At 46.7% G+C, this 230,686-nt stretch carries 209 protein-coding genes and 3 rRNA genes (1 of these 212 cut by a window edge); 128 read left to right on the top strand and 84 right to left on the bottom strand.

Annotated elements, in window-relative coordinates; all coding sequences use genetic code 11:
• Both mtr and plsB read right to left on the bottom strand, forming a co-directional pair.
• Positions 1 to 463 carry the start of a tryptophan permease gene (gene mtr / locus SSED_RS01035; RefSeq protein WP_012004341.1) on the bottom strand. The gene continues 794 nt to the left of window position 1, outside the view, so the window shows 463 of its 1,257 coding nt (coding positions 1–463); the start codon lies at positions 461 to 463; its stop codon lies off the left edge, out of view.
• Complete coding sequence (plsB, locus tag SSED_RS01030) at positions 463 to 2,886, bottom strand: glycerol-3-phosphate 1-O-acyltransferase PlsB (RefSeq protein ID WP_012004340.1); 2,424 nt, start codon at positions 2,884 to 2,886, stop codon at positions 463 to 465. Before plsB ends, mtr begins: the two co-directional genes overlap by 1 nt.
• 150 nt (positions 2,887 to 3,036) lie before the next feature.
• Here plsB and lexA point away from each other — a divergent pair, with 150 nt between their 5' ends.
• The 6 genes from lexA to SSED_RS01000 all read left to right on the top strand — a co-directional run bounded on the left by lexA (position 3,037) and on the right by SSED_RS01000 (position 9,217).
• Positions 3,037 to 3,657, top strand: coding sequence for a transcriptional repressor LexA (lexA, locus tag SSED_RS01025; protein ID WP_012004339.1), 621 nt, complete (start codon positions 3,037 to 3,039; stop codon positions 3,655 to 3,657).
• Positions 3,654 to 4,166 carry a cell division inhibitor SulA gene (locus SSED_RS01020; protein ID WP_012004338.1) on the top strand — a complete coding sequence of 171 codons (513 nt, stop codon included), beginning with the start codon at positions 3,654 to 3,656 and terminating at the stop codon, positions 4,164 to 4,166. The genes lexA and SSED_RS01020 overlap by 4 nt, the downstream gene beginning before the upstream one ends.
• A gap of 418 nt (positions 4,167 to 4,584) precedes the next feature.
• Positions 4,585 to 6,159 (top strand): cytochrome c oxidase subunit II, encoded by a 1,575-nt coding sequence (coxB, locus tag SSED_RS01015; RefSeq protein WP_012004337.1) that lies wholly within the window; start codon positions 4,585 to 4,587, stop codon positions 6,157 to 6,159.
• A 9-nt stretch (positions 6,160 to 6,168) separates the two neighbouring features.
• Positions 6,169 to 7,773 (top strand): cytochrome c oxidase subunit I, encoded by a 1,605-nt coding sequence (gene ctaD, locus SSED_RS01010; RefSeq protein ID WP_012004336.1) that lies wholly within the window; start codon positions 6,169 to 6,171, stop codon positions 7,771 to 7,773.
• Between the two features lie 2 nt (positions 7,774 to 7,775).
• The gene (locus tag SSED_RS01005; RefSeq protein ID WP_012004335.1) at positions 7,776 to 8,345 is read left to right on the top strand and encodes a cytochrome c oxidase assembly protein; all 570 of its coding nucleotides are present in this window, start codon (positions 7,776 to 7,778) and stop codon (positions 8,343 to 8,345) included.
• Positions 8,342 to 9,217, top strand: coding sequence for a cytochrome c oxidase subunit 3 (locus SSED_RS01000; RefSeq protein WP_012004334.1), 876 nt, complete (start codon positions 8,342 to 8,344; stop codon positions 9,215 to 9,217). The genes SSED_RS01005 and SSED_RS01000 overlap by 4 nt, the downstream gene beginning before the upstream one ends.
• Positions 9,218 to 9,288: 71 nt before the next feature.
• Here SSED_RS01000 and SSED_RS23820 read toward each other — a convergent pair whose 3' ends face one another.
• Entirely contained in the window at positions 9,289 to 9,507 is a 219-nt protein-coding gene (locus SSED_RS23820) for a DUF2909 domain-containing protein (RefSeq protein WP_083758923.1), read from the bottom strand.
• Here SSED_RS23820 and SSED_RS00995 point away from each other — a divergent pair.
• From SSED_RS00995 to SSED_RS00940, 12 genes are all read left to right on the top strand, one after another.
• A complete protein-coding gene (locus SSED_RS00995) occupies positions 9,485 to 10,243 on the top strand; it encodes an SURF1 family protein (RefSeq protein ID WP_012004332.1) in 759 nt (252 codons plus the stop codon). The two genes, SSED_RS23820 and SSED_RS00995, sit on opposite strands and share 23 nt — an antisense overlap.
• 200 nt (positions 10,244 to 10,443) lie before the next feature.
• Complete coding sequence (locus tag SSED_RS00990) at positions 10,444 to 10,989, top strand: redox-active disulfide-containing membrane protein (protein ID WP_012004331.1); 546 nt, start codon at positions 10,444 to 10,446, stop codon at positions 10,987 to 10,989.
• Positions 10,989 to 11,975, top strand: a complete 987-nt coding sequence (locus SSED_RS00985) for a COX15/CtaA family protein (protein WP_012004330.1) — start codon at positions 10,989 to 10,991, stop codon at positions 11,973 to 11,975. Before SSED_RS00990 ends, SSED_RS00985 begins: the two co-directional genes overlap by 1 nt.
• Positions 11,976 to 12,052: 77 nt before the next feature.
• Positions 12,053 to 12,967 (top strand): heme o synthase, encoded by a 915-nt coding sequence (gene cyoE / locus SSED_RS00980; RefSeq protein WP_012004329.1) that lies wholly within the window; start codon positions 12,053 to 12,055, stop codon positions 12,965 to 12,967.
• 54 nt (positions 12,968 to 13,021) lie between these two features.
• Positions 13,022 to 13,678: an SCO family protein gene (locus SSED_RS00975; protein ID WP_012004328.1), complete on the top strand. Its 657-nt coding sequence runs from the start codon at positions 13,022 to 13,024 to the stop codon at positions 13,676 to 13,678.
• Positions 13,679 to 13,856: 178 nt separating this feature from the next.
• Positions 13,857 to 14,153: an STAS domain-containing protein gene (locus tag SSED_RS00970; protein WP_012004327.1), complete on the top strand. Its 297-nt coding sequence runs from the start codon at positions 13,857 to 13,859 to the stop codon at positions 14,151 to 14,153.
• A complete protein-coding gene (locus SSED_RS00965; RefSeq protein ID WP_012004326.1) occupies positions 14,150 to 14,512 on the top strand; it encodes a response regulator in 363 nt (120 codons plus the stop codon). The genes SSED_RS00970 and SSED_RS00965 overlap by 4 nt, the downstream gene beginning before the upstream one ends.
• A 45-nt stretch (positions 14,513 to 14,557) precedes the next feature.
• Complete coding sequence (locus SSED_RS00960) at positions 14,558 to 16,624, top strand: chemotaxis protein CheA (RefSeq protein WP_012004325.1); 2,067 nt, start codon at positions 14,558 to 14,560, stop codon at positions 16,622 to 16,624.
• A gap of 51 nt (positions 16,625 to 16,675) precedes the next feature.
• Complete coding sequence (locus SSED_RS00955) at positions 16,676 to 17,227, top strand: chemotaxis protein CheW (protein WP_012004324.1); 552 nt, start codon at positions 16,676 to 16,678, stop codon at positions 17,225 to 17,227.
• A gap of 23 nt (positions 17,228 to 17,250) precedes the next feature.
• A complete protein-coding gene (locus SSED_RS00950; protein WP_012004323.1) occupies positions 17,251 to 19,842 on the top strand; it encodes a methyl-accepting chemotaxis protein in 2,592 nt (863 codons plus the stop codon).
• A 41-nt stretch (positions 19,843 to 19,883) separates the two neighbouring features.
• Positions 19,884 to 20,726 (top strand): CheR family methyltransferase, encoded by an 843-nt coding sequence (locus SSED_RS00945; RefSeq protein WP_012004322.1) that lies wholly within the window; start codon positions 19,884 to 19,886, stop codon positions 20,724 to 20,726.
• A gap of 103 nt (positions 20,727 to 20,829) precedes the next feature.
• Positions 20,830 to 21,867 carry a protein-glutamate methylesterase/protein-glutamine glutaminase gene (locus SSED_RS00940; protein WP_012004321.1) on the top strand — a complete coding sequence of 346 codons (1,038 nt, stop codon included), beginning with the start codon at positions 20,830 to 20,832 and terminating at the stop codon, positions 21,865 to 21,867.
• A gap of 27 nt (positions 21,868 to 21,894) precedes the next feature.
• Here the strand turns inward: SSED_RS00940 and SSED_RS00935 are convergent, their stop codons facing one another.
• The gene (locus SSED_RS00935; RefSeq protein ID WP_012004320.1) at positions 21,895 to 22,956 is read right to left on the bottom strand and encodes a polysaccharide deacetylase family protein; all 1,062 of its coding nucleotides are present in this window, start codon (positions 22,954 to 22,956) and stop codon (positions 21,895 to 21,897) included.
• Between the two features lie 23 nt (positions 22,957 to 22,979).
• Between SSED_RS00935 and SSED_RS00930 the strand changes: the two genes are divergently transcribed.
• Positions 22,980 to 24,317: an MATE family efflux transporter gene (locus tag SSED_RS00930; RefSeq protein ID WP_012004319.1), complete on the top strand. Its 1,338-nt coding sequence runs from the start codon at positions 22,980 to 22,982 to the stop codon at positions 24,315 to 24,317.
• A gap of 492 nt (positions 24,318 to 24,809) precedes the next feature.
• Here SSED_RS00930 and nfuA read toward each other — a convergent pair whose 3' ends face one another.
• A complete protein-coding gene (gene nfuA, locus SSED_RS00925; protein WP_012004318.1) occupies positions 24,810 to 25,388 on the bottom strand; it encodes a Fe-S biogenesis protein NfuA in 579 nt (192 codons plus the stop codon).
• A 229-nt stretch (positions 25,389 to 25,617) separates the two neighbouring features.
• On the opposite strand from nfuA, the gene SSED_RS00920 reads away from it, so the two are divergent.
• A complete protein-coding gene (locus SSED_RS00920; RefSeq protein ID WP_012004317.1) occupies positions 25,618 to 28,164 on the top strand; it encodes a M14 family zinc carboxypeptidase in 2,547 nt (848 codons plus the stop codon).
• A gap of 12 nt (positions 28,165 to 28,176) precedes the next feature.
• On the opposite strand, the gene SSED_RS00915 is transcribed toward SSED_RS00920, so the two are convergent.
• The gene (locus tag SSED_RS00915) at positions 28,177 to 28,977 is read right to left on the bottom strand and encodes an amidophosphoribosyltransferase (protein WP_012004316.1); all 801 of its coding nucleotides are present in this window, start codon (positions 28,975 to 28,977) and stop codon (positions 28,177 to 28,179) included.
• Between the two features lie 37 nt (positions 28,978 to 29,014).
• On the opposite strand from SSED_RS00915, the gene bioH reads away from it, so the two are divergent.
• Both bioH and SSED_RS00905 read left to right on the top strand, forming a co-directional pair.
• Complete coding sequence (gene bioH / locus SSED_RS00910; protein ID WP_012004315.1) at positions 29,015 to 29,809, top strand: pimeloyl-ACP methyl ester esterase BioH; 795 nt, start codon at positions 29,015 to 29,017, stop codon at positions 29,807 to 29,809.
• A 60-nt stretch (positions 29,810 to 29,869) separates the two neighbouring features.
• Positions 29,870 to 30,373: a hypothetical protein gene (locus tag SSED_RS00905; RefSeq protein WP_012004314.1), complete on the top strand. Its 504-nt coding sequence runs from the start codon at positions 29,870 to 29,872 to the stop codon at positions 30,371 to 30,373.
• Here the strand turns inward: SSED_RS00905 and SSED_RS00900 are convergent.
• From SSED_RS00900 to greB, 5 genes are all read right to left on the bottom strand, one after another.
• Positions 30,366 to 32,378, bottom strand: a complete 2,013-nt coding sequence (locus SSED_RS00900) for an LTA synthase family protein (protein WP_012004313.1) — start codon at positions 32,376 to 32,378, stop codon at positions 30,366 to 30,368. The genes SSED_RS00905 and SSED_RS00900 overlap by 8 nt on opposite strands.
• A 358-nt stretch (positions 32,379 to 32,736) precedes the next feature.
• Positions 32,737 to 35,097 carry a Tex family protein gene (locus SSED_RS00895; protein WP_041421477.1) on the bottom strand — a complete coding sequence of 787 codons (2,361 nt, stop codon included), beginning with the start codon at positions 35,095 to 35,097 and terminating at the stop codon, positions 32,737 to 32,739.
• Positions 35,098 to 35,244: 147 nt separating this feature from the next.
• Positions 35,245 to 35,616, bottom strand: a complete 372-nt coding sequence (locus SSED_RS00890; protein ID WP_012004311.1) for a hypothetical protein — start codon at positions 35,614 to 35,616, stop codon at positions 35,245 to 35,247.
• 208 nt (positions 35,617 to 35,824) lie between these two features.
• A complete protein-coding gene (locus SSED_RS00885) occupies positions 35,825 to 37,624 on the bottom strand; it encodes a thiamine pyrophosphate-binding protein (protein ID WP_012004310.1) in 1,800 nt (599 codons plus the stop codon).
• A gap of 228 nt (positions 37,625 to 37,852) precedes the next feature.
• On the bottom strand, positions 37,853 to 38,344 hold the full coding sequence (gene greB / locus SSED_RS00880; RefSeq protein WP_012004309.1) for a transcription elongation factor GreB: 492 nt from the start codon (positions 38,342 to 38,344) through the stop codon (positions 37,853 to 37,855).
• Positions 38,345 to 38,720: 376 nt separating this feature from the next.
• Here greB and SSED_RS00875 point away from each other — a divergent pair, with 376 nt between their 5' ends.
• From SSED_RS00875 to SSED_RS00855, 5 genes are all read left to right on the top strand, one after another.
• Positions 38,721 to 38,939, top strand: a complete 219-nt coding sequence (locus SSED_RS00875; RefSeq protein ID WP_012004308.1) for a TrmO family methyltransferase domain-containing protein — start codon at positions 38,721 to 38,723, stop codon at positions 38,937 to 38,939.
• A 350-nt stretch (positions 38,940 to 39,289) separates the two neighbouring features.
• Positions 39,290 to 40,015, top strand: coding sequence for an osmolarity response regulator transcription factor OmpR (gene ompR / locus SSED_RS00870; RefSeq protein WP_012004307.1), 726 nt, complete (start codon positions 39,290 to 39,292; stop codon positions 40,013 to 40,015).
• A 60-nt stretch (positions 40,016 to 40,075) separates the two neighbouring features.
• Entirely contained in the window at positions 40,076 to 41,386 is a 1,311-nt protein-coding gene (gene envZ / locus SSED_RS00865; RefSeq protein ID WP_012004306.1) for a two-component system sensor histidine kinase EnvZ, read from the top strand.
• 193 nt (positions 41,387 to 41,579) lie between these two features.
• Positions 41,580 to 42,431, top strand: a complete 852-nt coding sequence (locus SSED_RS00860) for a hypothetical protein (protein ID WP_012004305.1) — start codon at positions 41,580 to 41,582, stop codon at positions 42,429 to 42,431.
• A gap of 154 nt (positions 42,432 to 42,585) precedes the next feature.
• Positions 42,586 to 42,972 (top strand): VanZ family protein, encoded by a 387-nt coding sequence (locus SSED_RS00855; protein ID WP_012004304.1) that lies wholly within the window; start codon positions 42,586 to 42,588, stop codon positions 42,970 to 42,972.
• Positions 42,973 to 42,975: 3 nt separating this feature from the next.
• Here SSED_RS00855 and SSED_RS00850 read toward each other — a convergent pair whose 3' ends face one another.
• The gene (locus tag SSED_RS00850) at positions 42,976 to 43,752 is read right to left on the bottom strand and encodes a class I SAM-dependent methyltransferase (RefSeq protein WP_012004303.1); all 777 of its coding nucleotides are present in this window, start codon (positions 43,750 to 43,752) and stop codon (positions 42,976 to 42,978) included.
• 196 nt (positions 43,753 to 43,948) lie between these two features.
• Here SSED_RS00850 and SSED_RS00845 point away from each other — a divergent pair, with 196 nt between their 5' ends.
• Positions 43,949 to 44,791: a 23S rRNA (adenine(2030)-N(6))-methyltransferase RlmJ gene (locus SSED_RS00845; protein ID WP_012004302.1), complete on the top strand. Its 843-nt coding sequence runs from the start codon at positions 43,949 to 43,951 to the stop codon at positions 44,789 to 44,791.
• 108 nt (positions 44,792 to 44,899) lie between these two features.
• Here SSED_RS00845 and SSED_RS00840 read toward each other — a convergent pair whose 3' ends face one another.
• Positions 44,900 to 45,271 carry a nuclear transport factor 2 family protein gene (locus tag SSED_RS00840; protein ID WP_012004301.1) on the bottom strand — a complete coding sequence of 124 codons (372 nt, stop codon included), beginning with the start codon at positions 45,269 to 45,271 and terminating at the stop codon, positions 44,900 to 44,902.
• An 85-nt stretch (positions 45,272 to 45,356) separates the two neighbouring features.
• Positions 45,357 to 46,250 (bottom strand): LysR family transcriptional regulator, encoded by an 894-nt coding sequence (locus SSED_RS00835; RefSeq protein ID WP_012004300.1) that lies wholly within the window; start codon positions 46,248 to 46,250, stop codon positions 45,357 to 45,359.
• Positions 46,251 to 46,412: 162 nt separating this feature from the next.
• Between SSED_RS00835 and SSED_RS00830 the strand changes: the two genes are divergently transcribed.
• Positions 46,413 to 47,819: an MATE family efflux transporter gene (locus tag SSED_RS00830; protein WP_012004299.1), complete on the top strand. Its 1,407-nt coding sequence runs from the start codon at positions 46,413 to 46,415 to the stop codon at positions 47,817 to 47,819.
• A 162-nt stretch (positions 47,820 to 47,981) separates the two neighbouring features.
• On the opposite strand, the gene SSED_RS00825 is transcribed toward SSED_RS00830, so the two are convergent.
• Genes SSED_RS00825 through SSED_RS00815 form a run of 3 tightly spaced genes read right to left on the bottom strand, consistent with a single transcriptional unit; the run spans position 47,982 to position 50,366 of the window.
• Positions 47,982 to 48,719 (bottom strand): lytic transglycosylase domain-containing protein, encoded by a 738-nt coding sequence (locus SSED_RS00825; protein ID WP_012004298.1) that lies wholly within the window; start codon positions 48,717 to 48,719, stop codon positions 47,982 to 47,984.
• Between the two features lie 8 nt (positions 48,720 to 48,727).
• Positions 48,728 to 49,738 (bottom strand): DUF3137 domain-containing protein, encoded by a 1,011-nt coding sequence (locus SSED_RS00820; RefSeq protein WP_012004297.1) that lies wholly within the window; start codon positions 49,736 to 49,738, stop codon positions 48,728 to 48,730.
• Between the two features lie 58 nt (positions 49,739 to 49,796).
• Positions 49,797 to 50,366 carry a LemA family protein gene (locus SSED_RS00815; RefSeq protein ID WP_012004296.1) on the bottom strand — a complete coding sequence of 190 codons (570 nt, stop codon included), beginning with the start codon at positions 50,364 to 50,366 and terminating at the stop codon, positions 49,797 to 49,799.
• 1,057 nt (positions 50,367 to 51,423) lie between these two features.
• Between SSED_RS00815 and SSED_RS00810 the strand changes: the two genes are divergently transcribed.
• Positions 51,424 to 53,040, top strand: coding sequence for an AbgT family transporter (locus SSED_RS00810; protein ID WP_012004295.1), 1,617 nt, complete (start codon positions 51,424 to 51,426; stop codon positions 53,038 to 53,040).
• A 92-nt stretch (positions 53,041 to 53,132) separates the two neighbouring features.
• On the opposite strand, the gene SSED_RS00805 is transcribed toward SSED_RS00810, so the two are convergent.
• On the bottom strand, positions 53,133 to 53,981 hold the full coding sequence (locus tag SSED_RS00805) for a mechanosensitive ion channel family protein (protein WP_041421476.1): 849 nt from the start codon (positions 53,979 to 53,981) through the stop codon (positions 53,133 to 53,135).
• A 226-nt stretch (positions 53,982 to 54,207) separates the two neighbouring features.
• Here SSED_RS00805 and SSED_RS00800 point away from each other — a divergent pair, with 226 nt between their 5' ends.
• Positions 54,208 to 54,885 (top strand): glutathione S-transferase, encoded by a 678-nt coding sequence (locus tag SSED_RS00800; RefSeq protein ID WP_012004293.1) that lies wholly within the window; start codon positions 54,208 to 54,210, stop codon positions 54,883 to 54,885.
• Between the two features lie 136 nt (positions 54,886 to 55,021).
• Here the strand turns inward: SSED_RS00800 and SSED_RS00795 are convergent, their stop codons facing one another.
• A complete protein-coding gene (locus tag SSED_RS00795) occupies positions 55,022 to 58,174 on the bottom strand; it encodes an efflux RND transporter permease subunit (protein WP_012004292.1) in 3,153 nt (1,050 codons plus the stop codon).
• Between the two features lie 9 nt (positions 58,175 to 58,183).
• Positions 58,184 to 59,341, bottom strand: coding sequence for an efflux RND transporter periplasmic adaptor subunit (locus SSED_RS00790; protein ID WP_012004291.1), 1,158 nt, complete (start codon positions 59,339 to 59,341; stop codon positions 58,184 to 58,186).
• Between the two features lie 456 nt (positions 59,342 to 59,797).
• Here SSED_RS00790 and SSED_RS00785 point away from each other — a divergent pair, with 456 nt between their 5' ends.
• Positions 59,798 to 60,535 carry a TorF family putative porin gene (locus SSED_RS00785; RefSeq protein WP_041421898.1) on the top strand — a complete coding sequence of 246 codons (738 nt, stop codon included), beginning with the start codon at positions 59,798 to 59,800 and terminating at the stop codon, positions 60,533 to 60,535.
• Positions 60,536 to 60,805: 270 nt separating this feature from the next.
• Here the strand turns inward: SSED_RS00785 and SSED_RS00780 are convergent, their stop codons facing one another.
• Positions 60,806 to 61,495, bottom strand: coding sequence for a DNA-3-methyladenine glycosylase I (locus SSED_RS00780; protein ID WP_012004289.1), 690 nt, complete (start codon positions 61,493 to 61,495; stop codon positions 60,806 to 60,808).
• Positions 61,496 to 61,715: 220 nt separating this feature from the next.
• Between SSED_RS00780 and SSED_RS00775 the strand changes: the two genes are divergently transcribed.
• Positions 61,716 to 62,615, top strand: a complete 900-nt coding sequence (locus SSED_RS00775; RefSeq protein ID WP_041421897.1) for a LysR family transcriptional regulator — start codon at positions 61,716 to 61,718, stop codon at positions 62,613 to 62,615.
• A 173-nt stretch (positions 62,616 to 62,788) separates the two neighbouring features.
• Entirely contained in the window at positions 62,789 to 63,439 is a 651-nt protein-coding gene (locus SSED_RS00770) for a glutathione S-transferase family protein (protein WP_012004287.1), read from the top strand.
• A 54-nt stretch (positions 63,440 to 63,493) separates the two neighbouring features.
• Here SSED_RS00770 and SSED_RS00765 read toward each other — a convergent pair whose 3' ends face one another.
• Positions 63,494 to 64,024 (bottom strand): thioesterase family protein, encoded by a 531-nt coding sequence (locus SSED_RS00765; RefSeq protein WP_012004286.1) that lies wholly within the window; start codon positions 64,022 to 64,024, stop codon positions 63,494 to 63,496.
• 317 nt (positions 64,025 to 64,341) lie between these two features.
• Between SSED_RS00765 and SSED_RS00760 the strand changes: the two genes are divergently transcribed.
• Positions 64,342 to 64,761, top strand: coding sequence for a hypothetical protein (locus SSED_RS00760; RefSeq protein ID WP_012004285.1), 420 nt, complete (start codon positions 64,342 to 64,344; stop codon positions 64,759 to 64,761).
• A gap of 141 nt (positions 64,762 to 64,902) precedes the next feature.
• On the opposite strand, the gene prlC is transcribed toward SSED_RS00760, so the two are convergent.
• Entirely contained in the window at positions 64,903 to 66,942 is a 2,040-nt protein-coding gene (gene prlC, locus SSED_RS00755; protein ID WP_012004284.1) for an oligopeptidase A, read from the bottom strand.
• A gap of 303 nt (positions 66,943 to 67,245) precedes the next feature.
• Here prlC and SSED_RS00750 point away from each other — a divergent pair, with 303 nt between their 5' ends.
• The 4 genes from SSED_RS00750 (at position 67,246) to SSED_RS00735 (ending at position 71,316) form a co-directional block, all read left to right on the top strand.
• Positions 67,246 to 68,022, top strand: coding sequence for a hypothetical protein (locus SSED_RS00750; RefSeq protein ID WP_012004283.1), 777 nt, complete (start codon positions 67,246 to 67,248; stop codon positions 68,020 to 68,022).
• 119 nt (positions 68,023 to 68,141) lie between these two features.
• Positions 68,142 to 68,663, top strand: coding sequence for a hypothetical protein (locus tag SSED_RS00745; protein WP_012004282.1), 522 nt, complete (start codon positions 68,142 to 68,144; stop codon positions 68,661 to 68,663).
• A 178-nt stretch (positions 68,664 to 68,841) separates the two neighbouring features.
• The gene (gorA, locus tag SSED_RS00740; RefSeq protein ID WP_012004281.1) at positions 68,842 to 70,197 is read left to right on the top strand and encodes a glutathione-disulfide reductase; all 1,356 of its coding nucleotides are present in this window, start codon (positions 68,842 to 68,844) and stop codon (positions 70,195 to 70,197) included.
• 174 nt (positions 70,198 to 70,371) lie between these two features.
• Positions 70,372 to 71,316, top strand: coding sequence for a YeiH family protein (locus SSED_RS00735; RefSeq protein WP_012004280.1), 945 nt, complete (start codon positions 70,372 to 70,374; stop codon positions 71,314 to 71,316).
• Between the two features lie 317 nt (positions 71,317 to 71,633).
• Here the strand turns inward: SSED_RS00735 and SSED_RS24745 are convergent, their stop codons facing one another.
• Complete coding sequence (locus tag SSED_RS24745) at positions 71,634 to 71,783, bottom strand: hypothetical protein (protein ID WP_190273180.1); 150 nt, start codon at positions 71,781 to 71,783, stop codon at positions 71,634 to 71,636.
• A gap of 107 nt (positions 71,784 to 71,890) precedes the next feature.
• Positions 71,891 to 72,571, bottom strand: coding sequence for a DJ-1/PfpI family protein (locus SSED_RS00730; RefSeq protein ID WP_012004279.1), 681 nt, complete (start codon positions 72,569 to 72,571; stop codon positions 71,891 to 71,893).
• Positions 72,572 to 72,897: 326 nt separating this feature from the next.
• On the opposite strand from SSED_RS00730, the gene SSED_RS00725 reads away from it, so the two are divergent.
• The gene (locus SSED_RS00725; RefSeq protein ID WP_012004278.1) at positions 72,898 to 76,092 is read left to right on the top strand and encodes an ATP-binding protein; all 3,195 of its coding nucleotides are present in this window, start codon (positions 72,898 to 72,900) and stop codon (positions 76,090 to 76,092) included.
• Between the two features lie 30 nt (positions 76,093 to 76,122).
• On the opposite strand, the gene SSED_RS00720 is transcribed toward SSED_RS00725, so the two are convergent.
• The 8 genes from SSED_RS00720 to SSED_RS00685 form a co-directional block, all read right to left on the bottom strand.
• Entirely contained in the window at positions 76,123 to 76,791 is a 669-nt protein-coding gene (locus tag SSED_RS00720; protein ID WP_012004277.1) for a paraquat-inducible protein A, read from the bottom strand.
• Between the two features lie 146 nt (positions 76,792 to 76,937).
• Entirely contained in the window at positions 76,938 to 78,116 is a 1,179-nt protein-coding gene (locus tag SSED_RS00715; protein WP_012004276.1) for a cyclic di-GMP phosphodiesterase, read from the bottom strand.
• Positions 78,117 to 78,376: 260 nt separating this feature from the next.
• Complete coding sequence (locus SSED_RS00710; RefSeq protein WP_012004275.1) at positions 78,377 to 78,595, bottom strand: hypothetical protein; 219 nt, start codon at positions 78,593 to 78,595, stop codon at positions 78,377 to 78,379.
• A 5-nt stretch (positions 78,596 to 78,600) separates the two neighbouring features.
• Positions 78,601 to 79,341, bottom strand: a complete 741-nt coding sequence (locus SSED_RS00705; RefSeq protein WP_041421896.1) for a DNA-binding protein — start codon at positions 79,339 to 79,341, stop codon at positions 78,601 to 78,603.
• A 15-nt stretch (positions 79,342 to 79,356) separates the two neighbouring features.
• Positions 79,357 to 79,902, bottom strand: a complete 546-nt coding sequence (locus SSED_RS00700; RefSeq protein ID WP_012004273.1) for a hypothetical protein — start codon at positions 79,900 to 79,902, stop codon at positions 79,357 to 79,359.
• A gap of 67 nt (positions 79,903 to 79,969) precedes the next feature.
• Complete coding sequence (locus SSED_RS00695) at positions 79,970 to 80,563, bottom strand: CbiQ family ECF transporter T component (protein WP_150104379.1); 594 nt, start codon at positions 80,561 to 80,563, stop codon at positions 79,970 to 79,972.
• An 88-nt stretch (positions 80,564 to 80,651) separates the two neighbouring features.
• Positions 80,652 to 82,007, bottom strand: a complete 1,356-nt coding sequence (locus SSED_RS00690; protein ID WP_041421895.1) for an ATP-binding cassette domain-containing protein — start codon at positions 82,005 to 82,007, stop codon at positions 80,652 to 80,654.
• 183 nt (positions 82,008 to 82,190) lie between these two features.
• A complete protein-coding gene (locus SSED_RS00685; RefSeq protein WP_012004270.1) occupies positions 82,191 to 84,224 on the bottom strand; it encodes a TonB-dependent receptor plug domain-containing protein in 2,034 nt (677 codons plus the stop codon).
• Positions 84,225 to 84,641: 417 nt separating this feature from the next.
• Here SSED_RS00685 and SSED_RS00680 point away from each other — a divergent pair, with 417 nt between their 5' ends.
• Positions 84,642 to 86,000 (top strand): isochorismate synthase, encoded by a 1,359-nt coding sequence (locus SSED_RS00680; RefSeq protein WP_041421475.1) that lies wholly within the window; start codon positions 84,642 to 84,644, stop codon positions 85,998 to 86,000.
• Positions 86,001 to 86,105: 105 nt separating this feature from the next.
• On the opposite strand, the gene SSED_RS00675 is transcribed toward SSED_RS00680, so the two are convergent.
• On the bottom strand, positions 86,106 to 86,879 hold the full coding sequence (locus tag SSED_RS00675) for a substrate-binding periplasmic protein (protein WP_041421474.1): 774 nt from the start codon (positions 86,877 to 86,879) through the stop codon (positions 86,106 to 86,108).
• Between the two features lie 308 nt (positions 86,880 to 87,187).
• On the opposite strand from SSED_RS00675, the gene SSED_RS00670 reads away from it, so the two are divergent.
• Together SSED_RS00670 and SSED_RS00665 are read left to right on the top strand one after the other, a co-directional pair.
• Complete coding sequence (locus tag SSED_RS00670) at positions 87,188 to 87,853, top strand: 7-cyano-7-deazaguanine/7-aminomethyl-7-deazaguanine transporter (protein ID WP_012004267.1); 666 nt, start codon at positions 87,188 to 87,190, stop codon at positions 87,851 to 87,853.
• A gap of 112 nt (positions 87,854 to 87,965) precedes the next feature.
• On the top strand, positions 87,966 to 88,436 hold the full coding sequence (locus SSED_RS00665) for a GNAT family N-acetyltransferase (RefSeq protein WP_012004266.1): 471 nt from the start codon (positions 87,966 to 87,968) through the stop codon (positions 88,434 to 88,436).
• A gap of 265 nt (positions 88,437 to 88,701) precedes the next feature.
• Here the strand turns inward: SSED_RS00665 and SSED_RS00660 are convergent, their stop codons facing one another.
• Both SSED_RS00660 and SSED_RS00655 read right to left on the bottom strand, forming a co-directional pair.
• Entirely contained in the window at positions 88,702 to 90,819 is a 2,118-nt protein-coding gene (locus SSED_RS00660; protein WP_012004265.1) for a sensor histidine kinase, read from the bottom strand.
• 1 nt (position 90,820) lies between these two features.
• On the bottom strand, positions 90,821 to 92,251 hold the full coding sequence (locus SSED_RS00655; protein ID WP_190273207.1) for a sigma-54-dependent transcriptional regulator: 1,431 nt from the start codon (positions 92,249 to 92,251) through the stop codon (positions 90,821 to 90,823).
• Between the two features lie 226 nt (positions 92,252 to 92,477).
• Here SSED_RS00655 and SSED_RS00650 point away from each other — a divergent pair, with 226 nt between their 5' ends.
• The 8 genes from SSED_RS00650 to mutM all read left to right on the top strand — a co-directional run bounded on the left by SSED_RS00650 (position 92,478) and on the right by mutM (position 99,794).
• A complete protein-coding gene (locus SSED_RS00650) occupies positions 92,478 to 93,290 on the top strand; it encodes an ABC transporter substrate-binding protein (protein WP_012004263.1) in 813 nt (270 codons plus the stop codon).
• Positions 93,291 to 93,384: 94 nt separating this feature from the next.
• Entirely contained in the window at positions 93,385 to 94,092 is a 708-nt protein-coding gene (locus SSED_RS00645; RefSeq protein ID WP_012004262.1) for an ABC transporter permease, read from the top strand.
• Positions 94,093 to 94,094: 2 nt separating this feature from the next.
• Positions 94,095 to 94,814, top strand: a complete 720-nt coding sequence (locus SSED_RS00640) for an ABC transporter ATP-binding protein (protein ID WP_012004261.1) — start codon at positions 94,095 to 94,097, stop codon at positions 94,812 to 94,814.
• Complete coding sequence (gene mobA, locus SSED_RS00635; protein ID WP_012004260.1) at positions 94,798 to 95,388, top strand: molybdenum cofactor guanylyltransferase MobA; 591 nt, start codon at positions 94,798 to 94,800, stop codon at positions 95,386 to 95,388. The genes SSED_RS00640 and mobA overlap by 17 nt, the downstream gene beginning before the upstream one ends.
• Before the next feature lie 14 nt (positions 95,389 to 95,402).
• Positions 95,403 to 97,208, top strand: a complete 1,806-nt coding sequence (locus tag SSED_RS00630) for a bifunctional molybdopterin-guanine dinucleotide biosynthesis adaptor protein MobB/molybdopterin molybdotransferase MoeA (protein WP_012004259.1) — start codon at positions 95,403 to 95,405, stop codon at positions 97,206 to 97,208.
• 77 nt (positions 97,209 to 97,285) lie between these two features.
• On the top strand, positions 97,286 to 98,272 hold the full coding sequence (gene moaA / locus SSED_RS00625) for a GTP 3',8-cyclase MoaA (RefSeq protein WP_012004258.1): 987 nt from the start codon (positions 97,286 to 97,288) through the stop codon (positions 98,270 to 98,272).
• Positions 98,273 to 98,431: 159 nt separating this feature from the next.
• Positions 98,432 to 98,914 carry a hypothetical protein gene (locus tag SSED_RS00620; RefSeq protein WP_012004257.1) on the top strand — a complete coding sequence of 161 codons (483 nt, stop codon included), beginning with the start codon at positions 98,432 to 98,434 and terminating at the stop codon, positions 98,912 to 98,914.
• Positions 98,915 to 98,978: 64 nt separating this feature from the next.
• Positions 98,979 to 99,794 (top strand): bifunctional DNA-formamidopyrimidine glycosylase/DNA-(apurinic or apyrimidinic site) lyase, encoded by an 816-nt coding sequence (mutM, locus tag SSED_RS00615; protein ID WP_041421472.1) that lies wholly within the window; start codon positions 98,979 to 98,981, stop codon positions 99,792 to 99,794.
• Between the two features lie 82 nt (positions 99,795 to 99,876).
• On the opposite strand, the gene SSED_RS00610 is transcribed toward mutM, so the two are convergent.
• Genes SSED_RS00610 through SSED_RS00600 form a run of 3 tightly spaced genes read right to left on the bottom strand, consistent with a single transcriptional unit; the run spans position 99,877 to position 102,973 of the window.
• Positions 99,877 to 101,370, bottom strand: coding sequence for a capsule assembly Wzi family protein (locus SSED_RS00610; protein WP_012004255.1), 1,494 nt, complete (start codon positions 101,368 to 101,370; stop codon positions 99,877 to 99,879).
• A gap of 14 nt (positions 101,371 to 101,384) precedes the next feature.
• On the bottom strand, positions 101,385 to 101,861 hold the full coding sequence (gene coaD / locus SSED_RS00605) for a pantetheine-phosphate adenylyltransferase (RefSeq protein WP_012004254.1): 477 nt from the start codon (positions 101,859 to 101,861) through the stop codon (positions 101,385 to 101,387).
• Positions 101,862 to 101,914: 53 nt separating this feature from the next.
• Positions 101,915 to 102,973: a CDP-glycerol glycerophosphotransferase family protein gene (locus SSED_RS00600; protein WP_012004253.1), complete on the bottom strand. Its 1,059-nt coding sequence runs from the start codon at positions 102,971 to 102,973 to the stop codon at positions 101,915 to 101,917.
• A 286-nt stretch (positions 102,974 to 103,259) separates the two neighbouring features.
• Between SSED_RS00600 and SSED_RS00595 the strand changes: the two genes are divergently transcribed.
• Entirely contained in the window at positions 103,260 to 103,679 is a 420-nt protein-coding gene (locus SSED_RS00595) for an FAD synthase family protein (RefSeq protein ID WP_012004252.1), read from the top strand.
• Positions 103,680 to 104,750 (top strand): iron-containing alcohol dehydrogenase, encoded by a 1,071-nt coding sequence (locus tag SSED_RS00590; protein WP_012004251.1) that lies wholly within the window; start codon positions 103,680 to 103,682, stop codon positions 104,748 to 104,750.
• Positions 104,751 to 104,818: 68 nt separating this feature from the next.
• On the opposite strand, the gene SSED_RS00585 is transcribed toward SSED_RS00590, so the two are convergent.
• From SSED_RS00585 to SSED_RS00575, 4 genes are all read right to left on the bottom strand, one after another.
• Entirely contained in the window at positions 104,819 to 105,577 is a 759-nt protein-coding gene (locus tag SSED_RS00585) for a glycosyltransferase family 25 protein (RefSeq protein ID WP_012004250.1), read from the bottom strand.
• A gap of 192 nt (positions 105,578 to 105,769) precedes the next feature.
• Positions 105,770 to 105,928 carry a hypothetical protein gene (locus SSED_RS24740; RefSeq protein ID WP_190273179.1) on the bottom strand — a complete coding sequence of 53 codons (159 nt, stop codon included), beginning with the start codon at positions 105,926 to 105,928 and terminating at the stop codon, positions 105,770 to 105,772.
• A 72-nt stretch (positions 105,929 to 106,000) separates the two neighbouring features.
• The gene (locus tag SSED_RS00580; RefSeq protein WP_012004249.1) at positions 106,001 to 106,756 is read right to left on the bottom strand and encodes a glycosyltransferase; all 756 of its coding nucleotides are present in this window, start codon (positions 106,754 to 106,756) and stop codon (positions 106,001 to 106,003) included.
• A gap of 109 nt (positions 106,757 to 106,865) precedes the next feature.
• The gene (locus SSED_RS00575; protein ID WP_012004248.1) at positions 106,866 to 107,894 is read right to left on the bottom strand and encodes a glycosyltransferase family 9 protein; all 1,029 of its coding nucleotides are present in this window, start codon (positions 107,892 to 107,894) and stop codon (positions 106,866 to 106,868) included.
• A gap of 180 nt (positions 107,895 to 108,074) precedes the next feature.
• Here SSED_RS00575 and rfbC point away from each other — a divergent pair, with 180 nt between their 5' ends.
• The 4 genes from rfbC to SSED_RS00555 all read left to right on the top strand — a co-directional run bounded on the left by rfbC (position 108,075) and on the right by SSED_RS00555 (position 111,419).
• Positions 108,075 to 108,647: a dTDP-4-dehydrorhamnose 3,5-epimerase gene (gene rfbC / locus SSED_RS00570; protein WP_012004247.1), complete on the top strand. Its 573-nt coding sequence runs from the start codon at positions 108,075 to 108,077 to the stop codon at positions 108,645 to 108,647.
• Positions 108,644 to 109,747: a dTDP-glucose 4,6-dehydratase gene (gene rfbB, locus SSED_RS00565; RefSeq protein WP_012004246.1), complete on the top strand. Its 1,104-nt coding sequence runs from the start codon at positions 108,644 to 108,646 to the stop codon at positions 109,745 to 109,747. Before rfbC ends, rfbB begins: the two co-directional genes overlap by 4 nt.
• A complete protein-coding gene (rfbD, locus tag SSED_RS00560) occupies positions 109,744 to 110,613 on the top strand; it encodes a dTDP-4-dehydrorhamnose reductase (protein WP_012004245.1) in 870 nt (289 codons plus the stop codon). The genes rfbB and rfbD overlap by 4 nt, the downstream gene beginning before the upstream one ends.
• A gap of 83 nt (positions 110,614 to 110,696) precedes the next feature.
• Positions 110,697 to 111,419, top strand: a complete 723-nt coding sequence (locus SSED_RS00555) for a 3-deoxy-D-manno-octulosonic acid kinase (protein WP_012004244.1) — start codon at positions 110,697 to 110,699, stop codon at positions 111,417 to 111,419.
• A 65-nt stretch (positions 111,420 to 111,484) separates the two neighbouring features.
• On the opposite strand, the gene SSED_RS24735 is transcribed toward SSED_RS00555, so the two are convergent.
• Entirely contained in the window at positions 111,485 to 111,637 is a 153-nt protein-coding gene (locus SSED_RS24735; protein WP_190273178.1) for a hypothetical protein, read from the bottom strand.
• A gap of 143 nt (positions 111,638 to 111,780) precedes the next feature.
• On the opposite strand from SSED_RS24735, the gene SSED_RS00550 reads away from it, so the two are divergent.
• The gene (locus tag SSED_RS00550; RefSeq protein WP_041421471.1) at positions 111,781 to 112,182 is read left to right on the top strand and encodes a helix-turn-helix domain-containing protein; all 402 of its coding nucleotides are present in this window, start codon (positions 111,781 to 111,783) and stop codon (positions 112,180 to 112,182) included.
• A gap of 340 nt (positions 112,183 to 112,522) precedes the next feature.
• On the opposite strand, the gene waaA is transcribed toward SSED_RS00550, so the two are convergent.
• The gene (gene waaA, locus SSED_RS00545) at positions 112,523 to 113,791 is read right to left on the bottom strand and encodes a lipid IV(A) 3-deoxy-D-manno-octulosonic acid transferase (protein ID WP_012004243.1); all 1,269 of its coding nucleotides are present in this window, start codon (positions 113,789 to 113,791) and stop codon (positions 112,523 to 112,525) included.
• A 157-nt stretch (positions 113,792 to 113,948) separates the two neighbouring features.
• Between waaA and SSED_RS00540 the strand changes: the two genes are divergently transcribed.
• The 7 genes from SSED_RS00540 (at position 113,949) to SSED_RS00510 (ending at position 120,195) form a co-directional block, all read left to right on the top strand.
• Positions 113,949 to 114,626, top strand: a complete 678-nt coding sequence (locus tag SSED_RS00540) for a TetR/AcrR family transcriptional regulator (protein WP_012004242.1) — start codon at positions 113,949 to 113,951, stop codon at positions 114,624 to 114,626.
• Between the two features lie 360 nt (positions 114,627 to 114,986).
• Complete coding sequence (locus SSED_RS00535; protein ID WP_012004241.1) at positions 114,987 to 115,643, top strand: TetR/AcrR family transcriptional regulator; 657 nt, start codon at positions 114,987 to 114,989, stop codon at positions 115,641 to 115,643.
• Between the two features lie 656 nt (positions 115,644 to 116,299).
• On the top strand, positions 116,300 to 117,493 hold the full coding sequence (locus SSED_RS00530; RefSeq protein ID WP_012004240.1) for a glycine C-acetyltransferase: 1,194 nt from the start codon (positions 116,300 to 116,302) through the stop codon (positions 117,491 to 117,493).
• Positions 117,494 to 117,529: 36 nt separating this feature from the next.
• Positions 117,530 to 118,555, top strand: coding sequence for an L-threonine 3-dehydrogenase (tdh, locus tag SSED_RS00525; RefSeq protein WP_012004239.1), 1,026 nt, complete (start codon positions 117,530 to 117,532; stop codon positions 118,553 to 118,555).
• A 76-nt stretch (positions 118,556 to 118,631) separates the two neighbouring features.
• The gene (gene glpE, locus SSED_RS00520) at positions 118,632 to 118,940 is read left to right on the top strand and encodes a thiosulfate sulfurtransferase GlpE (protein WP_012004238.1); all 309 of its coding nucleotides are present in this window, start codon (positions 118,632 to 118,634) and stop codon (positions 118,938 to 118,940) included.
• 64 nt (positions 118,941 to 119,004) lie between these two features.
• The gene (glpG, locus tag SSED_RS00515) at positions 119,005 to 119,841 is read left to right on the top strand and encodes a rhomboid family intramembrane serine protease GlpG (RefSeq protein ID WP_012004237.1); all 837 of its coding nucleotides are present in this window, start codon (positions 119,005 to 119,007) and stop codon (positions 119,839 to 119,841) included.
• A gap of 156 nt (positions 119,842 to 119,997) precedes the next feature.
• Positions 119,998 to 120,195, top strand: a complete 198-nt coding sequence (locus tag SSED_RS00510; protein ID WP_041421470.1) for a hypothetical protein — start codon at positions 119,998 to 120,000, stop codon at positions 120,193 to 120,195.
• Positions 120,196 to 120,272: 77 nt separating this feature from the next.
• On the opposite strand, the gene elbB is transcribed toward SSED_RS00510, so the two are convergent.
• Positions 120,273 to 120,926: an isoprenoid biosynthesis glyoxalase ElbB gene (gene elbB / locus SSED_RS00505; protein ID WP_012004236.1), complete on the bottom strand. Its 654-nt coding sequence runs from the start codon at positions 120,924 to 120,926 to the stop codon at positions 120,273 to 120,275.
• A 389-nt stretch (positions 120,927 to 121,315) separates the two neighbouring features.
• Here elbB and polA point away from each other — a divergent pair, with 389 nt between their 5' ends.
• Positions 121,316 to 124,075: a DNA polymerase I gene (gene polA, locus SSED_RS00500; protein ID WP_041421892.1), complete on the top strand. Its 2,760-nt coding sequence runs from the start codon at positions 121,316 to 121,318 to the stop codon at positions 124,073 to 124,075.
• Between the two features lie 757 nt (positions 124,076 to 124,832).
• Here the strand turns inward: polA and yihA are convergent.
• Complete coding sequence (gene yihA, locus SSED_RS00495) at positions 124,833 to 125,495, bottom strand: ribosome biogenesis GTP-binding protein YihA/YsxC (protein WP_012004234.1); 663 nt, start codon at positions 125,493 to 125,495, stop codon at positions 124,833 to 124,835.
• Positions 125,496 to 125,664: 169 nt separating this feature from the next.
• Here yihA and SSED_RS00490 point away from each other — a divergent pair, with 169 nt between their 5' ends.
• The 7 genes from SSED_RS00490 (at position 125,665) to SSED_RS00460 (ending at position 133,645) form a co-directional block, all read left to right on the top strand.
• Positions 125,665 to 126,285: a c-type cytochrome gene (locus tag SSED_RS00490; protein WP_012004233.1), complete on the top strand. Its 621-nt coding sequence runs from the start codon at positions 125,665 to 125,667 to the stop codon at positions 126,283 to 126,285.
• 733 nt (positions 126,286 to 127,018) lie between these two features.
• The gene (locus SSED_RS00485) at positions 127,019 to 127,696 is read left to right on the top strand and encodes a methyltransferase domain-containing protein (protein ID WP_041421469.1); all 678 of its coding nucleotides are present in this window, start codon (positions 127,019 to 127,021) and stop codon (positions 127,694 to 127,696) included.
• Positions 127,697 to 127,744: 48 nt separating this feature from the next.
• The gene (gene yihI, locus SSED_RS00480) at positions 127,745 to 128,281 is read left to right on the top strand and encodes a Der GTPase-activating protein YihI (RefSeq protein ID WP_012004231.1); all 537 of its coding nucleotides are present in this window, start codon (positions 127,745 to 127,747) and stop codon (positions 128,279 to 128,281) included.
• 132 nt (positions 128,282 to 128,413) lie between these two features.
• Positions 128,414 to 128,893: a DUF2489 domain-containing protein gene (locus tag SSED_RS00475; protein WP_012004230.1), complete on the top strand. Its 480-nt coding sequence runs from the start codon at positions 128,414 to 128,416 to the stop codon at positions 128,891 to 128,893.
• Positions 128,894 to 129,150: 257 nt separating this feature from the next.
• Entirely contained in the window at positions 129,151 to 130,527 is a 1,377-nt protein-coding gene (gene hemN / locus SSED_RS00470) for an oxygen-independent coproporphyrinogen III oxidase (protein ID WP_083758921.1), read from the top strand.
• 191 nt (positions 130,528 to 130,718) lie between these two features.
• A complete protein-coding gene (locus tag SSED_RS00465) occupies positions 130,719 to 132,518 on the top strand; it encodes a DUF885 domain-containing protein (protein ID WP_012004228.1) in 1,800 nt (599 codons plus the stop codon).
• 134 nt (positions 132,519 to 132,652) lie between these two features.
• Entirely contained in the window at positions 132,653 to 133,645 is a 993-nt protein-coding gene (locus tag SSED_RS00460; protein WP_012004227.1) for an alpha/beta fold hydrolase, read from the top strand.
• Between the two features lie 130 nt (positions 133,646 to 133,775).
• Here SSED_RS00460 and flhA read toward each other — a convergent pair whose 3' ends face one another.
• The 8 genes from flhA to SSED_RS00425 form a co-directional block, all read right to left on the bottom strand.
• Positions 133,776 to 135,857, bottom strand: coding sequence for a flagellar biosynthesis protein FlhA (gene flhA / locus SSED_RS00455; RefSeq protein WP_012004226.1), 2,082 nt, complete (start codon positions 135,855 to 135,857; stop codon positions 133,776 to 133,778).
• A gap of 203 nt (positions 135,858 to 136,060) precedes the next feature.
• A complete protein-coding gene (gene flhB / locus SSED_RS00450) occupies positions 136,061 to 137,191 on the bottom strand; it encodes a flagellar biosynthesis protein FlhB (protein ID WP_012004225.1) in 1,131 nt (376 codons plus the stop codon).
• A 16-nt stretch (positions 137,192 to 137,207) separates the two neighbouring features.
• Positions 137,208 to 137,981, bottom strand: coding sequence for a flagellar biosynthetic protein FliR (fliR, locus tag SSED_RS00445; protein WP_012004224.1), 774 nt, complete (start codon positions 137,979 to 137,981; stop codon positions 137,208 to 137,210).
• Between the two features lie 2 nt (positions 137,982 to 137,983).
• The gene (locus SSED_RS00440; RefSeq protein ID WP_012004223.1) at positions 137,984 to 138,253 is read right to left on the bottom strand and encodes a flagellar biosynthetic protein FliQ; all 270 of its coding nucleotides are present in this window, start codon (positions 138,251 to 138,253) and stop codon (positions 137,984 to 137,986) included.
• A gap of 4 nt (positions 138,254 to 138,257) precedes the next feature.
• Positions 138,258 to 138,398: a hypothetical protein gene (locus SSED_RS24730; RefSeq protein ID WP_190273177.1), complete on the bottom strand. Its 141-nt coding sequence runs from the start codon at positions 138,396 to 138,398 to the stop codon at positions 138,258 to 138,260.
• A gap of 66 nt (positions 138,399 to 138,464) precedes the next feature.
• Entirely contained in the window at positions 138,465 to 139,193 is a 729-nt protein-coding gene (gene fliP / locus SSED_RS00435) for a flagellar type III secretion system pore protein FliP (RefSeq protein WP_012004222.1), read from the bottom strand.
• A gap of 2 nt (positions 139,194 to 139,195) precedes the next feature.
• Positions 139,196 to 139,552 carry a flagellar motor switch protein FliN gene (fliN, locus tag SSED_RS00430; protein ID WP_012004221.1) on the bottom strand — a complete coding sequence of 119 codons (357 nt, stop codon included), beginning with the start codon at positions 139,550 to 139,552 and terminating at the stop codon, positions 139,196 to 139,198.
• Between the two features lie 80 nt (positions 139,553 to 139,632).
• Positions 139,633 to 140,499 (bottom strand): FliM/FliN family flagellar motor switch protein, encoded by an 867-nt coding sequence (locus SSED_RS00425; RefSeq protein ID WP_012004220.1) that lies wholly within the window; start codon positions 140,497 to 140,499, stop codon positions 139,633 to 139,635.
• A gap of 666 nt (positions 140,500 to 141,165) precedes the next feature.
• On the opposite strand from SSED_RS00425, the gene SSED_RS00420 reads away from it, so the two are divergent.
• From SSED_RS00420 to SSED_RS00385, 8 genes are all read left to right on the top strand, one after another.
• Positions 141,166 to 142,080 (top strand): MotY family protein, encoded by a 915-nt coding sequence (locus tag SSED_RS00420; RefSeq protein WP_012004219.1) that lies wholly within the window; start codon positions 141,166 to 141,168, stop codon positions 142,078 to 142,080.
• Positions 142,067 to 143,368, top strand: a complete 1,302-nt coding sequence (locus SSED_RS00415; protein WP_012004218.1) for a sigma-54 dependent transcriptional regulator — start codon at positions 142,067 to 142,069, stop codon at positions 143,366 to 143,368. The genes SSED_RS00420 and SSED_RS00415 overlap by 14 nt, the downstream gene beginning before the upstream one ends.
• Before the next feature lie 42 nt (positions 143,369 to 143,410).
• Positions 143,411 to 143,749 carry a flagellar hook-basal body complex protein FliE gene (fliE, locus tag SSED_RS00410; RefSeq protein WP_012004217.1) on the top strand — a complete coding sequence of 113 codons (339 nt, stop codon included), beginning with the start codon at positions 143,411 to 143,413 and terminating at the stop codon, positions 143,747 to 143,749.
• Positions 143,750 to 143,845: 96 nt separating this feature from the next.
• A complete protein-coding gene (gene fliF, locus SSED_RS00405; RefSeq protein ID WP_012004216.1) occupies positions 143,846 to 145,558 on the top strand; it encodes a flagellar basal-body MS-ring/collar protein FliF in 1,713 nt (570 codons plus the stop codon).
• A gap of 85 nt (positions 145,559 to 145,643) precedes the next feature.
• The gene (locus SSED_RS00400) at positions 145,644 to 146,630 is read left to right on the top strand and encodes a flagellar motor switch protein FliG (protein ID WP_041421468.1); all 987 of its coding nucleotides are present in this window, start codon (positions 145,644 to 145,646) and stop codon (positions 146,628 to 146,630) included.
• Positions 146,630 to 147,388, top strand: a complete 759-nt coding sequence (gene fliH, locus SSED_RS00395; protein ID WP_012004214.1) for a flagellar assembly protein FliH — start codon at positions 146,630 to 146,632, stop codon at positions 147,386 to 147,388. The genes SSED_RS00400 and fliH overlap by 1 nt, the downstream gene beginning before the upstream one ends.
• Positions 147,378 to 148,721 carry a flagellar protein export ATPase FliI gene (fliI, locus tag SSED_RS00390; protein WP_012004213.1) on the top strand — a complete coding sequence of 448 codons (1,344 nt, stop codon included), beginning with the start codon at positions 147,378 to 147,380 and terminating at the stop codon, positions 148,719 to 148,721. Before fliH ends, fliI begins: the two co-directional genes overlap by 11 nt.
• Before the next feature lie 14 nt (positions 148,722 to 148,735).
• Complete coding sequence (locus SSED_RS00385) at positions 148,736 to 149,170, top strand: flagellar FliJ family protein (protein WP_012004212.1); 435 nt, start codon at positions 148,736 to 148,738, stop codon at positions 149,168 to 149,170.
• 12 nt (positions 149,171 to 149,182) lie between these two features.
• Here the strand turns inward: SSED_RS00385 and SSED_RS00380 are convergent, their stop codons facing one another.
• From SSED_RS00380 to flgA, 3 genes are all read right to left on the bottom strand, one after another.
• Entirely contained in the window at positions 149,183 to 149,620 is a 438-nt protein-coding gene (locus SSED_RS00380) for a flagellar protein FlgN (RefSeq protein ID WP_012004211.1), read from the bottom strand.
• Positions 149,621 to 149,622: 2 nt separating this feature from the next.
• Positions 149,623 to 149,907, bottom strand: coding sequence for a flagellar biosynthesis anti-sigma factor FlgM (flgM, locus tag SSED_RS00375; RefSeq protein ID WP_012004210.1), 285 nt, complete (start codon positions 149,905 to 149,907; stop codon positions 149,623 to 149,625).
• Between the two features lie 75 nt (positions 149,908 to 149,982).
• Positions 149,983 to 150,729, bottom strand: coding sequence for a flagellar basal body P-ring formation chaperone FlgA (gene flgA, locus SSED_RS00370; RefSeq protein WP_012004209.1), 747 nt, complete (start codon positions 150,727 to 150,729; stop codon positions 149,983 to 149,985).
• An 86-nt stretch (positions 150,730 to 150,815) separates the two neighbouring features.
• On the opposite strand from flgA, the gene flgB reads away from it, so the two are divergent.
• The 23 genes from flgB (at position 150,816) to SSED_RS00255 (ending at position 169,854) form a co-directional block, all read left to right on the top strand.
• Positions 150,816 to 151,166, top strand: coding sequence for a flagellar basal body rod protein FlgB (gene flgB / locus SSED_RS00365; RefSeq protein ID WP_012004208.1), 351 nt, complete (start codon positions 150,816 to 150,818; stop codon positions 151,164 to 151,166).
• A gap of 98 nt (positions 151,167 to 151,264) precedes the next feature.
• On the top strand, positions 151,265 to 151,684 hold the full coding sequence (gene flgC, locus SSED_RS00360) for a flagellar basal body rod protein FlgC (RefSeq protein WP_012004207.1): 420 nt from the start codon (positions 151,265 to 151,267) through the stop codon (positions 151,682 to 151,684).
• A 65-nt stretch (positions 151,685 to 151,749) separates the two neighbouring features.
• A complete protein-coding gene (locus SSED_RS00355; RefSeq protein WP_012004206.1) occupies positions 151,750 to 152,415 on the top strand; it encodes a flagellar hook capping FlgD N-terminal domain-containing protein in 666 nt (221 codons plus the stop codon).
• Between the two features lie 28 nt (positions 152,416 to 152,443).
• The gene (gene flgE / locus SSED_RS00350; RefSeq protein ID WP_012004205.1) at positions 152,444 to 153,640 is read left to right on the top strand and encodes a flagellar hook protein FlgE; all 1,197 of its coding nucleotides are present in this window, start codon (positions 152,444 to 152,446) and stop codon (positions 153,638 to 153,640) included.
• A gap of 10 nt (positions 153,641 to 153,650) precedes the next feature.
• Positions 153,651 to 154,385, top strand: a complete 735-nt coding sequence (locus SSED_RS00345; protein WP_012004204.1) for a flagellar basal body rod protein FlgF — start codon at positions 153,651 to 153,653, stop codon at positions 154,383 to 154,385.
• 70 nt (positions 154,386 to 154,455) lie between these two features.
• Complete coding sequence (gene flgG, locus SSED_RS00340; RefSeq protein WP_012004203.1) at positions 154,456 to 155,241, top strand: flagellar basal-body rod protein FlgG; 786 nt, start codon at positions 154,456 to 154,458, stop codon at positions 155,239 to 155,241.
• Between the two features lie 44 nt (positions 155,242 to 155,285).
• A complete protein-coding gene (gene flgH, locus SSED_RS00335) occupies positions 155,286 to 155,948 on the top strand; it encodes a flagellar basal body L-ring protein FlgH (RefSeq protein WP_012004202.1) in 663 nt (220 codons plus the stop codon).
• Between the two features lie 94 nt (positions 155,949 to 156,042).
• Entirely contained in the window at positions 156,043 to 157,170 is a 1,128-nt protein-coding gene (locus SSED_RS00330; protein ID WP_012004201.1) for a flagellar basal body P-ring protein FlgI, read from the top strand.
• Positions 157,170 to 157,607, top strand: coding sequence for a rod-binding protein (locus SSED_RS00325; protein ID WP_012004200.1), 438 nt, complete (start codon positions 157,170 to 157,172; stop codon positions 157,605 to 157,607). Before SSED_RS00330 ends, SSED_RS00325 begins: the two co-directional genes overlap by 1 nt.
• Before the next feature lie 66 nt (positions 157,608 to 157,673).
• Positions 157,674 to 159,047, top strand: coding sequence for a flagellar hook-associated protein FlgK (gene flgK, locus SSED_RS00320; protein WP_012004199.1), 1,374 nt, complete (start codon positions 157,674 to 157,676; stop codon positions 159,045 to 159,047).
• Positions 159,048 to 159,059: 12 nt separating this feature from the next.
• Positions 159,060 to 159,977 carry a flagellar hook-associated protein FlgL gene (gene flgL / locus SSED_RS00315; protein ID WP_012004198.1) on the top strand — a complete coding sequence of 306 codons (918 nt, stop codon included), beginning with the start codon at positions 159,060 to 159,062 and terminating at the stop codon, positions 159,975 to 159,977.
• Positions 159,978 to 159,986: 9 nt separating this feature from the next.
• A complete protein-coding gene (locus tag SSED_RS00310) occupies positions 159,987 to 161,012 on the top strand; it encodes a hypothetical protein (protein ID WP_012004197.1) in 1,026 nt (341 codons plus the stop codon).
• A gap of 589 nt (positions 161,013 to 161,601) precedes the next feature.
• Positions 161,602 to 162,396: a flagellin N-terminal helical domain-containing protein gene (locus tag SSED_RS00305; RefSeq protein ID WP_012004196.1), complete on the top strand. Its 795-nt coding sequence runs from the start codon at positions 161,602 to 161,604 to the stop codon at positions 162,394 to 162,396.
• Positions 162,397 to 162,792: 396 nt separating this feature from the next.
• Positions 162,793 to 164,169 carry a flagellar filament capping protein FliD gene (gene fliD / locus SSED_RS00300; RefSeq protein ID WP_012004195.1) on the top strand — a complete coding sequence of 459 codons (1,377 nt, stop codon included), beginning with the start codon at positions 162,793 to 162,795 and terminating at the stop codon, positions 164,167 to 164,169.
• Positions 164,170 to 164,182: 13 nt separating this feature from the next.
• On the top strand, positions 164,183 to 164,563 hold the full coding sequence (gene fliS / locus SSED_RS00295) for a flagellar export chaperone FliS (RefSeq protein WP_012004194.1): 381 nt from the start codon (positions 164,183 to 164,185) through the stop codon (positions 164,561 to 164,563).
• Positions 164,532 to 164,858 carry a hypothetical protein gene (locus SSED_RS00290; RefSeq protein WP_012004193.1) on the top strand — a complete coding sequence of 109 codons (327 nt, stop codon included), beginning with the start codon at positions 164,532 to 164,534 and terminating at the stop codon, positions 164,856 to 164,858. Before fliS ends, SSED_RS00290 begins: the two co-directional genes overlap by 32 nt.
• The gene (locus SSED_RS23570) at positions 164,848 to 165,999 is read left to right on the top strand and encodes a flagellar hook-length control protein FliK (RefSeq protein ID WP_012004192.1); all 1,152 of its coding nucleotides are present in this window, start codon (positions 164,848 to 164,850) and stop codon (positions 165,997 to 165,999) included. Before SSED_RS00290 ends, SSED_RS23570 begins: the two co-directional genes overlap by 11 nt.
• Positions 166,000 to 166,014: 15 nt before the next feature.
• Positions 166,015 to 166,473, top strand: coding sequence for a flagellar basal body-associated FliL family protein (locus SSED_RS00280; protein ID WP_012004191.1), 459 nt, complete (start codon positions 166,015 to 166,017; stop codon positions 166,471 to 166,473).
• Positions 166,474 to 166,483: 10 nt separating this feature from the next.
• Complete coding sequence (locus SSED_RS00275) at positions 166,484 to 167,206, top strand: RNA polymerase sigma factor FliA (RefSeq protein WP_012004190.1); 723 nt, start codon at positions 166,484 to 166,486, stop codon at positions 167,204 to 167,206.
• A 15-nt stretch (positions 167,207 to 167,221) separates the two neighbouring features.
• Positions 167,222 to 168,079: a flagellar motor stator protein MotA gene (motA, locus tag SSED_RS00270; protein ID WP_012004189.1), complete on the top strand. Its 858-nt coding sequence runs from the start codon at positions 167,222 to 167,224 to the stop codon at positions 168,077 to 168,079.
• On the top strand, positions 168,079 to 169,089 hold the full coding sequence (locus tag SSED_RS00265) for a flagellar motor protein MotB (RefSeq protein ID WP_012004188.1): 1,011 nt from the start codon (positions 168,079 to 168,081) through the stop codon (positions 169,087 to 169,089). Before motA ends, SSED_RS00265 begins: the two co-directional genes overlap by 1 nt.
• Positions 169,086 to 169,502: a PilZ domain-containing protein gene (locus SSED_RS00260; protein WP_012004187.1), complete on the top strand. Its 417-nt coding sequence runs from the start codon at positions 169,086 to 169,088 to the stop codon at positions 169,500 to 169,502. Before SSED_RS00265 ends, SSED_RS00260 begins: the two co-directional genes overlap by 4 nt.
• A gap of 67 nt (positions 169,503 to 169,569) precedes the next feature.
• Positions 169,570 to 169,854, top strand: coding sequence for a hypothetical protein (locus tag SSED_RS00255; protein ID WP_041421467.1), 285 nt, complete (start codon positions 169,570 to 169,572; stop codon positions 169,852 to 169,854).
• A 244-nt stretch (positions 169,855 to 170,098) separates the two neighbouring features.
• Here the strand turns inward: SSED_RS00255 and SSED_RS00250 are convergent, their stop codons facing one another.
• From SSED_RS00250 to SSED_RS00230, 5 genes are all read right to left on the bottom strand, one after another.
• On the bottom strand, positions 170,099 to 172,498 hold the full coding sequence (locus SSED_RS00250; protein WP_150104298.1) for a putative bifunctional diguanylate cyclase/phosphodiesterase: 2,400 nt from the start codon (positions 172,496 to 172,498) through the stop codon (positions 170,099 to 170,101).
• 729 nt (positions 172,499 to 173,227) lie between these two features.
• Positions 173,228 to 173,536 (bottom strand): hypothetical protein, encoded by a 309-nt coding sequence (locus SSED_RS00245; protein ID WP_041421466.1) that lies wholly within the window; start codon positions 173,534 to 173,536, stop codon positions 173,228 to 173,230.
• 161 nt (positions 173,537 to 173,697) lie between these two features.
• Positions 173,698 to 173,813 (bottom strand): 5S ribosomal RNA (rrf, locus tag SSED_RS00240).
• Positions 173,814 to 173,950: 137 nt separating this feature from the next.
• Positions 173,951 to 176,846 (bottom strand): 23S ribosomal RNA (locus SSED_RS00235).
• 338 nt (positions 176,847 to 177,184) lie between these two features.
• Positions 177,185 to 178,727 (bottom strand): 16S ribosomal RNA (locus tag SSED_RS00230).
• Together the 16S, 23S and 5S rRNA genes form the textbook arrangement of a ribosomal RNA operon.
• A 576-nt stretch (positions 178,728 to 179,303) precedes the next feature.
• On the opposite strand from SSED_RS00230, the gene SSED_RS00225 reads away from it, so the two are divergent.
• Positions 179,304 to 179,858: a gamma carbonic anhydrase family protein gene (locus tag SSED_RS00225; RefSeq protein ID WP_012004184.1), complete on the top strand. Its 555-nt coding sequence runs from the start codon at positions 179,304 to 179,306 to the stop codon at positions 179,856 to 179,858.
• A gap of 33 nt (positions 179,859 to 179,891) precedes the next feature.
• On the opposite strand, the gene SSED_RS00220 is transcribed toward SSED_RS00225, so the two are convergent.
• The 5 genes from SSED_RS00220 to SSED_RS00200 form a co-directional block, all read right to left on the bottom strand.
• Positions 179,892 to 180,170 (bottom strand): DUF1488 family protein, encoded by a 279-nt coding sequence (locus tag SSED_RS00220; RefSeq protein ID WP_012004183.1) that lies wholly within the window; start codon positions 180,168 to 180,170, stop codon positions 179,892 to 179,894.
• A gap of 14 nt (positions 180,171 to 180,184) precedes the next feature.
• Positions 180,185 to 181,000 (bottom strand): shikimate dehydrogenase, encoded by an 816-nt coding sequence (gene aroE / locus SSED_RS00215; RefSeq protein WP_012004182.1) that lies wholly within the window; start codon positions 180,998 to 181,000, stop codon positions 180,185 to 180,187.
• Between the two features lie 235 nt (positions 181,001 to 181,235).
• Complete coding sequence (hemF, locus tag SSED_RS00210) at positions 181,236 to 182,156, bottom strand: oxygen-dependent coproporphyrinogen oxidase (protein ID WP_012004181.1); 921 nt, start codon at positions 182,154 to 182,156, stop codon at positions 181,236 to 181,238.
• 34 nt (positions 182,157 to 182,190) lie between these two features.
• Entirely contained in the window at positions 182,191 to 182,748 is a 558-nt protein-coding gene (tsaC, locus tag SSED_RS00205) for an L-threonylcarbamoyladenylate synthase type 1 TsaC (RefSeq protein ID WP_012004180.1), read from the bottom strand.
• Positions 182,749 to 182,848: 100 nt separating this feature from the next.
• The gene (locus SSED_RS00200) at positions 182,849 to 183,412 is read right to left on the bottom strand and encodes a DNA topoisomerase family protein (protein WP_012004179.1); all 564 of its coding nucleotides are present in this window, start codon (positions 183,410 to 183,412) and stop codon (positions 182,849 to 182,851) included.
• 135 nt (positions 183,413 to 183,547) lie between these two features.
• On the opposite strand from SSED_RS00200, the gene SSED_RS00195 reads away from it, so the two are divergent.
• The gene (locus tag SSED_RS00195) at positions 183,548 to 185,320 is read left to right on the top strand and encodes a collagenase (protein WP_012004178.1); all 1,773 of its coding nucleotides are present in this window, start codon (positions 183,548 to 183,550) and stop codon (positions 185,318 to 185,320) included.
• 219 nt (positions 185,321 to 185,539) lie between these two features.
• Here SSED_RS00195 and SSED_RS00190 read toward each other — a convergent pair whose 3' ends face one another.
• The 3 genes from SSED_RS00190 to SSED_RS00180 are packed head-to-tail and all read right to left on the bottom strand — an operon-like array spanning position 185,540 to position 188,264.
• On the bottom strand, positions 185,540 to 186,013 hold the full coding sequence (locus SSED_RS00190) for a DUF494 family protein (protein ID WP_012004177.1): 474 nt from the start codon (positions 186,011 to 186,013) through the stop codon (positions 185,540 to 185,542).
• Between the two features lie 2 nt (positions 186,014 to 186,015).
• Positions 186,016 to 187,122, bottom strand: coding sequence for a DNA-processing protein DprA (gene dprA / locus SSED_RS00185; protein WP_012004176.1), 1,107 nt, complete (start codon positions 187,120 to 187,122; stop codon positions 186,016 to 186,018).
• 38 nt (positions 187,123 to 187,160) lie between these two features.
• Positions 187,161 to 188,264, bottom strand: a complete 1,104-nt coding sequence (locus SSED_RS00180; protein WP_012004175.1) for a LysM peptidoglycan-binding domain-containing protein — start codon at positions 188,262 to 188,264, stop codon at positions 187,161 to 187,163.
• Positions 188,265 to 188,389: 125 nt separating this feature from the next.
• Here SSED_RS00180 and def point away from each other — a divergent pair, with 125 nt between their 5' ends.
• The 5 genes from def to SSED_RS00155 are packed head-to-tail and all read left to right on the top strand — an operon-like array spanning position 188,390 to position 194,085.
• Complete coding sequence (gene def / locus SSED_RS00175; RefSeq protein ID WP_012004174.1) at positions 188,390 to 188,902, top strand: peptide deformylase; 513 nt, start codon at positions 188,390 to 188,392, stop codon at positions 188,900 to 188,902.
• 7 nt (positions 188,903 to 188,909) lie between these two features.
• The gene (gene fmt, locus SSED_RS00170; protein WP_012004173.1) at positions 188,910 to 189,899 is read left to right on the top strand and encodes a methionyl-tRNA formyltransferase; all 990 of its coding nucleotides are present in this window, start codon (positions 188,910 to 188,912) and stop codon (positions 189,897 to 189,899) included.
• 1 nt (position 189,900) lies between these two features.
• Positions 189,901 to 191,181 (top strand): 16S rRNA (cytosine(967)-C(5))-methyltransferase RsmB, encoded by a 1,281-nt coding sequence (gene rsmB, locus SSED_RS00165; protein ID WP_012004172.1) that lies wholly within the window; start codon positions 189,901 to 189,903, stop codon positions 191,179 to 191,181.
• A gap of 9 nt (positions 191,182 to 191,190) precedes the next feature.
• Positions 191,191 to 192,600, top strand: a complete 1,410-nt coding sequence (gene trkA, locus SSED_RS00160; RefSeq protein ID WP_012004171.1) for a Trk system potassium transporter TrkA — start codon at positions 191,191 to 191,193, stop codon at positions 192,598 to 192,600.
• A gap of 42 nt (positions 192,601 to 192,642) precedes the next feature.
• Complete coding sequence (locus SSED_RS00155) at positions 192,643 to 194,085, top strand: TrkH family potassium uptake protein (protein WP_012004170.1); 1,443 nt, start codon at positions 192,643 to 192,645, stop codon at positions 194,083 to 194,085.
• A gap of 435 nt (positions 194,086 to 194,520) precedes the next feature.
• On the opposite strand, the gene SSED_RS00150 is transcribed toward SSED_RS00155, so the two are convergent.
• Positions 194,521 to 194,961, bottom strand: coding sequence for a hypothetical protein (locus SSED_RS00150; RefSeq protein WP_012004169.1), 441 nt, complete (start codon positions 194,959 to 194,961; stop codon positions 194,521 to 194,523).
• A gap of 496 nt (positions 194,962 to 195,457) precedes the next feature.
• Positions 195,458 to 195,997: a menaquinone-dependent protoporphyrinogen IX dehydrogenase gene (hemG, locus tag SSED_RS00145; RefSeq protein WP_012004168.1), complete on the bottom strand. Its 540-nt coding sequence runs from the start codon at positions 195,995 to 195,997 to the stop codon at positions 195,458 to 195,460.
• A gap of 201 nt (positions 195,998 to 196,198) precedes the next feature.
• Between hemG (SSED_RS00145) and SSED_RS00140 the strand changes: the two genes are divergently transcribed.
• Positions 196,199 to 196,507 (top strand): ArsR/SmtB family transcription factor, encoded by a 309-nt coding sequence (locus tag SSED_RS00140; RefSeq protein WP_012004167.1) that lies wholly within the window; start codon positions 196,199 to 196,201, stop codon positions 196,505 to 196,507.
• A gap of 141 nt (positions 196,508 to 196,648) precedes the next feature.
• On the opposite strand, the gene hemG (SSED_RS00135) is transcribed toward SSED_RS00140, so the two are convergent.
• From hemG (SSED_RS00135) to pepQ, 4 genes are all read right to left on the bottom strand, one after another.
• Positions 196,649 to 197,176, bottom strand: a complete 528-nt coding sequence (gene hemG, locus SSED_RS00135; RefSeq protein WP_012004166.1) for a menaquinone-dependent protoporphyrinogen IX dehydrogenase — start codon at positions 197,174 to 197,176, stop codon at positions 196,649 to 196,651.
• Positions 197,177 to 197,273: 97 nt separating this feature from the next.
• Entirely contained in the window at positions 197,274 to 198,731 is a 1,458-nt protein-coding gene (locus tag SSED_RS00130; protein WP_012004165.1) for a TrkH family potassium uptake protein, read from the bottom strand.
• A 174-nt stretch (positions 198,732 to 198,905) separates the two neighbouring features.
• Positions 198,906 to 199,520: a YigZ family protein gene (locus tag SSED_RS00125; protein WP_012004164.1), complete on the bottom strand. Its 615-nt coding sequence runs from the start codon at positions 199,518 to 199,520 to the stop codon at positions 198,906 to 198,908.
• Positions 199,521 to 199,572: 52 nt separating this feature from the next.
• Positions 199,573 to 200,892: a Xaa-Pro dipeptidase gene (gene pepQ, locus SSED_RS00120; RefSeq protein WP_012004163.1), complete on the bottom strand. Its 1,320-nt coding sequence runs from the start codon at positions 200,890 to 200,892 to the stop codon at positions 199,573 to 199,575.
• A gap of 386 nt (positions 200,893 to 201,278) precedes the next feature.
• On the opposite strand from pepQ, the gene fadB reads away from it, so the two are divergent.
• From fadB to SSED_RS00090, 6 genes are all read left to right on the top strand, one after another.
• Complete coding sequence (gene fadB, locus SSED_RS00115; RefSeq protein WP_012004162.1) at positions 201,279 to 203,429, top strand: fatty acid oxidation complex subunit alpha FadB; 2,151 nt, start codon at positions 201,279 to 201,281, stop codon at positions 203,427 to 203,429.
• 21 nt (positions 203,430 to 203,450) lie between these two features.
• Positions 203,451 to 204,614, top strand: coding sequence for an acetyl-CoA C-acyltransferase FadA (gene fadA, locus SSED_RS00110; RefSeq protein ID WP_012004161.1), 1,164 nt, complete (start codon positions 203,451 to 203,453; stop codon positions 204,612 to 204,614).
• 283 nt (positions 204,615 to 204,897) lie between these two features.
• Positions 204,898 to 205,365, top strand: coding sequence for a Cys-tRNA(Pro) deacylase (ybaK, locus tag SSED_RS00105; protein ID WP_012004160.1), 468 nt, complete (start codon positions 204,898 to 204,900; stop codon positions 205,363 to 205,365).
• Positions 205,366 to 205,571: 206 nt separating this feature from the next.
• Positions 205,572 to 205,817 (top strand): sulfurtransferase TusA, encoded by a 246-nt coding sequence (tusA, locus tag SSED_RS00100; RefSeq protein WP_012004159.1) that lies wholly within the window; start codon positions 205,572 to 205,574, stop codon positions 205,815 to 205,817.
• A 24-nt stretch (positions 205,818 to 205,841) separates the two neighbouring features.
• On the top strand, positions 205,842 to 206,282 hold the full coding sequence (locus SSED_RS00095) for an MOSC domain-containing protein (RefSeq protein ID WP_012004158.1): 441 nt from the start codon (positions 205,842 to 205,844) through the stop codon (positions 206,280 to 206,282).
• 226 nt (positions 206,283 to 206,508) lie between these two features.
• Positions 206,509 to 209,754, top strand: a complete 3,246-nt coding sequence (locus SSED_RS00090) for an amidohydrolase family protein (RefSeq protein ID WP_012004157.1) — start codon at positions 206,509 to 206,511, stop codon at positions 209,752 to 209,754.
• A gap of 190 nt (positions 209,755 to 209,944) precedes the next feature.
• Here the strand turns inward: SSED_RS00090 and SSED_RS00085 are convergent, their stop codons facing one another.
• Together SSED_RS00085 and SSED_RS00080 are read right to left on the bottom strand one after the other, a co-directional pair.
• Positions 209,945 to 211,111, bottom strand: coding sequence for a 3-phenylpropionate MFS transporter (locus SSED_RS00085; protein ID WP_012004156.1), 1,167 nt, complete (start codon positions 211,109 to 211,111; stop codon positions 209,945 to 209,947).
• A 68-nt stretch (positions 211,112 to 211,179) separates the two neighbouring features.
• Positions 211,180 to 211,764 (bottom strand): DNA-3-methyladenine glycosylase I, encoded by a 585-nt coding sequence (locus tag SSED_RS00080; RefSeq protein WP_041421465.1) that lies wholly within the window; start codon positions 211,762 to 211,764, stop codon positions 211,180 to 211,182.
• Positions 211,765 to 211,926: 162 nt separating this feature from the next.
• Here SSED_RS00080 and glyQ point away from each other — a divergent pair, with 162 nt between their 5' ends.
• Both glyQ and glyS read left to right on the top strand, forming a co-directional pair.
• On the top strand, positions 211,927 to 212,832 hold the full coding sequence (glyQ, locus tag SSED_RS00075) for a glycine--tRNA ligase subunit alpha (protein WP_041421464.1): 906 nt from the start codon (positions 211,927 to 211,929) through the stop codon (positions 212,830 to 212,832).
• An 11-nt stretch (positions 212,833 to 212,843) separates the two neighbouring features.
• Complete coding sequence (gene glyS, locus SSED_RS00070; protein ID WP_012004153.1) at positions 212,844 to 214,913, top strand: glycine--tRNA ligase subunit beta; 2,070 nt, start codon at positions 212,844 to 212,846, stop codon at positions 214,911 to 214,913.
• A 68-nt stretch (positions 214,914 to 214,981) separates the two neighbouring features.
• Here the strand turns inward: glyS and SSED_RS00065 are convergent, their stop codons facing one another.
• The gene (locus SSED_RS00065) at positions 214,982 to 216,037 is read right to left on the bottom strand and encodes an HDOD domain-containing protein (protein ID WP_012004152.1); all 1,056 of its coding nucleotides are present in this window, start codon (positions 216,035 to 216,037) and stop codon (positions 214,982 to 214,984) included.
• A gap of 478 nt (positions 216,038 to 216,515) precedes the next feature.
• Here SSED_RS00065 and pxpB point away from each other — a divergent pair, with 478 nt between their 5' ends.
• The 3 genes from pxpB (at position 216,516) to pxpA (ending at position 219,107) form a co-directional block, all read left to right on the top strand.
• Complete coding sequence (gene pxpB, locus SSED_RS00060) at positions 216,516 to 217,202, top strand: 5-oxoprolinase subunit PxpB (protein ID WP_012004151.1); 687 nt, start codon at positions 216,516 to 216,518, stop codon at positions 217,200 to 217,202.
• Positions 217,203 to 217,230: 28 nt separating this feature from the next.
• Positions 217,231 to 218,217, top strand: a complete 987-nt coding sequence (locus SSED_RS00055) for a 5-oxoprolinase subunit C family protein (RefSeq protein ID WP_012004150.1) — start codon at positions 217,231 to 217,233, stop codon at positions 218,215 to 218,217.
• A 143-nt stretch (positions 218,218 to 218,360) separates the two neighbouring features.
• Positions 218,361 to 219,107 carry a 5-oxoprolinase subunit PxpA gene (gene pxpA, locus SSED_RS00050; RefSeq protein WP_012004149.1) on the top strand — a complete coding sequence of 249 codons (747 nt, stop codon included), beginning with the start codon at positions 218,361 to 218,363 and terminating at the stop codon, positions 219,105 to 219,107.
• A 449-nt stretch (positions 219,108 to 219,556) separates the two neighbouring features.
• On the opposite strand, the gene gyrB is transcribed toward pxpA, so the two are convergent.
• The 4 genes from gyrB to dnaA all read right to left on the bottom strand — a co-directional run bounded on the left by gyrB (position 219,557) and on the right by dnaA (position 225,875).
• Entirely contained in the window at positions 219,557 to 221,974 is a 2,418-nt protein-coding gene (gene gyrB, locus SSED_RS00045; RefSeq protein ID WP_041421463.1) for a DNA topoisomerase (ATP-hydrolyzing) subunit B, read from the bottom strand.
• 16 nt (positions 221,975 to 221,990) lie between these two features.
• Positions 221,991 to 223,073 (bottom strand): DNA replication/repair protein RecF, encoded by a 1,083-nt coding sequence (gene recF / locus SSED_RS00040; RefSeq protein WP_012004147.1) that lies wholly within the window; start codon positions 223,071 to 223,073, stop codon positions 221,991 to 221,993.
• Between the two features lie 293 nt (positions 223,074 to 223,366).
• Positions 223,367 to 224,467 carry a DNA polymerase III subunit beta gene (gene dnaN / locus SSED_RS00035; protein ID WP_012004146.1) on the bottom strand — a complete coding sequence of 367 codons (1,101 nt, stop codon included), beginning with the start codon at positions 224,465 to 224,467 and terminating at the stop codon, positions 223,367 to 223,369.
• Between the two features lie 19 nt (positions 224,468 to 224,486).
• Positions 224,487 to 225,875 carry a chromosomal replication initiator protein DnaA gene (gene dnaA / locus SSED_RS00030; protein WP_012004145.1) on the bottom strand — a complete coding sequence of 463 codons (1,389 nt, stop codon included), beginning with the start codon at positions 225,873 to 225,875 and terminating at the stop codon, positions 224,487 to 224,489.
• A gap of 444 nt (positions 225,876 to 226,319) precedes the next feature.
• Here dnaA and rpmH point away from each other — a divergent pair, with 444 nt between their 5' ends.
• The 5 genes from rpmH (at position 226,320) to mnmE (ending at position 230,166) form a co-directional block, all read left to right on the top strand.
• Positions 226,320 to 226,457, top strand: a complete 138-nt coding sequence (gene rpmH / locus SSED_RS23800) for a 50S ribosomal protein L34 (RefSeq protein ID WP_006083827.1) — start codon at positions 226,320 to 226,322, stop codon at positions 226,455 to 226,457.
• A 14-nt stretch (positions 226,458 to 226,471) separates the two neighbouring features.
• On the top strand, positions 226,472 to 226,828 hold the full coding sequence (rnpA, locus tag SSED_RS00025) for a ribonuclease P protein component (RefSeq protein ID WP_086022458.1): 357 nt from the start codon (positions 226,472 to 226,474) through the stop codon (positions 226,826 to 226,828).
• Complete coding sequence (yidD, locus tag SSED_RS23795; RefSeq protein WP_012004143.1) at positions 226,795 to 227,052, top strand: membrane protein insertion efficiency factor YidD; 258 nt, start codon at positions 226,795 to 226,797, stop codon at positions 227,050 to 227,052. Before rnpA ends, yidD begins: the two co-directional genes overlap by 34 nt.
• A 3-nt stretch (positions 227,053 to 227,055) precedes the next feature.
• The gene (yidC, locus tag SSED_RS00020) at positions 227,056 to 228,690 is read left to right on the top strand and encodes a membrane protein insertase YidC (RefSeq protein WP_012004142.1); all 1,635 of its coding nucleotides are present in this window, start codon (positions 227,056 to 227,058) and stop codon (positions 228,688 to 228,690) included.
• Between the two features lie 114 nt (positions 228,691 to 228,804).
• Positions 228,805 to 230,166 carry a tRNA uridine-5-carboxymethylaminomethyl(34) synthesis GTPase MnmE gene (mnmE, locus tag SSED_RS00015; protein ID WP_012004141.1) on the top strand — a complete coding sequence of 454 codons (1,362 nt, stop codon included), beginning with the start codon at positions 228,805 to 228,807 and terminating at the stop codon, positions 230,164 to 230,166.
• Positions 230,167 to 230,686: the final 520 nt, after the last annotated feature.

The following is a 230,686-nucleotide window of genomic DNA, read 5'->3' as shown; positions in this document are numbered from 1 at the left end:
TATCGACAGCCTTAGTACTGATAAAGACGATAAAGGCCAAACCCAGCGCAAATACCAGCCCGGCCAAGCTTTGTGGCAGTTCGATCCCTGCAGCCGCTAAACTGTGATTAACGATAGAGCCGCCACCACTGATATAGGCATAGGCCAAAATATAGAGTACGAATGCGATTGATAAACCATTCACTATTCGCCAAAAGTTACCTAAGGTTTCCCGTGTCAGGGTATCGAAGCTATCACCGGGCTCGAAGTGTAGATTGGTCTCGAGTAACAACAGACCCGACACCAGCATACAGAACCAGACACCTAACATCATGACAAGTGAATAGGAAAACCACATACCGGCACCCACAACAGGCAATGAGAACATTCCCGCCCCGACCGCAGTTCCGGCGATGATCATGGCTCCACCAAGCAAAGATTTACTCGCTGCTCCATCTTTAGCAGCGTTCATATGGTTAGCCATTAATCTTTATGCTCCGCAGTCACACTATCGACAATCGTCTGCCTGACAGACGAACGGAGCAATCCATTCGCTCGCTCCCGGATCCTTTGGACATCGACTTTATTACCGTTATCAGACAGGTAACCTAACTCCTTGAGCTTGACACTGAGTGCTCCATAGAGCTTCTTATCATAAAACTCAGGGGCTGTAATACCATGCAGCGCGCCTAATCGCTGTGCCAGCTTGTGGCTTTCACGCTCAAGATCGGAACGCTCCATCTTGGGGCAAACCGCCAACAGATTGAAGATAATGGCGTAACGCTGTAACGTTTCACCGACCGTTCCCGCGAGTAATAAGAGTTGATTCACTTCGGTCTCGATAATACTGAAACCATCATCCTCGGTAACGAGGCCTTGAGCGATAAACAGATCCAAAATCTGACCAACAAGCTTATCTGTATCTTCCACGCCCATAAATAACTCAGCCTGAAGCAGAGGGTAGAAATCCTTGATGATATCGATAATCTCATCTCGTGAGATATGCTCATGCTGAGTCAGGCAGCTAGCTACCAGAGAGGGGATGACCATCAAATGAATAATATTGTTACGATAGTAAGTCATAGCAACGGCGATACTCTCGTCGATTGAGATAATATCCCCGAGAGGATCACTATCAAGCTTAATTTTCTTAAGCTCCAACCCCTGCTGAACCAGAGACTTACCATCCCCCTCTACCACTGAGGTATAAGAGGTGTAAGGTAGATCCTTAAGTAATTTAAGATAGAGGTCTAACTGCTTCTCCAGCTGAGACCGCTCTAATGCATTTTGCTCTGACGCTAATAAGACTAAACTGGTCAAGGTGACGGAGCTGACTGCCGCAGCATCGTTAATATTGGTCATAACCTGATTGGCCAAGGTATTCACCATAGGCGTCAACCACTTAGGTCTCTGCTCTGGCTCTTTGGCAATCTCTTCTTTCCAATCGGGTTTCTGTTCATTTAGAAAACTATGCAACGTGATGGGCTTACCGAAATTCACATACCCTTGGCCGAAATTGCCTAGCTTACGCAGGGCACCAAATACCTGCCAGACAGATTCTTTCTTTTTCTTCTTACCGCTCAATTCCTTATGGTATGTCGCCACCTCCATCACATGATCATAACCGAGATAGACAGGAACCAGAGTCACAGGACGCTTCATGCCACGCAGGACACTGTTCAGCGTCATAGCCAACATGCCGGTCTTAGGTGCGAGTAACCTTCCGGTACGTGAACGCCCGCCTTCGGTAAAATACTCAACAGAATAGCCTTTAGTGAAAAGCTGATCTAAATATTCACGGAACACGGTGGTATAAAGCTTGTTTCCTCTGAAGCTGCGACGAATAAAAAAGGCGCCACCTCTGCGGAACATGGGGCCTGCAGGCCAGAAATTAAGGTTAATACCTGCTGCGATATGCGGTGGAACCATCCCCTGATAATAGAGGATGTAGGAGAGCAACAGGTAATCCATATGACTACGGTGACACGGCACATAGATGATCTCATGGCCATCATGGTGCAGCCGTCGAACCTCTTCCGCCCCTTTAATGTTGATGCCTTTATAGAGTTTATTCCACAACCAGGTCAGAAAGCGCTCGGCAATTCGAACCAGGCTATCGGAATAGTCTGCGGCGATCTCATCCAGGTATTCCATCGCTTTCGCTCTGGCTTCAACCTCGGTGATCTTCTTGCTCGCCGCTTCCTCTTGAATCGCCTTCTTCAGGGTCTCGGAATTAATGAGCGCATGGAACAGTGCCTGCCGCTTAGGCAGAACCGGCCCCGTCATCACTTTACGCTGTCGACTAAAATGAACTCGAGCCACTCGAGCCAGTTTCTGGGCTATACGTTTATCGGTTCCATGTTCATCGGCCATATAGCGCAATGAAACGGCACTCGAAAACTGCACAAAATTATGTCGTCCCAAAAACAGGATCATCAGACACTTTCTAAGCCAGGTGGGGTTTTCACGCTCAAGTACAGCGGCCTTCATGGTGTCATCTTCTTTTCCCGGAGTTCTTCCCCAGTAAAGACTGACTGGCACAAGTTGAATATCGAGCTCAGGGCGCTCTTTATGGATCTTCAGCAGACTCATAAAGCTATTCAGAAAGAAATGATTGCTCTCTCTTTTCCCCATGAGGGGTTTAGCGCCTTCGAGACACACTACTCTTGGCGCCGACTCACCACCGACTTCGAGTGGCTGATAGGGGCTAGGAAGACCTAGATCTGCGGTGATTTCACTTAAGGCTGCAATATCACTGACAGACTCAGTTTTCATCACATAAGCGAGAGGTTTATCCGGATCTAAATTAAGATCTTTGAAGGGTTCGTGGGGCACAACAATAGTGTGTACCAACTTGTTCTGTAACCAGCGTAATGATTTAAACCAAAGAGAGTCTTGTTTGGACATTTTTCTTATGCAATGTGAGCCATGTTAATTACTGCATAGAATACCAGAAAATGGACAGGGATACCCAAAACCTTAAAATTTGGTTAATACTTGCGCTGAAAGAAATACTGTATATACTAACAGTTACTGTATAGAAAGACAGGATTCACCATGAGACCATTAACACCAAGACAAGCCGAGATCCTTGAACTGATTAAACGTAACATTGCAGATACAGGCATGCCGCCTACCCGTGCAGAGATTGCGAAACGTTTAGGATTCAAGAGTGCCAATGCCGCAGAGGAGCACCTTAAGGCATTAGCTAAAAAAGGCTGTATTGAGATTATACCAGGTACATCTCGTGGCATTAGACTGACTCAAGCCAATGAAAGCGAAGAGGAACTTGGCTTACCATTGATAGGTCAAGTAGCCGCTGGTGAACCGATACTGGCTCAAGAACATGTCGAACAACATTACCAGATCGACCCTGCTATGTTTCGCCCAAGTGCTGACTTTCTACTGAGAGTACGTGGGGACAGCATGAAGAATATTGGTATCCTGGAGGGAGATCTTCTTGCCGTTCATAAAGCCGAACAGGCTCGAAATGGTCAGGTTGTTGTCGCTCGTGTAGAAGATGACGTCACGGTAAAACGTTTTGAAAAAAAAGGTAGCATCGTCTACCTACATGCCGAAAACGAAGACTACTCTCCAATCGTCGTCGACCTTACCAGTGAGAGTTTAAGCATCGAGGGCTTAGCCGTCGGCGTTATCAGAAACGGAGACTGGCAATGAACTCATTAATTGGCAACAGTCCACGTCACCCTGGGTTATGGGTAAATCTTGAAGATCCATTATCGAATGAACTGCAAGGCTGCACAGTCTCTTCAGTAACAACTCATACCCAAGGGCGTGATGAATTGCAGATGCTGAGTGCCCAACTGGCTTCATTGAGTCATCGAGGTCAGTGGATTGTGCTGATTAGTCCTCCGAACATAGGTTACAAACAGATGTTAACCGATGCCGGAGTGAGGATGGATAGAGTCCTGCTCGTTCATGCTAAAGATGAAGTTGAAACCCTGTGGGCCATGGAAAAAGCACTCACAAGTGGTACATCCAGTGCCGTTATAAGTTGGACCCAATCCTTAGATGCAAGAGATAATCGTCGCCTACAGATCGTCGCTAAAAGTGCTCGTGCAGTAGGTATTGTGATTGAAGTTGCGAATGGCCACTTACATGGAAAAGCCCACATGAACGGCGTTGAGGCATTTAATCAACCCAGTTTGTTTGGTTCATTACACTAGCCTAAATTAATCATTGCTTTACATTACGGCCCCTTCGAGAGGGGCTTTTTTGTGCCTGAACATAAAAAATGTTTAATTATTGATCTTGATCAATATTTGTCCAGCAAGTAAGTTTAAGTCAGTAACAACGATAATTTGTTATATCCGAACAATTTAACCAGCTACGAAGTACATCAACTCTCTGACACAAGAGTGCATTGATCTACCGGGTCTAAATCGGGAGGGATATACTCAGCCGTAAGTGCAGATGTGGTTCAGCCTAGCAGCCATCAATAAGACTGCTTACTTTGCAGATAAAAGTAAAACCGCCAACGCACTTTGAAGTCATCGTTGCTTTTTTGGGAACTGAAGAGTTTGCATAGAGCAGAGACTTACTGTGTGACTCTTCTTTGTCTTTCTATGACAGAGGAGAAGTCTAGTGAAGCAAAAGTTGTATGGTTTGCCGGCGTTATTATTTTCGCCTTCTATCTTAGCTGCGGATATGCCCCTGAACATGACTCAAGGGGTAACAGAGATTAGTGGGCGGGTGTACAACCTGCACATGATCATTCTGTACATCTGTTGCGCTATCGGTATTCTGGTGTTTGGCGTGATGATCTACTCGATGATCAACCATCGCAAATCCAGAGGTGCGGTAGCTGCTAACTTCCACGAAAGTACTAAAGTCGAGATAGCCTGGACGCTCGTTCCTTTCATCATTCTCGTTCTTATGGCTATTCCTGCGACCAAGACCTTAATCGCAATGGAAGACCCTTCAGATGCCGATCTGACAATCAAAATCACCGGTTCTCAGTGGAAGTGGCATTACAGCTATTTCGATCACGATCTCGAATTTTACAGCTTGCTCTCAACCCCAAGAGAACAGATAGAGGGTACTGAAGTAAAAGGCGAAAACTACCTCCTCGAAGTCGACAAACCTTTAGTTCTCCCGGTAAACAAGAAAGTCAGATTTTTAATGACCTCCGACGATGTCATCCACTCCTGGTGGGTGCCAGCGTTTGCAGTGAAAAAAGATGCCAATCCGGGTTTTATCAATGAGGCCTGGACACGGATTGATAAGCCCGGTGTTTACCGCGGTCAATGTGCCGAACTTTGCGGCAAAGACCACGGGTTTATGCCGATCGTTGTCGAAGCTCTTTCAGAAGTAGACTTTGATAAGTGGGTGATTGCTCAGAAGCAGCAAGCGAACAATGCAGAAGCTGAAGCGAAAGCCGCACTTTCGAAAACGTTGAGCATGGAAGAACTCATGGCTAAAGGCGAGCAAATCTACCTAGCTCGATGTGCCGCTTGTCATCAACCTAATGGCGCTGGTCTACCCGGTGTATTCCCTTCTCTTATTGGTAGCCCCATAACCATAGGCCCTGTCGCGGCTCATGTCGATATCGTCGTCAATGGTAAACCAGGAACGGCTATGCAAGCTTTTGCTAAGCAACTAAATGCTACTGAAATTGCTGCGGTAGTGACTTTTGAGCGTAATGCTTGGGGCAATGACTCTGGTGATACTGTCCAAGCAGCTGATGTCAGCTCTGGTGGTTCGAGTTCTGCAGCCTCCAACGATTCAAGCACCGCAATCCCTGCCACTTTACCAGCAAGCCAGCCTGAGACTGAGCAAGTTAAAACGGCTGTGGCTGAAACGGCAAGCAAAGTTGTTGAGGAAGTTGAAGCGGTTGTTTTAGATGACTTAACGATGGATGAACTTATGGCCGTGGGTGAGAAGGTCTACATGACTCATTGTGTTGCTTGTCACCAGGCTGCAGGTACCGGATTACCCGGCGCTTTCCCTTCATTAGTCGGCAGCCCAGTGATCACAGGACCAATAAGCGGTCATCTCGATGTTGTCATCAATGGTAAACCGGGTACTGCAATGCAGTCATTTAGCTCACTACTCACGCCACAACAGTTAGCTGCGGTGGTGACTTATGAGCGCAATGCATGGGGTAATAACTCCGGTGATACCGTTCAGGCTTCTGACGTTGTTGGTCACGGAAATTAAGGGATTAAAATGAGCACAATTACACAAGATTCACCAGCAGCTCAGGACGATCACCATGATGACCATCATCATGGGGCGCCAAAAGGCATCATGCGCTGGCTCTTAACCACCAATCATAAAGATATAGGCACACTCTACCTATGGTTCAGCTTTATTATGTTCCTAACAGGTGGTGCCATGGCGATGGTGATCCGCGCCGAACTATTCCAGCCTGGATTACAATTAGTTGAACCCAATTTTTTTAATCAGATGACCACCGTTCACGGGCTTATAATGGTATTCGGAGCCGTAATGCCTGCCTTCACTGGGCTGGCAAACTGGTTAATCCCTATGATGATTGGGGCACCGGATATGGCGCTACCAAGAATGAATAACTGGAGCTTCTGGATTTTACCCTTTGCCTTCGCGATCTTACTGAGTTCACTGTTTATGGAGGGAGGCGGACCTAATTTTGGTTGGACATTCTATGCACCACTGTCGACAACCTACAGCCCGGATAGTACCGCTTTATTTGTATTTTCAGTCCATATCATGGGAATGAGCTCCATCATGGGCGCGATTAATGTCATCGTAACTATCGTTAATATGCGCGCCCCCGGCATGAGATGGATGAAGCTGCCTCTATTTGTCTGGACCTGGCTAATCACCGCATTCTTATTGATTGCGGTAATGCCGGTATTAGCCGGCACCGTGACCATGGTGCTCACCGATAAATACTTTGGCACCAGTTTTTTTGATGCGGCAGGAGGCGGAGATCCTGTGATGTTCCAGCATATCTTCTGGTTCTTCGGTCACCCCGAAGTCTACATCATGATCTTACCCTCATTCGGTATCATCTCAGCCATCGTTCCCGCTTTTAGCCGCAAACGGCTCTTCGGTTACTCCTCTATGGTCTATGCCACGGCGAGTATCGCCATCCTCTCCTTCCTGGTATGGGCACACCATATGTTCACCACCGGTATGCCGGTATTCGCCGAACTGTTTTTCATGTACTGCACCATGCTTATCGCTGTACCAACCGGCGTTAAGGTATTCAACTGGGTCGCCACGATGTGGCGTGGCTCTATCAGCTTCGAAACTCCTATGCTATTCGCGGTAGCCTTTATCATACTGTTCACCATAGGGGGATTTTCCGGCTTAATGCTGGCCATAACACCGGTGGATTTCCAATACCATGATACTTACTTTGTGGTCGCTCACTTCCACTACGTGCTCGTCACCGGGGCGATATTTTCTATTATGGCGGGTGCCTATTATTGGTTACCTAAATGGACCGGGAATATGTACGACGAGAAGCTGGGGAGGCTCCATTTCTGGTGCTCTGTTATCTCGGTCAATGTGCTGTTCTTCCCCATGCACTTCTTAGGATTGGCGGGCATGCCCAGACGAATTCCTGATTACGCCGTTCAATTTGCAGATGTGAATCAGATAGTCTCTATAGGTGGTTTCGCATTTGGTCTTTCACAGCTGATCTTCCTTGCCGTTGTGATTAAGTGTATTCGCGGAGGTGAAAAGGCGCCGGCAAAACCCTGGGATGGAGCCGAAGGTTTGGAGTGGACACTACCCAGCCCGGCACCCTATCACACCTTCTCAACACCACCGGAGATTAAGTAAACATGGCTAAGAACCTGGCGAACGCTAACCGAAAGCTTATCAGCTGGCTCATTGCTGCGGCGATAGGCATGTTCGGCTTTGGCTTCGCTCTGGTTCCCCTGTATGACGTGCTCTGTGAACAGCTGGGGATAAATGGCAAAACCCAGAGCACGGCCAGCAGTTATGAGCCTGTCACTATTGATAAAAACCGCACCATAACCGTTGAATTTATGGCACAGATACAAAGTGATCTGCCTTGGGAATTTAAACCTGAGGTGAAGCGCCTGCGAGTTCACCCCGGAGAGTTAGTTCGCACTAACTTTAATGCCAAAAACCTCTCCATGATTGAGCTTGTAGGACAAGCAATCCCCTCTGTATCCCCCGGACAGGGAGCCGCCTACTTCAATAAAACAGAGTGCTTCTGCTTTAATCAACAGAGATTAACAGCAAAAGCCAGTGCAGAGTTACCACTGATATTTTACGTGGATCCGGATCTTCCTGATTCCATAACGACACTGACTCTCTCTTATACCCTCTACAACATCACCGACCGTGAGTATGTCAGCGTTGTAGAGCAAGGAGCAGCAAAATGACAAGTAAGCACGAACACTATTATGTTCCCGCACAGAGTGCATGGCCAATTATCGGTGCCTTAGGGTTATTCCTTATCGCCTTTGGTGCTGGAAGTTACGTACAACAACTTAAAACCGATGGCGGCAGCGGTGGATTTATCTTGCTCGCGGGCATCGCCGTCATCATTTTTATGATTTTTGGCTGGTTCAGAACCGTTATCGCCGAATCCATGAGTGGCCTCTACTCAAAGCAGATGGATCGCTCATTCAGACAGGGAATGAGCTGGTTTATCTTCTCTGAAGTGATGTTTTTCGCCGCCTTTTTTGGCGCACTACTCTATGCGAGAATGATTGCAGTCCCCTGGTTGGGCGGTGATTCAAATAACGCCATGACCAATGAGGTTCTCTGGCCTGGCTTTGAAGCGGTTTGGCCCCTGGTGATGACACCCGGTGGAACCCAAACTGAAGCGATGGGCTGGACCGGACTGCCGCTATACAACACCATTATCCTGCTCACCTCGTCGGTTACCCTCCACTTTGCCCACGTCAGTCTGGAGAAAGAAAAACGTTCTGCCATCGCAATCTGGCTGGGCATAACCATATTGCTCGGTATGGGTTTCCTGGTATTACAAGCCGAAGAATATATCCACGCTTATCGGGAGATGGGGCTGACACTGTCTTCCGGCGTCTATGGGAATACGTTTTTCTTGCTTACCGGCTTTCATGGTATGCATGTCACCCTAGGTACAGTGTTTCTTATGGTGCTATTTCTTAGAGTGCTTAAGGGACACTTTACCCCAGAGAAGCACTTCGCATTTCAGGCAGGAAGTTGGTACTGGCACTTTGTGGATGTTGTCTGGTTGTGCCTGTTTATTTTCGTCTACGTCCTTTGATAGATCTGCTGCGCATCTCTATGTGGGCCACTACGTGGCCATTTTATTGGTGAGGAGATTGAGCTATAAAATTAATAGGGTCTGGGGTTGGGAGAGAGTATTCCCGTCCCTATCGCCAGCAATATGATCAACACAGCGACGACAGAAAAGATAACCCTGCGCCCCAAAAATTGACTCATCGGCGTTTCAGAGTCTCCCTTAACTAACAAGAATAGGGCTTTGGCTAAATTAAAAACAATGAATAGCAGTAACAGCACTAAGACTAATTTGAAAACAAATAATGTATTCACTCGTTATCCTCAACTGTATCTGGTGGGTTCAAGAGCCTTGCTTATTATTATCACTGTGAGTCTGTTTCTCTTTTTGGTCAAGTTAGGATTCTGGCAACTGTCTCGCGCCGAAGAAAAAGAGTTATGGCAGACCCAATTGACGACACGTCAAGCTGCCGACTCACTCTCTTATGCAGAGCTACTATCACTACCTGAAGCAGAGTCACTAACGGGATACCGACTCACAGTAACTGCACAGCCGCTCGCTGAGCAGGTTTTTCTACTCGATAATCAGGTCTTTAATGGCAGGGTTGGTTACTTAGCACTGCAACTTATGGAGGTCACTCCCGATCGACCTTGGTTGCTGGTTGAGTTAGGTTTTATACCCGCAACCGCAAACAGGGAAAGCTTACCCGCAATAAAGCCAATAACAATGAGTCAGAGCCTTACCGGGCGGCTATATCAGAAACAGAGTAACCCGATGAGCAGCGCACTCATGGCCGAACCGGGTTGGCCAAAACGCATTCAGAATCTTAATGTCGGCGAAATGCGTGATTTGGTCAATCGTCCCATAGCCGCAGCTGTACTTCAGCCCGAAACAATTAAGGGCATTGACTTGCCTCATCCCTGGAAACCGATCCCGCTGTCGGCTCAAAAACACAGGGGCTATGCGCTACAGTGGTTTTCGATGGCTTTCGCATTCGCGATATTAGTCCTATTCTTTATTTACAGCAGAAAACGAAGAAAGAACAGATAGATGGCAACAATAAGCAACACAGTTAATTCGAATGATTATCAATCAATTCATGGTTGCCAATGGAAACGAGAACAAGTAGGTTAGGATTTAAGCGATAAAAATAACAATGTCGCTTCCTAGCCGTCTCGGGAAACAATTAGCATTCCTTATTATGGGCCCGATCACGGGGCTTAATATGGGGCCTAACCAGAGGAGAGAGTATGAACTCCCCCAAGAAGAGCGGTGCCAAACCACTGATAATTTTATTATTGGTCTTTTTACTTCCTGTTGTCGCCGCAAAAATTGTACTTAGCATGAATCTCTATCATGGTGGTGCGACCAATAAAGGTGAACTGCTCTCCCCCGAAACCAGTTATGCCAGCTTGGCAATGGAAAATCCCAGACCCCATGAATGGCAGATTCTTTATCTGCTCCCCAGCGATTGTGACGCCTTGTGCCTGGATCGTCTCTATATCCTCAAGCAGAGCCATATTGCACTGGGCAGAGAACAAAACAGGGTTCACACCATGATTTTACTCACCGAAAGCAGCGATATCTCGGCACTAAAACTTCACTCTTTCGAAACAGTTAAAGCCAGCACCGCAATGATAAACATACTCAACGACCAGCAGATGGTCATTGTTGACCCTCTGGGAAGTTTAGTCATGCGTTACTCGAAGGTCTCAGGTCGAGCCAAACAGATCCTGCAGGGTAAATCCTTAGTTTCAGACTTAAGAAAAATGCTTAAGTTATCGAGGGTCGGGTAATGAAAAACCTGTCCCATTTTTTAAAAGTCACCATCGTTTTTACTCTCTGCGTTATTCTGATGGGAGCCTATACAAGGCTTTCCGATGCGGGGCTGGGTTGTCCGGACTGGCCCGGCTGTTACGGCATGATCAAAGTCCCAAGCCAAGATCACGAGTTGGCTCTGGCATTAGATTCATTTCCGGAGCATAAAGTTGAACAGGAGAAAGCTTGGCTCGAGATGATCCACAGATATATCGCCGGCACACTCGGGTTGTTAGTGCTCATGATCTTGTTTATCTGCCTTAAAAACAGAGAAACACCCAAGAAACTGCCAACATTCATAGCTCTGCTTATCTTGTTTCAGGCAGCTTTGGGAATGTGGACGGTCACGATGAAGTTAATGCCTGTGGTTGTCATGTCCCACCTTATTGGTGGCTTCACGTTAATATCGCTCTTGCTCCTGCTCTATTTACGAACAAAACCCTTAAGGATCCCGGGGGGAGATCATAGTGCAAGAAAATTGGCTCCCCTTGCAACTGCAGCATTAAGCGTACTGATGCTACAGATAATTCTCGGTGGCTGGACCTCATCGAACTATGCCGCACTGGCCTGCACTTCTTTACCTATCTGCGAGGGAGACTGGTATAACAAATTACGTTTTATTCAGGCGTTCACTCCTTTCCAGGGAACCCATGACAGCTATGAGTTTGGGGTACTGGATTACGCCTCCCGAATGACAATCCATGTCACTCATAGATTCGGCGCCTTAGTGACAGCAGCAGTATTGCTGTGGTTAGCCTATAAATTACATACACAGTCTCAATCATCACAGTTAAAACGGTCCGCCCAATTGTTATTTCTACTGGTCTGTCTGCAAGTCGGACTGGGGATCAGTAATGTTGTATTGCACCTGCCATTGGGGATCGCCGTATCCCACAATGCAGGTGCCGTGTTCTTGCTCATGAATCTCGTTTTTATTAACTATTGCTTATGGCGCAAAGCCTGATTATCCCAAATCAGGTAGGTACTCGAGCATGACCAAAGTAATCAATTTAAGGCTGACAGCCTAAGCAAGGAGTAAGCATGGCCAAACAACTTTCGATTCCATCTGCAACATCTGGCAGCAAGAGTCACTCCCTTGCATGGCGGCCATACTATGAAATGACAAAACCTAAGGTCGTTGCTCTCATGCTGCTTACTGTTTTAGTGGGCATGTGTCTCGCCGTCCCGGGCAGCGTACCTCTTCAACCATTAGTCATTGGCATGATTGGAATTGGAATGATGGCTGGAGCGGCCGCAGCGTTTAATCATCTCATCGATCGCAAAATTGATGGATTAATGGCGCGCACTTATAACCGACCGCTTCCCAAAGGAAGGGTGTCCATCCCTAAGGCTCTCACCTTTGCAATCTCTCTGGCGGCCTTAGGTTTTGTTTTGCTCTACACTCTGGTCAATGAGCTCACCGCTTGGCTGACCTTTGCGAGTTTGATCGGCTACGCCCTCGTTTATACCGCCTATCTTAAGCGGGCGACGCCGCAAAACATTGTTGTAGGTGGTTTAGCAGGTGCAATGCCACCTCTGCTAGGCTGGACCTCTGTGACCGGAGAGTTTCACGGTCATGCGCTGTTACTGGTCATTATTATTTTTGCCTGGACCCCCCCCCACTTCTGGGCCCTGGCGATCCATAGAAAGGCTGAGTACGCGAAAGTCGATATCCCAATGCTTCCGGTCACCCACGGAACTGAGTTTACCAAAACCTGCATCTTGCTCTACACAGTGCTTCTGGCTATCGCTTGCCTCTTACCCGTGCTGGTCGGTATGTGCGGCCCCGTCTATTTAGTCGGTTCAACCCTGCTAAGTTGTGGCTTTATCTATAAGGCGTGGGAGCTAAAATTTGATGATAAACCGGGTCTGGCAATGCAGGTCTTTCGCTTCTCGATTTATCACCTGATGTTACTCTTCCTCGTTCTTTTAGTAGACCATTACCTATGGGTATAACTCAGAGGTTCGAATACCTTTTAATCAAGCTTAAGCATTGGGAAAACGTAGGCGATGAATAAACGTTTAACTCGGGTTGTTGCAGCGCTTCTGGCTGTTGTCATAGTAGGTCTGGGAAGCTTCACCGCGCTTCAATTTCAATCGATGAGTGAAGAGGTGAGCCAGATAGAGTTATCCAATAGCTTTGTCTACCCTACCCCCAAAAGACTGCCGCAATTTAAGCTGATGGAGCAACATGGCACCTCTTTCACTAATGCTGACTTAAAGGGTAAGTGGAGCCTGTTTTTCATAGGCTATACCTCTTGTCCCGATGTTTGCCCGACCACTATGGCCAAACTCACAGCGGCTTATCCCGAACTGTTGGAGTCCGCCGATATACAGGTGATTTTTCTCTCCGTCGATCCCCAAAGAGACACGCAAGATAAGCTATTAAACTATATGGATTTCTTTAACCCCAAATTCATCGCGTTAACGGGAGACCACACACAGCTATTCCCTCTAACCCGAAGCCTGGGCTTCGTATATGCCATGGTCGGAGATGGAGAAAACTATCAAATCGATCATAGTGCATCGATGGCACTTATCTCACCCGAAGGAGAGAATATAGCCATCATTAAGCCTAAGTCTTCAACTCCCGGTACACTCCCTCAAATAACGTCACAAGCCCTCATCTCAGACATTCATCAAATCATACAAAGAAAAAATGGGTGAAACCCAATAAATACATCTGGATATCATACATTTGACTTTAGCTTCATCTGCGACTAACGAGAAATATTTCCTAACACCAATGTTATAAAAAAACATTAACCAAAAGAGGAAATCCCCTTATTTGACGACTATCTTTTGATATTGCAGGGACGAGCAATGTTATTCAAAGGAAAATCAGATGACGGATCAAACCATTAAATTAGATTCAGAATTAACCATTAGAAATATTCAGCCCATATTTGCGCGACTTTCTGAGCTATTAACACACGATAAATTACTCCATATAGACGTCAGTCAACTATCCCGTGTCGATACAGCTGGTGCTCAACTCCTTTATCTATTTTCCCAAACATGCAATGCACGCTCCCTAAAGGTTGAATGGCAAGGGGGTCAGCCGGAGCTAAGATCTAACTTAAAAAGCTTAGGTATCGTCATCCCGGAACTTCAGAGTGATACACAGGAGAAGATGCTATGAAGAGAATATTAGCAGTCGACGACTCAGCATCGATGCGCCAAATGGTGGGCTTTACACTTAAAACCGCAGGGTTTGATGTGACTGAGGCGAGTAATGGCGACGAAGCATTAAAAGTCGCTCAGAAGGGAGAGTATGATCTTGTCATCTCCGATGTAAACATGCCCGTCATGGATGGACTCACCCTCATTCGGAACCTACGTACACTACCCGCCTATAAATTTACTCCGTTATTAATGCTGACCACAGAGTCAGGAACAGACAAGAAACAGGAAGGTCGTTCAGCTGGTGCCACTGGCTGGATTGTAAAACCCTTCAATCCGGATCAACTTCTAGCAACTGTCCGGAAAGTACTGGGTTAGTCAGAATAAAATTCGTCAAATGGATATAACGGGTGGCAATTAAATATGGAAATCGATCTCAGCCAATTTAGCCAGGTTTTTTTCGAGGAAAGCCTGGAAGGCCTAGAAAGCATGGAGTCTGAGTTACTCAAGCTTGATGTCAACGAGCCGGAAGATGAATCTATCAACACGATTTTCAGAGCTGCACATTCTATAAAAGGAGGCAGCGCCACATTCGGTTTCTCTCAAGTCGCGAACTACACACACCTGCTCGAAACTCTGCTCGATGAGATAAGAGATGGTCGTCGCCAGATGACGAGTGAACACCAAGACATGCTTCTTCTCTCGGTGGATCTGTTGCGTAACATGATCGATGCCCTGATGCGCAAAACAGACTTCGATGACCCGTTATTATCTCAACTTGAAAAACGGTTTACTTCGGAGCTAGAGGGGGCCGCGGAAGACATTCAAGATGAGGATGCTACACAAGCCGATGCTGAACAGGCACCCGATGAGCAACTCTGGCATATAGATTTTCAGGCCGGAATAGATATTCTGCGATGCGGGAACGATCCCCTGCTCATGTTCACAGAACTAAGACAGCTGGGTGAACTCACCGTTAAGTTAGCCGAGATAAATCACCCGGATTTTGGCGATATAGACCCGGAAGCCTGTTACCTCAGTTGGCACCTTGAACTCATCACGGATCAAAAAATTGAACGTCTGAAAGAGGTATTTGAATGGGTCGAAGATGAGTGCACGATTCACTACAGTTCATCGGTCATAGATACCGGGGAGACAAGAGAGCTCCAAGGCACTTCCGAATCACCTCAGGCTTCTCCAGTGCCTGAATCAACTCAGGCATCAACTTCGACATCAGATAGCCTACCCGCTGAGGTGGTTAAGCCCAAAATCGTTTCGCAAGCAAAATCTCCCGAGGGTGGCTCCATTCGAGTCAGCATAGAGAAAATTGATCTACTCATAAATATGGTCGGAGAGCTGGTCATTACCCAGGCGATGTTAGGTCAGATAGGTCAACAAGATGAGATCGATGAGGAATCATTACTATCCATGAAACAAGGGTTAGAGCAACTCGCCTCACATACCCGGGACCTTCAAGAAAGCGTCATGCAGATCAGAATGTTACCCATCAGCTTTGCCTTCAATCGCTTCCCCAGACTCGTTAGAGATATTGGTCAGCAATTAGGCAAAAAGGTCGATTTAATCCTTAATGGGGAAGACACCGAGCTGGATAAAACGGTAATGGAGAAAATTGTCGACCCTATGGTACATCTGGTTAGAAACTCACTGGATCATGGTCTGGAAACACCTGAAATACGGGTCAGTAAAGGCAAGCCAGAAACGGGCAGCATTACGCTCAACGCTTTCCATCAAGGTGGCAATATCATTATCGAGATCATCGATGATGGTGCCGGGCTGGATACTGATAGGATACTTCAAAAAGCCAGAGATAAAGGCTTGGTTGCAGAAGATGAAGAGCTTAGTACAGAAGCGATTCATCAACTTATTTTCAAGGCTGGGTTCTCTACCGCTGATGCCGTCTCCGATCTATCCGGCAGAGGCGTTGGCATGGATGTCGTTCGCCGAAACATTAATGAACTCAACGGCACCATTGAACTTAAGTCGACTCAAGATAAAGGTAGCCGTTTCACCATACGTCTTCCGCTTACTCTGGCAATTCTCGACGGCCAGCTGGTAAGAATAGGTCATCACACCTATGTCGTACCACTCGTCTCAATTCATGAATCTTTGCAGGTAGAACCACAACGCATCAATCGTATCAGTGAGAACCATGAGCTGGTCAGGCTAAGAGATGAATACCTTCCGGTGATCAAAGTGTTTCAAGAGTTCGATCATGAAGCCGATGCCATCGAGATTAAAGATGGTCTGGTCATGGTCGTTGACTCCAATAATGAAAAAGTCGGCTTACTCGTCGATGAACTGTTATCCCAGCAACAGGTGGTTATCAAAAGTCTGGAAGACAACTATAGCAAGGTGCCCGGCGTTTCAGGAGCCACTATTCTTGGTGATGGAACCGTTGCTTTAATTATTGATATTTCTGGATTAGTTAGCCTGGCAGGCATCACTAATACCAATGAGCATGCAGCTTAAAAGCAAAAAGTTAATCCTCACGGTAAAACAAGGAAGACGGAGCTTGAAAATATGACAGAGCTAACCCAACAAGAGCAGGCCAATATGGATGATGCCAGTCAACAATATTTAACTTTCATCATGGCTAGCGAAGAATATGGTGTCGATATTCTTTCTGTACAAGAGATTAGAGGCTGGGAAGCGACGACAGTCATTCCAAACTCCCCCAGTCATGTGAAGGGTGTTATTAACCTCAGGGGGACCATAGTACCCATCATAGATCTGAGACAGAGGTTTGGTATTGAGACTCTCGAATATGGAGCCACAACCGTAGTCATAGTCGTTAAGGTTGCCATGTCTGATGAGCACAAAGTCATAGGTATTGTTGTCGATGCCGTTTCCGATGTGTTTAGTGTGAATGATGCCGATGTGCGCGATGCACCCGATTTTGGCGACGACACTAATCTGAGCTTTATAAAAGGGCTTACCAACGCCGCAGATAAGATGGTTATCTTACTGGACATTAATATGCTCCTCGGCAGTGAGGTTTTGCCTGAAGCATCTCAACTTTCTAATTTAATTAACAATATTGATGCCCAGCAGCCACAAGCTGTTAATGCATAAACTGGTATAACGAGGATCAACGAATGGAATCACAAAACTCCAACCTATCGAATGCAAACAGCTTACCCATTGCTGGTTTGGTTCTAATCCTTATTTCATTAGGATTACTATTTTCAGATCAGGCGACGAGCTGGGTTGTTGCAACTCAAATCATTGCCATCATGCTCATTGCCTCAGGGCTTGTGAAACATAACCAATCACAAAAATTAAGCGAACAGGCACTCAATGAGGTGAGCCGGGCTCTGGGGAGCAGAGAGAAAATAACGTTTTCAGATATTGATATTCCTAATTGGGAATTGCTCACCAATAAAATCGGGAATTTACATGAAAAACAACTGCAAAACGAAACGATTACCAAGGCGCTAGACGTCTGTAAGACCAACGTCATGATGGCTGATGTCGATTACAACATCACCTATATGAATGACTCAGTCAACGAAATGCTCTTAGAAAATGAGAAGACCCTTAAAACGGGTTTACCCAACTTCGATGCCAAAAATCTTATCGGTAAGAACATCGATATTTTTCATAAAAACCCTTCACATCAGAGAAGAATGCTCGACGGCTTAAATTCAAGCTACGAGGTTAACATTGAAGTAGCAGGCCTTAATTTCAATTTAATCGCCAGCCCCATATTTTTAAATGGTGTACGAACCGGCACCGTCGTCGAATGGCAAGATGTCACTGCAAAATTAGCAAAAGAGGCTAAGGAGCAGAGACTAGCCTCCGAAACGAGCCGCATCAAGCAAGCATTAGATGTCTGTAAAGCCAACGTCATGATGGCCGATGTCGACTACAACATCATCTATCTCAATGACTCGGTCAACGAGATGTTGGGAGATAATGAAAAGACACTTCAACAGAGTCTACCGAACTTCAATGTCAAAGAGCTTATCGGCAATAACATAGACATCTTCCATAAGAGCCCATCGCACCAAAGAAAAGTACTGGATAATTTAACCGGCAGCTATGAAGCCAGTATAAAAGTCGCAGGCCTGGATTTCACCTTGATAGCGACCCCGGTTTTCAATAACGGAGAGCGCACAGGTACCGTAGTTGAATGGCAAGATGTTACCGCTAAATTAGCTAAGGAAGCGGAAGATCTAAGACTCGCTTCGGAAAATGCTCGTATCAAGCAAGCACTCGATAATGTATCGGCAAATACCATGGTGGCAGATACAGATCTTAATATCATCTACATGAATAACGCCGTCGGGAACATGTTCAAAGCGGCGCAATCAGATATAGTGAAAGATCTGCCCAACTTCGATGCCAATAATCTTATCGGCGTAAATATCGATGGTTTCCATAAAAACCCCAGCCATCAACGTAACTTATTAGGCAGTTTATCGACAACCTATTCCAGCCAACTCAAGGTCGGCGGACGCACATTCAAAGTTGTGGCTAACCCAATCAAAGATGATAACGGAGAGAGCATAGGCACGGTAGTGGAATGGACAGACCGCACCGCAGAGGTTGCCATCGAACATGAGATCGACACCATTATCTCATCGGCGACGTCAGGAGACTTGAGTCATAGAGTTTCAATCGAAGGAAAAGAGGGATTCTTCCTTAACCTATCTAATGGATTAAATCGATTAGTTGGGATTGCTGACAATGTAATTTCAGATGTGGTCAACATGTTCGATGGACTCGCAAAGGGCGATCTAACCCGTCAGATCGATGGCGAATATGAAGGTCAATTTGAAAAACTGCAACAGGACGCAAACGCGACGGCTTCCAGGCTTACCGAAGTGATAGGTGGCATCAACGAATCTGCCAACACGGTGACCTCCGGGGCCGAAGAGATTGCACAGGGCAACGCGGATCTTAGTCAGCGAACCGAAGAGCAAGCCGCCTCACTGGAGGAGACAGCTTCAAGCATGGAAGAGATGACCGCAACCGTGACTCAAAGCGCTCAAAATGCAACGCTCGCCAATGAGTTGGCTCAGGAAGCCAATTCTAAAGCCGATCATGGCGGTAAGGTGGTTGAACAAGCCGTCACTGCAATGGAAGCCATCAATGACTCCAGCAAGCGGATATCTGACATCATAGGTGTCATCGATGAGATAGCCTTCCAGACCAACCTGCTGGCACTCAATGCGGCAGTCGAAGCGGCGCGAGCCGGTGAACAGGGTCGTGGTTTTGCCGTCGTCGCCGGAGAGGTCAGAAATCTGGCTCAACGCAGCGCCGGCGCCGCCAAAGAGATTAAGGAGCTGATACGCGACAGCGTAGGTAAGGTCACCGACGGAACTCAACTGGTTAACCAGTCGGGTGACACACTTCAGGATATTGTGCAGGCCGTGACTAAAGTGGCCGACATGATTAGCCAGATAAGCATAGCGTCAGAGCAACAATCTTCAGGCATTCAGGAAGTGAATAAGGCTATCTCCCAAATGGATGAGATGACTCAACAAAATGCGGCCTTGGTGGAGCAGGTATCAGCGGCAGGAGATGCCATGGCCGAACAGGCCCGCAACATGAAGAGTCAGCTCAGTTTCTTCCAGGCTAAAGAACAAACCAGTTCAGGAATAACATCGGCACCATTAGCACTCGTTTCGGGAGACACTCACGGAAACCTGAATATCAGCAGTGAAGAGTGGAACGAATTTTAGGAGACGAGGAATTGGAAATCATAGATGAAAAGGAGTTTTCTATGACACAGGCAGACTTTGATTTTATTCAAAGTCTTGCCTATGAAAAAACGGGAATCGTACTGCCGGAAAGGAAGAAACACATGGTGTACTCGAGACTCAGTCGACGATTACGCCATCTGAATTTAGGCAATTTTTCACAATACTGCTCCCATATTCAACGTACTCCGGACGAGATGATCAACTTTGTAAATGCTCTCACAACCAATTTGACCGCATTTTTCAGGGAGGAGCACCATTTCAAATACCTGGAGAGCAAGGTGATCCCCAAATGGAAGAAAAATAAGAACAGGCGCCTCAGGGTTTGGTCATCGGCCTGCTCTACCGGCGAGGAGCCTTACAGTATTGCCATGATATTGGAGCAACATTTTTCAGGGGTAGAGTGGGACCTTAAAGTTTTGGCAACGGATCTTGACACCGATGTGCTTAGCAAGGCCTCTATTGGCAGTTATGCCAGTGATTCCGTGACCAATTTACCCAGACGATATGCCGATAAATATGCGCGCCAGACTGACAATGGTCAAAAAGTTCAGATGCGTTCCAGCGTTCAGAAGATGATCCATTTTAAGCAACTAAACCTATTGGGAGAGTGGCCGATGAAGGGACCCTTTGACGTGATTTTTTGCAGAAATGTCCTCATCTATTTCGATAATGAGACTAAGAAAAAAATTATCGCCAGGTTCAGAAAGCTGCTCAGCCCGCAAGGTTACCTATTCATCGGACACTCGGAAACATTGACTCATATTTCTGAAGATTTTGATCTTATCGGGCAAACGATTTATAGACCGATAGGACACGGCGATAATAAGTTGCAACAGACGAAGCGTTCCGTTGCTAACCTCTAGGAATAAATTAGCTGCTATTGTTGCAGCGCGACACCTTTACTCTTTAGAATAGATTTCACCTCAGGTCAAAGATTGACCAAGTGCAGCGACAAGGATAGAGGTTATGATAAAAGTTTTAATCGTTGATGACTCTCCGCTGGTTAGGCAACTACTGACTCACCTGCTTAGTGACACCTCCGACATCAGTGTCGTTGGTGCCGCCGAAGATCCCTATGAAGCCAGAGAGCTGATAAAAAGATTTAACCCGGATGTGCTGACTCTGGATATTGAGATGCCTAAAATGGATGGAATAGCCTTCCTGCGCAATCTCATGAAGCTCAGACCCATGCCCGTTGTCATGATCTCGACTCTCACCGAAAAAGGGGCGGCTGTAACGCTGGAAGCACTGTCCATAGGTGCCGTTGACTTCATCTCTAAGCCTAAGTCAGATCTGACTAATAAACTGATGGAATATCGAGATGAGCTGATTGAAAAGGTACGCTTCGCAGCCAAGAGTAAAGTCCGTCCAACCTCCCCCATTCCAGCCCCCAAGCTCTGCACGTCACCGACAGGCTGTTCACAGAATCAGCTGATTGCGATTGGTGCCTCGACCGGTGGCACCGAAGCTATACAGCGTTTAATCTGCCAACTTCCCTCAGATGTTCCTCCCATCGTCATAGCACAGCATATCCCGGCCGCATTTAGTGCTTCATTTGCCAAACGATTGGACAGTCATGCCAGCATGAGAGTGATAGAAGCTCAGGGTGGAGAACTATTAAAGCCAGGAACTGCCTATATCGCTCCGGGAAGTGCTCACCTCATCATCGAGAAAAGAGGAGGCCTGCTTTATACCAGGCTCTTAGATAGTGAGCCGGTCAACAGGCATAAACCCTCTGTCGATGTGCTATTCGATAGTGTCGCCGAAACTGCCGGAAAATCGGCATTAGGCGTGATCCTTACCGGTATGGGGAAAGATGGGGCCAAAGGCTTGCTGAATATGAAACAGAGCGGCGCTTACACTCTGGCACAAGATGAGGCCAGCTCGGTGGTTTGGGGAATGCCGGGGGCAGCCGTAGAGCTGGATGCCAATTGTGAGGAGTTACATATAGACAGGATCCCGGCAAAGCTCCTGTCAGTCATGAAAAATGCCTCGCAAGCTTAGTGTTATACATGCTCAGGCTTTCACCGACTACTCCTTAATCCATGTTCCATCATCCTTGGCTCTCACCCAAGGTTGTGAAAACCAGTAGTAACCCGATCTGCTCTTGCTTGGCGCGGTGCAGTTATATCTGGATCGCCCAGCGGGTAGATCAAATTCGGCTCGAATACTGAATTCATTCGCACTCAACCATAACGGTTTTTTAGCTCCCTGCCCCTGTATGAAGCACATCATCTGGTGTGGATAGATATCCGACATATCCAACGTGACCCTTAATTCGGGACGCCACTGACCCATTTTCAACTCAGGATCACTATGGGTTTGTGATAAAACAGGCATATTCAAACTATGCAGCTTAACCTTTAAACTCGGCAGCTCGGCATAGACACCCGCAACCGGAAATCTCGGCAGAGCCGTTAAAGGGGAATAGGGGCCTGCAGCCCCAGACTGCTGGCCTAATCCGATAAAGCCATGCTGACTCAACATCGACTCTATCGCTTGATTGTACTCCCCATAGGGGTAGGCCAGCATCTTATGGCTTTGGCCCGTAGCTTTGCTTATCTCCTCCTCTGTATTAAGAATATTTTCCTCAATACGCGCCAGCCACTGATCCTGTGATTCACCTTCCAGTTGACGTATCAGGTGCTCGTGTCCCCAGCTGTGGTTAGCAATCTCAGCCCCCTCACGGGAGAGCCCGATGAGGTCGTCCCAACTCATCATGCCGCGATACCTTGCTTTAATCGGCTCGACCGAGACAAATACCGTGTAGGGGAATCCATATTCCTTTAAAATAGGGTGAGCCGTCTTAGCAATGCTTTGATAACCATCGTCAAACGTTATCACTACCGTTTTGGCCGGTAATTCCTGCTCACTTTTAATGGCATCGACCACTTGTGAAAGCGGCGTCACAACAAAATCATTATCGGCCAGATATTGCATCTGCTCGCTAAATTGAGCAGGGGTCACACTGGTGATAGCAGGCGTATCTTCAGATACATGGTGATATTGCAAAATCACTGCAGAGTGAACCGAAAAACCAAACATTGAGCAGCCAAGTAGTATTAGCAGCCTTATTACAGCAACTTTAAACATAAAATTTGAACCTCTGAGATGATATGACTCCAGTCGAATTACTCCGCAACAGACAGAAGAACAGACAGTTATTAGCACTCGCCCTACCTATGATATTGTCAAATATCACAGTCCCCTTACTGGGGTTGGTAGATACTGCTGTGGTGGGTCATTTAAGTAACGCCTATTATTTAGGAGGAGTGGCTGTTGGCTCTACAATCATCACCCTCATTCTTTGGATGCTCGGTTTTCTTCGAATGGCGACAACAGGCTTAGTCGCTCAATCCTTTGGTGCCGGCGATACACAAGCACAATACAAACTCTTACTTCAAGCGGGTAGTCTAGCGCTCATTTTAGGGTTAAGTGCCATAGTACTGCAACTCCCCATCTTAAATGGGGCCTTAATGCTCACCGACGCAACGGCTGAAGTCGAACGATATTGTCGTGAGTATTTTCAGATACGAATTTGGTCAACGCCCTTCGCCCTGCTCAACCTAGTACTCTTAGGCTGGCTGCTTGGACGGCAACAACCTAAAGCGGCGATGTGGCAACTGATCGTAGCAAACACCGTTAATATAGCACTGGATCTACTTTTTGTTCTCGGTTTAGATTGGGGAGTAAAAGGTGCCGCTCTCGCTTCGGTATTTGCCGATATCTCTGGTTTTTTAGTCGCCTTAATGATGGTCTATAAGCAAGTTCAAAAAACTGGGGGATTCGACCTTTTCAAGCTCAGCAAAACGCTTAGCCTCACCAGCTACCATCAACTGCTCAGCCTTAATGCCGATATTTTTATCCGAAGCTTATGCCTGCAAATCGCCTTTGCCTTCATGACATTTCAAGGCGCGGGTCTGGGAGATAATACCGTCGCGGCCAATGCCGTACTCCTTAACCTCCTGCTTTTGATCTCCTATGCTCTGGATGGTATCGCTTATTATGCAGAAGCCGAAGTGGGAAGGGCCTATGGCCAGAGGAATAAAGCGTTAATGCGAGACAGCGTCACGTTAGCCTGGCTCTGGTCTGGCATCTCAGCAATCCTGTTCACCCTACTCTTCGCCTTCGGTGGAGGGGCCATCATTAACCTGCTAACAAGTATTGAAGCTGTACGACTCGTCGCCGAACAATACCTGTTTTGGATCATCATCTTGCCCCTTCTCTCATTCGGCTCTTACCTTTTCGATGGTGTCTACATAGGTGCAGCTATGGGGAAAGTGATGCGAAACAGCATGATCATCTCGACCTTTGGGGTGTTCTTTCCCATCTGGTATCTCCTGCAAGATATGGGTAATCATGCACTATGGGCCGCGATGAGTGCCTTCATGTTAGCGAGAAGCATGACATTGACGCTGCATTATCGATATCGGTTGAGGAATAAAGGGTTCTAGATTTTACTTAGGCCAAGATGACGGCCTTCGGCCTATCGCTTCGCGGACGGCTCCGCCTATTCGACGGGCTTCGCCCTATTCTGTAGGAGGGGCTTTAGCCCCGAGGTTCAAAGGTTCATTCTTTCCCGGCTAAAGCCGGTCCTACAACTTACCAGCGTAGCGTCATCTCAGCTCCACCAGCGCAGCATCATCTTAGCTCCACCAGCGCAGCGTCATCTTAGCTCCACCAGCGCAGCGTCATCTTAGCTCCACCAGCGCAGCGTCATCTTAGCTCTACCAGCGCAGCGTCATCTTAGCTCCACCAGCGCAGCGTCATCTTAGCTCCACCAGCGCAGCGTCATCTTAGCTCCACCAGCGCAGCATCATCTCAGCTCCACCAGCACAGCGTCATCTCTGCATGAACCGCAGACATTAAAAAAGCGAATTGGCTAATAACCAACTCGCTTTTTTTATTAATCCAAGAGCCTAAGCCCTCGAATCTACACTCTTCAGTTACTGATAAGAGTGATCGCCGTGTTGATGTTCGGTCACATCTTTAACACCGGTCAGCTCGCCAGGAAACTTTTCGAGTAACTGTGTTTCAATGCCATCTTTTAGCGTGACATCGACCATAGAGCAACCATTACAACCGCCACCAAACTGCAGGATAGCCGTTCCCTCTTCAGTCACTTCGACCAACATGATGTTACCACCATGACTCGCAAGTTGCGGGTTGATCTCTGACTGGATCACATAATCGATACGCTCACTCAGTGGTGCGTCGCTTGCCACTTTACGCATCTTAGCGTTTGGCGCCTTAAGCGTTAACTGTGAACCTAATTGGTCGGTGACGAAGTCAATGCTTGCCTCTTCAAGGAAAGGAGCACTCTTCTCGTCGACCATGGCATTAAAGCCATTGAACTCGAACTCCATATCATCGGCTTCGACAGCGTCAGGCGGACAATATGAAACGCCACACTCAGCCGTTGCTGTGCCTGGGCTAATTACAAATACACGAATATGAGTTCCTTCAGGCTGATCTGCTAACAAAGTAACAAAATGGGCCTGAGCTGCATCGGAAATGGTGATCATTTAAGACATGCTCCGTCAGGTAATGCTTGAGTGTTTTAGTATGGATTAGTCATATGATACTCCTCCTGAGTTCAGCTTTGTAGCCCCTATTTGCATTGCTTTAGATTTTTTAGCCATTTTGTGAAGATTGGTTTTGATAAAGTAACCACTTTTCTAAGACCAGCTATGGCATGAAACAGCGCTAACTGTTAATTTAACCTTTATATTACAAGTATAAAGAACATTATCTATGTTGAGATCCTGTCTGTATTTTCTAGCGACTTACTGCTCATTGTCTTTACTGCTTCCTGCAATGGCTGCAGAGCCGCACGACGACAACGCGATCTTAACTGCAAAATCCGATACAAGCCTGACCTCTCCAACTCAGTTTTTAGACTATCCCCTTGGTCAGTGGCATCTGCGGCATGACCAGATAAACTTCTATCTTAAGCAGCTAGCCCTTGAAAGTGCCAAAGTCTCCATCGAAAAGAGTGGCCAAAGCCATGAAGCCAGGCAGCAATTAACGGCTGTGATCAGCTCAGCCAAAAACCAAGCACGACTGGATGAGATTTTACAACAGAGACAAAAAGTTAAGTCAGGTGATGCGCAGCAGGAGCCCTTAGTGATCTGGCTGGCTTACTCGATTCATGGTGACGAAGCCAGCGGCGCACACGCGGCATTGAAACTCAGCCATCTACTCGCAAGCAGTAACGAGCAATGGATTAACCGCTTACTGGACGAAGCGGTCATTCTTATCACTCCGAGTCAAAATCCGGATGGTTTAGATCGATTTTCAAACTGGACCAATAATTACCGTGGTCAGGTGGATGTGAGCGACAGTAACCATAGGGAGCACAGACAGAACTGGCCGAGTGGCAGGAGCAATCACTATTTTGCCGATCTGAACCGTGACTGGCTTTTCCTACGCCACCCGGAATCTCGAGGCAGGATAGCGCTGTTCCACAAGTGGCAGCCTCACTATGTGGGTGATTTTCATGAAATGGGACGAGATCAGAGCTACTTTTTCCAACCCGGCGTCCCCTCTCGCACTCACCCTTTAACGCCAAAAGACAATCAGGCACTGACTGCAAAACTAGCCAAGTTTCATCAGCAAGCACTGGATGAGCTCAAACAAAGCTACTTCAGTCGACAGATGTTCGACGATTTTTACTATGGAAAAGGCTCAACTTATCCGGATATCAACGGATCTATCGGTGTACTCTTCGAACAAGCTAGCCCCAGAGGTCAGGTTCAAGCGACACGAAATGGAGAGTTAAGACTGCAAGAGGCCATAGATAACCAAGTTGCGACCTCAATATCCAGCCTAAAGGGAGCTTTGGCACTAAAAGATGAGCTGCTTGAATATCAGAGTGAATTTTACCAAGGCAGGGACAAGACACTGAACAAAGGACGTCAACAAGGCTTCCTTATTGGCGCCCCCGCTAATGCAAATCGAATTTCCGACCTGAGCGCCCTGCTCGACCAACACCATATCGAGTTTTATTATCTGACTAAACCTGTCACCCAAGGCAAGGCAGATTTTGCCGTGCAAACCAGTCTATTTATTCCTGTTAATCAACCGCAAAAAAGTCTATTGCTGGCCATGTTCGATAATAGAACTGAGTTTACCGATCCTACTTTTTATGATGTTTCCAGTTGGAACCTTGAGCAAGCTTATCACCTTCAGTTAATAAGAAATGCTAAGCTGGATATCGACGTATTATCTAAAAAACGGCCTAAACCGACCGCCTTCAACGTCGATGAACAGGCGGTATCCCTGCTCATAAATTGGCAACAGGATAATGCAGCCCCCGTTCTTCAACAGTTGTTGCAAGCCGGTATTCGAACCAAGTTTGCCGGCAAGCCCTTTACCATAAGAGTCGATGACATTGACCTTGCCTTCCCCGCAGGAAGCTTGCAGATTCCACTGAAACAAAGTGGTAACTCAGCAGAGACAATTACCACGAAGCTGACAGAGCTGGTTAAGGGATATCCGTTAAATATTACCTCCGTTAACACCAGCAGTTCGGTTTCAGGCATCGACCTGGGTAGTCCTGATTTTCACCCTGTTAAACCGATAAAGCCTCTGTTAGTAACAGGGCAAGGAACTGATGCATCAGAGGTTGGAGAGCTTTGGTATTACTTAGATACAAAGTTGGCCGTCCCCCTAACACTTGTCGATGTTGGACGCCTGACACGCCTTACCTTAAGTGACTATAGCCACATTATTCTACCGGGGGGCAGCTACTCCTCACTCGATGAGAAGTTCGCACGTAAACTGGGACAGTTTGCCAAGCTGGGCGGCACCATTATTGCTCAAAAAGGCGCGCTAACCTGGCTAAATAAGGGTCACCTCCTTAAAACCGATCTTAAGGAGGCACGTTTTTATAAGCAGCTGTTTGATAGCACCAATCTGAGCTTCGCAGACAGAGAGAAGCTTGAGGCCAGGCAGTCAATCGGCGGCGCAATTCTTGAGTTAACACTCGATCCCACTCATCCATTAAGCTTCGGAATACGCGGTAACAGCCTACCTATATTGAAGAACAAAGCCTTAGGGCTGACCGAAACGTCGACCCCCTTCATTGTGGCGGCCAAATATGCCGAAGAGCCACTCTTGAGTGGCTATCTCGCCGAAGAATATCAGCGAAGTTTCTCTATGAGCCCGGCAATACTCCTCGAACCCAGAGGAAAAGGAGCCATAGTGATCCTGGCGGATAATCTAATGTTCCGGAACATCTGGTTGGGATCAGAAAAAATCTATGCCAACGCCCTCTATTTTGTACCAGCCCTGGATTAGGTTCAAACCAACCTAATCCATTAACCCTGGTGCTTCTGCCCTCGCGAGGCACCATATCTGCACATGAATATGTCGCTTCTCAAAAAGCTCCGCAATCTCTATTGCCGTCGTCCCTGTGGTCACGACATCATCGATCAGTGCGATACGCTGATAGGAGAAGTGAGCCTCTAAGCTAAAGGCTCCTGACAAATTTTTCCGCCGCTGCTTACCCGTTAATCCAGCCTGAGAGCACGTATCTATAGTCCGGGTTAGCCCTTCGGTTACCACCGGAATATTGAGCCTGCCGGTAAGGGCATCCGCAATCAGATATGCCTGATTAAAGCCCCTCTTCCTTAATCTGTTACTGTGCAGGGGCACCGGAATTAATACTTGAGGAAGTTGCAGTAATCCAATCTCCTCTAAGTAAAGAATCCGGTTCGCTAACACATGTGATAACACCGGCAATGCTGAAAATTGTGTCTGGTACTTCATCTGCCCGACCCACTCTCCCAACCCTTGATGGTAGCTGCAGGGGGCAATAATCATGAGGGGTCGAGACGAGGTACAGGCGCCACAGTAGATGGCTTCGACTTGCATGGCACGACCACAGCCCAGGCAGACGGGAACTTGATAGAGACCGGTGACTAGACATACGGAGCAGATCCCCGAATCAGGCAACTCAATGCTTTGATGGCACATCAGACATCGATTCGGTAAACTAGCAGCCAGCAGGTTAACGACTCCACGATAGAGCGCCTGTAATCGTCTTCTGCCGAACTGTGCAGCCTTAACCAAACCGGTCAATGCACGCTGCGCTATAGAATCTTTTATCATAGAAAAAATCCATTTTTCCTAATCTTGAGGTAAACCTGTGAATCCATCTCCCCTTCATATCGAGTCCATTGGTCAAGGGCAGGAGATCATTATACTTCACGGTTGGGGGGTGAACAGTGCCGTTTTTACACCGCTACATTCTTCTCTGTCTCAGTATAGGGTGCACTATGTAGATCTGCCCGGTTTTGGCCATAGCTCGATGATAGAGGGCGATATCGATGCCTGGGTCGATGCGATAACAAGCAGGCTATCCCATAAGGCGATCTGGGTAGGCTGGTCATTAGGTGGACTTGTCGCAACCCGAGCCGCGCTGCGTTATCCCGAACGGGTACAGGGACTGGTCACTATCGCCTCCTCTCCCTGCTTCATGGCAAGAGAAGAGGAGTCCTGGCCTGGGATCCCGCCTCAGGTATTGTCTGACTTTAGCAAGCAGCTCGGCAGTGATCTTAGTAAAACCATAGACCGCTTCTTAGCAATACAGGCCATGGGAAGTGTAACGGCAAAAGATGATATCAAACAGCTTAGAGAGCTGGTCCTATCCAGGCCACTTCCTGAGACGACCGCCCTGGTGCAGGGACTCGATATGCTTAAGAGTGTCGATCTCCGCCCTCAAATAGCCCAGATTGAGCAACCCTGGCTAAGGATCTGGGGACGATTAGATGGCCTGATTCCGAGGCGGGTTCCACCTTTGATGCCTAAAGATGAACAGCTCTATCAGGATCTCATACTCCACAGAGCCTCCCACGCCCCCTTCATCTCCCACAGGGATGAGTTCATCACAGGCTTGGTAAGCTGGATAGAGAAATTAGTCAGGGATGAACTTCTTCGATAATGCTTTATCTTTGATCGATAAATGGCTATCATTTAACCACTAAAGGTAAAGGAAACATCTATGTTAGTGGTCACGAATTATCCACAGGTGCCGATAGCGACAACTAATGCCGCTACTGACTCTGCACGCACGGATAATCAGCAGAGACCACCCGTTATCCCACCTAAAGAGTTAACTAAGGGCCACGAAGAGCGGTCCTTTACACCTCAGCACGAACGCACCGCCGAGCAAGCCGATGCTCAAGCCAGGTTAAATGAGAGAGTTCAGGGTAAACAGCAAGGTACCGGACAACAGCATCAGGAAGGTAAACAACAAGATCAGGCGAAACACGCCGCTCCTCTGCTTATCAAAGATCTGCTGAGAGGAAAACCAGCGCTTCAACGACGTGATATTCAAACCAGTCAGCAAGCAGTCAGCCCAACTCCCCAGAAAACAGATAATGAGAGAGCCATTATCTTAGATCAACCTTCGGAGTTTTATCGGGAGTTTGGCCAAAGGGTCGAGAGTTTTTATCAGCAACAGACTCATCCACATGATGAGCCTGCCATATCCGCACTTATTTAAGTGTAACTTCCGCTGATTTAAGTGTCGCCTCAGCTGAAACCAAACCATCACGCTGCACAACCTCATCCTGGGGGCGATATAAGCCCTTCTGATAGGCTAAACTTCCCCACAGCGCCCAAGCCAAAGCAACCTGTTTCATCTCTTCACTCTGTGGCTTTGCAACCAGTGTCTCTGCAAGAAAATCATATTTAAACCCGCTAGGCTCCCTTTCGGGTTGCAATACTACGACATCATCGCCGCGAAGATAGGCCATATTCTTATCATATTGCATCAAGGCACGACCCGGCCAGTCGTCACTGACTCGTGTCAAATCTTGGCCAAGCATAGGATAGCTATCCGATATCCCCATCATAGAGAGCAAGGTGGGTGCGAGATCTATCTGACTCACCACTCTCTGATCCCGTTTAGCTTCTACACCATCGCCGACGATTATTCCGGGGATCCTGAACCGGGAGATAGGCACCAGACTGGACCCACCCACTCTGCTGTCATGATCGGCAACGATCAAAAATAGCGTATCTTTCCAGTAGTCAGACTGCTTCGCTAGTTTGAAAAACTCGCCGACCGCATGATCGGCATACTTTGCCGCATTATTGCGCGTCTGCTTAGGCTGTTCATAGAGCTCAATTCTGTCATCGGGAAACTCGAAAGGATCATGATTACTCGAACTAAACACTAAACTGAAAAATGGCTTACCTTGCTTGTGAAATTGCTCAAATTCACTGTTCGCCCTTCTCATCAGATCTTCATCCGAAACCCCCCATGAGCCGGTAAATGCAGGATTTTTGTAATCGTTTTCATCGACAATATTACTGAAGCCATTGCCGAGGAAGAAACTCTTCATATTATCGAAATGACTCTCACCACCATAGACAAACTGAGTCTCATAACCATGCTGCTTTAACAGTGCCGCAATCGAGAAAAAACCATGCTGACTCTTACCTAACTTAACGACCGAACGAGCCGGTGTCGGGGTAAAACCTGTCGTAACCGCCTCGATTCCACGAACGGAACGTGTACCAGTGGCATAGAGATTTTCGAAAGCCCAGCCCTCTTTTGACAGCTCATCAATATTGGGTGTCAGAGGTAAGCCACCTAAATTACCCACAAATCGCGCCCCTAAGCTCTCCTGTAAAATAATAACCAGGTTCTTAGGTTTACCTTGATAGCTTGCAGGGTTAAAAGAGAGGCTAGGGATCGCTTCCGATGTGAATGCAGCAAGCTCTCTGCCACTTTCCCTGCGTACCGTATCGATCACTTGCTCTTCATCCATGCTGCCGTACATTTTGGCCGCACTGGCTTCACTCTTCATCTGGCTGATAGCGAAGAACAGAGAGTAAGAGGAGTTGGTCACCAGAGAGTTAACCAGAGGATCGTCGGCAAAAGCGACCATTGCAGGGTTTAAAGGCCTGTGACCCAAGCTGGAGCGGGCGCCCATCAGAGTCACGGCGATCACCAGCAGCGCAATAAACGGGCGAAAGAACCAACGTGGATAACGAATATTTTTCAGCAGGCTGCCACTCAACTTCCATCCGCCCCAAAGGGTCGTCAAGCTCAACAAGGCAGCGAAAATCAGCTCGATTTTACGCCCGGCCCACAGCATCGAAAGCACCTCTTTGGGATAGATAAGGTACTCGATATAGAGTCGGTTTGGTCTTATTCCATACTCTTGAATAAATGAGGGGGTAGAGGCTTCGAGAAATAGCATCAACCAAAGTCCAAGCGTTAACCAGACTCTTAACAGAGAGTTCCAGGTGCGACCCAGAGCATGATCACCGGAAAATATCGCCGTTCCCAGAGCCGCAATGCCCCACAACCAACATAGGGTGGCCAGATCGACCCTAAGACCCTGGATAATCAGATGGGACCAACCACCAACGGCAACGACTCGATCGAATTGCCAGAAACCTAATCCGATACGGCTAAGAGTAACAATAAGTAATGCGATCAAACAAAAACATAAAATGGATCTAAATGGACCCAAAATAGAAAAGCGAGAGGCCATGAAAGCACCCAAAAGTTATCTAGTATTACTAATCCAGAGTTCTGGAGTGGTCCATGCGCTAAGACTCCCTGGGGAGTTTCCCTCTCTCACTCTCTGCAGAGTGATAAGTAAATGCCTCTATTCATCGTAATAAAACATGTAGACGAGTTAAATTCACCATCCCTAATAAATAGGACAGGATTAAGACAAGCGCGGATTATATAAGTTCACTTGTTTTTTGCAAAGCAGAAACAAAAGTGAAACATTAAAAACGAGACTAACAAGCGTAAAGTAAAAAAAATGTCGAATGGGATATCCCATTCGACATTCTCAAAGTAATCATCAACAACTGTATCGGTGATAGTTATACCAATTGGTATTACTTCTTCAATTTTGCAAAGGCATCGGCGAAAGCGTTGCCCATGGCAGCATTGGCTTGCTGTTTTGGCTGAGATCTATGCTGAGGCTTGCCTTTGCCTTGCTGATTCGATTTAGCAGCAGGCTTAGACCCTGTCTGAGATTTTTGGTTAGAACGACCAGCAGGCATATCAGCGGCCTTCTCATCCAGACGCATGCTAAGGCCGATACGCTTGCGCTCGACATCGACCTGCATCACCTTGACCTTCACTACATCACCCGCCTTAACGACGGTGTGAGGGTCACTGACAAACTTGTCCGTCAGTGAAGAGATATGCACCAATCCATCCTGGTGAACTCCAACATCGACGAAGGCACCGAAGTTAGTCACATTGGTCACCACACCCTCTAAGATCATATCGAGTTTAAGATCTTTAACCTCTTCGACTCCCTCTTTAAAGGTGGCGGTCTTAAACTCACCACGTGGATCTCGCCCGGGTTTGTCGAGTTCAGTCAGAATATCTGTGACGGTTGGCAGGCCAAATTTTTCGGTAATGAAATCTTCAGCCTTCAGGCTACGTAGCAATTCACTGTTACCCATTAAAGTGTCTAAGGCCTGATCTTTTGCCTTAGCAATGGATTCCACCAGCGAATAGGCTTCCGGGTGCACAGAGGAAGCGTCTAACGGGTTATCGCCATCGACAATGCGCAGGAACCCCGCCGCCTGCTCATAGGCTTTAGGGCCTAAACGAGCAACCTTAAGTAGCTGCTTACGCTGTTTAAATTGACCATTTTCATCTCGGTAAGTCACAATATTTCTAGCCAATGTCTTATTCAAACCAGCAACTTGTGATAGCAAGGGCGCAGAAGCCATATTGAGATCGACGCCAACACCGTTAACGCAGTCTTCCACTACCCCTTCCAGAGACTGAGACAGTTGGCTCTGACTGACATCATGTTGATACTGCCCGACTCCGATCGACTTAGGCTCGATCTTAACCAGCTCGGCGAGCGGATCTTGTAGACGGCGGGCGATAGACACGGCGCCACGAATAGACACATCAAGATCGGGAAATTCATTGGCCGCTAATTCAGAGGCCGAATAGACCGAGGCTCCCGCCTCACTCACCATAATTTTAGTTAACCCAGGTAGCTCGGCTTTCACACTGGCGATCAGCTCTCCCGCCAGCTTATCCGTTTCCCTCGAAGCGGTACCATTACCTACCGCGATCAGCTCAACCTTATGCATCTTGGCAAGGTTCGCTAAGGTGCGAACAGACTTGTCCCATTGGTTTTGTGGAGCATGGGGGAAGATAGTCGTATGTGCCGTCAGCTTACCCGTGTTGTTCACGATAGCCACCTTCACACCGCTTCTAAGGCCTGGATCTAGCCCTAATGTGGCCTTGGCTCCTGCAGGAGCGGCCATCAGAAGATCGCCCAGGTTCTTGGCGAAAACGTTGATTGCCTCAGATTCAGCCTGTTCACGCATCTTAGCGAGAAACTCGGTTTCCATCTGTAGTGCGATCTTGATACGCCAGGTTGCCGTGACTACGGTTTTCAGCCACTGGTCTACCGCACTATCGGTCAGGTTAAGCTTAAAGTGATCGGCGATGATAACGGCGCAGTAACTGCTTTGCTTAGACTCATTGTCCGGGTCGGCATTCATGCTTAAACTCAGCATTCCCTCATTTCGACCGCGTAGCATAGCCAATGCACGATGCGACGGTATCTTGCTTAGCTTCTCTGTATGCTCAAAGTAGTCACGGAATTTCGCGCCCTCTTTCTCTTTCCCCTTCACCATCTTGCTCTCGAGCACAGAGTTTTGGCTAAGATGTTGCCTTACCTTTTGCAGCAGCGCGGCATCCTCAGCAAAACGCTCCATGATAATGAAACGCGCCCCATCGAGAACGGACTTACTGTCGGCAAACCCCGCTTCTGCATTGATAAATTTACCCGCTTCGAGTTCAATATCTGCCTGTCGGTTACCGAATAAATAATCAGCCAAAGGCTCGATGCCCGCTTCGATTGCTATCTGGCCCTTAGTGCGACGCTTAGGCTTGTAAGGCAGGTAAAGATCTTCTAAACGCGTCTTACTGTCGGCATCGACCAAGGCTTTTTTCAATTCAGGGGTCAGTTTTCCCTGAGTATCGATACTCGATAGGATCACCGCTCTTCTATCGTTCAGATCACGCAGGTAACTCAACCTGCTATTTAACGTACGCAACTGAGTATCATCCAACCCTCCCGTCGCCTCCTTTCGGTAACGCGCAACGAAAGGTACCGTTGCACCATCATCGAGTAAGGTGATAGTAGAGGTGACTTGTTGTTCGCGAACATTCAGTTCCTGAGCGATGATTTGGGCAATATTTTGCGTCATTTGCATAAGAAGTTGTGTCGTGCCTGGATAGAAAGATTTGAGTGGTGCCAAAGATAGCACAGCCTATACACCTCTTGCATGAAATATGCTTAAAGAGATTCAAACGGTGTGAACAAAAAAGCCCGCAGGATGCGGGCCTTCTCCGAAGGGGAATCAATGATGAATATAACCATCCTCTTTGATCAGCTTCTTCGCCTTTTCAATATCCAGAGATTCAATAGGCTCGGCCAGATAATAGGGAAGCTCGACTGCCTGCTCACTCAGTTGAACTATCTTCCCCTCCTGCAGCCTTTCCAGCACTGAATGCAGCGTATCCTCTAACTCCTGTGGTGCACTGCGATACTGAGAGCCCATATAAGCAATCAACTCATTCACCGTATGGCGACCATCGGCGAGTGATACCACTATCGCCATCCAATCTTCCATCGGAGTCGTATCGTCCGGCTTCTCAATATCAACCAATGACACCTGATTATCTTTGCGTGTGAAAATGGCGGTACGATAAAAATACTGAGTCTTATCCATCTTTATTATCCATTTTTGTTATCTGTCGAAGAATCACTTGCTCTATATGAGTAAACCAATTGTATTTCCCCTAGCCTATAGGGAGATCTATACATGTCAAAGCCTGAAAACTGATATTAGCATGAACAATTGTCGTCTCATCATGACCGACATCAATTTAGCTCTAGCTAATATTGCTCACATTCAAACTGCATTATTCTCAAAACCATCAGAAATGGCCACACAGCTCATTCCATCGCTCGGTGGCCTGAGGATCGCCATTTCTAAAGCCTATGTAGGTGTTAAGCTTCTTAGTCGTCTCGCTCTGATGCCCTGCCTCCACGGAAGTCGGAACCTCGATCAGGTGTACTCCCCCCTTGTGAGCCGTCTCAATCAGACAGTGAGTGAGTTGCTCTGTTGTCTCACACAGATGCCCATCCCCCCCATAGGCCTGGATCAGTAATCTTGGATTAAACCCTTGATCGTTACAGGAATAGATAGGAGCATCACCGGCCTTACCCAGGTGGAATATATTGTTTCTCATATAGAGAATCGTCACATTGGCGCCCTGCTTCTGCAGGTTGATCAGTTCATTAGCCTGAAAATTAAAACCACCATCCCCAATCATGACTAATACCGGCTGCAGGCTGTTACTTTCGGCAAGTTGATCCGCAATGGCTCTTGCGTAAGGAAGACAGGTCCCCATGGCCGCATACCAAGGGTTGGCCAGATAGCTTCTGCCGATATCACTTCCATGGGTCTCCAGTTCGAAGCTGGCAAACAGAGAGCTCCCCACTTCGGGCACGAAGATATAAGGCTTAGCAAGCTGACGCTGAGCCTGATTAATCGTCTCCGCTAAGTTATGATAACCAAGCATAACGGACTCGAGTGGCGGAGTTACTTTTTCATCCGGATCCAGAGTGCTTTCAGCCCCCTCATTTAACGGTAACTTCTGCACTAGAAGATCGATAACGGCCTCGATATCCTTCTCCCATCGCGCCGTTCCTCGCAACATGGTTTTATGGCTATGGGTGTCTATGGCATGGGTCTGACTGCTAAATGCATTATTGGTATCCGAGGGAAATATTGCCGTCCCTAATTCCAAAATATAGTCGGCCTGAGATTCAATATAATGCTTACCCTCGAGTTCACTGAAGGCACCGTTATAACTGCCTAAACAGAGAGGCTCACTCTCATCCAGCATTCCCTTACCGAACCAACTCGTCGCATAGGGCAAGCTATGTTGATGACACAATGAGATAATTTTAGAGAGTAGCGGGCGATTCAACCTCAGTTTCTCACCCAAAAAAACCAAAGGCTTGTTAGCCAGCTTGAGCTTTGACTCGATATCTTGGGCGATCAGCTCGGCACCACTCAAACTAAGTGGCTGATTCTGTGATATCTGCTCCAAACTCAGTGGCAGGCTCAGAGATTGAGTCGGCTGATTGATCAGATCTCTTGGGATCTCGATAAATACCGGCTGGCGGTTCAGGTAGGCATAGGTGAGCAACTCCAAACACTGTTCGGCGGCAATATTCGGCTGACCGCTATGTCTCTGCCCCTGAAGACGCTCGGCTCTGACACCCAGAGCACGAAAAGAGTTTAAGGCCGCATCGAGGTCCGTATGCCAGGCAGTATGTGGGTGTACCGAATGGTGCAGGGCATGGCTATTGACCTCTGCCTCACCGGGCGCACCGGAGATAAAGACCACAGGTAAGCCCTCGGTTCTCGCCAGTGCGGCAGCCGTCACGCACGGAAGACTGCCGACCGTATAGGTCGTTAAACACATCCCCAGAGGATTCAGTTCAGCCTGAGCGCAGGCACTAAACCCGGCATGCATCTCATTGCTCGAGGGCAACACTTCGATATGCCCCTCTAATGAGTTGATCAGGTTTGCGACAAAATCACCACCGACACCATAAGCTCGTTTCACCCCAAAAAAGGCCAATAACTCACCCAGACAGTCGCCAAAAAGTGGCAAACTGTTGTAATACTCACTACCAAAGTTATCTTTAATCGACGGGGACACGGCACAATCCTTCTCTATTCGCTAACACTCTCTGTTTATTAAGAGTGCAGCCTAGAGAGATTGAGAAAGAGAGTGTTGATCGAGATCAGTTTTGAAAAAATGAACGGAGCAGCCGAAACGTACAGTTAACTTTACATCTAAATGTGACCGAGGTCACAGCCCTATGTTAGGGGCTGAGAGACTAACCTGCCGTGTAGACCCGGCTTTACACTTATCCGATTGCTCAGTCTAATTCTGAGGATCTTCAAAAGACTTATATTGGATCTTGTTGATGTACCACTCCTTAGGCCCCAATGGCGTCGGGACAACCACCTCATCGTCCACCTGCTTGCCGATAAGCGCACGGGCCATGGGCGAGTCTATGGTGATGTAGCCCAGCTTAGTATCCAGCTCGTCTTTACCCACGATGCGGTACTGAACTATCTCGCCCGCTTCATTTTCCAGCTCGATCCAAGCGCCGAAGAATACCTTTCCCTCCTGCTGAGGCGAGTAATCTACGATCTGCAGCTCTTCGACCCGCTTAACCAGATAACGGACCCGGCTATCTATTTGACGTAAAAGCCTTTTGTTATAAGTGTAATCGGCGTTCTCGGATCGGTCACCTTGAGCCGCAGCCTCCTGCACCTTCTTGGTGATCTCGGGGCGATACTCTTTCCACAGATATTTGAGTTCTTTATCTAAGGCCTGCCAGCCTTTGCGGGTAATTAACATGGCTTTCATCTATCTAGCTCCAAAGCGACATACCGATATTCGCGTATCTTAGCTTGCCTGCAGCACTATCTCTACCCCAATTTGACCTCGACACCGATTGCCCTGAATCAAGTAGAAGTCATTTCGCTGAACGACTCTCCGGGGGAAAATAATATGCCGCTAAAACTTGAGGTTACAGGCCATTACTTATGGGCAAAAGTGACATTAGCTGGACCTGTGATGACTTAGAGATAAGCCCGGGCTTGCCTCTTTTTGCTCAAATAAAAGGTGTTAGCATGACAGCATCTGACCTGGCCCAATCTCACTAATCGAAAGAGAGCGCTCCAGTGTAGTTGCAACAGTTATTACAGCAGCCATTTTCATACGAATTAAAAAAGAGATAGCAATGATCGAATTTACCCCCATTGGATTATCGATTGTCGAAATAGAGAGGGTAGAGGCAAACCGCATCTTCGTACGGGGCATAGACCTATTAGATGGAACACCGATTCTGGATATCAAACCCTATATACAGTCTTTTGATAATATTAAAGATACCAAGGATGGCTCGTATGAACGAGGCTTCGATCCCCTTACCGTTCGCTCAGATAAGCGATTCGCTTAATCTATAAAGTTAACGCTGTGACCTCTTAGACAACTCTGGATGAACCTAAATTTTCTGATTAAAGATCGAACTATCCAGAGTATGTAAAAAAAGAAGAGCACGATTTAGATCCTATTTAGTTACAATTTCATTAATCAAGAGTTGACCCAAACACAATAACCATTAAATTCAACAGATTAAACTTATTCCTTCTCATATCGGCGTGAATGAAATGTGATAGTAAAAAAAATGGGCGCTGGTCTTTGACAGGAGTAAACGGCTATATTAGCCTTAATTAAAAAGATTCATATTCAATATCAGCCAGTTGGATACCGAACACTGTCGAATACCGATCAAAAAGGATAATAAGCATGGGACAGGAAACCTCTAAAATTCTCGTCGTCGATGATGATATGAGGCTAAGAGCTTTACTAGAGCGCTATCTTATGGAGCAAGGTTATCAGGTTCGTAGTGCGGCCAATTCTGAGCAGATGGATCGACTGCTGGAACGTGAAAACTTTCACCTTCTTGTACTCGACCTGATGCTTCCCGGTGAAGATGGCTTATCTATCTGCAGAAGACTCCGTCAGACAGGTAATCCCATTCCTATTGTTATGCTTACAGCCAAAGGGGATGAGGTCGACCGTATCATTGGCCTCGAGCTTGGAGCCGACGACTACCTGCCTAAACCATTTAACCCTCGTGAGTTACTGGCCAGAATTAAAGCCGTGATGCGCAGACAGAGTCAGGATGTTCCGGGGGCGCCGACTCAGCAGGAGGAGGAGATCACTTTTGGTGAGTTTGCACTCAATCTGGCTACCCGTGAGATGTACCACGGCGAGGAAGCTATTTCACTCACCAGTGGTGAATTTGCCGTACTAAAGGTATTGGTGAGTCATCCCCGTGAACCGCTATCGCGTGATAAGTTAATGAACTTAGCTCGCGGCCGTGACTACTCTGCACTCGAACGTTCTATCGATGTTCAGGTTTCCCGTTTACGACGCCTGATAGAGAAAGATCCGGCAAATCCAAGATATATTCAAACCGTGTGGGGTCTTGGGTATGTGTTTGTACCCGATGGTGCCGCCCGACGATGAGCCAAGGTTTCACCTTAAACCTTTGCTTGTCAGCTAACTCAGGTGGAGCCGCTCACTAAGATGAAGTGGCTGAAGAAGTTCCTCCCCCGTAGCGCTTTTAGTCAGACAGTCATGCTGATCGGTTGTCTGTTGCTGATCAATCAGCTGGTGTCATACCTTTCTGTGGCCACCTATTTTATCCAGCCAACCTATCAACAGATCAATCAGTTGATAGCGCGTCAGGTCAAGTTGCTTTTCGTCGATGGTGTCGATATCGGCCGTGAACACCTCACCATGGTCGATGCCCTGAATGCCAAGGTGCGTGACGATGGCATGGAGATCTACAATCAGAAGCAGGCACGGGAAGCGGGTATCGATCAGGCCGTATATTATGGCTTCTTGTCATCACAGATGTCTGAGCACTTAGGAGGAAAAGCCGAAGTTAAGATAGCTCAGGGAGATGATTTTGAGATCTGGATCCGCCCTCCTCAGGCTCCCTCTATCTGGATAAAGGTTCCCTTAACCGGTTTCAACGAATCAGACTTGTCCCCACTCACCCTCTATCTGATGGTAATTGGTGCATTGAGTGTCGCCGGCGGATGGTGGTTTGCCAGACAACAAAACAGGCCCCTCAAAAAGCTTCAAAAAGCGGCAATATCGGTCTCGATGGGCGACTATCCCGAGCCATTGCCTCTCACAGGCTCCACCGAAATAGTCGAAGTGACCAACGCCTTTAATCAGATGTCCCATAGCATGAAACAGCTCGAACAGGACAGGGCCCTGTTGATGGCGGGGATATCCCATGATCTTCGCACGCCACTGACCCGCATCCGTCTGGCCTCTGAGATGATGGTTGAAGAAGATGAGTACCTCAAAGACGGCATAGTGCACGATATCGAAGATATGGATGCCATCATCAATCAGTTTATTTCCTATATCCGCCAAGATCAGGAAAGCACCCGGGAACAGGGACAGCTTAACGATTTGATAGAGGATGTGGTGCAGGCCGAATCGAACCGAGAGGCAAAGATTGAAGTCGAACTCAATGAATGCCCCGAGATCCCCATGCAGAGCATCGCCATCAAGCGCATACTCAGTAACCTGGTCGAAAATGCCTTTCGATATGGTAGAGGCTGGGTAAAACTGAGCTCTCATTTCGATGGCAAACGGGTGGGTTTCAGTGTCGAAGACGATGGCCCCGGCATTCCGGAAGATCAAATCCCCAAACTGTTTCAACCTTTTACTCAGGGAGATACGGCGAGGGGCAGCGTGGGCTCGGGTCTGGGGCTTGCCATCATCAAACGAATTACCGATCGCCATCAGGGGGAAGTCGTACTCACCAATCGAGCCGAAGGGGGTTTACGCGCTCAGGTTTGGTTACCTATGGAGTAGACAGAGTATCTGTCATCATGCTTTTGAGTCGTGTATCATCGAATTGCAGTAAAGCTATCACTCTAGCGAAGACAGTCAAAAGCAAAAATTTGGTAATTTTCGCCGGATCATTTCTGATTTAGCGTGTTAAAATATTGTTCATTAAATAGCTCACTACGATCGGGTGAGTAAGAAAATAGCATCAGGGAAAACGATGAATAAATTAACTCTCGGCGCGACTATTGCGGTATTAGGCCTGTCACTCAACGTGAATGCTGAAGAGACCAGCTCCCCGCTGGCCATGTCTATAATTTCGGGTATGGAAGCCTATGAGGACTCACCCGGCAGCTCTTTATCGAAAGGCGCCGGCATCTCACTCATTTGGGACGATCTCAGATACGATAAAACCTACAAGCTCGATACTAACTACTTCCGGGCTCGCGGCACCTACTATTACGAGAAAGATTCAGAGAAGTACGATGAAGACAGATATCGAGACTCGATGGATCTAAAGCTCCATTACCAGCGTCCTTTTATGAGCATCAATAACGATGACGATTATACTCTCAGCGTTATCGGTCACTACGAGGGTCATTACAACAGTCAACAGCTCGAGGAGTTTGAGCAGCTTGCCGTAGGAGGCTTAGCACTCAACAGGCGTTTTGGTGACACCCATCATTACGACTTAGGGGTCACCTTAGGCTTGGCCTTCAGCGAGGAGGAGAAAGATGATGACTGGCCGAGAGAGTCACAAGGGATCACAGAGGAAGAGCTTAACCGCCGCGGTTTCGGTTACTACTTTGAACTAAAGAACAAGTATACCTTCAGCCACACCGGAGTTCAGTTATCACTAAACTACAGCCGTTACGATGGCCTGTGGAAATATGAAGATAATAAGTCCTATACCTTCAACAAGGTTAATTTTGGCGTCGTTATTCCTCTAGCCAATAAAAACAACCTGCTGCACTTCGCAACAGAATATATTGATCGCACCTCTGAACAAGATCTGATTGGATTCGATGATGTTCTCTACCGCGTGCATGCTGAATACGTTCACTACTTCTAGATATCACTACTTACCAATACAAAAGGAGCCATCAGGCTCCTTTTTTGTATTGTCCGCAAGTAAGAGGAGATTGGGTTAACTTTCATTAACTGTACTCGAACAGGGCTCTTGGCATAAGTTAAAGCAGGTTATTAATATAGGGCCCTGGAACATAATGAATAGATTGGTAGTTAGTTTAGCGCTAGTTTTTTTTGCTTTTATTCTTTGGGTGATCTATCTGGCGAATACCGGTAGCACTAGTGTTTTCTTCGAGCTGGTAGGTGTGCTCCCCTATGGTGACAAACTGGGGCACTTTTGCCTTTTCGGTATGCTGACCTTTTTGTTTAATCTCGCCTCTCGCTGTAAGTCGTTTCCGATAGGTCGATTCCGTCTCTACTATGGTACTGCGGTCGTTACGATTTTCGTGCTTGCGGAGGAGATTAGCCAAGGCTTCATCCCCAGCAGAACATTTGATCTGATGGATCTGACCGCCGATGCCCTGGGGATCCTCAGCTTTACTTATGTAACTTATCTCAGCAGTAAAACACCGATGAAGGCATAAGCGTTAAGCCTTCATAGCCGCCTTAACGTACACATCGAAACGGTTTTTCTTCGTTGATATGACCATAGATGGCTTCACCCCATCTAAGTCCTCTGCGTAATCGGGTCGCTTGACCACCACTCGCTTAGTGGCTAATGCTGTGGCAGGGGCGAGAAGTCCATCGGCATCGAGATCGGCGCCGACCAGTGACTGAAATACGCGCATCTCCTTCTTTACTAATGCCGACTTTTCACGGTGGGGATACATGGGATCTAAGTACACCACATCGATCTCTTCGCCAAGCTCGGCCACAGACTCCAGACTCGAGCCGTGTACCAGTCTCATGCGCTCGCGCATCCAATCGCCGATCTCTTCACTTTCATAGGCGCGGCGCAGACCATCTTCGAGCAGGGCTGCAACCACAGGGTTTCGCTCTACCATAGTAACATTGCAGCCAAGACTGGCCAGCACGAAGGCATCACGTCCGAGGCCAGCGGTACCATCGACGACGCTGGGATTCACCCCTTGCTTAAGGCCTACCGCTTTGGCTATCGATTGCCCTCGTCCACCACCAAATTTGCGGCGATGCGCCACAGCGCCCGAGACAAAATCCACACTGATGCCTTTCAGTTTTGGTTCATCACGCTTATTCAAAACAAGGCAATTATTTTCGAATACCAGCTCGAATGCAGCTTCCTTATCAAAGACAAGTCCCCATCTTTGGCAGATAGCCTCTAATGAAGGGTATTGAGCATTAAAAAAGATGCCTATCGGCTGTATTGATTGCTTAAGTTCGGTCACAGTAACTCGATGTGGCGTGATTATGCGTCTATTATGCCAAAAGCTCCCTCTGGGAGATATATTTTAAGGAGTTTGAGTTATAATCCGTAGCATTAGGCAATTTTTGCCATACCCAAATTAACCTCGCAAAGCCAAGTTCAGTTATCCATAAACGATATCCAGCTTAACGCTATGCCGAAACCCTTTAGGAATCATCATGCTGAGTTATCGCCACGGCTATCATGCCGGAAATTATGCCGATGTATTAAAGCACTCTGTTTTATTGCAGGTGCTTAAGCTAATGCATAAGAAGCCAACCCCTTTTGTCTATATTGATACCCATGCCGGAGCCGGCGGTTATGCTCTGAGTGATGAATTCGCCCAAAAAACCGGAGAGTACTTAGAGGGTGTCGCTAAGCTATGGGGAAAAGAGGATCTACCTGAACCACTTGCTGAGTATATTGCTGATGTCACTCACTTCAATCAGGGCAAACCTGAGCTCTCTTTCTATCCCGGCTCTCCAGCCTTTGTAGATATGAACAGCTATGAAAAAGAGCGCATGGTATTGCATGAGCTTCATGGCGCCGATCACGCTCAGCTTGAAGAGCAGTTTGCCGGTGACCGATATATTCGCATTGTCAAAGACGATGGCTTAAAAGGGTTAATCGCAGCGGTTCCTCCTCGTGAACGACGCGGCGTTATCTTAGTAGACCCAAGCTATGAGATGAAAACCGATTATCAGGATGTGCCTAACGCGATAATTAAGGCCCATAAAAAGTTCGCAACTGGTGTATATATGCTCTGGTATCCGGTCGTTAACCGCGCTCAAACCGAAGGCATGTTGAAAATACTTGCTCAGAGTGGCATTAAGAATCAGCTACGTATCGAACAGTCAGTTAGAGCCGATAGTGATGAATTTGGTATGACGGCGGCGGGTCTGTGGATCATCAATCCACCTTGGCAGCTCGATAGTAAAGCTGATGAGATTTTAGAATACTTATCACCTTTGCTAAACCAAGGTGGCGGTAAGGTCACGATGAAATTAGAAGTCGGTGAATAAGTCGCTTCTTTTCTCGTATCTGCTTAGTATATCGACTTATTGTTCGCGCTAAAAAGAGCTGGCTTTGCCGGCTCTTTTTATTAATACCAAATCAGTATAACGATTTATTCAAAACGGTTCGCATGGCGTCCCCTGATGAAAGATCATCTGCCAGCGCCCCTGACTTTTTCTCCATAGCGAGCTGCGCAGTGAGTAACGGGTAATAAACTCACCGGGTTTCTTCATGGTTGCCCTATAGACAAGCTGAGCGACATCGCAAGAGAGATGCCTCAATTCGAATGCGGTAGCTGAAAATTCAGGGCACTTCTCCCGGGGGAGCTGCTTTAACACCTCTTTCTTGCCGAAGCTTATTCCAGAGCCGCCAAACTCGAGAAAATCGTCATGGATAAGCTGATCGAGATCCTGAACCGATACCCTGACATCCGCCTTAAGAAGATAGAGCTCCAGCTCAACAAGTTTTTTCTTTAAACTGGTGTGCATACACTATCCTCCCTGCAAGACCTACCGCATCGATGCGCGAAAATACCAATCGACAATTACTGCTTTAATAATAACTTAGCATAAATTACTCATTTTTGAGTCGATTCTTAAACATAGATTCAATTTCCAGGAATATCCACTCCATCACAGGACCGTAGGCTCTGTCGCGTCGGTTCACTACCCCCATCTCAACGAGCAGAGGATCGGGAATATTCTCTGTCGACAACTCAATCACCTCATCGGTGTACCACTCCGAATTAGCCAGGTGATCGGGCACCAGTGCCCAACCGAGCCCCCTGATAACCAAGGCCGTGATGTAATAATAGCTATCGATATACCAATGATTTGCCGACAAGGCTTTAGCCTGATTTTTCCCGACGCGATCGCGGATAACCAACTGGCGATATTGGTTGAGTTCATCGATAGTCGGTGACTCAATCTTAGATAACGGATGCTTAGGCGATACGATCAATGAGTGGTAAAACTGACCGATGGACATAAACTCCAACGAATCAGAAAAAGACTTAACATAAAACAGTATCCCCATATCCGCCTTGCCCTCATCGACCCATTGAGCAATATCATCCTGAGAGCCATTTATTATGGTGAGCTTAAGCAAGGGAAACCGCTGAGCGACTCGCTCAATCAATGATTCGAACGTATTAATTGGCACGGCTTCATCCATAGCAATGGTTAACGCTATCTCCTCTCCGGTGGTCACCGTCAATGCCCTCGATTGCAGTCGCTGACACTGTTCGAGCACGGCCTGCGCCTCAACAAACATATCCTCGCCATGCTGAGTTAGGACTGGCAACTTGGCAGTTCTGTCAAATAACTCAAAACCGAGATCGGCCTCCAGATTCGAAATAGCGGTACTCACCCTTGACTGCGCACGGCCTAGTTTTCGTGCTGCCGCAGAAAATGATCCACACTTAACCGACAGCACAAACGCCTCTAACTGCGCCAGAGTCCAATTCATAACTTCTCCATTAACACACTAATCATATGAGACAACCATATGAGACAACCATATGAGACAACCATCCGAAATTCGGATAGGTATCAACTTTAATCAATCCGCTTATGGAGAGTATCCTACGGGCCTCCGCTAAGTACCAGAAAATAAGTACCAAAAAAGATTATGCAAGCCAACATCCAGGATATAACCTCAGATCGCTCAATACAGCGCACCTTTTGGCGTTACGCTATCCCTTCGATAGCTGCCATGCTAGTGAGCGGGTTATACCAGATCATCGACGGTATGTTTATCGGACACTATCTGGGCTATCAGGGCCTGGCGGGCATCAATGTAGCCTGGCCCATCATCTATGTGATTGCTGGTGTGGGCTTAATGATTGGGATGGGCGCTGGCAGCCTCATCTCAGGCAGTCGCGGAAGAAGCTCGACAAGCCAGCGAGGCCCAATAGAGGCTGGCAATGCTGATAAAGGAGTAGCAACAATCCTATACACGGCTATGGGTTTGTCCATAGGCTTTGGAGCTATTTTTTCATACCTGCTCTTTCTAAACGGCACCGACCTTCTGCTTGCTCAGGGCGCAGAAGATCAAGCCTTAGTATTAGCACAGCAGTATATCTCTCCTTTCGTCTGGACCGCAGTGATCACTATTCTTGCATCCGCCCTGCCCATGTTGGTTCGTAACGATGAGAGTCCGAACATAGCGACGGCTCTGATGGTCACCGGAGCATGCATGAATATCGTACTAGACTACCTGCTCATCGTTCAATTCGACATGGGGCTGAAGGGAGCCGCGCTCGCAACCGTATCAGCGCAGCTGTCAGTTTGTGTTGGCGGCTTCGCCTATTTTCTTTCGACTAAAACTCAACTCAAGTTGTCCGAATATCGTCCAAGTTTTCATACCAAGCTGGCCGGAAAGATTCTGCTGCTGGGATCATCGAGTTTTGTTATGTATATCTACACCAGCTTTGTCTTTGCGCTACATAACCGTCTGTTTATGGAATATGGCACCTCCTTAACCGTTGCGGCCTTTACCATTGTCGGTTATCTGATGGTTCTCTACTACTTCATTGCAGAAGGCATTGGTGAAGGTATGCAACCTCCGGTCAGCTTCTTTTTAGGAGCGGCACAGCCCCATAATATAAAGAAAATGGTGCTGTTGGCGGCAACGGTCTCACTCACCATAGGCATTAGCTGGACCGCGATACTTAACCTGTTCCCCGAAACCATGATTGGGTTATTTAACAGCGACGATCCAGAGCTGATACGGGAAACCATCACCGGCATTCACCTACATCTGTTTGGTATGTTTCTCGATGGGTTAGTGGTGTTAGCAATCATGTATTTTATGGCAGTAGATCAAGGCGGGAAATCGTTAGCCATCTCTTTGGGCAATATGCTTATCCAGCTGCCTTTCCTCTACATATTACCTAAATGGCTGGGAATATATGGTGTATGGATAGCAATGCCACTCTCTAATGTGGTGATGTTTATTATCGTTGCCCCTATGGTGTGGCGTCACATGAATGCGGCAACCTCGCATAAGCAGATAGCAAGTCTGGCCACTGCTTAAGCTACTCATGGTGAATAAGAGATTGAGGTGTGGCTATCCCTGCTTGCGATATCGCTCCAACAAGATCTTCACCCGTTTAACATAGGCTTGAGTCTCTGAAGGTATTGGAGAGGGATCCTAAGGAATAAGATTATCACCTAAGCACTCAGCCACTGAAACTACTTAGCCGGGTTTGCGATAACGCTCCAACAAGATCTTCACCCGTTTAACGTAGGCTTGGGTCTCGGGGTAAGGCGGGATCCCCTTATAATGGGTAACATTCATGGGGCCGGCATTGTAGGCGGCACAGGCTAAATCTATATCCCCATCAAAGCGTCGCAGCATTTGCGCCAGATATTTTGCCCCGCCATCGATATTTTGCTCCGGCTTGAAGGCATTTTTAACCCCCAACTCTTTCGCCGTTTCGGGCATAAGTTGCATCAGCCCCATGGCGCCGCTTCGGGACAAGGCAAATACCTTAAATGCCGATTCGGCGTGAATAACCGCCCGAATGAGTGCTGGATCAAGGTTATGGGTATTGGCGGCTTGATTGATTAACTCATCATAGTCTCTGTAGAAAAGAGGGATTTTCTTCCAATCCAGACTGGAGTCGGGCTGGCATGCATAGCAGTCATATAACAGCACCTGATATTGAGCCGAACCCGGAGCATGATCGGAGAATGCCATGACACCATTCTCCTGCCTGTATTGGTATACCTTTAGCTGGTTTTCAGCCTCTTTCGAAGGAGAGAAGGATGCAGGATGAGCAGTAGAAGACTTGCCCAATATCCCCTCTTTAGAGTAACTGGCTTTATAATGAGGCTTGGCATCCCTCTCAATAGTGACCTGAGCATAACTGTGGGTTACGCCCGCAAGCCAAAGCAGAGAGCTGACAATGCCACCACAGCAGATGGCATGCATATATTTCATCACAGACCGGTATATTCATCGAGTTTCAGTACTTCAATCATAGCAAACAGTTGCCTCATCTCTCTGTTAATCTGACTAAACTCATACTCGAAGGTGGCGCCATGAAAAATGGAACCCAGCTCGAATCGGTTTTCTCTGCTGGCTAACATGATGAGTAATTTATCTTCATAGAAAGCGCATTGAAACTGACCGGAAAAGCAGTCCGCCAGCTCCTGTAAGCGTTCCATAAAAGAGACGGTCAATAGATAACGGGCCTCGATCTGATCAGATGAAAACACGTCGAATAATTTCTCAAACCGCGGGTCTTCAAGCTTGACCCTGGACAACCGCTTAAAGGAGTCAGAAAGGAAGTTCATCAGACTACCTCTGTTACGTACAACCACAGTGTGACCATTAAACTTCTTATGACAGCCCAGTTGCACCATCACACCATTGAAAACCGTCTTAGTTTCGTTACGCTTATCTCGCCTGACCTCCTTAGTAAGCGCCAGCTCGTTGATCGCTATCTCGATCCCCCGGTGAGTACCCTGAACGTAATCATCGAAATGGGCCTTATCGTAACCGGGTAGCAGCTTTGAACGCTTGAGCGTACTCATGCTCATGCTGTGTGTTGGGCTAAAGATAAAGTCATCACCAAAATAGCGAAATATCTTGGGAAATACCTGCAGCTTTACATCGCTCTGATAATGGGTCACGGGTCTGGAGCACCACCAGCAAAGGGGGACCAAGGGCAACAAGTAGAAGGGCCAAGGTATGACTATTCTCTGTGTCGAATCAAATAAGAGACAGATAAAGAGCACGGCAGCAAAAATACCTATGCTCATGTATATTCGCAGCCTAAGTGCCTTTAGACAGGCCACTCGACGATTCTCAAACTTGCGCGTCAATGGCTCTATATGCTCATCGTAATGCGCCTGTAACGACTCGAGTTCATCACCCACGGCACTCAGAGGTTTTGCCTGGCGCTTAGGCTTAATACGTGCACCAAAAAGAAAACTAATTATATTCATGAGAAGTTAAGCTAAGTAAACACCTGCAGTGATGTACGGCACTCGTGTCACCCATACATTAGTTCAGGTAATCGGAGGCATCGACCGGCGCCTTCGAAGCTTCGTCGGCTTCGTAGAAAGGCATCACCTTAATATTCGCCATAGAAGCGATAATTGAGCCGGGGAAGATCTCCACCGCATTATTTAGCTCAGTTACCGATGCATTGTAGAATCGGCGAGCAGCAGAGATATGAGCTTCAACCTCATTATAGGTCTGCATCGCTTGTAGCATAGTGTTGTCGGATTTTAGCTCGGGGTAGTTTTCGACACTCACCATCAACTGACCCATCTTGCCATTCAATAGCTCGGCTTTAACCAGATGCTCCTTAACAGCTGACGCATCGCCGATGTCATAAGATTTTTCTACCTGGGCACGCAGCTCGGTGATCTCAGTCAATAAGGACTTTTCATGATCCATGAATTTCTGAGCAATTTTTAAAATATTAGGCACCAGGTTAGATCTTTTTTTCAACTGCACATCGATACCGGATAGAGCTTCGCGAACAGAATTGCGCTTTTTAACCAGACTGACGTACCAAAGGTAGGCAATGATAACCAGTAGCCCTAACCCCAACAGCAACCCTTCCATCATATGTCCTTATTATTCTGATTTTTATTTGGATATTCTCAGCTTATCGGTAAAGCCATAACTCTCTACTCTCACCTATTTTTTATAATATTTCCAGATATTTATCGGCCATCTCGGCCAAAGAATAAAGGGTACAAATTGTGCTTTTTCAAAATGTTCAGCCATTTTATGACATTTATTCAAAAGTAAACATACGCTAACAAGATGCTAACGATAAATATCAGCGAGGATCAGAAAAACCACTACTAAAATAAAATCATAAATTTAATTTAAGATAAAAAACCTTACTTAACAATCAGAAAGCATCGAACGGCGAAGTGATAAAAAATGAGCACCCATTCAGAAATAGTAAAGCATATTCCTGAACTCTCATTAAGTTAACCTGAATAAATCACCACTAAGGGATGTATTATGCGAGATGCAGTCAATAACCAGGTTTTTAACACCTATATTCATGCTTAACGGCATGTCGCCATCGAATTCATCTCAAACGACAATGACATTGATGTTCAGATTTACAGCAAACCATTCAGTTTCCATACAGACAAGCTCAGGCATAATAGGTCTCATGAAGTCTTGTTACATCATCTCATTAAGTCATAGTTGTACATCCTTTTTAGGCTCTAGTTTGAGCCTATTTTTTTGCCTGTAACCCAATGAAAACACGCTATTCTCATTCAGTTTTCATACAGTCAATATAAGCTATATTGGTCACAAGCAAACATGATGACAACCAACCCCAACTGATTGACTTGATGTTATTGCTGGCGCAACCCTATCCCTTTTGGCCCCACTTTTATGGGGTCATTTTTTTGCCTGAATTTCGGCTAACTCGGTTAATGTTTAAATCCTCCCCTCGCGCTATTCCCTCCTCGCTCGAGTCTTGTCACACCTCAATTCTTTTACAAATTTAATATTCAGTTAAACCAACTAAGACACTATGGCTGGTCTACTCGGAAATTCCGAGTCCGAAAACCAATAATACCGATTGGTATAAAGCCGCAATCGAAGCTGGCATTTAAAAGGTCCACAGAGGCCAAACATTGAAGGAAAGGGTATGGGTTTAAATAAAGAAGAGGGCATAGAGCTGCCTCTCAATTCACCGGGAGCATCAGGGCCGCAGAGTGGTGCTTTTGTTCGTTTTCTTAATATTGTCGAACGATTAGGAAACTTACTTCCCCACCCGATATCCCTTTTCGCTATGTTCTGTCTGGCCGTTATCGCCATCAGTGGCATCGCCGGCTATTTTGAATTAACCGTCGTAGATCCCCGTCCGATAGGCTCATCGGGTCGAAGTGAAGATGGCCTTATCCATGTCGTGAGCCTAATGAATGGCGAAGGTTTGAGGATGATAGTCTCAAACCTGGTGACTAACTTCACCGGATTCACTCCACTGGGCACTGTACTGGTTGCCCTGCTGGGTGTCGGCATAGCCGAACGTTCCGGCCTACTCTCGGCAGCGATGCGCTTACTGGTCATCGGAGCTTCAAAACGTCTGGTAACCCTCACGATTGTATTTGCCGGTATTGTCTCTAACACCGCATCCGAGCTGGGTTATGTCGTCCTTGTGCCCATGGCGGCGATGATATTTCACTCTCTCGGTCGTCACCCCCTAGCGGGGCTTGCCGCCGCTTTTGCCGGGGTATCGGGCGGCTACAGTGCCAACCTGTTATTGGGCACGGTGGATCCGCTTCTGTCCGGGATCACCGAAGCCGCAGCGCAGATGATCGATCCCGAGTATATGGTAGGACCCGAGGTGAACTGGTATTTCATGTTCGTCTCTACCTTCCTTATCACCATTCTGGGCGCTATCGTCACCGAGAAAATTGTCGAACCCAAACTGGGGAAGTATGATCCTGATGAAGCTGCAGTCGATCTCGCCAGCCAAAAGATGGATGGTGTCAGCAGTGATGAGAAACGCGGTCTAAAGGCTGCGGGGATCGCGGTATTAATACTGTCTTCACTGGTCGCACTGACTGTCGTGCCTGAAAATGGTCCACTGAGAGATCCTGAGACAGGCTTAGTAGCAGGCTCCCCTTTCCTTAAAGGCATTGTCGCCTTTATCTTTATCTGCTTCGCTATTCCGGGCTTGGTCTACGGTAAGGTCGTGGGCACCATGAAAAAAGATAAAGATGTCATCGACGCCATGTCGCACAGTATGAGTTCTATGGGCATGTATATCGTGCTGGTATTCTTCGCTTCTCAGTTCGTCGCCTTCTTTAAGTGGACTAACTTAGGTGCAGTGTTAGCCGTCTCCGGGGCCGACGCCCTGAGCGCTATCGGCTTAACGGGTCCATTAGTGTTTGTGCTGTTTATCATGCTGTGTGGCTTCATCAACCTGATGCTGGGTAGCGCCTCTGCGCAGTGGGCCGTGACCGCCCCCATCTTCGTGCCTATGTTGATGTTGGTAGGCTATGCACCGGAGACGATTCAGGCGGCTTATCGAATAGGCGACTCGGTCACGAACCTGATCACCCCCATGATGAGCTATTTTGGATTAATACTCGCGGTCGCTTCTCAATATAAGAAAAATCTCGGCATAGGCACACTGATCGCGACCATGCTGCCTTACTCCATCGTCTTCTTCATCGGCTGGACCTGTTTCTTCTTCATCTGGGTATTTGTGTTGGGGCTGCCGGTAGGGCCAGGGGCTGAGACCTATTACACCCCGTAAATGAAGAGATAAAAATATGGCGCAGCAATTGGGGCTCCCCTGTGCTGCGCCTTTACATATTTTAAATATCACATCTTAATGAGTGTTAAGAGCTACTGAAGTGCTTCTTTACCAAAAGCTTCATGGTAAGCAATCATAAAATCTTCGCGAATGAGTTGCTCCAGATGAGCTGCGCGCTCAGTGGGGCAAAAAATCATAATATGAATATTTTGCTCGCCATTGGGGCCGCTATTGATATGGATATGTGGCTCTGAGCCTGGTAGGTCAACACCCGCATGTTTTTCAATAACACTATTGTAGCGTGTTGCCACTTCATGGAAGTCTTCACAATGCGCTTCAATTTGTTCGCGTAGTTCAGGAAAGAGAGGATATAAGTTAACGAACTCAACAATGGTTATATGAAAGTTATGGTAGACATAGCGCTTCATAAAATTAAGATTCTTGACCGCATAGGTAAAGAACATGCTGTTAGGTAGTGTCGCCGTTTTACCTGTGTAATGGTATTGCCCGTGATGTAGGTCTATTTCCTGTATCACTGTCGCCATTAAATTATGCTCAATGACCTCACCACATAATTGACCCACCTCAATCCAATCACCAATAACAAATGAGCGTGAACTCGCACGCTGAATCGAGCCTGTAAAACACAATATAATCTCTTTTGATGCCACCACAATTGCGATAGCAATGGCGGTCACTGACAATGCAAATTTATTTATCTCCGTCTGCCAAAGCATAAATAAGATGACCATGATTAAGATAAACGTGCCGTTTTTAGTGCGCGACATCCACTTGCGCTGCACCTCAGTCAAAAACGGAATATCACCACGAATTTTCGAGATGATGAAACGTTTAACCAGTGAAATGAAGACAATCACCAAAACGGTCAATAACAACTTATGCGTTAGTAAAAAATCAACGGCAATGTTAAGTTTATCCACAAAATCCTCTTTAACACTAAAAAAATGGTGCAATAAAAACGAGTAAACCACCATAAATTAATGATTTAAGCGTTATTGCAGATGATAAAGTCACTCTAAGGTTATCACGGCTGAAACACAAGTTAGCCTAAGCTGGCCATCTACTCACTTACGATTAAGCTCAGCTTAGTTGGCCTGCTATATATAAGATATATTTCGAGAGTAAAATGGAGTTAATGTTATCGCTATGAACAAGCCCTCAGCTCTACCTGTGCTTTACTCTTTGCGAAATTGTCCCTACGCCATACGCGCTAGAATGGCTATTTATGTTTCAGGCCAAGCTGTGCAGCTGCGCGATATAGTATTAAGTGATAAGCCTGCTCATATGCTCCAGGTCTCACCCAAAGGTACTGTTCCGGTTTTAGTGCTGCAAAATGACAAGGTGCTGGAGCAGAGCTTAGAGATAATGATGTGGGCTTTTGGCCAAAGTGACCCTAACAACTACTTAATGAGCGACAGTCCGAATACACGAGCCGAAATGCTTAGTTTAGTCGACCTTTTTGATACCGAGTTTAAGTTACGGCTTGAGAAGTATCGCAGCGCAAAACGTTATCATGACGAAAGTGTATTGGAACATAGGTTAGCTTGTGAGCAATATTTGAAAATGTTGGAGCTGAAGCTATCTCAACACACATATTTGATGTCAGATAGCCCAAGCTTAGCGGATTTAGCGATATTGCCATTTATTCGACAGTTGGCCCGAGTTGAGCGTCAGTGGTACTTACAGTCACCCTATCCCAATATTAGAAAATGGCTCAACGATTACTTACAAAGCCGGATGTTCAGTAAAGTAATGTCTAAATATCCGATGTGGTTAACAGAAAAATCTTTGATAGTTTTTTCTGCTGATAAGCCATTAAGTTAACACCCTATACCAATCGGTATTAATCGAAGAATGCATGTCGGAGGTGAAATAAATAGTCTTCAGGAGACCTTAAAAAAAGCCTAACAAAAAGCCCGGCAATCGCCGGGCTTTGAAAATTTAAGAAAACACGCGAGTGCTATTCTGCTGCTGGTGTTTCCGCCTTAGTCTCGAGCTTTGCCCCTTTCTTCTCACGTTTGCTGAAGATACGTTCAACAATCACGAAGAAGATTGGGATAAAGAAGATCCCCATAAAGGTCGAGCTCATCATGCCGCCCAATACCGCAGTACCGATAGCATTTTGACTTCCTGAACCTACACCGCTACTAATCGCTAGCGGTACAACACCAAGACCAAATGCAAGCGATGTCATCAAGATTGGACGCAAACGAACGCGGACTGCGTGCAGCGTTGCTTCAACCAATCCCGCACCTTTCTCGTAGTATTCTTTGGCGAACTCTACAATCAAGATGGCGTTCTTCGTCGCGAGACCTACCGTAGTCAATAGACCTACCTGGAAGAATACGTCGTTAGGTAGACCACGACCATTCATCGCAATCAACGCACCGATAATACCCAACGGCACAACTAAAATAACCGAGAATGGTACAGACCAACTCTCATACAGCGCTGCCAGTACCAGGAATACCACCACAATAGACAGTGCATATAGCATTGGCGCCTGATTACCGGATAGACGCTCCTCATATGAGAGACCGTTCCACTCGACACCAAATCCAGGTGGCAACTGCTTAACCATATCTTCGATGATGTTCATCGCTTCACCGGTACTGAAACCTGGCGCTACGCCACCTTGGATATTCATCGCGGGTAGTCCGTTGAAACGCTCCAGACGCGGTGAACCATATTCCCACGAGCCTGTAGCAAAGGCAGAGAATGGCACCATATCTCCCTTAGTGTTTCGAACATACCAGGAGTCGATATCTTCAGGCTGCATGCGGTAATCCGCCTCTCCTTGGACGTAGACCTTCTTCACTCGACCACGGTCGATAAAGTCGTTGACGTAATTACCGCCCCAAGCCGTACCCAGCACGCTGTTCACCGCATCGATATCGACACTCAAGGCTCTGAGTTTGCCGTGATCGATATGGATCTGATACATGGGCGCATCTTCCTGACCATTTGGACGTACGCCCACAAGGTTAGGGTTTTGTGCAGCCATGCCTAACAACATATTTCGTGCTTCGACCAGTTTATCGTGTCCTTGGCCGTTCCTGTCCTGCAGATAGAAATCAAAACCGTTAGCGGTGCCCAGTTCGATAACCGCCGGCGGTACAAAGGCAAACACGAAGGCTTCTTTCATCTGCATAAACATGCCCATGGCACGCCCAGCGACCGATTGTACATCTTGGCCTGGATCGGTTCGCTCGGACCAATCTTTCAAGCCTACGAAGGCAATACCCATGTTTTGACCGTTACCGGCGAAACTAAAGCCCGATACGCTAAATACTGATTTAACGTTATCGCCTTCCTGTTCCAGGTAGAAGTCCGACACATCTGACAGGACTTTCTTCGTCTCTTCCTGAGTCGAGTTCACCGGCAAGATAGCCTGAGTAAACAAGATCCCCTGATCTTCATCGGGCAGGAAGGCAGTTGGCATACGCATGAAGATCCAACCCACTGCGACCGTAATAGCCAGATAAACCATCATGGTGCGACCTGCACGCTTGATCATGGCAGCAACACTTGCCTCATAACGTGAGGTCAATGCATCAAACTTACGGTTAAACCAACCGAAGAAGCCGGTATCTACCGCGTGGTGCCCCTTAGCAATGGGCTTGAGCATGGTGGCACACAAGGCTGGAGTCAGGATGATCGCAACCATCACAGATAGCGCCATCGCCGACACAATCGTTATCGAAAACTGCCTGTAGATCACACCTGTCGACCCCGACATAAATGCCATAGGGACGAATACCGCTGAAAGCGTCAGGCCGATACCCACAAGAGCCCCGGTGATCTGATCCATCGATTTCTTTGTGGCCTCGATGGGACTGAGTCCCTCTTCGGACATCACTCGCTCGACGTTCTCTACGACAACGATGGCATCATCGACCAACAGGCCAATGGCCAGTACCATGGCAAACATGGTTAAGGTATTAATCGAGAAGCCGGCAGCCGACAAGATCGCAAACGTACCTAAGAGTACAACCGGCACCGCAATCGTTGGAATAAGCGTTGCGCGGAAGTTCTGCAGGAACAGATACATGATCAAGAAAACCAAGACCACAGCTTCGAGCAGGGTATGCACAACCCCTTCGATCGATTTCTCAACAAATGGCGTCGTATCGTAGGGATAAACCACCTCTAACCCTTGCGGGAAGAATGGCTGCAATTCGGCAATCTTGGCGCGAACCCCTTCGGCCGTAGCAAGTGCGTTAGCACCTGTCGCCAACTGAATACCGATGCCCGCAGCAGGCTTACCATTATAGTAAGACTCTACATCATAGTTCTCAGCACCTAACTCGACACGCGCAACATCTTCGAGGAACACTTTGGCACCGGTCGAATCAGCCTTGATGATGATCTTCTTAAACTGTTCGGCCGTCTGCAGACGACTCTGTGCCGATACCGTTGCGTTCAGCTGCTGGCCGGAAACCGACGGCGCCCCACCTAGTTGTCCAGCAGAAACCTGCGCATTTTGCTCCCTGATAGAAGCGATAATATCTTGACTGGTCAAGTTGTATTGAGTCAGTTTCAGTGGGTCGAGCCAGATACGCATCGCATACTGGGCACCGAACAACTGAATCGTCCCCACACCAGGTACACGACTCATCGGGTCTTGAACGTTAGAGCCCACATAGTCAGCGATATCATTCTTATCCAGTGAGCCATCCTGAGATACGAAGCCCACAACCATCAGGAAGCCAGCACTCGACTTAGCGACGTTAACACCCTGAGCCTGAACTTCTTGCGGAAGCAGTGGCATTGCAAGCTGAAGCTTGTTTTGCACCTGTACCTGAGCAATATCCGGATCGGCCTCGGCATTAAAGGTTAAAGTGATGGTCGCGTTACCGAAACTATCACTGGTTGATGAGATGTAGCGAAGGTGGTCAATCCCTGTCATTCGCTGCTCGATAACCTGAGTTACCGAATCTTCCATCGTTTTAGCCGATGCTCCCGGATACACAGCCCTAATCTCAACCGATGGCGGTGCGATACTCGGATATTGCGACACTGGTAGACCCAGGATAGATAACACCCCAGCCAGCATCACAATAATGGCGATCACCCAGGCGAAGATAGGGCGATCGATAAAGAAACGTGCCATAGTTCTACCCTACTTCTGTTGTTGTGCTTGTGATTTCTTATCCGCCACTAACGGTCCAGCTTTTACGGCGGCGCCAGGGCGAATTTTTTGCAGACCTTCAACAATCAGTTGATCACCTACAGTTAAACCATCAGTAATACGCCACTGGTGATCGATCACTTCAGCGGTCGTGACGACTCGCGCAGCCACCTTACCTTCAGCATCGATAATCATGGCAACGGCTTCACCTTTGGTATTACGCGTGATAGCTCTTTGGGGTACTAAAATCGCTTCTGGATCGGTACCGGTATTGAGCACTGCACGCACATACATGCCAGGCATTAACACGCCATCAGGGTTAGGAAACTCAGCCCGCAAAATAACGGAACCCGTGTCCTCATTCACACTCACTTCAGCGAACTGCAACACACCATCGTGCTTGTATGTTGTACCGTCTTCCAAAATGAGCTGCACACCCGCGTTATCAGCCGCCTTGAGTTGGCCCTGTTTTAACTTAGATTTCAGACGTAACATTTGCGCACTCGATTGCGCAATCTCGATATTAATGGGATCGAGTTGCTGAATGGTCGCTAATGTTTGAGTTTGATTTGCAGTAACTAGTGCACCGGCTGTCACTGAAGACTTGCCCACACGCCCGGCAATAGGTGCACGAACTTCGGTGTACTCAAGATTAATCTTTGCAGTATTGATCGCCGCTTCAGCAACTGTAACTCTTGCTAATGCTGCTTTGTAAGCGGCATCGGCTTCATCATAGTCTTGCTCGCTTATAGAGTTAAGCTTGACCAATTTTTCAAAACGTAATGCTTTTGCTTTCGCGGAGACTAAGTTGGCTTTTGCGCTTTGAAGATCCGCTTTAGCACTGATCAGTGCTGCAGTGTATGTCGATGAATCGATCTGATATAAGGATTGACCTTTTTCAACATCTCTCCCTTCTACAAAGCCGCGAGTCATAATGATACCGCTGACTTGAGGACGAACTTCCGCTTCCAAATAAGCTTTACTACGACCAGGCAACTCAACCAAAATTGATTGAGGCTGCGCCTCTACTTTTATAACACCTACTTCCATAGGCCCACGTTCCTGTGGCCCTTGTTCAGGTTTTTGTCCACAAGCTGTTATCCATAACGCCACACTTAAAACAGAGGCAATTTTCACTATTTGCCGCATGAGAACTCCTAATAAAGCTACCTATCAAACATAACAATCGTAGCAGCAGGAAATTCTGCGGCTTCATTTATTGACAGCATAATTTTTGTGTAAGATTTGAACCTGTCTTTATCTCATAACTGGCCCATCTCAACAAGGAGTACAGGGCTATAATTTTGTAAACGAATGCAAATATTTACCATTAATCAGCGCGTTATGTTAAAGGTAAGTTAAATTCAATATCCTTACCCCATCCTTGTTGCCTGCTTGTTTTCTTACAATTGCCGAGCCAGCCTCAAACTTCCCAATACATTCACAGCTTAACCCCAAGCCAGCCGATGATCCGCTCATTCATAATTGTTCATATTATGACGTTATTGATTCACGCCATACCCCATCGCCATTCATAAGTTAACCCTATAGTAACAACTGTGTTAACAAATAATTCAATATGAGATGAGAACCATGACTATCCAGATGAAACTACAGCACAAGATACTTTTAGGCGGGCTACTACTCTCCGCAGCTTCATTTGCACAAGCCGAAAATGAAGGTGAAGTTCTCGGTGGAACAATCAGTGGAAACCTGACCTTTGCTTCCGATTATGTGTTCCGTGGCGAGTCAGAAACCATGGATGGTGATGTTCCTGTAGTTCAAGGTACACTTGGTTGGGGCAATGATGATGGTTGGTATGGCGGCGTTTTTGCGTCAAATATCAAATTTGCCGATCCCAACCTTGAGATAGTTACCGCGCCTTATATCGGTAAAGCCGGTGAGTTTGGCGACAGCGGTATCACTTATGATGTCATGGTGTTTTCATATCTTTATCCGGGTGCCTCATACTCTAACTACACCGAACTCTGGATGAAGGTCGGTAAGCAGTTCGGTCAGGCCAATATTCAACTCGAAGTGACTCCCACGATCGACGACTGGTTTGGTGTCGATGGCTGGCAAGGCGTTAACTACTCAATTCACCCAAGCTATGCATTCAAAAACGGACTGAAAGTATCGGGTTCCGTCGGTTATCAAGATCTTGATGGAGACAATGCGGAAGGATGGGGGCACTGGAACTTAGGTGTCAGCAAGGCATTTTACGGCCTGAACTTTGACCTCAGATATCATGGCAGTACCGTCGATGAGACCCACAAGGTCTACGGTACACAGACAGAAATTTTTGATGACCGGGTAGTTATCGGCATCAACAAGAGCTTTTAACTTTTAAGTTTTAAGTTTTAAGTTTTAAGTTTGGAAAATTGTTCCATCTAGTACACAGATCGATGTTTATCTCTATTTATTGCTCTATCTCAGCAATCTTTCGCCAGCCCACTCCAGGCTGGCGCTTTTTTTTATTCAAATAAATGTATGGCAGTCAGGATGTCTTGCTTAAAGCGCACAGGCATTCAAGCTGGATCCTGAAACCAGTTCAGGATGACGGCTAATAGTCATCTCTTAGCACTTACAGCTCCTGGCTTCTGATTTCTGGCTCTAAATTCTGTTATCTCCGACGCTGCAGGCTAAGATCCGACTGATATCGGCCAGACTGCGCCCCGACTCCTGCTGCCATTGATTAAACACAGCTTGGACCTGATTTAATCCACTCTTAGAGCTGAAACCAAAATCGACCAGGTTATGCGCCTTCAGGTAACCTTGCACATCACCCGTCAGCAGGAAGGTGTCTTTACCTATGGCGCGTAGAAAGTAGGGGCCGGTATTGCCGCCTAAGCGGGTGCCACGCCGCTTTAACACGGACCAAAGACCCGTGATCTCCTCACTCGGCCAATTAGCAATATATTCGGCCAGACTGCCGCGCTCCTTAGCAATATCATGTGTCATCATGGCATTGTCATAAATGGCCATAGTCTTCTTCATATGCCGAATGAGATTAGGATCAGTCGCTCTTTGATGCAACTGCTCCGGTGATAACATCAAAATCTTATGAGCTTCAAAATTGAAGAAGGCTGCTTCATACGCCGGCCACTTATTCTCGACGATGCGCCACACGAAACCACTCTGGAAGACTTTCTTACTCATCTCTGACAGCAGTTCGGCGTCTCGATACTGACCAATCTCATCTGCGGATAAGCTTACTGACAACAGGCTCTCCAGCTCTGAACTTCCACCTTTACGATCGCTGGCTCTTTGATAAATTGAGGAAAAAGATTCTAATTGACTCATAATTAAATTAGCTTTCAAACGAAGTAGAGAGTTACATAGTATGAAACCAGTAAGATAAAGCAATCCTCTGGCTAAATGTCATTCAGGCTATTTACTGGACAAAGCCCACCTTCACACCTAGATTTAATGCACACCTATTTATATTACACAATCAGCAGCAATCAATCCTTTTTGGTAACCGATATTAATCAATCAACATCAACAAGCGTGGATTATGCTTATGGACGCGGCTCAACTCTATCGAATGCTTGTCTTTGCCAATGTTGTCGAACAAGGTTCGCTCACCGCGGCAGCCAACGAATTGGGCATCAGCCGTTCTATGGTCAGTCAACACCTGAAAAAGCTTGAGCTAAGGTGTGCAACACAACTAATACACCGTACGACACGAAAAATGGCATTAACTGAAGACGGTCAAAGCTTTTATCACTACTGCGCCGAACTGCTGCAACTTGCCAAACAAGCCGAAAATTCAACAAAACCTCAGGATAGAGAGCTACAGGGCAGCATTAAAATTTCAGCCCCCGTTTGTCTTGGGGAACAAAATCTCATTCAACACATTGGCGATTTTAATAAACGCTATCCCAAGATTCGAATCACGCTACGACTCGAAGATAGAAGGCTTAACCTGCTGGAAAATAACATCGATATCGCGATACAGACAGAGCAGGCTACAGAGTTCACCTCTATCAGACTCGGTCAGTTCGATGAATACCTGATTGCGAGTCCGGAATATGTTGAACAACATGGTTCACCGCTCCATCCGGACATGCTGGCAAAACACCAATGGATTATGCAGTCATCTAACTACCTTCCTAAGAGTTGTCTGCTGCAAAACAGCTTCGGAGACAAGTTCAAGATTAAGATCAATCCATTTATCAGTTGTAACAGCAACCATGGCATCGTCAAACTTGCTAAGCAGGGATTAGGAATAGCGATACTCCCCAGCTATTTAGTACAGGCTCAGATAGAGAGTGGTAAATTCGTTCATATCCTTCCCGACTATCACCTCAGAGAAGGAGTGATATATGCAGTTCATCCGTTTGACGATGTTACGCCACCGAGAGTCAGGGCATTCCTCAACTTCATAGAAAAACGTCTGATCCCTGACAACCAAAGGTAACCCGCACCCAACATATCTTATGCCGCCGGATACACTTTGAATTCAGGCGGCATAAAGGGTTCTGGCAGTAAGAACGAACGGGTTTACCTGATTAACGACTATAATTGAGGGTATACCCAGACTAAAGTTATCTAACTCTAACTTTTCATTACACCTGTCGAGAGAAGTTGCTGATGGAACTGTTTTACCACCCACTTTCCCGTTATTCACAGAAAGTACTGATTGCGCTCTATGAAAAACAAGCCAATTTTTATCCACGGGTTATTGAGTTATCGGATCCACTATCCAGACGAGAGTTTTGTGATTTCTATCCACCGGGAAAGCTCCCCCTGCTTAAGAGTAAGAGTGGTGAGCTGATTCCTGAGTCCAGCATAATTATCGAATTTATCGATAGTGAGTTTTCTACCGGGACACGACTCTTTCCTATCGATAGAAGGATTGCACTCGATACTAGATTACAAGATCGCTTAATCGACAATGATTTCAGTAATGTACTCTTCGAACTGGAACATCAAAAACTAGAGGATGGCGATCAAAACCATATAATGATTAAGCAACTTGAGAATGATATCAGTCAGTTTCTTGGTTATCTGGACAAAAAGTTAGAGAAAAATCACTGGTTATGCTCAGACGGCTTAACTTTGGCTGATTGTGCCCTGTTTCCCTGTCTGCATTGTGCTCAGGACTATTTTAAACTCTTTCAATATGACAATCTGAATCGATACTGGCATCAGGCTCAGCTCAGAGGGTCATATCTACAGGTCAAAGAGGAGGTTGAGTTGGCCGCGGGTGACGTACTATCTGGCCGTAGACCCATTCCTTAGGAGAAGATCCTAGATCCCAGGACCTAGGTCTTAATACCTCGAACCTCGAACCTTCTAAATATTGCGCTCTTTCTTTAGTTGCAGAAAGGCTTTCCATTTAACCACTTCCGGTGGCAACTCGGGTCTGGGCCCCTCGAAGTTAACCTCTTTCACCATAGTATCTATCGGCACCTGCTTACCCTTACAAACAAAGACGCCTCGCACGTGTACGATACAATGCAGGATATTGTCACTGACAAAGCGCTGTTCAATATAGAAGTACTTGTCATCCCAGCCAACCAGCTTGGATTCGATCTCAAACTTAGTAAGGGGCTTGATATCCCGAATATAGGTAAACTCTGCCGCATTGACGATAGGCAACCACTTCAGCTTAATGAAACGCTTAAGGAGTCCCATCTCGGCCAACATATATGTACGAGCCAAGTCCATAAGTGCCGGATAACGAGAATTAGTTACATGGCAGTTAATATCACAGTCCAGAGGCAGTGCACGATAACTAATACGGCTGGTACCAAGAAAATCGATAGAGTTACAGTGGCGAACTCGCCAGATGAATAGCCAAAACAGTCTGAAATAGAGGTTCATTAACGTTAGTCCCTAAGAATGAACGCGAAAGGCTAACAGAGGTCATACCAGATAACAAGTTTCACTCAAATAAGGGGATTATCCTCGAATCCCTACTCTTATCCACTGCAACTTGGGCTTTATTGATAGCATTCCGTTTCATATACATATCATGACAAACTGTGACTTGATCTAATCAGGGCTGTCTTAGTAGAATCCGCAAAATAAGCAGAGCCCCGGGAATAAGCATAGAAGCCGATAGAGCTGGACTAGATTCAGAAAAACGACTTCCGCAAGGTTACCAACAATTTTATCTTTATTTAAATCAGGTATTTTTTGTGAAATCTATATTTTCAATTTTTGTATTATTCATCTCATTATCGACGCTGACCGCATGCGCTACTTCCCGTCCGACATCGATAACGGTTGACGATTCGGATAGGCTTGTTGAGATAAAAGTTTCCGGAAATTTTCTCGAAGATGAGTTGAGATTTAAGAGCGCTAAATATGATATTCGCATTCAAAATTTAGGCGATAACCTGTTCCATATAGATGCTAAAGTCATATCTAAGAGAATCGATCACCTGACCGGGGATGAACTGATAGCCAGCAACCAGATAGTCACCCAAGTCAAAGCAGAGCCTGAAGAGAAGGTAACTATTGGTGGCCTGGATTCTTGGTCGGAGTCGATTCAGGAGGATGGAAGTGTCATAGAGACTCGAGCGGAAAAACGATATGTCCTGCAAATAATGAATTAAGCGAAGACGGTACAAAAATGCCAATTGGCAGAACCAATTGGCATAATTTTTACTAGGTCAGCATGGCAAGCTAACCCGCAGACTATTTACCGAAGTAGTAATATCTACAGAGACTAATCATCTGAAACTAATCATTTATTCTCAGCCATTAATGCCTGAGTGACGAAGTAGTGCATCGATACGAGGCTCACGACCACGGAAACGCTTAAACAGCTCCATCGGCTCCTCACTTCCTCCCATCTCTAAAATGTTGTTCAGGAAGCTAAGACCTGTCTCGCTGTTAAATATGCCCTCCTCCTCGAAACGAGAAAATGCATCTGCAGACAAGACTTCAGCCCATTTATAACTGTAATAACCGGCAGCATATCCACCAGCAAAGATATGAGCGAAACTGTGCTGGAAACGGTTAAAGTCAGCCGCCGTGATCACAGCCACCTGGCTTCGCACTTCATCCAGCTTTGCCTGAATATTTGCACCTTTTTCAGGGCTATATTCTAAGTGCATTCTGAAATCGAAGAGTGAAAACTCCAACTGGCGTAACATTCCCATGCCGGATTGAAAATTCTTCGCCGCCAGCATCTTATCGAGCATAACCTTCGGCAAGGGCTCACCGGTTTCAAAGTGACCGGAGATCTCTGCCAACGCTTCCTCTTCGAAGCACCAGTTTTCCATAAATTGACTCGGCAGCTCGACGGCATCCCAAGGTACACCGTTAATCCCGGATACCCCGGCGACATCGATTTTGGTCAGCATATGGTGGATGCCATGACCAAACTCATGGAATAAGGTTGTCACCTCATCATGGGTAAACAGGGCGGGTTTACCATCGACAGGCGCATTAAAGTTACAGGTTAGATAAGCCACCGGATTTTGCATACCAGAGATGGTCTGTCTGCGTACGCGACAATCATCCATCCAGGCACCGCCGCGCTTGCCTTCACGGGCGTACAGATCAAAATAGAAACTACCTCTGTGCTCGCCTTCGCTATCTTCGATACTGAAGAAGCGTACATCTTTATGCCATGAGTCGAACTCTTTCTGTTCGGTGATCTTCAGGCCAAACAGGCGATTAACCGTATAGAAAAGCCCTGATAAAACCTTATCTTCCGGAAAGTAAGGGCGAAGCAGTTCTTGAGATATCTCATATCTATGATGCTTTAACTTTTCGGCGTAGAAACTAAGATCCCAAGGAGAAAGATCGGTTGCACCAAACTCCTTCCCGGCAAACTCGGTCAACTCGGCAAGTTCGGTTTTCCCCTGATCTTTAGAGCGAGAAGCCAGTTCATTAAGAAACTCCAACACCTGCTGCGGCGTCTGTGCCATCTTGGTCGCCAGTGATTTGTGGGCGTAGCTATCAAACCCTAATAGTAATGCCAGCTCATGACGCAATGCCACAATCTCATCCATCAAGGGGCCGTTATCATATTTGCCGGCAAATGGTCCCTGATCGGATGCCCGCGTCACAAACGCGCGATAGCACTCCTCTCTCAAGTTACGATTTTCGCTATAGGTCATCACCGGCAGATAAGAAGGGAAGTCTAAGGTAAATAACCAGCCCTCTTGCTCCTTGGCTGCCGCCATGGCTTTAGCCGCTGCAATAGCAGACTCCGGCAACCCTGCCAGCTCATCTTCATCGGTGATCAACTTGGTCCACGCCTGCGTCGCATCGAGGAGCTGATTCGAGAAGCCACTGGTCAACTCTGACATACGCTTGACAAGTTCGCCATACCTCAGCTTGTCGGCATCATTGAGTCCGATACCGGAAAGTTCGAAGTCACGTAAGCTATGTTCGATCACCATTTTCTGCGCTTGAGTCAGCTGTTCAAATTCATCTGAAGCCTTTATCGACTTATAGGCTTGGTAGAGAGGTTGATGCTGTCCCACGAAAGTGCCGTACTCAGAGAGTAGGGGCAGGCAGGCATCGTGGGCCTGGCGCCACTCTTCACTGCTTACGACTGAGTTCATGTGAGAGATGGGAGACCAGATCTTGCTCAGTTCATCATCGACCTCCTCGAGAGGAGCGATGAGGTTATTCCATGTGAAAGGCTGAGGCTGGGCCAGCACCTTCTCTATCTGACTACGGCAATTGGCAATACCCTGCTCAACGGCGTCTTGAATATGTTCAGGTTTGATCTTGGAAAAAGGGGGTAACACTGCGCTGGTAAGCAAAGGGTTGCTCATATTGATTCCTCAGCATAGAAATAATCTATGCTCTAGATAATGGTCTACAGATTAGATATGGGCTGATTGAGCAATATTCAAGAACTATCTGCAGCAAGTCATTCCATCTCTGCCCACCTATCAGTGCATACCTTAGAAGAAATTGATCTAGAACAATAAAACCACTTACGAATCATTTACATTCCAGCTATTGAGAATTACTTCTCAAATGGGAAGTGTTATCATTTACATTCTTGACATTAGTATTACTATCACTAATTAATTCATCAACGTCATCACAATTCGCCTGAAAAAGAGCCATATATGAACAATAAATTTAAGTTTTCACTACTGACCAGCCTGTTAATTACTGCATCGACGGTCTACGCAGACACAAGTGCAAACATAGATGACTCACATAGCAGGAATATACTTCCGGCAAATGAAGCGGTAGATACTAACTATCTGCTCGATCTGGGTTGGGATTCAAAATATGTCTCGGAAGGGCGAAATAATCTGGATAAAGGCGGGATATTCTGGGGCACAGCAGCCGTACAGCATGGTAACTTAAATGTCTATGCCACCCTTGGCCGCGCCGATGACCAGGACTATACCGAGTGGAACTTCGGTCTTGAGTACGCCATAGCCCTATCTGATACTCTTGAAGCAACAGTCGGGTACCAAAGACTGGAGTTTTACGGTGATGAACGTGCCAATGATAATGAGTTCTTCAGCTCCCTGACCTATAGCGGTATCAAATGGCTGACGCCATCGATTGCCTATACCTATGCGACAGAAGCGGGTGGCTATTTTGTCGAGGCCAGCCTACACAGCAGCTGGGAGTTACTCGAAAACTTCACCGTGACGCCCTATGTCACTCAGGCATTCGATTTTCAATATGCAACCGAAGATCATGATGGACCTAACCATTTCCAATTTGGGTTAGAGGCCGAGTACCTGGTAAATGATCAAATCGTTTTATCCGGTCATGTCAGTCACACCATAGCTCAGGAAGACATCAAAGCTGAAGCAAAGGCCGACGGTATCGAAGGCAGCTTAGATCAGACTTATGCTGGTGTTCATTTAACCTGGAATTTCTAAAGTAAAATCCTGAGCACTTTGTAAAAACAGAGATCCTCGACTAAATTTACCTAAACCAAAGACAGGGAGTGTCTTTGGCAAATAGCTTTTAATCGTTACACTTTCAAGAGGAACAGGGAATGTCACTCTTAACTCAATATACTTGGTTCATTAAACTTGCGACTGTCGCCAGCTTCTCCATTATCATCTCAGTAAGTACCGTTTCCTATAGCCGAGCCGACACCAAAGAGCCCCTGCCTTTAGGCGTAGTGCTGGATAGTGAAGGAAACCCCATCTCCCTCCCCTCCCGAAACCAAAGCGCTCTGGAATTTCACTCGCCTACCATCACAAAACCCCATCATAACCCTGGCGTAAATCCGGTTCCCAACAAAAGGACTAGCAAGAAAAAGGCTCGTTCGAAAAAACTCAGCCGCAAACAACAACTCACCAGCAGAGCACAGATTGCCAACGATCCAAGTTGCCGCTGGTTAAACAGTAGAATGAACAAATTAGAAGAGAGCCTCACATCTGTCGGCAATCGTTCGGCTAACAGTTATCATAAAAAAGAGTTAGCAGTCCGGAACAAGGAGTGGAAATGTATGAAGTGTGGCGCCGAAGGGCCGGAGCAAAAAGATTATGACAGGTGCCAATACCGCCGCTAAGAGCAGATAAGAATGAGATTGAAACAAGTTAATGCCACTTAAGGTTATTATACCCAAACGACCTCGAAATGTAGGATTCAGCATTTTGAAGTAGCTTGGGTATATCTGTACTGAGACATGGTTTCCCCCTACAATGCTTTTCATAGCAATTTTTGAACATACTCTTTGGAGATAATAGATGGCCCAACATTTTGACTATATCTGTCTTGGCGCAGGTAGTGGTGGTATTGCATCGGCAAACCGCGCAGCCATGCGTGGTGCTAAGGTACTGCTCATCGAAGCTAAGGCGCTTGGTGGCACTTGTGTCAATGTTGGCTGTGTGCCAAAGAAGGTTATGTGGTACGGCGCTCAGGTTGCCGAAGCCTTGCACTTATACGCTAAAGATTATGGTTTCGATGTCACGGTCAACAAGTTTGACTGGAACACCTTAGTTGCGAGTCGCGATGCCTATATTGAGAGGATCCATGGCTCATACGACCGTGGTCTTGAAAACAATAAAGTCACCTTAGTGCGTGGTTATGGTCGTTTCGTTAACGAGCGCACCATAGAGGTCGATGGACAAGAGTACACCGCCGATCATATCTTGATCGCAACGGGTGGCTCACCAAGCATTCCCAATATCCCCGGTGCCGAGCATGGCATCGACTCCGATGGTTTCTTCGAGTTGCGCGCGCAACCTAAACGTGTGGCTGTTATCGGTGCGGGCTATATTGCCGTCGAGCTCGCCGGGGTACTGCACTCTCTGGGTAGTGAGACCCATCTATTCGTTCGTAAACATGCCCCGCTGCGTAGTTTCGATCCAATGCTGAGTGAAGCACTGATGGAATCTATGGCCACCGATGGTCCAACGCTGCATACTCACAGCACACCCGAGTCGGTCATCAAAAATAGCGATGGTAGCCTTACCCTTAAGCTTGAAAACGGTGAGAGTTTCGAAGTTGATACCCTTATCTGGGCGATAGGCCGCAAACCCTCTACAGGCAATATCGGCCTGGAAAACACCCAAGTTAAGTTGAATGACAAAGGTTACGTGGTTGTCGATGAACAACAGAACACCACAAATCCTGGCATCTATTGTGTGGGAGATATTATCGAAGGAGGCGTAGAACTTACCCCTGTTGCCGTTAAAGCGGGTCGCCTACTCTCCGAACGTCTGTTCAACGGCATGACAGATGCGAAGATGGATTACACCCTTATTCCTACCGTGGTCTTCAGTCACCCGGCCATAGGAACCATGGGACTTTCTGAGCCGGAAGCCATAGCCCAATATGGTACAGATCAGGTTAAGTGCTACAACTCGGGCTTCACCTCTATGTACACCGCGGTCACGGCGCATCGTCAAGCATGTAAGATGAAGTTAGTCTGTGCCGGTCCCGATGAGAAAGTGGTGGGTATACACGGTATAGGCTTTGGCATGGATGAGATCCTCCAGGGCTTCGGTGTCGCAATGAAGATGGGCGCCACCAAGAAACAATTCGATTCCGTTGTCGCTATCCATCCGACGGGCGCCGAAGAGTTTGTTACCATGAGGTAATGCCTCATATCTCCTCTAAGCCTGGCTCGCGTTCAGGCTTAGAGGGCTGAATACTGAGTGATACTCACACTCACAAGAGTCAATTTTTTTTAACCTGAAACTAAAATAAATTGAATTTATTGAAAACATTGCTCTGGCTATAATCACCGGCTAACTCATTAGCAATAATTTTCGATGAAACTCGGCACCATATCTTTTCAGACAGTAAAGCGTCACCTTCCCTTTTTCTTAATTGCTGTCCTATGTTTACTTCCCGTGATTTCATCACCCATAGCCTTGGTATTGGGTTTCACTTTAGCCAGCTTGGGCCTGATCCCCGATGAGATCGATCTGGGCAAGAGCACTAAACGTCTCCTCTCTTACTCAATTATCGGCCTGGGATTCGGTATTCAGCTACAAACCGCCATATCGGCGAGTATGCAGAACCTACCTCTGATCCTCGGCTCTATCATCTTCACCTTGCTCTTAGGTTTTATACTGACAAAAGCACTCAAGTTCGACACCAAAACAGGACACCTGATCTCTGCAGGTACGGCTATCTGTGGGGGAAGTGCTATCGCCGCCGTCGCACCAGCAATCAACGCCAAGAGCGAACAGTCGGCCATCGCACTCGCCACCGTATTTATTTTAAACTCGGTGGCACTCTTTCTGTTTCCTGCCCTGGGTCATCTCTTTTCCATGAGCCAATATGACTTTGGCGTCTGGAGCGCTATCGCGATTCATGACACCTCTTCGGTGGTGGGAGCAGCGTCGGCTTACGGTGAAGAGGCATTGACTACGGCAACAACGATTAAATTGGCTCGTGCATTATGGATCATTCCGATAGCCCTACTCAGTGCCATGGCATTTGGTGGTGACAAGAAACGGATCACCATCCCTTATTTCATCGGTTTCTATTGTCTGGCAATTGCCATCGCTCACTACTTCCCTCAAGGACAGGCTGTCTATGAAGTACTGTTTGAATTATCAAAGCGCGTTCTGGTGCTTTGCCTGTTCCTGATAGGCGCGGGGATCACTGTGAGAAAAATGCGGGCGGCAGGCCCTAAGCCTCTGCTTTTAGGGGTTCTTTTATGGTTATCGATCGGAACGAGTTCGTTACTCTACATTCTCTATCTCTAAAATGATTAGCACGGGGAGCCTCTCTTCTGACATGCTAAAACTGTTTTAGCATGTCAGGCATTCATAACTCTTAAGCTTCAACCGTTTTGCTTATCGTGAGAGTATTTAAAGAGATAGGTATTATACCAATTGCATTAAGTACCTGACCATTCAGCGAGAATTCAAAGCTCTGTAGGCAAGTAGGATGATTGAAGCTAATAGTTATTCTCGGCAACAAGCTCCTGCGTTACTCTACCTTCTGCATCCATGCAGTCGTATATCGAAAGCATCCAGTGCAGCATAAAGGGCTTTGCCCCTTGTTTTAAACATCAGTCGCACTACGTGAGTCCCTCAGATTTCATTCCCAGGACAATCCAAAGCAAACAGGCAAAGGCTGCGAGGTCGATAAGCGCGCGAGTCAGTCCGCTGGTGAGTAGAGAGGCGGCAACAAAAACGGTACAACATAAGATAATTAACCACTGCTTCATTTTGCCTCCTCAATATAGTCAGAGATAAATCCAAAGAAGTGGTCATTATTTATCGAATAGAGAAGGGATCCAAAATATTCGTTTTTAATAACAAATAGCTAGATCAACTAAGAGACGGCGTAGGGGTCATTTTTCGCATCATGATTCCAATGATACTCGGTAAGCCTCTCGATTCTTCTCGCTTCAACTTCCCCCCTTAGCTGGCTGACATAAAAGAGTGCAGCATCAGTCCCTGCCGATACACCGGATGATGTCAGGAACTTACCATCGTCAACCCAACGAGCGCTCGGTTGCCAATTAACTTGCCCGGCCAATCCCGTCACCCACTGATAGGCCATCTTATTTGTTGTGGCATTAACACCATCTAAGATACCCGCTTTAGCCAACAGTGCGGACCCCGTACAGATAGAGAACACCTTACCCGATACACTGACCTGTTTTCTGAGCCAAGCCATCAGCTCTTCATCTTCGACGAGCTTACGGGTACCTAAGCCTCCGGGAACGATGAAAAGATCACAAGGAGTCACGCTATCCATCGAGATATCGGTCACCACTTTTGGCCCTTGATAACTTCTGATAATACTCTTATCCCCAACAAGCTTAATCTGGACATTTTTCATATGCCCTAACATCTCTACCGGGCCATGTAGATCCAGAGTTTCATAGTCATCGAATACTAAGGCTAGAATCTGCAAAGGTTTATCTTCAGTTGCAGCAAAAAGTTGCGGAGATACCATAGCGGTAGCCATGGCCAGAGTGCCTGCAGCTAAAAAATCACGACGTTTCATAACTTACTCATATTAATGGTACACATATAATTTATTAGTCCATCCGAGCTTAAGAAAATTCATTCTGTTTACCGCAAACGAATAGAAATGTGAACTAAGAAGAGATACCCAATAAAACGGGAGCTTGATAGAAAAACATCGATCTGGATTTGACTAAAATCATACCCATAGAAAAGCCGTATATCAAAGCTATTCAGCAGCCTAAACCGGCAGAAGGCATCATCAAAAACTGATACTTCGAATAGCTCTTAATAGAGTCCATTTTCTCCAAAATAACCCCTCTGTTCTACACTAAAGTGTATAAATTGAAAAATCGGTTTTTTATTATGCCCTTTCGGCTTTTAACTCAATGGCTTTCTCTCACATCTATCGGCAGTAAAGTTATCCTCTCTATGGCTGGGATCAGTCTTCTCGTGCTCATGCTATCGGCATCAAATTTCATCATGAATACACGAGTGAAAGAGGATACGACTGAGGTCAGTACACACGAGATCCCCAAAGCTATCGCAGCAATTAATATGCTAGACGAAATAGGAGATATGAATTCCAACATCCTGGAGTACGTATTGGGAGAAGTTGATGAGAGAGATGATTTCGACCAGAACCAAATAACGTTTTTACAATATCTTGCCACCTTAAAAAGTGCCCTTAAAGCACATGACCGCCGTATAGATGAGATCGAAGAGTTGTTTAACGACTTTCACACCTCCGCGAGAGCTAACGTGTTTAACCGTTATAACCCAAATAACGAAGCTTGGGCAAAGCAAAGAGTCGATGGACTTACTAACGTTACCGGCCATAAACTGGAAGTGCTATTAGATTCACTCAAGGAGAGTGAAATTAAAGATGTCGGATCACAACCCGATCTCAATGAGGTGATCCATGATGATCTACCCGGCGTGCGCTACTACTTAGAATTAGTCGATGAAGCCGGAGATATGACGGCGAATTTAACTGAGTATATTTCAGGCATATATGAAGCCAAAAACGCTTTCATTGAGAACGCTCAAGATTTTGAGGAGTATTTGACTAAACTACAACCCCTCGAGCAAAAACCCGAAGAGATCGCCCTCTTGGCCGAGGTAGAAGCCCTGTATAAAGTGCTTAGAGATGGCGGCTTTGAAGTGTTTCAACGCTATAACTCATCGAATAAGCTCGAAGCAATAACGGCTATCGATGAGCTGGAACATCAGACCTTCGCCCGATTAGAGCGTTTATTAGATGATGTATCCATAGATGCTGAGAGAAATACCAATCTGGAGCTATTGGGGTTGAGGCAAATGACCATCTCAAATCAATATGTTCTTATCGTCTCACTATTTCTGGTGCTGTCTCTTTGTATCAGTATTATCTATTTCTCCTACCGGATCATCACCCGTCCCATCACTAAACTCAGTAGCACGATGAAACAGCTTGCCGATGGCGATACCGAAGTCGATGTCGTCTATCGGGATCGACAAGATGAAGTCGGTAATATGGCCCAGGCGGTGGAAGTGTTTAAAACTAATATGATTGCCCGCAATGCCGCAGAACAAGAGCTCGTCATGGCAAAAGATAATGCAGAGGCGGCATCCAAGGCAAAAGCTAGCTTTCTTGCCACCATGTCACATGAGATCAGAACTCCGATGAACGGCATCATAGGAATGATAGATCTGCTGCTCACATCGAGTCTGAACCGAGATCAGCGCAGCATGACCAATACCATTCGCGACTCCTCTTTTTCACTGCTCAACATTATTAACGATATTCTGGACTTCTCTAAGATAGAGGCTGGGAAATTAGAACTTGAAAGTCTCAACTTTTCCATTAGCGAACTACTCGAAAGTGTCATCGACACAATAACGCCCAACGCCGATGAAAAAAGGGTAACTCTGGAACTCTATACAGACCCCAATATTCCTCATCATATCCAGGGTGATCCGGTGCGAATTAGACAGGTGTTATTTAACTTAGTTGGAAATGCGGTTAAGTTTTCAGCCGTTCAGGATAGCAGAGGAGAGGTTCGTATTACTCTCAAAAAAAAGGAATTGAGCAATCAACTCGTCTTCTTAACTATTGAGATCCAAGATAACGGCATAGGCATTGAAGCCAAACAACTGGAGAGACTTTTCCAGCCATTCACTCAGGCCGAATCATCTACAACAAGGCAATTCGGCGGTACGGGACTGGGGCTCGCCATTTGCCAGAACCTGGTTAACTTGATGGGGGGTAAAATTGATGTCTCCAGCACTGTGGGTAAAGGCTCTATTTTCAAGGTAAACCTATCGTTTCCATATATAGAGCGGCCATCACCATTAACTCATGATTATCCAAAAGTTATAGTCATCGATGATATTCATTCCGAACCGCTATCGGTAAGAGTTAAGGAGTACCTAAGTTCAAGAGAGGTCAACCTTGTCTCTATGCCTTATATGAACACCTCTGATCACCTCAGAGATAATGTAGAAACTTGGGCACAAGTCGTCATAGCCACCGATCAGCTAGAACAATCCCGGCAACAAGTGGAGCAGAACCTTACCGATGCAGAGCGTAAGAACATACGCTTTCTCGTACTAAAACCAACATCCAGGGGGGATGGAATAATTGATGATAATACCTTCTCGATTGCCGCATCACCTCTAAAGATAAGCACTCTCTTCTATGGTCTACATGTTGCCCTGGGTAGAGAGAGTCCGTTAGACTCCTCCGCTCATGAAGCCGATACTCTATCACATACTCCTCTGTCGATTACCGATGCCGAGAAAGCGGGACGCTTAATCCTCGTCGCCGAAGACAATCAGACTAATCAAGAGGTGATTAAGCGCCAGCTGAGCAAACTCGGTTACTCCTGTATCGTGGCTGACGATGGAGTTCATGCTGAGGAGCTTTACCCGACCTACAAATTCGCTATGGTATTAACCGATTGTCATATGCCCAGAAGAGATGGTTACGAGCTGACCAGAGTCCTCCGAAGTATGCAAAAGAAGAGTGGCATCAAGGTGCCGATTATCGCGATCACAGCCAATGCCCTGGTGGGCGAATCTGAGAAGTGCATCGCAGCAGGAATGGATGATTACCTCTCTAAACCTGTAGAACTGGTCAAACTCAACAAGATGCTAAAAAAATGGCTATCCTCATCTTTCAAAAACAGCAATGATGCAGATAAAGAACAGACTGACACTGAAAGACGCTACTTAGACCAAGGTGTCATTAGCTTAGTCTTTGCCGATGACAGGGAAGACTATATCGCCGCATTGTCAGATTTTATGGAGATCATCCTGCCACAGATGAAGTCTATGGTTAAGGAGCGCAATTTTAATATTAGCGCTATCGGAGAATTAGCCCATAAACTCAAATCGTCCGCTAAAACGATCGGCTTACTCTCAATAGGCGATCACTGTGAAACTATCGAAGCCATCGCTAAAGAGCCTGATAATCAACAGGCCAGAGTGAGCATCACCGAACGACTCGACTCGATAGAAGATCTGCTACCCCAGATAGAGAAAGAGATCACAGACGTGATCTCCAGCGCCTGTCGCTAGCCTTATACGGCTGGAAACTAGATACGACAGCTATTGAGGTGAAGTAAGCACAGCTTCCCTCTCTACGCCCGTAGTGTTTGCACGCCGACGCCGTGTTACCAGATAGGTACTCAAGATAGAGAAGATGCAATAGGCTGTAAAATAGTAGAAGCCAACCTCAAATTTCGCGGTTGTTCTCAATAACTCTCCCATGCCAGCCGATGCATTTCCGGCCATAAAACTCACCATAAGCGCCACGACAAAAACATCGGCCATCGACCACTTGCTGATTAAGGCGATAAATCGATTTAAATGTCGCTCAACTTTTTCCGGAACAGAAAATTGCAGAAACAACATCACACTTAATTTCAGCGCCGGAATAACAATACTAAACAGCATCACCAGAGCAGAAACCGGGGCATTACCCGATTGGAATAGCTCTTCTATGGTCCCCAAAATACTCCGCGTCTTCTGAAAAACTTCGACTTCGCCTTCGATCTCATTGAGTCCCAGCATGCCCGTTATCATCGAAATCATCCCTCTGGCACTTCCACTGCCTGCAGAGTCATCACTAAAGCTGTTTGCCAGATGGTCCACCCCAGCCAAGGTCAATTCAGATTTGTCTATTGTTCCGCTGAGACTCAAAATAGGCTGAGTTACGCCCGGGACTAATAACGCCAGTGAGATAAAAATAACAATAATGGGGAGTACTCTATGCACAGGAAAATTACTCTTCAAAAATATAGAAAGTAATTATATCAATCCAGCCCCAAATAGGGTCATCCGGTTATATATCAAAAGTAACAAAATGTCATGAGGTGGGTATCATTTGCTCAAGCAGTAAAACATGCCAATGGGTTATAGAATCAATAGAAGGGAGATGGATCGACATCCAAGCTACTTGGTGAGACACCACGCTCAATATGCAGATCCGATTTAAGCAGATCGACCATAGCGACTTCGGTGTAACGCTTATGCTTTATTGAGTAGAAACATTTGAGTATCGGATGCAGGGCGTCTCGGTTACTCGCTTGCCAAACGATACCAATCCGGCCATCGGATAACTCAACTAATGAGCCTACCGGGTAGACTCCAACACAACGAATAAACTCATAAACCAAGGCTCGATCCAGATGAGATGGCGTCAGACTCAGAAGTACTTTAAAGGCAGCGGCCGGACTCATGGCCTCTTTGTAACAACGGGTTGCGGTAAGGGCATCGAAGATATCGACAATACAACTCATGCGCCCATGAAGCGGCAACTCATCTCCCTTCAACCCCTTCGGATAACCATTACCATCCAGCTTCTCATGATGCATCAGACAAACATCTTTACTGATGCTCGAAAGGCCTTTTGTCTCTTTCATGATATCGATGGCAAAAACCTGATGCAGCTTGATATGCTCAAACTCTTCGGGTGTGAGTCTTCCCGGCTTATTTAGCACCTTGTCGTCAACTTTAATTTTGCCAATATCATGTAGCATGCCGCCAATCGCCATCTGCCTCAGCGTATCTTTTTCTAACTTGAGGTATTTTCCGAAGGTAACCAGCAAAAAAGCAACATTGATAGAGTGTTCAAGAAGATAGGCATCTTTCGTTCTCAATGCCGATACACATTTCAAGGCATCCGCATCGAGCAAGGCAGACTCAATCATATTGTCTGCAAGGGCTCCAAAAGGTGCAACCTCTATCGCCTTTCCCTCGAAGGTTTCTGATAGGACTTTTTTAACGAGATCTTTAGCCTCGACAATCAGTTTTTTGGCTTGTTTTTGTGATTTTTCCCGAGATTGTTGGGGCTTCTTACCAACGGGTTTAGGTGATGGTGCACGTTTTAATCCACAATGTTCCGCAGATCGCTCAGCATCGACCCACACATGCTTAATCCCATTCTTAACCAATTTAGCAATCGCATCGCGATGACGGATCTGCCCGGCGTTGGAAATTTTTACCAAGCCTTGTCTATCAATTGCGGTAACAAACATACCAACTGTCAATTTAGACACTGGAAATTTAACAAGTGCTTTAGATTCCACCGAATCCGCCATGAATCCAAGCCCCCCCAGGATGACTAACAGCAAATGAACATATTTATTGAAATATGCTAGTACGTCTTATCTTTACCACAATTTTTTGCGTTAAAACAAGGACGTTGTGGAGAGGTATTCTAAGCCTTGAAAAACTAAATAACCACAGCAAAGATCTGCATCTCAATCTCAATCTATCTAAATATTGACCAAGAACACATGTTAACTTAAGTTAATGCTTATTTATCAGATGGTAAAGACCTTATTCCTGTAACAAATATTTACTTAAATTGGATACATTCGACGCCATCGATAAGCCAGCGTCGATTCATGCAGTTGTAACAAGAGACAAGCGTGTCATCGATCTGCTCATCCTCATCATCGGGGCTGAATTGCTTACAGGTCTGAGCAGCCTCTCTGGATGCTTCACTATTTTCAGTGCCAAATCTGAAGCGAAAGACTTTTCCCTCTAACTGATACCAAGGTTTCAACTGCATCATCACAATCAGTACTCCTTTAACTGTCGCTTTAATGCGTTACACCAGCGACCCTCGTGACGATATACCAAAAGAGCAAATTGATGTTGGCAATACACAGCTTTGACCTTCTTAGTTAAATGAATAACTTCAGTACTCTTCAGTTGCTGACCACTTAAATCAACGACGATATCCAGCCCGCTGCGCGTCAATACCTCTTCCACGGTGAGCTCTACCCCCTCTTCATAAAGCTCCTGACCCAGGTCAATCTGCCCCTTCACTCGACCGTCCTGACCATATAGCCTTAATCCGATACCGGCCAACGCCCCAATAACGCCCTGTCCGGTGCCACCATGCTCACTTAAACTGACACCTAATCTCATAGCCAGATCATAAGCATCTTGCTTAGTCTTAACTTGGCCTTTTGCCTCTAAACCAAAATGAATCAGTGCCTCTCTGTCGAACCCTGAATCACATGCCAAGATAGCCAAACCTGGATCGGATGCTGGCGCACTCTCTTCTAACAGGTGTGCGATAGCCAACTGCTCGATCATCGCGAGAGACTTATTAGTCTCTAAATAAAAACACATCGCGCTATTATGGGAGGTGTACGGAATATCCGGATGTACATAGAGTTGATGACGAGTGATAAACGAGCAGCTTTCATGTTCATCACCGGACAGAATCTCGGCAATCTCTTGGGCTATCTCTCCCGTACCTTTAGTTCCAATATCATCCGTATCATCGATACAGATCAACCAAGATTTCAACTGTTTATTATTCATCTATTTTGCGCTCTCTTTATAGAGTAAATCATGTGACTTCAACCGCTCTAACACTGGGGGGACCATCAAGGCCGCGAACAGGGTAAACATCCCACCTTTTAGCATACTCAACGCAAACTGAACCAAAGCCACCTGCATCGTCATTCCCACCAACAGATCCTCTATCCACCCCTTTGTGGCCCATGCAAGACAACCTATCAGACCCACAATCACACAGCGCCACCTTAGGGTAAACAGCCCCGCAAACACGAGCAGACTCAAATCCATCGCAATAGCCGGCAATGCAAACTTTATGAGGATTAATGGCCCCCCTTTCCCCACACTTAAGATCATGGCAACCAGCCCGGATAACACTCCACATGCGGAGATACAGCCAACACGTCCCACCACGCCATAACAGATGAGATAGAAAAATGTCATCAGAAACATCGAATGCCCGGAGATGCCCAGCTTGAGACGCAACATGCTTTTTAGCGCCACCAATAATGTGGCACAAAAGCCGATAAAGAGTGCATCCTGCAAACTGAAGTTAAAACTCTTACTCATAACACCTTCTTCATATAGTTTTGTTTAACAGCTGAGTTGAATAAAACGAGAGATTTGAAATGTAAAATCACCTCCAATGAGTGGGTTGATTACTCTTACCAAAATATCGTAATTGAGCCGCGACAGCGATCTGTCTGGAAAGCTTAAGCAGCTGAATAAGTACTGGAAAAATCACACAATTTATTAATTCAGACCAATTTCTCGGATCCCTCAGGGCTTTAGGGTTTATTCGCGCGCCACGCAGACACTGAATGTGATAGATTTCACGCAGTTCGACTGTCATGTATGGCAGCAAACTGATCGATGCCGCAATAACGAATGCCCACTTAACCGGCAGTACCCAAGTTAGCACTTCACCTATACGTTCCGGGGCGCAAGTAATGGATAACCACCAGCCAGGGATGAAAGCTAATAAGATCCTTAATACCGCTACCGCCCCCTGAGCCAGCTGACTCTGGCCATGAATAAGATAATATAGACTCATGGTGATAGTGAGCTGCACGAAAAAGACCCGTGCAATAACGCCCAGACTTCCCCGACGGTATACGCCATGAATAACCAAGCAAATTTCGCACGCTATCAAACCAGGGATATATCTGTCCGGGAGAAAAAAAGCGCCACTCGACAATAACAAGACAAGAATTAAAGAGGTGGCGGTAATATAACCGCTTTTCCGGGCCGCGGCCCTTTCAAGACGATGATGATCAAAGCCTGCGGCTCCACGATATTCAGTTGCCTTATGCCTGCCTTTAGCCCGCACTCACACTCTCCACACCAGCCAAAGACAAGTCGTCATATAGGAGACCATCGGATAACTGCCATGATCGCGTCACCGGCATATGATTCATCTGCCTATGGCTGCTAAATAAGATGGCCGTACCTTGCTGACTTAAGCTGACCAACACCTGCCAAACTCTGCAGTAAAATGCCTGGTCCAAGCCTGCAAGCGGATCATCAAGCAGCAATACTTTCGGCTTCAACGAGGCAAGAGATGCCAGAGCGACCAGATGTTGCTGCCCGTAAGATAAGGTATGAGGAGAATGAGATTTAAGGTCCTCTAATCCCATTTCACGCAATAGTCTATCGGCATTTTCCAGCGGTAAACCGAAGCGTTTAAGGCTAAATTGCATCTCCTCCAACACAGTATTTTCAAAAAGCTGACGATTTGGACGCTGAAGTAATAAGCCCAGTTCACCGCCGAAGATACCAAGCTTCGGTTGCTTACCCAATACTGCCAGAGGTAACGCTCTGACATTAGACTGTATCCCTGCAATACTCTTCAATAGACTACTCTTACCTGCACCATTGTCGCCGACCAAAGCGACGATCTCACCTTCAAACAACTCAAGATGGTCATGGCATACAAATAGTGGGCTTTGATCTTCAAAACAAAATTCAAAAGGCTCGAAAGCCAGTACACTTTCCCCAACGGGAATGTATCCGGGTCTGGTGAATGAAATTGGAGCTGACTGGAAACACCCTGACGTCATCTTGCCATCTTTTAATTGCCAAAAATGATCCACAAGATCACTGAAAGCCGCAGGGTTGTGCTCAACCAAAACGATGGCAACGTTATCGGACTTGAGTAGCCTCAAGACTGACATGAGTTCATCGACACCCATATCATCGAGTTGAGCCCAAGGCTCATCCAGCAGCAAAATATCGGGTTCATATACCAATTGAGCCGCGATCATCAAACGATACTTTTGTCCGAGTGATAGCTGCTCAATGGGCATATCTAAACTGACGTATAACCCCACTTTTCTTAATGCTGCTTGAACCTTACCGACCATAAGATCATAGGGGACTGCCAGATTTTCTAACGCAAAGGCAACTTCAGCACCGACACTCTGCCGGATAAACTGCACATTTGGATCCTGCATCACTAAGCCAAGCACAACACCATCGGCGATATGAAGCTCGCCTTCGAAGGGTCTGGAAAGGCACCCCACAATAAGGTTAAGAAGACTCGATTTTCCTGAACCGGTAGGCCCGCTAATGCAGTGACATTCCCCCTTGCGAATAGCCAAACTCGCTTCATTCAACACTAGAGGCGAGTCACTGTGATAACGGAAACTAACTCTATCTAATTCCAGTAAATTCATATCTGAACAAACCATATCCATGTCGATTACTTATATTGATTATTTATATCGAGTACTAGCGTTATAACAAGCTAGAAGCCAACTCCCATCATCACACAGACAAACCTATCCATTTGATAATGAGAGTTAACTTGTTCCAACACCGTTCAATTAACTCCTCAGTTGAACGTGAGGGTTACTGGCCTATATCTGCCAGCTAATGCCGACAAAGACTTGTCGTCCAGCCTGAGGAATGGCATCGCTTTGGTAATAGTTTTCATCTAACAAGTTTGTCGCCCTGATGTAGAGCTCCAGCTTGTCATCCAATACAGGTTGAACTAAGTTCAAATCCAACAAGGTGTAATCTTTTAATGACTGCTCGGTCCAAACTTTATTACCGTTAACCTTCTCCTGTTCGTAGTAGACCTGTCCCATGATCCGTTCAATATTCATGTTGATTCGCATCGCAAAAGGAAGCTCATAATCTGCCTGAAAACGAAGCTGATGCCTTGGGCGATACTCTAAAGTCCCCATGCCATCGAAAGCATCTTTGTCTTCGGTGTCCAAAAAGCTATAGACAAAGGTTAATGACAGATCGTCAATGAACTGGTTATTCAGAGACACATCGACCCCTTTGAACTGATAGCGCCCCATATTTTGATAGACACCTGACATATCCTTGGCAATATAGTTCTCGGCATCGGTGTAGTAGCCCGCAACGGATAGCGCCGTCGATGCTCCCAGCTCTTGTTCAACACCGAGTTCAAAATGTTTAGATGTTTCTGCAACTAAATCGGCATTTCCTGAAGATTGTGAGTACAGGTTCTTCATCGAAGGGAAGCGAACTTTTCTTGCGATTCCCGCATTGAAACGTGTCTGTTCAAATGCTTGCCAGAATCCGGACAGCTGCCCTGAGTAATCATTCTCAGACTCTTTGACACGGTCTTGATCATGAAGAGCACCACCTATGGTGAAACCATAATAGCCATCATCCTGATATTGATATTCGGCGGCTAAGGTATAGAGCCACGCCGAGTCATCGAAGTTGCTGCTTCCACCGCCGTTTCCACCACCGCTTCCGCCGCTATAGCCATCGAGTACCCGACTCTGCTTCTGACTCGACTTGTCACCTGTCGATGGCTTGGATGTTGTGGACTCCCAGCTCTGATTTTCAGCGATAAGAGAACTCGTCAGCAAACCCACATCACCGAAATTGGTGATAAACTGCAGATTTCCGCCCTGTACCTTTGAGCGTCCGTCCTGACTCTGTTTCACCTTGGTATAGCTGGAATCGGTATATTGTGTCTCCAGCACATCACTCTGATTGTGATAACCGAAACCTCTAAGGGTGAACATCTCACTGAATTTATGTGCCATGCCTAACTGGAAGGTTTTTGCATCATAGTCATCGGCCCGCTCAAACTTAACGGTTCCGCTACCGCTACCATCTCGTGAAGGCTTGCCCCACTGGCCCGAACGCAGGCTCATATTGGCAGTTACTTGGGTATTGTCTGATAACCAATAGCTCCCCTGAGCATAAATATTATCGATCTCTTTATCAGAGTTAGCCCTGACATCATCAAGCTGAACATCGTTATGTGGATAATCACCTGACAGTGGGAAACCATTCGTTTGTTGATGACTGACACTGACCAAACCTTGCCAATTATCACCTGACCCCGCAGCGCTAATGTCACCATTGAAGGTATCTTCGCCGGACGCCTCTAATCGCCCCGACAAAGTAGAGGCATCATCTCCCTGCTTGGTGATGATATTAATCACACCACCGGCTCCGCCGGGGCCATAAAGAACCGATGTCGGCCCTACTGAAACTTCGACAGAAGCGATCTGACTGGTTGGGATCACACTTGGATCAAACTGGCCATCTTCGGCACCATTTGCCGGCACACCATTAATGAGCAAGGTAACGTGTCGTGTCTTAAACCCACGAATATCTACCCTTGGTGTACCCTGTCCGCCGGTTCTTACATATACGCCAGGCACATTTTTAAGCACTTGTTCTAAGCTTTGAGCCCCCAGCGCTTTTATCTCATCCTCATCGATACTCCAATGAGTCGTAGCCACTTCTGTCGCGGTCGGTCTCTCGCCATGAACAACGATGACTTCGTTTACATTGAGGATTGGGTCTCTATCTATGTCGTCCGCAAATACGGCTCCACTACTACCGATGGCAAGCGCGATTGCCGACATTTTTATTATTTTTTGTTGTACTTTCATACTAAACGTATCCTAACCAGAGCTTATTCGCCGTTATTGTCAGCACCAACTTGTCTGTCCTCAAGAAATAAAAAGTCAAAAACAAACGCAGATCGACAAATTCAGACAATGTCTACACATCGAACTGCTAGCGAGGGACAAATTGTCCACATCAAATAGACGTAAGGACAGAATTACTCAGAGTTATAGACGTCAACTTGATGATAAGGTAGGTGAAATACAAACTTGTATTGCTGTATTCATGGTCAAGTTCACAGCTTGAATGGCAACGACTTGACAGTTTTTAGCTTGAGCATTACTTTGTGGTAAAGATTCTTATTACCAATTATATATAGGAACTAGATAGCGTCAGAATCAAAGGATCTCTGCGGTAGTTTCCACTGTTCTATTTTCACTGATATTTGTTTGGAGTTTCAATTGGCTGCTTTCCTGCTGTCACAGGCTATCTCAACCCTTACTGACAAACTAAAACAACTGAAATTTCAGTCGCACAGTGATCCTATCATTCAAATTTCTGTTCCCATTTCGCCCATGCCTGCGATTGCCTGGCTTGCCGCACAGCCGATCTACCCCAGAATTTACTGGAAAGGCAGAGATACCGAAGAGGAAGTTGCTGCCGTCGGAAGCTGCAAAGATTTCGCCTATGAAGAGGCGGTAGATGACAACCAGCTATCCTTGGAATATCAGAAACAACGCGCCCTCTCAAACAATCAGGATATTCGCTATTATGGCGGCGTTGCTTTCGACAGAACCACTGAATGCTGGCCCGAGTTTGGCAGAGCCCACTTTGTTCTTCCCAGAATAGAGTTAAGACGCAGTGGTGAAGAGTATAAATTACTGATCAACCTTAATTGCGAGTCTAATGATACTGAAACTGAGCGAACCAAAGCGATAGAAGACTTGGCAAAACTGGTTTTCCCAAGTCCACTCTCCCCACCAAATAAAATCAACTTATTAAGCAGAAGTGATAGGCCAGACCATTATCATTGGACCGAATTGGTAAAGAAAGTCACTCACGAGAAGTTTATACAGGATACCCCAAAAGTCGTGCTGTCGCGTCTGACTCAACTGGAGGTAGACGAAGAGGTCGACCCCTGGACGCTACTCGCTTGTTGGCAGGGACGTAATCAAAATAGTTTTCAATTTGGATTCCAGTTTAGCCCCGAACGTGCTTTTATCTCCTGCACGCCAGAGCGCCTCTATCGACGTAGACAACGAGAACTATTTACCGAAGCATTGGCGGGCACAACAACACGTGGGTTAAACCAGGAAGAAGACAGAGTTCTTGCTCAACAGCTATTAGAGGACAGTAAAAATAGCCATGAAAATCAGCTCGTAAAAGAGCATATCGTTGATGCCTTAACTCCTTTAAGTAACTATGTTGGCGCGGAAGAGACGCCTCGGGTATTTAAACTCAGCCATATTCAACATCTACACCGTTCAATTAGGGCTGAGTTGAAACCTGGTATCGATGACTTTCAGTTATTACAGGCGCTCCATCCGACACCTGCCGTGGGCGGCTTACCAAAAGAACCCGCAATGAGCTTTATCCGCCAACGTGAAGGCTACGCCAGAGGCTGGTATGCCGGAGCCTGTGGATATTTCAATAAATATGAAAGTGAGTTTGCCGTCGCTATCCGCAGTGCACTCATAGAGCCCGGACGGATCAACTTATTCGCCGGAGCCGGTATTGTTTCAGGTTCAGAGCCGGAAGCCGAATGGGTTGAATTAGAGAATAAGCTGACAACGATACTTTCTATCCTTACTGAACTTTAGTTCTGAGTTAAGAGCTACTGAACTCTAAGCTATTAAAATCAAGTTCAGGGTTAAGAGCTGCCAGCCACACAGTATTACAGAAGGTTTACAGCTCTTCCCGAAAAGTCACTGCTCTCTGCCTGGATCTAGCCTTTGAGCATCGGGACCCACGTAATGACGAAAGAGCTCGTCGAGTTCACCACTGTCGATAAGTTTTTTCAATTCTCTATCAAAGTGCCGCTTTAGCTTTGCGCCTCTGTCATTGTCAGAAAAAACGAAATAGATCTCTGTCCTGAACACATTTTCTATGATCACAAACTGCCTGGGCTGATTCAACTTAGGCACCATAGTTAGCATCACGGGCTTATAATCCAGCACCGCATCCACCTGACCTCGGTTTACCCTATTCAGCATCTCAAGTAGATTACTGCTCTCCTCGTAGTACATAGGTACAGAGATAAATTCATCATAACGGTATGCTAAGAGTGCCTGAACTTTCTTCTGGCTCAAGCTCTCGGCCCCTTTCCATATGACCGCCAACTCAGGAGTTATCGCTGCATCCACGCTATCGACTTCGACGGGATTCTTACTATATAGAGCCCTGGTCGTATCTCCGCTATAGAAGCCTAAAGCCATATCGATCCTATTGTGATTGACTAAATACCTCACCCGGGAAAAGGGCACTATATCGATTTGAAGTAGCCACTCTTTCTCAGGAAATACCCGTTTCAGAATATCGAAATAGTAACCGCTTCCATCTCTGTTGGTATAACCTAGCCAACTATCGGTGGCTATGGTCACCACTCTGGGGCCTTCAATAAGCGGAGTTGGGTTTGCCAAGAGATGACTTGGCAGAAGAATCAAACATATCAGTAAAGTCGTAAGTGTTAGTCTCTTCATAGAGATGACCATTCTCTGTTTAGCCAAAAGTAACAAAACTCAAAGCAGCCAAAAACTGAGTGTATCTAGTAGATAGTTTAGGTCTATTTAAGATCTTTTGGACAAAAACTCCTCATAACTCTTGCCCCAACTGAAAACCTCTCTATAATGTGCCGCCCCTACAGGGGCTAGAATAGGCATAACTAATCCACGACCCGCTTACTAATAATGCTCGTGTCTTAGGTATTTAATGCCAAATACCACTTATCTTAACGGGTTCCCTCACCCCGTGACCGTGCAAACGGATAATCAATTAAAAAGGCTACAAGATGTTAACGTTAACAAATGCGCAAATTCGCCGTGCACTGCTGGTGCTTGTCGGCTTCCACATACTGATCATATGCGCCAGTAACTATTTGGTTCAACTGCCTTTTCAGATATTTGAACTTCATACTACCTGGGGAGCATTCAGCTTTCCATTCGTCTACCTTGCTACCGATCTCACCGTCAGAATTTTCGGTCAAAGCGCGGCCAGGCGCATCATTCTAAAAGCGATGATTCCAGCCTTGCTTATCTCATATTTAATGGGCGTTATTTTTCATCAGGGCAGCTTTCAAGGCTTCACAGCACTATCTGAATTCAATAACTTTGTTTTTCGTATTGCCTTCGCCAGCTTCGCCGCCTACCTCATTGGCCAGCTCATGGATATCACCGTCTTCGCCAAATTAAGAAATACGCAATCTTGGTGGGTAGCACCTGCAGCATCGACCCTTATCGGTAACCTGGTTGATACCTTGGTTTTCTTCTCGCTAGCTTTTTACGCCTCCAGCGATAGCTTTATGGCTGCACATTGGCCTGAAATAGCCAGCGTCGACTATGGCTTTAAACTGATTGTAAGCTTAGGGTTGTTTCTACCGGCATATGGCGTGCTATTAAAGGTACTGGAACGAAAAATCGTAAAATTACCAACTCAACAAGAACTGGCCACTAACTAAAGCCTATAACCCAAGATACTGGCCAGACCAGTTGTTTTGGGCTAATATTGCCAGCTTATAATATAGGCAGCAGCTCATCTGCTGCCTTTTTTTACAGAGAGATTGGCTCCCCATGTACAACGTAGAGATAGAAACAACGACTGAGCTTACCCCAGATCTGCTGAACTGCTTACTCGATATACATCGACAGATCCCTGAATTTGATAAGCCATATCCTGAATCAGAGTATCAAGTACGGCTTAATCATAAGCCTATACTGATCATGTTTATCAGAGTAGAAGGTGAACTTGCAGGTTTTAAGCTAGGGTACGAACTCAATGGCTCTACTTTCTATAGCTGGCTGGGAGGTGTGATTCCAGAGTATCGAAATTTAGGTTTAGCCCAGCACCTGCTACAGGCTCAAGAATCTTGGGCCAGAGAAAGTGGATATCAACAGATAGAAGTTAAAACCCTGAACCGGTTTTCATCTATGTTAGCCATGCTAACCGCCAGTCGATATCAAATCACCAACATGACTCAAGCGACTGATAAAGTTGAAAATAATAAGATAAAACTACAAAAATCACTCATAGAAGCAGTGTAAATTTAAAATAAATGCAATAAATCACTTGCACGCCCTAATGATAATGATTATTATTCACATGCGTTCCAAGGAACTCACTCTATTTAGACTTAAACACTTCATCTCTGTTTAATTCGTTCTCAGGTTTTAAGAGGAAAATGGCATGGGTTTGCAAAGTACGACATTGCTCACACACACTTTTTAGCCGGGATTATTTCCCGGCATTTTTTTATCCATTTTTCACAAGTAAGACTTATGAGCGATGTAGATAAACAAGATACTAGAGTCAATGACCATTAAAGTGCAGCCCCTCATAAGGGGTATCTACCTGCTCCTCCTTAGCTTTATGATATAAACCTATGGTAAATAGCGTTCCCTTGCCCACCGTAGAGCTGACCTCTATCGTTCCACCAATACGCTTAATAATTCCGTAACTCAAAGATAGCCCCAGACCCGTACCGTCGGCTCTGGTGGTATAGAATGGATCGAAGATACGACTCAGCTGCTCTTGTGGGATCCCTTTACCTTCATCTTCAATTTCGATCTTAACCCCGATAGGTTCACCTCTTTGGACCCAATCATAGGTTCGGATCCAGATCCTTCCCTCTTCATCCATTGCATGGGCCGCATTAACCACGAGATTAATCAACACTTGCAATAACTGAGGACGGTTCACCTCTATCGGATAACTGGCGTTCAACTCCTGATTCAATATCACCTTCTGCTCTTGAATCGAGTGGCGCACCAATACCAACATCTCTTCGATAATCGGAGTGAGTTGATGCATCTCAAGTGGAGCATTGAACTCACCAGGGCGACTATACTGCAGCAGGCTACGGATAATGGTACTGATCCGTCCCACCTGTTGGATCACGAGATCGATCTCCTCCTCAACATCCTCCGCCCTATCGCCTAGCTCATATTTCATCAACTCCATATTGCCTAAGATCACCGCGGTCGGATTATTAATCTCATGGGCAATACCTGCGGTCAGCTCACCCAGTGCGGTAAGCTTCTCGTTGGTGACCAGTTGTTGTCTGGTCTCATTAAGCAGAGCCACGTTGTTTTGAAGTTCCTCTGTTTTCTCCTGCAGGCTTCGTGTCCGCTCTTCAACTTTCACCTCTAACTGCTCGGCAGCAGCCTGGATTTGCGAATTTCGGCGCTGCAGCAGATCCAGCATTCGGTCAAATTGCTCGGCTAAATTTGATAATTCATTATCTCGCTCAAGCCCCAAAGATCCGATGCGCAGGTTTCGTCCTGATTGCACCGCTTTAACCACGTGATGAATACGCTCAATTGGCTGAAGTAAGCTATAAGCACCGCGATAGACGAGCAATCCAGACACCAGTAAAACCAACATCAAGATGGTGCCCAGCTCTATAATATTAAGTAGGTAATTATGAATAAATGGCGATTCTGAGAAGCCGGTATAAATCATCCCTATTCGCTTACCCTGAACATCCTCGAGTGGTGCATAAGCAGAGATAAACCAATCATTGAACACGAAAGCTCTGTCGACCCAGAGCATTCCCTGAGAAAAAACTTTTTGCTTAACCTCTTCAGATACTAAGCTGCCTAATGCACGCCCCTCGACTTCCCCACCTTGTGGGAAAAAATGTAGGGGAACATTGGTACTGATACGCGTATTGTCGAGAAAGATAGTCACTGTGCCGATAGATCGTTCCGGCAGTGTCCCCTTGTCGTAAACCAGATCTCTGATGTGATCGACGATACGAATATCCCGATTAAACAAGATCCCACCATCTAAGTACCAGGCAACATTGCCTTCGGCATCGGGAACGGGCAACAAACTTCGACTGAGTAAGCCCCTGTCTTCGACTTTCTTAGTCGGTTTTTGTGATCTGGGCGTTTCAACTAATGGAATACTTGCCGTCTTCACCATCTCAGGATCAATTAATGCCAGGCGCTTAGGTTCCAGTACCATTAAACCTGAATATGCAGAATCACCTTTTACTTTCTGAAGCATGACGCGAAGGTCTGGATCGGCAGCGGCCTCTGACACGCTAACCAGACGCAAGAAATCTAAATTTAACAGCTGTTTTTTGGAATCGAGCAAATGATCGATCTGCTTTCGATAGCTATTTTTATTGCCATCGAACAGACGAAAATCATTCTGGAATTCCCATGATTCCATTACGAGTTCCAGCTGCTTTTCCTGACTCTTCTGAACAGAGATAAGCGTGTTGTTCGCGACAGTAAGGTCAGCCTTAACCTTCATAAACAACTGCTTACCCGTATAGCTGATATTCCAATAGATGGTAATAAATACTAAGCTAACTAAGGTAAGCAGGATCGGCAGCAAGGTAAGGATTAAAATTCGATAACGAACCTTAGCTTGCATCTGCTGCCAATTGATACCAAAAATACGAGGAAAAAAGGACACCTTAACTCTCCTCTTGTTTATCGGTATCGAACCACTCTTTATACTTCCTATCTAAAGTTTTCCGCGAAACCCCTAGATCCCTCGCCGCGGCAGATTTATTGCCATTGTGAAGGTCGACGACTTGAGTAACGTGATGTTTTTCAACCTCCTTTAGTCCCCAATCTAATGGATAACCCGATTCATTGGGCATGTCAGATTTTGGCTGCTGCTTCCAATACTCCGCAGGAGGCTTACCCAGTAAGATACAGCGCTCAATCATGTTTCTCAGTTCACGGATATTTCCAGGCCACTCATGCTGTTGTAATTTCAGCATATCTTCATGGCTCCAAACGACCTCTTTAACACCGAGTTCAGACGCCAACTGCCTGGTAAAGTGATGTGTTAATTCAACGACATCTTCCGGCCTATCTCTGAGAGGAGGGATCACGATATCTAACACATTCAAACGGTAATAAAGGTCTCGTCTGAAGTTACCCTCTTCGACCTCTTCCGCGAGCTTACGGTTTGTTGCCGCCAATACCCGGACATCAATATTTGTCTCTTTCTCACTACCGACGGGACGGATCGTTCTCTGCTCCAGAACCCTAAGTAGAGCCGTCTGCATCTTAAGAGGCATCTCACCGATCTCATCGAGAAAGATTGTGCCACCGGAGGCAAAGCTAAACAGGCCCTCACGATTGCCCTTCGCTCCGGTAAAGGCACCGGCCGCATGACCAAAGAGCTCACTCTCAAGAAGTTCCGGCGCAATAGCACCACAATTAACCGGAACAAAAGGCCCTTGGCGTCCACTCAGCAGATGCAATTGTCTCGCGACTAACTCTTTACCCGTACCCGACTCGCCTTCAATTAAGATCACGGCATTCGTTGGCGCTACACGTTCGATGACATGCTTCACCTCTTGCATGGCATCGCTACTACCGATAATAGTAGAGGACTGGCCAATAGAGACTTCACGACGCAGCATCAAGTTTTCACGCTTGAGCAAACGACGTTCGATACAGCGATCGACCGCTTTCATCATCTGCTCAAGATGAAATGGCTTCATGATAAAGTCTGATGCTCCGGCTCTTAGTGCCTTGATAGCAACATCCATATCCGCATAACCCGTCATAAAGATGATGTCCGAGCGTCTCTCCTGATCATTTAATGCTTCATGCCATTCAATTCCGGAACGACCAGGTAGACGAATATCCACGACCAAGAGGTCAAAATGGCATCGACTTCTTAACTGTTCTGCGTCCTCGACGCTGGAGGCGGTCTCGACCAGAGCGAATTTTTTAGAGAGCGCCTTTTTCAGAAAGCTACGCATACCGGGCTCATCATCTACAATAAGCACAGATACGGCGGAAGGAAGGGGTTTCAAATCTTTTTTATTTTGGCTCATATTGTCTTCTTTAGGACATTTTGACTCATTTAATGGTGATTCTAGCATCATAGTCTAGTAAATAGGTCACTGTGAGACAAAGAATAAGGGCTATGGGACAAAATGTCTGTATGGCACCATTCAGTCGTGCGATCGGGATCACAGTCCCCCACCATTTGTGACACCAATACGCATCGATGACATTTGGCATCAAATTTGCTAAATAAACTTGCATAATTTGTAGAAGATTAGTTTTGGCAAAGAATCTTCATTATTTAATCGCCAAGGAGCAAGAATGTTAAACCTTAAATCTATCTTCAGCTTTGCATTAGCCGCGACGCTAGTCACAGGTATGCCGGCACAAGCCGAAGAGATTATAAAGTTAGCCACAACAACAAGTACTGAGAACTCAGGCTTATTGAAAAACTTATTACCCAAGTTTGAAGCCGAAAGCGGCTACAAAGTTCAGGTCATTGCAACCGGTACCGGTAAGGCCCTCAAGCTTGCCCGTCAAGGCGATGTCGACGTCATCATGACACATGCCCCTGCAGCAGAAGCTAAATTTGTAGATGAAGGTTTCGGTCTTTTGCCTCGCGGCATAATGGAAAACGATTTTGTGATCTTGGGCCCTAAAAATGACCCGGCTAAGATCCGTAACAGTAAGACAGTTGAAGAGGCATTTGCTAAAATAGCCGAATCAGGCGCCATTTTTGTTTCTCGTGGAGACAACTCCGGCACAAACATGAAAGAGATGATCATCTGGAACAATGCTAAGGTCGATGCCTCTTTTGCCGGTTATAAGTCTGTTGGTCAGGGAATGGGTAAAACCCTATTGATGGCAAACGAACTTCAAGGTTACACACTTTCTGATCGTGGTACCTTCGTGGCCTACAAGGCAAAGCTGGATATGGCTATCGATTTTGATGGCGGCCAGGCATTAGCAAACCCATACCAGATCATGTTAATTAACCCTGCAAAATACCCTGATCTAAACCACAAAGGCGCCAGAGCCTTTAGTGACTGGTTGATTGGCGCCGAAGCTCAAGGCATGATCAATAGTTATAAAGTTCAAGGTGAGCAACTATTTAAGGCAACTTATAGCGAATGACTCTAAGATTCTGGTTAAGCAGTTTTTTAAAGTGCTACACAGCAGACACATCTAATGGTCTGGGTATACAGTTATCTGAATCGGGCTACCACAGATGAATGAAGGCTGGTTAGCCCTTTTACAGCAGGCCTTAGGCCTGCTGTTTTCATTGGACCCTGATGTGTGGTCCATTGTATCTGTATCTTTTTCTGTATCTTTTGCGGCTCTGGGGATCACCCTGCTACCTTCGATGATATTGGGATTTATGCTGGCTTTTGGGCGCTTTCCCGGTCGCTGGTTTGTCACCAATTTAATTCAGACTCTCCAGTCAATTCCTACCGTCGTCATTGGCCTGCTCGTCTACCTTATGCTGACCCGCATGGGCCCTCTGGGTGATCTTAGATGGCTATTTACTCAAAAAGGCATGATTTTAGGCCAGATGATGATCTGCGCTCCCGTGTTAGTCGCAATGAGTCAAGCGGCCTTTACCAGCGTCGACCGTAGAGCCTGGGAAACATCACGCACCCTTGGCGCCTCTTGGTTCAGGGGCATCTTGACGGTCTGTAGAGAGCTTAAAGTCCCGTTACTCATGGCGATCGTGGCTGGGTTTAGCCGCATCTTGACTGAAGTGGGTTGCTCCATGATGGTCGGTGGAAATATTGCGGATGTTACCCGAAACATCCCTACCGCTATTGCACTCGAGACCAGTAAAGGCGACTTTGCCCAGGCAATAGCCCTAGGTCTTGTTCTGCTCATCTTATCTCTCGTTCTTAACTTTACTTTAGGGGCGCTCAGAGGCAAAGCAGAGCCGAGGAGCCATTAGATATGGTCAAATTAGTCGCTAATAATCTAGAGATGAAGTTTGGTGAAAGACATATATTCAGTGTCGACAGGCTTCAGTTGTCTCAGGGACAAACGATACACCTTCAGGGCGATAACGGTTGTGGAAAGACCACCCTGATGAAACTGCTTGCCGGTCTGATATCTCCCAGCAGAGGGGCCATAACAACTGAAGGCTTCGAGCCACTGCCATGGTGGCGTTCCAATGCCTTGTTAGGCAAAGCCGTCTATCTACATCAACATCCGTATCTGTTCGATGGCAGCGTCGAATATAATCTGAGTTACCCTCATCCGTTTTGCAACATGACAAAACAGCAACTGAGTGATCGCACCCAAACTGCAATTGAGATGGCTGAGTTAACTCATCTCAAAAACCAAGCGGCATCGAGCCTATCGGGTGGTGAAAAACAACGGCTCGCTATCGCCAGAGCCTGGATAATGCAGCCTAAGTTATTAATGTTAGATGAGCCTACATCCAATATGGACAGGTTTTCACAAGACTTGGTTTTGGCCATGATCTCCGATCTTCAACAGCTTGGAACGGGAATGTTAATCAGTAGCCACCAATCTTGTGTGCTAACCAGTTTATGCAATCAAACCTGGGTCATTGAAAATCAACATATAATGTCATCTTCCACGGCGGACAATATTCCAGCCTCAGCTCCAATAAATCTACAGGAACCAAGATATGTCATTGCAAATTGATGCAGTTATTTTAGCCGGAGGCATGGCCAGGCGCATGGGGGGAAATGACAAAGGTTTAGTCGAACTCCAGGCACAACCTATGATAAAACACGCCATAGATCGCATAAAACCACAAGTTAGAGAGATCCTGATCAACGCAAACCGTAACCAAACCCGTTATGCTGAGTTCGGCTATCAAGTTATCAGTGACGAAGATTCTGGTTATCTTGGGCCGCTAGCAGGAATGATCACTGCGATGGGGCAAACACAGGCCAAGTATCTTCTTGTCGTTCCTTGTGATTGTCCGCTTTTGCCGGCTGACCTTGTCGAGCGCATGCTCTCCCAATTAGAGAAAGAAAATGCCGACCTTGCAGTAGCAAGTGACGGGAAGCGCGAACAACCTGTAGTACTACTTTTAAAGCCGGAATTAAGAGACTCGATGAAAGCCTTCTTAGATGCTGGCGAACGTAAAATCGACTTTTGGTACGCTAAACATAACTGCGCCGTAGCTGACTTTTCAGATCAGCCGAACGCCTTTGTTAATGTGAATACGCCAGAACAAAAACAACAACTTTCTGAGGCAATTGCCAAATAAAAACCGAGGTTTAAATGAGCATCCCTTTTACCAATCCGTTAACAATTCCTGTTCTCGGATTTTGTGCCTATAGTGGCACAGGAAAGACCACGCTATTAAAGAAACTGATCCCCGAATTAAATCGCAGGGGGGTGAAGCTGGCAGTCATAAAGCATGCTCATCATAACTTCGATGTGGATATTCCGGGTAAAGACAGTTACGAAATGCGTAAGGCTGGTGCTCGCCAGATGCTGGTCGCCTCACACGTAAGATGGGCACTGATGACGGAAGATGCCGTCGGGGATGACCCTAAGCTACCTCACCTGCTCCAGCAGATTGAACAAGATAGTGTCGATATCGTATTGGTGGAAGGCTTTAAAAAACTCGAACTCCCAAAGATTGAACTCCATCGTGCCGCCCACGACAAACCTTTCATCCATACCCATGACAAGAACATTCAGGCAATAGCTTGCTGTGATGAAACTGAACTTCCTGGTGACTTGAGACGACTGGACATCAATGATGTCGCTCAAATTGCCGACTTCGTTATCGAGTATGCTAACAACTGGCAGCCAGCAAGTGTCAACTTACCGCTCTCTCCGGCACCAGAGTGTGGCTGTGAGGTCGATACCAGTAAGACCCTGTCGGTAAGACAAGGCATAGATAAGATCTTATCTTACGTTAATCCCATCACAGCTGGTGAAGTGCTCCCTCTGGATGAGCTCAACAGCCGGGTACTCGCCGAAGATGCGATATCTCCTGTCGATGTACCTCAACAGACCAATTCGGCCATGGACGGATACGCCTTCAAGCACTCCAGCCCCATGCTAGCCAGTTATAAGATTGTCGCCGATGTCATGGCGGGACATCAATACTCGAAGGTGCTACAGACAGGTGAAGCGGTACGTATCATGACAGGTGCCACGGTACCCGCAGGAGCCGACACCGTTCAGATGAAGGAGTTGGCCACAGAGCTGGAAGGTCAGGTTAGCTTTCAGGGTGATATCACCCTGGGACAACATATCCGACTCGCAGGCGAGGACATAGCTAAAGGCCATACGGCCCTGGCCGCCAACGCTCGACTGCAAGCACCAGAACAGGGACTACTGGCCTCACTGGGTTTTGGCCAGCTGCCGGTATTCAAACGCCCCAGAGTCGCCATTTTCTCAACCGGTGATGAAGTGTGTCAGCCCGGAGAGCCACTACAACCGAACTGCATCTATGACTCAAACCGCTTTACCATCAAATCTATGGTCAGAAAGTTGGGCTGTGAAGTCATAGATCTTGGGATCATTCACGACTCAGAAGATGCACTTGCCGATGCACTTAGCCAAGCCGCGGTCGATGCCGATGTGGTGATAAGCTCCGGCGGTGTATCCGTCGGCGATGCCGATTTTATCAAACTGGCACTCGAGCGAGTCGGCCAGATTAACTTCTGGCGTATCAATATGCGACCGGGACGACCACTGGCCTTCGGCCAGATTGGCGATAGCCTCTTCTTCGGCCTGCCCGGTAACCCGGTTGCGGTTATGGTCTCCTTTATGCAATTTGTACAACCTGCACTGAGAAAATTAGCCGGAGAAAACAGTTGGGCACCGACTATGGTACCCGCGATCACAGATACAGGTCTTCGTAGCCGTGTGGGTCGCACCGAATTTACCAGAGGCATCTATCACTTAGGTACCGATGGGAAACTACATGTCACGACGACAGGCGCACAAGGTTCAGGGATGTTGAGCTCTATGGTAAAAGGAAACTGTTTCATCGTTATCAGCGAAAAAGATGATCAGTTAAATCCTGGTGATACCGTTTATATTCAACCTTTTGCCGATCTACTCTAGTTGTTGATCTCTGTTTAACTGTTTTCTGTAGTGGCTCAGATAACTGAGCCACTACGGTGTTTTTGTAGGTAGCTAGTATGAGTTTGATCGTCGATACCTTCGGACGTAAGGTAGAATATTTGCGTCTTTCTGTTACTGACAGATGTGATTTTCGTTGTGTTTACTGCATGAGCGAAGACCCCTGTTTTCTCAATCGTGAACAAGTCCTCAGCTTAGAGGAGCTGGCCTGGGTGGGTCAGGCATTTACTGAGCTGGGTGTAAGAAAAATTCGCCTCACCGGCGGCGAACCTTTGGTACGCACAGACTGTGACCAACTGGTCAAACTGCTCGGCGACCTGCCAGGGTTATCGGAGCTATCGATGACCACCAATGGTTCCCGGCTTACCAAGTTTGCTGAAAAGATGCGTGGCTCGGGTCTTGGCAGGCTCAATATCAGCCTGGATACATTAAAACCTGAACTCTTCACCGAATTGACCCGTAATGGCAAACTTGAGCGTGTCATTGAGGGTATCGATGCCGCTAAAGCCGCTGGCTTTACACGCATCAAGATCAATGCGGTTATTCTAAGAGGCCAAAATGATGATGAAGTCCTGGACTTGATCGAATTTTGTCGTGGCAGAGAGTTGGACATCGCTTTCATCGAAGAGATGCCACTCGGCATTATCGATGAGCGTAAGAAGAGTCGTCACTGCAGCAGTGAGGAGGTAAAATCAATTATCTCAAAGCGGTATGAACTCAGTGTATCGAACAAGCGTACCGGTGGACCCGCGCGTTACTACACCATGCCGGGTAGCTCTATTCATGTGGGCTTCATCTCTCCACACAGCAACAACTTCTGCCATGAATGTAACCGCGTTCGCGTCACTGTAGAGGGCCGTTTGTTACTCTGTTTAGGTAACGAACACTCCGTCGATCTAAAAGCCATCCTCAGAGAATTTCCCGGTGATATCGAGAAGTTAAAAACCGCCATTTTAGATGCCATCAAGCTTAAACCTAAAGAGCATGTTTTTGGGCCCGAGGGCGATGTGCAGATCTTACGCTTTATGAACGCGACAGGCGGATAGCGTCAAACAAGTTCAAAGGAAATCCAGAAGGTTGAAAGCATAAAGCTTTCAACCTTTTTTATTGCAGGTTTATCTCTCACTCATCACTCGCAGCTTTCTTCGCCACTGCATGATAGACTGGATAATTATCGTCACTCAACCACGCTGAAACTCGATGCTATGGCTCTATCTCGAAAAAAATGGAACAACGTAATCATTATCGCTTCCCTACTAATGATCACCATACTCACCCTATTAGATGACAAAACATCTCAGCTACCCGATGATGCTCACCCACTTTTCGATAACACTTCTCCTTTAGCGCAACTACAAGTGAACGAACTCTGGCTCAACAAAGGCAGTAGTAACTGGCAATGCCACCCAAAAATTCTCAATTGCCAGGTATGGGCAAAAGCCTGGAGCGAGATACAGCTATCTCCACTCGTCGATCAGCAAGAACTGTTTAAACATTCCAGCGCCGACACCCCCAAAGAGGTCATCATAGTTATCGCCAACAGTGAGCAAGCGCAGCCATGGAGCTGGTATGAAAAGCTGGGACTACTGAAATCCCCGGCAAATAACTGGTACCTGATCCCTCCCAGTCAAAGAGAAGGGCTTTCACCGATCATCAAAATATCCGCGGCATCAAATACCGATAGCTAACCAGATAACTTACAATGAAGGCCGCAGCCCCCCATTAGCCTTATCGACCTGTCCGAGAATGAATATGCCTGAATTGCCCGAAGTAGAAGTTACCCGTCAGGGGATCACTCCTCATTTAGTCGATCAACAAGCGACGGCACTCACTGTGCGTAACGCCAGCCTTCGCTGGCCGGTACCGGATATCGCACAGCAGATCGTAGGGGAGACCATTCGAAACGTGCGTCGTAGGGCGAAGTACCTGCTTATCGATACCGATGCCGGCACGACAATTGTGCATCTTGGCATGTCGGGAAGTCTGAGAATCGTCTCCAGGAACACGCCTGTCGAGAAGCATGATCATATCGATTTAGAGCTGGCCAGTGGCAAAATACTGAGATTTAACGACCCACGCCGCTTCGGTGCCTGGCTATGGTGTGAACTGCCCGAAGAGGCGCATCCACTGCTGTCAAAGCTCGGACCTGAGCCGCTAAAAGACGGCTTTAATCCCACCTATCTTGAACAGATATTAAAAAATAAGAAGAAAGCCATTAAGCTCTGTTTGATGGATAACCATATTGTTGTGGGTGTCGGTAATATCTATGCCAACGAAGCCCTGTTTGCGGCAGGCATTCATCCCGAAACGCAGGCGGGCAATGTCGACACCGAGAGGTTGACGATTCTGGTTACCGAGGTAAAACAGATCTTAGCGAACGCCATCAAGCAGGGAGGGACCACATTGAAAGACTTCACCAATGCCGAAGGAAAGCCTGGATACTTTGCCCAGAAGCTGCATGTTTACGGGCGAGGCGGTGAGACCTGCACCCAATGTGGCAATCTGCTCAGCGAGATCAAGCTGGGCCAGAGGGCCACAGTATTTTGTGGCCTATGTCAGACTAAATGACAAAGAAGGACGTTCGCAAGCTCACTGCGAGAGTGCAGCAAGCTGCGCCTAGAACCTAGGTCCTAGATTCTAGGTTCTTCTTTTAGAAACGATACTCGTAGGTGCCGAACAGGGTCGCATCGGTTTGTTTGTCTTCGACCTCAAATTCCGATTGAGACACTGTACCACCGACACTCATCATCCCTTTCCAGATAGGCATACGATAGCTAAGCTCCAGCATTAACAGATCTTCTTTCGCAGGCTGGGGCGCCCAGCCATGAGCCGGACTGGAGCCATCTTTGTTCAACTGGGCATAACGTAATAGCGAGGTGATGCCGCGACTATCAGCAAACTGTCCAATCAAGCCCAACACATAGACTTTAGCGTCGCTGTCATAGGTGCTGCCATACGCCTTATCATAATAACGAGAACCGCTCTTGTATATTGAGTGTTCATACATGCAGTTGAAGACGTTATCATCTTCTCCGCAAGCGACCATGGTATCAGTGTACTCGAAAAAGAGCTTGTACTGAGCATTGTCAAAATTAAAGCGAGTATCTACACCCGCTGCGTGACCACAATCGACAATATCCCAGGGAGTTGAGCCCTTGGCATCCTCACAGGTTTTCTCATAATAGACACCAAATGGAATATCGAACCAGGTATCGCTGAAACGGATATCGTAACCCGCCATCTGATTACCATAGTTGGTACAGCCCGCCTCGCCCGCACCGCGACAATCTCGCTGACCGGTTATAGACTTCAAGGCACTTTCCCAGGAGCACTCTTCGCCTTCACCACAGAACTGGGTCGTCCAGGAAAAACCTACCTCTAACTGTCTGAAGGGACGCAGTGAACTACGGAAGTTCCACAGTAGCGGATTAGCGACCGCACGCTCCTCCTCTAAACGACTCACACCTGCAGTAAGAGTCCATGGCCCAAGCCAGGATAACCAGGGAGTTTCAAATGCAGCCGCGTTATTACGGCTAATCATCACCGAAGGCAGCGGCCGTGCATTATTTGATCTATGCATTGATGAGTCGAATCCAGGCCCCCACCACTGCTCTACGGCGCCGGCGGTAAAGATCCAGTTGCCTAAGATAACCGCCATATAGGAATCATCGTATCTGAACTCTTTTTCATCACTGGGATCATAGTTAGCTGAAGCCGAGGCCTTAAAGGCAAAGCGATCCCCCATATATTCATATGACGCTTGCAGCTCACCCTGCTCGCTATAATCGGAGCCAAAATGTTGAAAACGAGCCGCATCGGTCGCCGCCGCCGCTTTTATTCTCGTATTGCCACGATTCTCGACCGCATTTCGATAATAATAGTTCACCCGGGCGAAGGCTTGCGCCACCGAAGGGGGCAATACCGAGGGCTCAACTTTGCTCAGATCAGCACCGATACCGGCCCACATCAGCGGATAGGTATTAACGGGAACCGTGATCACACCTTCATCGGCAAGAGCCTGAATATCGGCACGCAGATAGATATCAGAAGTGTCCACCCAGGGGGCGGATACAGAGATAAAGGAGGTAAATAAGCTGAGTATTGCAAAAGCCCGCACACCAAATGACTTTAAATTTTCCATCATTATGACTTTCACTCTCAAACGTTTGTCATCAGTGCTTTCGCAACTTCAGGGTGAACAAACTGGCTGACGTCACCGCCATGATGCGCGACCTCTTTTACCAGAGTCGATGAGATAAATGAGTTCTCTTCCGCGGGGGTTAAAAACACGCTCTCAAGATCTGAGCTTAAACGGCGGTTCATATTCGCCAGCTGAAATTCATACTCGAAGTCAGAAACGGCTCTTAGACCACGTACTAATACGCTCGCCTTTTGCTCCTTGGCAAAGTCCACCAGCAAGCCACTAAAGCCCACGACCTCGACGTTATCTAAGTGTGACGTCACCAGTTGAAGCAAGGCCACACGCTCCTCCAATGTGAATCTAGGCTTCTTAGAGGGGTTGGCAGCAATCCCAATCACCACATGCTTAAATAGCTTAGCCGCCCGCTCGATGAGATCGGCATGACCATTAGTGACTGGGTCGAATGTTCCGGGGTAGATGGCTCTAGTGTGCATTTGTATTCCATTCAATAATTGTCTAAATTGACTTCTGTGTTAACGAAGCAAATCTAACCAAGAAGATAATTTACAATCCGCTTGCTGGCTAAGCCATCAACCCGGCCGGCTAGCTCTTGAGTATATTTAGCACGCTGAGGTGCAAACAAATCTGGATTTATCAGCTGTTCATCGACAACAGCCTTTAAGTTTCCATATGTTTCAGCATGGGCCGCAACGCCCGCATATCGATACAAGTCATTATCCATGCGTTTATTAAATCTAAACTTAAATATTCCCCGGTAACTCCACCTTAAATGGTAAAAATCACACCAGACTACAGGCTTATCCAGAGCGGCAAACTCAAATAGCGCCGATGAGGCATCACTAATCAGCAGATCTGCACTTGCCATAAAGGGAACTAAATTTGTTTCTTCGACTGGAGCTAAATAAACATTATCGAATGAAGCCCAGAACTCAAGAAGCTGCTTCTGCTTTTTGTAACCCGCTTTACTCAAAGAAAAATAGTGAGGTTTAAGTAAAATATTGTATTCGGCGAAATGCTCAGGCCACTGTTTAGCCATCTTCTCGATACTACTAGGGTAAAAAGTCGGAGCGTAGAGTAAAGTAGGTTTAGAAGGATCTAAACCGATAGCTTTAAGATCTAGCCCCTTTTCATGGCCTTGTAGGATTGGATCTAATTTTGCGTATCCTGTATCGATAAATGTTTTTGAGGGGAATAGCTGTTGTAATCGGTTTAAACGATACTCTCCCTCAACAAAACGTACATCCATATCTGATTCTGACACAGTGTAATAACACGCTTTGGGACCGATGCCGTGCTGCATCAGCGCTGTTTTCGATATCCCTTTTAGTTTTGATGAAGCATCAAAACTGTTACCAAAGATAACCCACTTAGGCTTATTTTCCAGATAAAAAGCCAACGCTTCCTCTGCATTATTAACCCATTGAACATTCAATTGATGCTGAGACACCAAGGCATCCAGCGCCGCTTGCTGCTCAGGATTTCGATAAACAATAAAATGTGCTGTTTCCCCACGTTTAATTAACTCATCCTTAACGGGCAAGTATTGTGGAAGATAATAGGGATGTAAAACATCAAAACAGATCACGGAAAACCTTCTTAAAAATGCTTCGAGTACGAAAGCTTAATACAAACCAGAGACAAGTATGACTCATCAGAGTTCACTCGAAAATTAATGCGGCGATTGTAACACATACACCTCAGACTATCGTTTTTTTGTCCTTAGCACACAAGTCTTATCCACATAAAGGAGATACATTAGGTCATATCATGGTTTCTCAAAAACTGACTTTGCTTTATCATAGCGATTCTTTCATAACTGTAATATCGTGTTTCATATATCCGTTTATGGAGCAGCAACTCTATGGTGCTAAATGTCTAAAAAAGTTTTAGTGGTCGGTGTATTCGATCTTTTTCATCGAGGTCATGTCGAGTTCCTTCAGAAAGCCTCAGAATTTGGTGATGAACTCATTATATTGATTAATGGCGATGAGATGACCGAAAAATATAAGCGGCGTCCAATATATAGTGAAGATGATAGGGCAACTATTCTCAATGCGCTCAGCTGTGTTTCACAGGTCGAAGTCACCAATAGTTTTGATATCAAACCTATTATTGAAAAATACAATATCGACGTCATTGTTCATGGTGATGACTGGGAACATGAATCATATTTAGCACAAATTCGGTGCACTCAATCATATCTTGACGAGCAAGGTGTAAGCCTAGCCTATACTGAATATCATAAATCTGTCAGTACCAGCACCTTACTAAAACAGATCAAGGAGGCATAATTGTCAGACTTCACAAGGAAGCTCAACACTCGACACTTGGAGTTTCCTGCCCAGTTGCTCGTTGAGAAAAATGCGATAGCAAATACGCCTCTGTTATCAAACTTACCACTTTCCCAAGGGGTACTGCTGGCCATAGATGATGGTGTGAAGACATTGGCTGAACAGGTTTTACCCCATTTATGGGCCAGTAAAAGCTGCACTACACATGTAATAGAAAAAGCTGACTTTACTAATGTATCTCAAATCGATGCCATTTGTGCAGAGCGACAAATCGAGACCGTCGTGGCTTTCGGTGGAGGAAAAGTTCTCGATGTATGCAAACGGTTAGCAAGCCTACGTCATATTGAACTCATTGTAATACCGACAGCACTTTCCAGCGATTGTGTCTCTTCGCCTATTGCCGTAATTTTTGATGAATCAGGAAAAAAGCTCAGCCTGCCTGCTGCAATTCCCAATGTCATCATCGTCGATACAAAGCTCTGCTCTCAAGCACCGAGGCGCCTTACTCAAGCAGGTATTGGCGATCTTCTTTCAAACTATTGTGCATTACTTGATATGAACTATGCCAAAGACAGAGCCGATGTTGATGGTTTTTCCTATCTGCTCGCCAAATCTGCGGCAAATGAGATTGTGGGCATGCAGCACCTGTCACTCACAGATCAAGCTGTGATCACTCAGCTCGCCGAAGGACTTATTTTGTCTGGGTTGGCGATGGGATTTTCGGGAGACTCTCGCCCCTGTTCCGGCGCAGAACATTTGATTAGCCATGCATTGGATTTTCTTAACCTTGGAGATGGTTTACATGGCGAACAGGTAGCACTGGGAATGAAGTTTTGCCATCACCTAAGATTACTCCTGAATCTACCAGCCCTAAATCCTTCAGTATTAGCATGTATTGATGGCTTCAATATTCGCAGTACCCCCGATTCATTAAACATCAGCAAAAATGAATTTTTTGAAGCATTAGCTATCAGCCCTGAAATGCGCAAAGGTCGTATGACATTTTTAGAGAAACAAAACTCTATACCTAAGGCCCAACTAGAAAAAGCATATATAAATGCATTTGAATAATGAACTTCAAATACCGTAAATCAGTACTTACGGTATCTATAATCAAAGCCTCATATAAAGAGAAAAAATTAGCCTTTCATTTTGGGGAATGGTGACAATTTAAACGTATTTAACAACACGTTTATCTCGTAAATAACCCGCAACCAGATGCGCTTAAATGCCCGACGTTGAACATAGTCCCTGTGCTGGCCAATTATATCTATTTCACTATCAAAGCCTGCCGGAACAGCAACTGGAGGGCTGACAACAAAACAACGCAACTCTCGTTCAAACCAATATTGAATATCTACATCGACCGGACGAGCAATTGGAAAACTATGCTTAAGTAGTTTTTTAGCCCCCACCTGAGACACAAATTGAGAACAGGTACTCGCTGGGAGTTTTGCTACTTTATGCAACTGCACTCCCTCATCTAAATTTAGCGATGCCACCTTCATTTTCAATCGTTTACGGTGAAACAGCTTGATATAATCCCAGTCAGATGAGTCCATTGAGAAAAATTGTGCAATGCACTCCTTAATGTTCTCTCGCAAAGAAACATCATCTTCAAGAATAAGAGCAAAATCCAGCTCTTCTTCAATAATCTTTTCCCAGCATTTAATATGACTCAAATAGCAACCTATCTCGCCATCATTGAGTCTCTTATCATACTTTTCCAGGTTGGTTGGCAGGTCGTAAACCTTTGCCCTTTCTTGCTCCGTCAGTTCACTGCCTCTCACGGCTGAAACCCGCTCATACTCAATGCCCATCTGGTCACACTGACTCGAGAGCTGTTCCCATCGGTCGACGCTGGAATCTAAATTAATGATATAAACTTTGAACTTCATTGACAGGACCTTGGAGCAAAAGAGAAAGAGGAAGCGGAGAGTAAGACGCTACATTTTACTGCGACCTTTGCGTATGCACAAGTCTTCGATATAGAAATATAGAACGCCTCACTTTTTCTTCCTTAGAGCACTTAATTAGCAATATTTAAAATGTTTTTCGTGTCTTGATATAACCTCTGATGCTACCTACCTCTAAGTTTGATTAATCTGACGCTTAATTTCATCCGTCGCGAGATCCAGGCCATTCAGGCTACTGCAGCAACCCATCCAGGTTTTTAATCTGCATATAGCCTTCTCTTCGATGAGGCTTACCCCGCCGCTTGTTGCCGCATTAAAGCGTTCATAGAGCAAGGCAGCACAAAAATAGCAAATAACAAAAAAAGAGCCCGAAAATGGGCTCTTTTTAATAACTTTATGACGGAATTACACGCCAAACAGCTTACAAATTCCCGCTTTAATTCGCTTGCATCCTACAGAGACATCTTTGGCAAATTGGCTCTCACCGATCTTATAACGTATTCCTCTGTGATCACCGATGTGGCGAACATAACCAGTTTCAAAGATAGCCCCTTTAAATCCTTTTCCATGGTATAGCTCACTCATATTCCACTCTCGGCCAAGCTCACCAATGGGCGCAACTAGCTGATAATCTTTGAGCCTTCTCAAACCAGGATTAAAAGTAAATCCGTGCCAAACGTCTGAATCAGCCTTTCTTCTATAATTTCGCATCATGATTTGGTAATCACGGCCACTAGGATCTTTGCACTTAAAGACTTCGGGTTCGACTGAGTGCTCATTGGTATCATTTTGCTCTCTAAGCCAAATGGTCACAACCTTGTCGTCACTATCGAGCACTTTAAACGAATCCTCAATAAAGCCTTCACGGTAGAACTCCCAATCATCTTCACAATGGAAGATATACTCAGAAGTTACCTTACTATAGGCCCTGTCGATGCTTTTCATCTGCCCTAACTGGGGTTCATTATTTAAAACGGTAAAATCAACACCAGGAAACTTAACCAATACCTTATTCAATTTGTCCAGGTTATGACTATCTTCAATAATGATATGTTGGGCAATAGGGTAGGTATTGAACTTGAAAAAGCTCACCAATGTTTTTTCGAGCAAATCAAACCTATTACAGCTGGTTAGTACCAAAGCTACGCTTCTATTTTCCACTTGTTCACCTAATAAAAATTTGAATAAAGCCAGTTAAAGCCAGTTAAAGCCAGTTAAAGCCAGTGTATGTGGACCACCGATACCAAGCAAGCATTACCCATAAGAAGGGTTAACTGAGTAACTTATCTAGTTGGCTGATAACTGGGGTCACTTCAATCTTCGCCATTAAATGCTCGCCCTTGGCTCGCGTTCCCCATACGGGGCTATCGACTTGCTCTGCGATAACCTCATCGTAGACGCTGACAACTGTATCTAAGCTAAAATAGGGCCCCGTCCTTCCAGAATTTGAGTGCGCATAAAGCCCTATTACTGGCGTACCTTGAGTCACTGCCATGTGGGCTGGACCGGTATCGGGGGCCAATACAATTGCGGCTTGCTTCAAGATAGCTAACAGCTGAGTCAACGAGGTCTTACCGACTTGATTTTCAAGGGGCTGAGAACAAGCTCGCTCGATAGCTTCTGCTAACTCTATTTCCAAGGGTACGGGCCCACCACAAAGCATTACTCTACAACCTCTTGATATCGCATGTTCAGCCACAGCGGCGTAGCGTTCTGGTAACCAGTTACGTTCAGCCTTACTCGCCGCAGCACAGATAACTAAGGTTTTATCGCCATCTGGGATCATCTTCTGGGCAAACTCGGTATCGGCTGACGGAACCGGAATATTCCATTTCGGAGAGAGATCGGTAACACCAAGCGCCTTAGCGAACCCCATAAAGCCTTCAAGCACATGTGGCGTCTCTTGCGGCTCAACCTTGTGATTTGTCACTAACCACTGCCCCTCTTTAGCCCTGAAACGATCGAAGCCGATTCGAACCTTGGCAGATATTGCCAGTGAGGCTATAGTCGCTCTCAAGGCCACTTGCATATGTAGCAGCACATCAAACCTCTGCCCCGCTAATGCCTTTCTTAAATTGAAATAGCTGCGCCAACCCTGTGACTTGTCAAAAATAACAAACTCAACCCCCTCAAGATGCTTAAGCAATTGATACTCAACCTTGCCTATCACCCAGGTTATCTTAAGTGCCGGGTATTTTCTCTGTATCGCCTGCACCATAGCCACAGCATGGCATACATCGCCGATGGCGGATAAACGCAACAGACATAGGGAGTTAATCTTATTAAGTTTTAAGCTCATAGTGCTCGGGAGTTGATGGATAGAACCAACAAAGTTTAATGTAGAACCCACTTCGGTTCCAAGCTTTAACTGACAATTCTCAACATCAGGTTCACTAAGCTAATAAACCGAACCGCTCAGGCCCCAAGAAGGTGTTATTATTGAAGGTAATTTCCCTATGCAGCCATTAACAGGCCCGAGATGAAAGTCATCGACACCCCCATTGCAGATCTCAAGATTATCGAACCCAATCTATTTGGCGATGAGAGAGGTTTCTTCTTCGAGTCATTTCGGGACTCCTGGTTCAGGGAGCATGTCAGTGATGTTCACTTTGTTCAGGAAAACCACAGTAGATCCAAGCGAGGGATATTGAGGGGGCTGCACTATCAATCCAGCCAGACTCAGGGAAAACTGGTGCGTGTCATCTCCGGAGAGGTTTTCGATGTAGCCGTCGATCTGCGCAGAGAGAGCACCACATACGGACAGTGGTTCGGTACCTACCTTAGCGAAGAAAACAGACGCCAACTCTGGATCCCGGCAGGGTTTGCCCACGGCTTCTATGTCATCTCAGAATCGGCAGACTGTATCTATAAATGTACCGATTACTACGCGCCGGAGTTCGAAAAAACCATCATCTGGAACGATACTGAGTTATCGGTAGATTGGCCACTCTCCAGAGTCAACAGATCGAAGACCGACGACATAGCGCAGCCCATACTGTCGGCAAAGGACAGCGCGGGGCTAGCATTTAACAGTCGGGAGCACTGGCTATGAGTATGCACAAAGATAAAACTGTTCTGGTAACGGGCGGCGCCGGGTTCATCGGCTCAGCCCTGGTGAGATTTCTGATTAACGAGACATCTCACAGGGTTATCAACCTGGATAAATTAACCTATGCGGGTAACCTGGAGTCTTTAACCTCGATAGAGAGTAACGAGCGGTATCATTTCATTCTTGGGGACATCTGCGACCGCCCTTTGGTCGATGACATCCTGAAGCGGTACCAACCCGATATCATCATGCACCTTGCCGCCGAGAGCCATGTCGATCGCTCTATCGATGGGCCGGATGAGTTCATACAAACCAATATTCTTGGAACTTATACCCTGCTGGAAGCGAGTCGGAGTTATCTTGCTGAACTTGAAGGCTGTAAGCAACAAGACTTCAGGTTTCACCATATCTCAACCGATGAGGTCTATGGCGATTTGGGTGAAACCGGACTCTTCACCGAGCAGAGCCCGTATAATCCAAGCTCGCCCTACTCGGCAAGTAAGGCTGCCTCGGACCATCTGGTCAGGGCCTGGTGTCGCACATTCCAACTCCCCGTGGTGATCACCAATTGTTCAAATAACTATGGCCCCTTTCAATTTCCTGAAAAGCTGATACCTCTGGTCATCCTTAACGCCTTGGAGGGGAAACCTCTGCCGGTTTATGGCGATGGAAAACAGGTAAGAGACTGGTTATATGTCGACGATCATGCTCGCGCCCTCTACAAGGTAGCGACCGATGGCAAACCTGGCTCGACCTATAATATCGGCGGCTATAACGAAAAACAGAATATTGACGTTATCACCACCATCTGTGATCAGCTAAACAGCCTGATTGAAAGCAAACCCTCAGGCATCGAGGAGTTCAATCAACTGATCACTTATGTCAAAGACAGGCCGGGACACGATCTCCGTTATGCCATCGATGCCACCAAAATCAAGAATGAGTTGGGCTGGAAGCCTGTGGAAACGTTCGAGTCCGGCATAGTAAAAACCATCCAGTGGTATCTGGACAACCTCGAGTGGTGTCGCCATATCCGGGATGGCAGCTATCGGAAGATTTCAGCCAATGATAATAATCAAATGGATGAGACTCCTAACGGATGACAAACTCAAGATTGAAGGTACTCATCTTAGGAAAAAGCGGTCAGCTTGCCCAAGCGCTTATCGCCAATAAACCCACTCCTATCGAATGCGTCGCACTCGGGCACCTCGATATAAACTTAGCAGTTACCGGTGAGATAGAATCGGCTATCACGACTAACAGAGCGGATATCATCATCAATACAGCGGCCTATACTCAGGTCGACTTGGCCGAATCAGAGCCTTCATTAGCATTCGAAATCAATGCGCTTGCGGTAGAAAATATTGCGAAGGCGGCGCGAAATACCAATGTCCATCTGATCCATCTCTCCACCGACTATGTCTTCGATGGAAAACAGAGTACTCCCTACACCATCTTTGATACCCCGCACCCTATCAATATCTATGGTGCCTCGAAGTTAACTGGTGAAAAAGCGCTTCGACAATGTATGCCAGTCGGGTCGACCACAGTGCGAACCTCATCGGTGTATTCGCAATATGGCAATAACTTCGTTAAAACCATGCTTAGACTGATGCGTGAAAAGTCTGAGATAAAGGTGATATCGGATCAGATCAGCAGCCCGACCTCAGCCAAAGAGCTGGCACGCTTCCTATGGATGCTCACAGAGCAAGAGTCACTGTCTCCCCTCTATCATTGGTGCGATAGTGGCAAGACCTCCTGGTATCAATTTGCCGTCACGATTCAGCAGTTGGCTCTGAAGTATGGCAAGTTAGAGAAAGCCATCTCGATTATTCCCATCTCATCCCAAGAGTATGGGGCTGCGGCGTTACGCCCGCCGTTCAGCCAGCTGGATATCGGTCAATCTCAAGCTCTGCTTCACTCCAAACCCTGGCAGGAAAACCTAGAGTCACTGATTAAGCGCCTCTAAATTAACTCCATTGCCACAACTTATTGTAGAATAGCGAACATCAGAATTAGCTTTCAGCCTAAACAGCGACGACCCGAGTCAATATGCAGATTAAACAAACCTCATCAGGCGCTATCGCATATTGCGATGCCACGCCTGAAACCATCTCAGTGCCGTGGTTTACCTTCGATTACTGGCAGAGCCAAGGTGCTATAACAGGTTCATCAAAGGGCCGATACACCACCTGGTTTGTTAAACCCAATATGGCTGAGACAGACAAGAGTGAATGGGTGCTGCGCCACTACTATCGCGGTGGGCTGATGGAAAAGATCAGCAAGGACTCCTATTTTTACACCGGTCTGAAAAACACCAGAGCGGTGGCTGAGTTATCACTATTAGAATTGCTGTATAGCGAAGGATTTGAAGTCCCCCGCCCCATCGCCGCCAACGTAGAGAGAAACGGTCTCTATTATCGCGCCGATATCATTATCGAACGCGTGGAGGGGGCCCAAGATCTGGTGGCCCAACTGAGCAAGTCGCCGATGTCAGATCTACAATGGCAGCAACTAGGTGCCTGTATCGCTAAATTCCACCAGCGAGGGGTCTATCATGCCGATCTCAACGCCAAGAATATCCTTATCACACCAGATAAATTCTACCTTATCGACTTCGACAGAGGTGAAATTCGCACGCCAAACCCCAAGTGGCAAGGTGCCAACCTGGAGAGGTTGTTACGCTCCTTCAGGAAGGAGCTGGCTAAGCTACCAACTTTAGCCTTCAATGAGACCAATTGGCAAAGTTTGATGCAGGGATATTCTAACCCTTAGGTCGGTACATAACCTTGCTAATTAGGCTTTAGCTGTCATTAAGAATAACCATAGCTTCATTAGCATTAATCGCCTGCTGCGGGCTTATGTGCAGGCACTTCTGTGGGACGACGCAAGTATGTCCCTATAGTCTCTACGATGACATCCCTGTCATCGAAGCCCACAGCCGCGCCTACACTTGGGTTATCAACCTCTGAAATTAACTTTATTGAATACATACACTAAAGGAATAACCATAAAACTTGCTCTATTCCACATTCTGCTTTAACAAGCCCCTTTAAAGGTTGTTTTTTATACCGGAAATCTCCATATAAAACAGTGAGTGATAAAAAATGATTTTATCTTTTGAAAGGAAATCTAAATGACACTAAATGACCAAATAAAGCTGGCAGGATTGAATGATATTGAACATCTCTCAAAAATTAGTGGAGAATCAGTTCAAGCTTTAGATAGTTGGGCCAATAGCAATACACAAATGTTCAAAGTTATTATAGATGGGGCTGCGTTACTTAATCGTGTTGAAAAAAACTTAGAATCCCACGCTCCCTTTAGAGATGTTGTCAGTTATTTATCAAAGCAGTATGAAGTTGGTGAGGAAGTACTTTCCGAACGAAGTATGGAACTAGAATTTGGTCATACGAGGTCCGTGGTAAGAGAGCAACTGGCCAAACTAGAATCTTATGGTTACTTATCCAAAAAGCAAGGCAAAAAAACTATAATAATTAAGGCTTTTGAAAAAAACCTATTAGATAAACTGCCCTAATAAATGTATAAAAACCAGTATAGTTGACACAATAACTCCCCCGTTGGAAGTTACCGAAGGGCGTTGGAATAAATCGGGTGAGAGCGACATGGATGTCGGGCTAACTTTCGGGGGGCAGGATGCCCCATCGGAAGTGTTAGCGATTTATCCATAAGCCCAGAGGAGCATAACTTCGCCGGGGCGTCATAGAGGATGCAAGGAGGATAAGGACGAGCAGTCCTCCTTGCCCGGGTGTGGGTTGGAGACCCGCGACGTTTATCAAGCGGAGCTTGATTAGCAGCTCCCCCCCGTTAAGCCAAATTTGATACAAATGAGCCAAAAGAGAAAATGTAATTAGCCTTCATTCGAAGGCGATCAACCGATTGGCAAGATCAAACTGATGCTGTAACGCCCCCTTGTTGGCGTCAACAACACTTAACCCAGCTTCGCTGGCTACCTGATATGCCGACTTATCTTCAAAGTTACGCACTAACGCTGTGCCTAACTCTTCGGCCGACGAGACCAGCTGCAGGGCTCCTGCCTCGTTGAGCAGGCCCGTGATCTCGGCGAAATCCCAATGATGTGGTCCGACAAATACGGGCAGGCCCAGCGCCGCAGGTTCTAGCGGATTATGACCGCCATTTTCAACTATTGTGCCACCGACAAATGCCTGATCGGCCGCGCCATAGAAGGTTAATAACTCTCCCATGGTATCGCCCAGGAGTACCTGAGTCTCATCATCGACGCTCTCTTTTAAGCTACGTCTGGCGAGAGTGAACCCGGATTCAGATATCTTCGACGCCGCCGCATCAAACTTCTCTGGATGACGTGGCACCATGATAAGCAGGGCATCCGGGTATATCGTCAACAGATGTCTGTGTGCAGCCAGGATAGCATCGAACTCACCGGGGTGAACGCTGCCTGCAATCCATACCGGGCAGGTTACAGCGCGCCATTGTTGGCGCAATGCCTTGGCCTGCTCACGCTTGTCATCGGCAATGGTAAGATCAAACTTCAAGCTGCCACACACCTCAACCCTGTCTGCGTTCACACCTAGTGCGATAAAACGATCTGCAGCTTGTTGTGACTGAGCCGCTATCGAGTCCAGACTCTGCAACATAGGCTGAGAAAGGGTTATCTGCTTTTGATATTTACCGGCCGATTTTTCAGATAAACGCGCATTGGCGAGCATCAACTTGATTCCACAGCGAGAGGCCTGATGGATCAAGTTTGGCCACAGTTCGGTCTCCATAATGATGCAGTACTGCGGATCCACCTGTTTCAGGAACCGACGAACACTAAAGGGCAGATCGAAAGGCAGATAACAGTGCTGAACGCTGTCACCGAAGGCTTTTGTCACCTCGGCAGAGCCGGTTGGACTCGTCGTAGTCACTGTGATGCTAAGCTGAGGGTGCGCTTGTTGGATCGCTTTAATCAGAGGAATGGCCGCAAGAGTCTCCCCCATAGAGACTGAATGAATAAGCAGGTCGCTCCCCTTGAGGGATGTAAGGCCAAACCTCTCCCCCCACCTACCACGGTAATCGGGACTCTTGATGGCACGCACGGCTAAATATATAACCAACAGAGGAAAAAGTAGATAGAGTAATATTGAATAAATAAAACGGTTCATTCGCCCATACGCTTAATTGAATGGCATCATATAAGTCAGTAATTTTAACACACTAAGCCCGCCTATAAGCCTCAGATTAAAGATAATTTACCTGACATTTTTGTTAAGTTGAGTTAGCTTATTCAATCAGTCGATATTTACTGTGTTCAGGATCAATATGAAAACCCGCGATAAAATTATCCACGCCAGTTTGAAGTTATTTAACGAGCGCGGTGAAAGAAATATCACAACTAATCATATTGCCGCCTACCTCAATATTAGCCCCGGAAACCTCTATTACCATTTTCGTAATAAAGAAGACATTATCAGCTCCATATTCCTCCTGTATGAGGCTCACTTAGACTCAGGTTTTCAACCTTATATGGGGCAAGAGGTCAACCTGGAGTTACTCGTTGGTTATTTCGATACTATGTTCGAAACCCTCTGGGAGTTTCGCTTCATGTACGATAACCTGACCGACATTCTGACTCGGGATGAGGCCGTTCTGAAACGATATCAGCACACCCAGCAACAAGCCTTAACTCGCTCCAGCCACATCTTATCTAAACTGAGACAAGATGGTGTGCTCGCCATAGAACAGGAGCAGATAACGCCACTGGCAGATACGATGCGAATGATCGCCTGTTTCTGGATTGGCTATAAACAGACACACTCAATTAATGCCACCATAACCAAGGCTTCTCTGTATGAAGGCCTACTCAGGGTACTGATGATCTTTAAGGCTCATGCAACTCCTGAATCACAAGGCACCTTCACCAGGCTCGAACAACATTATCAAGCCATGGCTAACACCTGCTTTATGCCCAACTTAGACGTACACTCGTTGGCGTCATAAGCCTTCGTTTCCCTCCATTAGATTTACCATGAGTCCCGGTTCGTTAAATACTAACCTATTTAACGGCTGTCTCTGCGGTTCCACCTCAGGACCATTCTGAGATGGATAGAGGTTAACGACTTAACTACCCTATCTCCTATATAACTAAGTGGTCAGAGTTGCCAAAATACTTAATGAGATGAGTATCACTTCGCGGCATACTCAATCATTTTATAATTGAGCTTTGCCTGATTAATTCTGTCAGTGCTAGTATGTTTACTATTATTTGACAAATACTATGACAAAAATGGTAATTGGTCGGACAAACCGTCGATTAAAGATGAGCTTAATTCATCAATAATGAATCCAATTGGGACGCAAATGAAAACCCGCGATAAAATTATCTATACCAGCTTGGAGCTGTTTAACGAACACGGTGAAAGGAATATCACTACCAATCATATCGCAGCGCACCTGGGGATCAGCCCGGGTAACCTCTATTACCACTTCCGTAATAAAGAGGACATTATTCGTTCCATTTTTGCCCTGTACCATGATCACCTCGAGTCAGGATTCCAGCCCTACGAGGGTGAGCCTATCAGCATTGAGCTCCTCATCAATTACTTTGATGCTATGTTCTATGCGATGTGGGAGTTTCGTTTCATGTACGCGAATCTGTCCGACATTCTAAGCCGTGATGAGGAACTTAAAAAACTCTATCTAGCCGCTCAGAAACAGGTGCTTACCCGTAGCAGCCAGATCTTGATCAAGCTGAATCAGGATGGAGTCCTCTCGATAGAACAGGATGAGATCATCCCTCTTACCGAAACGATGAAGATGATTGTCAGCTTCTGGATTGGCTACAAACAGATCCACTCTATCGATACCCGTATCACCAAGACATCACTCTATGAAGGCCTGCTTAGGTTATTAATGATTGCGAAAGCCTATTCGACTCCCGATTCACGGGCAACCTTTGTTCGGCTCGAGCAACATTACCGTAGACTGGCCGCATCGCCAACCGCACAGAGCGTCTGACATTATACCAATCAGTATAAGAAAGTGATCTACTCAGCGTATTTTTTGGCAACTAATTCAAGGCGAATGGATGATGGAATGGTTGTTCCCTTGTGAGGCCATTCAACGCAGAAGTAGGCAGCCAAAAACACGCCAAGCAGGCGAGTTTTAGCGCATCCGATGCTGTGTTAACGAGCTTGAACGTAGAACAACTATGCTCTTCACTCGTTGCGAGCAACATGGTCTTGTATGTTCCCTACATACTTAAAACATTTCCTCCATCCGTGGAGGTCAGATGTTGCAAATGTCATTTATGCAGGAGCAATTAATGACCTTGCCTCTGAAGCGCTAAATTCTCGCTGAGCGAGCACATCTTTATACTGATTGGTATTAATCGCCGGTGTCATCACCGGCGCTCTATTTTTGATTAGACAACTTCCAGCTCATTAAGATTAATTCCTTTCTATAAGCCTCTCTAAAAAGACAGATATGAATGACACTCACCAGTCCTTTTTATGTCGTGTTAACGATTAGTTTTATTCATGTGAATGCCCGGCATCCCCTAAACTAATTAATCTTGCTGCCACCGATGAAAAAAAGGCTGTAGGGCTAACGATTTTAAGGTTAAAATGCCGCCACTCCCATACTCAAAATAATGCTAACGAAGGAGAATTAAGGTGACAACGACCTCATTCTACAACCAGATCAATCAACAGCTCGCTGACGTTAAAGCCGAAGGCTTATACAAGAGTGAGCGCGTAATCGTCTCTCCTCAGCAAACCGAAATTAGGGTCAATGGAACCGAAGTGATGAACTTCTGTGCCAATAACTACCTTGGTCTTGCCAACCACCCAGAGCTGATAAAAGCGGCTCAAGCCGGTTTGAATGACCATGGTTTTGGTATGGCTTCAGTTCGTTTTATTTGTGGTACCCAAGATATTCATAAGCAACTCGAATCTAGCCTGAGTGAATTTTTAGGCATGGAAGACACGATTCTTTACTCTTCATGCTTCGATGCGAATGCGGGTCTTTTTGAAACACTACTAAGTGCCGAAGACGCCATCATCTCAGATGCCCTTAATCATGCTTCAATTATTGACGGAGTACGCCTCTGTAAGGCTAAGCGCTTCCGTTACGCCAACAACGATATGGCCGATCTAGAAGCTCAACTTAAGGCCGCAAAAGAAGCCGGTGCCCGTAACATCATGATTGCTACCGATGGGGTATTCTCGATGGATGGCGTTATAGCCAACCTGAAGGGTGTCTGTGATCTCGCCGATAAATACGGTGCGCTCGTTATGGTCGATGACTCTCATGCGGTAGGTTTCATTGGAGCCAATGGTCGTGGCACACATGAATATTGCGAAGTGATGGATCGCGTCGATATTATCACCGGTACCTTAGGTAAGGCCTTAGGCGGTGCATCGGGTGGATTTACATCGGCTAAAAAAGAGGTGGTTGATTGGTTACGTCAACGCTCTCGTCCATACCTATTCTCTAATTCTTTAGCTCCTTCTATTGTCACGGCATCGATTCATGTACTCGAAATGCTCAAGTCAGGACAGGCACTACGTGAAGCCGTTTGGGAAAATAGTCGTTACTTCCGTGAAAAAATGACCGAAGCAGGCTTTACTTTAGGTGGTGCAGATCATGCAATTATCCCGGTAATGATTGGCGATGCTAAACTAGCTGGTGACTTCGCAAACCGACTACTCGAAGAAAATATCTATGTCGTCGGTTTCTCATTCCCGGTTGTACCTAAGGGACAAGCGCGTATCCGCACTCAGATGTCTGCGGCTCACACTAAAGCACAGATAGACAGAGCTATCGAGGCGTTTACTCGTATAGCCAAAGAGATGGGTATCATTTAAATAGGATATCGAGATGAAGCCAGTTAAGGTTATCAAATGAAAGCACTGAGTAAGTTAAAGCCAGAAGAGGGTATCTGGATGGTCGATGCTCCCAAGCCGGAGATGGGCCATAACGACCTGTTAATAAAGATCAGAAAAACGGCTATCTGTGGTACCGATATCCATATCTATAACTGGGATGAGTGGTCACAAAAAACCATTCCGGTACCTATGGTGGTTGGGCATGAATATGTTGGTGAAGTCATCGATATGGGCATTGAAGTACGTGGTTTCGATGTCGGAGACCGCGTTTCCGGTGAAGGTCATATTACCTGTGGTCATTGCCGTAACTGTCGAGGCGGACGAACTCATCTTTGTCGCAATACTTCCGGAGTCGGCGTCAACCGTGATGGGGCTTTTGCAGAATATTTAGTTATTCCGGCATTCAATGCCTTTAAAATTCCTGATGATATCTCAGATGATCTCGCCTCTATCTTCGATCCATTTGGTAATGCAGTGCATACGGCACTCTCTTTCGATTTGGTCGGGGAGGATGTGTTAATCACAGGTGCAGGTCCTATCGGGATCATGGCTGCCGCCGTTTGTCGTCATGTTGGCGCTCGCCACGTGGTGATCACGGACGTCAATGAATACCGCCTCGAATTAGCCAATAAGATGGGGGCGACACGTGCAGTCAATGTTGCTAAGGAAAGTCTCGAAGGGGTTATGGAAGAACTTGGCATGACCGAAGGTTTCGATGTGGGCCTCGAGATGTCGGGAGTACCGAGTGCATTCCACTCCATGCTGGATACCATGAACCACGGTGGCAAAATTGCCATGCTGGGTATTCCTGGTGGAGAGATGGCGATCGACTGGAGTAAAGTTATCTTTAAAGGATTAATCCTGAAGGGTATCTACGGTCGTGAGATGTTTGAAACTTGGTATAAGATGGCGAGCCTGATCCAATCCGGATTAGATATCTCTCCAATTATCACTCACCATTTCAAGATTGATGACTTCCAGCAAGGCTTCGACGCTATGCGTTCGGGTCAATCAGGTAAGGTTATTCTTAACTGGGATTAATCCGGCATGGGGCTGTACTAATACGGCCCCGTATTACACACTTAAACCAACGACTCCTCCTTAAAAGAACCGCATTATGTCCAGCTTCCAGCATTTTAGTGTCAATCAATTGATCCAACTCTCAGAGAGTAACCCAGATATCCAGATAGCCGATATTCGCGATGCAGCCAGCTTCGAGTCAGGTCATGTAGAGGGTGCTATCAATCTTTCTAATGAAAATTTAGCAAATTTCATAGCAGAAGCCGATATGGATCTCCCCCTCATCGTCATCTGTTATCATGGGATCAGTAGCCAAAGCGCCGCACAATACCTGGTCGAACAGGGTTTTGACCACGTATATAGTCTGGATGGTGGTTACCAGGCTTGGCGAGAAGCACACACATAACCATGTCTTATACCCAAACGACCTCGAAATGCAGGATTAAGCGACATTCTGATAAGGACACTCGATGATAGAGATAGGCAGATTACCCAATGAGCGCGCAGCTCAGGCACTCGTCGATTACCTTAAAGGTCAAAATATCGATTGCAAAGTGATCGCTGCAGAACAAGGTGTGAGCTTAATCGTTATTCATGATCAAGATAGCGTACGGGCCGGAATTGAGTTCCAGCGCTTTATTCAAAACCCCTACGATGAGAAGTACCTTCAGGCTTCCTGGGATAACGGTGATACCAACGCAAAATTTGACTATGGCGCCCCGACACTTCAGTTGCTGACCCAGTTTATTACAGGAGCCGGGCCGCTGACACTATCGATTTTTGGCGTCTGTATTTTGATTTTTGCCGGATTCAACCTCGGCTTTGCCAACCCGATTTATGAATACCTCTCCTTCTTTAATGCCGTACCCGGCACCGAACTCACCGACTTTTGGAGAGTATTCACCCCATCGCTGTTACACTTTTCTGCCCTGCACATCATTTTCAATCTGCTCTGGTGGTGGTATTTAGGTGGGAAAATTGAGAATAAAATCGGTATATCCCCTCTGCTTACTCTGCTTTTAGTAGCGGGAACCCTACCCAATATTCTGCAATATTTTATTGGCGGGCCACATTTCGGTGGCCTCTCCGGCGTTGTCTATGGGGTCGTGGGTTACACCTGGATCATGGGAGTGAAGAGGCCAGAGAAAGGAATTGGACTCCCACCGGCATTAATGGGGTTTTTAATGCTATGGTTAGTCTTCGGATTCACCGACCTATTCGGGCTCTCCATCGCCAATGGCGCACATACCGGTGGTCTTGTGGTAGGTCTGTTACAGGGATTGATTGATAGCAAAAGAAGAACCTAGGTTCGAGGTTTTAGAGCCTAGAACCTAGGCTGCTACAAATACGGCTGAAAATGCCTCCGGGCTCGTGAGCAATAGAGGAAGCTGGCACTCCCTCTTGTAGGTTTGATTTAATAAACAACATTAGTATCCAACAACCACTCAAGGATAGAGGTAATTATGGATAAAGAATCGAGTAAACGGCCTGAGAATAAACAGGCTCAAGAGCCAAGCTTACTCTCTCAACTTTTTCCAACCGAATTTGGTTTTGCCGAATCGGCTGGAAACTCTAAAACACTCATTATCATGCTCATCATCTTCATAGTGCTATTTGGTGGCTTTGCACTATTTCTAATGAAAATGGCAAATGCAATCTAATGTATTATTGTGGCTACCACCTAGAGCGCAGGCTCCTCGAAGCGAAGCGCTCTAGCCAGTCCTATTTTTACCTTTTTCTAAACCATCTCCAGTACTTTCTTTACCAGCTTCTCGATACCTTCATTAGCTTCGGCAATATTTCCGGCCAACATATACGCGGGAGTACTCACAACCTTATTGGCTTCGTCCACGATAATGTCTTGTACAACGGCTTCTTGATGATGGCCTCCCATCAGGTTAAATGCCTGAGCCGTATCAACATCGTTGCCAATCGTCCCCGTCACTCCTTCTCCATAAAGCAGTGGGATCATGATTGGGGCGATACAGATAAAGCCGACAGGCTTTTTCGCATCGGCAAATTCGGAGATAAAATCGGAAACCTCGAGAGAGATCTCACAGTCACTGCCATTAGTTGCAAAGTTGCACAGATTCTTTGCCGCACCAAAACCACCGGGGATAACCAGTGCATCGAATGCTTCTATATCGAGTCGATCGGTAGCCATGATCTCGCCCCTCGCAATCCTTGCCGACTCCACCAGAACATTTCGACTCTCTTCAGCAGAAACTTCTCCGGTCAGATGATTGACGACATGCATCTGCTCAATGTCAGGAGCAAAACATTGATAACTAGCACCGAGTTTAGTGAGTGCCAGCATAGTTAACACAGCCTCATGGATCTCTGAACCATCGAATACACCTGCACCACTCAATAAGACTGCTATTTTTTTCATTAAAAACGCTCTCCATATACTTTTTTATTTTAACAAGACCACAACAAATAACTTGATCCGATTATTTTTCGTGCTAAGTTAGTTCCTCGACTTTATCAAGCGCCGAATATTTAACCAAGCACAGAATCGAAAAAGAGAACGGAAAAATTAAGTCCACAAATTGAGATCATTTTCAAGAAACTTATACCCACTTCACACTTTTTTGATTTCAACCCGCAAATCAAAGACTTAGTAGAGACCCTTTTCTGCTCATATCTGGTTGTACATACCACAAGCAATTTTTCACTCACAGAGTTATCCACAGGCTGTAGAATAATTTACAATGGCTGAAAACGCCCATATGTGGCATGCTAGCGGCATCATCGAAAATCAAAAACCGAATACTCATTATGCCAAAAATTGCTGAAAACCCTTTAGTTCTTGTGGATGGTTCCTCCTACCTATATCGAGCTTATTATGCGCCACCACATCTAACAAACTCTAAAGGTGAAGCAACCGGGGCTGTCTATGGCGTAATTAATATGCTTCGTAGCCTGCTTAATCAATATAAGCCCAGCCAGATGGCCGTTGTATTCGATGCGAAAGGAAAAACCTTTCGTAACGATATGTATGAAGAGTACAAAGCGCATAGACCAGCGATGCCGGATGATCTGCGTTCTCAAATAGAGCCACTGCACAGAATAATACGTGCTCTGGGCTTACCTCTGGTTTGCATTCCCGGCGTCGAAGCCGATGATGTTATCGGTACCATCTCTACTCAAGCCAGTAAGGAAGGTCGAGCCGTCCTTATTAGTACGGGTGATAAAGACATGGCTCAGCTGGTCGATGAGAATGTCACGCTTATCAATACTATGACTAACACCATAATGGGACCCTCTGAGGTTACCGAGAAATTTGGCGTCGGTCCTGAATTAATCATCGATCTGTTAGCACTTCAGGGGGACAAGGCTGACAACATTCCCGGCCTGCCTGGTGTCGGAGAAAAAACGGCCCTTGCCATGTTAACCGGCGCAGGAAGCATAGATAAAATTCTTGCTGCACCAGAAAAAATGCCTGAGCTCGGTTTCAGAGGCTCTAAGACCATGCCCGCTAAATTAGCCGAGCATGGTGATATGTTGAAGCTATCCTACGAGCTCGCAACCATTAAACTCGATGTCGAACTTGAGCAGGACTGGAAAGATCTCACCATAGCTCCGGCTGACAAAGATGAATTGATAAAATGCTATGGCGAGATGGAGTTCAAGCGTTGGTTGGCAGAAGTGCTTGATAACAGGAGCGGCTCAAGTGCATCGACTCAAACGTCAACGGAAGAAGATGAACTTCCTAAACAAGATATCAAAACTGAATACTCGACGATTCTTACCCATGACGAGCTTGATGAGTGGATCGATAAGCTGTCAAAAGCCGAGCTTTTTGCGGTCGACACCGAAACTACCAGCCTCAACTATATGGAGGCGAAACTTGTCGGTCTCTCTTTTGCTGTAGAAGCGGGTAAAGCAGCCTATCTGCCCTTAGCCCATGACTATCTTGACGCGCCACAGCAACTTAACCAAGCCGAAGCATTGGCCAAGTTGAAACCATTGCTGGAAAATCCAGAGATTAAAAAAGTGGGCCAGAATTTAAAATATGACATGAGTATTCTGGCTAATGTCGGCATAAAGCTGCAGGGTATCGCCTTCGATACTATGCTCGAATCATATGTATTCAACTCGGTCGCATCCAAACACAACATGGATGACTTGGCACTGAAATACCTGGGCCATAAAAATATCAGTTTTGAAGAGATCGCGGGGAAAGGGGCAAAACAGCTTACCTTCAATCAGATTTCATTAGAGGTCGCCGCACCTTATGCGGCCGAAGATGCTGACATCACCCTAAGGTTGCACCAACACCTCTGGCCAAGATTACAAAAAGAGCCGGAATTAGCCTCAATATTTACCGAAATAGAGCTGCCTCTGGTTCAAGTGCTTTCCGATATGGAGCGCCAAGGGGTGCTTATCGACAGCATGCTATTGGGTCAACAGAGCGAAGAGCTGGCCAGAACCATCGATGAGCTTGAGCAGAAGGCTTATGAAATCGCCGGTGAATCCTTTAACTTAAGCTCACCAAAACAGCTGCAAGTGCTCTTCTTTGAAAAACTGGGCTACCCGATCATCAAGAAGACGCCTAAAGGTGCGCCATCGACCGCAGAAGAGGTGTTAGTTGAGCTAGCCTTAGATTACCCATTACCTAAGATTATTCTGCAGCACAGAAGCTTAGCAAAACTAAAGAGTACCTATACCGATAAACTACCGCTGATGGTCAATGCGCAGACCGGCCGTGTTCATACCAGTTACCACCAGGCTAATGCCGCCACCGGACGCCTGTCTTCCAGTGAGCCAAACCTGCAAAACATCCCCATTCGAACCGAAGAGGGACGACGGATCCGTCATGCATTTATTGCTCGGGAAGGCAGGAAGGTACTTGCTGCCGATTACTCTCAAATTGAGCTACGCATCATGGCACACCTTTCTCAGGACAAAGGTTTACTGACCGCATTTGCAGAAGGTAAAGATATTCATAAGGCGACTGCAGCAGAGGTCTTCGATGTTGACTTCACAGAGGTCACAACCGAGCAGAGACGCCGCGCCAAGGCGGTTAACTTTGGTTTGATCTATGGCATGTCCGCATTTGGACTCGCTCGCCAGCTTGATATCCCACGTGGTGAAGCCCAAAAATACATAGATACCTACTTTAAGCGTTATCCGGGCGTACTTAACTATATGGAAGAGACACGGGCAATCGCAGCCGATCTGGGTTACGTCTCTACACTCTATGGACGACGTTTATATCTACCGGCAATTAAAGATAGAAATGCCATGCGACGTCAAGCTGCCGAGCGAGCCGCGATTAACGCTCCGATGCAAGGCACCGCAGCCGATATCATCAAGAAAGCCATGATTAATGTTGCAGACTGGATTGCTAATGAAACTGATGGTGAGATCACCCTTATCATGCAGGTGCACGATGAATTAGTATTTGAGGTCGACAGTGATAAAGCCGAAGCACTTCAGGAAAAGGTATGTCAGTTGATGGCGGAAGCTGCCGATCTTGATGTGGAACTGTTAGCCGAAGCTGGGCTCGGTGACAACTGGGAGCAGGCTCACTAGCCAAACGAACCAGGAAAACTCCCCCCTCCCACTAACGCCCCTACACTTTTGGGGCGTTTCAGTCTCTATGAACCACACCTTCATTTTTGATATCGGCGGTATGCTCATCCTATTTCTGACTGACATATACCTACCTAGATCGATATCGAGATGCAAAAACGGCAAATAGCCCTCAGGGCACTGAGCAAAAACTCTAAATGTGGCAAAAAGATCAATTTTGGACTGAATTTTATTCAAATGTGGTTAACCGATTCATTATCAAACAAAAAAACGACATTTTTAGATCATAAATCGCTCAATTTTAAACAAGAACGTTAGATCGACGTCACATAATTGCAGTCTTTTTCAAGAAACAGTTTTTCATATTCAGACCAATGAGGTAATATTCTCTGCGTAGGGTACAGAGGTTAAGATGTTCTATCTTTCAGACCTTTTTATATCACTGTTATAGTGAACAGCCAAATTATGGCGCCCCAGCAATTTATTGCTGGGGCTTTTTTTCGTCTGTAATAAAATTTAGAGCATTTACTTTAAATGCGAATCTATTCCATGTATGCTGTCGTCATTGAGAGCCACCGAGTCTAACTTGGTGGTACTTGAGTCTTGTTGAATTTAGCTTCTCCCCAAAAGAGCTAATTTGGCCGATGGTAATGCCGTCGGCTTTTTTTTGTCTGAATTTCGGATAAAAAAAAGCTTCTCATTCCATTAAGGTAAAATGAGAAGCTCAATCGGTTCTGTAGGACTTTATTGCAAAGAGTTACTCTTCTTCAGTTTCTGCATCGGCAATAGCATCTGTCAGCCATTGCGGATGGCACCATTCGTTCAAGATACCCAATACCTTAGCCTTACCTATTCCTTTCAAAGATGAGAAAGGCTCGACCTTAACCCGGTCATCAAAATCACCTAAGTGCTTTCTCACCTCGTTCACCATCTTCATCCGCTCGCTCTGCTTTAACTTGTCAGCCTTAGTCAACAAGGCAAGCACCGGTATTTCACTCTCTAGCGCCCAGGCAATCATCTGCATATCCAGATCTTTCAGCGGATGCCTGATGTCCATCAGCACCACCATTCCCCCCAAACATTGGCGTTCCTGCAGGTATTCTCCCAGAGATTCCTGCCACTTTTTCTTCAAGGCAAGAGGAACTTGAGCAAATCCATACCCGGGAAGATCCACCAAGCGACGATTCTCATCTAATTCAAAAATGTTAATTAGCTGGGTTCTTCCCGGCGTTCTACTGGTTCTGGCCAGACTCTTCTGGTCAGTCAGTAAGTTCAATGCACTTGACTTACCAGCATTAGAGCGGCCAGCGAAGGCGATTTCCACTCCAGCATCCCCAGGTAAGTGCTCATTCAGATGAGCAATATCAGGAGCACTGATTAAAAACTTTGCTTTACGAAAATCAATACAAGATTCAGACACTACCCACTCCAAAAAATTTAGGTTTTGCACTTTAAATATCGAAGAGTTGCTTACATTTTCACAATTTCGTGTAAAATATTACCTCGATCACATAAGTTACATTTTATCACGCTTGCAGGCATTGCTAGTAAGCTCAGGACAAAAAAATTTAACAATAAGTTGGAACGCTATGAAAAAGTTAGCTCTTGCGCTATCAGTTTTAGCCTCAATCTCTACTCCTGCGGTAGCAGAAGGAGATGCTGAAGCTGGAAAAACTAAAGCCATTGTTTGTTCAGCCTGTCACGGTGTTGATGGTAACAGCCTGATAGACATGTATCCGAAACTTGCAGGCCAGCAAGCTACATACCTCAAGAAACAGCTACACGATTTTCGTAGCGCAGCTCAAACAGGCGGAAAAGAGGGACGTAACGACCCAATAATGGGTGGCATGGCAATGATGCTGAACGATCAGGATATCGAAGATGTCGCAGCATTTTATGCCTCACAGACATTAGCCGTTACTGAAGTCCAAAATATTCCGGCCTCTGGTGAGCAGCTATATAAAGGTGGTGACATGGTTCGTGGCATTACCGCCTGTATCGCCTGTCATGGTCCAGATGGTAGTGGTTCTGAGCTGGCTGGTTTCCCTGCGATTGGTGGTCAACACGCAAACTACCTAAAAATACAACTCAATAAGTTCCATGATGCAAATCGTAACAATGATATTAATGGCATGATGCAAGATATCTCCGGCAAGCTGACAAGCGAAGATGTAGAAGCATTATCTCAATATATATCAAGCCTTAAGTAAGATTAAGGAGTTGTTAATGAAAGGTGGCCAAGCCACCTTTTTTAACATCACAAAACTTACCTTTACGTAAACTTCACGCAAAAACATGCTTGACACGGATCACAGATTTAGGTTTAATGAGCCCGTACCGAGATGAACCCATCTGTTTGTATAAAAAATATTTAATAATAACGGACAGTTTTCGGTATTAATTACATTTAAGATATAAGAATAAATACATTCAATAACAATAATACAACTAAGACCACTCACTAAAAATAATAAGAGTCGTGATTTCAAATTGAAATCCAGGTCAGAAAGATTTTCGTAAGGACTTGGTTAGGAAGGCCAAACCGCTGTAATAGCACTCTCCTTACAGGTTTAGCGACAATTGCTCCGCAGCTTGCTGTTTTAGAGCCTTGCATCACTAAACTAAACGTAAAAAGACAGGGATGGTTTATTTAGCGTCAATGATGACGGTAGGATTGTGATGTGTCATGAAGACCATCTACGGAAGCTGTGGTCAGGAAGACTCAGGAATATGAAGAAAGCGTCTGGAAGACCAACAACTAAAAACTATGCATGGAAAGCAGACTAAAAAAAGATGGATACTGACCGGGAAAGTCGCATAGCAAGTATGGATACTTGGAATAAGATTTGGTGTCTTTGACACTTTGTGAAGGCGACAGTCATACTGTCGCCTTTTTTTATGGCAAAATAATCTAAATCTAAAATGGTGAACCGATCTATTACAATGCGTAGATGCCCCCTGTGCCACAATCAACACTCCTCTGTGTTTCACCAAGATAGAAAACGCAATATGTATCTCTGCGACCGGTGTCAACTCGTCTTCTCCGATGCCAACTCACATCTCCCTCCCCCGGTAGAAAAGCGCAGATATCAACAACAGGTCGCAAAGAATCAAAAACCTTTAAAGCAGTTCTTGATGAGTTTGATACTTCAATGTGAACAGCAGAGCACAGATCCGCTGATTGGCCTGAACTTCGGAAGAGTTGCCGAGCCTGACACGGTTTTGAGTGTAGAGTCTCATCGGCACACCCTATATCAATATGATCCATATTTTGCAGCCAACCATGACCTGCTCAAGCGCCAATATGACTTTATATGTTGCTACCGGGTTTTTGAACATTTTCGCTTTCCATTTAAAGAATGGTCTTTGCTCGGCAAGCTACTGAAGCCAGGGGCCTGGTTAGCCATCAGTACCAAGTTACTCACCGAATTGAGTGCATTTGACAGATGGCACCACAAGAATAACCTGACCCATGTTAGCTTTTATCAGCACTCAACCTTCGAGTTTCTAGCCCAACAGGCAGGTTTTAAGCTATTATTCGCAGCAAATGATCTCATTCTGGTGCAAAAACCATCAGGATCTGATATAAAACGCGACCAAAGTTCGCTTGATGATGTTTAATCGGCGCAACTATATAAAGTTTGTATTACCAGTTATTGAGAAAAAGCCATGGCACACTCTAAAAAATCGCGTAAAACCGATCAAAATGCACCAAAGTTAGCACCAAGATCCAAAAAGAATGAACGCGTTCTGGCTGGCAAAAAGAAAGAGACTGGAAATAAAGCTGGAAGCCGGCACAACTCAAATCTGGTCGGTGGCACTCAAGGCTCTGCAGCACAGAAAAAAGATCCACGTCATGGCAGCAAAACCGCGGTCAAACTCGATCTTCCAGGTCAAACCATCGCGCCGAAGAAAGAGAAAGGTCCAAAGCTGACCGATGAACAACGTCTGTTTAAGTTAGAGGAAGATCCAAGACTAAACCAACTTCTGGATATGCTGGAAGAGGGGAAAGACTTAAACGAAGAAGATCAGAAGTGGCTTAACAAGCAACTCAATACTATCGAATCACTCATGGAACGTTTAGGGATCACCGAGCAAGATGATCTTGACCATGCCATGAAGTCGGCAGTAGCCAGCAGCGATGATGACCTTCTCGATAAGTTCGAATCGGGTGCCGATCTGCTTAAAGATTACCAAGATAAGTAACGACGAATAGGTATACATATACCAAACCACTTCAAAATGCTGAACCCTGCATCTTGAAGTGGGTTGAGTATAATAGATGGCATCTCTTTCGATGCCATTTTTCTATAACAAGATATAGAGACAGGACAGGTAATGACGACAGCGCTTCTCATCTTAGGTTTCATCATCGTTATGACCTTAGCCGCTTATGCCACGGCATTATTACTCAAGCTTCGTAAACAAACCGCACAGCGGTTAAAGCGACAGCAGGAGCTGGACGAAATAAACAGAGCCAGAGTCGATGAGCACTTAGATAGCATACGCTATATTGCTACGGCCATGTTAGAGGAGAGGTGTGAGCTATCTGAAGGCGTAATGAGAATAGCAAAGTTATTTGGCATACTCTCGATGTCTGAACAGGTTGCGCCACAGTTTCCAGCAATTTTTAAGCACTTCGAAATAATCGAAGAACACCCCATCATGGCCGAAAGAAAGCAGCTTGAGAAGAAGCAGCGAATGAAGTTAGATTTCGCTCGTATGCGTTCGGAAGCAGAGCTTGAAACCGCCATTCTTGAGGAAGCTAAACAGTTGGTGACATACAGCCAAACAGAGATCCCGACACATTTACATTAGAGCCAGCTAAGATATAATCAAATTGGTTCAAAAGATGAATATTCGAAACAGGATTAGCCTTACATTAGAGTAAAATACAATAAGGCGTGAGTCTGTGCACAAATTCCCCATAAGAGCGCAGACATTCGGTCCTATTTCATGGATATTCACACTCTCATTGCTATGCGGATTCGTTTTTACAACATGGATCAAGGTTATTGAATAGATAACGATGCATACTTTAAACGTTGCTAAACTACCCTACCGGAGGACACGCCTTGAAGCAGCCCACCCAAATTAGTTGGGATCAGTCAATGATCGAAAAATACAATTACAGCGGTCCCCGTTATACCTCTTATCCTACTGCGCTGGAATTTGATGACTCTTTTACCGAAGAGAAATTGCTGACTTCAATTGAAAACAGTAAGAGTGACAAGCTTTCACTTTACGTCCACATCCCTTTCTGTGCCAAACTCTGTTATTACTGCGGCTGTAATAAGGTGATCACTCGCCATCAGCACAAAGCAGATCAGTACATTGAGTACCTTGCAGCTGAGATAGTAAAACGCGCACCACTATTCAAAAATTATTTAGTCACTCAAATACATTGGGGTGGCGGTACACCGACCTTCTTGAGTCCCGACCAAATCTTAAAACTATCGGCCTTAATCAAGTCCAGCTTCAATGTGGCTGATGAGGGTGAGTACTCGATCGAAGTTGACCCACGTGAAATTGAGCTATCTATGTTAGATACGCTTAAAGAAGCGGGCTTCAACCGTATCTCTATCGGTGTGCAAGATTTCAATAAGAAAGTCCAGATCGCGGTAAATCGCGAACAAGATGAGCAGTTCATCTTTGACCTGATGGCTAAGGCAAAAGAACTCGGTTTTGTCTCTACCAACATCGACCTTATCTACGGCTTGCCACATCAGACGCCTGAAACGTTTGCAGAGACGATGCAACGCGTTCTGGACCTGAACCCGGATCGCCTGTCTGTTTTCAACTATGCTCACCTGCCTGCACGCTTTGCAGCGCAGCGTAAGATTAAAGATGAAGACTTAGCCAGCCCTCAGCAGAAGCTGGATATGTTGCATCAAACCATCGAGACATTGACCGGCGCAGGGTATCAATATATCGGTATGGATCATTTTGCTAAGCCAGATGATGAGTTATCGATTCTTCAAAATGAAGGTCGTCTACACAGAAACTTCCAGGGCTACACTACCCAGGAAGAGTGTGATCTATTAGGTCTGGGTGTATCCTCAATCAGCCAAATTGGTGATTGTTACGCACAAAACCAAAAAGATATCCGCCCTTACTATGAATCTGTAGACAAGTCGGGTCATGCACTTTGGAAAGGCTGTAGCTTAAACCGCGACGATGAGATCCGCCGTGTGGTGATTAAGCAGTTGATCTGTCATTTCGAGCTGGATATGGCACAGATCGATGAGAAGCTCGGAATCAACTTCGAAGAGTACTTCGTAGAAGATCTGAAACTGCTGCAAACATTTATCGATGATAAGCTCGTCGATATTACAGATAGAAAGATCACCATCAGCCCAACGGGTCGCTTGCTAATCCGTAATATCTGTATCTGTTTCGATGTTTACTATCGTGAGAAAGCGCGTCAACAGCAGTTCTCAAGAGTGATCTGATTTTAAATAATTTTATTTAAAATACTCATAGAAAGCCGACTCATCGTCGGCTTTTTTGTGCCTGAAAAATAGAGAACACTTTCGAAATAACTCCCGATGAGATTACATACAAGAACGAAAAATAGTGCTAAATTCATCCAGCCTGATCGACTTATTTATAACTAAAACTAAAACGATGAAGGATAGATTCAATGTACAAAATTTTGGTACCCAGCCTACTTGCCTTCAGCTTAAGTGCCTGCCAGCTAAACCTAGTCAATACCGACCAGCCACAGGCTCCGGATATTCCGGTCGAGACACAAGCCAGCACGCAGTTGCAAGGCTTGATAGAAAAGTCATGGCTAATCACATTAGATGCCAGTCCGGATTTCGCCTACTCTCAAGGCAACTTAGATAAGGCGGGACAACTGACCGACCTGTCCCCTCTGGCTCTGGCTAACCTCAACAAGAGGCGACAGGTGATACTCTACTCACTAATGGCACTGGATAGAGGTCCGCTGACAAAAGAGGAAAAAATTAACGCGCAGATATTGCAAGATCAGCTGCAAAACAACGTCGACCTCTATCGTTATAAAGATCACTACCTCCCTATCTCTTCTGAGAGTGGTTTTCATGCCTATATCGCCTCGATAGCTAAGGCTCGTTTTGCAACTGAGCGGGACTATGGGAACTACATCGCCAAACTAAAAGCATTGCCAACCTACTTCGCTCAGCAGACTCATTGGTTACAACAGGGATTAGATAGTGGGATCACACCGCCTAAAATAACGCTCAAGGGGTTTGAAGAGAGCATCAGCGCTTTTATCGTACCGGTCGAACAGAGTGGTTACTTTAAACCTTTCACTCAGTACCCAAAGCATTTCACTGACTCACAGAAGACGGCATTGACCCAGGAGGGTCATGATCTGGTTCAGAATACCGTTCTCCCCCTGTATCGACAGTTCTATGATTTTATGACCCTGAGCTATATTCCCGGGGCCCGTACCAGTATCGCAACTGCCAGCCTTCCCGACGGTGAAGCCTTCTATGAAAACCGGGTCAGGTACTACACCACCCTGAATATGAACTCAGATCAGGTCCACCAGCTGGGATTAAAAGAGGTCAAACGTATCCGGGCTGAGATGGAAACGATTATCAACGAAGTAGGCTTTAAGGGTTCTTTTGCAGATTTCCTCCATTTCCTCAGAACCGATCCTCAATTCTACCCGACGACTGCCGAGGAGCTCTTAAAAGAGGCCGCTTATATTGCTAAGAAGGCCGATGCCATGCTGCCAAAGTATTTTGGCAAGCTCCCCCGCACTCCCTATGGCATTCAGGAAGTTCCGGCCGAGATCGCACCAAAATACACCACGGGACGCTACTCCGGCTCCAACAGAGACGATGAACCCGGCTATTACTGGGTCAACACCTATGCGCTGGATAAGCGACCGCTGTACGAGATGGAGGCCCTCACCCTTCATGAAGCTGTGCCGGGACACCACCTGCAGATATCCCTCAATACAGAACTCACTTCGCTACCTAACTTTCGCCGCTATAGCTATATATCGGCATTTGGCGAAGGGTGGGGGCTCTACTCCGAGTATCTTGGTTTAGAAGCGGGTTTCTACCAAGATCCCTACAGTAATTTTGGTCGTCTAACCTATGAGATGTGGCGAGCGGCCAGATTAGTTGTCGATACAGGCATGCACGCCAAGGGGTGGAGTCGCCAACAGGCCCTGGACTTCATGGCCAGTAACACCGCCCTCTCTATGCATAATGTCACCACGGAGATAGACAGGTATATCTCCTGGCCGGGACAGGCGCTGTCATACAAGATTGGAGAGCTCACCATAAAACGCTTGCGAGCCAAAGCGGAGGATGCACTGGGAGAAGAGTTTGATATCAGGGCCTTCCACGATGCGGTCCTGGAAAATGGCTCGGTGCCGATGCAGGTGCTGGAGCAGCAGATAGATGACTTTATCTCGGCCCAGAAAGCGATAAAGGGCAGCTAACGCTCCCATAGAGCAAGCCACCCTTTACGAGGCGAAGAGAAGCAAGGCAAGCTTCTCTTCGTAACTGGTGGCTCGCGGCCAATTTACTCTCTGTGCTACACTGCTAGTCAAGATAAATAATCTCAGTAAATATCATGTCGATAGCCCTCGAGCCACAAGCTAATATTCAAAACGATGCCCCCGGAATGAGTTTCTCATCCGAGCGAAACCTTGACTCAACAGAGCAACAGACAATGTGGTCACAGGTTACTGAATCGGTCATCAAAATTGATGATATCAGCTTAGCTTATTCGTTTATCGAGCATCCAAAAAGCCAGAAAGCCATAGTGATCAGCAGTGGCCGGATCGAGTCATACATTAAATACCGGGAACTTATCTTCGATCTCTATCGCCAGGGCTATAGCATCTACGCCCTTGATCATCGCGGACAAGGCCTGTCGAGCAGAACCACAAACAATCCCCAACAGGGACATATAGACAGATTCGAGACCTATATTGATGACTTTACTCACTTTATAGATGTCGTCGTTAAGAAAAAAAATTATAAGGACCTATTTCTGGTGGGTCACTCTATGGGGGGTACCATAGGCACCCTCTACATGGAGAAGCACCCAGATACCTTCAGGGCTGCCGCCTTTTCAGCCCCCATGTACGGCATCAAGTTGCCCATAAGTCGCCGATTTATCCGCTGGCTGGCGCAGTTGCTCGACACCACAGATTCAGACAAAGGGCCTAACTATGTGCTGGGGGGAGGTGACTATGAAGCCGTTGAGTTTGCCAAAAATGACCTGACTAACTGCCAACTTCGCTATGACAATTACAAGAAGTTGTACCTACAACACCCACAGGTGCAGGTGGGCTCACCGACCAACCGCTGGTTACATGAGTCTATCGATGCGGCTGAGCGGGCAATCTCAGCGGCACGGAATAGCCAGATGCCCATCCTAATCCTCCAGGCCGATGAGGACACGGTTGTCGATAACTTCGCTCAATATCACGCCGTTGGCGGACTCTGCCAACTCATTAATATTCCCCATGCACGTCATGAGGTTTTTATGGAGCAGGATGAGAGCAGAAATATGGCATTAACTGAACTGGTTAACTTCCTACAGGCCCATGCTTCTTAATTAGCCGATACACTCGGCAAGAGCAGAGACTAGCCTCTGTTAATTTAAGAACAGATTATATTCACAAAGTAACTCGATACCAGATAAAGCAGGTTTAAGGGGCTAAATATGCCCCTTAATGACGCTCTTACTAGCCAAGTTGCCCCGCGACCATCAACTCCCGAGTCTCTGGGATCTCATTGTATGAGAGCACATGTAACCCTCTGGCAAAAGCCAATGCGTATCGGGCAAGGATAGGCCTGAGTTGTGGCGATACCAGCAACATAGGGCTATGACCCTGCTCCTTGGCATCCGCTAATATTTGCGGCATCTTCTGCTGCAACTGTGCGAGCAGCTGCGGCTCTACCGGAAAACTGTCCAGTGCAACCTTCCCCTGCTGCTGAGACTGGTTAAGCGCGGTCATCAAGGTCTGCTCCAGCTCCGGTGCCAAGGTCAATACATTGATCTGCGGAGCTGAGCCTGCGATAGAGTGAAGAATACTATTACGGAGGGCACAACGTACATCGGCGGCCAACAGGACAGGATCTTTACTGTTTTCACTGCAATCGAGCAGGGTCGTCGCTATGGTGCGAATATCTTTCAGCGACACCTGCTCTTTCAACAACAGACGATACACCTTAAGCTGCTGGATTGGGGTCAATGCCGTACTTAAAGATTCGGCCAATTTAGGTGACTGTTTCGCGAGGCGATCGCTCAAGGCGATAACATCATCATGTTGCAGCATATCCGGTAAAGATTCACGTATAAGCTTACTCACATGCGTCGCGATAACGGTGGCATTATCGACAACCGAATACCCCAGATTTAAAGCCTTAGCCTTTAGCTCTGGCTCAATCCAGGTCGCATCCATGTTGTAGGCAGGTTCCTTGGTTATTACACCATCTATATCACCGAAAACCGGACCACTCTTAATGGCCATCATTCGCTCCGGTTCCAGCTCCGCGGTCACCACTGGGTTGCCCATCAGGTTAATTTGATAAGCATTGGGCGCTAAGGCTAAATTATCCCTGACCCTGACTTCTGCGAGTAAAAATCCCGCTTGCTCAGACAAGGTTCGCCTGATTCCCGTCAGTCGTTTTTGCAACTCGGCGCCCTTGCTGCGCTCAACCAGGTGTACTAAGCGGTAACCCAAGCGCACCTCGATAAGATCGGTGAACGGCAATGCATCCCAGCTTGGGGCCGAAGGCTCTGACAGACTCTTCTCCAACTGCTCTTCAACTTCAGTTTCTGGCTGGACCGACCTTCCCTGGCTCTGCTTCCAGGCTGCAAAACCTAACAAGGCGGCAAATGAGAGGAAGACAAAAGCAGGCATGCCCGGTACTAAACCCAAGATAGTCATCACCGCCGCAGCGGTAGCCAACGTCTTAGGGTTAGCCAACAACTGCTTACTCAGTTGAGTCGGCATCTCCTCGGCATCGGAGACTCGCGTCACGATAATCGCCGCCGCAGTAGCCAACAACAGAGAAGGAATTTGGGCAACGAGTCCATCACCAATGGTCAGCAGGGCGTAAGTCCTGAATGCCTCTCCTGCACTCAGACCATGCATGAAGACACCAATAGCGATACCGCCAAGAATATTGATGGCCAAGATCATTAAACCTGCAATGGCATCACCACGAACAAATTTAGATGCACCATCCATAGAACCATAGAAATCGGCTTCACGGGCGACATCCTGACGACGTACTCTCGCTTGTTCCTGGCTCAAGACCCCCGCATTGAGATCCGCATCGATAGCCATCTGCTTGCCAGGAAGCGCATCGAGAGTAAAGCGAGCCGATACCTCAGAGATCCGCTCTCCACCTTTAGTGATCACCACAAAGTTAATAATCATCAAGATTAAGAAGATCACCCCACCGACGACATAGTTACCATTGATAACTACCTCACCAAACGCCTGGATCACACGTCCTGCGGCGTCTCCCCCCTGATGTCCTTCGATGAGAACCACACGCGTCGAAGCCACATTCAAGGTTAACCGCATCAAGGTGGCTAACAAGAGCACTGTCGGAAAGACCGAAAAGTCGATGGGACGCCTGATGGAAACACTGACAAGCAACACCATCACCGCCAGCACAATGTTGAAGGTAAACAGGATATCCAGCAACCAAGGAGGCAGTGGAAGAATAACCATGGCAAGAATGGCTAGCAGCATGATAGGGATCCCTATATAACTGCGATTGCCTGCAAAAGTGCGCGATAACCAGTTCATGGTTTAATATCCTCAAATCGTGTCGCTATATCTTGTTGAGCGACGGTGATGAAATAAAAGTGAGTTAATGGGTCTCTAGTCACGACGTAAGTTCAGTGGAATAAAGAACTTGGATAGAGGCCCTGGTTTTCTCTGTTTGTCTAGCCTTCGGTCATCGTTAGTTAACGAATCTCAGCTCCCTATTCATTTATCTATTCGTTTCCTTAGTCACGACGTAGATGGGGCGGAATAAAGAAATTAGGTAGCGGGTCTGGTCTTTGCTGCTTACCCTGCCGCGCAGCCTTAATCTGCAACACATAGCTGAGCACATGAGCGATGGCAATAAACAGGGCGGCCGGGATCTGCTGCTCGACTTGGGTCGAGTAGTAGATAGCACGCGCCAATGGCGGCAGTTCGATCACTTCAACATCATGATGTTTGGCAATCTGGCGCATATATAACGCCAGTTCATCTGTTCCCTTAGTGAGCACGTAAGGTGCATCGGCTTTTTCGACATCATATTTAAGCGCGACAGCATAATGGTTGGGGTTAACCAGCAAGACATCGGCTTGTGGGATCGCAACATCGGCCCTGGAACGGCCGATGCGCTGTTGTAACTGACGAATTTTCGCCTTAATCTCTGGCTTTCCTTCCTGCTGCTTGTGCTCATCTTTCACATCCTGGCGGGACATCTTCAACTCGTTATGGTGGTGCCAATACTGATATGGAACGTCGATAAAGGTGATCACCAGCATGCCTATCCCCAAATAGAGCATTCCCAAAGACAAGATGTCGATCCCCTTACGTACGGCTTCATCGATTGGAAGTTGGCTATAGCCCAACAGGCTTTGCAGGTTATGTTCGAGGAAGGTAAACATGATGCCGATCAGCAAGACAATTTTAAGTATCGACTTCACCAGCTCAACCAGAGACTTCATCGAGAACATCCGCCCTATGCCAGCTATGGGGTCGATGCGACTGTATTTGAATGCGGCATTTTTAAAATTAAAAACCGGTCCACCAGGCATAGATCCCGCCACCATGGCCAGTACTGCGATCAAAACAATAATGGGGCCCAAAATGTTGAGGATCTCCACCAAGGAGGTGCCTAAGTGGCTCATCATCATCCCAGGCTCATCCAATTCAGCCTTGGTGAGTGACATATTGTACTGAGCCACCCGTGCAACCCGTGTGGCAAACCAGTCTGCACTCGCCGTCAGCATCAGGGAGCAACCTATGATTAAGGCTGTAGCCGCGAGATCTTTGGATCTGGGAACCTGCCCCTGATCCTGTGCCTTCTTGAGTTTCTGCGGGGTCGCCTTTTCCGTTTTACTCTGACCGGTATCTTTACTCATCTCGCATCACCACTCCTTAACCACCGATAAATTGATACATAGCTTCGAGCGCATCGAGACAGATATCGCTGTAACGGGTAGGCAAACCACTAAAAGAGAGCATTACGCACAGCAATCCCATCAGCATCGACATGGGAAAGCCTAATGCAAATACATTCAAAGATGGGGCGGCGCGACTCAGAACACCAAAGGTAATATTCACCATCAACATGGCTAAGATAGAGGGCAAGGCTAACATCAGAGCCGATGCAAAGATCCAGGCAAAGCGGCTAACGAGTCCCATGAGAGGAAGATCTAATACCCCGGAACCAATGGGCCAGAGACGAAAACTATCGACGAGTACACCTATCGCGACCAGGTGCCCATCCAGAGCAAGAAAGAGTAACGTGCCATACAGCAGAAACCACTGCCCCAAAATAGGATTGGAGCTGCCGTTAGCCGGGTCATTCATCACAGCCATAGCCAGTCCCATCTGCATGGACATCATGGCACCTAGCAGCGTCATCACATGGATCATTATGGTCAGAAATAGCCCCAACATAAACCCGACCAGCAACTGCTCGATCGCCAGAAACAGTGCCCCGATAGAGATGGCATCGACGCTGGGTAGAGGCGGTAACATGGGAGCGAGCAAGGTTGAAATCGTGAGTGCCAGCAATACCCTTACCGTAACGGGAATATAACTGCTGCTCAAAAATGGCATCACCATAAACGCGCCCATAATACGAAAAAATGGCCACCAGAAAATACCGATAAATGAGCTGAGTTGAGCCGAGGTCAGAGACAGCATAGTTAACCTATGATGTGGGGGATGTTCATAAACAGGCGATCAAACAGATCTGAGATCTGTTGCAATAGCCACTGTCCGGAGAACAACACCATTAAGAGAGTCAGCACCAGTCTGGGTAAGAAACTGAGCGTTTGCTCGTTAACTTGTGTCGCCGCCTGAAACACCGCAATAATCAATCCCACCAACAGGCTAGGAACAACCAAAACGCCAACCATGGCAACCACCAAATAGATGGCATCGGAAAAGATAGAGGTCAGCTCGTTAACTTCCATTGCGTTACCTTAATCCCGGAGCCAACAGACTGAGCACAAGCTCCCAGCCGTCGAATAACACTATGACGCTGACCAGCAAGCATGCTGAAAAATAGAGTATATCGACCCAAGAGATCAGCCGCCCTTTTATATTAATTAGTTGCATTCAACTCACCAAAAGCCATCTTTAAACGACAGCCGATAACTATCGGCTATTTTTATCCAAAACCAGCTATCCAAAACTGGCAACTAACGTACTGACCGTCATAGACCAGCCATCCACCAGGACGAACACCATCAACTTAAAAGGCAATGAGATAATCAGAGGCGAAAGCATCATCATCCCCATCGACATCAGCACACTGGCTACCACCAAGTCGATAACAAGAAAAGGAAGGAACAGGAGGAAACCAATCTGGAAGGCGGTTTTAAGCTCACTCAACACGAAAGCCGGCATAAGCACAAAGAAGGGGATCTCATCGGCCGTGAGTGTCACGGGTTCATCTGCGATTTTTAGCATCTGCTCAAGATCGGTTTCCCGAGTCTGCGCCAACATAAACTTACGCAAAGGTACGACACCAATATTGACCGCCTCGGGTAACTCTATCAGCCCCTGATCATAGGGCAGATAAGCCTCATCATACATAACCTGACCCACAGGTCTCATCACGAATAGGGTGAGCACTAAAGCGATGCCGAGTAACACCTTGTTAGGCGGACTCTGTTGCAGACCCAGTGCCTGCCGCAAAATAGCCAGCACCACAATGATGCGGGTAAAACTGGTCAGCATCATTAACAGTGCGGGTAGAAAACTCAGCACTGTCATCAGGGCCAGGATCTCTAGCTTGATGTTGACCGATTGACTTTGCTGGCCATCATCTAAGGTAAATAGCGTAAAACCATCATTTGCAAATGCACTCGGTGCCAGTAAGCAAAAGAGAAGCAACAGTGCTCGAAGCATAATCAGTCATTCGCCCCGGTTAGACTGATGGCTTCAACTTCCAATAAACGCACTCCATATCGGCCATTAACTTCAACCACTTCCCCTCTGCCGAGCAAAGCACCATTAACACGTATATCTAATGGCTCTCCTACCATGCGATCGAGAGCAACTACATCACCCTCTCCCATTCGAGTCAGCTCTCCCAGAGACATCTCGGCACTCGCCAATTCTAACGTCACCTGTACCGGCAACTGATGAAAGAATGAGATATCTTTAACGGGTTTTGGGCTACTCATCTCTTGAACAGCCTCCTCTTCACCAAAAAGATTATCATCCAATAAAAAATCATCGTCTTGTAACATAGTATGTTCTGTCATCGTGCAGTCCTATCGCTGGCAAGCATCTTAAAGTTATTCAAAATCTATATAAGTCATTCATTTAACAAGAAGTCTGAGTACTATCCTTGCTGATAAATATCCTGGGCTAATTTGGCAACCATCTGGCCATCATGGGTATGAATTGCAGCGTAAAAAAGAGGTCGCTTTCCCACTGTTACCGGGCAGCGAGAATGTAAATTCATGGGTAATATGTCACCAACTTCAAGGCCATGAAGTGAAGTCACCGGCGTGCTTTGACGACCAAGTTCAAACAATATCTTTATGGGGATCTGCCTCAGGCGATATGAGAGCTTTTCGGCTAAATCAGGTGTTGCCATGTATTGGCTAGGCTGCTCAGACATTAATCCCAGTAGGTGTTCAGTCATACAAAACAACATAGGAGCCACCTTATGCTCTACCGGAAAAGCTATCTCCCAAATCACAGGTGAATCGATAGGCGTACTATTGACCACCAACTCCAGCTCTAATGCATTTTCATCAAGCTCTGCTGTAGGCAGAACCTTGAGCGCGGCAAGCATCAATTTTTTTGCCAATCTAAACTCCGATTGGCTGGGGGCTCGCAAAGGAGACTTCAAGAGAGTCGCCAGACTTCCATAATAGCCACTAGCCAATTGGTCCAGAGTACATTTATCGATTCGCCACCACGCCAAAGGCAGCCGCTGATAACGAAGTAGAAACCAGCCATTATTGATATCGGGTACCACGGACTGATCACTGTCGGTCAATGAAATACTCGATAACGCATGATGACCCTGTCTGATAATGGGGTTGAGCACCCCATTAGCCGCCTCAAGAAAGGAGCGCTGACAAGCATCAACTTGAATCAATAACCGACTACGGGCTAACTTCTCCTGAATTAATGCAACAGGTCTAACCCGCTCACACCGAGAAGCTTTAAGTAAACATGCTTTCGCCGTTGTTTTCATTTTAATTCCAAACCTATAAACACCAAAGTCAAATAAATGCCTAAAAACAAAAACAGACATTAAAATGACGCGCGACAATTTTATGACGAGCAAAATATAAAAAACAACAAAACTAAATAACAACCTAATAAAGCAAACGCAAACCAACAAACAATGAAGACAATAAAAATCTAATAAACAAAAACGACAAAGAAATACAAATCAACAAACAAAGAATATGTAAAGCGACCGAAAACCAAAAAACTTTAATTATTTTTTAAAAATATTTAATTTAGTGTAAAAATAATGCAAAAAGCATCATTTTCAGAATAACAACCAAGTATCAAGCTATAAAAACAACAGGTTACTGATTGAAAAATACCCGCAGCAACGAATCGCCCTGTATGAAGAAGAGTGAATAAATGATTCTTTTCTGTTGAAGTGATTATTTTCAATTAAAAGATACCAGTAGGAAACCATACTTTCAACTAGTCAATTCTCACAAAAAACATTAATTCGAAAAAAAACAATTTACATAATCAATTATTAGTGTTTAATTATAGCGCATCAATATTAGCTCAAACAAAAACACTAAAATATAAATAAACACTCTCAAAACACATAACAAATATTAAATATCAAATAACAAGTTTATTTATACTCGCACAATAAAAGGAACATGAAGCATTGAAAATCTCTGCTCATATAAAACTCTACTCACTGTCTTTTTTTCTGCTTATATCGAATATTGCAACAGCAAGTAGTACCCGCTATCAAACTCCTTTAGAGCAGGCCAAATGGGACTTCACCGGAAATCGCTTTATTTGCCAGATTGAACATAAGGTAAATGGCTTTGGCGAATTTAAATTGATCGCGAGACCAGGTACATCTCTGAGCCTGCAGCTCGATGCAGATTGGCTCTCCTTTGAACAAACGACGAGCCAGGCAAAGGTGGTTTCTCCGTCATGGAGTCAAACCGATAGCTTAAGTTCCGGAGCTACCCACCTGAAATGGCATGGTCGAACTGCCATCAGCGATGACACAACAAGCAAATTTTTAGAAGCCTTAGAGCAAGGGCTTGCCTGGCAGGTCTTAATTCTGGCCCGTGACGGTATCTCATATAAGGTAGAAACCAGCCCCATTAATACTCAGGCTATTGCGAATAAGTTCAAACTTTGTCGTCAAGAATTACTGCCAAAACCTTTCTCATATGTTCGCCGTGTCGATATCCAATTTGAATCGGGCACCAGTAAGCTCACCGCTGCACACGAAGTCGATTTAGAGGCTATTGCACAATATGTTCAAGCCGATGCGACAGTGAAGGAAATTTTGGTCGATGCACACGCCGATGCTTCCGGTGAGCACTTAGCCAATTTGGTATTAAGCAAAGAGAGAGCCGACGAGGTGGCATCCCGTCTATTTGAGTTGGGCATTCAGAAACAAAAAATTCAGGTTCGCCATCATGGTGCCCGCTCTCCAATAGTCAGTAATAACAGCCCTGAAGGAAGAGAGATAAATCGCAGGGTCACGATTCGTTTAATTAAGTCCCACACTAAGACTGCGAACAGTAACCCAACCGGAGTTAACAATGCCTCTCTCTAATTTCAGATTAGTCGATGCAGCACTCGCAGAGCAGTGTGTTGAGCAACTCTCTTTGCAAGGCTTTGAGCTTTGGCAACCGGGCTCCGACACGCCTTGGATCAGCATGATCGATCTATCCAGCTGTACCTGTGATGAGTTGGTAAAAAAACTTTCCCTCTACCCGGGTAAAAATCAGATCGCACTGCTGGATCCGGAACAAACTGAGCTGGCAACAAGGGCTATGCAGCTAGGCGTGCAAGACTACCTACTGCTCCCTCTCGATGGTGATCAGGTCATCTCACTACTGCAAAGGTTAAGACGGTTAGAGCAACCGGATACCGACTTAGTCGTCTCCTCGACGGTGAGCCGTCAGCTATTGATGTTAGCCCATAGGGCTGCAACAACCGAAGCCAGTGTACTGTTAACCGGTGAGAGCGGTACAGGTAAGGAGCCGATAGCACGTTATATCCATCAAAACTCGAACCGCGCTAATCAGCCCTTTATTGCCGTCAACTGTGCAGCGATCCCCGAGAGCATTCTTGAGTCAATTCTGTTTGGCCATGTCAAAGGCGCATTCACTGGTGCATCCAGTGATCAGCCCGGTAAGTTTGAACTTGCCAATGGAGGAACCTTACTCTTAGATGAGATCGGTGAAATGCCTTTTATTTTGCAATCTAAGCTATTGCGGGTGCTGCAGGAGAGAGAGGTCGAGCGTCTGGGAGGCCACAGATCCATCCCTTTGAATATTCGCGTCATCGCCTCAACGAATAAGGATCTCCGTAAGGCCGTTAAGTCCGGCGAATTTAGAGAAGACCTATTTTATCGTTTAGACGTATTACCACTGAAAATATCTCCCCTGCGTGAACGACGTGAAGATATTCTGCCGTTGGCGGAGCACTTTCTGCAAAGGTATAAACAACTCAGCGATAACCAGGCTTGTTATTTCAGTGAAGCTGCGCAACAACGCCTGCTGTCTCACGATTGGCCTGGCAATGTCAGAGAGCTGGAAAATACCATTCAACGAGCCTTAGTCATGCGCAGAGGCCAGGCGTTACAAGCTGCCGAGCTGGGAATTGAATCGAAAGAGCATCACGCCAAAGTGAGAGTCGAAAGTTCAGAACAAGGGCTCAAGGCCTCTAAAAGACAAGCCGAATTCCAGTATATCTTAGATACCCTCAAACGTTTCAACGGCCACCGAAGTCAAAGCGCTCAATCTCTGGGTATGACAACCAGAGCCTTGAGATACAAGCTGGTTCAGATGCGTGAAGAGGGAATAGATATCGAACAAGCCTTGGGTCATGCCGCTTAATTACCATTGCTAAAACAAACATATCACCGATAGGAAAAGCAGATGTCAAATTCAACCTTAGTCAACCCTCAGTCCATGATGGACACCTTGAGTATCCACTCTGAGATGGCTAAAGGGGCGATAAAAATAACTCCTAATCCTAAAGATCATGGCTTACAGCCAGCTTCATTTACTGAACTTATGGAGAGTAAAGTTGCGGCAGTGAATTTAGATCAGAATACCTCATCGGCTTTGATGAGAGCCGTGGACAGTGGCGAAAGTGACGATCTTGTAGGAGCCATGGTGGCATCGCAAAAAGCCAGCCTCTCCTTTTCAACCATGATCCAGATCCGTAATCGCTTAGTTCAGGCCTTTGATGAAGTGATGAAAATGCCACTGTAGCGCCGATAACAGGCGCTGCTCAATAAATTTTAACATCGTTGGTTTTGACAAGGTGGGCCACAACAAAGGCCCTCTTTCTGAAGGATTAAATAAGAAATGTCTACAACACTCGCTCAACCTAGCCCAAATATGACCGATGTCAGAGATAAGAGTGAAATAGTCAGCTCTTTGAAGACGAAATGGCAACAATTTAACCGTGGTGATCGTCAGGTATTAGTGCTGGCAATTCTGGCGAGTGTCGTTGCTTGTGTTATCGTGCTTTTACTCTGGACGGCAAGCCAGGGCTATCGTCCCCTCTATGGTCAACAAGAGAAAGTTGAAACCTCACAGATAATCGAAGTCCTCGAAGCCGAAGGCATTAATTACCGACTGGAGGCCAATTCAGGCTTGGTGCTGGTCCAGGAGGATAAGCTAGGTAAAGCGAGAATGTTACTCGCTGCTCGTGGCGTAAAAGCTAAAGTCCCTTCAGGTATGGAATCGCTGGATAACTCAGGCATTGGTACCAGCCAGTTTATGGAACAGGCAAAATATCGCCATAGCCTGGAAGGCGAGCTGTCTCGCACTATCATGGCATTAAAAGCCGTTCGCACCGCCAGAGTTCACCTTGCCATTCCTAAACGAACCTTGTTTATTCGTCAGCAACCTGAACTTCCATCGGCCTCTGTGATGCTGGACCTTTACGCAGGCTCAAAAATTCAACCGGGTCAAATCGAAGCCATTGCAAACTTAGTTGCCGGAAGCGTCACCGGCATGACCCCGGAGCGGGTGCAGATTGTCGATCAGGAGGGGAATCACCTTAGCTCGGGGATAGCGATCAACCAAGATATTACTCAGGCCAGAGATCGCCAGCTCAAGTACACCCAGGAGTTAGAGCAGAGCCTGATCAACCGAGCATCAAGTATGCTGGCTCCAGTGCTGGGTAAGGAAAACTTTCAGGTTCAAATTGCCGCTCAAGTTAACTTTAACCAGGTCGAAGAGACCCGTGAATCACTGGATCCTCAATCAGTGGTAACCCAGGAAAAGCAAAGCATCAACGATACTAACAGTGATATCGCCATGGGTATTCCTGGCGCACTCACAAATCAGGCTCCGAAAGCGCAGGCAAATAAAACTGAAGAAAACACCCGCCGTAACCTGAACCAACAGGAGAGCCGTCAGTATGAGGTTGGGCGTTCCGTCAGGCATACCCGCTTTCAGCAGATGCAACTGGAAAACCTATCCGTTTCGGTACTCCTCAATAACCAAGCCGCCGGTGAAAATGGATGGAACGAAGCTCAGGTATCCCAGCTGGGCACTATGGTAAAAGATTCGATTGGCTACTCAATGCAGCGTGGCGATCAATTCAGCATAAACAGCTTCGATTTTGCCCCGGTACAGATAGCCCAGTTTGAACCTATGCCCTGGTGGCAAACAGAAGGTTATCAAGCTTACCTCAGGTATTTCATTGGTGGAATTCTTGGTTTCGGGCTCATTTTCTTTGTATTGCGGCCACTCGTGTCTCACTTGACCCGCACGGCAGAGCATAGCCTCAAAGAGGAGCTGCCTCAGGTAGAGCCGGCACTGGAGGCTCCAAGCTCAAGTAGTATCAGCGGCGTTCAATCCGGCGATGGTCAGGCTCTGGCAGATCAATTGATGGGGCTCGAACAGGATAAGTCTGATACCGACTGGCTCAGTAATCAGGGACTGCCGGCACCAGGATCACCACTCACGGTGAAGATGGAGCACCTGAGCCTACTCGCTAACCAAGAGCCCGCTCGTGTGGCTGAGGTTATCGCTCACTGGATAGGCGATAACGAAAACGAGAGATGATCTCATCGTTTCAAAAAAATCCCACAAGATTAGGTTTAGAAAACAGGTAGTGAACGTTGTGAATAAGAGTGAACTTGGAATAAAGATGGATAACCTGGAGCAAGCAGCCATGTTGTTGCTTAGCATGGGAGAGAAGGGAGCCGCTCAGGTGATGGCACACCTGGACAGAAATGATGTTCAACACCTGAGCCACAAGATGGCCCGCTTATCGAGCATTACCCAACAGGAAGCAGAAGCGGTACTCGGACGTTTCTTTATGCGCTACCAGGAGCAATCCGGTATCGCCAGAGCATCTCGCTCATACCTGCAGAAGACTTTAGATCTTGCGCTGGGCGATCGTGTCGCAAAAAGCCTCATAGACAGTATTTACGGTGACGAAATTAAAACCTTAGTCAAACGTTTAGAGTGGGTAGACCCGCAGCTGTTAGCCAGAGAGATCACCAATGAGCACAGTCAGCTCCAAGCCGTACTGCTTGGCCTGCTCCCACCGGAGAGTGCAGCTCAAGTGCTCCTTAGCCTTCCAGCAGAAGGTCAGGATGAGGTGTTGGTCCGTATCGCTCAACTCGGTGAACTCGACAGAGATGTCGTCGATGAGCTAAGGCAACTGGTCGAGCGCTGCATGTTAATCGCCATGGAGAAGAGCCATACTCAAGTCGCCGGCATTCGTCAGGTTGCAGATATTCTCAACCGCTTTGAGGGCGACAGAGAGCAACTGATGGATATGATAAAACTCCATGATACAAAATTGGCCAGTGATGTCGCCGACAACATGTTTGATTTTATTATTCTTGGAAGACAGAAGCCTGAAACTCTGCAGGAGATCATGGCAATCGTCCCTCCAGAGATGTTGGCATTAGCACTGAAGGGGATCGATTCAGAACTCAAATCCACCCTACTCCTTGCCCTGCCAAAACGTATGTCATCGGCAATTGAGACGCAAGTTGAAGCCATCGGCGCCGTTCCCCTAAGTCAGGCGACCAGTGCCAGAAAGGAGATCATGGAGTTAGCCAAGCAGATGATGGATGACGGTGAGATTGAGCTACAACTATTTGAAGAGCAGGTGGTCGAATAATGACATTCCCGGTAGATAAAATGGATCCTAAGTGGCGCCTGAAGAAAGAGCTGGCACGCCGTCATCGATTTGCCCCCTTAGTTCAGCAGCCCCCGATGGAAGGCGAGGCCGGTACCGGCTGGCAAGACTATCAGGAAGCGTTCGATAAAGGTTATGAAGAGGGAGTCGCCAAGGGGCATTTGGAGGGCTTCGAGTCGGGCTCAGAAGAGGGACGTCGCTCAGGCCATGCAAGCGGATTCAATCAGGGGCGAATAGAGGGAAACCTAAAGGGTAAGGAAGCTATCGATGAGCAACTCAATCAGCTTATCGCTCCCCTGGGTGCACTTAAATCAATTCTGGAGGAGGGCCACACTCATCAGGTCTCACAACAACAGACCATGTTACTCGACCTGATTAGACGCGTCGCCCAACAAGTGATCCGCTGTGAACTCACCCTGCAGCCACAACAGATCTTATCTCTGGTCGAGGAGACATTAACGGCCCTTCCGGATACGCGCTCCGAGATAAAAATTCACCTGGAACCCAATGCCGTTAATAAGCTCAAAGAGCTGGCATCAGATAAGATACAAGACTGGACCTTAGTCGCCGATCCGAGCATATCTGCCGGCGGCTGCCGGATAGTGAGCGACAAATCTGATGCTGACGCCTCGGTTGAAACCCGGCTGAATGTTTGTATGGATCAGGTCTCGGCTAAGCTCAAAGAGCCGGAAACAAGCAACACAAACAGCGAAGCTGAGCTCCCTATCGATGTTGCATAACCTACAGCCAAGCGAAAATACGATTACCGAGGCACCAGACTGGCCACGGGTCCCGGTGGCTCAGGTCTATGGCAGGTTAACCCGCGTCAACGGTCTGCTACTCGAGGCCGTGGGATGTCAGCTTGGCATGGGAGATCGCTGTCATATTGAATGCCGCGACGGTCGCCTCATCGAAGCCGAAGTTGTTGGTTTTAACAGGGAGACACTCTGCCTGATGCCAATTGAGCACACTTCTGGCCTGATGCCGGGCTCCAGAGTTATGCCACTCGCCGAACAGGTAAAGATCCCCGTAGGCACTTCGCTTTTAGGGCGCGTACTCGATGGCCTGGGCCAGCCGCTGGATGCGCTTGGGCCACTTAAGAATTTACAGAGCGTTCCCCTGAGCAATAACACCACCAACCCCTTACTTCGCAAGCCAATCAGAGAGCCTCTGGATGTGGGGATCCGCGCCATTAACGCCCTACTCCCTATAGGTCGAGGCCAGCGACTCGGGCTGTTTGCGGGCTCAGGAGTAGGCAAGAGTGTATTGCTCGGCATGATGACCCGCTTTACCGAGGCAGACGTTGTGGTTGTGGGCTTGATAGGTGAACGCGGTCGGGAAGTCAGAGAGTTTATCGAAGAATCATTAGGTGAGGAGGGAAGAGAACGTGCCGTCGTCATTGCAGCCCCTGCCGATACCACGCCTCTGATGCGAATGCGCGCAATGCGTCTGTGTCACCACGTCGCCGCCGCATTCAGAGATCAGGGAAAGCAGGTACTACTGCTTGTTGACTCACTCACCCGCTACGCTCAGGCGCAGCGAGAGATCGCCCTGAGTCTCGGTGAGCCACCGGCGACCAAAGGCTATCCGCCTTCGGCATTTGCACAGCTGCCGAGTTTAGTCGAACTCGCGGGGAACGGACAAGATCCGGTCGGAACTCTTACCGCCTTTTATACCGTATTGACCGAAGGCGATGATCAACAAGATCCCATTGCCGATGCGGCAAGGGCTATCTTGGATGGTCACCTGGTATTGAGTCGTAAACTCGCCGAACAGGGACACTTTCCGGCCATAGATATCTCGGCATCGGTCAGCAGATTGGCCACTCAGGTCGCCGATCAAACTCAGCTATCTCAAGGCCACCATTTCAGGCACCTGAACAGTCGATATAACGAAGTGAGAGAGTTACTCCCATTAGGAGGCTATCAGGCCGGACACGATCCACAGATGGACCTGGCCGTAAGAAGCTACCCCATGATGGCACAATTTCTTCAGCAAAATACCGAAGAAAAGTTCGACCGACAGCAGAGCCTTGAACAATTAAGCGATCTAGTGGAACGTACCGGTAAATAATAGGAGTTCAAATATTGAAACAGCTACTGAGACTGTGTCAGCAAGAAGAGAAGAAACTGAGCCAACTCGGCAGACAGAGGGGGGAGGCGCAACAGCGCATCGAGGCTATCACTCAGCAGCAGCATAACCTGAACCGGATGCTCCATGAGTATCAACAACACACACCTAAAATAGCCAACTCTCTGCTACTGCAAAACAGCACCAATCTCCAGTTAGCTTTGAGACCGATGCAAGCCCGGTTAACGAGGCAAGAGATATTACTGCAGCAGGAACATCGGCGAGTCGATGGATTATGGCGCCAGCAACTTGGCCGTCAACAGGGGATAAAATGGCTCTACCAAAAACGAAAACAGGACAAAATAGAGCTCAATAATCGGCAGGAACAGAAACAGCTCGATGATCTTGCCTCAAGAGCCAGGACAAACAGATCTCAATCTGATGAGTCTTAGCTAACGGGTCAGTTACGGCGCACCATAGTCTATATTTTGCGGAACATCTCGATTCAATAAGTTAGTTATCACCTCTTGTTGACCGACTAACAGCTTACCATTGGCTTCATTCACCCGCTGACTCTCTTTGACCAAGATCAACAGGTTTTCCCATAACAGCTTCATCTGAGTCGATGCTTGAGCCGGTAGCTTGGCGATAAGTTGTGCCATACCACTGGCATCCCCCGCAAACCCTAAGCTGATAAGCCCTTCACTTCGAAGCTTAGCTCGCTGCTGAAGATGTTCACACAGCGTCGTTTGGTGGCCATTGTGATACTTAAGTCCGTGATTATCGCGTCGTTGCATCAAGTCTCTTTGACGTTTCAACATGCTTTTAAGTTGCTTATAACCTTCGATATCCTGACGAATACCACGAATAATCGATTGAACAATCTCTCTTTTATTCGACATAATTAACCGTGCTGTTGCAGCATGGCTTCTGAGATAGCCGTGATATTAAGTTCAAAGCTTCCATCCCTCAGAGACTGACGAATTTCAGCCATTTTCGTTCTATCCAGATCTTCGAGTTGCTGTAGCTGTGGCTGAGAACGAGCAAGCAGGTGCCAATCATCGCTGACCGCTTTTGGAGTTGAGCCTTGAGACACAGGCTTCTTGTCCGTAAGTTCAGGGAGTGTCACCGACTCCTTTTTAGTACTGATTTCAGCACTAATCGCACTGTTAACTTTATTGATTTCCATCGTGATTCACCGACAATAATGGCTGTTAATCCATAAAGGCGACACAAAGCCTCTCAAACTAAAGTCATCGCTCACTTAAAATACTGTCGTGACTCGCCCCTTTGCCGTCGGAAATGCGGTGATCACCTTACCCGAACTCAAATTTTTAACCCGGATAGCCTCCCCCTCGCCGCCAGACTCGAGAGCCTCCCCCGCCATATTGGCGTAAAAGCCCTGACTGCGGGCCTCTATGATCACCCTATCACCAATATTTACCCATTGAGGTGCGTTCAGATGATGCAACTGAATTGCCCTGTGTCGGCGTAATTTTCGGTTCACCTGGCGACCGATAATATCATCGGTTTTGGTGAGCAAGTCCCTGTCTGAAGCCCCTAAGACTATCGGGTGCCATTCGATATCTTGTGCTCCGATAAACTCGCCTCGCTTCATGGCTCTGTTCGCTACAGGTAGCCTGGCCGTCACTTTTACCTTAGCCCTCACAAACAGGGACCAGGCTTGGGAAGCACATAAAACCTTACGTTGCACATTGCCAAATACCAGTCCGCTCCCCGTATCTATCAGCAATGGCTCGGGACAAAGCTTGAGCTTGGCGGCCCCCGAGGGCACCCTCACCTCAATATTATGCTCTACCGATTTCAGACCCGCTTGTCGCTGCCATTGGGCGATCTCTTGACTCAGCAGCCGCGTCAGTTGGTTTTCTATCTGCAGCTTTACATCGAGCGATTCTTCCGCACCAGCCCTAAGCGGAAGTAAACAGGAAAGAAGCATCAGAAAACAGGAAGCGGCTATTCCTCTCCACCTCACAATAAACACGTAACCCATTAAAAAGCCTCAGTTAAATTATTTGGCATGCTATTTGTAATAGCAATATAAGCGCAACATCAAAACACTAATGACTAGGAGTCGCAATGGCTATCAACCTCGATGCCGCACTGGGTATTCATCCCCAAACGCTCGATTTTAGAGTCGAACGAACCAAGATACTAGCAGGCAATCTGGCAAATGCCGAGACCCCTGGTTATAAAGCTAAAGATCTTAATTTTCAAGCACTCATGTCAGGTATTAACGCCGGTATGCCCGCCAGCAATCAATATGAAGTGGGTTACCGGGTGCCGTATCAGACCTCTGCCGACCAAAACACGGTCGAACTAGGCAAGGAGCAGGCAAGGTACTCACAAAATGCGATGGATTACCAAACCAGCCTGACCTTTCTCAACATGAAGATTTCGGGACTCAAGTCAGCCATCGAAGGGCAATAGGCGGAGCGTTTTCTCAGTTACAGAGCCGATGTAACGCAGCCATTGACCGCAGCGTAGATACAGTAAATTGTTTTGAATTCAGGAGTGAGAATCTAACCATGTCTTTTGGAGAGATCTATCAAATAGCGGGAGCCGGCATGCATGCCCAGAGCATTCGCCTCAATACCGTGGCCAGCAACCTGGCCAATGCTGGCGCGGCGGCAGAGACTCAAGATAGTGCTTACAGAGCATTAAAGCCGGTATTTTCCACCATCTATAACCAGACGCAAGCCGGCGAGGTCTCCGGCGCACAGGTAGAGGTCGCCGCCATAGTTGAAACCGATGCACCACTAGATATGCGCTACGAACCTGATCATCCTTTTGCCGATGAACAGGGTTATGTCGCCTACTCCAACGTCAACACCGTCGAGGAGATGGCAGACATGATGGCGGCGAGTCGCTCATTTGAAACCAGTGTCGAAGTGATGAACCAGGCGCGCTCCATGCAACAAGGTCTCCTGCAGCTGGGCACCAAGTAACTTAATGAATAACAGACTGAAGATGTCGAAACGACAGCTTCAGATATGAGTCGGAGTTAGACAGGATGAATGTAAACAGTACCACCAACAGTAGTGGCAACGATAACACCAGTGATGTGATGAACTCGCCGGGTAACGATGCGGCGTCCATCAAGAATGAGTTTATGACCTTGATGATCGCGCAGATCCAAAACCAGGACCCGACAAACCCTATCGACAGCACCGAGTATGTCACTCAGTTAGCCCAATTCTCTCAGGTTGAGAGCTTAGAGCAGATGCGCCTGAACCAGTCGACTCAGATGGTCATGATGGAGAACCTGGGCATAGTCCAATCGGCGCAGTTGATCGGTAAAGATGCCATGGTCCCGGCTTCCGAGGTGACCTTAGATACAGAAACCGTTCACGGCAAAGTCTATACAGGCAACGCAGTCGAAGAGCTCAGTATCGACATCATGGATGAGAGCGGCGAAGTGGTATCGACCCTGAAGCTGGGTCCACAGGAGGTCGGTGATATCGAATTTTCCATAGATCCAGAAGCCCTAGGTCTTCCGCCGGGCAAATACAGCATAGAAGCCCAGGCCACCTCGGGCGAAGAAACGCTGACCGCAGATACCTTCATTCAGGCGCCGATTGAGAAGATCCACTTCGTCAGCGCCTCAGGAATGATGATGGCCGAGCTTGGCTACGGCCTGGGCACGGTATCAGTTCTGGATATCTCTGAAGTCTCATAACCTACACAGCCAGCAAAGGATAATAACCATGTCTTTCAATATCGCATTAAGCGGATTACAAGCCACAACACAAGATCTCAATACCATCAGTAACAATATCGCCAACTCCTCCACCGTTGGATATCGTGGTGGTCGCAGTGAATTTTCGGCAGTCTACAACGGCGGTCAGGCCGGCGGTGTCAACGTCATGTCCACCAGCCAAAACTTCTCAATGGGTGGCAGCCTGGTCTATACCGGCCGTGAGCTGGATATGGGAATTCAGGGTGATGGCTTCTTCGTGCTTAGCGGACAAGATGGCAGCACGCTGTACTCCAGAGCGGGCATGTTTTCACAAGATGCCGACGGCTATATTACCGATCCCGCCGGCAACCGTCTGCAGGGTTACCCGGTTGGGGCTGGCGGGCAACTGCAAACCGGCAATGTGAGTGATCTCCAGGTGCAGTCCGGTTCCCTCCCCGCTAAAGCCACCACAGATGTGGGGGTTGTCTCAAATTTAGATGCCAGCATGGAACCGATAGACCAGACCACCACCCCGTTCGACCCGGATGATATCTCCAGCTACCACTCATCTGGCACCGTCGCCGTCTATGACTCCCTGGGCAACGAACATGCTCTGACCCAATATTATGTCAAAACCAACGATAGCCCAAGCGAGTGGAATGTCCACTACATGATGGATGGCAAAGATGTTGGAACCAACAAACTTGAATTCGATGATAAGGGCGCACTCACCGGTGGTGAAAATGTCACATTAAACTTAGGAACCCCTGGCGGGGCTGCCCCCATGAGCCTGGATCTGAGCTACAAGAACAGCACTCAGTACGCCTCCGACTACAGCAATTCAAGCCTGACTCAAAATGGCTACACCTCGGGTGAGTTAAACGGAGTGCGCTTAGACGATAACGGCATGGTCTACGGCACCTACACTAACGGTCAGGAGCAGATCCAGGGCCAGGTCGTATTGGCCGACTTCAATAACCCTAATGGTCTTACGCCCGTAAGCAACAATGCCTGGGCAGCGACGAACGCTGCAGGACAACCGATCGTAGGCGCACCGACAACCGGCACATTAGGCTCGGTCAGTGGCGGTTACCTCGAGGGTTCTAATGTCGATACCACGGCAGAGATGGTCAGTCTGATGACGGCACAGCGCAACTATCAATCGAACGCCAAGGTGCTGGATGCCAACTCAACCATGCAGCAAGCCCTGCTGAACGCCATCTAAGGAAGAGTTCATGGACAAAATGCTTTATACCGCAGCAGCGGGGGCGGCTCGGGTGATGGAGGCTCAGGCCATCAGGGCCAATAACTTAGCCAATGCCGAAACCACAGGCTTCAAGGCCGATCTGGAGCGGGTAAATGCCACCGTCATCCCCGCCATGGGGAACACTTTACAGACTCGCGTGATGGCGCAGACCCAGAGCAGTGGTTTCAGCCACCAAAGTGGTGCCCTGAATCCTACGGGGAGAACGCTGGATCTGGCTATTCGTGAGCAGGGTCTGTTCAGCGTAATGACCGAGCAAGGCGAAGCCTACACCCGCTCGGGCACTCTGGTCCCCGATACTAATGGACAGTTGACCATAGACGGGCGTCCCGTGGCCGGTATAGATGGCCCTATCGTATTGCCGGAGTATCGCGAACTATTCGTGGGTGACGATGGCCGAATCAGCGTGCTGGCGGCCGAGGGCGGCATTACCGAGGAGGTGGGACAGCTCAAACTGGTTAACCCGGAGCTCGACACCATGGAGAAAGGTTTAGATGGCCTGTTTTACAGCCGTGATGGCCAGCCGCTACAGGCCAATGAACAGGTAAAAGTCGACAGCGGTTTTCTGGAGTCCAGTAACGTCAAGGCGGTCAGTGAGCTGATCGCCTCCATGGATCTCAGTCGTCAGTTTGAGGTGCAGGTAAAACTCATGAAAAGTGCAGAGAAGTTAGCCGAAGCTGGTAACAGACTGCTTAGAAACGCTTAACGGGACTTTCAGCCTGACTGAGCAGACGGCATAAACCGCCCTTGATAAACAAAGCTTTAGGAATTAAATCATGCAATCAGCATTATGGGTCAGTAAGACCGGGTTAACAGCCCAAGATGTAAAAATGACCACGATAGCCAACAATCTGGCTAACGTGAATACAACCGGCTTTAAGCGTGACAGAGTCGCGTTTAATGACCTGTTTTATCAGACTCAGCGCCAACCCGGCGGGCAGGTCGATGAGCTCAATGAACTTCCATCCGGGCTGCAGCTGGGCACGGGAACACGAGTCGTCGGAACCCAAAAGATCTTTACCAGCGGTGACATGCTCACCACGAACCAGCAGTTAGATCTGGCCATCGAAGGGCAAGGCTTCTTTCAGATAGAGGAAGCCAATGGCGATCTGGCCTACAGCCGGGACGGGCAATTTTATCGTAATAGCGATGGTCTGATGGTGACCTCTCAAGGACTGCCTCTGGTACCGAATATCGAGATCCCGGAAGATGCACTCACCATCACTATCGCGACAGACGGTATCGTCACGGCGCAGATCTCCGGCCAAGCAGAGGCTCAGGAACTGGGCCAAATCACCTTAGTGAACTTTACCAATCCTACCGGGCTGGAAGCCAGAGGCGACAACCTCTATCGCGAAACCGGCGCATCCGGAGCCGCCATAGAGGGCGTTGCCGGCGATCAGGCTATCGGCCAACTTCGCCAGGGCGCATTGGAGGGAGCGAACGTAAATGTGGTCGAGGAGATGGTCGAAATGATCTCCACTCAAAGAGCCTACGAGATGAATGCCAAGGTCGTTTCGGCATCCGATGACATGCTCAAGTTCCTCAACCAGTCGCTGTAGTCATGAACGATTCGCAAAAAAATACCATTGGATAAGGGATACTCATGCGTCATTTATGGATAGGAATGCTGTTGCTGTTATCTGGATGTGCGGCCAACTTTCCCGAAGCCGACACTAAGCCCGGTCAACCGGAGTGGGCACCACCGGAGATAGACTACAGCCTGCCGGATGCGAAGGATGGCAGCGCATATCGTCAGGGATACATGTTAACCCTGTTTAAAGATAAGCGCGCCTTTCGGGAGGGAGATATTCTCACTGTCGCGCTGGACGAGAAAACCTACTCCAGTAAACGAGCCGACACGAAAGCCAATAAGGAGCAGGATCTCTCAATCGGAGCTCAGGCCTCGGCGGGTGACTCCAGCTATAGCGGCGCCGGTGACGGCTCATTGGCGCGAGGGTTTAAGGGCTCAGGCTCCAGTACCCAACAAAACCAACTCTCCGGCTCAATTACAGTCACCGTGGCTAAGGTACTGCCAAATGGGGCCTTGCTTATCCGGGGGGAGAAATGGTTGAGACTCAACCAGGGGGATGAATATTTACGCCTGCTCGGATTGATCCGTACCGATGATATTGGCAATGACAATACCATCTCATCTCAGAGGATCGCCGACGCCCGCATCATCTACGGTGGTCAGGGTGCCATTGCAGACAGCAATGCCATGGGGTGGGCATCACGGTACTTTAACAGCCCCTGGTTCCCCCTATGAGAACCCTCTTATTTTCGTCAGGTGGTAAAGCACTGGCACTAGTGTTCCAGCAAGATTACCTCCTCGAGTTAGCGCTTGAGAACAGGATGATTCAATGAAAAAGCCCCTAATTTTGATCATGAGCCTACTGCTCATTTTTACCGTGGATAGCGTATCGGCTCAAAGCCAGACTCGTTACTTGATGGATATCGTCGACGTGCAGGGGATCCGGGAAAACCAACTTGTCGGCTACGGTTTAGTCGTCGGGTTAGACGGTACGGGGGATCGAACTCAGGTGAGATTCACCAGTCAGTCCGTCGTTAATATGCTGAAACAGTTCGGTGTTCAGATAGATGACAAAACGGACCCCAAGCTCAAGAACGTTGCGGCAGTGGCCGTACACGGAAACGTACCAGCACTCGCCAGTCCGGGTCAGAGCATAGATATCACGGTATCCTCTCTGGGTGATGCAAAAAGCCTGCGTGGCGGCACCCTGCTGATGACCCCTCTTCGCGCCGTAGATGGCGAGATCTATGCGGTAGCACAGGGTAACTTAGTCGTCGGTGGCGTTTCGGCTCAGGGACGTAACGGCACCTCTGTGACCATCAACGTACCTACCGTTGGCAATATCCCCAATGGCGCACTGCTCGAAGCGCCCATGCACAGTAACTTCACCGAGTCAGAGACGATAGTCCTCAACCTGCGTGCCCCCAGCTTTATGACGGCGCGAAACATTGAACGCACCGTTAATGCGTTATTTGGTCCCGATGTTGCTCAGGCCGACAGCAATGCCAAGGTTACCGTCCGGGCTCCGGAGTCGAAGCGGGAAAGGGTCACCTTTATGTCCATGCTCGAGGAGTTACAGATAGAGCAGGGACGAAAATCACCACGAGTCGTCTTCAATAGTCGCACCGGAACAGTTGTCATGGGTGGAGATGTGGTGGTGAGAAAAGCCGCCGTCAGCCATGGGAACCTGACCGTCACCATCATAGAGAAAGAGAGTGTCAGTCAGCCTAACGGAGCGCTCTGGGGACAAGCCCAGGGCGAAACCGTCGTCACCACAGATAGTCAAGTCGATATCGACACGGGTAACGGCCACATGTTTGTCTGGCCTGAAGGGATAGCGCTGGAGGAGGTCGTCAGGGCCGTCAACAGTCTGGGGGCATCACCCATGGATCTGATGGCGATACTCCAGGCACTGGATGAAGCCGGAGCACTCGAAGCCGAATTGGTGGTGATCTGATGAAATTAGACAACGTGCAAAACTCCCATGGGTATCTGAAACAGATGAACGCCGGCGACCTGATAAAGGCCAATGGTGAATATGGTGCACTCGAACTGGTGAGTCAGCAGTTTGAGGCGCAATTCTTACAAACGGTACTGAAGCAGATGCGCAGCGCCTCCGATGTGATGGCCGATAAAGATAACCCGCTCTCATCGCAAAATGATGGCATGTACCGCGACTGGCACGATGCAGAGTTGGCTGGACGCCTGAGTCAGATGCAGAGCACAGGGCTTGCCAGTGTGATGACCAAACAATTGGCTGGTGCACTTAAGTCCGCCCCTCAGCCTGTCGCCTCTACTAATCAGGTAGCCGAAGAAATGTCGGTGAACCCGAGCAACACGACAGCCATGCAACCCGCACTCATAGTGCCGATGATGGCCAAGCCAAGCGAGTAACAGACAAAAATAAATAGTGGTAGAAGAGCAAATACACCACCAGAAACGAAGAAAAAAGGATACGAGATGAGCATGCTAAATATTGGTATGTCTGGGCTGAATGCGAGTATGGCAGCCCTGAATACGACCTCAAACAATGTTGCCAATGCTATGGTGCCTGGTTATTCACGCCAACAGGTGATGATGAGCTCTGTCGGCAGCGGAACCTATGGTGGTGGCGCAGGGGTCATGGTTGATGGCGTGCGACGTATTTCGGACCAGTATGAGGTGGCTCAGTTGTGGAATACCACCAGCGATGTAGGCTTCAGCAAGGTACAGGCCAGTTATTATGGTCAGGTTGAGCAAATTTTTGGCTCCGATGGTAACAACATCTCTCAAGGTCTGGATCTGCTTTTCGCTTCGCTGAACTCGGCCATGGAGCAACCCAATGAGATAGCCTATCGCCAAGGCGTATTGAATGAAGCAAGGGCATTAACTCACAGGTTTAACTCCATCAGCGAGGGGGTCAATGCACAATTATCTCAGATCGAGGGACAGCTAGGCGCCTCGGTTAAAGAGGTGAATGCTCAACTACAGACCATAGCCAGCTTCAATGCCGAAATCCAGGCATCCGGCAACAATGGCAATGTGCCCTCATCTTTGTTAGATGCCCGCGATGCCGCCGTCGATGACTTGGCCGCCATTGTCGATATCAATGTGGTCGAAGACTCTAATGGCATGCTCAACATCTCTCTGGCACAGGGACAACCTCTGCTGGCAGGAACCACGGCTTCGACTTTGAGTGTCTCACCCGATCCAGGCAACCCGGGAATGAGTAAGATCAGCATTCAATTTGGCCAGTCGAGCTTTCCTGTAGATGAAAGTGCAGGAGGGAGCTTAGGTGCCCTGCTCGATTATCGCGATAACAGCTTGATGGACTCGATAGCCTTTATCGACGAGTTAGCCATGACCATAGCCGATGAGTTCAATGCCGTACTGGCGGGAGGCACAGATCTTAACGGCAATACACCGACACAAGACCTGTTTACCTACGATCCGAACAGCCCAGCCGGCAGTCTCAAGTTGACCTCAGGATTTACCGCCGAAATGCTGGCATTCGGCCAGGATGGTACTCCGGGTGATAACAGTAACCTCAAAGAGTTGGTCGAGCTGGCCAATAAAAGCTTCACCTTCAACTCAATCGGCGCAGACACGACTATGGGGGATGCCTTCGCCAGCAAGATAGGTGAACTGGGCTCCGCATCTCGTCAGGCACAGGTAAACGCCGACACCAGCGTGAAGTTACAGATGGAGGCTCAGTCTCAGTGGGCAAGCACCAGCGGCGTCAATATGGATGAAGAGGCGGTAAACCTGATCATCTATCAGCAATCCTATCAGGCAAATGCCAAGGTGATATCGACTGCCGACCAACTATTCCAAACCATTCTCAACAGCATTTAAGGGCATAAGAGCATGCGTGTAAGTACTCAAAACATGTACAGCAGTAACCTCTACAATCTGCAAAATACCACCAGCGATCTTGCCCGTCTCAATGAGATGATGTCGACAGGTAAATCACTCCTTCGCCCGTCAGACGATCCCATAGGTTCAGTCAAGGTGATCGGCAGCGAGCGTGATATGGCGGCAACCAATCAGTATCTCAAGAATATCGAATCTCTAAGTACTAGCTTCGGCCGCGCAGAGAGTAACTTATCGAGTATGACCGAGCTGCAGAGTCGTATGCGTGAAATCACGGTCGCGGCCAACAACGGCAGCCTTTCTGCCGAAGACAGGGCAGCCTACGCCGCAGAGATGAATGAGCTACTCGACGCTCTCACCGACACCATCAATGCAAAAGATGAGGGGGGTAACTATCTGTTTTCCGGCAACCTGACTGATACCCCGCCCATCTCAATCGATGCCAGCGGTAACTATATCTATCAGGGAGACGCCAGCCAACGTGAAGTGCAGGTATCAAGCTCCTCATGGATGCCTGCCAATGTGACGGCCCAGGAGTTTATCTTCTCCAATGGCAGCACAGATATCCTCAACCAGACAAAAGAGTTTATCGCTATGCTGGAAGACCCCACACTATCTCCCGGTGATCCGGCATTCGATAACGTGGCCGAAAGCATGCTAACGACCTTAGATGACACCTTGACCAGTATCAGTAGTGCCATGACCGACATAGGCGGAAAACAAAACAGCTTAACTCTGATACAAGGTTCTCACGAAGAGATGGTGCTGTTTAACAAGGAGGTCATAGGCGAAACAGAAGGACTCGACTACGCCCAGGCAACAGCCGAGTTCAACGTCAAGCTCACCACACTCAAGGTCACCCAGCAAACGTTCGTGCAGGTCAGCCAGCTATCGCTATTCGGGCAGATGTAAGAAATAGATATGGTTAATGGAATTTCCGATAGCTTAAATGTCCAGCAACGTAGTCAACCCCTCGTTGCTGCAACAAACGACAGGCATCAAAGTAAGGCACCAAAGCCTGCTCAACTCACAGCCATTCCCTCCCATAGGCTGGAGACCTACGCGCGCTGGGCAAGAGTCACCCAAGGACAGCATAAAATTTCGGCTTTCCAGGTGGCGGAGCAAGGCCTTAAACAGATTTTTCATCTGTTAAAACAGCTCAAGCGGCTAGCGCAGAGCGCGATCAGTTTAAGCGGTGAGAGTCGTAATGCTCAAATTAAGGCGGCAACGTCATTACAACAACGCCTCTCACAACTTAGAGTTGAATATCAAAACAGGCCGCTGCTGGATCACCAGTTAAATCTCATCTCGAAGAAACGTCCTCCGGCTCCCCGTCAGTTTATACTGAAGTCGATTGAGCTGGCTCAACCTAAGCCAAGAGACGAGCGTATACAGATCCAATCAGACAAGGACTCTATCTCTATTTTTCTTCCGGCAAACGCCTCCAAAGCGGCCCTTACCGGTCACCTATCCGAAGCCATGCATAATCTTGAGATCACGATTCCCGCTCCTCACTCTGAGACGACTGTGTTCAATTGTAATGATGAACGTTGGCAGAAGATAAAAGCCGGCATTATGATGACTGGTAAGGGCCAGAGGCTGCCAGCCGGAGAAGCCAGAACCATAAAAGTTGATGAAATACTCAGCTGGCAGGATCCAAGAGAGTGGCGCTTAGGTAGTAACGAAGATCTCAAGCAAACGGTGGTTAAAATCCATAAGTCTCTGTTTAAATTGGAACAGCAATTGCGAGAATTAACACAAACAGCGGATAAAATTCAACGTCAACTTCATAAGGCCAACAAAGAAAACGACTTTGATGATGAGCTAAAAAAAACACTCAACAGCCTCGAACGCTTAATGCAGGCGACCCCTTTCACATTGCAGATGACTTCGGTGATGGCTCAGGCTAATGTCACCCGCTCTCAGGTCTCTTCACTACTGCTCTGATAAACCGGCTGTAATACCAATCAGTATAAGAAAGTGATCTGCTCAGCGTGTTTTTTGGTAACTAATTCAAGGCGGATGGATGATGGAATGGTTGTTCCCTTGTGAGGCCATTCAACGCAGAAGTAGGCAGCCAAAAACACGCCAATCAGGCGAGTTTTAGCGCATCCGATGCTGTGTTAACGAGCTTGAACGTAGAACAACTATGCTCTTCACTCGTTGCCTTGCCTCAGAAGCGCTAAATTCTCGCTGAGCGATCACATCTTTATACTGATTGGTATAATGGGTTACAGCCTTCAACCCTTTCAGTCCGGAAACCTTCGCGACTAAAGCCGCTCCTACATGGAGAATACCTAACTAAAACAATGACTGGAGCCCTAAATCAAGATTCTGAAACATGTTCATAATGACTAGTAATACCCGTTTCAGCCTCCCTCACGCTCTCAAAACAGATAAAAACAATATCAGATAAAACAATACCTTATGTAAATCCTGTCATTTTTTTCATTAACAATTTTCAGTTTTCTAACTCGATGTCGTTTTATTGTTTATGACACACAACGAATAATTTAAAAATTTTAAGGAAGACATTATGTTATCTGTTCAGACTAATAATGCATCAAATATCGCACAAAACTCAGTAAACAAAAGCAACGACCTACTTAGCAATGCCATGGAGCGTCTATCTACGGGTCTACGAATCAACAGCGCGGCCGACGATGCTGCGGGTCTGCAGATTGCAACACGTATGAACGCTAACGTAGTCGGCATGGAAACGGCTAACCGTAACGTATCTGATGCGACCTCTATGCTACAGACTGCCGACGGCGCACTGGATGAACTTACCACTATCGCTAACCGCCAGAAAGAGCTGGCGACTCAAGCGGCTAACGGCGTGAACTCAACAGAAGATCTGGCGGCACTGGATGCTGAATTTCAGGAACTATCGAAAGAAGTAACACGTATCGTTACTGATACCGAATACTCAGGTAACAAGCTGTTTGCAGAGTTAGAAGCGGGCGTTACCTTCCAGATAGGTGCTTCAAGTGGTGAAACTTTAGATGTCACCACAAATGCAATTACTGCAGTAGCCGGCGACCTTAAAGCGGGCGCGAATGCCGCTATCGATCTTGTTGATACCTTCATCGACGAAGTTGGTGCTGAACGCTCAACACTAGGTGCTAACATCAACCGCCTGGGTCACACAGCCTCTAACCTGACTAACGTCACCGAGAATACTAAAGCCGCAGCAGGCCGCATCATGGACACTGACTTTGCTGTTGAAACTGCAAACATGACCAAGAACCAGTTATTGGTTCAAGCTGGTACGAATATCCTATCATCAGCCAACCAAAACACTGGTTTAGTAATGAGCCTGTTAGGTTAATCCTGACACGAGATGTATTGCGACACCGCACTGCATATAGGGGCCTTGAGGCCCCTTTTTAATATCCGCAATCTTCCTGCAGCCACCTCCCATCACCTCCCCCCCCCCTCTCTCACCTACTTAGTGCCCTCTCTTTATTCTGGTTTTTCTCCTGCTTTTATTCATACCCGCTTTAGAGCAAAGCCTCCAAGGTCGCCTTATTAAGAGTTAAGCAATAAACGTGCGTCGAACTCCTCTTGCGGTGACCTTGTACGGAAGTTCCACTTCCCCCCGGTAAGAACATCTACGGAAGAGAATGCGACACACTCATCAGACAAAACAAATAAAGAGCAACAAAAACAGAACCTTAACTATTGGCACAAAGCTTGCCATGTCCCTTTAATTGGAGGAGAGATAATGATTTCAGGTATGAGTGGATCCCAGTTTGCAGAACAACTCATCGGCGCTGAGCGAATGGGTAAAGATCAGCTGTATCAGAGCAATATGACTAAGCATCAGACCCAGCTTGATGCCTATGAAATACTCGAAAAAAGCCTGAATCAGATGACCAAAAATCTGGAAAAACTAGATGGCGATGCCTTCGACAGCAAGACCTCGACCGTAAGCGACGATAACGCATCGATCACCGTCGAAAGTGGTGCCGCAACGGGTAGCTATGACCTCTATGTCAAACAGCTGGCTCAGGCCCATCAGATATCCAAGAGTTTCAGTGGTGAAGATGCTGCTCTCCCCACAAGTGGTGTGCTCACTATCCAGGTTGGGCCGGATGTAGCAGACACCTTAACCCTGGATATGGCGGTATATAACCCAGGCGGTAACGCCACGGTCTCCGATCTCACCGGGATGATCAACAGCCACCCGGATAATCCGGGAGTACAAGCTTCATTGGTGCGCACCGGCGGTCAGGTTGAACTCATGCTCTCCTCTACAGAAACCGGCGCCGACAGCACTATCGACGTGAAGATGGATGGTGCTGACTGGGGCATGACCGAGCGCAGAGCGGCACAGGACGCCGAGCTTACCCTCAACGGTATCGATATAAAAAGCAGCAGTAACTACCTGAATAACGTCATCGATGGAGTGTCTATTGAGCTTAATAAGGCCCACGGCGTGGGCGAAAGCAGCACCATAAAAATAGAGTCAGATACCGATGCCAGTGAACAGGCGGTTAAAGATTTTGTGGACAGTTTCAACGAGCTGATGGATCAGATAAACCAACTGACACGTTCCATGGGAAGTTCGGTGCTGGATGACATCAATGACGACAATGATAAAGACAAGGATGAAGACGATGATGATGACGACGATGACAGCCCCTCTTCGGTCACAGAAGATCAGCTCGGCGCATTAAAGGGCGATTCGAGTGTCCGCATGCTGCAAAACAGCATGAGAAGCGCCATCTTCGATCCAGCATCAAACGGGATGCGTCTATCGGATATCGGCATTGAGATGACTCGAGAGGGTAAATTAGAGATAGATGAAGACAAGCTAGCCAAGGCCCTGAAAGATGATCCCGGTGCGATAGAGGCCATGTTCACCGGCAGCGATAATTATGTCGACAGAATGGACGGCATCATCGATCCCTTCACTAAATCCAACGGCTATTTAGATCTTAAACAAGAGAATCTGGATAAGCAGATCACCCGAGTCGAAGACAACATGGCTCGCCACGATTACCAGATGGAGCAGAGGTATCAAATCTACCTCGCCCAATTTACAGCAATGGAGGCCACCATCAACCAACTTAACTCGGCCAGCGCATTGTTTTACTAAGGAAACTGAAATTATGTTGAATGAGCATGACCCCTTTAATGCATATAAACAGACCAGCCTCGATGCCAGGGCTGCAGCGGCGAATCCTCACGAGATGGTACGCATGTTACTCGATGGTCTTTTAGATGAGATAGAGCGGGCAAGCGGCTTTATGCAGAGGCGCAGTTTTGAGGATAAAGGTAAGAGTATTAATAAGTGCCTCAACATAGTACACGGGCTCGGATCTATGCTCGATTTAGAAAATGGCGGTGAAGTTGCCAGCGGGCTAAACCGCCTCTATGACTACTGCAGCCGTCAACTCGTTACCGCCAGTGTTGAAAATAACACTCAAGCTTTAGAACCCATTACCAAGGTAATTTCGAATGTCAGAGAAGGCTGGGCCAACCTCAATTGAACTGTGGAAGCGATTTGAAACGGCGCTGCAAGAGTATGCGAACGCTGAGGATTGGGACAAGGTGGTAAAGGTGAATGCATTGATGGTTCTGGCACTAAAAAAAGCAGGTAAACCGGCGACGAAATCACAACTCGTCGCCCGTAAAGCTCTGGCAACGACCCACGCAAACATACTGCAGAATCTGCATCAGAAAAAAGACAAGTTGCAGCAGGATATCCACCAATTTAAGGGGCAACAAGATGGCCTTGCCGCTTATCAACTCACCCGCTTAAGCGGAGAAATTAATGATATCTAATGTAATCGACTTAAGCTCGGGCATAGGTGGAACAAAAGACTCTTTGACAGGGACTAAGATCGCCAATTCGCAACAGGAAGAGCCAGGAACACAAGCCAGCTACTCAGCGTGTTCCGCCTCAAGCATCGCTGAACGGATACCTGAGCAAGAAGCGGCGATCGTATCTGACTTACCCCCGGTTGGGACATTGAACCTATTAATCTCACCCGCACAAACCCAGGTGTCAACGACCCAATCCGGTCAGACGTCACCCGGTCAATTCATGATATCCGGTGAATACCAGGCCTCACTCAACCCGTCAGGTGTTGAGACGCTTAATCGATTCTTACATTTAAGTAATGATCAGAATCAGACTGCGCCTCCCTTCGTCACATCGCCCCCCCTCCAGGGCGGAACTTACTCTGCTTCAGATGCAAGCAAAACGAGCGCTCATAACACAGCGCAAGTATCACAACTGCAGACACTGACAGGCAAAGCGAATGAAACACCGCTTTCACTGAATCAGACCCAAACATCTTCTCTGCCACTACCTGAGCAGCCGGGAGGTAAACATCCATTTTCCTCACAATTTAGTGCGAGCCTTTCCGGGGAAAGGAATGCCAACCTACACTTGCCATTAACCCTGGCAGAGTCTCGTCTATCCGATGTTAATGAGGCCGCTGTTCAGGTATTAGCCGGCGGCCATAGAACTCAGGCCCCCGTGAGTCAATGGGGTCCGGTACCCGTCACTTCAGCAGCACCATTAGCTCACCAGGCCCAAGAGATGCTTTCGCCATTACGGGAGCAGATCCGATTTCAGGTAGACCAACAGATAAAACAAGCGGAGCTGAGACTGGATCCTCCCGAACTCGGCAAAGTTGAGCTGAGTATTCGATTGGATGGAGACCGACTCCACATTCAGATGCATGCCGCAAACGCCTCCGTTAGAGACTCGCTTTTAATTGGGTTAGAGCGCTTACGTGCCGAACTCGCTATGGATCACGGCGGGCAGATAGATGTCGACATTAATCAGGGCAAACAGGAGCAGAGAGAGTCCTCTCCCGAAGCCTCCTCAATCTCACTGGCACGTGGCGATGAACCAGATAATCACAGTACAAAACATGACAGTCAACAGAGTAATCAAATCGATCTGTTAGCCTAATTTAGGAGCTTTAAAATGGCATTTGGTAATAGTAGCGTTAGCAAAAAATTTTCATTCACGTTTGTTATTCTTTTATGGAGCGCTGGAATATTTTGGGTCGGATGGCAATCACCAAGCATTATTGGCGGCCCATTTGTGACTCAGGAAAAAGAATCGAATACAGCAAAGTTTTATCCATTAGACCGATTTGTAATCTCCGTACCAGGAGACAAGTACCCCCACTATCTGCTGCTTGAGATGGCACTTAAAAGCAGCTCACCAAATGTAAGTCGTACTCTGAAGGAAGCCGATCCCCTCGTCAGAAATTCACTAATGAAGATGTTTTCCCGAAAACATTTTAACCAGCTCAATGACTCTCATCAGCTCGAAGCGCTCCAAAAAGAGGCGTTGGTCCTGCTTTCAGGGGTACTGTCCGACAACCATTACTCCATAGAACTCGAAGATGTGCTCTTCACTCGTATGGTTATTCAGTAAGGGGAATAGGATGAATTCGGGTCAATTAGCCTACCAGGAAGCAAGCGATGAGCAAGTCCCCAATAGACTCAGCGAAAATCAAGTGATGAGTCAATACCTGCCTCTTGTGAAGCGTTCTATCTCTCAGCTTAGAAGCCATTGTGGAACGGTACTCGCCATAGAAGATATGGAACAGATAGGAATGATGGCACTTCTCGAGTCATCACGCCGTTATCCGGGTGAATATGATAACGGGTTTATCTCCTATGCCGGTCAGCGTATTCGAGGAGCAATTCTTGATGAGTTAAGGCGTCAGGATTGGCGTCCCCGTCCCGTCAGACAACAAGCCCATGAGCTGAATGATACGGTTCGAAAGTTAACTCGTTTACTTGGGCGAGAGCCGAGTGATATCGAAGTGGCTGAGGCCATGGGGCTCAACAGAGAGGAATATAGAGAGCGCCTCTATGCCTCACAATCTGAATCGATGAAGAGTCTGGATGACATGTTGAGTGTCGGTGCTCACTTTCCCGATAAAACCAATGTCATTGAGCAATTTTCCGTCCAAAAGACATTAATCAAAGCAATATCCAAATTAAGTAAAAGAGAACAGCTAATTCTGTCGCTTTATTATCAACATGAACTCAATTTAAAAGAAATTGCAGGAACACTGGGATTAACTGAAACGCGGATTTGTCAGCTCCACAAGCAGGCAGTGAAACACCTTCAAGAGATCTATCAACAGTGGGAACGTTAGAGGCAGGAAAGCGCTATGAGTAAATTATTAGGATTATTAATTATTCTACTATCGGTATTTGGTGGTTATGTTTGGGCTGGCGGAAATTTAAGTTCATTATGGCAACCTGCTGAAATATTAATAATCTTCGGTGCAGGTGTCGGCTCTCTTATCATTGCCAATCCTAAAGCGGTACTTGCCGATATGTATGCTCAGTTACGTGAACTGCTTTCAGTCGAAAAGGAAGATCCTGAACTCTATCCCCAGCTCTTTGGACTAATGGGAATGTTAATGAGCCAAATCCAGTCACAGGGGCTGAGAGTACTCGATGAGCACGTAGAAAAGCCCAGAGAAAGCTCACTCTTTCTCATGTATCCAACGGTACTCGAACATCCCAATGTGCTGCAATTTTTAATCGATAATCTACGACTTCAGTCCATAGGCAAAATATCTCCACACGATCTGGAACATATCTTAGAGGAGGAGATCTACCGAATAGAGGAAGACAGGCTAAGACCAGCTCACGCCTTAGGCAGGATTGCTGAAGCGATGCCTGGCTTCGGTATCTTAGCCGCAGTCATGGGGATCATCATAACGATGTCCAACATCGATGGACCTATCACTATGATAGGGGTGAAAGTAGCAGCAGCGCTGGTAGGCACCTTTATCGGAATTTTTGCCTGCTACTGTCTATTTGAACCAACATCTAAGGCCCTGGAGCATTTAGTTGAACGCAAGTCAGCCCAGCTTCGCTGTGTTGCCGCCATGCTTACCGCATTTGCCAAAGGCAAGCCTCCCATGATTGCCATAGACGCCGGTAGAAAACAGATCCAAAGCGAAAACCGCCCCACATTTATCGAGCTTGAACGTTGGATGGTGGAGCAAAAGAGCTGATGGCGATTAAAAATGAACCTTTAATCATTAAGAGGCGAAAACGTCAGAAACGATCCGCGACACATGGCGGGGCGTGGAAAGTAGCGTTCGCAGATTTTACCCTCGCGATGATGGCCCTGTTTATGGTTTTGTGGATCTTACAAATTGCCGATCAGCAAGAACGAACCATGATAGTGCAATATCTTAATGGAGACATGTTTGCCTCTGGCTCAATAAATCCCTTCGACCTGAGCCAATCGCCATCCATGATCGATCTCCAGGGATCGATAGCATTGCAGCAAGCCATTATCCCAGCTACCGGAACCGGAGTAGAGAAAGCCGGGCCGGCAATACACAACCATATACCGGTTGGTGAGGATAACGCCAAAGCAGGCAGAGGGCCCGAGCTTAACTCATTAGTCCCTGGAAAATTTGAGACTCAGGCTCAACTCGAGTTTTTAGCCAGAGAGGTCGATAGTGTAATAACAGAGGTTAATCTCTCGGCAAATGTAGAAATTAAAGTCGTCCCTCAAGGCGTAAGAATACTGATCCACGATAACGTACATCAGTTTATGTTCACCAGAGGCAGCTCAAATATGAAGCCCTACTTTGAAGACCTGCTGATGGCACTCGGTCCATTATTAGGAGGGGTTGAAAATAAAATCAGCATCTCAGGACATACCGACTCCACCCCTTATGCCGGAAAAACATTCACCAATTGGGAGTTGTCGAGTAAGCGAGCCCTGTTAGCCAGACGCGTATTGGAATACGGTGGCGTAAAACGACATCAGATCATTCAAGTGACAGGTATGGCAGATCAATCTCCATATATCCAAAATGATCCGGCGGCGGCTGCAAATAGGCGAATAGAGATGTTGGTACTAACCACATCTGCAGAGAAACAGATTAGAGAGATGACTGGGTTACCAAAAGATGAAACGCCATCATCACCAAAACTAAAGCATGCTCAACAAACAGCCGAAGCGAATCAACCCAGGACTCGATATCCACAGCAGTGGGTAACCGAATGAGTCAATTTGATGAGTTTATTCCCACTGAAAATCATAGACAGCTAAAAGAGGAAAACCATGAGAACAGGCAACACGTAAGGTTAAGTTTAAGAAAGAGAGAAAATGAAAACTTAGCACTTGCCTGCGACGGTGTCACAGTCACCCTGTTACATAAAAACTGGCTACAGAGCCACAAGTTGGGTATCGCTAATATCAAAGATATTGGCTTCGGCGGCGTAGGTTTAATCACGGCTATATCTCTGGACAAAGGGCAAGAGGTCTACATAGATATTGATGGATATAGAATGTTAGTCAAAATCAGCCGAACAAAAACCATCAATAGTAAACTTAATTTTCTGGGTGCTCGTTGGATATCGACCGATGAAGAAAAGATTATCTCTATGATCAATAAAATTCAGCCAGCGTTGATTTAAACACGCCTCTCAGTTCTCCCAGGTAGGGAATCCAGATAACACATGATTATTGTATAGGGAGGTTACAATGACAACTCCACATAGGCGCAAGGGACCCGATGGTCTACAAAAAGCGTTTCTTTACCTGATTTTACTCGACTGGTTTATGCTCTTTTATGTAGCCACAGAAATGAGGCATATGACCTTCAGACACGGTGTATTAGCTTCATTTATGCTGACGGTGTTCAATCTGATCCTGATGAACCTCTGCTTTCGCCGTGCCAGACGCTCAGGCGACACTTACCTGCTATACCCTGTCATTGCAGGGGCGCTACTCTCGTTTATCTTGATGAGTTACTTTTTCTTTTTCTAATACCAATCGGTATAAGAAAGTGGTCAACTCAGAGTTATTTTTGGCTGCATAATTCAAGGCGAAAGAGTGAGGGAATGGTGATACCTTTTTAAACTCATTCAACACAGAAGTCGGCTGCCAAAAATACTCCTGAAAGGCGAGTTTTAGCACTTGCGATACGGCGTTAACGAGCTTAAACCTAGTTTAACTATGTTCCTCTCTCGCTGAGTGACCACGCCTTTATACCGATTGGTATAATAGCCAATTAACCAGCTGACTGAAGCGATAAATCCTTTCCGGATTTTACTGCACGTATAAAATTGTCGGCCGTTAATGGTCTATTAAACAGATAGCCCTGGAAAGTATCACAATCATGCTGCAATAAGAACTCATACTGCTGTTGAGTCTCGACTCCCTCGGCGACCACCTGCAAGTTCAGGCTATGAGCCATATTGATAATCGCTATCACGATCGAGTTAGAGGCATCGTTGACACCAATTTGACTCACAAAGGCGGCGTCTAGTTTTAGCCTGGAGAGAGGTAAACTCTGTAAATAGCTCAAAGAGCTATACCCGGTACCGAAATCATCGATAGCAATGGATATGCCAGCTTCTTTCAATACCTCCATGCGTTGTCGGATGATATCCAGATTTGTCAGCAGGGCATACTCTGTCAGTTCAAGCTCAATACTCCCTGCTCCGAGTCCCTGCTGACGGATAACGCCCAACAAGCTCTCGACGAAGTCATCGTGATTAAATTGTCTGGCACTCACATTTATGGCAATAGAGCCCAGCTCAACGTCCTCACCTTGAAGCCTTTTAATATATTGGCACGTCTCAGATAAAACCCAATGTCCAATATCCTGAATAAGTTCACTTCCTTCAGCAACCGGAATAAACGACGAGGGAGGGATATTGCCTTTTTCCGGATGCTGCCAGCGTAATAATGCCTCAGCACAAATAATTTCACCTTCGCGATCGACAATGGGCTGATAAACCAGTGAAAGCTGGTTCAATTCAATGGCATTTTTGAGCTCACTCTTGATAAGTAAACTATTTTGCGCCACCCGCTCCATATCAGCACTATAAACAACATGAGCGTCACGTCCCTGCTCTTTGGCTTGATGCATTGCCAAATCAGCATGTTGCAATACCTGTTCAGGATCGATATCTGACAACTTATCTAAAACACAGATACCCACACTGGCCGAAATGTTCAGGGTTTGATTATTGATATGAAAGCTTCGACCTATCATCTGCCTGATCTGGCTCGCAAGAGCCATAGTACGTCGCTTTGCGACACTCTGATCGTCAGATAGTCCTTGAGCAAGAATGACAAACTCATCGGCACTGAGTCTAGCGATCAGCGCATTGTTTGAAAAATAACTCGATAATCTTGCGGCAACTTGAATCAACAAGCGATCACCATGATGATGACCCAGAGCATCGTTGATCATCTTAAAATTATCAAGATCGATGACAAACAAGGCAACAGAACCTGATTGCTTCTGCTCTTTAATACGATAAAGCTCATCTAACAAGGCTCGTCGATTAGCCAGGTCAGTGAGAAGATCATGATTTATCTGATGCATGATGGCCTGCTGGTTTCTTACATCGTCAGATACATCCGTATGAGTGCCAATCATTCGAACAGGTCTACCTTTAGAATCCCAGTCGACGATCATCCCCCGGTCAAGCACCCAAATGTAATGACCTGACTTATGCTTTAGCCTGTGAACACTTTCAAATTCTTCCACTTCACCATTCAAATACTTGTGCAGGGTATTTAAAGCTTCTGCTTTATCTTCAGGATGAAGCATTGCCTGCCACGTCTTAAGCTCATCTTTTAGCTCATCAGAGTGATACCCCAGCATCTCTTTCCAGCGATCGGAGAGAAACACCTCATCGGTGATTAAATTCCAATCCCAGATACCATTTCTTGAAACTTCAACCGCAAATAGCCACCTTTGTTGACTATCATTCAACTGTTTCTCACTAAGTTGGAGTTTTTCGTAAAAACCGGAAAGGTGACTCTGAATAGCAGCAACTTCACTAAACAATGAGACTATTGGCTTATTAGAATCTTCAAGCTCTTCAGAACGAGCTCTGTTCGTTACAGCACTCGCTTGCAGGCTTAATGCCTTAAGTGGACGAACAAGGTAAAAGTGTAGCAGCACTAAAAAGATCATCAGCCCAAGTAGGTGTATTGCCGATGAGCGAATAGCACTACGCTGGACATCTTTGTTCACCGAATTTATCAGGGGGGCTATGTCATATTCTAAATAGATAAGGTCATGCAAATCGGAACTGTTTTCTTGAAATTTTATATCTAAAGGGTAATAGGCCTGTACCGCTAAGCGCTCAAGGTTTATTGCAATATACGGTCTATTGAGACTGGAAACTTGCTTATGAGTAACTGGATCATACCCATCAATTACATCCACCGCCTTGCTGTTCCGCCAAACGATATGGTTTGCGAACCGAATATTACTGGCTTGGTTGAGTATGGTATAAACCATGATATTGAAATCTGTTGCCGCGAGAGCAATCTCTTGCTCTATTCTGGCCGAGTCTTGGATAACTAACGCTGATTCTACAATATGCTGCATTTTTATCAGGTGCTGTTCAATACGTGTCACTTCACTCGCAATCGCTTCACGCTGCATTTCGCTTCGCTCATAGAAAAAATCGACACAAGTTAGGCAGCAGTATAGCGTGAGAGCAAAAATCGGAACGACAAAGACCAAAGAGGGTCGACTCAATTTCAACAAAAGCAAAATTACCCTGAGTGAATGACAAAATAGCACGCGTAAAGCTTATGCTAACGGTTATTCAGTGTATAGGCAAAAGCCTGAGAGATTAAAATTATAGGTAAATGTAAACATGAGAGTAATTGAACGATTTTATGGGTATTGAAGGTTCTAGCCAATAAACAATACCCATTCCCCCCGTAGGAGCGTGCTTCAGCCGCGAAGCTTGTATAACGAAATGAGCTATTCCCGGCTAAAGCCGGTCCTATACAATCGAACAATGCCCATTCCCCACGTAGGAGCGCGCTTTAGCCGCGAAGCTTATATGACGAAATGAGCCATTCCCGGCTAAAGCCGGTCCTACACAATCGAACAATGCCCATTCCCCACGTAGGAGCGCGCTTCAGCCGCGAAGCTTGTATAACGAAATGAGCTATTCCCGGCTAAAGCCGGTCCTACACAATCGAACAATGCACAGCCCCCACGTAGGAGCGCGCTTTAGCCGCGAAGCTTATATGACGAAATGAGCCATTCCCGGCTAAAGCCGGTCCTACACAATAGAACAATGCACATTCCCCACGTAGGAGCGCGCTTTAGCCGCGAAGCTTATATGACGAAATGACCCATTCCCGGCTAAAGCCGGTCCTACACAATCCAATGACACCCATTCCCCACGTAGGAGCGCGCTTTAGCCGCGAAGCTTGTATAACGCAATGAGCCATTCCCGGCTAAAGCTGGTCCTACACAATCGAACAATGCACAGCCCCCACGTAGGAGCGCTATAGCCGCGAAGCTTAAATGACGAAATGAGCGATTCTCGGCTAAAGCCGGTCCTACACAATCGAAGATGACAGAGCCGAGGGTGCAATTATCGAGAGCAAAACTAGCGACAAAGAGCAAAGGCGCCTTCAATGCCCAGCTTCGAGCAAAGCTCTCCGCGTTCAGCTCCAGCATCAAACTTCGTTTGATAAGCGCAGGGGCTTCACCCTACTATCACATGGATATGTGGCATGCTTCGCATGCACTATCTATGTCCCCATGTTCGAGTGGTCATCTTTCCAGACTAAAACGAAAAAAGCCCGTTGCGTTAGCAACGGGCTTTATCGTTATTAGGCGCCTGGAAATGACCTACTCTCACATGGGGAGACCCCACACTACCATCGGCGCGATTGCGTTTCACTTCTGAGTTCGGGATGGGATCAGGTGGGGCCACAATGCTATGGTTTCCAGACTAATTTGGTAAAATTTAGAAAGCTGTCTATCTAGAATCTTCTAAATAGCTCTTAAATAATTAAGTCACACTAAAATCAAGTACTGTATTCTTTTGAAGTAATCACACTAGCTTTATACAAAACCCATATGGGTTGTATGGTTAAGCCTCACGAGTCATTAGTACAGGTTAGCTCAACGCCTCACAACGCTTACACACCCTGCCTATCAACGTCCTAGTCTCGAACGGCTCTTTAGAGGAATTAAATTCCTAGGGATGACTCATCTTAGGACTCGCTTCCCGCTTAGATGCTTTCAGCGGTTATCGATTCCGAACGTAGCTACCGGGCAATGCTATTGGCATAACAACCCGAACACCAGCGGTTCGTCCACTCCGGTCCTCTCGTACTAGGAGCAGCTTCCTTCAATCATCCAACGCCCACGGCAGATAGGGACCGAACTGTCTCACGACGTTCTGAACCCAGCTCGCGTACCACTTTAAATGGCGAACAGCCATACCCTTGGGACCGACTTCAGCCCCAGGATGTGATGAGCCGACATCGAGGTGCCAAACACCGCCGTCGATATGAACTCTTGGGCGGTATCAGCCTGTTATCCCCGGCGTACCTTTTATCCGTTGAGCGATGGCCCTTCCATTCAGAACCACCGGATCACTATGACCTACTTTCGTACCTGCTCGACGTGTATGTCTCGCAGTTAAGCTGGCTTATGCCATTGCACTAACCGTACGATGTCCGACCGTACTTAGCCAACCTTCGTGCTCCTCCGTTACTCTTTGGGAGGAGACCGCCCCAGTCAAACTACCCACCAGGCACTGTCCTCAATCCCGATTCAGGGACCTGAGTTAGAACATCAAAGCTACAAGGGTGGTATTTCAAGGTTGACTCCAACAGAACTAGCGTCCCATCTTCAAAGTCTCCCACCTATCCTACACATGTAGGTTCAATGTTCAGTGCCAAGCTATAGTAAAGGTGCACGGGGTCTTTCCGTCTAGCCGCGGGTATACGGCATCTTCACCGCAATTTCAACTTCACTGAGTCTCGGCTGGAGACAGCGTGGCCATCATTACGCCATTCGTGCAGGTCGGAACTTACCCGACAAGGAATTTCGCTACCTTAGGACCGTTATAGTTACGGCCGCCGTTTACCGGGGCTTCGATCATGAGCTTCTCCGAAGATAACCCAATCAATTAACCTTCCGGCACCGGGCAGGCGTCATACCGTATACTTCCTCTTGCGAGTTTGCACAGTACTGTGTTTTTGATAAACAGTTGCAGCCACCTGGTATCTGCGACTCCCAACAGCTTAGAGAGCAAGTCTCATCACCGTCGGGAGCGTACCTTCTCCCGAAGTTACGGTACCATTTTGCCTAGTTCCTTCAGCCGAGTTCTCTCAAGCGCCTTGGTATTCTCTACCCAACCACCTGTGTCGGTTTGGGGTACGATTCCTGCTAACCTGAAGCTTAGAAGATTTTCCTGGAAGCATGGCATCAACTACTTCAGTCCCTTAGGACCTCGTCATCAACTCTCAGCCTTAATGTTCACCCGGATTTGCCTAAGTGAACAGCCTACAGTCTTAAACGCGGACAACCAACGCCGCGCTAGCCTAGCCTTCTCCGTCTCTCCATCGCAGTTAGCAGAAGTACGGGAATATTAACCCGTTTCCCATCGACTACGCCTTTCGGCCTCGCCTTAGGGGTCGACTCACCCTGCCCTGATTAACATTGGACAGGAACCCTTGGTCTTTCGGCGAGGGAGTTTTTCACTCCCTTTATCGTTACTCATGTCAGCATTCGCACTTCTGATACCTCCAGCGTGGGTTACCCCTTCGCCTTCAACGGCTTACAGAACGCTCCTCTACCGCTTGCTAGTAAACTAGCAAACCCATAGCTTCGGTGTATTGCTTAGCCCCGTTAAATCTTCCGCGCAGGCCGACTCGACTAGTGAGCTATTACGCTTTCTTTAAATGATGGCTGCTTCTAAGCCAACATCCTAGCTGTCTAAGCCTTCCCACATCGTTTCCCACTTAGCAATAACTTTGGGACCTTAGCTGATGGTCTGGGTTGTTTCCCTTTTCACGACGGACGTTAGCACCCGCCGTGTGTCTCCCGTATAGTACTCATTGGTATTCGGAGTTTGCAAAGGGTTGGTAAGTCGGGATGACCCCCTAGCCTTAACAGTGCTCTACCCCCAATGGTATTCGTACGAGGCGCTACCTAAATAGCTTTCGAGGAGAACCAGATATCTCCCGGTTTGATTGGCCTTTCACCCCCATCCACAAGTCATCCGCTCATTTTTCAACATAAGTCGGTTCGGTCCTCCAGTTGATGTTACTCAACCTTCAACCTGCCCATGGATAGATCACCGGGTTTCGGGTCTACACCTTGCAACTAAACGCGCAGTTAACACTCGGTTTCCCTACGGCTCCGCTATTCGCTTAACCTCGCTACAAAATGTAAGTCGCTGACCCATTATACAAAAGGTACGCAGTCACGGTCTCAAGAACCGCTCCCACTGCTTGTACGTATACGGTTTCAGGTTCTATTTCACTCCCCTCACAGGGGTTCTTTTCGCCTTTCCCTCACGGTACTGGTTCACTATCGGTCAGTCAGGAGTATTTAGCCTTGGAGGATGGTCCCCCCATGTTCAGACAAGATGTCACGTGTCCCGTCCTACTCGTTTTCACGTAAAGTTAGTTTTCATGTACGGGGCTATCACCCTGTGCCGCTGTGCTTTCCAACACATTCCACTAACACCCTCTACGCTTAAGGGCTAATCCCCGTTCGCTCGCCGCTACTAGGGGAATCTCGGTTGATTTCTTTTCCTCCGGGTACTTAGATGTTTCAGTTCCCCGGGTTTGCCTCACATACCTATGTATTCAGTATGTGATACTCACTTATGTGAGTGGGTTTCCCCATTCGGACATCGTTAGCTCAAATGCTTGTTACTAGCTCGCCAACGCTTTTCGCAAGTTACTACGTCCTTCATCGCCTCTGACTGCCAAGGCATCCACCGTATACGCTTAGTCACTTAACCATACAACCCAAATGAGTTTCATCTGTGTTGCATTGCAACTAATGGTGTTTACTTTCGCCAAAAGAATACTCATGAACTCATTACCAATTAAGGTAAATCGTTCGGGCACTTGATTTTAAGTGTTTGAGAACTCAATTATTTATTTTCGCATTAATGCTATTAACTAAAGCAGTTGTTATCCCTTACGAGATATCTTCCACAATAGTCCCTTTCACATTAACACTATCAGCTTTCCAAATTTTTAAAGAACAAGCATTACCGTCTAGGTATGCCACTCGCTCTAACAAGAACAAGTTATCTGTGTGAACACTCAACAAACATTAAGTTAGTCGTATAGGTAAGGAGGTGATCCAGCCCCAGGTTCCCCTAGGGCTACCTTGTTACGACTTCACCCCAGTCATGAACCACACCGTGGTAAACGCCCTCCCCGAAAGGTTAAGCTATCTACTTCTGGTGCAGCCCACTCCCATGGTGTGACGGGCGGTGTGTACAAGGCCCGGGAACGTATTCACCGTAGCATTCTGATCTACGATTACTAGCGATTCCGACTTCACGGAGTCGAGTTGCAGACTCCGATCCGGACTACGACCGGCTTTGTGGGATTAGCTCCACCTCGCGGCTTTGCGACCCTCTGTACCGACCATTGTAGCACGTGTGTAGCCCTACTCGTAAGGGCCATGATGACTTGACGTCGTCCCCACCTTCCTCCGGTTTATCACCGGCAGTCTCCCTAAAGTTCCCACCATTACGTGCTGGCAAATAAGGATAAGGGTTGCGCTCGTTGCGGGACTTAACCCAACATTTCACAACACGAGCTGACGACAGCCATGCAGCACCTGTCTCAGAGCTCCCGAAGGCACTAAGCTATCTCTAGCGAATTCTCTGGATGTCAAGAGTAGGTAAGGTTCTTCGCGTTGCATCGAATTAAACCACATGCTCCACCGCTTGTGCGGGCCCCCGTCAATTCATTTGAGTTTTAACCTTGCGGCCGTACTCCCCAGGCGGTCTACTTAATGCGTTAGCTTGGGAGCCCAGTAACTAAGTTACCAAACTCCGAGTAGACATCGTTTACGGCGTGGACTACCAGGGTATCTAATCCTGTTTGCTCCCCACGCTTTCGTACATGAGCGTCAGTCTTTGTCCAGGGGGCCGCCTTCGCCACCGGTATTCCTTCAGATCTCTACGCATTTCACCGCTACACCTGAAATTCTACCCCCCTCTACAAGACTCTAGTTTGCCAGTTCCAAATGCAATTCCCAGGTTGAGCCCGGGGCTTTCACATCTGGCTTAACAAACCGCCTGCGTACGCTTTACGCCCAGTAATTCCGATTAACGCTTGCACCCCTCGTATTACCGCGGCTGCTGGCACGAAGTTAGCCGGTGCTTCTTCTGCGAGTAACGTCACAGCAAGCAGTTATTAACTACCTACCTTTCCTCCTCGCTGAAAGTGCTTTACAACCCGAAGGCCTTCTTCACACACGCGGCATGGCTGCATCAGGCTTTCGCCCATTGTGCAATATTCCCCACTGCTGCCTCCCGTAGGAGTCTGGGCCGTGTCTCAGTCCCAGTGTGGCTGATCATCCTCTCAGAACAGCTAGGGATCGTCGCCTAGGTGAGCCATTACCTCACCTACTAGCTAATCCCACCTAGACTCATCTAATCGCGAAAGGCCCGAAGGTCCCCTCCTTTCCCCCGTAGGGCGTATGCGGTATTAGCAGTCGTTTCCAACTGTTATCCCCCACGACTAGGCAGATATCTAGGCATTACTCACCCGTCCGCCGCTCGACGTCTGATAGCAAGCTATCTCCGTTTCCGCTCGACTTGCATGTGTTAGGCCTGCCGCCAGCGTTCAATCTGAGCCATGATCAAACTCTTCAATTAAAGTTTTGTTGGTTCCTAAGAACCGGCTCAATGAATTCTGATTTCGCTTAAAAGACTCGGAAGAATCTTAAAAACGTTTGTACATATTGCTATGAACACTCATCTTACATTGAGTAAAATTTTTGATTGCCTCAAAGAGGCAATTTCGAATAACTCAACACCTGTGAGTGTCCACACAGATTTCTTGTTTCAATTTGTTAAAGAGCAATGATATCAATCTTTCAGATATCGCCGTTAGACGCTAGGTCGTTGGCTTGAGGAGGCGTATTTTACACTTCCCTTGGTTGGCGTCAAGTGCTTTTTTAAAAAGATTTTTAATCATTTAAAACGAGTTAAAAACTATTGTAAAACTTAGCGAACTTGTTGCCCTGACTCGTTTCTGCCTCACTCTGCTTAACGCTTTGAAAGACTGCTTTGCCGTGTCAGTGGATGCGCATTATAGGGAGATCCAGAAACAGCGCAAGCGCTTTTATTATGAAAAGTGTTGTTTTCTTACCGTTTGTCGATAAAACCCCCTGACTAGCTACTTTTTAGGCTTTATAATGCGGAAAACCGCTATTTTAAGGACTTTTACTGATGACCATCTTGAAAAACACTCAATCATTACGCTCTTATAAAGGAATGACTCCTGAACTTAAGAATAATGTGTATGTAGATGAAGCTTGCGTACTGGTTGGAGACATATTCCTTGATGAAGATGCAAGCATCTGGCCTTTGGTAGCCGCTCGCGGTGATGTTAACCATATTAGAATTGGAAAACGATCTAACGTTCAAGATGGAACAGTTTTACATGTTACCCGTAAGTCCAATGCCAAACCTGATGGCAATCCTTTACTGATTGGCGATGATGTTACTATCGGCCATAAAGCTATGTTGCATGGTTGCACTGTCGGTAACCGCATATTAGTTGGCATGGGCGCAATCATTCTTGATGGTGCGATACTGGAAGATGATGTAATTTTGGGCGCGGGCTCTTTAGTTCCTCCCGGTAAGGTATTAAAGAGTGGCCACTTATATGTAGGTAGCCCAGCGAAACAGGTTCGAGAATTAACCCAAGCTGAGTTAGCCTTCTTGCCTCAGTCTGCAGATAACTACGTCAAACTGAAAAATGAGTATCTGGAAGAAGCCTAGTCACCAAGCTTTGTGGAGCTTATTTATAGGTTCTTACTTTACTACAAGCCGACCCTGCTCATCGAATGACTCCAATTCGATGAGTGTTTCAACCTCCTCTTCAATATCGAACCTATATTCTTCAAACAAGTTTAATGCTTTCTCTTTGATATCGCTGTCGGTACTTTTTAAGAGCGTTAATGCCATTTCGGATAGCTTAGACAACCCTATACGACATTCAATATTCGCACCTTGTACCTGAGCCGGAAATACCACTGATTGCGTTTTCTCATCCCAATCTTGCAGATCGGGAAACAAAATATTCTGATTCATATTACCTCTGCTTTTTAAAGCAGTGTTCTAAGTTCTGCTAATACAGGTTCTACACTCGGTTTAACCTTGCGCCAAATAGCAAAACTTTGGGCAGCTTGACCAACTAACATACCTAAACCATCTAAAGTCAGTTTTGCGCCTTGCTCTTTTGCCCATACATTAAAAGATGTAGGCTCTTTTCCATACATCATATCGTAGCAAACCGTACTCGTATCTATAACTTGAGTCGACAAGTTAGGAACCTCTCCAGTCAAACTGGAAGAAGTTGAGTTAATAATGATGTCATAACTTTTATCTTCATGTTCCATAGGTAAAGCACAGACCTCACCATATTCAGAAAAGATATCAACCAGTCGCTCTGCTTTGCCTTGAGTCCGGTTAACGATTGTCAGCTTGCTGATACCCGATTGTAGTAACGGTAAGATACTTCCTCTGGCCGCGCCACCAGCTCCCACAAGTAAAACAGACAAACCATTAAGCTCACCCATGTGTCTTTTCAGATCTGCAACCAGCCCTAAACCATCGGTATTATCACCCCGGATCACGCCGTTAGCTTGCACAGTTAAGGTATTCACCGCACCAGCTAACTTAGCCTCTTCACTTAGCTCGTCACACAAGTTAAACGCCTGCTCTTTAAAAGGCACCGTGACGTTAGCCCCCTTCCCCTCTCCTTTCCAAAACTCATCTAAGCAGGAAGCAAACTCATCGACCGGGGCAAGTATTGCTTCATACTCCAGAACTTGTGCCGTTTCTTTCGCAAATAGACCATGGATCAGCGGAGATTTACTGTGGGCAATAGGGTTGCCAAAAACGGCATATTTATCAGTCATGACTCGTCTCAAAAATGGGTGGGCTTTGCAAGTGTTTCACTAGTCTACTCAGACTATGCTCAGGTGCAATTGATTACTCTTCATATTATTGGCATTTTTTGATTGCCAAGCTTGATATTGAGATTAAAGAGATGGAGCATCGAGCCGCAATAATAGAGTCCATAAGTACCTTTGCCGACAACTTGCACAACCAATAACCATATCAATAAGCTAATTGGTTATGCTGATTAATCAATTATTCATCTAAGTTTAACCAGTCCTTCGGTTTTAAGAAGTCGGTATAAAGAAGTGCTTCAGCCGAATTTTCTTCCGGTGTATAGGCGTACTGCCAACGAACCAGCGGCGGCATAGACATCAATATCGACTCGGTTCGGCCACCAGTTTGCAATCCAAACAAGGTTCCTCTGTCGTAGACCAGATTAAACTCAACATAACGTCCACGACGATATAGCTGGAACTCTCGCTCTTTTTCGCCATATTCTGTATCTTTACGGCGCTCAACAATTGGAGCGTATGAAGTCAAGAAACCATTACCGACAGCCTGCATAAACTCGAAGCTTTTTTCAAACCCGTCTTGATTGAGATCGTCAAAGAATAAGCCGCCAACACCACGAGTTTCATTACGATGGGGTAAGAAGAAGTATTCATCACACCACTTCTTATATTTAGGATAAACAGATTCTCCAAATGGCTGACATAAATCATGGGCATTCTGGTGCCATTCGATTACATCCTCTTCAAACGGGTAATAGGGAGTAAGGTCGAAACCACCGCCAAACCACCAAACAGGATCTGCTCCCTCTTTTTTAGCGATAAAGAAACGAACATTGGCATGAGTGGTAGGAAGAAATGGATTTTTTGGGTGAATAACTAAAGAAACCCCCATAGCCTCAAAACTACGGCCTTCAAGTTCGGACCTGTTAGCCGTTGCCGATGCCGGCATTGCAGCACCGGTAACATGAGAAAAGTTTACACCTGCCTGCTCGAATACTTTGCCATTAGTTAATACACGGCTCGTACCGCCACCTCCCTCTTCACGCTTCCAGGAATCAGCTTCAAACGTCCCTTTTCCATCTAACTGCTCCAAACCTTCACAAATTCGCTGTTGAAGATCGAGTAAAAACGCCTTTACTGCACTGGTGTCTGGCACAGACATAATGATTCCTTTTTATTATTTACCTATCTATTGTCTAACGTAACACTTTGCCACTGATCGCATCGACGATTGTTGAAGGTTTTCGCTCAGCTCCAAGAGAGCCGGATATCAGTGCATCGATCTCACCATCAAATTTGGCAATGATCTCTTCACAGCTCATCGCAGGTGGTTCGCCGGCATGATTGGCGCTAGTCGAAACCAACGGCTTACCAAGCCTCTGACAGATGGCTTGAATCGTTGGGTGGGAAGACACTCTAACCGCAAGAGAGTTAAAACTGCCACATAACAAATTTGAGAGCCCGGGCTTAATCGGCATGATAAAGGTAAATGGTCCAGGCCACTTAACAAAGACCTTGTTTAACTGCTCATTGGTTAGCCTTGATTCATCAATATAGGGGAGTAGTTGTTGATAATCACTGGCAACCAAGATAAGTCCTTTCTGCCAGGGGCGCTTTTTTAATGCAAGCAATCTGGTTATTGCTTCATCATTATCAGGATCACAGCCTAGCCCATAGACGGCTTCAGTCGGATATGCAACGACACCGCCCTGTTCGATAATCTCCTGAACCTCGTCCGGAGCCTGTTCCAGCATAACAAAACCTTAATGAAAAACTTTCTTAACCAAGTGGTTTAAACACCACTAATTCGATAAATGGAATTATACAGAGTTCCCTAATACTAACAATCACGCCCTATAGGGCGCGCTTATACTTACATTGCTTTTTCGGGCATTCTAAACGTGCCCCAGCCGCTCCCTTACGTTCAACCAAAATACCAAAACCACAGTCGGGACAGGTTTCATGCACTGGAGGGTAATTAACCAGAAACTTACACTTAGGGTAGCCACTACATGCATAGAAGCTTTTGCCGAAACGATTGGTTCTATGCTCAATATGGCCTTTAGTACAGATGGGGCAAGGTATCTCTTCCCCTCCCACCTCTTGGTCTTGTTTCTCGATATGTTTACACTCAGGATATTGAGTACAACCGATGAAAATGCCAAATCGTCCAGACTTTACAGCTAACTCGTGTCCACACTCAGGACATTGAGATCCCTCAATCACCTGGGTTTCTATCGACTCGTGTTGTACCAGTGGCCGGGTATAATCACAGGTCGGATAGTTATTACAGCCGATGAAACCACCATGTTTACTATTTTTTATCGATAGTTCACAGCCACATTTTGGACAAAGCTCAAACTCTTTCTCGAGTGCATGCTCATGGGAACTAAATAGCTGTTGATCGATCTTAGACATGGTTATCTCACTTACAGAAGGTGTTCATATTTTATCAAGCTATGACAATGCAGGGAAATGGCAATTGCGACTAATTAACCTTGGCTATATGACAATAACGCAAGTATATTGTATGCAAAAACGTAAGGAGTTATCATGTTTCGCCGTTCTCTTATTGCCATCACGCTTATCTCTCCCACACTCATGACATTAAATGGGTGTAGCAGCTCTCCTAACTTAATAGTAGACCAGACACTCATCAGCCAGATTAATCTGGCGAATAAAGATTCATTTTTTGATGCCAGCAACCCGCAGTTAAACAAAAATGCATTTGAACAGATAAGTCTTGCCTTAGCGACAACAAGCGATCAGCAACAAGCCGATAACCTTCTTTATTATCTACGCGCGTTTAGCTATTTTGGGCCCATCGATGAGCTTGATGACACAAGCTACGAATCACTCACCTTCGGGCTTAAACAACTCGCTAATAATGAGTTGTTGAGTCACTCCTCTCGGCTACAGGAACAATATGCTGTTACCCTGTATCGTTACTACGCTAACAGTGAACGTGCAACACAACTTGCCACCCTCTTACCTCAACTTGACTCACAGTTATCCTCACTAGGGCAGAGCGCTTCCAATACGGATAATGACTACGCACTTTGGGAGACGCTCAGAGCCTATGGTCTGTTATTTAATACAGCCAGAAAAGAAGCGGATGGGGATCTTAACAAATTATTGGTAGAACAGGATTTGGCGCGTCCGCTACTGGAGTTTGCAGCATCAACGACAAGCATAAGATCCGATAATGACTGGCCTAAGGCAAATGCTTATTGGGCTTTAGGGCTGTACCGTTTAGCACTACCGGCGAGTGAGAATGATGAGCCTACCCCTTCAGAGCAGAAGATAGACGATGCGGTTGCCGATATAGCCAAGCAAGACATTAAGCTACGCGGTGACAAAGCCAAAGATACCTATACCTTGGGCTATCATGTCAATGCTTTTGCGGGTAAAGAGGCATGCGAAAACAACAGTGAGCTCTGCCGCATACCAGAGTTAGAAGATGTTCTGCCTATCAATCATTCCTGCTCTGACAGTTTATTTATTCTCGCACAAGACTTAAATGAGCAAGAGCTTGCGACAAGCTGCACTAAACTCACCTCGCAAGAGGCCAACTTTCATCAAGTTCTGGAAACCCGATATCAGCCTACCGCCAATGACTTCAACAATGCACTGCGTGTTGTGGCGTTTAAAAATTGGAGCCAGTACAACGCATACGGACAACTACTTTTCGACATAGATACTGATAATGGTGGCATGTATATCGAGGGTACTCCGTCAAAGCCTGGTAACCAGGCAACATTCTTCGCCTACCGACAGTTCTGGATCGAGCCAGAATTTGCTATCTGGAATCTAAACCACGAATACGTACATTACCTCGACGGTCATTTCGTCAAATATGGTGGCTTCGGGCATTTCCCGGAGAAGATGGTGTGGTGGTCGGAAGGCTTGGCCGAATACATATCCAAGGGCAACGACAATCCAAATACGTTAAAAGTGATCAAGAAAGATATCGATAAGGCCCCCAGCCTTGAAGAGATCTTTGCCACTGAGTATAAAGACGGGCAAGACAGAACATATAAGTGGAGTTATATGGCAGTGCGCTTTCTGGTTGAAAACCACCATTCAGATTTCGTTCAACTGAGTCATTATTTAAAAACGGATTACTTTGAAGGTTACGCTGAGTTGATGGCTGAGCTCACTGACCATCAGGCGCAATTTTCAGATTGGCTAAATGTACAGGTGGAACAGTTTGATGATAGCGAAGAGAAAGCTAAGCCCAGACTCAATAAGCAAAATAGATATAGCTACCGGGATTACCTGCGACCCGCTCACTTGGTAAAAGATGATGCTCACAGACATTATTAGCCTGGTTTAGACACAACCCCCTCTAACGCAATCTGACCTCCAAGGAAGGAGGAAATGCCAATAAATGTCGGGAACATTTATGGCCCTGAGCTCGGGGATAACTTTTATAGACAAGAAGTCCGTGTACAAAGTCAATTTGTTTCCATCCATGGCAAATAGACATAAGTGTTCCAGACACAAAAAAGGAGGCGTTATGCCTCCTTCTTATTTCAAGCGAAGTTAAGAGTGTAATCGTCCATCGGGTTGCTCAAAGATCAGATCTTCCATCTGTTCATAAGCAGACTCATTTCCCGGTGCATTAAATAACACCATTAAAACAACCCATTTAAGATCTTCCAGAATCAGGGCTGTCTCATCCAGCTCCATGACCCGATCGATTACCATTTCACGAGTTTCTACACTGAGCACTTTAATCTGCTCCAGAAAAAGTAGAAAGCCACGACATTCGACATCAAGCTTATCCATCTCTTTCTGAGTATAAATTCGGAAAGAGTGTTGGTCGTGATCACAAAGATACGGTGTATCACCCTCTTGCAGCTCGGCTAAGTTTTCAAGCCAAGATAATGCTTTAATAATTTCGGACTGATGAAAACCAGCACGGGTGAGCTCCTGAGTAAGCTCATCTTCATCCACTAAGAATTCTACTTCGCTGTGAACATAGTTTTCAAATAGATACATGAGGATATCAAACATGGCTAGCTCCTCCTTAGTCTTACGTAACCACCGGGTACTACAGCGACCCAACCTTGTAGCTCAAGTTCAAGCATTTGCTCTAATACTAACTCTATGGCTTTTCCACTATGCTCAACCACAACATCAATTGGAGTGGTCTCATAACCAACACTAGCTAACAGTGAGGTAAATGGCAAATCTGAAGCGTTCTCCCCCCCTATATGGTGACGACTTTTCAGTTCTTCAAGGTGAAAATCACATAAAACTGACACTTCCTCTATTATATCGGCCGCATTCTCGACAAGTTTTGCACCATCTCGCAATAGATCATGGCAACCCTGGCTCTGCCCACCCAAAATATTCCCCGGAACTGCAAACACCTCTCTTCCCTGTTCCAACGCCAATCTGGCGGTGATTAATGATCCACTTCTCCGACAGGCCTCAACAACAAGCGTACCTAATGATAGACCGCTGATAATCCTGTTTCGTTTCGGAAAATTTCCTGCATAAGGCTTTACATCCGGCCAAAATTCACTAATGACTGCACCATGGCATTGAATTTTCTCATATAGTTTCTTATGTCTACGAGGGTAAATAACTTCAACCCCCGTTCCCAATACTGCAATGGTTTTGGCACTGTTATCGATACATGCCTGATGTGCTGCGCCATCGACTCCCGCCGCCATTCCACTGGATACAGAAAAACCAATGGATCCGAGCTCACCCGCCAGTTGGTAAGCTGATTGTAAGCCTGCACTCGTTGCTGCACGGCTGCCAACGACGGCAATACTCGGTAGAAGAAGCGTGTCGGGCTCCCCCTTAATAAACAATATCGATGGAGGATCGGAAATCTGTTTCAGCAAATTCGGATAATGGGGATCATCTAAGGTGACAATATGGTGATGTGACGAACTTTGTAGCCAGTCTAACGCCGAATCGACAAGAGAAAAATCGGGGGCAAGCTCACGCTTGAGCAGACTCTCCGGTAGAGGCAAAGCATCTTTCTCATGCTCCAACCTCTGCCTAAGTTCCTCTACGTCCATGTAGTTGAGCAATTGTTGAATCCGGGCTGGTCCTAACCCGGATACTGCACTAACAACCAGCCAATCGACCAGTTTTTCAGTAATCATTCACCTCGTAAGCGATTTCAATATGTCAGTTATAAAATCTATTCACTCGCCAATAGAGAGCTTGGCTGAATAAGCTTGTCGTCAACCCGCACAGGCCTTTCATTTACCATGATCAAAGCCAAGCTGGTTTTATCGAATACCTTGAACACCATAAGCTTTCCACGATAGATATCCGGCATTTTTACAGCGTTATCGGAGGATATCCCGGTTAATAAGCTTTCATAGGTGCTACGATCCTGAGGCAGCACCGGCTGGCCATCGCCGTTGATAACGATATCGACACCCTCTCTGAAGATAGAGAACACGTGTCCGGCTTCCACACCATCCTCATTTCCTTTATCTATGTAGACAACATCCAGCTTACCCATCTCTCTGTTCTTCTTATCAGAAGCGATTACCGATGCAGGAGTTTCCAGGTTGGCGGCTCTGGGCATGAAATAAGCGGAGAGCAGGGAATCTTCTTCAATCGGTAAGACTCGGTATCCGGCTTTCGTTTCACGAAAATTACTCAGCAACCTGACTTTAGAAATAGGTCCGGATTCGATGACACGACCACTTGCAGTCAACATCACTTCTTGACCCAGTAGCTCGCCCTCTTCCTTGCTGACAAACTCACGGCCTTGAGCATACACGCCAAATTTATCACCTAAGGTGAGCTCAGCTTGAACATAGATGATATCGTTAGCGATATGATATTTGGACTCACTTTCGCCGCCCATAACCAGAGGCTGCTCATCAAACCAATCACCGTCTACAACTCTGTTTTGCACCAAAAATGGACGGATAAGGGACAAGTCAACCGCAGGTATAGCCCCACCTTTTGGCATTATTCGACCTTCGGGGCTTTTGCGAATATGCGGCTTAACCACTAATCTTGGTTCACCATCGATAAATACTAAGGTGAGTCGATCCCCCGGATAGATAAGGTGTGGGTTGGCTATTTGAGGGTTTGCGCCCCAGAGTTTAGGCCAACGCCAGGGATCATTTAAAAAGTGTTCGGAGATATCCCAGAGGGTGTCTCCCTTCTTTACAACATAAGAATCTGGGTGCCCGGACTTTAATGTCAAAGTATCCGCGAACACGAACGAGCAACTTATTATCATTAAAGCGAGTAAAATTAGTCGTTTCATGGGGTTTTCCATGCTGTTTGCTCTTTTAATAGAGCTTTTGCTGTTATTGAATGCCACTAAGGATTAAAATTAAGCCATTAGCTAAAGTCAGTATAACCAACTGATAATGATTTGACAGACTTGTTAAGAGTTTATGTATGAGTTTATTAAAAGTTTTACGTTTTCCCGATGAGAGATTACGCACGATTGCGAAGCCTGTAGCAGAGTTTAACGCTGACCTGCAGGCTCAAATCGATAATATGTTCGACACCATGTATGAAGAGAAGGGGATCGGACTGGCCGCAACGCAAGTCGATTTTCATCAACACTTGATAATCATGGACCTACAAGATGATGTAGAGAGACCCACAGTGTTCATCAATATGGAGATAACTGCCCGTGATGGCAGTTGTACCAATGAAGAGGGCTGTCTTTCTGTACCTGGTATCTATGCCAACGTAGATCGCGCCGAGTCGGTAACGATTAAGGCTTTCGACCGTGAAGGTGTTGAATTCACCTTAGATGCAGATGGGCTGTTTGCGATATGCCTGCAACACGAATTAGACCACCTTAACGGTAAGTTATTTGTGGATTACCTGTCGCCATTAAAGCGCCAAAGAATCAAACAGAAACTCGAAAAAGCAGCCAGACTCGAAGCCAAACAAGGATAACCCGTACTTGAAACCATTAAACATTATTTTTGCTGGTACTCCAGATTTTGCGGCTCGCCATCTGCAAGCCCTCATCGATTCAGAACACAATATTATCGGTGTTTATTCACAACCGGATAGGCCGGCTGGACGAGGAAAGAAACTGCAGGCGAGTCCGGTAAAAAGTCTGGCCATCGAGCATAACCTTCCCGTCTTTCAGCCAAAGTCACTTCGTGATGAACAGGCTCAAGCAGAACTTGCCAACCTGAATGCCGATATCATGGTTGTTGTCGCCTACGGGCTTATCTTGCCAAAAGTCGTGCTCGACACCCCTAAACTTGGCTGTATCAATGTGCACGGCTCAATATTGCCTCGCTGGCGTGGTGCGGCGCCAATCCAACGCGCCCTTTGGGCTGGTGACACAGAAACAGGCGTCACCATCATGCAGATGGATATCGGTCTGGATACCGGCGATATGTTATTGAAGACCCGGTTACCGATTGAAGATAACGATACTTCGGCGAGCCTCTATGAAAAACTGGCTTTACAGGGGCCTGATGCCCTCATTGAGGCGCTTACCGGGTTAGCTAAAGGTGAGTTAACGGCAGAGAAACAGGATGAAAGCCTGGCTAATTACGCAGAAAAGCTCAGCAAAGAGGAGGCTGAGCTTGACTGGAGTAAATCGGCGCTCGAACTGTGGCGTGAGATCAGAGCCTTTAATCCATGGCCTATAAGCCACTTTACTCACCAGGATGCCAGTATCAAAGTAAGAGAATCTGCGGTCAGCAACCTCAGCAGTGATGCACCAGCAGGTACCATTATATCGGCGGGTAAACAGGGTATAGATATTGCCACTGGTGACGGCGTGTTAACTCTGCTTAATATGCAGTTGCCGGGCAAGAAGCCATTGAGTGTCGGCGACATTTTGAATTCTCGTGGGGAGTGGTTTACTCCAGGCACACTCTTAAATAGTAAAAAGCTGATTGGCAAAGAGCCAGCGGTAAAAGAGGCTGAGTAACATGAATTTGCGAGCATTAGCGGCCAAGGTCGTATTTCAGGTGTTGGAAAAAGGGATTTCATTGTCTGTCGCCCTGCCGGATCAGCAAAGACACCTTGAAAGTGGTAAAGATAAGGCTCTAATGGCCGAGCTCTGCTATGGCGTCATGCGCCACCTGCCTCAGCTTGATAAATTGGTCAGTGACTGCATGAGTAAACCACTGAAGGGCAAGCAAAGGATACTGCATCAACTGTTACTCGTTGGCTGCTATCAACTTTATTTCACCCGCATCCCGAGCCATGCAGCCATTTCAGAAACCGCCGAAGCCTGCCGACAACTCAAATTTGAAGGCCTGGTAAAAGTTGTCAACGGTGTACTGCGCAATATTCAGCGTCAAGAGAAGCCACTGCCTACAGATAACGAAACCTTAGCTCTCAATACTCCGGCCTGGATAATCAAGCGACTCAAAGCGGCTTATCCGGAAAGCTGGAAAGAGATCGTTGAGCAAAGCCATCAACGTCCACCTATGTGGCTACGCAGCAATAAACTGTCGCAGACTCGCGATGAGTACTTAGCCTCTCTTGCCGAAGTTGAGATCCAAGCTTCTGCAGGTAAGAGTAGCGATGCCATCTTACTCGAGAGTCCTAAAGATGTATTGCAACTTCCCGGCTTTGAGGAAGGAACCGCCTCGGTTCAGGACGGTGCGGCTCAATGGGCTGCAACTCTACTGGCCCCAATCGATGGGGAATTAGTCCTCGATGCCTGTGCGGCACCAGGCGGTAAGACTTGTCACCTATTAGAACAAGCCCCCAATATTGAATTAGTCGCCGTCGATTTTGATGCCAACCGTCTCGAACGAGTCCAGCAAAACCTTGACCGTCTGTCGCTCAACGCAAAACTGATCCATGGCGATGCCGCCGATATCGATTCATGGTGGCAAGGAGATAAGTTTGATCGCATCCTACTCGATGCCCCTTGCTCGGCAACAGGTGTTATCCGTCGTCATCCCGATATCAAATGGCTAAGAAAACAAGCCGATATCGAAGAGTTGGCCTCACTGCAGAGTAAGATATTAGATCACTGTTGGCAGTGGCTCAAGCCCGGTGGCACACTGCTCTACGCGACTTGCTCAATCCTTCCTCAGGAAAACGAACAGCAGATCCGTGCCTTCCTGGAGAGAGCCAATGACGCGACTCTCGTTCCAATCGATGAGCAAAACCACCCCGATGATATTGGATGGCAAATTACACCGGGATTGGAGAATATGGATGGATTTTACTACGCACGGTTGGTAAAGGGATAAAGCAACGCCATGAAAATTATCATTTTAGGTGCAGGTCAGGTTGGTGGCACACTAGCCGAAAACTTAGTCGGCGAAAATAATGACATCACTATCGTCGATAACGATAGAAGTCGATTACGCTCGCTGCAGGACAAGTATGATCTGCGGGTTGTTTTCGGTCATGGTGCTCATCCAAATGTCTTGAAAGAGGCTGGCGCCGAAGATGCCGATATGCTGATTGCCGTCACCAACAGTGATGAGTGCAACATGTCAGCCTGTCAGATGGCATACACGCTTTTCGGGACACCCACTAAGATTGCCCGGATCCGCTCCGAGCAATACCTTGCCCTAAGGGATAAGTTGTTTATCAACACCGAAACCAAAAAAAATGATAATAGCCCTCGTGGCGGTTTTATTATTGATGAGCTGATCGCACCCGAACAGCTCGTTACCGCCTATATTCGCAGATTGGTCGAGTACCCCGGTGCCCTTCAGGTCCTGGAGTTTGCCGAGGGCCGATTAAGTCTGGTTGCTGTTCGTGCCTATTATGGTGGCCCCCTCGTAGGTAACGCACTGGCCGCCCTTCGCGAACATATGCCTAATATTGATACCCGGGTAGCAGCCATCTTCAGGCAGGGGCGCCCCATCATGCCTCGCGGCACCACGATTATTGAAGCCGATGATGAAGTTTTCTTCGTCGCCGATAGCCGTCATGTTCGCGCCGTCATGAGTGAGATGCAGAAACTGGATAACTCCTATCGTAATATTATGATAGCGGGCGGCGGTAATATCGGTTTCGGGCTCGCTCAGCAGTTACAGCGTAATCACTCGGTAAAACTGATTGAACATCGACAAGAGCGTGCAGAAGAGCTGTCTGAAAAACTCGAAAACACCACTGTTTTTTGTGGTGATGCCTCCGATCAAGAGCTACTCCTCGAGGAGCATATCGATCAAACTGACGTGTTTATTGCGGTAACCAATGACGATGAAGCCAATATCATGGCAGCCCTACTAGCTAAGCGCATGGGCGCGAAGAAGGTAATGGTGCTAATTCAACGCGAAGCTTATGTGGATATCGTTCAGGAAGCTAATATTGATATCGCAATATCTCCACAACAAGCGACGATCTCGGCACTGCTCACACATATTCGCCAAGGTGATATCTGTAATGTGTACTCACTCAGGCGCGGCGCAGCCGAAGCTATCGAAGCTATTGCCCATGGCGACTCAAAAACATCAAAAGTTGTTGGTAAACAGATAGGCAATATCAAGTTACCCCCCGGCACGACCATCGGTGCTATCGTCCGTGACGAAGAGGTATTGATGGCTCATGATAAGACAGTCATAGAACAAGGCGATCACGTCATTCTCTTCCTGGTAAACAAAAAGTTTATCGGTGAAGTTGAAAAACTGTTCCAACCAAGTGCTTTCTTCTTCTAGCACCTTATCGTCAACCGACGTTTTTCAAAGGGTTGAGTCGTTATGCTGAATCTTCGACCTCTGCTGTTTATTTTGGGCATATTTCTGTCGACGCTGACAGTATTTATGTTCGTCCCGCTTTTCTTTGCCCTGTTTTATGGCGAAGAAACGGTGGGCGCATTTATGATCGCCTCTCTGCTCACTGGTACATGTGCCAGCGCCTGCATGCATCAGGGACGAGGTCATCAACTTCACCTGAACATCCGTGATATGTTTCTGTTGACCAGCTTAACCTGGTTAATCGTTAGCTTTTTTGCCGCAATGCCATTCACCCTCTATCACGGCATTAATTATACCGACGCATTTTTTGAAACCATGTCCGGCATAACGACAACCGGCTCGACCGTCTTGTCAGGTCTGGACAAGATGGATCACAGCATATTGATCTGGCGCTCTCTACTCCAATGGATGGGCGGCATAGGTTTTATAGTGATGGCCGTTGCGGTACTTCCCTTCCTCAATGTCGGTGGTATGAGACTGTTCAGAACCGAGTCATCCGACTGGAGTGATAAGGCCATCCCCCGCACTCAAGATATGGCTAAGCATCTTTTCTATATCTACATATTCTTGACTATTTGCTGTGGCCTCGCCTACCACTGGGCAGGCATGAGCTGGTTTGAAGCGATCAATCACTCGATGACAACACTGTCGACCGGGGGCTACTCTACCTCTGACAGCTCTATGGCTGCCTTTTCCAATCAGGCGCACTGGGTAGGCACTCTCTTTATGGCTGCCGGAGGCTTGCCACTATTAATATTCGTCAACTGTATACAGCATCGATCTCTGTGGGTTTGGAATGACGCCCAGGTTAAAGGGTTTCTGTTGTTTTTATCGACTGTATCTATCGGCCTGGCCTTCTGGTTATGGCTGGGTCATGAGATGACGCCAATCGATGCACTACGCCTTGCCAGCTTTAATGTCGTATCCGTGGTAACGACTACGGGTTATGGCCTCACCGATTACACTGCCTGGGGGGCATTAGCCAATGTCGCCTTCCTGTTTTTGATGTTTGTAGGCAGTTGTTCTGGCTCTACATCCGGCGGCATCAAAATTTTCCGCTTCCAGATAGCCATTGCGATTATGCGGGAGCAACTCAAGCAGCAGTTCCACCCCAATGGCGTGTTTAAAGAAAGGTATAACAACAGGGTTATAAGTGAAGATATTGTCCGCTCGCTGGTAACCTTCGTTCTTCTATTTATGCTGGTTATCGTCGTACTGTCCATTATTCTGGTGATGACCGGACTCGATCCCACCACCAGTTTTACCGGCGCAGTAACAGCAGTGACAAATGTTGGTCCCGGGCTTGGGCATACTATCGGGCCGGCGGGTAACTTCTCGACCCTACCCGATGTCGCCAAATGGGCACTGGCAATCGGCATGCTATTGGGTCGATTGGAGATCCTGACGGTTGCGGTGTTGTTTCACCCAGGCTTTTGGAAATACTAGTTCGAAGTATTAATGTCGATTTTTACTCTGATTCATTTGGCTGATTTTGTATTTGATCATTTTATGGGAGACCATAACCTCAATGTAATCTACAGCCTGCGGCTCGCTGAATGTGCAGATACTTCTGAGGCACGCCGCAAGTACATCCGTGTAAGCTCGACGGTGGCATCCATGCCACCAACGTCCTCAGCCGTATCTACACTTGAGTGTTTATCTCTCCGATGTTAGCTCTTTGCTACAAACACAGTTTTGGACAGAAATGAGAAAGAACTTAGGCTCTAAATCATGAGATTTTGATTAGGGGAAATATGACCACCGCAAATGCAGTAACACCCAAACAATAGGTAACAAAATAGCTGGCAAAAATTAGCGACGAAGGACCAAAGCCAACTCTTTATTGTCCTGGTTAATTTGCTCTTTATATCGCTATACCACTTATGTAGATACAAGCTGTTTTGAGTTCTTAACAGCGAGACACCCAAAAGATGGTGATTGACTTTGATCTAAACGAACCGTAACGGTAAGTGATGAGTTAACATCCAGATTTAGTTGCTTTTTCCAAAAACCTCTATGTTTCATAACTAAAATTCCATTATCAAATATTTTTACGAATGAGAACCCAAACAAATTTATGCCAAGTATCACTGAAAGATGATCTTGATGATCTTGCTGATAATTCCAATAATACTTAATTTTGAAAATCCAGCCGATAGCAAGACAAGAACTTATAAAAACAATATTCTTCAGTATGGGATTAACTCCCAATACTCCAGCCTCAAAAAATAGTTTAGCCAAAATAAAGATAAGGGTTATGCACAGAATAAGTTGAAAAACACGAGTAAAAATACTCATCTTATTAGGGAAGCTAAAATTCATAAGTGAACCCGAAAGTTTTGAAGAAATATAACATCTATGGACGCCCCTTATATTTGGCAAAACGCGCATGTACACTTTATAAACCAATCATTTAAGCTTAGCCTTTGCAAAATTACTGATTTATAAGAACTCTACCAGGTTCATGCTTAAAGAACGAGCACGCATAATCGAAAAGGTGAGCATTGATATTGGTGTCAATTCATTCCGAAAGTAATCAGTAAATGCCATTTATTGGTGAGTAAAAGAAGCTCAATCGAAGAGAAAAAATAACCCGGTGTAGATGCAGCTGCGAGCTTCGACAGCATGGATGCTGCCGCAGAGCCTACAGGGATTGTACTTGCGGCGACTCGCTGAAGTATCTGCACATAAGTACGCTGCAGGCGATTGATAACCGTGAAGGTTAAACCTTCAACAAGCTATCAAATACCAACTTAACCAAAGCAGAAAATGTAATCAGCCTTCATTCGAAGGCTAGCTATCAATACAAAGCTTAATGTTAGTCTGCCAGACTAACAATATGGTCAGCGTAGACCTTAACATCATCCCAGTCGGTGTAATCGATGACGGTTTTCGGATCCGTTGGGCCATCCGTCATCTTCATAATCAACTGAATAGCCAATCTGTCCCACCAACGCCAAGATGGGTAATCGACCTTACCTGCAATCACTTTGACATCTTTCGGTTTCCAGGGAGATAACTCGATAAACTTCTGCAGGTATTTATTATTTTCAGGCACGCGCTTTTCAGGCTTACGCGCGACGACGTTAACACTGTAAAAACTGCTCGGCTTCTCGCTCAAGGCGGCTTGATGTTTAGTGGTGAACTCGAAGACACTCTTGTCGTAAGTGCCATACATGACGCAAGCCCCCAAGGCGACACTGTCATACTTGGACCAGTCCAGCCCCTCTTTCATCGCCTCACTGATGTGCATTACCGCACATGTATTGCCACCATTTTCAATGTGTTCAGCAATGGCTCGGCTGATCTTAGCGGTATGCCCGCCTCGAGAGTAATAAAGTACTAGAACTGATTTCATCGATATACCCGGTTAATATTCTGATATCTACACCTATTGTTACAGTAAGTCCGTTAATAAACAGGATAATTGATCACAAATTAGCTCTAGCTCATATAATTTAAAGTAAAAATTGAGATCCGCGTTATCGCTCAGTATTATTGTGTTTATGAACCAACTCAATTAGAATTAACTAATCAAAGGCTAGAAGTGAGTAACCGTATGCAAAAAGAAATTGATGTAGATGCAATGGTAACCAATGCTGAGAGCGCAGCGAAATGGCTAAAAGCAATCGCCAATCCCTACCGCTTGATGATTTTGTGCTTATTACTCGAAAATGAGTATAGCGTTACCGAGTTAAATGAAACGGTTCCTCTAAGCCAGTCTGCACTTTCGCAGCACCTTGCCGTGCTCCGTGCACAGGATTTGGTGTCGACAAGAAAAAGCTCTCAGGTTGTCTACTACAAGCTCAAGAATGAGCAGGTAACCAAGATCATCTCAATTTTACACAGCCAGTACTGCGCAAATTAATCACTTAATGTGATAGTCATTAAGTGTTAAAAAGCCTGCATTAGCAGGCCTTTTGGGTTAGCGGATCATAATTCCTGATTCAGCGCTCAGTCACATATATCAGGTGTAATCTTCAAAGTCACATCAGATTATTGTAAAGCCCTACTGCTCACTAAACGCTTTAGCGAACTCTTCAACCTGTTCCCAGTCAGTAAACTCATAAGTACCGCTGGTGTCAGTTGGGCCCTTGGTTATCCACATGATGAGACGGATCATGGTCTTATCAAAGAAGCGATAACTGGGATAATCAATCTTTCCTGCGAACACGGCTAACTGTTGAGGCTTCCAGAGTGACAGCTCCAAAAACTTCTTCATATAGGGATTCGTTTCAGGCGTGTTTTTTTCAGGTTTTCTGGCGACGACATTTACGGTGAAAAACGCATTCTGTTTAGCACTGAGTACGGCGTGATGGTGATTAATGTATTGGTAAAGTTCTGGCCTGTGCTTTCCATAACGAATACTGGCACCAATCAAAATTTTGTCAAAATCAGCTAAATTTAATAATTTAGCTTCATCGAGGGAAGCCAGAGTTACGCTATCACCTGCACCTTCATTTATCCCCTGAACGAGCTCGCAGATCGATTTCGTCTGACCATCTACAGTAGAATAGATTATTAATGTATTACTCATCAGGTTTCCCAAATTATGTTTGCATTATGAGTTCTAAGAGGAGATGGACCAAGCTTTCCTCCCCGCATTGAGATAACTCTTCATGATAAGTGAAAAGTTAGGTTCTCCAGAATGTTGGTGTAAACAGTACCAATAAGGTAAAGACTTCGAGTCGTCCAAACAGCATAGCTATCAGCAGAACCCACTTAGCGCCATCACTGATACTGGCATAGTTGCTGGCAACTTCACCCAGACCTGGCCCCAGGTTATTCAGGCAAGCCGCGGTAGCACTAAATGCGGTGATATTATCCATCCCCATCGCCATCAAAGCCAACATACAGATAACGAAGACCAGCGCATAGGCAGAGAAGAACCCCCATACCGCATCGATAACACGCTCAGGAAGGGCCTTGTTTCCTATACGGATGGAGAACATTCCTCTTGGATGTACAAGACGTTTCAATTCTCGTGAGCCCTGCTTCAACAGCAAGATCATCCGCATCACCTTGATACCACCGGCGGTCGATCCACCACAGCCACCAATGAAACTTGAGAAGATAAGTAACATCGGCAGGAATAGTGGCCACACATGGAAGCTTTCAGTACCGAAGCCTGCCGTGGTAGATATTGAAACAGCCTGAAATAGGGCAAAGTCTAATGTCTCTTCGGGTGAGTCATAGATCCCCGAATGGTAGAGAGTCGCAAAACAGATCCCGGTCAAAACCAGCTGCACTATGATTAAAGCCTTAAACTCAGCATCTCTGAAATAGACTTTCAGGTTGATTCCACGACGTGTAAAAGCGGCGAAGTGCAGGCTAAAATTAAGCGCCGCGATAAGCAGAAAAACCACACACACCATGTTAATTGCAGTGCTGTCGAAGTAGCCCATACTGGCATCATGGGTGGAGAAACCGCCAATGGCAATCGTCGAGAAAGAGTGGCAGATAGCATCAAATAGATCCATGCCTGCGACCCAATAAGCAAATGCACAGGCAATCGTTAATGCAAAATAGATATACCACAACGCCTTAGCCGTCTCTGCAATCCTGGGCGTCATCTTACTGTCTTTTACGGGTCCAGGCATTTCTGCTCGATAGAGCTGCATCCCCCCGATACCCAATACAGGTAATATTGCCACAGCCAGCACAATGATCCCCATGCCGCCTAACCATTGCAACAGGTGGCGATAAAACAGGATTGCTTTAGGAAGTGAATCCAGACCAACAATCACAGTAGCACCTGTAGTTGTCAGCGCCGAGAATGACTCGAAAAAGCTGTCGGTCATACTCAGGTCTGGTTGAGCGGTAAATATAAAGGGCACGGCACCGATAGAACCTAGCACACCCCAGAAAAGAACCACGAGCAGGAAGCCTTCACGGGTACGCAGATCTTTGTGGTGCTTTCTGTTTGGATACCAAAGAATAAAGCCAAGAAAAAGGCTGAGTGCAAAAGCCTGTATAAATGCCGTTCCGCCACCATCTTTATAGATCACTGCCACCAAAGCCGGAGGAAGTAATGACAGAGAGAACAACCCCATTAAGAGGCCTGTTATTCTTATTATTGTTCTATATTGCATTAAGCTATTCAGTCGTCCCTAAGTTTGCACACCTTGTACTTTACTATTTTCGCACAAATGATTAACGCGCAACAGCATTGCGGCTTATCGAACAATATACTCTCACCGATTCAAGCAGAAACCCATCGGCCACAGTCATTACAACTATCGCCTTAACGTATGAGTCTTGACGCACTAACTCTTAAACTTTGCCGACAACATCCCCTGACTCATCGTAGCCAAACCGAGATTCAACGTCTCTTGATAACGCTTTGGGATCTCAAACTCAAGTGTCACCTTTTCTGCAAAAGATCTATCTTCGACAACTGCATCATATTGATTCAATAGATACTCAACATCTTTTAGCTGGCTATACTCACACACCAAGGAGCCGGGATATCTAATCTGCTTCAACTCAGTCTGCAGTTGAGTGAGCCCTTGTTTAATTCCTGAGCTGTAGGCCCTGACGAGTCCACCAACACCCAATTTTGTGCCACCGAAATAACGTACGACAATGGCGCCGATCTCTCCAACATTGGCCCCCTGTAGCGTCGCCAGCATAGGGCGTCCGGCACTTCCGGCAGGCTCTCCGTCGTCACTTGAGCCTATAGCAATACTATTTTGTGGTTCCGCAGCGACAAATGCATAGCAATAATGGCTGGCCCCTGGATAATCAGCCTTCACGTTAGTAAGTACACACTTCAGTTCTTCGTAAGACTGACAATGGAATAAAACAGATATGAAGCGGCTATGCTTAATCTCCTCCTCAATCACCAGCTCAGCCGATGGAACCTGATAACTATCGGTCAATCTTTACCTCTTACCACACCGAATGTTGATGTAAAATCTATCAGAAAATTCATTAATCTAAACCTAAATCCCGAGTCATATTTTCATTTTTATCACTGTGCACTATGACATTATCTTCGATGCGGATACCACCAAATGGACGCAACAAGTCTACACTGTTCCAGTTCACCTGATGTTGGCGGTTATCTTGTTTAAGTCCCTGCAGAAGAGAGTCGATAATGTACAAACCCGGTTCGATAGTCAGCACTTGATTCGCGGCGAGTGTACGCGTACAACGCAAAAATGGATGCGCATCGGGTGCTGCAATATGTGTCCCACGCTCGTCATGAAGGAAGCCACCCATATCATGAACCTGTAAACCCAACATATGGCCTAATCCATGGGGGAAGAAGACACTGGTGATCCCCTGCTCTATCAGGCCTTCACGATCTCCGGTAGCCAAGTCGAAATCGATAAGCATTTGAGCCACCTTTTGGTGAGTCGCAAGGTGAAGATCCACATATTTAACACCGGGACGCATCGTATCGATAATCTCAAGCTGTGCCCTGTCCATAGCCTCAATTAACTCACTGAAGATATTCTTTTCAAACGCATAGGTTCTGGTGATATCCGACGCATAGCCAAAAAAGTTTGCACCGGCATCGATTAGGAAGGAACGGCGGGGCTGCGGAGATTGATTCTCCAACTTGGTGTAATGCAGTATCGACGCATTCCGGTTCAGCGCGATAATATTGCCGTAAGGCACCTCGTTTTCCCCTTGATTCGTAGCCATCAAGTATTGCTGCTGGATCTCAAACTCTGACCCACCATTATAGAAAGCATTCTTGGCCGCGACATGCCCCTTTACCGCAATCTCATTGGACTTGCGCATACAGGCTAATTCATATTCAGTCTTTGTCGCGCGATGGTAATGCAGGTAACTCATAACGGCGTCTGGGTTACGGGTCTTAAAACCAAGCACCTCAGCCACATCCAAGTGCTCACCGACATAAGCCCAATCAACAATATCTTTTGGCAGTAGGTCTGCAACTTTATCCGCTTTGGTCAGTAACTTAATATCGACATGAGCAGTCCAGAATTCATCAGGAAGGTCGGCAACCTTATGCCAGAAGTCGACTGGACGATAGAAGATAAGTTGAGGTTTATCGCGCCCGTTAACTAATAACCAACAGTGTGGGTTATCTAAGATCGGCAGCCAGGCTTTAAAGTGAGGGTTCACTTTAAACGGATAATCCATATCATCGAGAAACTGTCGATGAGGCTGTCCCGAATGGATCACCAGACCAGATAAGTTTTCACGAGCAACAATCTCTGCAACCCTACGGTTTAACTCTGCCACATGAGCATGAAAATGATTAGTTAGCTGATCCATGAGCTATTTCCTGTAGATGGTTTACTGCTAATTCATACTGCTCAATTTATTAAGTAATAGACTCACACTTCCTACTCAGTCAACTAAGCTATTTAAAATCAATTTAGATACTTAGAACAGTCTAACATAAAGGTGAAAAATCCCCCTAACCAAGGCGAAATCAAACACCCGTTTAAATTGGGTGTTGTAATTTACTCATTTTACAAGCACACTGAGTCACAAGTGGTCAAATGATGGCCTGTTGTGAGATAGAACATTTACCTAATTACATATACCCGAGAAAATTTGAATTGATGGTAAGCCATTAAGAGCAGGCAATAAAAACTCCAGTTTCGATGATTTCGGGCATAAAACAAAGACAGGTATCACGCAAAAGGAAGCAAGCAATGATCTACCAAAGTCCTACGATTCAGGTTGAGTTACTTGAGGATAATATTGCCCGGTTATGCTTTAACGCATCGGGCTCTGTCAATAAACTGGATAGAGAGACGATTAACTCTCTCGATGCAGCATTAGACGCAATTCAGCAAGACTCACACATTCAAGCATTAGTACTGACGTCAGCTAAAGGTGCTTTTATTGTCGGTGCCGATATCACTGAGTTTCTCGGCTTATTTGCTCAAGAAGATAGTGTTCTTCTTCCATGGATTGCCGAAGCTAACGTGGTATTCAATAAGTTAGAAGATCTCCCATTCCCAACAATTTCAGCCATTAACGGCTTCGCATTGGGTGGTGGGTTCGAAACTGTGCTGGCAACCGATTTCCGTATTGCCGATACCACAGCAAAAATTGGTCTGCCAGAAACTAAGTTGGGCTTAATTCCTGGTTTCGGTGGTACCGTTCGTCTACCTCGCCTTATCGGTACCGATAATGCGCTGGAGTGGATAACATCGGGTAAAGATCAACGCCCTGAAGCCGCATTAAAAGTTGGCGCTATCGATGCGGTTGTTGCTCCCGAAAATTTACAAGCTTCAGCCATTAAGATGCTTAAAGATGCACTGGCTGAAAAGCTCGACTGGCAATCTCGCCGCGCCCGTAAACAGGCGGCACTAACGCTACCAAAATTAGAAGCCATGATGTCATTTGCTACAGCCAAAGGCATGGTATTCAAGATAGCAGGCAAACATTACCCGGCTCCAATGGCGGCAATCAGTGTTATCGAACAAGCCGCAAGATGCGGACGTGCTGACGCATTGAAAGTTGAACACCAAGCCTTTGTTAAGCTGGCCAAGACCGACGTTGCACAGGCATTAATCGGTATATTCCTTAACGACCAACTCGTTAAAGGCAAGGCAAAGAAAGCCGGCAAGTTAGCGAAAAATATCGATACAGCAGCCGTACTCGGTGCCGGTATCATGGGTGGTGGTATCGCCTATCAGAGTGCCAGCAAAGGCACTCCGATTATTATGAAAGATATCGCACAACCTGCCCTCGAATTGGGTCTGGGCGAAGCCTCTAAGTTACTGGCCGCTCAGATCAAGCGTGGCCGTTCGACGCCTCAGAAAATGGCTAAGGTCCTCAATAACATCACTGCGACCCTTGATTACACACCGGTTAAAGATGTCGACGTTGTCGTAGAAGCCGTTGTTGAGCATCCAAAAGTTAAGTCTATGGTACTGGCAGAGGTTGAACAAAACGTTAGTGATGACGCCATCATCACCTCAAACACCTCGACCATCTCGATCAACCTGCTCGCTAAGAGCCTGAAGAAGCCTGAGCGCTTCTGTGGTATGCACTTCTTTAACCCGGTGCATAAGATGCCACTCGTTGAGGTCATTCGTGGTGAGAATAGTTCTGAAGAGACTATCGCTTCCGTTGTCGCTTACGCCAGCAAGATGGGTAAAACACCTATCGTTGTTAACGACTGCCCCGGCTTCTTTGTAAACCGCGTGCTCTTTCCTTACTTTGCAGGCTTCAGCGGCCTGCTTGCAGACGGCGCAGATTTCGCCGCTATCGATAAGGTGATGGAGAAGCAATTTGGCTGGCCTATGGGTCCGGCCTACCTGCTCGATGTAGTCGGTATTGATACCGGTCATCATGCACAAGCCGTTATGGCCGAAGGCTTCCCGGATCGCATGGGTAAGAATGGTAAAGATGCTATCGATATCATGTTCGAAGCTGAGCGCTTCGGACAGAAGAACAGCAAAGGTTTCTATGCTTATTCGGTCGACCGTCGCGGCAAGCCAAAGAAAGATGTCGACCCAACCAGCTATGAGCTATTAGGCGCAGAGTTTGGTGAGCTTAAGGCATTTGAATCTGAGGATATTATCGCCCGCACCATGATCCCTATGATTATCGAAACGGTTCGCTGTCTCGAAGAGGGAATTATTGCGACTCCGGCGGAAGCCGATATGGGTCTGGTATTTGGTCTTGGATTCCCGCCATTCAGAGGTGGTGTGTTCCGCTATATCGATACCATGGGTGTAGCTAACTTCGTGGCACTTGCCGATAAATATGCTCACCTAGGTGGCCTATATCAAGTAACCGATGCCATGCGCGAACTCGCCGCTAATAACGGCAGCTACTACCAGTCTTAATTTGTGGGAAGGAATAGAACAATGAAACAAGCAGTTATCGTAGATTGCATCCGTACTCCCATGGGCCGTTCAAAGGCTGGAGTATTTAGAAATGTACGCGCAGAGACACTCTCTGCAGAATTGATGAAAGCACTGTTAGTGCGTAACCCTCAGCTGGATCCTAACACCATTGAAGATGTGATCTGGGGTTGTGTACAGCAGACTCTGGAACAGGGCTTCAATATCGCACGTAACGCATCTCTCCTTGCCGGTCTACCCAAGCAGATTGGTGGCGTAACAGTCAACCGTCTGTGTGGTTCATCTATGGATGCCCTGCATCAGGCGGCGCGTGCCATCATGACCGGTCAAGGCGATACGTTCATCATAGGCGGTGTCGAGCACATGGGGCACGTTCCTATGAACCACGGTGTGGACTTCCATCCAGGCCTCGCTAATAACGTAGCAAAAGCTTCGGGTATGATGGGCCTTACTGCCGAGATGCTAGGCAAGATGCACGGTATTACTCGTGAGCAGCAAGATGAATTTGCCGTCCGATCACATCAACGTGCTCATGCAGCAACAGTTGAAGGACGTTTCGCAAACGAAATCCACCCTATCGAGGGTCACGATGCCGATGGAGCGCTCATCAAGGTTGAACACGATGAAGTGATTCGCCCTGAGACCTCTATGGAATCTCTATCTGGTCTGCGTCCGGCGTTCGACCCAGCCAACGGTACAGTCACGGCAGGAACCTCATCGGCGCTATCCGATGGCGCCTCAGCCATGTTAGTTATGGAAGAGGAAAAAGCCAAGGCGTTAGGCCTTCCTATACGTGCCCGTATCCGCTCTATGGCTGTTGCCGGTTGTGATGCCGCTATCATGGGTTACGGCCCGGTACCGGCGACCAAGAAGGCGCTTGAGCGTGCTAACTTAAGTATCGATGATCTCGATGTAATCGAGCTCAACGAAGCCTTCGCCGCTCAGTCACTCCCTTGTGTGAAAGAGTTAGGGCTGATGGATGTTGTCGACGAAAAGATTAACCTTAACGGTGGCGCAATTGCATTGGGTCACCCACTGGGTTGTTCCGGTGCTCGTATCTCTACGACATTGATCAACCTGATGGAAGCCAAAGATGCTAAATATGGTCTGGCGACCATGTGTATCGGTCTTGGCCAAGGTATTGCGACCATCTTCGAAAGACCTTAATCAGCTTAAGCTATAAACTTTAAGTTAAGTAAGAAGACCCTAAGGACTCGTTCCTGGGGTCTTCTTTTATGATCCACGTTGAACGCCTCCCTAGCAAGCCCCGGAAACACAAGCACTTCCCCTTGAAAACAAGGCATCACAAGACTCTACCTTCAAACAGAAGATAAAACCGGAGGTTTATATGCTCGAATGGGCTGGACTGCCATTGAAGAGGTCACTTATCATGGTGTCGACGTACTCGTTATGGTTAAACTCATTTAATAAATTCGTGTAGACACAACTTATGACTCCTGCAATTGACCTCTTAAAAAAAGCACACATCAAACATACTATTCATGAATACCAGCATGAAGCCAGTGCACTGGCCTACGGGATTGAGGCTGCGACGAAACTCAATCTCGATGCAAAACTGGTATTTAAAACTTTGGTGGCCAAACTCGACAGTGGAAAGCTAGTCGTAGCGATTATTCCGGTTGAAGAGAAACTTAATATGAAAGCACTTGCAAAGGTAGCTGGAGTTAAGAAGGCCGCCATGGCCTCGGCTGAGGAAGTCGAACGTTCTACCGGTTATGTATTAGGAGGGGTGAGTCCCTTAGGTCAAAAGCGTCCTCTGTTAACCTATATCGATACCTCGGCAGAGCAACTCGACCAGCTCTACGTCAGTGGTGGAAAGCGTGGCCTGGATATAGAACTTACCCCCTCTGCACTGTTAAAACTGACGAGAGCACTGTTTGCCCCCCTCATCGTCTAGTGTTATTTCTCAAGTGTTCCACGTGAAACATACAGACATGGCCTTCTCAGACATGACTATACTGATGGTTTCACGGGTCTGAGCTCACAAAAGCTTCGGCGCTACTTGGCATATTTTTAAGGCTAGCGTAATATTAGCCCCCACTGTTACAGTGCAATTTCTAAGTAACTCAAAAATATTTCATTCCAGTCAATTAGGTTATAAACATGAGCGACCCATTTTCAGAAGCACAACACCAACTCGATGCTCTCGGACTCAGGTGCCCGGAGCCGGTCATGATGGTTCGTAAATCAGTACGCAAGATGGCTCAGGGTGAAACACTATTGATCATCGCCGATGATCCGGCCACGACTCGTGATATTCCCAGCTTCTGTGAATTTATGGACCATAAACTGCTGGCCAGCCAAACAGACTCGACGCCCTACCAATACCTTATTCAGAAAGGCTTATAAGCCGAGCAGAGCAAGGATTGCACAATGAAGAAACTTATAGGTATCGGGTTTAAACCAATCAAGCAAGGCCCTATGACGTTAGTTGAGTCGGCTAACGTCACCCAGACTCATGGTGTAGAGCAAGATTTCTTTGGGCGTCCGGGTAAACGTCAGATCACGGTAATGTCCAAAGACCAATGGCAACTTGTTTGCGCCGAGCTCGATTCACCGCTTCCCTGGACGACCCGACGTGCAAACCTGTTGATCGAAGGACACTGTTTCTGTGCCGCAGATCAAGGTAAGTTATTACGTATTGGCAAGCTGACACTCGAGATCACCGGCGAAACCGATCCCTGTAAAAAAATGGAAATAGCGCACGCAGGGCTCGAAGCGGCACTGACTCCGGATTGGCGTGGCGGTGTGACCTGCCGGGTATTAAACGATGCCATAATCAATAAAGGCGATCTTGTTCAACTGCTAAGCTAAAGCTAACTACCGAAAAACTCCTACAGCCCGGCCAGTTTAACCCCTCTTTGACACTTCCCCCTATCCTGTCGATACAAAAAAGCTACACACTTTTTGTTTTACTGATCACATAAATGAGCGATAAATAATACCGAATTAGATGTGTATATAGCATGCAAAAACTATAACGAGAAAAGCGCCAACAGAGCGGCTTTCATTATATCAACGATATAAAACAGGGATTCAAATGTTAAAACATAAGCTCACCCCACTATGTGCAGCCATAGCACTCAGCTTTACCCCACCTATTTTTGCAGAAGAAACCCTATCAGAAAAAGAGCCAGCCTGGCAGGTAAACGCTCCCGCAAATGCACCACTTGAAAAAGTGAGTATCGATGTCACCGAAGGCACCTGGATGAATGTTAGTGTCAGTCCCAATGGCAAACATATCGTGTTCGATATGTTAGGTGATATCTATCAGATCCCGATGAAAGGTGGCGAAGCGAAAGTACTGGCCAAGGGGATAGCCTGGCAGATGCAGCCCGTCTACAGTCCGGACGGTAAATACATAGCTTTCACCTCAGATGAGGATGGTGGCGATAACATTTGGGTCATGGAAGCCGATGGAAGCAACCCCAGAGCGGTAACCGAAGAGACATTCCGCCTACTCAATAGCCCAGCCTGGAGTCCGGATTCTCAATACCTGGTTGCCCGTAAGCACTTTACCGGCTCTCGCAGTTTAGGCGCCGGTGAAGTCTGGATGTACCATGTCGCTGGCGGCGAGGGAGTTAAGTTAACCAAGCGTCCAAACGAACAGAAAGATCTCGGTGAACCAGCCTACTCACCCGATGGCCGTTATATCTACTTCAGTCAGGATGCGACACCGGGTAAAACTTTTCATTACTCCAAAGACTCGGTGAAAGGGATCTATAAGATTAAACGTTATGACACTCAAACTGGTGACATCGAAGTATTAATCGAAGGCACAGGTGGCGCGATACGCCCAACGCCTAGTCCAGACGGTAAGAAGCTTGCTTACATAAAGCGAGACGGATTTCAGTCATCGCTCTATATGCTGGATCTCAGGTCCGGAGAAACAGAGAAACTCTACGGCAAGTTAGACAGAGATATGCAGGAAACCTGGGCCATCCATGGCGTCTACCCGACCATGAGTTGGACCGGTGATAATGAAGAGATCGTCTTCTGGGCCGGCGGAAAGATTAATAAGCTCGATGTCGAATCAAAGTCTGTCAAGCAGATCCCCTTCTCAATTAAGACCCAGCTCGACGTCCAACCCGCCGTTCGTTTTACACAAGATCTGGACAAGGATAAGTTCGACGTGAAGATGCTGCGTATGGCACAGGTATCTCCCGACGGTAAGAAGGTCGTCTATGAAGCACTGGGCAAGCTATGGGTTAAGTCCCTATCTGATGGAAAGTCCGATGGCAAACGCACCCGATTAACTAAACTGGATTCAGAGCTTAGAGAGTTATTTCCTCAGTGGTCTCGTGACGGTAAGAGTATCGTATTCACCACCTGGGATGATCTGGAGCAAGGCAGCGTTCGCGTCGTCAGCCTAAGAAATAAGAGAGTGAAAACCTTAACTAAGGAACCGGGAAAATACGTAGAACCCACCTTCTCTCCCGATGGATCATTCGTGGTTTACCGTAAAGCCAAGGGTGGATATATCACGCCAAGGAGCTGGTCTCAGGAGACTGGACTGTACAGGGTAGATACTAAAGGCAAGGAGAACATTAAGATCACTCCCGACGGCTACCAGCCACAATTTGGTGCCGAATCGGACCGAGTCTACTTTATGGATCACGGTGAAACACCTGAATTAGCCTCGATAAATTTGGATGGCTTTCAGAAGCGCGTGCATTACACGAGTAAGCATGCAACAGAATTCCGCGTCTCTCCCGATGGCAAACAACTTGCCTTCGCAGAGCGCTTCAAGGTATGGGTTACCCCTTTTGCTAAACATGGCGAAACCATAGAGATAGGCCCGAAAGCCAATAACCTTCCGGTCACTCAGCTTAGCGTTCGCGCCGGTGAGAGCATCAGCTGGAACAATGACAGCGATCAACTCTACTGGACCTTGGGCCCGGAGCTCTATCAAGTCGAAGTCGATACGGCCTATGCAGCCAAGGATAAGACAGCTGACGATAAACAAGCTAAAGCCATCGAGCCACAAATAACCGACATCGGATTCTCGCAAAATGTCGATGTTCCACGTGGAACAGTCGCTTTCGTTGGCGGTAAAGTTATCACGATGGAAGATGATAAGGTGATTGAAAACGGCATTGTCATAGTCAAAAACAACCACATAGTTGCGGTTGGTGGGGCCGATACAGAGGTGCCAGATGATGCTCAGGTGATCGACATCAAGGGCAAGACAATAATGCCAGGTCTTTTCGATGCACACGCTCACGGTTCACAGGGTGAAGATGAGATTATCCCGCAACAAAACTGGGAGCTATACTCTAACCTGTCTCTGGGTGTGACCACGATTCATGATCCATCCAATGACACCACGGAGATTTTTGCCGCTTCGGAGCAACAGAAAGCGGGTAACATCGCCGGTCCTCGCATCTTCTCAACGGGTACGATTTTGTATGGTGCCAATGGACCGGGTTACACCTCCCATATAGATTCACTGGATGATGCAAAGTTTCATCTGGAACGCCTCAAGAAAGTTGGCGCCTTCAGTGTGAAGAGCTATAACCAGCCCCGTCGAAATCAGCGACAGCAAGTCATTGCTGCTGCGCGTGAACTCGAGATGATGGTGGTTCCGGAAGGCGGAAGTCTGCTGCAACATAACCTGACGATGATTGCCGATGGACATACAGGTATCGAGCACTCCCTACCTGCGGCATCTATCTATAATGACATCAAGCAGTTCTGGAGCCAGACCAAGGTTGGTTATACACCTACTCTGGTTGTCGCCTATGGTGGAATTTCGGGTGAGAACTACTGGTATGACAAAACCGATGTCTGGGCTCACCCGAGACTCTCCATGTATGTACCGGGTGATCTGCTACAAGCCCGTTCGATGCGACGCCCTACTGCACCGGATGAACACTATAACCATTTCAACGTTGCACGCGTGGCCAATGAGATGAACGACCTTGGTGTTAAACCCAATATTGGTGCCCATGGTCAGCGTGAAGGTTTAGCCGCTCATTGGGAGATGTGGATGTTTGCCCAAGGCGGAATGAGTAACCTCGAGGTATTAAAAACCGCGACCATCAATCCGGCGAAACATTTCGCCATGGATCATCAAATCGGTTCTATCGAGCAAGGTAAGCTTGCCGACCTGATTGTCATCGATGGTGACCCGCTGGAAGATATTCGCATCACCGATCGTGTTACCTATACTATGGTCAACGGCAAACTCTACAATGCCGAAACCATGAATCAGCTCAATGGTGGATCCAAAAACAGAGGAAAAGAGAGAAAACCGTTCTTTTTTGAAAATCGCACCAATGACTAAGTAGTCCCGAAAAAATTGGTTTCAGGAAAATTATTTTTTAAATGAAAAAGCAAAAAATAATTTAAAATCGCTAAGCGAAAAGACATAGATAGAATGTGTACTGAGGGAAAAGCGATAAAATAAAAGAGTGTTCCACGTGGAACACTCTTTTTTTAATATCTAACCTCAATGAATTTTATACCGATTGGTATTATACCGTGACGGGATTTTTGATCGGTTTCAGATTCAAAGAAAAGGTGAGCACAAACCCAACCACACCAAAAAGCGCCATCGCGATAAACAGATCGGCTTTAAGGCTATCGAACAGGTAACCTGTGATGAAGGTAACGAGTGCCGTCACCGCCATATATAGACCGTTATACAAACCTTGAAATTTTGCCATCTGAGATTCGGGCAGGTACAGCTGAATAGACTTAATTGCTGCAAGATGGGTCATAGCAAACGTCACCCCATGCAGTGTTTGACTCAATGCGATATACAAAGGTTGCTCAGCAAGTGAGAGCGCTCCCCAACGCACAAGAACCCCAGCACTGGCAATTTGAAGTAACAGCTTAGGCGACACATTACTAAAAGCCTTCTTAGCAAAGATAAACACCAGAATCTCACTGACTATAGATATTCCCCACAGGTATCCAATAACCCCTTCTGCTATACCTATCTCTTGCCAATATACGGAGCTGAATCCGTAAAAGAAGCCATGACTTCCCTGCAGTAAAGATAATATTCCCAACAAGAGGATAAGTTCGGCACCAAGCCAGTGCTTTCCATCTTCTTCTAAAACTTTATGTTGCGACCGAGCTGTCTGCAGATCAGGGCACTTTAGAGTTACCGAAAAGAGCATCAGGCTACAGCTGATGATGAGAATGATAGGCAGAACACTGATGGTCCAGAGTTCAAAGCAATAGCCACCAACCACAGTTGCACCGACAAAACCAAGCGATCCCCACATGCGGGTCGGTCCGTAGCTGAGAATTTTTCTCTTGTCTAAGGTAGCTATAATTGCATCGGATAATCCAAACACAGGAGCTATGGCGGCATTAAACAATACCGTGAGTATCAACAGATGATAAAAACTCGGGCTCCAATAAACCATAGAGACGGCGGTACACAAACCCAAAGCGCTGACCACTCTTAGTACGTTTTGGTACTGACTCTCATGTTTGGCTAATATCCCACCGACTATGCTTGCTACGCAGCGACTCATTAAGCCCACGGCCAGAATAATACCTATGCTCTCACTTCCCATCCCCTGCTCACTCAACCAGAGTTGATAAAAAGGGAGAAAAATTCCAAAACAAAAGAAGAACTGAAAGACGTAGTTAGAACACCAAATAAAGGCAGCGCTTTTATGACTCATCAACACAAGATCCAAAACTAAATAACGGCCAAAGAAACGGTCTTAAACCGCTCCTTATAGAAGGAGCGTTATTCTCCCTCGGATCCTTCTAGATGTAAATCATAACAAAAACAATCTGTTGTATGATCGTTAACCATGCCAACGGCCTGCATAAATGCGTAACAGATGGTGGGGCCGACAAAGTTAAACCCAAGCTTTTTCAATGCCTTAGACATCTCCTCCGATTCTGGCGTCTGCGCAGGAACCTCTGCCATAGTCTTGAATGTGTTCACTATGGGTGTCCCACCGACGAAGCTCCATAGAAATTCGGAAAAATCATTCCCCTGTTCTGTATAGCTGATATAGCCGCGGGCGTTTTTGATTATCGAGTTTACCTTTAGCCTGTTACGCACTATTCCTTTGTCCTGAAGTAGCGCTTCAACTTTTTCATCGTCAAATTTCGCTATAATCACCGGATCGAAGTTAGCGAATGCGGCCTCATAATTTTGCTGTTTCTTGAGGATAGTGATCCAAGATAGACCCGCCTGTTGACCATCTAAACAGAGCTTAGCAAACAGCTCCTGGCTATCATAAACGGGACGCCCCCATACCTTATCGTGATACGCCTGATATAGGTCATCGGCCCCAACCCAACTACAACGTTGCATTTCCATGGTCATTTTTCCAATTTTTCTCTTGTGTGATAAAAAATAACCTACATATGACCAAATCTACAAGGTATAATCGAAACCATTTTTTCAATTTCCAAGCTAGTTCTGCATGCTTAAATAGCATAAAGAAAGGTTGGTATCATCCTGACGGCGTAGATAGTAGACATGACGACGAAACATGACGTAAAGACATTCCAGGGTTTCATTATGACCCTGCAGGAGTTCTGGGCGCAGCAAGGTTGCGCAATCGTTCAACCATTGGACATGGAAGTAGGAGCGGGGACATTCCACCCTATGACCTTCTTACGAGCATTAGGCCCAGAGCCGATGAGCTGTGCTTATGTTCAACCTAGTCGCCGCCCTACTGATGGCCGTTACGGCGACAACCCGAATCGCCTACAACACTTCTATCAATTCCAGGTAGTGTTAAAGCCGTCTCCGGACAATATTCAAGAGCTTTATCTTGGTTCTTTAGCAGCCGCTGGTATCGACATGGACATTCATGACGTGCGCTTCGTTGAAGACAACTGGGAGTCACCGACTCTTGGTGCCTGGGGTCTTGGCTGGGAAGTCTGGTTAAACGGCATGGAAGTGTCGCAATTTACTTACTTCCAGCAAGTGGGTGGATTAGAGTGTAAGCCTGTTACCGGCGAGATCACTTACGGTCTTGAACGTCTTGCTATGTACATCCAGGAAGTCGATAACGTATACGATCTAGTATGGACTGACGGCCCAATGGGCAAAGTTATGTATGGTGATATTTTTCACCAGAACGAAGTTGAACAGTCAGCTTATAACTTTGAACACGCTAATGTTGAAGTGTTATTCAGAACCTTTGATGACTGCGAAAAAGCTTGCCAGCATCTGCTAAATCTTGAAAAGCCCCTTCCACTGCCTGCCTACGAGCAAGTAATGAAAGCCTCTCACGCATTTAACTTGCTTGATGCGCGCCACGCTATCTCAGTGACCGAACGCCAGCGTTATATCTTACGCGTTCGCACTATGGCTAAAGGCGTTGCGGAGTCTTACTATCAAGCCCGTGAAGCTCTCGGCTTCCCAATCTGTAAGTAGAGGAATAACAAATGAATTTTGAAAACTTACTGATTGAAGTAGGCACAGAAGAACTACCTCCAAAATCATTACGTAAGTTAGCTGAGTCTTTTCTTAGCAATTTTACTGATGAACTAAAAAAAGCAGAACTCAGCTTTGAGTCTGCAGTATGGCATGCGGCCCCTCGCCGTTTAGCAATCTGCGTTAACCAACTTGCTTTAGCTCAGGCTGACAAAGTGGTAGAAAAACGTGGACCAGCTATCGCTCAAGCCTTCGATACTGACGGTAACCCAACAAAAGCCGCTATGGGCTGGGCTCGTGGTAATGGTATTACTGTTGAGCAAGCCGGACGTCTTAAAACCGATAAAGGTGAATGGCTGTTACACCAAGCTAAAGTGGTTGGTGTTGAAACTAAGAGCCTTATTGCCGCTATGGCGCAGCGCTCTTTAGACAAGTTACCTATCCCTAAGCCTATGCGCTGGGGTAACAACACCACTCAGTTTATTCGTCCGGTTCACACTGTGACTATGCTGCTTGGAAGTGAAGTGGTTGAAGGTGAGTTGTTAGGTCAAAAGTCGGCTCGCATTATTCGTGGTCACCGCTTTATGGGCAAAGCAAGCTTCGAGCTTGTTCATGCCGACAACTACCTATCAGCACTAAAAGAACAAGGTAAAGTAGAGGCCAATTATGAGGTGCGTAAAGCACTGATTAAAGCCGGTGCTGAAGCTGCTGCCGCCAAGATTGGTGGCGTAGCCGATCTCGAAGACGATCTACTTGAAGAGGTGACCTCTCTGGTCGAGTGGCCTGTGGTATTAACCGCCAATTTCGAAGAGAAGTTCCTGGATGTACCCGCCGAAGCTTTGGTTTACACAATGAAAGGCGATCAGAAGTACTTCCCTGTATTCGATAAAGCAGGTCAGCTAATGCCTAACTTTATCTTCGTTACTAATATCGAATCTAAAGATCCACAGCAGATTATTGCGGGCAACGAGAGAGTGGTTCGCCCACGTCTTGCCGATGCAGAATTCTTCTTCGAAACCGATAAGAAAGACTCTCTGGAGTCTCGCCTTACGAGTTTAGAAACCGTGATATTCCAGAAGCAACTGGGCACCATCAAAGATCGTGTCGCGCGCATCTCAGATATGGCTGGGTTTATTGCTAACAGCATAGATGCTAACGCTGATGAAGCGGCTCGCGCAGGTTTACTGTCTAAATCTGACCTGATGACCAACATGGTAATGGAGTTTACTGATCTTCAGGGCACTATGGGTATGCATTACGCACGCCTGAACGGTGAAACTGAAGCGGTAGCCCTTGCCCTGCAAGAGCAATACAAGCCTAAGTTCTCTGGTGACACGGTTCCAACTGCGCCTGTCTCTGTATGTGTCGCTTTAGCTGAAAAGCTCGATACTTTAGTGGGTATTTTCGGTATTGGCCAAGCACCTAAGGGCGCTGCCGATCCATTCGCACTTCGCCGTGCAGCTATCGGTATCCTGCGTATCTGCGTCGAGAACAACCTGCCGCTAAACCTTATAGACCTTATCGCTAAGGCGCAAGAGCTACATGGTAGCAACCTTACCAATGATAAGGCTGCCGAGCAGGTACTAGAGTTCTTTATGGGTCGCTTCCGCGCCTGGTATCAAGATCAAGGTGTTAGCGTAGACGTTATCTTAGCCGTATTGGCACGTCGCCCTACATCACCAGCCGATTTCGATAGTCGTATCAAAGCAGTATCTCACTTTAGAAGTCTTGAACAAGCATCGGCACTTGCCGCTGCCAACAAACGTGTATCTAATATTCTGGCTAAAGTTGAGGGTGAACTTCCGGCAGCTATCGATGCAGGCTTGTTAGTTGAGAATGCTGAGAAAGTATTAGCCGAAAAGCTAAACGAACTTCAGCCACAACTGGCACCGCTGTTTGCTGCTGCTAACTATCAGGAAGCATTAGCGCTGCTTGCGGATCTGCGTGAAAGCGTCGATACCTTCTTCGAAGATGTGATGGTTATGGCCGACGATGAAGCACTGAAGAACAACCGTTTAGCGCTACTATCCAGCCTACGCGAGCAGTTCCTGCATGCTGCAGATATTTCATTACTGCAATAAGAAGATCCTAGAGCCTAGGTTCTAGGAACTAGATACTAAAAAGCCTCAGAGAAATCTGAGGCTTTTTTTTAAAACTCTTTCAGCTTCTCATGAAAGAGATCAAACTCTTCCCGTGTTAGATCTGCATCGATGAGTAAACGGTTTAAACCGAACTCATCTAACTTTCCGGCTTGATGTAGCATAGAGCACTCGCTGATTAAGTTAGCCCTCCAGACTACGGCGGCAAGTCTTTCGGTTGGCTTAGCACTCGTATTGGCTAATGCGTTCAGAGTTACCTCAAAACTTGCCGGCAACTGCCAACACCGAGCCAGAAGTGCGCTTAAACTTAATGACTTAGAGGTCATCACCTGTCTAAACAGAGAGGAACAGGGCTGCTCACCGGGATCGGCTAAGTTAAACTCATCCAACAACATCTTAAAGATAGCTATCTTACCCACATCATGGAGCAGACCTAACATAAAGGCTGTATCGGGATCATCATTTGACAACTCACCCGCTAACTCAGAAGACAAAAATGCCACCTGCATAGAGTGACGCCATATCTGTAAACCAAAGCGTCGATAATAGATGGGTTTTATCTCTATCATCTCCCGTACCAGAGAGGTAGTAACGAAACGCCTTAATTGATCTCGACCTAACTGCACGAAGGCTTGCTGAAGGCTTGTCACCTCTCTCTCTGAACGCTTAAAGACGGGAGAGTTACATAGCTTGAGAACCTCTACACTCAGTACAGGATCTTTCTGCATGAGTTCGAGTAATACCTTGATATCGACACTTTCATCGCCCAGTTTCTTATTAAGTTCAGCCATACGAGTCGGCAACTTAAGCACATTTTCTGCAATCGCCATAGGCGAAGACAAGGCTCGTTCCACATCGCCGATGACATTTTTCTCTAAGTTATTAGCGACCCCTCCCTGATCTTTTTGTCTTGCAGGAAAAAGCAGGCTATAGAAGAGTGCCGAAACATCGACAGAGTCTTCAACAGCACTTAACGGCTCAAGACTCGCCTTAGGTTTGTTGCTTGATATCTGCTGTAATTCAGGGTTCTGACTGAAACTTTTAGGCTGAGAAACGACAGCATTATCTCTGATATTGAAGATTTTCTGGAATAATTTTATGACCACTTTTTATGACCGGATATAAAGGGAATGTAATAGAGGTACAGAAAGATTATAGGACAATATTCTATGACTACACTAAGACAAAAACAGATAGCGGGGATTCTATCCTCTATCATATACCCAAGCTACCTCAAAATGCTCGTTTCAGAGCTCCCGTATGATAACTGAACAAGGCAGTGATTGAGAGAATGGTTATTCCCTTATTGATATCACTAACGCAGTGCAGATATTCTACGGGTACTCCCGAAGGGCAAGGCGAGAAGTAACATTTTTCTGCGTTATGAAATATTGAATTAGAATAACTAGTCCTACTATTTCATGCCTTGAATTCTGTCACTTCTCGACATGCTGAATCCTGCATTTTAAGGTGGTTTGGGTATAAGCAGTAAAAACAAATTCCGACTCAAAGTTATACTTACTGCTTGTTTTTACGACGATGAATGTCGAAACTAACTTAAGTGGCCACAATAAGAAGCAATAAATGACAACAGAGCAGACTCCTAAGGTTTTTAGGTTGGGGGAAGGTGCAGTAGTTATAGACAGCACCAATTACTTTCCGGAGGTATCGAGACTCAGTATCCAACGCAAAATTTGGTGGTTGGCCGATCGATGCAGACAGACAGATGAATTTATCGATATCGTCCCCGGCATGAACAACCTCACCCTCTTTGTGAAGAGTAACAATCGAATAAATTATTGGTTAGCTCAATTAGGCACACTCTGGCTACAGGCGAAAGAGATGAGTCTCAGTGGCCGAAATGTAGAGATCCCTCTTGTCTATGGGGGAGAATTTGGTCCGGATTTGGAACGGCTGGCCAAGTATCACCAACTCAGTTGTAAGGAGGTAGTGCGGCGACATTCAAATGGGAAATATACCGTCCTGTTTCTGGGATTTCAGCCAGGCTTCCCCTATCTTGACGGACTGGACTCAAGTCTGTTTACCCCCAGGTTGGCAGTGCCAAGATTATCAATTCCCGCTGGCTCCGTTGGAATAGGTGGCAATCAGACAGGTATTTATCCGGCGTCCGCCCCCGGAGGCTGGCAACTTATTGGCCGCACCAATATGCCCCTGTTTACTCCGGAGTCCATCGGCTCACCAACACTTGTCGAACCCGGTGATACCGTTCAATTTATTCCGGTGACAAGTCTGGTGTTTAGTGCCAAATAATTAGCAGAATCAAAATGATTAAAAGAAAATGACTAAAAGAAATAGTATCCAAGTTCTCAAGGCTGGTATGCACTCTTCGGTACAGGATCTCGGCTGCACAGGCTATCGCCATCTGGGAATAACTACGGGCGGCGCACTGGATCGGCACGCCTTAATACTCGCAAATAGACTCCTCGGCAATAGCGATGCATCGGCGGGCATTGAGCTAACCTCCGGTATAGTTGAACTTAAATTTAACTGCGACACCTGGTTTGTGTTAACCGGAGCGAACTACCGAATATCTATTGGCCAACGCGACATCTGGTGTAACTGGCGAAATAAAATAAGAGCGGGCGAAACCCTCACCCTGAGAGGACCAAAATCAGGTATGCGTGCCTACCTCGCTCTCGAGGGCGGGATTGTGGATGGAATAGAGGGTGAAATACGCGATGGTAGCCCTGAGACAAATAACAAATTACGACTCAAGTCGGACTCACTCTTAGGTGACAGGTTTTCCGGTGTCTTAGGCGCTGTGCTTAAGGATGGAGATAGATTAGCGTTAGGTCAGGCCGGAGCAATATCGAAACCAATCGGTGCTGTGCAGCGGGGATATTCGAATGAGATCCGTGCCCTTCCCGGACCAGAGATGCCACTGTTTTCGGAAGAATCAAAAAAGGCCTTCTGGAATAGCTCCTGGCAACTCACCAACGAAAGCAACAGGATGGGAGCCAGACTATCCGGAATAACATTATCCTTAGCGCAGCAACAAGATATGGAATCACACGCCGTCATGCCGGGAGCGGTTCAAGTCCCTCCCGCCGGGCAACCCATAGTATTACTCGCCGACTCACAAACCACGGGGGGTTATCCTAAAATAGCGACCGTTATTGAAGCCGATCTCTGGAAGTTAGCCCAAACCAGACCCGGAGAAGAGGTTCGATTTGTTCATGTGAGCCCAAATCAGGCTGATGATGCCAATTACGAGTGGGAAGAGTATTTTTACCGGCTTCAACGAGCAATAGAGGCCAATGGTTAAAATTATCCACATCAGCCACACTCGTAATAGCTGGCTGACGATGACTAATTATATGAATGGGAAGAGTATTTTTATCGGCTTCAACGAGCGATAGAGGCCAATGGCTAAGATTAAGAAGCTCAATAATATCACTGAGGTCCATCATGTTATCAAATCCGAAAGGTTACCCCATAGATCTCAACGCAGATCTTGGTGAAGGCAGTGAGTTTGACGCTGAGCTGCTATTACTTATCACCTCGGCAAATATCGCCTGTGGAGGTCATGCCGGCGATCCTCTGAGCATGCGAAAGACGGTTATTCAAGCACTTAAGAGCAAGGTCAATGTTGGCGCTCACCCCAGCTTTCCCGATCGAGAGAATTTTGGCCGCGTGAGTATCGATATCTCAGGTAAGCAACTATCAGACTCAATCTATCAACAAATAATGGCATTGAGAGCCATCTGTGATGAACTGGGAGCTAAATTGTTTCACGTGAAACCTCACGGAGCCTTTTATAATGAAGTCGCCAAGGATAAGGTTTTAGGACGTATTTTAATTGATGTGATTAAGCGAATAGACCCGGAGCTTAAATTAATGATCTTAGCCGGGAGTCCCTTGGTTAAACAAGCCCGGCAACATGGACTCACGGTTATCGAAGAGGCATTTGCCGATCGCACTTACCTTAGTGACGGCTCACTCGCTCCCCGCAGCGAAGTTGGCGCCGTGATACATGACCCTCAACAGGCATTACAGCAGGTACGACAAATTGTCGGAAATATGCCAGTGACAACCTTAGGCGGGCAACCGATCATCATAAATGCCACCAGCATCTGCCTGCATGGCGATAATCAGCAGGCCCTGGAGTTTGCAAAGCTGATAAGTGAAAATCTAACCGAAGCAAGAAAACCGTAGATTCCGGCTAAATGCATGCCGGAATAACGAGACTCCAACCGTCCTGAAGACTGGGTTGTCATCATTCAGAATGACTAGGCTTACGTCATCCTGAACTTGTTTCAGGATCCAGCTATACCATCTATTTGTTTACATCCCTGTACAACGTCTATTTGTATACCTCCCTGTTCTTCTTGCCGGTAAAGAATGACATAAATGTTCTGACTGCCACGGTCTTAAGCGTTCCAGACGCTTTAAAGACATTTCCCATATCCCTAAGGGTCAGTGGCGGAAATGCCAATTAATGTCTGGAACATTAATGGCCGGACATAACTCCCCTCTAACGCTATCCCTGCGTTCGGGGATAAGCATATCCCTATACAAAAAAGCCCCGGATCTCTCCAGGGCTCTTGTTTTCAGTCTTTAGCTCTAACCTCGCAACTCGAGACTAGAAACTCGTCACAGCTCTTCTAGACATCCAAGTTAGCTACGTTCAGCGCATTTGATTCGATAAATTCACGACGTGGCTCAACCTGATCGCCCATCAAGCAGGTAAACAACTGATCGGCAGCAATCGCATCTTCAATCGTAACCACTAGCATACGACGAGACTCAGGATCCATGGTGGTTTCCCATAATTGCTCTGGGTTCATCTCACCCAATCCTTTGTATCGTTGTATATAAAGACCACGCCTGGAGTCATTCATTAACCAATCGAGTGCCTCAACGAAGCTGGAAACTTCTTTCAGGCGCTCACCACGTTTAACATAGCCGCCCTCTTCAATTAAGCCATCAAGCGCAGTAGCAAGTTTTGCCATACGCTCATAATCGCTCGACTGCAGGAAGTCATACGAGAACAGATAGTGAGTATCGATACCGTGCTTACGAATAGTGATCTTAGGAAGATACACTTGACGTTCAGGCTCCAGGAAGGCTTCTCCACTAAAGATATACCCACCAGACTCTTTCTCTGCCAGATCGGCAACATAGGCATCACACCACTGCTGAACCTTAGCTTCATCGGCTAAAACATCGTTACTCAATGCTGGGTGATATAGCATGCGCTCAGTTAACATCAATGGGTAGCGCTGATCTAAGCGGTCAAAGATAGCTTCAACTTCACGATACTGATAAACCAGCTTCTCTAGTGGTGCGCCAGACATGGCCGGCGCATTGGCAGACGCATGGATTTCACCACCGTCTAACGCTAAATTAGTCAAAAACTCAGTCAATGCTGGGTCATCTTTAAGGTACTGTTCTTGCTTACCTTTCTTAACTTTATAAAGCGGTGGCTGGGCAATATAAACAAAGCCACGCTCGATGAGCTCAGGCATTTGACGGAAGAAGAAGGTCAATAGCAAGGTACGGATGTGCGAGCCATCGACGTCGGCATCGGTCATGATGACGATGTTATGGTAACGCGTTTTATCCGGATCGTATTCATCACGGCCAATACCACAACCTAGTGCAGTGATAAGCGTTGCCACTTCTTGAGAAGAGAGCATCTTATCGAAACGTGCCTTCTCAACGTTTAAAATCTTACCTTTAAGTGGCAGAATCGCTTGGTTCTTACGGTTACGCCCCTGCTTGGCGCTACCGCCAGCAGAGTCTCCTTCCACTATGTATATTTCAGAAAGCGCAGGGTCTTTCTCTTGGCAATCGGCAAGTTTCCCTGGCAGACCACCCAGATCTAACGCGCCTTTACGACGAGTCATTTCACGGGCTTTACGCGCCGCTTCACGAGCACGAGCCGCATCAATAATCTTACCGACAATTAATTTAGCTTCGTTTGGATGCTCCATCAGGTAATCACCTAACTGCTCACCCATTGTTTGCTCAACAGCAGACTTCACTTCACTCGAAACCAGCTTGTCTTTAGTCTGAGAACTGAACTTAGGATCTGGAACTTTAACAGAGATAACTGCTGTCAGACCTTCACGGGCATCATCACCGGTCGCGCCAGTCTTACCCTTCTTATTGTAACCTTCACGCTCCATATAGGTGTTTAGGTTACGGGTCAAAGCACCGCGGAAACCAGCAAGGTGAGTACCACCATCACGCTGAGGAATGTTGTTGGTAAAACAGAAGATATTCTCCTGAAAACCATCATTCCACTGCATAGCAACTTCTACGGTAATACCGTCATCGCGCTCTTGGATGAAGTGGAAAACTTCTTTGTTTACCGGAGTCTTGTTAACGTTCAAGTAATCAACGAAGGCACTGATACCACCATCGTATTTGAAAAACTCATCACGATTATCACGCTCATCGACAAGACGAACACCTACACCGGAGTTTAGGAACGAAAGTTCACGAACACGCTTGGCTAAGATATCGAAATGGAACAATACATCGGTGAAGGTATCTGTACTTGGCCAGAAACGAATCTCCGTACCAGTATTGGTTGCATCACCGATAGCTTTAATGGGCTCATCTGGCTCACCATGAGTGTAAAACTGCTCATAAAGCTTACCGTCACGACGAATAGTCAGCTGTAGCTTGTGAGATAGTGCATTTACAACAGAAACACCTACACCGTGAAGACCACCAGACACTTTGTATGAGTTATCATCGAACTTACCGCCGGCATGGAGTACCGTCATAATAACTTCGGCTGCAGATATGCCCTCTTCAGGGTGAATCGCAACAGGAATACCACGACCATCATCTTTTACCGATACAGAACCATCGGCATGGATAGTGATGATAACGTCATTACAATGGCCCGCTAAGGCTTCATCGATTGAGTTATCGACTACTTCGAATACCATATGATGTAGACCAGTGCCGTCGTCGGTATCACCGATATACATCCCGGGTCTCTTCCGTACTGCATCAAGGCCTTTTAGTACCTTAATACTGGAAGAATCGTAACTGTTCTCTGACATATTATTCTCTCGTCGGTTATTCAATTACCGTTACACGACCGTGTTCCACATGGAACGTCTTACTCGGCGGCGTGATTAACGAATCTAGTATCGCTGCAGGCTCGATGGCGGTGACAAATACTTGTGCACCGGTGTCGATCAACTGCTGCAGCAACAGCTGTCTGTGCTTTGCATCCAACTCTGCTGGAAGATCATCCACCAGATAAATACTATTCTTATCTATTTGTTGTTTTAACAACTTTCCCTGTGCGATACGCAGTGCACAGACTAACAATTTCAATTGGCCCCGGGATAATGCATCTTGTACCGGTAAGGTACCAACACGTAATCTCAGATCGGCTTTATGGGGCCCGCTACCGGTATTTCCACTAGCGAGATCTCTGGGATATTGCATCTCGAGTAACTGCGCGTAATCAGTTTTACTATCCCAGCCTCGGGTAAAGGAAACCTTTACATCAACCAGAGGTAAAAACTCCCCAATTATACCCTTAAGTTGCTCATTTAACGAGTTTACATATCGAGTTCTTATATCGGTAACGACTTCAGAATATCGAACCAACTCTTTATCCCAAAATTGAATTTGAGAGTAACTGGTTTCATTTTTAAGTAGCTGATTTCTCTGCTTTAAAATTCGCTTAACATTGACCCAGGCCGAATGAAAACTTTTATCGCAATGAAACGCACCCCAATCGATAAATTGACGTCTCGATTTTGGCCCTTCAAATAACAGTGCAAAACTCTCGGGAGTGATCACCTGAATGGGTAGAGACTCAGCCAAGGTCGACAGGCGTTTAACTTTATCGCCATCAATTTTGACCTCAGTTTCACCACTTCGAAACCGTCTTAATCCAATTTTGCTCTCTTTATCGAGCACATTTAAATTGGCAAACAGTGTCAACTTATCATCTGAATGTTGAATCACTCGTTGTGAAAGGTGGCTGCGAAAAGAGCGGCCCATACCAAGAAAATAGATCGCCTCTAAAATACTGGTTTTTCCACTGCCATTATGGCCATAAATCAGATTAATTCCCTCACCAGGAAGTAGTTGAGCTGAAGTGATATTCCGAAATGTTTCAATATGAAGACGCGTCAGACTCATTAATGGCTCAGTAATCACTTATCTGGCAAGCCGACTATAAATCGCTAATATCTAACCCGAAAGATAGAGACAAACTAGCCAGGCGGAAAAATTAAAATAGCCAAGAAGATTAGCATATCCACAGGCCACATCAAAGCGCGATCTCACTCTGGGGCAGACCGTAAAATCATTGAAATCCTGAATCCCGAATCAACGTCAGTGATTAACCCTCCTTGGCTTTGCCGTTATAAAAATGGCATAAAAAAAGACTGTATAAACAGTCTTTTAATTTTTGTGTGTTTTTTATATGAGGACTAGAGTCTCATCGGCATAACCACGTACATAGAATTTTCTTCTATATGGTTCTCTATCAGGGCACTCGAATTACCATCGATAAGCGTGATACGAACATCATCAGAAGGTAAGTTGTTGAGGACATCGAGCAGATAGCTGACGTTAAACCCTATCTCAAGCGGGGTGTTTTCGTATTCAACATCTAAGATCTCTTCCGCTTCTTCCTGCTCCGGATTATTGGCGGTGATCTTTATCAGATTATTTTCAAGCTGAACACGTACGCCACGGAATTTTTCATTTGAAAGAATAGAAGCACGCAATAGCGCCTGTTTAAGATGGTTACGACTCGCAATAACGATCTTATCGCCACCTTTAGGCAATACACGACGGTAATCAGGGAAGCGACCATCGACCAGCTTACTGGTGAATACAGCACTCCCCGTCGTCGCACGAATGGCATTATCGCCGATAGCGATAGTGATATCTAAATCTTCGCCTTCGAATAAGCGTTGCAACTCGACCACACCTTTACGCGGCACGATCACCTGCTTCTCAGGCAGTGATTCTTCAACCATACGATGGCTCAATGCTAAGCGATGACCATCGGTAGCGATAGCACGCAGCACATTTCCTTCGGTCTCTAACAACAAACCGTTAAGATAATAACGGACATCCTGATTAGCCATCGAGAACTGAGTCGCATCGATGAGTGACTTGAGTGTGCCTTGCTTTATCGTAAATTCGATATCGGCCTGGAAGGCCTCCACATTCGGATATTCTTCGGCAGGGAGTGTTGCCAGAGTAAAACGACTACGACCAGAGCGGAGTAACAGGCGATTTTCCTGTTGCTCGATTTTAAGCTCTACCTGATCGGGTAATGATTTAACAATATCGAGAAATTTTTTCGCCGGTATCGTGGTACGTCCTTCCTGTACGTCACCCTCTAACTGAACCTGCCCCACCAATTCGACTTCTAAATCGGTACCGGTCATCTTAAGTGAGTGACCACTCACTTCAACTAAGAGGTTTGCCAGTATTGGCAAGTTATGTCGTCTCTCCACCGCTCCGGTCACAAGTTGCAACGGCTTTAATAGGGCATCCCTATCAATTGAAAATTTCATCAGTTTCAATTTCCCAGATTTATGAAGATAGCGTACGGATCAAGTTAGCATAATCTTCTTTCGTGTCATGACTTTCTTCTCTCAACTGTGCAATTTTACGACAAGCGTGCAGAACAGTTGTATGGTCTCGGCCACCAAAGGCATCCCCTATTTCGGGCAAACTATGGTTGGTTAACTCTTTAGAAAGTGCCATAGCCACCTGGCGTGGTCTGGCAACACTACGCGAACGACGCTTAGAAAGCATGTCAGCCATCTTGATCTTGTAATATTCAGCGACGGTTTTCTGAATGTTATCTATAGTGACCAATTTTTCCTGCAGTGCCAAGAGGTCTCTTAAGGCTTCACGCACAAAGTCGATAGTAATCGGACGTCCGGTAAAGTTAGCGTTCGCAATAACACGATTCAATGCACCTTCAAGCTCTCGAACGTTAGAACGTAAACGCTTGGCAATAAAGAAGGCCACTTCATCGGGCAGATTAATGCCGCTCTCCTGAGCCTTACGCATCAAAATAGCCACTCGGGTCTCTAACTCTGGCGGCTCGATCGCAACCGTAAGGCCCCAACCGAAGCGAGATTTAAGTCTGTCTTCAACGCCGTCGATCTCTTTAGGATATTTGTCCGACGTTAAGATGATCTGATGATTACCTTCCAATAGTGCATTAAAGGTATGGAAAAATTCTTCCTGGGATCTGTCTTTGTTAGCAAAGAATTGAATATCATCGATAAATAAAGCATCGACGCTACGGTAGTAACGTTTGAATTCTTCGATCGCGTTATTCTGTAATGCCTTAACCATATCTTGAACGAAGCGCTCAGAATGCATATACACGACTTTAGCATTAGGATTGTTCTTTATAATGCCATTACCCACAGCATGTAACAGATGGGTCTTACCTAAACCGGTACCACCATACAAGAAGAGTGGATTATAAGCGCCACCCGGATTTTCAGCCACTTGCATCGCAGCCGCCTTACCCAGTTGGTTAGACTTACCTTCTACGAAGTTTTCAAACTGATAAGTCCGATTGATATTGCTTCTGTGATTCGCGGCCATAGCTGGCTCTGGCGAATTGACATTAAATGAAGTCTTAGCCGGTTTAGTATTTTGCTCGAACTTGGGCCTTTCTACCGCAGCAGTTGCCTGCACAGGTCGTGGCGCTGAAGGGCGACTCCCGATATCGAAGCGTAACTTAGGTGCATCACTTCCCATCTGTTCAGTAAAAAACTGATTGATGATGTTGATGTACTTATCTCTTACCCAATCGAGAACGAAACGGTTTGGAGCATAGAGAACTAATGTATCTCCATCCATTTGAGCTTGTAACGGTCTAATCCACATACTGAATTGCTGAGCAGAGAGCTCATCTTGTAGTCGTCCGATACATTGCTGCCAAAGTGAAACCGCCACGTACTTATCCCCAAAAGATCACACAAAGAGAGCTATTCTATAGTGAGATCACGATGATCGCTATCCTTATAATAGTTTTATCCCCAGATAGATCATCTTTCATTGTTTATATCGATCCAAAAGGATCCGCTGCGATCCAATTATTTTCAAAAAGCGGCAAATCCAGCTTTATTAAGCGATCCAGATCGATCTATAATTACTTAGTTCAGATCAGGTTTAAGATCACTGGATCCACAAGATATAGTGGTCATACACAGAGTTATCCACATTTTATGGTGCCTTTGGATAACCTGAGATAGAATTAATTGGCCAGAATTTTAGCACTTGATGCGTTTGCTTGTTGACGGGCATGGCTAAAGTGATTACAATTCGGCCTCTTTTTTGCCCTTGCCTCAATTTTCTGATGGTAAGGTTTGTTAACTAACACAAAGACGGATTGCCACAATGAGTAAACGTACTTTTCAACCAAGCAACCTAAAGCGTAAGCGTTCTCACGGATTCCGCGCTCGTATGGCTACAGTTGGAGGCCGCAAGGTCCTAGCTCGTCGTCGTGCTAAAGGTCGCGCTCGTCTTTCTGCTTAATCGTAGAAATGCAAGTGACTAGCTATACCTTTACGCGGGAGTTACGTTTGTTAACTCCCGCGCAATTCAAATCTGTATTCACAAAACCCATCAAAGCTTCTTCGGCTGAAATAACCTTACTTGCTATTCCTAACTCTGAACAACATCCTCGTTTGGGATTGACTGTTGCTAAGCGTTTTGTAAAGAAAGCCCATCAGCGAAACAGAATTAAACGTATCATCAGAGATAACTTTCGTTTGCATCAGCACGAACTGCCTCCTATCGATATAGTCGTACTCGTCAGAAATGGCGTGGTAGAGATGGAAAATACAGATCTCCATAAATTGGTAGAAAAGCTATGGCGAAAACTCAATCGCCGTTACAATGGCTAGCGACCACGTTAATTCGTGGCTACCAAGTCTTCATCAGCCCCTTTTTAGGGGCTAATAAGTGCCGCTTTCATCCAACTTGTTCCACATACGCAATAGAAGCAATTCGTTTGCACGGATTTGCAAAAGGCAGTTGGCTAGCAGCAAGACGCATATTAAAATGTCACCCTTTACATCCGGGCGGAATCGACCCCGTCCCCCCAAAAAAACACAGGTGTAATAAATAGGCTATGGAATCTCAACGCAATATATTGCTTATCGGTCTGCTTTTTGTCAGCTTTTTGCTATGGCAACAGTGGCAGACTGATCAGGCCCCACAACCGGTAGCGATGGAATCTTCATCAACTATTCCGTCTTCGTCTACTTCAGATTCTCACAGCTCTGACGTTCCAGATGCCGACTCAGCACTTCCTGCTGCTGTTGTTGCTTCTAAAGAACTCATCACAGTGAACACCGATCAGTTAATCATTAAGATTAACCCTATCGGTGGTGATATCGTTTATTCCGCACTCGTTGAACACAAACTTGAGCTGGATAAAGACGAGCCTTTTGTTCTTTTAGAACAAACGAAAGATATAAACTACATTGCTCAAAGTGGTCTTATCGGTCGTAACGGTATCGACAGCAGCTCTAAGGGCCGTGCACACTTCGACAGTGCTTCACGCGAATACACCTTAGCCTCTGGCCAGGATACCTTAGAAGTTCCGCTTACTTTCGTTGCCGACAATGGTGCGACTTACACTAAGATGTTTGTCTTCCATCGTGGGCAATTTAAAGTGGATGTCGACTATGTCATCGACAACAGCACTGACCAACAGCTGCAAGTTCAGATGTACGGTCAGATTAAGCACAGCATCAAGCAAAGCGAAAGCAGCATGATGATGCCGACTTACCGTGGTGCCGCTTTCTCTACTGCAAATACTCGCTACGAAAAGTACAGCTTCGATGATATGGCTGATAAGAACCTGGATGAGAAAACATTAGGTGGTTGGGCTGCAATGCTTCAACACTACTTTGTTTCTGCTTGGGTACCACCAGCCAACGATCAGAACATTATTTTCTCCAGCATCAGTGCCGGTGGACAAGCCAATATCGGTTTCCGTGGTGCAGTCTATGATGTCGCGCCGGGTGCAACTCAAACGATCAACTCTGAGTTTTATGTTGGTCCTAAGAATCAAGAAGCCCTATCGGCCATCTCTGAATCACTTAACCTGGTAGTCGATTACGGTTTCCTTTGGTGGTTAGCCGTACCTATCTACAAGTTACTGATGTTCTTCCAGTCATTAGTCACTAACTGGGGTCTTGCGATTATCCTTATCACGTTAACCGTACGTGGTATGTTGTACCCGTTAACGAAAGCTCAGTACACCTCTATGGCTAAGATGCGTAACCTGCAACCTAAGCTTGCTGAGATGAAAGAGCGCTTCGGTGATGACCGTCAGAAGATGGGTCAGGCGATGATGGAGCTGTACAAGAAAGAGAAAGTAAACCCTATGGGTGGCTGTCTTCCTATCTTGCTACAGATGCCAATCTTCATCGCCCTATACTGGGTACTGCTGGAGAGTGTTGAGCTACGTCACGCGCCATTCATGCTTTGGATCACCGACCTTTCGGTACAAGATCCATACTATGTAATGCCAATCCTGATGGGTATCTCGATGTTCGTCATGCAGAAGATGCAGCCAATGGCACCGACGATGGACCCAATGCAACAGAAGATGATGCAGTGGATGCCGGTAGTATTTACCGTATTCTTCCTATGGTTCCCTGCAGGTCTGGTACTTTACTGGTTAGTCGGTAACTTAGTTGCGATTACGCAGCAGAAGATTATCTATGCCGGTCTGGCGAAGAAAGGCTTAAAATAGCCTTTAGCTCCAACTAAGAAAAAGCGGTTAATACTTAGTATTGACCGCTTTTTTGTTTTATATAAGACTCAGTCTTTCCGAATTAGCTTTCCATATTCAAACTAGGACACAGTAATGACAACAGATACTATCGTGGCACAAGCAACGGCCCCCGGGCGTGGTGGTGTGGGTATCATTCGTATCTCGGGCGATCAAGCCAGCGAAGTGGCGATGGCACTCCTTGGACATATTCCAAAGACCCGCTATGCCGATTACTGTGATTTTAAAGATGGTGAAGGTGAAGTGATCGATCAGGGCATCGCCCTCTATTTCCAGGGACCTAACTCCTTTACCGGTGAAGATGTACTCGAACTTCAGGGTCATGGCGGCCAGATAGTTCTCGATATGTTGATCAAACGCGTGATGGAAGTTGAAGGGATCCGCATCGCGAAACCCGGCGAATTCAGCGAACAGGCTTTCATGAACGACAAGCTTGACCTGACTCAGGCCGAAGCCATTGCCGATCTGATCGATGCCACCAGCGAACAAGCCGCTAAAAGCGCCCTGAACTCACTGCAAGGTGAATTCTCGACTCAGGTACACGAACTTGTCGATCGGGTCACCAACCTGCGCCTATACGTCGAGGCGGCTATCGATTTCCCCGATGAAGAGGTGGACTTTCTCTCTGATGGAAAAATTGCAGGCTCACTTTATCGCATCATCACTAAGCTGGACTCTGTCCAGGCCAGTGCCAAGCAAGGTGCCATTATCCGTGAAGGGATGAAAGTGGTGATTGCCGGGCGTCCAAACGCCGGTAAATCCAGCCTCCTGAACGCCCTGGCCGGTAAAGAGTCGGCGATTGTCACCGAAATAGCGGGCACCACCCGAGATGTATTGCGAGAACATATCCATCTCGATGGTATGCCACTGCACATTATCGATACCGCAGGGCTTCGAGATACCGCAGACACAGTAGAACAGATAGGCATCGAGCGTGCGTGGGCCGAAATTGAAACCGCCGATCAGGTTTTGTTTATGGTCGATGGCACCACCACCGATGCCGTCGATCCCCATGAAATCTGGCCAGACTTTATCGACCGTCTACCTGAGAAGTTAGGCATTACCGTTGTCCGTAACAAGGCTGATATCACAGGAGAGGCACTCACCGTCACTCAAGACCATGGCCACAATGTATTCAGAATATCGGCCAAAACAGGCTTAGGCGTCGAGGAGTTACAGCAGCACCTGAAATCTCTGATGGGCTACCAGAGCAACCTTGAAGGTGGCTTTATCGCACGACGTCGCCATTTAGAGGCCTTAGAGCTGGCCACCAGCCACCTGATGATAGGTAAAGAGCAGTTAGAGGTCTATCAAGCCGGTGAACTGTTAGCCGAAGAGCTGCGTATGACTCAAATGGCGTTATCGGAAATAACGGGGAAATTTACTTCCGATGATCTGCTTGGAAAGATCTTCAGCTCATTCTGTATAGGGAAATAAAAACCTAGGCAAAGATGACGCTGCGCTATTCGACGGACTTCGTCCTGTTAAAGCTAAGACGGCGCTGCGCTAATTAAAGATCCTGGCTTCTGGGATCTTTAGTCCCTTCCAGCCTTTATGCTCCTGAATTTACCCACTAAGACCAAAAGCTGGATCCTGAAATAAATTCAGGATGACCAACCCAATTCAAAATAACGACTAAATCCCGGTGAGCTAAACGATATTCAGACTGTTTCATAAGCGACATCATCCCGCTATAAAAAATCGATCTCTATATGGCTCTTTAACCCCGTATAAATTGATCAATTTTGGATGTCCTGAAAAGGATCTCAGCTGTGCCGCTGAAGCGAAAAATACTATGATCCGGATCAAAACAATCAACAGATATATCAACAAGCAAAAGAAAGTCAGCTTAAGATCTTAACCCTTGTTTAGATCTTTTTGTAACCACTTGTTTTAAAGGCGGTTATTGTGGCGATCGTTTTTAAAAAATAGATTGTATTATTAAATTTAATTTCAA

The sequence above is a fragment of the Shewanella sediminis HAW-EB3 genome, from assembly GCF_000018025.1.
Classification (GTDB): Bacteria; Pseudomonadota; Gammaproteobacteria; order Enterobacterales; family Shewanellaceae; genus Shewanella; species Shewanella sediminis.
This window is presented reverse-complemented; position numbering and strand designations above follow the sequence as displayed.

Bases quoted from the DNA above. Each gene is read 5' to 3' on its own strand.
- plsB (WP_012004340.1), bottom strand. From the start codon at position 2,886: ATGTCCAAACAAGACTCTCTTTGGTTTAAATCATTACGCTGGTTACAG.
- lexA (WP_012004339.1), top strand. From the start codon at position 3,037: ATGAGACCATTAACACCAAGACAAGCCGAGATCCTTGAACTGATTAAA.
- SSED_RS01020 (WP_012004338.1), top strand. From the start codon at position 3,654: ATGAACTCATTAATTGGCAACAGTCCACGTCACCCTGGGTTATGGGTA.
- ctaD (WP_012004336.1), top strand. From the start codon at position 6,169: ATGAGCACAATTACACAAGATTCACCAGCAGCTCAGGACGATCACCAT.
- SSED_RS01005 (WP_012004335.1), top strand. From the start codon at position 7,776: ATGGCTAAGAACCTGGCGAACGCTAACCGAAAGCTTATCAGCTGGCTC.
- SSED_RS01000 (WP_012004334.1), top strand. From the start codon at position 8,342: ATGACAAGTAAGCACGAACACTATTATGTTCCCGCACAGAGTGCATGG.
- SSED_RS00990 (WP_012004331.1), top strand. From the start codon at position 10,444: ATGAACTCCCCCAAGAAGAGCGGTGCCAAACCACTGATAATTTTATTA.
- SSED_RS00985 (WP_012004330.1), top strand. From the start codon at position 10,989: ATGAAAAACCTGTCCCATTTTTTAAAAGTCACCATCGTTTTTACTCTC.
- cyoE (WP_012004329.1), top strand. From the start codon at position 12,053: ATGGCCAAACAACTTTCGATTCCATCTGCAACATCTGGCAGCAAGAGT.
- SSED_RS00975 (WP_012004328.1), top strand. From the start codon at position 13,022: ATGAATAAACGTTTAACTCGGGTTGTTGCAGCGCTTCTGGCTGTTGTC.
- SSED_RS00970 (WP_012004327.1), top strand. From the start codon at position 13,857: ATGACGGATCAAACCATTAAATTAGATTCAGAATTAACCATTAGAAAT.
- SSED_RS00965 (WP_012004326.1), top strand. From the start codon at position 14,150: ATGAAGAGAATATTAGCAGTCGACGACTCAGCATCGATGCGCCAAATG.
- SSED_RS00960 (WP_012004325.1), top strand. From the start codon at position 14,558: ATGGAAATCGATCTCAGCCAATTTAGCCAGGTTTTTTTCGAGGAAAGC.
- SSED_RS00955 (WP_012004324.1), top strand. From the start codon at position 16,676: ATGACAGAGCTAACCCAACAAGAGCAGGCCAATATGGATGATGCCAGT.
- SSED_RS00950 (WP_012004323.1), top strand. From the start codon at position 17,251: ATGGAATCACAAAACTCCAACCTATCGAATGCAAACAGCTTACCCATT.
- SSED_RS00945 (WP_012004322.1), top strand. From the start codon at position 19,884: ATGACACAGGCAGACTTTGATTTTATTCAAAGTCTTGCCTATGAAAAA.
- SSED_RS00940 (WP_012004321.1), top strand. From the start codon at position 20,830: ATGATAAAAGTTTTAATCGTTGATGACTCTCCGCTGGTTAGGCAACTA.
- SSED_RS00935 (WP_012004320.1), bottom strand. From the start codon at position 22,956: ATGTTTAAAGTTGCTGTAATAAGGCTGCTAATACTACTTGGCTGCTCA.
- SSED_RS00930 (WP_012004319.1), top strand. From the start codon at position 22,980: ATGACTCCAGTCGAATTACTCCGCAACAGACAGAAGAACAGACAGTTA.
- nfuA (WP_012004318.1), bottom strand. From the start codon at position 25,388: ATGATCACCATTTCCGATGCAGCTCAGGCCCATTTTGTTACTTTGTTA.
- SSED_RS00920 (WP_012004317.1), top strand. From the start codon at position 25,618: ATGTTGAGATCCTGTCTGTATTTTCTAGCGACTTACTGCTCATTGTCT.
- SSED_RS00915 (WP_012004316.1), bottom strand. From the start codon at position 28,977: ATGATAAAAGATTCTATAGCGCAGCGTGCATTGACCGGTTTGGTTAAG.
- SSED_RS00905 (WP_012004314.1), top strand. From the start codon at position 29,870: ATGTTAGTGGTCACGAATTATCCACAGGTGCCGATAGCGACAACTAAT.
- SSED_RS00900 (WP_012004313.1), bottom strand. From the start codon at position 32,378: ATGGCCTCTCGCTTTTCTATTTTGGGTCCATTTAGATCCATTTTATGT.
- SSED_RS00895 (WP_041421477.1), bottom strand. From the start codon at position 35,097: ATGCAAATGACGCAAAATATTGCCCAAATCATCGCTCAGGAACTGAAT.
- SSED_RS00890 (WP_012004311.1), bottom strand. From the start codon at position 35,616: ATGGATAAGACTCAGTATTTTTATCGTACCGCCATTTTCACACGCAAA.
- greB (WP_012004309.1), bottom strand. From the start codon at position 38,344: ATGAAAGCCATGTTAATTACCCGCAAAGGCTGGCAGGCCTTAGATAAA.
- SSED_RS00875 (WP_012004308.1), top strand. From the start codon at position 38,721: ATGATCGAATTTACCCCCATTGGATTATCGATTGTCGAAATAGAGAGG.
- ompR (WP_012004307.1), top strand. From the start codon at position 39,290: ATGGGACAGGAAACCTCTAAAATTCTCGTCGTCGATGATGATATGAGG.
- envZ (WP_012004306.1), top strand. From the start codon at position 40,076: ATGAAGTGGCTGAAGAAGTTCCTCCCCCGTAGCGCTTTTAGTCAGACA.
- SSED_RS00860 (WP_012004305.1), top strand. From the start codon at position 41,580: ATGAATAAATTAACTCTCGGCGCGACTATTGCGGTATTAGGCCTGTCA.
- SSED_RS00855 (WP_012004304.1), top strand. From the start codon at position 42,586: ATGAATAGATTGGTAGTTAGTTTAGCGCTAGTTTTTTTTGCTTTTATT.
- SSED_RS00845 (WP_012004302.1), top strand. From the start codon at position 43,949: ATGCTGAGTTATCGCCACGGCTATCATGCCGGAAATTATGCCGATGTA.
- SSED_RS00840 (WP_012004301.1), bottom strand. From the start codon at position 45,271: ATGCACACCAGTTTAAAGAAAAAACTTGTTGAGCTGGAGCTCTATCTT.
- SSED_RS00835 (WP_012004300.1), bottom strand. From the start codon at position 46,250: ATGAATTGGACTCTGGCGCAGTTAGAGGCGTTTGTGCTGTCGGTTAAG.
- SSED_RS00830 (WP_012004299.1), top strand. From the start codon at position 46,413: ATGCAAGCCAACATCCAGGATATAACCTCAGATCGCTCAATACAGCGC.
- SSED_RS00825 (WP_012004298.1), bottom strand. From the start codon at position 48,719: ATGCATGCCATCTGCTGTGGTGGCATTGTCAGCTCTCTGCTTTGGCTT.
- SSED_RS00820 (WP_012004297.1), bottom strand. From the start codon at position 49,738: ATGAATATAATTAGTTTTCTTTTTGGTGCACGTATTAAGCCTAAGCGC.
- SSED_RS00815 (WP_012004296.1), bottom strand. From the start codon at position 50,366: ATGGAAGGGTTGCTGTTGGGGTTAGGGCTACTGGTTATCATTGCCTAC.
- SSED_RS00810 (WP_012004295.1), top strand. From the start codon at position 51,424: ATGGGTTTAAATAAAGAAGAGGGCATAGAGCTGCCTCTCAATTCACCG.
- SSED_RS00800 (WP_012004293.1), top strand. From the start codon at position 54,208: ATGAACAAGCCCTCAGCTCTACCTGTGCTTTACTCTTTGCGAAATTGT.
- SSED_RS00795 (WP_012004292.1), bottom strand. From the start codon at position 58,174: ATGGCACGTTTCTTTATCGATCGCCCTATCTTCGCCTGGGTGATCGCC.
- SSED_RS00790 (WP_012004291.1), bottom strand. From the start codon at position 59,341: ATGCGGCAAATAGTGAAAATTGCCTCTGTTTTAAGTGTGGCGTTATGG.
- SSED_RS00785 (WP_041421898.1), top strand. From the start codon at position 59,798: ATGAAACTACAGCACAAGATACTTTTAGGCGGGCTACTACTCTCCGCA.
- SSED_RS00780 (WP_012004289.1), bottom strand. From the start codon at position 61,495: ATGAGTCAATTAGAATCTTTTTCCTCAATTTATCAAAGAGCCAGCGAT.
- SSED_RS00775 (WP_041421897.1), top strand. From the start codon at position 61,716: ATGGACGCGGCTCAACTCTATCGAATGCTTGTCTTTGCCAATGTTGTC.
- SSED_RS00770 (WP_012004287.1), top strand. From the start codon at position 62,789: ATGGAACTGTTTTACCACCCACTTTCCCGTTATTCACAGAAAGTACTG.
- SSED_RS00765 (WP_012004286.1), bottom strand. From the start codon at position 64,024: ATGAACCTCTATTTCAGACTGTTTTGGCTATTCATCTGGCGAGTTCGC.
- prlC (WP_012004284.1), bottom strand. From the start codon at position 66,942: ATGAGCAACCCTTTGCTTACCAGCGCAGTGTTACCCCCTTTTTCCAAG.
- SSED_RS00750 (WP_012004283.1), top strand. From the start codon at position 67,246: ATGAACAATAAATTTAAGTTTTCACTACTGACCAGCCTGTTAATTACT.
- SSED_RS00745 (WP_012004282.1), top strand. From the start codon at position 68,142: ATGTCACTCTTAACTCAATATACTTGGTTCATTAAACTTGCGACTGTC.
- gorA (WP_012004281.1), top strand. From the start codon at position 68,842: ATGGCCCAACATTTTGACTATATCTGTCTTGGCGCAGGTAGTGGTGGT.
- SSED_RS00735 (WP_012004280.1), top strand. From the start codon at position 70,372: ATGAAACTCGGCACCATATCTTTTCAGACAGTAAAGCGTCACCTTCCC.
- SSED_RS24745 (WP_190273180.1), bottom strand. From the start codon at position 71,783: ATGAAGCAGTGGTTAATTATCTTATGTTGTACCGTTTTTGTTGCCGCC.
- SSED_RS00730 (WP_012004279.1), bottom strand. From the start codon at position 72,571: ATGAAACGTCGTGATTTTTTAGCTGCAGGCACTCTGGCCATGGCTACC.
- SSED_RS00725 (WP_012004278.1), top strand. From the start codon at position 72,898: ATGCCCTTTCGGCTTTTAACTCAATGGCTTTCTCTCACATCTATCGGC.
- SSED_RS00715 (WP_012004276.1), bottom strand. From the start codon at position 78,116: ATGGCGGATTCGGTGGAATCTAAAGCACTTGTTAAATTTCCAGTGTCT.
- SSED_RS00710 (WP_012004275.1), bottom strand. From the start codon at position 78,595: ATGATGCAGTTGAAACCTTGGTATCAGTTAGAGGGAAAAGTCTTTCGC.
- SSED_RS00700 (WP_012004273.1), bottom strand. From the start codon at position 79,902: ATGAGTAAGAGTTTTAACTTCAGTTTGCAGGATGCACTCTTTATCGGC.
- SSED_RS00690 (WP_041421895.1), bottom strand. From the start codon at position 82,007: ATGAATTTACTGGAATTAGATAGAGTTAGTTTCCGTTATCACAGTGAC.
- SSED_RS00685 (WP_012004270.1), bottom strand. From the start codon at position 84,224: ATGAAAGTACAACAAAAAATAATAAAAATGTCGGCAATCGCGCTTGCC.
- SSED_RS00675 (WP_041421474.1), bottom strand. From the start codon at position 86,879: ATGAAGAGACTAACACTTACGACTTTACTGATATGTTTGATTCTTCTG.
- SSED_RS00670 (WP_012004267.1), top strand. From the start codon at position 87,188: ATGTTAACGTTAACAAATGCGCAAATTCGCCGTGCACTGCTGGTGCTT.
- SSED_RS00665 (WP_012004266.1), top strand. From the start codon at position 87,966: ATGTACAACGTAGAGATAGAAACAACGACTGAGCTTACCCCAGATCTG.
- SSED_RS00655 (WP_190273207.1), bottom strand. From the start codon at position 92,251: ATGCTAGAATCACCATTAAATGAGTCAAAATGTCCTAAAGAAGACAAT.
- SSED_RS00650 (WP_012004263.1), top strand. From the start codon at position 92,478: ATGTTAAACCTTAAATCTATCTTCAGCTTTGCATTAGCCGCGACGCTA.
- SSED_RS00645 (WP_012004262.1), top strand. From the start codon at position 93,385: ATGAATGAAGGCTGGTTAGCCCTTTTACAGCAGGCCTTAGGCCTGCTG.
- SSED_RS00640 (WP_012004261.1), top strand. From the start codon at position 94,095: ATGGTCAAATTAGTCGCTAATAATCTAGAGATGAAGTTTGGTGAAAGA.
- mobA (WP_012004260.1), top strand. From the start codon at position 94,798: ATGTCATTGCAAATTGATGCAGTTATTTTAGCCGGAGGCATGGCCAGG.
- SSED_RS00630 (WP_012004259.1), top strand. From the start codon at position 95,403: ATGAGCATCCCTTTTACCAATCCGTTAACAATTCCTGTTCTCGGATTT.
- moaA (WP_012004258.1), top strand. From the start codon at position 97,286: ATGAGTTTGATCGTCGATACCTTCGGACGTAAGGTAGAATATTTGCGT.
- SSED_RS00620 (WP_012004257.1), top strand. From the start codon at position 98,432: ATGGCTCTATCTCGAAAAAAATGGAACAACGTAATCATTATCGCTTCC.
- mutM (WP_041421472.1), top strand. From the start codon at position 98,979: ATGCCTGAATTGCCCGAAGTAGAAGTTACCCGTCAGGGGATCACTCCT.
- SSED_RS00610 (WP_012004255.1), bottom strand. From the start codon at position 101,370: ATGATGGAAAATTTAAAGTCATTTGGTGTGCGGGCTTTTGCAATACTC.
- coaD (WP_012004254.1), bottom strand. From the start codon at position 101,861: ATGCACACTAGAGCCATCTACCCCGGAACATTCGACCCAGTCACTAAT.
- SSED_RS00595 (WP_012004252.1), top strand. From the start codon at position 103,260: ATGTCTAAAAAAGTTTTAGTGGTCGGTGTATTCGATCTTTTTCATCGA.
- SSED_RS00585 (WP_012004250.1), bottom strand. From the start codon at position 105,577: ATGAAGTTCAAAGTTTATATCATTAATTTAGATTCCAGCGTCGACCGA.
- SSED_RS00575 (WP_012004248.1), bottom strand. From the start codon at position 107,894: ATGAGCTTAAAACTTAATAAGATTAACTCCCTATGTCTGTTGCGTTTA.
- rfbC (WP_012004247.1), top strand. From the start codon at position 108,075: ATGAAAGTCATCGACACCCCCATTGCAGATCTCAAGATTATCGAACCC.
- rfbB (WP_012004246.1), top strand. From the start codon at position 108,644: ATGAGTATGCACAAAGATAAAACTGTTCTGGTAACGGGCGGCGCCGGG.
- rfbD (WP_012004245.1), top strand. From the start codon at position 109,744: ATGACAAACTCAAGATTGAAGGTACTCATCTTAGGAAAAAGCGGTCAG.
- SSED_RS00555 (WP_012004244.1), top strand. From the start codon at position 110,697: ATGCAGATTAAACAAACCTCATCAGGCGCTATCGCATATTGCGATGCC.
- SSED_RS24735 (WP_190273178.1), bottom strand. From the start codon at position 111,637: ATGTATTCAATAAAGTTAATTTCAGAGGTTGATAACCCAAGTGTAGGC.
- SSED_RS00550 (WP_041421471.1), top strand. From the start codon at position 111,781: ATGACACTAAATGACCAAATAAAGCTGGCAGGATTGAATGATATTGAA.
- waaA (WP_012004243.1), bottom strand. From the start codon at position 113,791: ATGAACCGTTTTATTTATTCAATATTACTCTATCTACTTTTTCCTCTG.
- SSED_RS00540 (WP_012004242.1), top strand. From the start codon at position 113,949: ATGAAAACCCGCGATAAAATTATCCACGCCAGTTTGAAGTTATTTAAC.
- SSED_RS00535 (WP_012004241.1), top strand. From the start codon at position 114,987: ATGAAAACCCGCGATAAAATTATCTATACCAGCTTGGAGCTGTTTAAC.
- tdh (WP_012004239.1), top strand. From the start codon at position 117,530: ATGAAAGCACTGAGTAAGTTAAAGCCAGAAGAGGGTATCTGGATGGTC.
- glpE (WP_012004238.1), top strand. From the start codon at position 118,632: ATGTCCAGCTTCCAGCATTTTAGTGTCAATCAATTGATCCAACTCTCA.
- glpG (WP_012004237.1), top strand. From the start codon at position 119,005: ATGATAGAGATAGGCAGATTACCCAATGAGCGCGCAGCTCAGGCACTC.
- SSED_RS00510 (WP_041421470.1), top strand. From the start codon at position 119,998: ATGGATAAAGAATCGAGTAAACGGCCTGAGAATAAACAGGCTCAAGAG.
- elbB (WP_012004236.1), bottom strand. From the start codon at position 120,926: ATGAAAAAAATAGCAGTCTTATTGAGTGGTGCAGGTGTATTCGATGGT.
- polA (WP_041421892.1), top strand. From the start codon at position 121,316: ATGCCAAAAATTGCTGAAAACCCTTTAGTTCTTGTGGATGGTTCCTCC.
- SSED_RS00490 (WP_012004233.1), top strand. From the start codon at position 125,665: ATGAAAAAGTTAGCTCTTGCGCTATCAGTTTTAGCCTCAATCTCTACT.
- SSED_RS00485 (WP_041421469.1), top strand. From the start codon at position 127,019: ATGCGTAGATGCCCCCTGTGCCACAATCAACACTCCTCTGTGTTTCAC.
- yihI (WP_012004231.1), top strand. From the start codon at position 127,745: ATGGCACACTCTAAAAAATCGCGTAAAACCGATCAAAATGCACCAAAG.
- SSED_RS00475 (WP_012004230.1), top strand. From the start codon at position 128,414: ATGACGACAGCGCTTCTCATCTTAGGTTTCATCATCGTTATGACCTTA.
- SSED_RS00465 (WP_012004228.1), top strand. From the start codon at position 130,719: ATGTACAAAATTTTGGTACCCAGCCTACTTGCCTTCAGCTTAAGTGCC.
- SSED_RS00460 (WP_012004227.1), top strand. From the start codon at position 132,653: ATGTCGATAGCCCTCGAGCCACAAGCTAATATTCAAAACGATGCCCCC.
- flhA (WP_012004226.1), bottom strand. From the start codon at position 135,857: ATGAACTGGTTATCGCGCACTTTTGCAGGCAATCGCAGTTATATAGGG.
- flhB (WP_012004225.1), bottom strand. From the start codon at position 137,191: ATGAGTAAAGATACCGGTCAGAGTAAAACGGAAAAGGCGACCCCGCAG.
- fliR (WP_012004224.1), bottom strand. From the start codon at position 137,981: ATGCTGTCTCTGACCTCGGCTCAACTCAGCTCATTTATCGGTATTTTC.
- SSED_RS00440 (WP_012004223.1), bottom strand. From the start codon at position 138,253: ATGGAAGTTAACGAGCTGACCTCTATCTTTTCCGATGCCATCTATTTG.
- SSED_RS24730 (WP_190273177.1), bottom strand. From the start codon at position 138,398: ATGCAACTAATTAATATAAAAGGGCGGCTGATCTCTTGGGTCGATATA.
- fliP (WP_012004222.1), bottom strand. From the start codon at position 139,193: ATGCTTCGAGCACTGTTGCTTCTCTTTTGCTTACTGGCACCGAGTGCA.
- fliN (WP_012004221.1), bottom strand. From the start codon at position 139,552: ATGACAGAACATACTATGTTACAAGACGATGATTTTTTATTGGATGAT.
- SSED_RS00425 (WP_012004220.1), bottom strand. From the start codon at position 140,499: ATGAAAACAACGGCGAAAGCATGTTTACTTAAAGCTTCTCGGTGTGAG.
- SSED_RS00415 (WP_012004218.1), top strand. From the start codon at position 142,067: ATGCCTCTCTCTAATTTCAGATTAGTCGATGCAGCACTCGCAGAGCAG.
- fliE (WP_012004217.1), top strand. From the start codon at position 143,411: ATGTCAAATTCAACCTTAGTCAACCCTCAGTCCATGATGGACACCTTG.
- fliF (WP_012004216.1), top strand. From the start codon at position 143,846: ATGTCTACAACACTCGCTCAACCTAGCCCAAATATGACCGATGTCAGA.
- SSED_RS00400 (WP_041421468.1), top strand. From the start codon at position 145,644: ATGGATAACCTGGAGCAAGCAGCCATGTTGTTGCTTAGCATGGGAGAG.
- fliH (WP_012004214.1), top strand. From the start codon at position 146,630: ATGACATTCCCGGTAGATAAAATGGATCCTAAGTGGCGCCTGAAGAAA.
- fliI (WP_012004213.1), top strand. From the start codon at position 147,378: ATGTTGCATAACCTACAGCCAAGCGAAAATACGATTACCGAGGCACCA.
- SSED_RS00380 (WP_012004211.1), bottom strand. From the start codon at position 149,620: ATGTCGAATAAAAGAGAGATTGTTCAATCGATTATTCGTGGTATTCGT.
- flgM (WP_012004210.1), bottom strand. From the start codon at position 149,907: ATGGAAATCAATAAAGTTAACAGTGCGATTAGTGCTGAAATCAGTACT.
- flgA (WP_012004209.1), bottom strand. From the start codon at position 150,729: ATGGGTTACGTGTTTATTGTGAGGTGGAGAGGAATAGCCGCTTCCTGT.
- flgB (WP_012004208.1), top strand. From the start codon at position 150,816: ATGGCTATCAACCTCGATGCCGCACTGGGTATTCATCCCCAAACGCTC.
- flgC (WP_012004207.1), top strand. From the start codon at position 151,265: ATGTCTTTTGGAGAGATCTATCAAATAGCGGGAGCCGGCATGCATGCC.
- SSED_RS00355 (WP_012004206.1), top strand. From the start codon at position 151,750: ATGAATGTAAACAGTACCACCAACAGTAGTGGCAACGATAACACCAGT.
- flgE (WP_012004205.1), top strand. From the start codon at position 152,444: ATGTCTTTCAATATCGCATTAAGCGGATTACAAGCCACAACACAAGAT.
- SSED_RS00345 (WP_012004204.1), top strand. From the start codon at position 153,651: ATGGACAAAATGCTTTATACCGCAGCAGCGGGGGCGGCTCGGGTGATG.
- flgG (WP_012004203.1), top strand. From the start codon at position 154,456: ATGCAATCAGCATTATGGGTCAGTAAGACCGGGTTAACAGCCCAAGAT.
- flgH (WP_012004202.1), top strand. From the start codon at position 155,286: ATGCGTCATTTATGGATAGGAATGCTGTTGCTGTTATCTGGATGTGCG.
- SSED_RS00330 (WP_012004201.1), top strand. From the start codon at position 156,043: ATGAAAAAGCCCCTAATTTTGATCATGAGCCTACTGCTCATTTTTACC.
- SSED_RS00325 (WP_012004200.1), top strand. From the start codon at position 157,170: ATGAAATTAGACAACGTGCAAAACTCCCATGGGTATCTGAAACAGATG.
- flgK (WP_012004199.1), top strand. From the start codon at position 157,674: ATGAGCATGCTAAATATTGGTATGTCTGGGCTGAATGCGAGTATGGCA.
- flgL (WP_012004198.1), top strand. From the start codon at position 159,060: ATGCGTGTAAGTACTCAAAACATGTACAGCAGTAACCTCTACAATCTG.
- SSED_RS00310 (WP_012004197.1), top strand. From the start codon at position 159,987: ATGGTTAATGGAATTTCCGATAGCTTAAATGTCCAGCAACGTAGTCAA.
- SSED_RS00305 (WP_012004196.1), top strand. From the start codon at position 161,602: ATGTTATCTGTTCAGACTAATAATGCATCAAATATCGCACAAAACTCA.
- fliD (WP_012004195.1), top strand. From the start codon at position 162,793: ATGATTTCAGGTATGAGTGGATCCCAGTTTGCAGAACAACTCATCGGC.
- fliS (WP_012004194.1), top strand. From the start codon at position 164,183: ATGTTGAATGAGCATGACCCCTTTAATGCATATAAACAGACCAGCCTC.
- SSED_RS00290 (WP_012004193.1), top strand. From the start codon at position 164,532: ATGTCAGAGAAGGCTGGGCCAACCTCAATTGAACTGTGGAAGCGATTT.
- SSED_RS23570 (WP_012004192.1), top strand. From the start codon at position 164,848: ATGATATCTAATGTAATCGACTTAAGCTCGGGCATAGGTGGAACAAAA.
- SSED_RS00280 (WP_012004191.1), top strand. From the start codon at position 166,015: ATGGCATTTGGTAATAGTAGCGTTAGCAAAAAATTTTCATTCACGTTT.
- SSED_RS00275 (WP_012004190.1), top strand. From the start codon at position 166,484: ATGAATTCGGGTCAATTAGCCTACCAGGAAGCAAGCGATGAGCAAGTC.
- motA (WP_012004189.1), top strand. From the start codon at position 167,222: ATGAGTAAATTATTAGGATTATTAATTATTCTACTATCGGTATTTGGT.
- SSED_RS00265 (WP_012004188.1), top strand. From the start codon at position 168,079: ATGGCGATTAAAAATGAACCTTTAATCATTAAGAGGCGAAAACGTCAG.
- SSED_RS00260 (WP_012004187.1), top strand. From the start codon at position 169,086: ATGAGTCAATTTGATGAGTTTATTCCCACTGAAAATCATAGACAGCTA.
- SSED_RS00255 (WP_041421467.1), top strand. From the start codon at position 169,570: ATGACAACTCCACATAGGCGCAAGGGACCCGATGGTCTACAAAAAGCG.
- SSED_RS00250 (WP_150104298.1), bottom strand. From the start codon at position 172,498: ATGCAGCGTGAAGCGATTGCGAGTGAAGTGACACGTATTGAACAGCAC.
- SSED_RS00245 (WP_041421466.1), bottom strand. From the start codon at position 173,536: ATGCTGGAGCTGAACGCGGAGAGCTTTGCTCGAAGCTGGGCATTGAAG.
- SSED_RS00225 (WP_012004184.1), top strand. From the start codon at position 179,304: ATGACCATCTTGAAAAACACTCAATCATTACGCTCTTATAAAGGAATG.
- SSED_RS00220 (WP_012004183.1), bottom strand. From the start codon at position 180,170: ATGAATCAGAATATTTTGTTTCCCGATCTGCAAGATTGGGATGAGAAA.
- aroE (WP_012004182.1), bottom strand. From the start codon at position 181,000: ATGACTGATAAATATGCCGTTTTTGGCAACCCTATTGCCCACAGTAAA.
- hemF (WP_012004181.1), bottom strand. From the start codon at position 182,156: ATGTCTGTGCCAGACACCAGTGCAGTAAAGGCGTTTTTACTCGATCTT.
- tsaC (WP_012004180.1), bottom strand. From the start codon at position 182,748: ATGCTGGAACAGGCTCCGGACGAGGTTCAGGAGATTATCGAACAGGGC.
- SSED_RS00200 (WP_012004179.1), bottom strand. From the start codon at position 183,412: ATGTCTAAGATCGATCAACAGCTATTTAGTTCCCATGAGCATGCACTC.
- SSED_RS00195 (WP_012004178.1), top strand. From the start codon at position 183,548: ATGTTTCGCCGTTCTCTTATTGCCATCACGCTTATCTCTCCCACACTC.
- SSED_RS00190 (WP_012004177.1), bottom strand. From the start codon at position 186,013: ATGTTTGATATCCTCATGTATCTATTTGAAAACTATGTTCACAGCGAA.
- dprA (WP_012004176.1), bottom strand. From the start codon at position 187,122: ATGATTACTGAAAAACTGGTCGATTGGCTGGTTGTTAGTGCAGTATCC.
- SSED_RS00180 (WP_012004175.1), bottom strand. From the start codon at position 188,264: ATGGAAAACCCCATGAAACGACTAATTTTACTCGCTTTAATGATAATA.
- def (WP_012004174.1), top strand. From the start codon at position 188,390: ATGAGTTTATTAAAAGTTTTACGTTTTCCCGATGAGAGATTACGCACG.
- rsmB (WP_012004172.1), top strand. From the start codon at position 189,901: ATGAATTTGCGAGCATTAGCGGCCAAGGTCGTATTTCAGGTGTTGGAA.
- trkA (WP_012004171.1), top strand. From the start codon at position 191,191: ATGAAAATTATCATTTTAGGTGCAGGTCAGGTTGGTGGCACACTAGCC.
- SSED_RS00155 (WP_012004170.1), top strand. From the start codon at position 192,643: ATGCTGAATCTTCGACCTCTGCTGTTTATTTTGGGCATATTTCTGTCG.
- SSED_RS00150 (WP_012004169.1), bottom strand. From the start codon at position 194,961: ATGAATTTTAGCTTCCCTAATAAGATGAGTATTTTTACTCGTGTTTTT.
- hemG (WP_012004168.1), bottom strand. From the start codon at position 195,997: ATGAAATCAGTTCTAGTACTTTATTACTCTCGAGGCGGGCATACCGCT.
- SSED_RS00140 (WP_012004167.1), top strand. From the start codon at position 196,199: ATGCAAAAAGAAATTGATGTAGATGCAATGGTAACCAATGCTGAGAGC.
- hemG (WP_012004166.1), bottom strand. From the start codon at position 197,176: ATGAGTAATACATTAATAATCTATTCTACTGTAGATGGTCAGACGAAA.
- SSED_RS00130 (WP_012004165.1), bottom strand. From the start codon at position 198,731: ATGCAATATAGAACAATAATAAGAATAACAGGCCTCTTAATGGGGTTG.
- pepQ (WP_012004163.1), bottom strand. From the start codon at position 200,892: ATGGATCAGCTAACTAATCATTTTCATGCTCATGTGGCAGAGTTAAAC.
- fadB (WP_012004162.1), top strand. From the start codon at position 201,279: ATGATCTACCAAAGTCCTACGATTCAGGTTGAGTTACTTGAGGATAAT.
- fadA (WP_012004161.1), top strand. From the start codon at position 203,451: ATGAAACAAGCAGTTATCGTAGATTGCATCCGTACTCCCATGGGCCGT.
- ybaK (WP_012004160.1), top strand. From the start codon at position 204,898: ATGACTCCTGCAATTGACCTCTTAAAAAAAGCACACATCAAACATACT.
- tusA (WP_012004159.1), top strand. From the start codon at position 205,572: ATGAGCGACCCATTTTCAGAAGCACAACACCAACTCGATGCTCTCGGA.
- SSED_RS00095 (WP_012004158.1), top strand. From the start codon at position 205,842: ATGAAGAAACTTATAGGTATCGGGTTTAAACCAATCAAGCAAGGCCCT.
- SSED_RS00090 (WP_012004157.1), top strand. From the start codon at position 206,509: ATGTTAAAACATAAGCTCACCCCACTATGTGCAGCCATAGCACTCAGC.
- SSED_RS00085 (WP_012004156.1), bottom strand. From the start codon at position 211,111: ATGAGTCATAAAAGCGCTGCCTTTATTTGGTGTTCTAACTACGTCTTT.
- SSED_RS00080 (WP_041421465.1), bottom strand. From the start codon at position 211,764: ATGGAAATGCAACGTTGTAGTTGGGTTGGGGCCGATGACCTATATCAG.
- glyQ (WP_041421464.1), top strand. From the start codon at position 211,927: ATGACGACGAAACATGACGTAAAGACATTCCAGGGTTTCATTATGACC.
- glyS (WP_012004153.1), top strand. From the start codon at position 212,844: ATGAATTTTGAAAACTTACTGATTGAAGTAGGCACAGAAGAACTACCT.
- pxpB (WP_012004151.1), top strand. From the start codon at position 216,516: ATGACAACAGAGCAGACTCCTAAGGTTTTTAGGTTGGGGGAAGGTGCA.
- SSED_RS00055 (WP_012004150.1), top strand. From the start codon at position 217,231: ATGACTAAAAGAAATAGTATCCAAGTTCTCAAGGCTGGTATGCACTCT.
- pxpA (WP_012004149.1), top strand. From the start codon at position 218,361: ATGTTATCAAATCCGAAAGGTTACCCCATAGATCTCAACGCAGATCTT.
- gyrB (WP_041421463.1), bottom strand. From the start codon at position 221,974: ATGTCAGAGAACAGTTACGATTCTTCCAGTATTAAGGTACTAAAAGGC.
- recF (WP_012004147.1), bottom strand. From the start codon at position 223,073: ATGAGTCTGACGCGTCTTCATATTGAAACATTTCGGAATATCACTTCA.
- dnaN (WP_012004146.1), bottom strand. From the start codon at position 224,467: ATGAAATTTTCAATTGATAGGGATGCCCTATTAAAGCCGTTGCAACTT.
- rpmH (WP_006083827.1), top strand. From the start codon at position 226,320: ATGAGTAAACGTACTTTTCAACCAAGCAACCTAAAGCGTAAGCGTTCT.
- yidD (WP_012004143.1), top strand. From the start codon at position 226,795: ATGGCGAAAACTCAATCGCCGTTACAATGGCTAGCGACCACGTTAATT.
- yidC (WP_012004142.1), top strand. From the start codon at position 227,056: ATGGAATCTCAACGCAATATATTGCTTATCGGTCTGCTTTTTGTCAGC.
- mnmE (WP_012004141.1), top strand. From the start codon at position 228,805: ATGACAACAGATACTATCGTGGCACAAGCAACGGCCCCCGGGCGTGGT.